Origin of the sequence: Dokdonella soli (assembly GCF_039523175.1) — a bacterium.
Lineage (GTDB): Bacteria > Pseudomonadota > Gammaproteobacteria > Xanthomonadales > Rhodanobacteraceae > Dokdonella_A > Dokdonella_A soli.
Genome location: NZ_BAAAEU010000004.1, coordinates 168,672 through 331,809 on the forward strand (window position 1 = coordinate 168,672; position 163,138 = coordinate 331,809).

Sequence of the window (163,138 nt, forward strand, 5' to 3'; positions counted from 1 at the left end):
CGATATCGCCAGCGCCACCGCCTCGTTGCGCGAATCGAAATCGATCCACGCGGTCACGCTCTCGGCCACGCCGTCTTTCGCCGCACGCTGGTTGCTGCCGCGGCTTCCTCACTTCGAGGACACGCATCCCGGCATCGAGTTGTCGGTGCAGATCAACCAGAAGCTCGACGATCTCGATACCGGCGGCATCGACGTTGCGATCCGCATCGGGCGTGGCCCGTGGCCGGATTTCCATTGCGAAGTGTTGATGGACGATGAGCTCTATCCGGTCATGGGCCCGGCCCTGTACGAGCGCTCGGGCAAGCCGGATCAGATTGCCGATCTGGGCCGCCTGCGTCTGTTGCACGACCGCGATCCGAATGCCGGTTGGGAACGCTGGCGCGCCGTGCACGGCCCTGAATCGCTCGACGTCCTCGACGGTCCGCGCTTCGCTTCTTCCGATCTCGTGTTGCGTGCCGCGATGCAGGGTCAGGGCGTCGCTTTGGCCAGGCATCGGCTCGCCATCGAGGACGTTGCGGCCGGCACGCTGATCCGTCCGTTCGGCGATGTGAAGCTGGAGCTCGGGCCTGCGTACTGGATCGTGTTGCCGAAACGTGCGCGCGTGCGGCTGGCCACGCATACGGTGATCGACTGGCTGCGGCTCCAGGCCAGCGCGGCGTAGTGCGCTCCCACGCGCGGCGATCGGTATATGCTGCGCTCCGCGATCACCTCACGCGGGAGATTCGCCATGCCGCTGTCGCGTCGCTCGTTTCTCGCCATGCAGGGCGGTGCGCTCGGTGCCGCGCTGCTTCCTTCCGGTCTGCTGGCTGCCGTGCAGGCGAAGACGCCGCCCTTGCCGCCGCTCGATGACTGGGACAAGGTGCGCGCGCAGTTCCGGCTGTCGCCGGACTATCTGCACTTCGCCGGCTTCTATCTCGCCTCGCATCCCGAATCGGTGCGTGCGGCAGTCGACGGCTTTCGCCGCGCTCTGGACGAGAATCCGTTTCTGATTGTCGAGCACGGCATGTTCGAGTCGGATGCGGAGAATCTGCAGCGCAAGGTGCGCGAGGATATCGCCGCCTACCTCGGCGGACACCAGGACGAGATCGCGCTGACCCCGAACACCACGACCGGCCTGGCTCTGGTCTATCACGGACTGCCGTTGAAGGCGGGTGACGAAGTGCTGGTGACCACGCACGATCATGTCGTGCATCACGAGTCGATCCGGCTTTCCACCGAGCGCAATGGTGCGTCGGTACGCAAGATCACATTGTTCGACGAAGCCTCCACTGCATCGATCGACGGCATCGTCGCGCGCGTGCACGCCGCGATCCGGCCGCAGACGCGCGTGCTCGGCATCACGTGGGTGCATTCGAGTACCGGCATGCGCCTGCCGGTTCGCCAGATTGCCGCGGTGCTGAAGGACGTCAATCGCGACCGCGACGAGGCCACGCGCGTGCTGCTGGTCGTGGACGGTGTGCACGGCATCGGCGCGGTGGACGAAACCATCGCCGACCTGGGCTGCGACTTCTTCTGTGCCGGTACCCACAAATGGATATTCGCGCCGCGCGGTACCGGCCTGGTCTGGGCGCGTGCGGACAATTGGGCGCGCCTGCGCCCGCTCATTCCCTCGTTCTCGGATGCGGAGCTGTACGAGGCGTGGAAGCAAAATCGTGCACCGCGCGGACCGAACGTGGCCAACCGCATCACGCCGGGCGGGTTCCAGGCCTACGAGCATCAGTGGGCGATGGGTGCGGCGTTCCGCATGCACCGGCAGATTGGTCGCACGCGTATTGCCGAACGTATCCGCGATCTCAACGACCAATGCAAGCGTGGCCTCGCCGCGATTCCGAAGGTGAAGCTGCACACGCCGCGCGATGCCGGCCTTTCGGCCGGCATCTGCTGCTTCGAGGTCGAGGGCAGCAAGCCCAACGAGATCGTCGGGCGATTGCTGGCGCGCAAGGTCATCGCCAGCTCGAGTCCGTACGCGATCAGCTATGCGCGCCTGTCGGCCGGTCTGATGAATACGCCCGAGCAGGTGGACCAGGCGCTCGCCGCGGTGCGCGAGGCGACGAAAGCAGCGGGGTAGTGCGAGGGCCTCAGACCTCGCGCACCATGCCCGGCTGCGAGAGCGTGACGTTCGTGCCGAACCGCTGCTTCAGCGCCGCGGCGAGTACCTCTCGCGCGGGGTTCTCGCCGTGCACGAGCACGACCGGCGGATGGTTCGGACCGGATCCGTACCACTCCAGCAGGCTCTGCTGGTCCGCATGTGCGGACAGGCCGCCGATCGTGTGGATCTGCGCGCGTACCGGGATGTCGGCGCCGAACAGCTTCACGTGTTTCACGCCATTGACCAGCAAGCGGCCCAGCGTGCCGTCGGCCTGGTAGCCGACGAAGATCACATGTGATTTCGGATCGGCGAGGTTGTTGGCCAAGTGATGGCGCACGCGTCCGCCGTTGGCCATGCCGGATCCGGCGATGATGATCGCGCCGCCGTGCACCGCGTTGATGGCCTTGCTGTCGTCGACGGTGGCGCTGACGTGCAGGTTCGGCAGCTGGAACGGCTTGATGCGGCCCGCCCACACCTTCACCGCGTCGGGGTCGAACAGTTCCTCGTGGCGGTCGTACACGGCCATCACCTTGGCTGCCATCGGGCTGTCGAGGAAGATCTTCCACTGCGCCATGTTCCACAGCGCGAAATTCTCGGTGAACCAGTACAGCAGTTCCTGGCTTCGGCCGACCGCGAATGCGGGAATCACCACGTTGCCGCCGTCCGCGTGCGCTTTGGCGAAGATCTGGCCGAGCTCGGCGACGGTCGCGGCGCGGTCCTTGTGATTGCGGTCGCCGTAGGTGGATTCCATCAGGATCAGGTCGGCCGCTGGCGGCGCTTCGGGGTCGCGCAGGATCGGCGTGCCTTTCATGCCGATGTCGCCGGAGAACACCAGCGTCTTCGGCGCGGGATCGCTCGCGCTGATCTCGATGATGCTCGAACCGAGGATGTGCCCGGCGTCGTGCAGGCGGACCCGTACGCCGGGCAGGATCTCGGTGGCGACGTCGTAGGGCACCGGATGCAGCTGTTTTTGCGCCGCGGCGACATCCGCGGCCGTGTAGATCGGCTGTACCTCGGGCTCGCCGGAGTTGCGGTCGCGATTCGCGTGCTCGGCGTTCTGTTCGGACAGCGAGGCGGCGTCGAGCAGCATGATCGGCAGCAGATCGCAGGTCGCGGCCTGCGCGAAGATCGGCCCCTTGAAGCCGCGCTTGACCAACAGCGGCACGCGGCCGATATGGTCGATGTGCGCGTGGCTGAGCACCAGCGCATCGATCGTTGCCACATCGAACGTGAACGGTTCGAGGTTGCGTGCGTCGGAATCGCGGCCACCCTGGACCATGCCGCAGTCGAGCAGGATGCGCTTGCCCGCAGTCTCGAGAAGATGGCAGGAGCCGGTGACTTCGCCGCCCGCCGCACCGTGGAATTCGATCCGCATATCGTTGCCTCCCGGATGGAGAGCGCGACGTTAACATGCGCGCACGAAGATGGATCAATCGGTGATCGCAGCCGGATCGCCGCAGAGGGCGGGCCGGCTTGCGTTGCCGCGCACATGACCGCACATCGGGGAGTCGAGGCGACGAGGTGACGCGATGAACGACGACAAGCCGATCCTGATCCCGTGCCCGAACTGCGGCGCGATGAACCGCGTGCCACCGGCGCGTCTCGGCCAGGCACCCCAATGCGGTCGCTGTCAGGCGAGCCTGTTCTATCGAAAGCCGATCGCATTGACGGGAGCCGACTTCGACCAGCATGCCGTGCGCAGCGAACTGCCGCTGCTGGTCGACTTCTGGGCACCGTGGTGCGGACCGTGCCTGAGCATGGCGCCTGCGTTCGAGGCGGCAGCGAAGGCGCTGGAACCGCAGATGCGGCTCGCCAAGGTCGATACCGAGGCGGAACCCGCGCTCGGTGCGCGTTTTGGCATCCGCAGTATTCCGACCCTGGTGCTGCTGCACTCCGGTCGCGAGATCGCGCGGCAATCCGGCGCGATGGGCGCCGAGCAGATCGTGCATTGGGCGCGTTTGCAACTCGCGCGACCGTAGGCCGGCGCCCATGTCCTCCTTTCCCGATGATCCGCCGGTGCGCCCGATCGAACCCGATCCCGCCGATTGCTGCGGCGAGGGTTGTGCGAACTGCGTGTTCGACGTCTACGAGACCGCGCTCGCGCGCTATGAGGCTGCATTCGCTGCGTGGCGCGCGAGGCAGCGCAAGCCCGATGAGAGTGCGTAGTCCCGTCGCAGGTGCGCCATGACTTTCTGCCGATGGCGCGTGATCGCCTGGGCGTAGAATGATTGCTTTGTGCAAGAGCACTGATCCCATGCAGATTGCCGTCACGCGCGAGGTGAGTCCCGGCCTCGGTGCTTGCGAGCTCTCTTATGTGCCGCGCAGCGCGATCGATCTGCGTCTGGCCAACGAGCAGCACCATGCTTATCGGCAGGCGCTGGAATCGCTCGGTTGCCGCGTGCTCTCGCTGCCTGCGGAACCCGAACTGCCGGATTCGGTGTTCGTCGAGGATGTAGCGCTGGTGCTCGACGAGGTCGCGATCCTGACCCGGCCGGGTGCGCTGTCGCGTCGCGCGGAAGTCGCATCGGTGGCGAAGGTGCTGGCAGGCTATCGTCCGTTGCGTGCGATCGAGGCGCCGGGCACGCTGGATGGCGGCGACGTGCTGCGCATCGGCCGCACGCTGCATGTCGGGCAGTCGGCGCGCAGCAGCGCGGCCGGCTTCGGACAATTGCGCGACCTGCTCAGCGATGAAGCATTGTCAGGGCGTGGCTACGCCGTGCGTGCGGTGCCGATCCGCGGTTGCCTGCATCTGAAATCGGCGGTCACGCAGGTGACGGACGAAACCCTGCTGGTCAATCCGGCCTGGGTCGATCCGGCTGCATTCGCGGGTTTCCGCATCATCGAGGTCGACGTGGACGAACCGCATGCGGCCAACGCGCTGCGCATCGGTGCGGGCCTGATCTATCCGGCGTGTTTCCCGCGTACTCTGCAGAAACTCGCAGACGCGGGCATCGTCGTCACGACAGTCGACGTGTCCGAGTTGCAGAAGGCCGAAGGCGCCGTGACCTGCTGCAGCCTGGTGTTCGCGGACGCGGTCACGCATGGATGACAATCAGTTCATGTTTCGACGAGTCGCGCGCGACAGCGGGTTCTTTGCACTACATTCCCCCGCTGGACCTTGCCGCACCCGCTCTCTACGATCAGACAGATTTCCAACGAGGTATCCGATCTTGAAACGACTGCTTGCATCCTGCATCGCGCTTGCGATTTCCTCGGCTGCGTTCGCCACCGACGCACCCAACATTGATCCGAAACGCCTCTCCGACGAGGTCAAGACGCTGTCCTCGGACGCGTTCGAAGGCCGCGGGCCGGCGACGCCGGGCGAGACGAAGACCGTCGCGTATGTGATCGAACAGATGAAGGAGGCCGGCTTGCAGCCGGGCGGCGATCTCAAGAACGGCAAGCGCGGCTGGACGCAGGCGGTGCCGCTCGCGCGTGCCGAGATCAAGGGTACGCCGAAGCTGAGCGTCGCCGTCGGCGGCAAGGCGCAGGCGCTGACCCAGGGCGAGGAGATCGCGGTGCGTGCCGCGATGGACGGCTCGAAGACGGTCGCGATCAAAGACGCGCCGCTGGTGTTCGTCGGCTACGGCGTGACCGCGCCGGAGCGCAAATGGGACGACTTCAAGGGCATCGACCTGCACGGCAAGGTCGCGGTCGTGCTGATCAACGACCCGGACTTCGAGACCGGCGTGGGCGACTTCGGCGGCAAGGCGATGACCTACTACGGCCGCTGGACCTACAAGTACGAGGAAGCCGCGCGGAAAGGCGCGCTCGGCCTGCTGATCGTGCACGAAACCGATCCGGCCTCGTACGGCTGGAAGACGGTCAAGAACTCGAACACGAACACGATGTTCGACATCGTGCGTGACCGCCCGGCCTCGGTGCATCCGAAGCTCGAGGGCTGGATCCAGCGCGATCTCGCGGTGGATCTGTTCAAGCGCTCCGGCCTCGATTTCGACGCGCTGAAGAAGCAGGCGCAGACGCGCGAGTTCAAGCCGGTCGTGCTCAAGGACGTGACGTTCTCGGCCGATTACGCGGTCGATACCAAGCTGATCACTTCGCAGAACGTCGTCGGCCGCATCGACGGCAGCAAGCGCCCTGACGAGACCGTGATCTACAGCGCGCACTGGGACCACCTCGGCGTCGGCGAGCCGGACGCGAAGGGCGACAGGATCTACAACGGCGCGGTCGACAACGCGACCGGCACCGCGGCGCTGATCGAGCTCGGACGCGCGTTCGCGCAGGCGCCGAAGCCGGAGCGCTCGATCGTGTTCCTCAACGTGACTGCCGAGGAGAAAGGCCTGCTCGGTTCCGAGTACTACGCGGCGAAGCCGCTCTATCCGCTGGCGAAGACCGTCGCGGTGATCAACATGGATGCGCTCGACCCGAACGGACCGGCGCGCAACTTCTCGACGTCGGGCAGTGCGCAATCGGATTTGCTCGACCTGCTGATCGCCGACGCGAAGGCGGCCGGCCTCGCCTATGAAACGGATCCACATCCGGAGGCCGGCCATTTCTTCCGATCCGATCACTTCTCGTTCGCCAAGCGCGGCGTGCCGGCTCTTTCGTTCGAATCGGGCAACGATCTGCTGAATGGTGGTGTTGCCGCGGGTGAGGCGGCGCGCAAGGACTACGTCGCGAACCGCTACCACCAGCCCGCCGACGAATGGCAGGCCGACTGGACCTTTGCCGGCATGGCGCACGACCTGCCGATGCTCTACAAGGTCGGCGGCGATCTCGCGAATTCGAACCGCTGGCCGAACTGGGCGAAGGATTCCGAGTTCCGCGCGACACGTGACGCGAGCGCGAGCGAGCGGCGCTGACGCAGGCGATCGCGGCGGAGTCCGTCGCAACCGTCTGCCGACTGCAACGAGGTGAAGGGTCTGTGGCCGCGCCTGCGCGATCGAGCGCGCGCGGCCACGTCATGATCGACTGCTTTCCATCTGGAGATATCCCATGACCCATCCGCTCTACAACGCTTCCGTTCCGGTCTTCAAGCAGATGCTCGGCGGGCTCGATGCCATCCTGGCCAAGGCCGAAGCGCACGCGACGGAGAAGAAGATCGAGCCGGATGCGCTGCTGCAGGCGCGGCTGTTTCCCGACATGTTCACGTTCGTGCGCCAGGTGCAGATTGCGTGCGACTTCGCCAAGAGCGTGCCGGCGCGGCTCGCCGGCATCGATGTGCCGAGTTACGAGGACACCGAGCGTACGTTCGCGGAACTCCATGCGCGCATCGCGAAGACGCTTGCGTTCGTCGACGGCATCGATGCCGCGAAATTCACCGGCAGCGACCAGCGCGAGATCGTGCTGCGTCCCGGCACGCCGAAGGAGAAGCGCTTCGACGGCCAGGCCTATCTGCTGGGCTACGGCCTCCCGCACTTCTTCTTCCACGTCACGACCGCGTATGCGTTGTTGCGCCACAACGGTGTCGAGATCGGCAAGAACGACTACATGGGCGCTTAGTGAGAGACGCGCGGGCCACTTGGCTCGCGTTGCCCCGTCGCTGAAGCCGCTGCGCGCGGTGCGCAGTCGCAGGGTCCGTTCAAGCGGCAATCAACAGATCGAGTCGCGTCTTCCGTCATGCGCTAGCGCGCGCGGGAGGCGTGATGCCGGACTTGGCCGCCGAACGCAGGGCCCAGACAATCACGAATTCCGCAGCGATGAGCATCGCCGCCGCCCACGCGCCCACGCTGACGGGATCGTGGCCGCTGCCACGCAGCGCATAACCGAGACTCAGGAACGGCGCATTCCAGGCCAGCGTGCCGAGCATCGTCGCCGCGAGGAACGCTCGGGGTTCGAGCCCGAGTACGCCGGCAGGCATGCCGATGTAGATCCTCGCACACGGGATGGTCTGGCCGATCAGGGTTACCCGGAACGGGGCACGCCGGTACGCGCCGGTCATTCGCCGATAGAGCGATTCGTTGAGGAAAACATACCGCCCAAAGCGGATGACCAGCGCGTCGATACGTTGCTGGCCCAGCGCCCGGCCAAGACCGTACCAACCCAATGCACCGACCGTGGATCCGATCGTGGTAACCATGATCGTCAGAGCGAGCGTTCCACGATCGGAAGTGGTCATTCCGAGGAACAGCAGCAGGACATAGGACGGAACGACGGGAATGAACTTCCCGACGACGGCAATGCAGCCGACGCCGAGAAGACCGAAGCTGAGCAGCGCCGCGATGGCGTCAGGCATTTCCGCGGCCATGTCAGGCCTGCCCGAGCATGGAGGGCAGGCGCCGCGAGATGCGGTAGACCGAAGCCGGCGGAATATTGCGAAGCGTGCCGCCGCTGCGCGTCGCCCTGAGGCCGACACGCAGCGGACTGCCGATCCAGGCGCGAAAGAACGAGATCGTATCGGCGGCCGGAATGGCGATTTCCCGGACATGTGCGCTGGAATGACGGTATTTCGGCAGCATGGCGTGCCATCCAGAATGAACGTCCGTTACCTGTGGGGTACGCACATCCCGCCGGAGAAACGGATCGATATCATCCGGCGGTCTGACCGAACGCTGAGTCCGGCAGATGCGTTATGCGTTGCCCCGGTTGAACGAACATGTCATGCGTATGCACGAGCAAGCCTGTCGTGGAGACGGGCTGTGTGCGCGGACGTACTTCGCTGCATGGCCAGCGAAGCGCTTCCGTGCAAGGTTGCGGCAATGCACAGGCGATAAGTAGGGTTGGCTACGACGGAAGCGGATCGGACTATGCGTGTCCTGCTGGTGGAAGACGAACCGGGAATGGTCGCTGCGCTAAGTGTTGCGCTGGCGCGCCATGACATGGTCGTCGACCATGCCGGGAACCTGGCGCAGGCCAGCGCGATGGCCGCCGACGGGGTGCACGACGCGATCGTGCTCGATCGCCAGCTGCCGGATGGCGATGGGCTGTCGTTGATTCCGAAGCTGCGTGCCCGCGGCAATGCCGTGCCGGTGCTCGTGCTCACCGCGCGCGGCGACCTCGTCGACCGGGTCGCAGGCCTCGACCATGGCGCGGACGACTATCTCGGCAAGCCGTTTGCCTTTGAGGAATTGCTGGCGCGGTTGCGCGCGTTGATGCGCCGGCCCGCACAGGTGCAGTCCGACATCGTCCGGGTCGGACGTCTCGCGTTCGATTTCAATCATCGCGAAGTGAGTGTTGCCGGACACCCGCTGGACCTGCGGCGTCGCGAGTTGCTCGTGGTGGAGGCGCTGGTGAAGCGCATGGGACGCATGGTGCTGCGCTCGGTGTTGATGGAAGCCGTATTCGGCATCGATGACGAGATCCAGTCCAACGCGCTCGATACGCATATATCGCGGGTGCGTCGAAAGTTTGCCGATACGGATGCCGGCGTCACCGTCCACGGCATTCGCGGTGTCGGTTATCTGCTACGCGAAACGCCATGAAGGGACAGCGCTCGCGTTCCCTGAAATGGCGTCTGGTCGGGCGTCTGGTCGTCTTCGAAACGACGTTGATGACCCTGTTCATGGTGCTGGTAGTGGGTGCGTTGTGGGGAACTGGCTATCTCGTCGACGACTACGAAGGCGGCACGCTCGACGTGCTCAAGGAAGCCGTCGCGCGCGATGCCAGCGGCGAGCTGGAATTGCGGCCGACACGGGAGCTCGCGCAACTGCGCGCGAATGCGTCCGATCTGTGGTTCGTCATCCGCGACAAGCAAGGTCATCGCTTGTCGGAGCGCTCCGTGCCGAAGGAGTTCGCGCCGCTGCTCGGCGTGCTCGATCGCATCAGTCAGGCGAGACTCGACGTGAATGCAGGGCGGCATGATCGACGGCCGGATGCCTTGGTCAAATGGGAGAACTCGGCTGCGGGTGAGGTGCAGATTTTTGGCGGAACGCAGGGACAGATGTCACTGGGCAGACTGATCACCGGTGTGTCCATGGGTTACCTGTTTGTGATTCTTCCGCTGCTATTCCTCATGGCACTCGCTGCGCTGGTGGTCACGCCACTCGTGGTTCGGCGCGCCATGACCGGGCTGGGCGAGGCTGCCGCGCAGGCTGAACGCATTGATGTCGATCAGCGCGGCGTGCGCCTTCCGATCGAAGACGTTCCGGTCGAAGTCGCTCCGCTGGTCAAGGCAGTGAACGATGCGCTGGGACGTCTCGACGAGGGCTACGAGAGACACCGGCGCTTTCTTGTCGACGCCGCGCACGAGTTGCGCACGCCGATCGCGATCCTGACTACGCGACTGGTGTCGCTTCCGCCGGGACCGGACAAGACGCGTCTGCTCGAAGATGCCGCGCGTCTTTCCACGTTGGCGGGGCAGTTGCTCGACCGGCAACGGCTCGATCAGCAGCGGCATCATTTCCTGGGCATCGACCTCGTCGCGATCGCGCGCCGGGTGGTGGCCGATCTCGCACCGCTGGCCTTCGCCGCCGGCTACGAAATGGCCTTTGATGCCGAATGCGGGCATCTCGAGGTGCTGGGAGACCAGACCTCGATCGAGCGGGCATTGACCAACCTCGTGCAGAACGCCATCGATCACGGTGGACGATGCGGGACGATCGCCGTACGCGTCGCGCGCGCAGGCTGCATCGAGGTCAGTGACGAAGGGGCTGGCATTCCGGTCGAGCAGCGCGAACGGATCTTCGAACCATTCCGCCGCCTCCGTGCGGACGGTCGCGGCGCCGGCCTCGGCCTCAATCTCGTGCAGGAGATCATGCGTCTGCACGGGGGGCATGTCGCCGCGGTCGACGCGGCGTCGAGAGGGGCCTGCCTGAGAATGGTTTTTCCACCGCTTCGAAACGCCATCGCCTGACCGCTTGCATGCCGCGGCGGCGGCCTCGTCGCGGGCAATGCTGATGCAATGTCCATAAGCACCATAGCAGCCTGCTGTCCTGATCGGATGAGGCCATGGTTCGCGGCCGAATCGCACGTAGCGGGACTGACCCTCGTGAACACGATCGCGCGGCAGTGTGCGCAACGCCTGCTCGCGTCCGGCCAAGACTCTCTGACACTGATCCCATTTGGAGAAGACCATGCGATTGACTGGAATCCTGTGCGCGCTGGCCATGCTGGCGGCGATGCCGGCGAGCGCCGCCACCACGATCAAGATCGCCACCGTTGCGCCCGACGGCACGGCCTGGATGCGTGAACTGCGCGCGGCGGCGGAGGGTGTCAAAAAGCGCACCGACGGCCGTGTCGAGATCAAATATTGCCCGGGCGGCGTGATGGGTGATGACGCCACGGTGCTGCGCAAGATCAAGATCGGCCAGTTGCAGGGCGGTGCATTCACCGGAGGCTCGTTCTCGCTGTTCGCCAAGGATGCGCAGATCTACAGCCTGCCGTTCATGTTCCGCAGTCAGGAGGAGATCGACCAAGTACGTGCCAAACTCGATCCGCTGCTCAAGCAGAGCATCGCCCAGGCCGGCTGGGAATCCCTGGGCATCAGCGGCAGTGGCTTCGCTTACCTGATGAGCACACACGCGATCAGGAGCCGCGACGATCTCCGGGCCGCGAAAGTGTGGGTGCCACTGGGCGATCCGGTGGACGAGCTCGCGTTCAAGGCGGCTGGTGTCACTCCCATTCCGCTCGCGCTCGCCGACGTCTACACGAGCCTGCAGACCGGATTGATCGATACCGCCGCGAACACGCCGTCGGGCGCGATCGCATTCCAGTGGCACACCAAGATCAAGCATTTCGTGGACGTGCCGCTAACCTATGTCGTCGGCATTGTGGTCGTCGAAAAGAAGATCTATGACGGCATCGATGCGGAGGATCGCAGGGCGCTGTCGGAAGAACTCACCGCGGCATCGGCGCGGCTCGACAAACTCAGCCGCGACGACAACGCCGGTGCGCGCGAGGCGCTCGAGCGACAAGGCATCACGGTCTTCACGCCTGGCGCGGACGATCGCAAAGCCTGGGAAGCGGTCGGCACGGAAGCCTACAGACAGGTCGTCGCCAACAACCTGTTGACGCCCCCGTTGCGCAAAGCGCTTGAAGCTGCGCTCGCTGAGGTCCGCGGCAAAGCGGCGAGGTGATGCCCGTCGACTACGCGGCCGCGCGGCGACGCCGCGATGTGCGGTCACTCGCGCGCGTCGACGCCAATCAGTCCTGATCCGTGGTCGCGCGCACCATGCGGAACTCGACGATGGCGTTGCTGCCGGGCGTCACCGGAACGCTCTTCGGGGTGACAAATTCAAGATGCCCCTGCGCATCGCGCAGCGTCGCGCGCAGGCTGTAATGCGCGCCCTGCTTGATGTCCGCGGGGGCGTAGGGCAACGCAAAGTCATAGGGCGGTCCGTGGAGGTCGCCGAAACTGCTGTGCGCGACGGGTGAAGGCGCATGGGTGGAATCGTCGGCTATCAACTGCACCTCGAGCGTTGCACCCGGAGGCAGCAACATCCGCTCCAGATACGAGGCGCGCCCGTGGAGCAGGGTTGTCGGCGTGACGGCGCCTTTCGATGCGGTACTGCCTGCGACGGAGTTGCGCGGTGACGTCGATTGGCATGCCGTCATCAACATGGCAAGCAGGAGTATGGTTGCGTGACGCATGGTAGACCCTTCGCAGCGGATCATGGGAGCTGCGTTTTACACTGTGCAGCGGCGCCTTGCATCCACCTCCGTGAGGCGGTGACGGCATCCCGGCAGAACTCATACCTGGTTACCCATGCAGCAGAGCAATCTTCCCGGTTTCGATCCCCCCGCGCGGGAAGTCCACAACCTGTTCTTCGCGCTCTGGCCCGATGAGTCGACCCGGCAGCGGATTGCGCACGCTGCGGCAGGGCTGCAGCGCGAACAGAATCCGTACGGCCGCTGGATCAAGCCCGCTCGCTATCACCTGACCCTGCAATTCCTGGGTGAGCATGCTTCATTGCAGCCGAAGCTCATCGATCGAGCCAGTGCCGCGGCGGCCCAGGTGCGTGCCGCGCCGTTCGACCTCGTGCTCGACAGCATCGGCAGCTTCGTGAACGCGAGGATTCCATGCTGGCTCGGCTGCAGCGAAGTGCCCACAGGATTGCAGATCTTGTTCGACGCGTTGTCGGAAACCCTGCGCAGCAACGGATGTCGCATCACCCGCGCCACGCGCCTGGTGCCGCACGTGACGATCCTGCGCGATGCGGATCGGCAGGTGCATGCGCACCTCGAGTCCGCCGTGCGCTGGCGCGTCGACGAATTCGTGCTGATCGACAGCCAGATCCAGCCGTTCATGCCGCATCGGATACTCGGACGCTGGCCGTTGCTCTGAGCAGCTTTCGATTGCCCGCCGATCCGTGTCGGCATGGTCGGGGCCGCCTTGTCGTGCCAAGCGATCGGAGGCATGCTGCGCATTCGCGGGACATGTCGTGAACGCCGGTCGCATCGGAGCAGGGGGCGGGCCATGGTCTTGTCGACACTCACGCAGGCGGTCGCCGGACCACGAGCAGGGCTGGGCGCGCCGCGGCGTCTCGTCCATCTCGTGCTGGTGGTGCTGGTCGATGCGGTGCCGTTGGTCGGGATCGTCTATTTCGACTGGTCGGTCGCGCGTTGCCTGATCGCTTTCTGGGGCGAATCGATGGTGCAGGGTGTGCTCGTGCTGGCACGCATCCTCATCCACCGGGCAATGACGCATGACAGCGGATATTCGACCGGCGTCGCCAGCCTGGGAGTCGTCGTGAATGGTCACCGGGTGACGAAAGGGTCGTACCCGATGCTGTTTGCCGGCACGACGTTCGGTTTCTCGATCGTGCACGGAATCTTCCTCTTCGTGCTGCTGCTGGTTCTGGGCGACGGCATCGGCCAAAACACCGACTGGACTGCCGGCGCGAGCGATTTTTCGCTGCTCAAGGGCCTCGGGCTGATGGCGTGTTTCCAGATGCTGGACTTCCTGCACGATCTCGTCGGTCTCCGGCATTGGCCATTCGCATGGATCAAGGCCATTGTCGATCGCCTGCAGACGCGGATCGTAATCCTCCACATCGGCATCATCGCGGGGTTTTTCGTCATCGCATTCCTGCATGTCCAGTCGCTGACGCCGATCCTCGTGGCGGTCGTGGTGATCAAGACGCTGGTCGACCTGGCTGCGGAAAGCGGATGACAAAAAGCAGAATGTGGTGATGCCGCTTCGACGATGGCGGAGGGTGACACGCGACTGTCGTCGGCGCGGTCCAGGCTGATAGGTCCAGGCAGAGGAGACCACCATGAACACCGAGCAGATCGCGCAGAGACTCGTCACGCTGTGCCGTGAAGGGAAGTTCGAGCAGGCGCATGACGAACTGTATGCGGACAACGCCGTCAGCATCGAACCGGATGGGCTGCCGCCCGGCGCGCTCGGCAGCGTCCAGGGACTGGCTGCGATCCGCGACAAGGGCCGCCAGTTCCAGGAGCGCACCGAGGCGGTCCACAGCATGGCGGTCAGCGAGCCATTGATCTCCGGCAACTGGTTCTGCGTGACGATGACGATGGACATCACGATGAAGCAGTACGGCCGCATGACGATGGGCGAGATCTGCGTCTACCACGTGCATGAAGGCAGGATCGACCGGGAGCAGTTCTTCTACGACGTGGGTTGATCGCGATTCCCGAGGCCGGCGCACGTAGAATGTGCGCATGCGCCTCAACAAACACATCGCCGAGTCCGGCTACTGCTCACGCCGCGAAGCCGATCGGCTGATCGCGGAAAAAAGGGTCACCCTCAACGGAAAGCCGGCGGGCATCGGCACCCAGGTCGAGGAGGGCGACGACATCCGCGTCGACGGCCAGCCCTTGCTCGCGCGGCGCGCGGCGGGCAAAACGCGCCAGCACGTCTATATCGCGCTGAACAAGCCGGTCGGCATCACCTGCACGACCGAGCGCGAGGTCGGCGGCAACATCGTCGACTTCGTGGACCATCAGCAGCGGGTCTTCCCGGTCGGGCGTCTCGACAAGGACTCGGAGGGGCTGATCCTGCTGACCAGCAACGGCGACATCGTCAACGAGATCCTGCGTTCGGAGAACCGCCACGAGAAGGAATACCTCGTCGCGGTGAACAAGCCGGTCACGCCGGAGTTCCTCGCCGGCATGTCGCGCGGCGTGCGCATCCATCACCAGCTGACCAAGCCGTGCAAGGCGACGCGGCTTGCGAAGTTCGGCTTCCGCATCGTGCTGACCCAGGGCCTGAACCGGCAGATCCGCCTGATGGCGGCCGCGTTCGGCTACCGCGTCACGCAACTGCGGCGCGTGCGCATCGTCAACATCAAGCTGGGTGCGCTGAAGGTCGGGCAGTGGCGCAACCTGACCGATGCCGAGCTGCGCGGCTTGCTGCCGGAGCGCACGGCCTGGTGAGCCGTGCGCCCAGGCCCTGCGATCAATCGACGTTGAAGCTCTGCAGGCTGACCGGCGTGGTGCCTGGTGAGAAGAACACGCCGTCCGCCCAGATCGCGACGGGGTAATTACCGTTGGGCTGCTGCGCTCCCAGCGGCTGGCGCAGCGGTTGGACGGAGGTGATCGCGCACGACACGCTCTGCGTTGATGCCGGCAGTACGAACGGCGTGGTCGTGCGGAATGCGATCCAGTTGTTCGCATCGGTAGCGCCCTGTGCAGCATTTGCGCTGCCGAGCGATGCGCCGCTGCAATCGGTGGAGGCATGGGCCGAGCACGTCATGCCGTACGTGCTGCTGGTGTTCGCCTTGATCTTGATACCGAACGAATAGTCGCTGCCGCCGGCGAGCGAACCGATGCACTGCTTGACCGACAGGTTGCCGTTCATGCCGTTCGCCGTCGACATCGCGAGCGCGCCGGAACTTGCCGACCCTTCGGCGTCTTGTGCCGCATCGCGCCAGAAGCTGGTCATGGTCGTGTCGGCCGTCCAGCCGGTGACGCCCTGATCGAAGCTGCCGTTGACAATCATGTTGCTGGGCGTGGCCGAGCAGACGCCGCAGGCAAGCAGCGCCGACAACGCAGTCATGCGTATGAAGTTCATCCCAATCCCCTGTTTGATAAAAAAACGCAGCGTTCCGAGCGCTGCGTCGGCGTCGATTTTGCCAGATTCGGTGGGAGGTCCAATAGTGGAGATGCGGCGATTGTGCAATGTGTAATCTGCGGTACCCACGATGATCGGGGTAGTTGCACAAGGCTGGATGGCTCGCGCCGGTGGCCGCTGCACTGCCTCTTGATGTCGGCACGTCGACGATTCATTCTGGACGCTTCGTCACTGGAGGGCATGGCATGAAGCACGCGGGTGTTGGAACGTGGGTCTTCTCGATGCTGCTCGCTTCGCTCGCTCCGGCAGCGCAGTCACAATCGCCCGCGCCGGATGAAGCGACGTTCCGTGCGCTCTACAAGCAGCTTGTCGAGATCAACACGACACTGTCCGTCGGCAGCTGCACGGAGGCCGCCAAGGCCATGCAGGCGCGCCTGATTGCCGGCGGCATTCCGGCAGCGGACACGCAGATCCTCGTGCCGCCGGGCCGGCCCAAGGACGGCAACCTGATCGCGACCTACAAGGGCAGCGACCGCAAGGCCGAACCGATCCTGCTGCTCGCGCACATCGACGTCGTCGAAGCGAAGCGCGCGGACTGGATCCGTGATCCGTTCAAGCTGGTCGAGGAGGGCGGCTGGTTCTACGCGCGCGGCGCCAGTGACGACAAGGCGATGGCCGCTGTATTCACCGACAGCCTGATCCGCTACCACAAGGAAGGCTTCAAGCCGCGTCGCGATATCCGCCTCGCGCTGACCTGCGGCGAGGAAACCTCGGACACCTTCGATGGCGTGTCGTGGCTGCTCAAGGAGCATCCCGCGTTGCTCAAGGCCGCCTTCGCGCTCAACGAAGGCGCGGGCGGTGAGCTCGACCAGCACGGCAAGCCGGTTGCGCTGCAGATCCAGGCTGGCGAAAAGGTCTATCAGGATTTCAGGCTGGAAACGACCGACGTCGGCGGCCACAGCTCGCGCCCGACGAAGAAGAACCCGATCTACGAGCTCAGCACCGGGCTCGCGAAGATCGGCGCCTACCAGTTTCCGATCAGCCTCAACGAGGCGACGCGCGCGTACTTCAAGGCGCAGATCGAGCTGGCGCCACCGGCCGTCGCCGAGGACATCAAGGCCGTGTTGCGCGATCCGCCCGATGCGGCCGCCGCGGACCGGCTGTGGGCGATCAATCCCGGCTGGAACAGCATGCTGCGCACGACCTGTGTCGCCACGATGGTCGATGCCGGCCACGCGCCCAACGCACTGCCGCAGCATGCGGGCGCGAACGTGAACTGCCGCATCCTGCCGGGTGTGCCGCTCGATGCGGTCAGGAACACGCTGGCGCATGTGATGGGCGATGACAAGGTCACGATCAAGGCGGTGGGCGAACCCAGCCCGGTCGGGAACGTGCCACAGCTCACGCCGGCGATCATGGATCCGGTGCGCAAGGTCGCCGAGGGCATCTGGCCCGGGATCGCGATCGTGCCGACCATGTCCACCGGTGCAACGGACGGAAGATTCCTCAACGCGGCGGGCACGCCGACCTACGGCCTTTCCGGGATGTTCCACGACGCCGAGGGCAGCCACGCGCACGGCCTCAACGAGCGTATCCGGGTGAAGTCGCTGATGGACGGGCGGAGGTTTCTCTACGAGATCGTGAAGGTGTACGCGAACGGGGAGGGCTGAGCCCGTCGTTGACCATGCGTCGGCCGGGGAGGGCTCCCCGGCTGCCCGGACTTGCCCCGCCCGCCCGCAGGGTCGACACTATGGCCTGCCGAGGGGGCACAGGGACGCACGGTCGTGAACACGCTCGACATGTTGAGGGGTATTTTCCGGGCCGCGCGTCTGGAGCGCGACCGGCGTGAGAGACCACGCACGAATGCACGCAAGGGAACCCGCGTGCTGGTTGTTGACGACTCGCCGACCATTGTCGCGATGCTGCGCAAGCTGCTGCAGCAGAACGGTTTCATTACGTTCGAGGCCGGCGACGCGGAGCAGGGCGTGGTGCTCGCCCGCACGGAACGGCCCGACCTGATCTTCCTCGATATCGTGCTGCCCGGCATGAACGGGTTTGCCGCATTGCGCATGCTGCGCCACGACCCGCGCACCGCCGACATTCCGATCATCATGATCAGCGGCAACGCGCAGGCGACCGAGCAGTTCTACGCGCAACGCATCGGCGCCGACGACTTCATGAAGAAGCCGTTCACGCGCGAGGATGTGTTCGCACGCATCGAGCGTCTGCTCGACGCTGACCTTGCCCCACGGCGGCACGCGGCCGCGCTACACGCGGCCAGCTAGGACAGCAGGCGTTCAAGACCGGCGAAAGCGCTGATGGAGAAGCGGGCGCGCATTCCCGATTCGGGCTTGCACGGCCGCGCCTGAGCATCGCGCGCGTGGAAGCCGCAAGTCGAACGATAGCCCGCAGAGGAAACCGGAACACTTCCGGTCAGCTTCCTCCGCCGTTGCTCTCGCGTGTCTGCGGTTTGCGGGGTTCGGGGAGCGACGGAACAATGAACCGACTCAAGGTGCCGTACCGACCATCCAAGTGTGATGACCTCAACACACACAAGATAACCCGTTTAGGGCTTGATCTGCTCCGTCACGATTTTATCGAGCTTCGATAAACTGATGCCACCGAGCATCCGTTTGACCACCTTTCCTGCAGGGTCAACGAGATAGGTTATCGGCCGCATTTGCATGCCATATGCCGACGACTTGAATTCTCTTGGCGTCAATTTCTCACTGAGCTGAGCAACCGGGTAGCCCACTGGATGGGCGATAACAAATGCTCTCAGTGCCTCGGCGCTGATATCTTCATCAGTTAATCCAATGGCTACCACGTCTTTGTGTGTCGCAACGAACTTTGACAGGTTTGGCATCTCTTCAAGGCAAGCGCTGCACCAAGTCGCCCACCAGTTGACGATGACCCATTTACCGCGCTGCGCCTGCAGGTCGAAGCTGCCATTCTCGACCGTTGTAACCACAATCGTGGCTGGCTGCGCAGCAAGAGTGCTGGCATCAGACAAAAGAGCCATCAGAAGTAACAGCAAAATTCCGATAATTCGCGGCATGCTCGATCTTACGAATTGTTATGGATGCTGCCGGAAAGGCTCGACGGGTCGATCTAATCCGCCAATGCTGCGTTGTGATAGACCTCCTGCACGTCATCCAGCTCTTCCAGCCAGTCGAGCAGGTCGCGCAGAGTCTCTTCGGTTTCGCTGGTGACCGCGACGCGGTTCTCCGGCCGCATCACGACATCGGCGCGCAGCGGTTCGAGGCCGGCTGCAGTCAGCGCCTTCTTGACCGCTTCGAAGTTCTCGGGCGCGCACAGCACAACGCTCTGGCCGGCTTCGGACTGCACATCGTCGGCGCCGGCATCGAGCGCGACTTCGAGCAGCCTGTCCTCGGCGCCCGCTGCGCTGGTGTCGAACGCGAGTTCGCCGAGGCGCTTGAACTGGAACGCGACCGAGCCGCTGGTGCCGAGATTGCCGCCGTGCTTGGACAGCGCATGGCGCACGTCCGATACGGTGCGCACCGGGTTGTCGGTCATCGTGTCGATGATCAGTGCAACGCCGGACGGGCCATAGCCCTCGTAGCGCAGTTCCTGCATGTCATCAGCGCCCTCGGCGCCGGAACCGCGCCGGATCGCGCGCTCGATGGTGTCCTTGGACATGTTCGCCGACAGCGCCTTGTCCACGCCCATGCGCAGACGCGCGTTGGTCGCCGGGTCACCGCCGTTGCGCGCGGCGATGGTGATCTCGCGGATCAGCTTGGTGAAGATCTTGCCGCGGCGCGCGTCCTCGGCGTTCTTGCGGTTCTCGATGCTCGGGCCTCTGCCCATGGGGAATTCCTGCGGTTGCTGCGGTGGTTCGGGTCCGCGCTCGTGCGTCGCGCGGGTGCGCAGGATACTGCGACTGGCGACCCGCCGGACACCCTCGACAGTGTCCGGTCGTCGTGAAGATCAAGCCTTACAGTGTGCAGCCGGCTGGCATGGGGCCGATGCGTGACAGGTTCAACGAGCCGCTGGCGCCGGCGTTTGCGCCCGCGGTGAACGCATAGCTCAGCGTGGCGGAATTGCAGCTGTGGAATACGAGGCTCGCGCTGCCGACGGGAACCGTCGAGGTGGTCGCCGCCTGGTTGAACACGCCGCCGGTGGTGTTGTAGATGCCGATGTTGGTCGATGAGGTGGAGCCGGGAGTGAAGATGGCCTGCAGGGTGTACCAGTTCTGGCCGGCCGCGCCGCTGCCTTGGCCCGCGTTGGTCGCGAACGTGTACCAACCCGCAAACAGCAGGTTCTGCAGGGGATTGATGTCGAGGACCAGGCCTTGGCCGCTGGTGCCGATATCGGCCCAGGCGCCGGCCAGCAGGTAATCCGACGCGGCGCTGCCATTGTTGCCGGTCTGACCGCAGGTCACGTTCGAGTCCAGACGGCTGAGCGGGATCGTGCCGCTGCGGCCGCTGCCATCGGAGAAGGTGTAGTTCAGCGAGCCATGCGTGCAGTCGCTGAACTGGATCGTGGCCTGCCCGACCGGTGCGGTGGTGGTCGCGAGTGAGGAGGCGAACCGGCCACCCTGGGTCAGGTAGATCGGCATCGTCGAGGACGGGCTGGCGGCGCTCACCTGGCCCTGGATCGTGTACCAGCGTTGTCCGCCGGGGGCGGTCACATCGTAGGTGTACCAGCCGGCGAACAGGAGACCGGTGCCGGTGCCGTAGAAGTCCGGATCGACCTCCATCACGAGGCCTTGGCCGCTCGTGGCCGGATTGGCCCAGGAACCGGTCATCCCGTGCTGGTTGAGGTTCACCGACGTCCCGCTGCCGTTGCCCCATGCCGCAAGCAGCTTGGAGACGTCGATCGAGCCGAGTCCGGTCACCTGGTCATAACCGGGACCTACCGCGTAACCCTGCAATCCACCGCTGAGGCCGCTGGGGCCGGGTGTGCTGTTGTTGCACATGCTCGGTGTCGACGGCGTGCAGCTGCCCACGCCACTGCTGTCGACCGTCACGTCGTGGAACACGCCGTTGGCCGGAGTGGCGGCGAGCGCATACAGGCGCGGGTTCAGGTTTGCCTGCGCGGAGCCGGTCTTCTGGTTCAGCAGGGCCGCGATGCCGGCCATGCTCGGCGTCGAGGCCGACGTTCCGCCGCTTCCGAGGTAGTGAAACTGGCCATCGCTGCCGACGACGCAGGAGCCACCCTGCGCGGCGATGCAGGTGAAGTAACCCTCGCGAATCGAGGACGCGAAGGACACGTCCGGGGTATAGCGGCCGAGGCGACCCGGTACGCCGGGGCCTGCCTGCCACGAGGGGGTCGGAATGAAGGCGCTGACGCCGCCCCCGGACGCCGCGACCTGCGAGGCGCCGGTCGCGCTCAGCGGTTCATTCCAGGCGCCCTCGGGAATGTAACCGAGCGCGGATCCGTAGCCGGGCCCGTTGCTGCCCCAGTACATGCCCGGATTCGACCTATCGGCAAACTCCGTGCCGCCGACGCAGGTGACGTGGCCGCTGGAGCACAACAGGTTGGTGCTCACGCGCTCGGTGGTGGTGGGCGTCGAATCGAGGCTCGCGCAGCCGGCCACGCCGCCGTCGCCGGAAGCGACGAACACCGAGATGCCTTCCATGGCCGCCTGGCTGAAATAATTGTCGAGGTAGGTCGCGTTGCCCGAGGTGGCGTCGGCCTCACAGCTCGCAAAGCTGATGCTGAGGATTTTCGCCGGAACCGGATTGGTGTCGATCGCATAGTCCATCGCGATGAAGACGCCATCCATGTTGTTCGTGGTGGTGCTGACGATCAGGTCGATGGCCGCGCCGGGCGCCACGCTGCTGGCGCGCTGCACGTCGAGCGTCGCCTCGCCCTGGTCGGCGACCGCGGCACTGGGCTTGCTGCAGCTCGGCGTGCCGGTCGTGCTGCAGGTGGATGCGGGCGCTCCGGGGTCCGTCCCGGTCGTTGGGACGATGACGGTCGGATACTTCGTGGCGAGTCCGGCCTTCGATTGGAAATTCTGGATGTCCGGGTTGTACACGCGCTGGCGACCGACGATCGCGATCGTCTGCCCGCTGCCATCGATGCCCTGCGCCAGTACCGGAACGTCGTAGATCGTCGAGAAGTCCGCCGGGAAGATTGCATAGCTGCACGGACCGCCCGCCGGCGGGCAATTGGTCAAGGCCGGTTGCGGCGCTGCATCCTGACGGATCGCGGCCGATCGCGGAGCGCTCATCCGGTGCGCCGGCACGAGCTTGATCGCACTGAGCCCGGTCACGGATTGCACGGCGTTGGCGAACGCGGCCGGAATCTTCGGCAGATCCGTGTTCGCGATGCGCTTCTCGGCGCCGGCCTGGAAGTAATGCAGCTCGGTGCCGAACGCTGCGCCGACATTCGCGGTGCTGCCGCTGAAATGGATCCGCGTGCGGCTGCTGGCGACCGCATCGACCTTGAGCCCCTGCGCGCCGAGCCATCCCGACAGCGCGTCGATGTCGTGCTGCGAGGCGCCGAAGCGCTCGCCGATCTCGGCGGGCGTCAGCCAGCGGTGGTAGTTCGGCGACGCCGGATCCTGCTGCTCCTGCAGGTATCGATCGAACGCCTGCTGGCGCTCCGGCGAACGATTGAGGGTCAGTGACAGATGCGCGAGCGGCAGGTCCGCAGGAACCGCGCCCTGGTCGCTCTTCGCTTGTGCCCACAGCGCGCGATGGCCGGACAGTGCCGTGCGCTGCGCGTTGTCGACCGGCCCCACGATACGGTCCGCGCCCGCGGCGTGCGCAGCGCCGCCGACAAGAACGCCGAGGCAGAGCGTGCCGATCGCAATCGCCGACACCCGCCTTGCTGAAGCGTTCTTGCGCGAAACGTGGGCAGGTACCAGCAATCCTTTCACGGGAATATCCTCCTGACTCATGCGGATCTTGATGGGTGATCGGGTCGAATCCGTTACCGCGCGTTGAGCGCGGGAGCGGTCTTTCGGAGCGAACCGTAGCAGCGCGCACCGGGTTTGGGAACGGAATCCCGACGTGTCGTGGGGTCGATCCTGAACGGCACGATCGACACCACGACTCGATCGGGTGGTCCTCCGACCGCTACCATCCGCATTGCCTTGCAGGGGAATCATCGATGTCCGATACCGTTGCGGCGCCGCGTGCGCCCGGCTTCCACTACTACGACCTGTTGGTGGGCGGCATGGTCGCCGTGCTGCTGTGTTCGAACCTGATCGGGCCGGCGAAGGTCTGCACGCTCACGTTGCCGGTGCTGGGCGCGCTCAGTTTCGGCGCCGGCAACCTGTTCTTCCCGGTCAGCTACATCTTTGGTGACGTGCTCACCGAGGTGTATGGCTACGCGCGCGCGCGCCGCGCGATCTGGGCCGGCTTCGGAGGGCTCGCGTTCGCGAGCTTCATGACCTGGGTCATCCTCGGCATGACGCCGAGCGCGAGTGAACCCTACAACACGAAGCTGCAGCCGGCGCTCGAAGTCGTGTTCGGCAGTACCTGGCGCATCGTGCTTGCCTCGATGGTCGCGTACTGGCTCGGCGACTTCGCCAATTCGTACGTGATGGCGAAGATGAAGCTGTGGACGCGGGGTCGCTGGCTGTGGACGCGCACGATCGGCTCGACCGTGGTCGGGCAGGGCATCGACAGCCTGACCTTCTATCCGGTCGCGTTCGCAGGCATCTGGGAGGGGCAGACCATCGCCAAGGTGATCGCGTTCAACTGGGCGATGAAGGTGTTCGTCGAGGTCGTGTTCACGCCGCTGACCTACGCGGTGGTCGGATTCCTGAAGAGCCGCGAAGGCGTGGATACCTTCGACCACCATACCCACTTCACGCCGTTCAGCCTGCGCGACGAGGGTGATCTGCACCGTGCGCGCTAACCACGGCTGCCGTGGAGATGTGCGGTCGTCCGCTCGGGCAGTTTCGGACTCTCGCGCTGCAAAACCGGAGCACGGCGCCGCTGGCTTCGCCGCGAGATCGTGAAGATCTACGTCAACGCGTCGGATTGAGCGACGCGCCGTCGTGGCCGCAGCGCACGCAGTGCGCGCTCCCCTGCGCGCTCCAGCCCCGCCTTGGTCCTGTCGATGAGTGCGTTGTGTCGCACTGGTCCAGGGTGCAATCCGAGCCGGCGCAGGCGGTGGTTGAACCGGTGCGCGTCGCTCCATACGTCCGATTGCGGCGTGCGGAACGTCAAGGCGAAGGTGATCGACACCGCCGGCCCCGTATGCACAAGGTGCGGTGCGATGAAGGGATGATGCACGCCCATGCCGGGTTGCAGTTCAAAGGCCATCGCTTTCGATTGCAGCGCCTCACGATACGGCGGCCGGCACGCGTCCGCGCTGGCGAACAGGAGATCCTTCTGTGCTGCGGACATCACGTCATCGTCGAACGGATCCCACAGCTGCACGGTTTTCGTGCCGCGGATCTGGAACAGGAAATTCATCTCGCGATCCATGTGGTACGGCGTCACCGAATCGTGCGCGGAGATGAAGGTGTAGGTCGAATACCAGTTGATCGCCGGGTCCAGCGCTTCGGTCCAAGCCGCGACTTCCCCGAGCAGACCCTCGATCACCGGCTGGTATTCGGGATCGCGCTCGGCGTTGTAGATCGCGATATACGCCTGCCTCTCCTCGAGGTGCGTGATCGCGTCTTCCAGGGTGAGATTCCCGCGGTAGCGATCGAGCGAGGAGTCGAAGTGGGTACCGTCAGGCACGACGCCGAAGCGATGCTTCACCTGGACTTCCGGCAAGCGACGGCACAGCGCGAATAGCGGGTCGAGTGCGAACAGCGGATGTTCGGCGAGGCGATGTTCGACCGGGTACGGCAGCCGGTTGTAGGACGAATCCAATAGATCCGGCCTGAGATCGAGCCACGGTTGCGGTTCGCATCGCGCCCGCGCCACGAGGGCGGCGCAACGATCCCTTGAGATGAATTCACCGAGCATGGTCGAGCCTGCTGCGCTGAATCATTCGCTGCGTGGAGCCGAGCCTTCGCGACTGGACACATCCAACGCGCAAGAGCCAGGCTCCCGGTCATCGTATCGGCAGTCAATCTGGCACGCAATCGGAGGCCGGATGATGTCCGGCAACGGGCGTGCGCAGGCCTGACAGGATGTGCGGCTCCCGCGCGGCCGGCTCAGCCTGCCGCGCGCACCAGCTGCGCTCCGACGCGTTGACGGAACTCCCCGCGCAGCAACCACAGGCTGAGCAGGGCCTGGCAAGTCACGGTCGCGACCGACAGGAACCACACCTGCTTCAACTCGAAGCCGGGACGCGTCGAGAGCCAGAACGCAGGCAACGCGAATGTCACCAGGCGCGTGGCGCTCGAATACAGCGGCGGCAGCGTGTTGCCGAACGCCTGGAACATGCCCGAGCAGCTGAAGATCAAGCCTTGCGCCACGAAGTTCCACGAGATGATGCGCAGGTAGTCGGCACCCACCGCGATCACCGCCGGATCGCTGGTGAATCCGTGCACCAGCCATTCCGGCCGCCATTGGCAGAACAGCGTGAGCAGCAGCATGATCGAACTGCCGAGCAGCGCCGCATTGCGGAAGGTCTCGCGCACGCGCGGCAGATGGCCGGCGCCGACGTTCTGGCCGGCCAGCGGCGCGACCGCGAACGCGACGGCCATCGCCGGCAGGAAGATCGCCTGCATCACGCGCGAGCCGACGCCGAAACCGGCCTGCGCCTCCGCGCCGAACGGCCGGATCACGAGATAGATGATGCCGAGGAACACGAACAGGATCGCGAACTCGCCACCCGGCGGCAAGCCGATGCGCAGGATGCGCTTCCAGGTCGCGAAATGCGCGCGGCACTGTGCCGCGTCGAAGCGCACGTATTTTTCGAGGCGCACGAAATACAACGCCATCATCACGACACCGGCCGCGATCGAGATCGAACTGGCAAGGCCGGCGCCGGCGACGCCGAGCGGACGGTGCGTGATCCAGCCGGCGATCAGGATCGGTGCGAGCAGGGCATTCAGCAGTACGGTCAGCACCTGCACGATCATGCCCGGCTTCGCGATGCCGGTGCCACGCAAGGCCGAGCCCATCGCAACCAACGCGAACTGCAGCCCCATGCCCGGCAGGAACCAGTGCAGATAGGTGGCGCCGGCGGCGCTGGTCGCGGCGTCGGCACCGAGGCCGCGCGTGTACGGTCCAGTCACCGCATAGCCGACCACGAGCGTCACCAGCATGCAGGCGCCCGCGATCAGCAGGCTCTGGTTGAACACGAGGTTCGCATCGGCCGGATCCTTGCGCCCGACCGCCTGCGCGATCAGCGCCATCGTGCCGACGCCGAGCACCTGGGTCAGCGCCATGATGATGAACTGCACGTTGCCGGCGGTGCTGACACCCGCGATCGCGGCATCGCCGAGCTGTGCGACGAAGTACAGGTCGACCAGCACGTACAGGGTCTGGAACAGCATGCCGATCGCGATGGGCGCCGCGAGGCGCACGAGATGGCCGGAGATCGGGCCTTGGGTCAGGTCCTGCATGATCGATCCTTCGTACCGTGGGTTCGGGTCGCGCCGGATTCTGCTCCGGTCACGGCGTGCGTGTCTTGTACCTTTCGGAAATCGTCCAGCCTGCAGCCTTGGGTTTGCCGCGGCCGGATGGATCAGCGCCGGCGGCCGGATACGACCGGCACATGCCACACCGCGTAGCGCGGCGGCGTTCCGATGTCGTCGATCATCGCATTGAAATCGCCACGCACGTCGATGGAATCGCGTCCGGTGGCTTCCGCCAATGGTTCGACGTAGCCGTCGCGCCATGCGCGCAGGATGCCGGCGAATGTCTCGCGCGGAACGCGCAGGGTATCGACGACAATGTAGTCGATCGCGATGTCGGCGTAACCGCGCTGCTGGAGCAGCGGCGGTGTATGCCGGCCGATCCGGCCGTCGCAGCCGATGCTCTCGAGGTAGGGCAGTGCGGTGTCGACCCAGAAACGGTCCGGGTCGCGCGTACCGCGCGGCATGCGCAGCATGCCGTAGTCCTCGGACAGCAGATGCAGCCAGCCACCGCCCTTCAGCACACGGCCGATCTCGTCGAGCACGCGCGGGAAGTCCGGCACCGCCTGCGACATGTGGCGGCAGACCACGAGGTCGAAGCGCGCATCGGGATAGTTGAGGGCGAATGCATCACCGACCTCGTAGCGCACGCGTTCGCCCCATCCGGCGCTTTCGCGGCGTGCGATCGCGAGATTGCCGTCGAGGATGTCAACGCCGACGAGGTCGGCATGCGGATACCGTTCGGCGAGACGCCGCGTGATCTCGCCGGTGCCGCAACCGAGATCGAGGATGCGCGGCGCGACCGGGAGGTCGTAGCGGTCGAACAGCGCCTGTTCCTGCGGCCAGATCGCCTGCGCCTGCAGCGCGAGGTTGCGCGCCATCGACTCGTCGCCCATCTGGCGCGCCTGCGGGTTGCGATCGATGCTCATGCTGGCTAGTTTAGCCATGACGGCATCAATGCGATCGGGTTGATCGCACGCGCGGCACTCCAGCCATGCTGCCGCCGATCAATCCCAGGAGCATGCATGGATCAGACGGACGAGCGTCGGCTCGACGAGTTGAGGTCGATGTGCGCCGATGAGCGTTACCTCGAGGTCGTCCTGCGGCATTGCCCAAGCATCGACCCTATCATTGGCAGGGGCCGCTTCAACGCGAACATCCATCCGTGCGACCAGATGCTGCTGCACTCGCTGCGCCACCATCGCGACGCCGGCGCCGCCTTCAGCCAATATTTCAGCATCGCCTTGCAGCAGTATGCGAGCGCGCGCCAGATCATGACGATCTTGTTCGGTGCCGATGCGGCGCGCATCGACGTGCTCGATTTCGCTTGCGGATATGGGCGCCTGCTGCGTTTCCTCGGCCTTGCGATGCCGACGTCCCACATCTGGGCGTCGGAGTTGCAGGCCGATGCGGTCGCATTCGTGGCGGATGCATTCGGCGTGCAGACCATCGCGTCACATGCGGATCCGGCGCAATTCACGCCTGGTCGCCAATTCGACTTCATCTGGGTCGCGTCGCTGTTCTCGCATCTGCCCGAGCCGCTGTTCCATGCGTGGCTCGCGAAACTGGTCTCGTTGCTGACGCCACGCGGCGTGCTCTGCTTCAGCGTGCGCGACGCGGCCCTGCTGCCGGTCGGCGAGACCTTGCCGTCTTCCGGCATTGCCTATGCCGAGCGCAGCGAGAACGCGGAACTCGACGCGGACATCTACGGCACGACGTATGCCGATGAAGCCTTCGTACGCCGCGCGTTGCACGCGGCGACCCACGACGCGCGGCCGCTGCATCGTCTGCCGAGGGCGCTCGCCAACGAACAGGACCTGTATGTCGTCGCCGCGGATCCGCAACGCGACCTGTCGACTCTTGCCGCGTTCCGCCGCGGCCCCTGGGGCTGGCTGGATCGGCGCAGTCTGTCTGATTCGGGCCAACTGGCGCTGCAAGGCTGGGCGGCATCGCTGGACGATGGCGCCGTCGAGTGTGTCGAGATCGATATCGACGGCCGGATACACCGTTGTGCGACTGGCATCTCCCGACCAGATGTAGCCGCGGCCTTTGCAGATGCGCGACTGGTCGATGCCGGCTGGGAATTCCGCCACACGCTCGATGCTGACACGCGTGCTGTACGGATTGCCGTCAGCGCGTGCGCGGGACACGGGGAATCAGCGCTGCTGTATGTCGGGACTGTCTGCGTGGGTTGAGAGGCAGGTCCAGCGCCGATTCAGCCACAGTGCACGGCAGCGAGATCGCGTGCGCATGATTTTCGATCTTCTTGCTGAAGCCGTTGGTCAATCGCGTGAAGCGATGCATAGGCGCGCGCATCGATCTGGCGCTCGACGAAACCGGTTGGGACATGCGCCTTATCAGGGGTCGCCGGCACTCGCTTTGTCGCACCGACAAACTCGCTTGGGTTGTTTGGGCCTTCACCGATCAGCTTGACCCGCATCACATAGTCCACATTCGCACTGAAAGCGCTCGACAGCCGTCGCGGCTACCACCATCTATCAAATACGCCAATCCACTAGTCGACAAAACGGCCGGATACCGAGACGCCCGACAGTGATGCGCTTGCCAAGCTATTTGAGAGATTTATCGCGAGGGAACTTTTGCTGCGGATCATGACGTTCCATCGTAAATTTCATCCACAGATATATCGCTTGAAAGGGTGGAAATATAAAAAAATCGTAAAGCGTTGTGGATTATCGGACATTAGACAGCCCATATCCGTGGATTGGAGTTGACCCATCGAAGAGGGGCTGTTAGGGTCGCTAATACGACCAGAGATCTAGTTATACTAGGTCTTAAGGATGATGTGTCGCTAGGTCTCAAGTCGGGGATGATTCATCGCAACGACTGGATCAAGGGAGGTGCCACTCATGTTGCCGTCCTCTAAGCGTCTGGGCTTGAGTCTGGGTTTAGCTGTTTTATCGACCTTGTCATCGACCGCACTCGCGCAGAACAACGAGCAGGTGGGTCAATTCACTACATCTGATCACGCGGTATTGCCGCCGTTGTACGAAGTAACGCCTTTGAAGGAAAAAGAAGGCCATCGGGACAAACCGCTGCGCATTCTGATCAATCCCGAGGCGGCCGCATCACGACCCGACGCCGCGGCGCAGACAGCAATCGTTCCCGCTGTAGCCACCGTCGGCAGCGTGGTCAGCTTCGACGGTCTTGGCGTCGGCGGCGGTTACACGCCGAACGCCGCACCGCCCGACACCAACGGCGCGATCGGCGATACGCAATACGTGCAGTGGGTCAACGAATCATTCGCCGTGTACGACAAGAATACCGGTGTGCTGCTTTATGGTCCCGCGGCCGGCAACACGCTGTTCCAGACGCTCGGCGCGAGCCATCCGTGCGCCGTGAACAACGACGGCGATCCCATCGCGCAATACGACAAGGCTGCCAAGCGCTGGGTCATGACCCAGTTCTCGGTCACCGGCGGCAGCACCTCCGGCTACTGGCAATGCGTCGCCGTGTCCAAGACCTCGGATGCGGTCACCGGCGGTTGGAACGTGTACGCGTTCAACTACGGCACCACCGACTTCAACGACTATCCGAAGCTCGGCGTGTGGTCGGACAACTACTACATCACGTTCAACATCTTCGCCAACGGAACGACGTTCAGCGGCACCAAGTTGTGCGCCTACGATCGTCAGTCGATGTTGAGCGGCCTGCCCGCCCAGCAGGTCTGCTTCCAGCTCAGTCCCGCCTACGGCGGTCTGCTGCCCGCAGACCTGGACGGCTCCACCCCGCCCCCGGCAGGATCGCCCGAGTACTTCCTCGCGTTCGACGTCAACTCGCTGCTGCTGTGGAAGATGTCGAACATCAACTTCACCACGGCGACGGCAACGTTGTCGGCTCCGCTCACCATTCCGGTGGCGGCATTCTCGGCCGCCTGCAGCGGTGGCGGCACCTGCATCCCGCAATTTGGCACCTCGCAAAGGCTCGATTCGCTGGCCGATCGCGTGATGTACCGCCTGGCCTATCGCAACTTCAGCGATCATGAGGCGCTGGTGGTCAACCACGCGGTGACCGCGGGCAGCAGCACCGGCACGCGTTGGTACGAGATCCGCAGCCCGAACGCCACCCCGGCCGTCTACCAGCAGAGCACCTACACGCCCGATGCGTCGCATCGCTGGATGGGTAGCGCGGCAATGGACAAGGTCGGCAATCTTGCGGTCGGCTACAGCGTGTCCAGCAGCGCGATCAACCCGGGCATCCGATTCGCCGCGCGCGCGCCCGGCGATCCGCTCAATGCCCTGGGTGCCGAAGTCCTGATCAAGGACGGCACCGGCTCGCAGACCACGGGCTTGAGCCGCTGGGGCGACTACAGTTCGCTGACGGTCGATCCGGTGGATGACTGCACCATGTGGTACACCCAGGAGTACCTGCAGAGCAACGGCACGTTCAATTGGAGCACGCGAATCGGGCACTTCAAGTTCTCGACCTGCGGCACCGCGCTTACGCCCGATTTCTCGCTCACCGCGACGCCGGCGAGCCAGACCGTGGTGCAGGGAAGCGGCACCAGCTACACCGCGACAGTGGGCGCCGTGAACGGATTCAACGGCACGGTGAACTTCAGCGTGAGTGGCTTGCCAAGCGGTGCCGGTGCCTCGTTCAACCCGGCCTCGGTGAATACTTCAGGTTCGTCCACGATGAGTGTAACGACCGCGGCTACCACGCCCGCTGGCAGTTACCCGCTGACGATCACCGGCACCAGCGGCAGCATCGTGCACACCGCGAGCGTGACCTTGGTGGTCAACACCGCACCGACGCCTGATTTTGCGATTACGGCGACGCCGGCCTCGCAGAGTGTGGTCCAGGGCGCGGGCACCAGCTACACGACCAGCGTCACCGCGTCCGGCGGGTTCACCGGCACGGTCACCTTCAGCGTGAGCGGTCTGCCCTCCGGAGCCAGTGGCAGCTTCAATCCGACCTCGGTGAACACCTCGGGATCGTCGACCCTGAGCGTGACCACCGCGGCAACGACGCCTACCGGCAGCTATCCGCTGACCATTACGGGCACCAGCGGTGCCATCGTCCACAGCGCCAGCGTGACGCTGGTGGTGACCGCGACGGTACCGGTCGACTTCTCGCTCTCGGCCACGCCATCGAGCCAGTCGGTCGTCCAGGGGGCGGGCACCAGCTATACCGCGAACATCACCCGCACCGGCGGCTTCAGTGGCGCAGTCACGTTTTCCGCCACAGGGCTCCCGGCCGGGGCTGCGGCGAGCTTCAGCCCGAACGCGACCACCGGCAACTCGTCCACCATGTCGGTGACCACGAGCGCGACCACGCCAGCGGGAAGCTACGTCGTGACCATCACCGGTGTCAGCGGCAGCCTGACGCACTCCACCACGGTCACCCTGGCGGTAACGGCGGCGGGTTCGGGCGACTTCACGCTCGCGGCCACACCGGCATCGCAGTCTGTCGTAGCGGGTGCGCGCACGACCTACACGGTCACGATCACGCGCAGTGGCGGATTCACCGCCGGCGTGACGTTCAGTGCGAGTGGTGTGCCGACGGGGGCGACGGCGAGCTTCAGCCCGAATCCCGCTACCGCTACGTCGTCCACGCTGACCGTGCAGACCAGCTCGAGCACCCCGGCTGGCTCGTACCCGATCACGATTACCGGTACCGGCGGCACGCTCACGCATACCGCATCGGTAACGCTCGTGGTCACTGCGGGCCAGTGCAATGGCGATTGCCAATAGCACAAACCTGATGTGAAACACATACGACTGGCCGCTGCGATTTGCAGCGGCCAGTTCGTTTTTGGCAGGCACGCCTTGCTCTGCTGTGGCTCGTAGCTGCCGCGATGGCGCTCACGTGGCCCGCGTGACATCGCCGTAGATTGGAGCCAGGGCAAGCGGGCCGATGACCGTTTCGTACGCCCCAAAGCGCCGAATCCTCAACCTTCGACCCGCACCAGAACTGGCCGGGAGTCAATGTCGCGCGGGCTTCGCGGCTTATCCGCTACAATGCGCGCCCTCGCAATACCGGCAACCCCATGATCGCCTTCCGAAACTTCGCCCTGCGGCGCGGTGAACGCCTGCTGCTGTCCGACGTCGACCTCACCCTGCACGCGGGTTCGCGCGTCGGCGTGGTCGGCCGCAATGGCTGCGGCAAGTCCAGCCTGTTCGCCGCGGTCATGCGCGAGGTCGAACCCGATCGCGGCGACCTCGACCTGCCGAGCCGCCTGCGCCTGGCCAGCGTCGCGCAGGAAACGCCGTCGCTGCCGGATGCGGCGATCGACTTCGTCGTCTCGGGCGACACCGAGGTCCACGCGATCCTCGTTGCCGAAGCTGCGGCGATGGCCGCCGAAGACTGGGACGCGGTTGCGGTGGCACACCAGAAGCTCGCCGAGATCAACGGCTACGACGCGACCGCGCGCGCCGGCCGCCTGCTGCACGGCCTCGGCTTCAAGGCCGACACGCATCAGATGGCGGTGTCCGAATTCTCCGGCGGCTGGCGCGTGCGCCTGAATCTTGCGCGTGCGCTGATGCAGCCGTCAGACCTGCTACTGCTCGACGAGCCGACCAACCATCTCGACCTTGACGCGGTGCTCTGGCTCGAACAGTGGCTGCTGAAGTATCCGGGCATGCTGCTGATGATCTCGCACGACCGCGAATTCCTCGACGGCCTGTGCACGCACACACTGCATCTGAACGAAGGCCGCGCCAAGCTCTACAGCGGCGACTACACCGGTTTCGAGCGCCAGCGTGCCGAGCACCTGCGCCAGCAACAGATCGCGTTCGAGAAGGAACAGACCGAACGCGCGCACCTGCAATCGTTCATCGACCGCTTCAAGGCGTCCGCAGCCAAGGCCAAGCAGGCGCAGTCGCGCGTCAAGCGCCTGGCCAAACTGGCCGGCACCGAGGCGGTGCGCGCCGAACGCCAGATCCGCATCAACTTCGCCGAGCCGGCGAAGATTCCGCATTCGCTACTGCGCCTGAATCACGTCGATGCGGGCTATGGCGAAACGCGCATTCTCGGCAACGTGAAGTTCGGCCTCGAAGCCGGCGACCGCATCGGCCTACTCGGCCCGAACGGCGCGGGCAAGTCCACGCTGGTGAAGACCCTGGTCGGCGAGCTGCCGCTACTCGACGGCGAGCGCACCGCGCATCCGGACATGGTGCTCGGCTACTTCGCCCAGCACACGGTCGAATCGCTGCACGAAGGCCAGACCCCAATCGACCATCTGCGCGATATAGCACCCGGCGTGTCGACGCAGGACTTCCGCGATTTCCTCGGCCGCTGGAACTTCGCTGGGGATCGCGCGTTCGAGGTCATCGACGGTTTCTCCGGCGGCGAACGCGCCCGCCTCGCGCTGGCGTTGATCGCTTGGCGCAAGCCGAACGTGTTGCTGCTCGACGAACCGACCAACCATCTCGACCTGGAAATGCGCGAGGCGCTGGCGGAAGCGCTCAGCCTCTTCGAGGGCGCGATCGTGCTGGTTTCGCACGACCGACATCTCACGGGCCTGGTCTGCGAAACGTTCTGGCGCGTCGCCGACGGCAAGGTCGAGGAGTTCAAGGGCGACCTCGACGAGTACGCGGCCTGGCTGCGTTCGCGCGGCTCGAATACGGCGGAGCAGGGCGGGCGCAAGGCCGCGAACGAATCGGCTTCCGATCAGCGCCGCGCGGCGCGTAGAGTAGCCTGATCGAACGGCCAGATAGCCCGCAATGACGACCAAAATTGACAACGCCAAGCTCGACCGCGTCGTCGCAGAGGCGCGCCGTGCCGCCGAGCAGCGTGAGCAGGGTTATCGCGAACGCGCCTTGAAGATGTATCCGTGGGTCTGTGGGCGCTGCGCGCGCGAGTTCACGCGCGCGAACTTGCAGGAGTTGACGGTCCATCACCGCAACCACGACCACGACTACAACCCGCCCGATGGCAGCAACTGGGAATTGCTCTGCGTGTACTGCCACGACAACGAGCATTCGCGCTACATCGACAACGTCGGCGGAGTGGAATCGGCCGGTCACACGCCCGCGGCGACAGGCAATCCGTTCGCCGACCTCAAGGCCCTGTTGAACCGCGGCTCCACGAAGTAGCCCGCGGCGCATGGCTTCGATGGATGGCGACGCGGCACTCGACACCTTGTTCCTGCCGCTCGCTTCGGGTGCGATCCGCTTGCCGGACGATCGCGGTGCGCTGTTCCTGCGAGCACGAGCCGGTGCGTGGTTGCATGCGTGGCCACGCGAACGGTTCCAGTGTGAACAGACGTTCAAGCCGTCCGCCGATGCGTTGATGCGAGCGGGCGTGAACCTGGAGCCACCGGGGGACGCGCAGCGGTTTCCGCTCGTGCTCGCGCTGCCACCGCGCCAGCGCGAGGAAGCGCGCGCATTGCTCGCGCGCGCAGCGCGACATTCGGCGCAGGGCGGCATCGTCGTTGCCAGCCAGTTGAACAACGAAGGTGCGCGCTCTGGCGAGGCCGATCTGGAACGTCTCGCCGGCTCGATCCAGAGTCTTTCGAAACATCACTGCCGCGTGTTCTGGACGGCGCCACTTGGTGGCAACGTCGATTGGGCTCTCGTCGACGAATGGAGCGCGCTCGATGCATCGCGGCCGATCGCCGATGGCCGGTTCGTCAGTCGTCCCGGCCTGTTTGCCTGGGATCGCATCGACATGGCGTCCGCACTGCTTGCCGTGCATCTGCCTGACACGCTGGCGGGTCGCGTCGCCGATCTCGGCGCAGGCTATGGCTATCTCGCTGCCGAAGTCGTCCGACGCTGCCCGCGTGTGACCGCAGTCGATCTCTACGAAGCCGAACAACGTGCGCTGGAACCGGCACAGTCCAATCTCGCGCGGGTCGTTCGTGACAGCGCGCGCGATGTCGCGCTGGACTTCCTCTGGCATGACGTGACCACGGGCCTGCCGCACCGCTACGACGCGATCGTCAGCAATCCGCCGTTCCACGAGGGCCGCGCGGACCAGCCCGAGCTTGGCCAGGCGTTCATCGCGACTGCGGCCGATGCGTTGGCACCGGACGGTCAGCTCTGGCTGGTCGCGAATCGCCATCTGCCGTACGAGGCGCTGCTCGCCGCGCGCTTCGTTGAAGTGCGCCCGGTCGTCGTACAGGATGGCTTCAAGGTGATCGCGGCGAAGGGCCTGCGCCGATGAAACTGGTGAAACTGATCGCGAACCTCGGCTACGGCAGCCGCAGGGAAGTCACCGCGATGTTCCGCGAAGGCCGCATCACCGACGTCGATGGCGAGGTGCTGTACGCCGACGACAAGGTCGAGCACGCACGTATCCGCATCGATGGCGAACCGCTCGATCCGGCACCGGGCCTCGTGTTGATGATGCACAAGCCCGTCGGCTACACGTGTTCGACGCGCGATGCGGGCCGCATCGTCTACGACCTGCTGCCGCCGCGCTGGCGTTCGCGCGATCCGGCGCTATCGACGGTCGGCCGGCTCGATCGCGACACCTCGGGCCTGCTGCTGTTCACCGATGACGGCGCACTGCTGCACCGGATCATCTCGCCGCGCGCGCAGGTCGTGAAGATCTACGAGGCGACGCTGGCCGAGGATCTGCGCGGCGACGAGGGGACACTCTTCGCGAGCGGTACGTTGATGCTCGAGTCGGAAACGACCCCCCTCGCGCCCGCTCACCTCGATGCGCTCGGCCCGCGCCACGCACGATTGTCGATCGGCGAAGGCCGTTACCACCAGGTGCGCCGCATGTTCGCCGCGGTCGGCAACCATGTGGAGAAACTTCATCGGATCTCGGTCGGCGCTTTGGCGCTTGGCGACCTGCCGCCGGGTGAGTGGCGCGCATTGGGCGCCGACGAGATCGCGTTGATCCTGTCGAAGTCAGCCGGGTAGCGCTCCCTCGCGCGCGCATTCCTCGACAGGCATCGCGAGGACCGGAGTGGCTACCGTCGCCTGCGGATCGCGTCGGCGCGCGAGCAAGGCGATCGCGATGGCTCCAGCGATCAGGCCGACGTAAAGCGTCGCCAGCCGCCACAACAGCAACGCCGTCGCCAGATCACTCGCCGGAACCCTGGAAACGAGCGCTGCGCTCAATCCCAGCTCCGCACCACCGCCGCCTGCCGGCACGCCGGTCCATTGCGCCGCGTGAGTGACGAGCGCCTGCAGCGACAGGGTGAGCGCAAAGGAAACGTGGTGGCCGAGCAACGCCAGCGCCAGCCAGAGGACCCCGTAGCGGGTCAGCCATTGCAGCGCCGTCAAGGCGAACACACAGCCGAGGAACAGCGGACCACCTGCGGCGAGCACACGGAATTGCACACGCAGGTTTGCGCAGAATTCGTGCGCTGCCTGCTCATGTCGTCGCAGGGCAGGCCAGCGCGTGCTGACGGCATTCGTCAGAGACAGCCATGTCCTGTGCCATTTGCGCCGCACGAGCAGCGCGGCGAGCACGAGTGTCAGCGCCAGCCCCGCCGTGGCGGATGCAAGGATGCTCCAGGTTTCCGGCACGTTGGATCCGTACAGGACCATCCCGGCAAGCGGCAGCGCCAGCGCGAAGAACATCAGGTCCAGTCCCTGGTCCGCCGCGGTGAGCGTCGTGGCGCCGCTGGCCGAAGCGCCGGCGCGGCGCAGGTAGTACACGCCGGCCGCGTAGCCGCCGACGCCGCCCGGCGTCGCCATGAACGCGAAATCCATTGCCAGTGAAATCCCGAGCGCCTGCGGGAAGCCGGCCGGCACATCCAGCCGGTGCAGCAGCATGTGCAGCTTGACGGCCCTGAACAGCCAGCTCGCCGCGATGACAGCGAACAGCGCGATGTACCCCGACGTGGGGAAGCGCAGCATCGTGGACAGTATGTCCCTGCCGCCGAGCAGGACCGGCACGGCCAGCGTCGCGCCGAGCGCAGCTGCGACCAGTACGCCGCCGACGTGGCGCATGCGGAACGCGCGCCGGCCAGGGCCTTTGTCAAGATCGAAATAGGCGTTCACGACGCACGCAGCTTTTGTTTCGAGACGTAGCGTGTGCCCAGCAGGATGTCCCACAGCGGCGTGGTGACTCCGAAGTTCGCCTCGGGATGACAATGATGAATGTGATGGGCGGCAGCCCAGCGCCGGGCCAGGGGGTGCTGAAACCGTCGGATGTGGATGACGAGGTGGCTCAGCCCGTAGGTCGCATAACCGGCCGCCAGGGCGCCGGCGAGCAGCAGGGCAAACGTCGTGGACACGGCCACCGCCAGCAGGCCAGCCAGTCCGAGGATCAGCAGGGGCGACACGAAGAAGGGCAGGGAGTCGTATCCCAGCGGTTGCTCATGGTGCTTGCGATGGCCTTCTTCCGTCACTCGCACCGGTCCGTGGAACAGCCAGCGGTGGAAGCAGTATTCGACGAAGCTGAAGAGCAGCATGCCGGACAGCAGGGTCACAAGCGCCGCGAGGGGATGGACGTCATGGCGCCGCAAGCCCGCGCAGAGCAGCACGATACTGATCGTGAAATCCGCCATCAGTCCGGCCCGGCTGTTCGCTGGCGTCGTCGACATCCGCGCGATGGACTGCGCGATCCGGCAGAATGGACGCAGGATCGCCGCTCCGCGTGTGGGCGGGCTTGCAGCGGGTGCGGCCGGGGAAGTCGCCTTCACGACCTGCGTTTTCATGCTCATGCGTCGAAATCGTCGTCCTGGCAGAGCCGCGCCCGATCAGTCGCGGAAATTGTCGAACTGCAGCGGCACCTCGAGCTCGCTCTTGCGCAACAGCGCGATCGCGGTCTGCAGGTCGTCGCGCTTCTTGCCGGTGATGCGCAGCTTGTCGCCATTGATCTGAGCCTCGACCTTGAGCTTGGCCGCCTTGATCTGCGCAATGATCTTCTTCGCGATCGGCTGTTCGATGCCCTGCTTGACCGTGATCTTCTGCTTCGCGGTCGCGAGGTTGATCTCCGGTTCGGCGACGTCGAGGCAGCGCACGTCGATGCTGCGCGCGGTCAGGCGCGCGCGCAGGATGTCCTGCATCTGCTTCAGCTGGAAATCGCTCGGTGCGGAGGCGGTGATCACGAAGCCGTCGAGTTCGAAACTGGCGTCGCTGCCCTTGAAGTCGAAACGGTTCGACAGCTCGCGGTCGGCCTGGTCGACCGCGTTGGTGAGCTCGTGCTTGTCGACCTCGGAGATCACGTCGAAGGAAGGCATGGGATTGGGTCCGCGTTGGCGACAGCCGACATTCTAGCCACAGTATGTGCGACGCCGCGAGCCGTCAGGCGGCGGACTCGGGGGCGAGTGGTGATTTTCGGATGCGATCGTGTAGAGTAAATCGTCCACTCGTGTACACGTACACCGCGGAGAGCGGTCCTTGGAAAATGCAGAGCAGGAACTGACGGTTCGTTGCTGTATCGTCGGCGGCGGCCCGGCCGGCATGATGCTCGGTCTGCAGCTCGCGCGCGGTGGGGTGCAGGTCCTGGTCCTGGAGAAACACACCGATTTCCTGCGCGATTTCCGCGGTGACACGGTTCATCCCTCGACGTTGCAGATCATCGACGATCTCGGTCTGACCACACGCTTCAATGCACTGCCGCTGCAACGCGAGAGCACGCTCGCCATACAGTTTGCGGATGGCATGCTCGCGTTCGGCGATTTCAGCGGGCTGCGGCCGTTTCCGTATATCGCGCTCGTCCCACAATGGGATTTCCTGGACCTGCTCGCCGACGAGGCGCGTCGCTGCGCGAATTTCGAGCTGCACATGCTGACCGAGGCAACCGGGTTGATCCACGACGGGAATGACGCGGCAGGCCGCGTGGTCGGCGTGCGTGCACGCACGTCGAGCGGCGCGACGCTGACCATCCATGCGGATCTCGTCGTGGCCGCGGACGGCCGCGATTCGGTGCTGCGCAAGGCTTCCGGTTTGCCTTCGCGTGATCTGGGCGCGCCGATGGACGTACTGTGGTTCCGGTTGCCACGCGAGCCCGGAGATCCGGGCTACACGCATGGCGTGGCCGGACGAGGTCAGTTCATCGCGATGATCCAGCGCGGTGACTACTGGCAGGCTGGCCTGGTGGTCGCGAAGGGGCGTGCCGAGGCGCTGGCCGCCGCGCCGATCGCTGAATTCCGAGCACTGCTGGCGCGGACCGATCCAATCCTCGCGAAGCGAGTCGGCTCGCTGGAATGGAGCGATGTGCACAAGCTGACCGTGCGCGTCGAACGCCTGCTGCGCTGGCATCGTCCGGGGTTGCTCCTGATCGGCGACGCTGCGCATGCGATGTCGCCGATCGGCGGCGTCGGCATCAATCTCGCCGTCCAGGATGCAGTCGCGACCGCCAATCTGCTGGGTCCGGCACTGCGCGGCGACGCGCCGATCGAGGACGTGCAGCTCGCTGCCGTGCAGCAACGCCGTGAATGGCCGACGCGCGTGATCCAGTTCATTCAGACGCAAATGCAGCGACGCTTGATCGCGCCGGCTCTGGAGGCGCGGGGCGGTCCTCCGAATGCACCTGCCATCCTGCGTGCTCTCTCGCGCTTGCACGTATTCCGCGCGATTCCGACCCGAGTGTTCGGCCTCGGGTTTCGCCGTGAACGCGCGCAATTCGGCGTGCGTTCCGAATGAAGCACGCGGTCGCCATGGATATCCCTTGCGCCATAGCGGATGTGTTCATCAGCGTCCGGGCCGTTTCGGGGAGAATCGCGGAATGAAAGGACGCATAGCTTGTCGGTTCGGGGTGGCTTGTCTGGTCCTGATCTGCACAATGGCATCGGCGGTGGCGCAACCGCTGAGTCGCCGCGTGCACTTCGACGCTGCCGACTTCCGTGTCGTCGAAGTCGATCTCGCGCATGACCGGCTCGAGCTGCATTGGCGTGATGCGCAAGGGCAACCATTGGCGAGCATCGACGGGTTGCGCCACTGGGGGGACGGGCAGGGCCGCGAGCTGCTGTTCGCGACGAACGCGGGCATCTATGATCGGCAGTTCCGGCCGCTCGGCCTGTATGTTGAAGAGGGCGTTGCGCTACGCCCTCTGAACACCGCACGCGGCAGCGCAGGTGCCGGCAACTTCTCGATCCAGCCGAACGGGGTGTTCTACGTGGACGCGCGGAACCACGCGGGTGTCGTCGCGACGTCGGACTGGCGCGAACGCAGGATCGAGGCGCGGTTGGCGACGCAGTCGGGGCCGATGCTGGTCGTCGATGGCGCGATCAATCCCGCCTTCGACGAGCAATCCGACAGTCTGAAATGGCGCAGCGGAGTCTGCGCAAGAGCGCCGCAGCAAGTCGTGTTCGCGGTCAGCGAGGCGCCGGTGACGTTCCATGCGTTCGCGCGCCTGTTCCGCGACGAACTCGGCTGCCGCGACGCGCTGTATCTCGACGGCACGCTGTCGCGGATCTACACGAAAGCCGATGGCTACACCGGCGCGGCGGCCGTGATGGTCAAGCCGTACGCGGGGATGTTCGCGGTGTTCGTCGACAGACGCGCAACGGAGTAGCCACTGCCGCTGCGGAGCGATGCGCCCCGCGCGACATCTGAGACGCGGTCAATGCCCTTTCGCGGCCTTCTTCGCGTTCTTCTCCGCTTTCTTCTCCTTCATCGTCTTTGCCGGCTTCTTCTTGTCGCTCTTTTTCTGGTCCATGCCCTTGCTCATCGCGGCCTCCTCGGCTCTCGTGGACGGAACGGATATTGGGTGCGGTGTATCGCACAGGGCAAATCCTAGCCACTTTTGTGAAAGCGTCAATGTGTCGCGGTAACGGCGCGCCTGGCGCGATCGGTCGTGCCGCCGATGCGCGGTGCTGCTTCAGGGCTGGTCAACCCACATCGCTTGCCAGCCTGCGGCACCGAGTTTGCGCAAGGTCTCGATGTTGCGGCGATAGATCGCGTCGGTGTCGGCCATCGAGGCGACGGCCTGGTCGATGCTCGATTCGCGGAGCAAGTGCAGGATCGGGAACGGCGAGCGGTTCGTGCAGTTCTCGACCGCATCGGCCGCCACGTCTGCGAAGCGATAGTCGGGGTGGAAACTCGCGATCTGAAGTTCACCCTCGAGTCCGATGTGGCGCAGCACGGCGTCTGCGACATCGAGGAAATCGTTGAAATCCGCGAAGTCGCCGAGCACGAACGGATGGATCAGCAGGGTGGTTTCGCAGGCCTGCGGATCCGTGTCCTGCAAGCGCTGCAGTTCGTCGCGAAGATCATCGGCGAGGCGGGTCGTGTCGCGCGCATGGCTGACATGCAGGCGCAGACGTTGCTGCACGAACGGCGCACGTGCGAAAGGGCACAGGTTGAGACCGATCACCGCGCGTTCGATCCAGCGCTGCGTCGCGGCGATCACTGCGGCGTCGGTGAGAAGCTGTTCCGCTGGAAGGCTCGGCGAAGAACCGCTCATCGCTCAGATCCTCGCGACACGCACGTTGCGCCCCTTGATCTTTCCCTCCCGCAGGCGCGTCAACGCCTTGCCGGCATGATCGCGCCGGATCGCGACGTACGCGCGCGTCGCGAACACATCGATCTTGCCGACCGCATCCGCGGGCAGCCCGGCGTCGCCGGTCAGTGCGCCGAGGATATCGCCCGGGCGCATCTTGTCGGTGCGTCCGGCGTCGAGGCGCAGCGTGACCATCGCGGCCTGCAGCGAGTCGTTTCCCTTGCCGGCGAGCGCTTTCGGCTGCAACCAGCGCAGCGGCGTGCCCTGGCGTGTTTCCAGCGCCAGCGCACGCGGCATCTCGCGCGGCGTGACCAGGCTGAGCGCGAGACCGCCGCGACCTGCGCGTGCGGTGCGGCCGATGCGGTGCAGGTAGATGTCCGGATCGGGCGGCAACTCGTAGTTGATCACCGCGCCGAGCTCCTTGATGTCGAGGCCCCGCGCGGCGACATCGCTGGCCACCAGCACGCTGCAGCTTCGGTTCGCGAAGCGCACCAGCACTTCGTCGCGGTCACGCTGGTCGATGTCGCCGTGCAGCGCCAGCGCAGTGATGCCGGCCTTGCCGAGCGATTCGGCCAGGTCGTCCACGTCGCGCCGCGTGTTGCAGAACACGACACTGGATTCGGGCCGGTACTCCTGCAGCAGCGCCGCGAGCGCAGCCGGTTTGCGCGCAAGTTCGACCTCGAAGAACACCTGCTCGACCGCGGGCTGCTCGGCATGCGCAGCAACCGTGACCTCGAGCGGATCGCGCATCAGGTCGCGGCCGATCGTGCGGATCTCCTCCGGATACGTCGCCGAGAACAGCAGGGTCTGGCGCTGCTTCGGCGTCTTGCCGACGATCTCGCGGATCGGCTCCTCGAAGCCCATGTCGAGCATGCGGTCCGCCTCGTCGAGCACCAGCGTGCGCACGTGCGTCAGATGCAGCACTTTCTTGCGCAACATCTCCTGCACGCGTCCCGGCGTGCCGACGATCACATGCGAATCCTTGCGCAGGGATGCGAGCTGCGGTCCGAGCGCGACACCGCCGGTCAACAGCAGCACCTTGAGGTTCGGGATCGCGATCGCGAGCCGGCGGATTGCCTTCGCGACCTGGTCGGCCAGCTCGCGCGTCGGGCACAGCACCAGTGCCTGCGGACGCACATGTGCCGGGTCGAGCCGCTGCAGCAGGCCGAGCCCGAACGCGACGGTCTTGCCGCTACCGGTTGGCGCCTGCGCGATCAGGTCGCGCCCGGCCAGGATCGCGGGCAGGCCTTGCGCCTGCACCGGCGTCATCTCGGTATGGCCGAGACCTTCGAGTGCCTGCAGCAGGGCGGGGGAGAGAGGGAGCGAGGAAAAGGTGAGCATGCGACATGATCGCAGTTCCCGGACGGTGGCGCATGTAATCGCATACGCCGGCCTCGCAACCTGGCCCGCTCGCGGTTAGGCTGCGCCGCTGGTCCCTGCCACGAGCGAACCGTTCCGTATGCGAATGCCATTGTCGCTCTGGCTACGTGTTCCGCTTGCCACGGTGCTGATCAGTGCGAGCACGCTGGCGCATGTTGTGCCACTGTTCGCGGTCACGCTGGTCAAGGCCCTGCTGCCGCTGCGCTTGGTGCGGCGGATCTGCAATCCGATGCTGGCAGGGATCGCCGAGAGCTGGATCGGCTTCAACAGCCGGCTGATCGGTGTTTTCACGCGGACTCGTTTCATGATCGAGGGCGATCACGACTTGCACAGTGATGGGCACTATCTGGTGATCGCCAATCACCAAGGTTGGGTCGATATCCCGGTGTTGCAGAAGGTGTTCAACCGGCGCATTCCGCTGTTGCGCTTTTTCCTCAAGAGCCAGTTGTTCTGGGTGCCGCTGATGGGGTTGGCGTGGTGGGCGCTCGATTTCCCTTTCATGAAACGTCATTCGCGCGAAGCCGTCGCGCGACGGCCAGAGTTGGCTGGCCGCGATATCGAGGCAACACGGCGGGCTTGCGCGCGCTTTCGGGAAATCCCGGTGTCGGTGATGAATTTCGTCGAAGGCACGCGCTTCACAGAAGCCAAGCACGCAGGGCAGGAGTCTCCGTATCGCTTCCTGCTGCGGCCGAAGGCGGGTGGCATCGCGTTCGTGCTGGATGCGATGGGTGAGGGGCTGCAGGCCATCTTGGACGTGACCGTGGTCTATCCGAACGGTCGACCGAGCTTCGCGGATCTGTTTGCGGACCGCGTCGGCGAGGTTTCGGTGAATGTGCGCGAGCGACCGATCCCCGCCGAGTTCATCGGCGCCGACTACCAGAACGATGCCGCGTTCCGCGAGCGCTTCCAGATCTGGATGAACGCGATCTGGGCCGAGAAGGACGCCCTGATCGCGCGGTTGCACGGCGTCGAAGTCGGCTGAATCGGCGGTTTGGGCGCTCCACAGGGTAAACTGGCCGGCTGCGTCTGCGCCGCCCCGTGGCGCTTGACCTTCGCTCCACTGCCCAAGAGTTCCATGAAAACACCGCAAGGCCTGCAGGCGCTCATCGACGATGGCGTCATCGATGAAGTCATCCGTCCGCTCAAGAGCGGCAAGGAGGCGTCTGTCTACGTGATCCGCTCGGGCGATGAAATCCGCTGCGCCAAGGTCTACAAGGACATGCGCCAGCGCAGCTTCCAGGCGCGTGCGCAGTACCAGGAAGGGCGCAAGGTGCGCGGCAGCCGCGAGGCGCGCGCGATGAGCAAGAGCACGCGGTACGGCCGCAAGGAGCAGGAAACCGCCTGGAAGAACAGCGAGGTCGATGCGCTGTACCGCCTGGCGGCTGCCGGCGTGCAGGTGCCCCGGCCGTACGGGTTTTTCAATGGCGTGCTGGTGATGGAGCTGGTCACGGATGCGGAGGGACGTTCCGCCCCGCGTTTGGGCGAGGTCGAGCTTTCAGCCGAACAGGCGCGCGCTTACCACACGTTCCTGATTCGCCAGATCGCACTGATGTTGTGCGCCGGCCTGATCCACGGCGATCTTTCCGAATACAACGTGCTGGTCGCGCCGCACGGCCCGGTCATCATCGATCTGCCGCAGGCGGTCGATGCGGCTGGAAACAACAGCGCCCTGGCGATGCTCGAGCGCGATGTGGCCAACATCAGCGCGTGCCTCGGCCGATTCGCACCGGAGTTGCTCGCCACCGACCATGCCCGGGAGATGTGGGCGCTGTTCGAAAACGGTGAACTTCGACCGGACAGCGAGCTGACCGGGCTGTTCGCGCATGACGAAACGCCGGCCGATGTCGCCGCCGTGATGGACGCCATCAACGACGCGCGCGCTGAAGCGATCATCCGCCAGCAGGGGCGTGAGGCGGCGGCTGCAGAGTAGCGACACGGCGCGTTTTGAAGCCCTCCCTTCAAGGGGCGAGTCGGGTGGGGATGGTGTTCGCCGTAGGCATCGCGGTAGGCATTTGTGCCACTTCCCCTCACCCCGACCCTCTCCCCGGAGGGGAGAGGGAGAACAACCGCCACCTCTCACCGGAGAGGGAGTAGCGCTCAGACTGCTCCGCCGCAAGCGTGTCCCGAAGCCCACGCCCATTGGAAGTTGTAGCCGCCGAGCCAGCCGGTCACGTCGACGACCTCGCCGATGAAATACAGGCCCGGCACACGTTTCGATTGCATCGTCGTTGAAGACAATTCATCGGTGTCCACGCCGCCGAGCGTGACTTCGGCGGTGCGATAGCCCTCGGTGCCGCTCGCGACCAGCGGCCAGTCGCCAAGCAGATCCGCGATCGTACGCAGCTCGGCCTCGTGGTACTGGCGCATCGGCTTGTTCGCGAGCCAGTGCTCGCACAAGCGCTGTGCGAAGCGTTTCGGGATGCAATCAGCGAGCACCGTCTTCAATTCGCTCGCAGGGCGCTCGGCGCGCTGCATCTGCAGCCATGTGAACGTGTCCTCGTTCGGCAGCAGATCCAGGCGCAGGTCGTCGCCGGGATTCCAGTACGAGGAAATCTGCAGGATCGAAGGCCCGCTGATGCCGCGGTGCGTGACCAGCATGAAGTTGCGGAAGCTCACGCCATTGCAGCGCGCCTCGACCGGCAGCGCGACGCCGGCGAGATCGGCGAGGCGTTCCTGGTGCTTGCCGCTCAAGGTCAGTGGCACGAGGCCGGCGCGCGTCGGCAGCACGTTGTGGCCGAACTGCCGCGCGAGCTCATAGCCGAAACCGCTCGCTCCCATGCTCGGGATCGACAGGCCACCGCTGGCGACGACCAGCGCCGGCGCGGTGAACGCGCCGCGCGCGGTGTCGACGTGAAAGCCGGCGTCGCCATGGCGCACCTTTTCTATCGAGCAGCTCGTCTCGATGCGCACGCCGGCCTCCGCGCATTCGTCGAGCAGCATGCGCACGATCTGCTTCGAGGAATCGTCGCAGAACAGCTGGCCGAGTTCCTTCTCGTGGTACGCGATGCGGTGGCGCTCGACCATCGCGATGAAATCGGCGGGCGTGTAGCGGGCCAATGCGGACTTGCAGAAATGCGGGTTCGTTGACAGGTAATTCGCCGGCGTCGCGCCAGTGTTGGTGAAATTGCAGCGTCCGCCGCCCGACATCAGTATCTTCTTGCCGACGCGGTTCGCGTGTTCGACGACCAGCACGCGCCGACCGCGCGCGCCTGCCGCGATCGCGCACATCAGGCCGGCCGCGCCGGCGCCGACGATCAGGACGTCGAATGATTCCGCCATGCGCTCAACGGGTCGTCGCGACTGGGGCGATGCGCACGATCGGATCGAGGCTGATGGCGGCGCCGTCGTCGCCAAATATCTGCACCTGACCATCCTGGATCATGCATTGCAGGCGCATGCCGCGATCGGCCGACGCGGCGAGCGCGTCGCTGGCGGCCGTGGGGATATCGATCACGGTGAGATTCTTTGCACGCGACAGCGTCGCGCTGGTTTTGTCCCACCACAGATCTGCGGCACGGCCCCCATAGTTGACCACCACGACCTGGCGCGCTCGGCCGCACGCCTTGCGCACGCGCTGCTCGTCAGGCTGGCCGAGCTCGATCCACTGCTCGATCTCGCCGGTGCGGTCCTTGCGCCACAAGTCCGGCTCGTCGTCGCTGCTGATACCCTTGCCGAACTCGAGGCGCTCGTCCGCATGCAGCGCGAACGCGAGCACGCGCACCATCAGGCGCACGGCGGTTTCGGACGGATGCCGCGCCAGCGTCAGAGAGTGGGTCGCGTAGTAGTGGCGATCCATGTCGGTGATCTGCAGCTCGACCTTGTAGATGGTGGCGTTGAGCGCCATGCCTTTCGTCCCTGGAAACAAAGCGGCGATTGTAGGCGTTGCCCGTCCGGCGCGGGTCGCGCATCGCTACGCGCAGTCGATCACGGTGACCGGAATGGAGGCGCCCGATTCGCCGAACCATGCCGCGCGTTCGTCGCGGCAACCGTCGCCGCCCATCGCGAACGCGGCGCAGATCTGCGGGCGGCGCGCGTAGATCGTGCAGCGCATGCTGTGCCGGTCGAGCGCCACGCACCAGCCATCGTCGGCTTTCGCGACGATCTCCAGGCCATGTTCGTCGCGATCGCTCGCCCACAGCGGAACCGAGTCGCCGGGCAGCAACAGCACGGGCAGCCGGCAGCAGACGGCCTCGCAGTCGGCGCAGCGGATCGCGGGGTCGATGGGTTCGGCGTGGGAATGGGAATCGGTGTACATGACCGTCCATTATCATGGTTTCCGCGGCCCGTGATGTTACGGGCCACCTTCCGCACCGACCGATCAGCGAGCAGAGGCTGCGTGCCCGGACAATATCCCTTGCGCAATGGCGTGGCGGCGAGCGCGCTGCAGCTTCCGCCGGGCGCGTGGTCGACCGTGCTCGATTGCCTGTGCGCGCATTTCCCGGCGATCAGCCGGGAACGGTGGCTGAGCCGCATCGAGCGTGCGCGCGTGCTGGATGCGTCCGGCGTGCCGATCGACGCACACACGCCGTACCGGGTCGGTATTCGCATCCACTACTACCGCGAAGTCGCGTCGGAGGCGCCGATTCCATTTGCGGAAACAGTGCTGCATGCCGATGCGCATCTGGTCGTCGCCGACAAGCCGCATTTCCTGCCGGTGACGCCGGCCGGCATCCACGTCGAGGAGACCTTGCTCGCGCGCTTGATCCGGCGCCTCGGCAATCCGGAGCTGGCGCCTTTGCATCGCATCGACCGCGGCACTGCGGGGCTGGTCCTGTTCTCGGCGGATCGCGACAGCCGCTCGCACTACCAGGCGCTGTTCCGTACCCGCCGGATCGAGAAGCGCTATGAGGCGTTGGCGCCGGCGCTGCCGCAGCTGACGTTCCCGCTCACGAGGAGCAGCCGCATCGAGGCCGGCGAGCCGTTCTTCCGGATGCGCGACGTCGCAGGCGTACCGAACGCCGAAACGCGCATCGAAGTGATTGCGTGCGAGGGCGACATCTGGCGCTATGCGCTCTATCCGGTCAGCGGACGCAAGCATCAGCTGCGCGTGCATATGGCGGCGCTCGGCGCCGCGATCGTCAACGATGATTTCTATCCGCGGCTGGCCGACGCGCGTGCTCCCGGCAGTGCCGACGACTACAGCCGGCCATTGAAACTGCTGGCGCAGGCCGTCGACTTCATCGATCCGCTCAGCGGTGCGGCACGGCGATTCGAGAGCCGGCTGAGCTTGTAATTCACGCCGGCCCGTTCAGACGCATCGCCCGGCGATGCGGACTTCCCGCGCCAATGCGCCGCCGATCCAGTAGCAGAGATCCGCCGGACGCTCGACGCCCCAGACCACGAAGTCGGCGCGTTGGCCGACCGCCAGCGTACCGCGATCGGCCAGACCGAGCGCGCGCGCCGCGTTGATGGTTGCACCACGCAATGCTTCCTCCGGTGTCAGGCGGAACAGCGTGCAGGCCATGTTCATCGCCAGACGCAGCGACAACAGCGGTGAGGTACCGGGATTGAGATCGGTCGCGATCGCGATCGGCACACGATGCGTGCGAAACGCGTCGATCGGCGGCAGTTTCGTTTCGCGCAATGCGTAGAACGCACCCGGCAGCAGCACCGCGACGCTGCCGGACGCAGCCATCGCGAGCACACCGGCTTCGCTGGTGTATTCGAGGTGGTCGGCCGAGAGTGCGCCGAATTCCGCGGCGAGCGCGGCGCCGCCGAGATCGGACAGCTGATCCGCGTGCAGCTTCACGCGCAAGCCCAGTTCACGCGCCTTCGTGAACACGCGGCGCGTCTGCTCCGGCGTGAACGCGATCTTTTCGCAGAACGCGTCGGCCGCGTCGGCAAGCTGCTCGCGAGCAATCGCCGGCAACATGACCTCGCAGACCTGAGCGATATAGTCGTCCTGGCGCCCGGTGAATTCCGGCGGCAATGCGTGCGCGCCAAGAAAGGTCGTGCGCACGCCAATGCCGAGTTCGTCGCCGATGCGACGCGCGACACGCAGCATCCGGCGTTCGCTGTCGAGATCGAGGCCATAGCCGGACTTGATCTCGAGCGTTGTCACGCCATCGGCAAGCAACGCGCGCGCACGCGGCAAGGACTGCGCGAGCAGGGCGTCTTCATCGGCAGCGCGCGTCGCACGCACGGTCGACATGATGCCGCCACCGGTGCGCGCAATCTCCTCATAGTTCGCGCCGTTCAGGCGCTGCTCGAATTCACCGGCGCGATCGCCGCCGAATACCAGGTGCGTGTGGCAGTCGATCAGGCCCGGCGTGACCCAGGCGTTGCCGGCTGATGCCACCTGCGCCGCGAGCCGATCCGGACGATCCGGAAGATCCGCCTGTGCGCCGGCGAACGCCAGCACGCCATCCTTCCACGCGAGTGCGCCGCGTTCGATCGCGCCGTAGGGCACGCCGTTGTCGGTCATCGTTGCGAGCCGGCAGTCCAGCAGCAGTCCGTCCCAGTGCATGCTCATCCGGCGGCTTCCTTTGGGGACAAATCGGATTTCGACCAGGTGTTGGCCTGCTCGAACTCGGCGACCAGGGCCGCCACGCTCCAGAAAACGATGCGTTGCCGCCGTTGCAGCGGTAACGGCCACTCGTGTTGCGTAAACCGTTCGATACGCGTGGTCGGTTCTGCTTGGTTCATATCCGCTAGTGTCGCGTCTGCGCGCGCGCGCGCCAAGCGATGGGGTGGAAATGACGCCGTTGCGCGGCTAGGCTCGCCGCTCCGCCCGCACGGATTGGTCATGGACGTCAGCCAGCATTTCGCCGATCACGCCTGGTTGCCGCACGGCTTCGCGGCGGACGTGCGCATCGACGTCGACCGGGGGCGCCATCTGCCCGGCGCATTGCTCGCCGTCGAGGCGGGCGCCCCGCGCGCAAACTCCGCGTACCTCGGTCGCTACGTCGTACCCGGCATGCCGAATCTGCATTCGCACGCGTTCCAGCGTGCGATGGCCGGACTCGCTGAGAGGCGTGGGGAAGGCGAGGACAGCTTCTGGAGCTGGCGCGAGGTGATGTATGCGTTCGCCGGGCGCATCGGACCGGACGACCTGCGCGCGATCGCGGCGCAGCTGTATGTCGAGATGCTGAAGGCGGGCTACACGCAGGTCTGCGAGTTCCACTACCTGCATCACCAGCCGGACGGAAAGCCCTATGCCGATCCGGCCGCGATGTCGCTGGCGCTGGTCGAGGCGGCGCACGAGGCGGGCATCGGCCTGACCCTGTTGCCGACGCTGTATATGACGGGTGGCTTCGACGGACGTCCGTTGACCGAGCGCCAGCGTCGCTTCGGCCACGATGTCGACGGCTATCTGTGGCTCGTCGAACAGTTGCGGGCGCTGGAGGCGCCGATGGTGCGCGTGGGCATCGCGCTGCATTCATTGCGTGCGGTGCCCGAGGATGCTCTGCGCGCGGTCCTCGACACCGATATTGCGCGCAGCGGGCCGATCCACATCCATATCGCCGAGCAGATCGGCGAGGTGCAGGACTGTCTCGCGATCCGCAACGCGCGTCCGGTCGAGTGGCTGCTCGATCACGCCGCCGTCGATTTTCGTTGGTGCCTCGTGCATGCCACGCACATGACCGAGACGGAAACACGGCGTCTCGCCGCAACCGGTGCGGTGGCAGGTCTCTGTCCGACTACCGAGGCAAATCTCGGCGACGGGCTGTTTCCGCTGAAGGCGTACCTCGATGCCGGCGGTGCGATCGGCATCGGCTCGGACAGTCATATCTCGGTGTCGCCGGTCGAGGAACTGCGCTGGCTCGAGTATGGGCAACGGCTGATCACGCGTCATCGCAATGTCAGTGCGAATGCGACGATGCCGAGCACTGGCGAGATGCTGTTCGCACGGGCTCTCGCAGGTGGCGCGCAAGCTGCTGGCGCAGCGGTTGGCCGACTCGAAGGCGTTGGCCCCGAGTCGTCGTCGCACGGCTCACGTGCCGACCTCGTGGTACTCGATGACGCCTCACCGTTGCTCGCCGGCCGCGATCCCGCACATGTCGTCGACACGTGGCTGTTTGCTGGCAACACGAACCTCGTGCGCGACGTGATGGTCGCCGGCGACTGGGTCGTTCGCGATGGCCGTCATCGCGACGAGCAGCGCATCGCCACGCGTTACCGCGAGGTCGTCGAGCGACTCGCGCGCACGGGCTGAAGCGGCGCGTTCAGGCGCGCGCGCAGGAAGTCGGCAAACACGCGTAGTTTCGGCGCGAGCTGAGCGCGACTCGGGTAGTAGAGGTAGAAGCCGTCGTACGGCGGCAGGAACGCATCGAGCACGCTGACCAGGGTTCCTGCCGCGAGTTGTTTGCGCACCAGCGGCTCCATCGTGTGCACCAGGCCAACGCCATGCGTTGCGGCACGCAACAACAGCGAGTGGTCATTGCAGATCACGCTGCCTTCGACCCCGATCTCGAACCAGCGCCCGCGTTCGCAGAACTCCCACCGATAAGTTGCGCCCCCCAGCGAGAAGCGGGAGCGCAGGCAGTTGTGCGACTGCAGCTCGCGCGGATGCTGGGGCGTTCCACACTGGGCGAAATAAGCCGGCGCCCCGACCACGACCGAACGCTGCGCGCCGCCGAGCGGCAACGCGACCATGTCGCGCTGCACCTTCTCGCCGAGCCGGATGCCGGCATCGAGACCCTGGGTCACCAGATCATTGAGCGAACTGTCGACATGGATGTCGAGGCAAATGTCCGGATAGGCCGCGAGGAAATCCGCCAGATGCGGTTCCAGCAGCGCCGGCACGCCGACCTGTGGCGCGGTGATGCGCAAGGTGCCGGCGGGCCGCTCGCGCTGCTGGCGCAGGTCGCCGATCGCGGTATCAATCTCGGAGAGCGCGGGTTCGACGCGCGTAAGCAGCGCGGCGCCGGCCTCGGTCAGTCCGACGCGGCGTGTGGTGCGGTTGAGCAGGCGCACGCCGAGCCGGGTCTCGAGCCCGCGGATCGTCTGCGACAGCGCGGACGGCGAGACTTCCAGCTCGCGCGCGGCGCTGGTGAAGCTGCCGTGTGCAGCGACCCGTGCGAACGCGAGCAGCGCGGGGAGCTGGTCCGGAGTGATTGTGAAGGAGGGCTTCATGACGCATGCGCATCGTCGGGGTTTTTCGACGCAGTCGCAAGGCGCAGGATACGCGTCCTCTCGTTGCAGGAATTCCCACGATGAAAACCCTCGACAGCCGTGTGGCGCTGGTCACCGGAGCCTCGTCCGGCATCGGCGAGGCGACCGCGGTCGCGTTGGCCGAAGCGGGCGCCAGGGTCGCGATCGCGGCTCGCCGGCGCGATCGCCTAGACGAACTCGCGAATCGCCTACGCAAGCTCGGCGCCGAACCACTGGTGCTGGAGGCGGATCTGCTCGACGAGCACGAAGCGCAACGCATCGTCGCCGAGACCGAGGCCCGGTACGGCAGACTCGACATCCTCGTCAACAACGCCGGTGTGATGTATCTGGAGCCGGTCGCCGACGCCGATCTCGGTCGCTGGCGCCGCATGCTGGAATTGAACGTGCTCAGCCTGATCGCGTCGACGCAGGCCGCATTGCGCGGCATGCGCGCAAGGGGCAGCGGCGACATCGTGAATATCGCCTCGACCGCGGGTCGCGTCGCGAATCCGAACGGCGCTGGCTACTCGGCGACGAAGTTCGGCGTGGTCGCGTTTTCCGAGGCGTTGCGTCGCGAGGTCCATCGCGACGGCGTGCGCGTCAGTGTCGTCGAGCCCGGCGCTGTCGCAACGGAATTGCGCGATCACATCGGCAATCCGGCCGTGAAGGAGGCGATCGAAACCTGGGCCGAAAGCCTGCGCCAGCTGCAGCCGGCCGACATCGCCGAAGCCATTCTGTTCTGTGTAACCCGGCCGTCGCACGTCAGCATCAACGAGGTGCTGATGCGGCCGACCGATCAGGAACGTTGACAAAGGAGCTTATGATGAAGATGCGAACACTCGGCAACACCCTGCAGGTTTCAGCGATCGGCCTCGGCTGCATGGGCCTTTCGGATTTCTATTCGAGCAGCGAGCACGACGACGCGGCCGGCATCGCGCTGATCCGCCGCGCGGTCGATCTCGGCGTGAGCCTGATCGACACGGCCGACATCTACGGGCCGTTCACCAATGAAGTACTGGTCGGCAAGGCGCTCGCCGGCATCCGTGACCGTGTCGTGCTCGCAACCAAGTTCGGCATCGTGCGCAGCGAGAGCGGCGAACGCCTCGGCGTAAACGGCCGGCCCGAATACGTCCGCGCCAGCTGCGAAGCCTCGCTGCGTCGGCTCGGCGTCGACCACATCGATCTCTACTACCAGCACCGGATCGATCCGAAGGTGCCGATCGAGGAGACCGTTGGTGCGCTCGCCGAACTCGTGAAGCAGGGCAAGGTGCGCCATGTAGGCTTGTCCGAAGCGTCGGCGGCGACGATCCGGCGCGCGCATGCCGTGCATCCGCTCACCGCGATCCAGAGCGAATACTCGTTGTGGAGTCGCGATCCGGAGGACGAGATCCTGCCGCTGTGCCGCGAGCTCGGCATCGGCTTCGTCGCGTACAGCCCGCTCGGTCGCGGTTTCCTCGCCGGCCGATTCAGGAAACTCGAGGATCTCGCCGCAGATGATTGGCGACGCGGTTCGCCGCGTTTCCAGGGCGACAACTTCGCGAAGAACCTCGCGCTCGTCGAGAAGATCGAGGACATCGCCGCCGAGAAGGACTGCACGCCGTCGCAACTCGCACTGGCGTGGCTGCTCGCGCAGGGCGATCACATTGCGCCGATTCCGGGCACGACCAGCATCGAGCGGCTCGAGCAGAACGTGGCGGCCGGCGCGTTGACGTTGAGCGCGGCGGAACTCGCCGCAATCGACGCGATCGCCCCGCAGGGCGTCGCATCCGGCGCGCGCTACCCGGAGGCAGCGCTGCGCGAACTGAGTCGCTGAATGCCGCGACTGCTCAATGCGCGTCGACGCGCAACATGCCGGCGACGGCGGCGTAATCGCCGTCGTTCGGCTGCTGGCGGATGCCGAGCAGGTGCATGAGCAGCGGATACACGTCGACGTTGTCGAACTCCGGTACTACGAGCCCTTGTTTGAACCCCGGGCCGTGCGCGATGAACAGCGCGCGCATGGCCGGATCGTCGCTGTCGTAACCGTGCTCGCCGGCCGAGAAATGACCGCCACTGGTTTCGTACTCGTGCGAGGTGATGATGCCTCCATCCTTGGCGAGGCAGAGCAGGGCCGGGATGCGCGGATTCGTTCCGTAGTGCAGGCGCGCGGGCATCTCCGACTTGCGCCAGCACTGCATGTGCGCATGCGGCGCGAGCAAGGCGCGCTCCACATCCGCAGTCTTGCCTGCATGCGGCACGATGCCGGCGAGGATGCCGTAGTTGACGACATCGACATCGGCCAATGGCAGCACGTCGTCGAGGTAGGTGCGACGCTCGCGCGAAGTCGCGGTCATGCCGTGGTCGGACACGATCACCAGGTTCGCGTGCGCGAACAGGCCGCGTCGCTTCAGGCCGTCGACGAGGTGCGCGAGCGCGGCGTCGACTTCGCGCAATGCGGCATCGACGGCGGGCGAATCGGGGCTGTTGTCATGCCCGGCGTGGTCGACCTGCTCGAAGTACAGCGTGAAGAACGAGGCGCGCTGCGGCACGGGCAGGTCGATCCAGCGCAGCAGCTGGTCGACGCGCTGGTCCGGCGTCAGCTTGCCGTCGAACGGCAGCCATTTGCTCGGCCGCACACCCGCGATCGCGATGTCCGAGCCCGGCCAGAACATGGTTGCCGCGTGCTCGCCGTGTTTCTCGACGCTGACCCAGATCGGCTCACCGCCCCACCATGACGGATCGCTGGTGGTCTTCGGATCCTTGTAGACGAAGACCTTGTCGCTGGCAGGGTCGACCATGCGGTTGTTGACGATGCCGTGGTGGTCCGGATACAGGCCGGTCACCAGCGTGTAGTGGTTCGGGAAGGTCAGTGTCGGGAATGCCGGCTTCATGGCCTCGGCACGCACGCCGTCGGCTGCAAGCGCGGAGAGTGTCGGCGTCTCGTGGCGATCGAGATAGTCGGCGCGGAAGCCGTCGATCGAGATCAGGATCAGCGGAGTCCGGCTGGATTCCGCGGCATTGCGCAGGGTCGCTGGCGCACAGCCGGCGGCGCAGAGAATCCAGACCAGTACCAGCAGGGCACGCAAACGCATCGCGGAATCGCCGAAAGAAAGGCCGCCTATCGTCGCTGAAAGCGATGACGGTTCCTACCGCCCTGCGGTACTACGGTCCTGAAAGAACGTGTCTCGCTCAAAGGCTCCCCCTCTCTCCGGGAGAGGGACAGACTCACGCACTGCGCACGCGCGTGGCTCCGAGGCTGCCGTCGATCCTCGCGATCGTCGGTGCGGCGACGTAGCGACCGCCCAGCGCCGGGTCGAAATTGCAATAGGTTTCGAGCAGACCGCCATAGACATGCAGGGTGACCGCGGCGCGGCGTGCCGACAGGTTGGTGCAGCGGTGTGCGTGGCCGGCGGTGCCGCGGAACGCGCAGGACTGGCCTTCCTCGAGCAGCGTCGTGCCGACGAATCTCGGCTGCGCTTCACCGCGCTCGTCGGTCGTGAGTTCGTAGTCCTCGACGCCCAGTGTTCCCTGCAGGACCATCTCGATGCCCCACAGGCCGGCATGATCATGGATCGGCGTCGAATAGCCGGCCGGCCAGACCATGATCAGGCCGGTGTAGCGGCCATCGCGCTCACGCTCATACAACCAGCGCGTGAATTCCTGGGGATGCTGGTCACACAACGCGCGCAATGCGCGGCGGTCCTTCGGCGAATACCAGACCGCATCGCACAGCCCGCCATGCACGCGCTCCAGCGAGAATTCCGGCCCATTCATGCACGAGGCCATGTAGGCCCGGACACTGCGCGTCACATCCAGATCGATCGGCAACATCTTTGCACCCCGAAGTTGTCGTTTCCCTGTGTGCGAACTGCATCACAGTCGTCGTTAAGCTCCCGCTAAGCTTTCAAGGGCGCTGCTTCGGCCGGATGGCCTGCATATGGAATTGACTTGAAGAATGATCTTCAATCGATTGAATAAGATTATTTTTATAACCGACGACCATCCTGACAGTGGCGGCGTCGGGAGATCGGATGTTGCAGCGCGCCATCGCCGTTGTATAAGGCAGCTCGCCAGCGATTCCCGCTGGGCGATCCATCCGGAGAGTTGCATGCGCCTGTTCGAACCGTTGACGATCGGCGACGTCACCCTGCGCAACCGCATCGTGGTGTCGCCGATGTGCGAATACTCCGCGGTCGACGGTATCCCGGACGATTGGCATCTCGTGCATCTGGGCAGCCGCGCGGTCGGCGGCACGGGACTGGTGTTTACCGAGGCGACCGCCGTGTCGCCGGAAGGGCGCATCTCGCCGACCGACACGGGCATCTGGAACAACCGGCAACGCGACGCTTGGGCACGCATTGCAGCGTTCATCACCTCGCAGGGCGCATTGCCCGGCATCCAGCTCGCGCATGCCGGGCGCAAGGCCAGTACGGCGGAGCCGTGGCGTGGGGGCAAGCCGTTGCCGAGCAGGCAGGGCGCCTGGACGCCGCTTGCGCCGAGCGCGATTCCCTTCGACGAGGGGTATCCCGTGCCGGTTGCGCTCGACGCAGATGGCATCACGAAAGTCATCGCGGACTTCCGGGATGCCGCGTTGCGCGCACGCGAAGCCGGTTTCCGCGTGATCGAGATCCATGCCGCGCACGGCTACCTGCTGCACGAATTCCTGTCGCCGCTGTGCAACCAGCGCGCCGATGACCACGGCGGTTCATTGGAGAACCGCGCGCGGTTATTGCGCGAAACGGTCGCCGCTGTGCGCGAGGCATGGCCGGCGCCACGGCCGCTGTTCGTGCGCGTGTCTGCGACCGACTGGATGCCCGGCGGCTGGGACATCGATGAATGCGTGGAACTCGCGCGCTGGCTGAAGCGCGACGGCGTCGACCTGATCGATTGTTCGTCCGGCGGCGCGGTGCCGCATGCGCATGTGCCGGTGGCGCCGGGGTATCAGGTCCCGTTTGCTGCGCGCATCCGCCGTGAAGCAGGCATCGCTACCGGTGCGGTCGGATTGATCACCGATGCGAAGCAGGCCGAGGCGATCATCGATCGCGGTGACGCCGATCTCGTCGTCATGGCGCGTGAACTGCTGCGCGATCCCTATTTCCCGCGCCGTGCGGCGGCCGAGCTGGGCGTGAAGCTGGAGCCGCCGCCCCAGTATCAGAGGGCCTGGTAGAGCGTTGGCGCGGTACGTCGCACGATCCGTCGGATCTCAGCCGAACAGCCGGACGGCATGCGCGAGCCACAGTGACAGCGTGCCCAGGCTGCCACCGATCAGGGTCGCCGCAAGCACGTCGCTCGGATAGTGCAGGCCGAGCACGATGCGCGACATCGCGACCAGCACGGTGAACGGCAGCAGCAGCGGTGCGAGCACCGGAAAATACGCGAGCGCGACCAAGGTGAAGCTGACCGCGTGCAGGGTATGGCCCGAGGGGAAGCTGAATTCGTCGAGCGGCGCGATGTAGGCGGTGATGTCCGCATGCGCGCGGAACGGGCGGGGCCGACGCGTCCAGCGCTTGAGCATCCGGTACATCGTCGCGGCGACGATGCCGACGCAGGCCATGTGCAGCGCCGCGTGCATTCCGCGAAGCCCGCCAAACGCCGCCAGCAACGCCATCAGCGCATACCAGAACACGCCGTCGCCGAGGCGGCTGATCACGCGGAAGAACAGGGTGAGCGCGCGAAGCGCACCCCACCGATTCATCGCGATGCAGAGCCAGCGCTCGCCGCTGCCGATTTCGATGCGTTGCCAGGTCGTCATGCCGCCCTCCGCAGCGAAAGTTCGCCGAGCAGATCAGCGAAATGGGTCGCAACGCTGGCCGTGCTCAATGCGGTGACCGCGTCGCGGGCGGCATCGCGCAAAGCCGGGTCGTGGCGCTGCGCGCGGCGTGCAACATCCGCGGCCGATGCGACGGCTGCTGCGATGAATGCGTCGTCGTCGCCACGCGGCACGCGGCTTCCGGCGCGCACGTCGTGGATGTGCTCGTGGGCTGCGCCATAGTCGAACGCGACCACTGGCACACCGCTGGCCAGCGCTTCGAGGGTCACGTTGCCGAAGGTCTCGGTGAGGCTCGGGAACAGGAACAGGTCGCCGGAGGCGTAGTGCCTGGCGAGATCCTCGCCACGGCGGATGCCCGTGAACACGATATCGGGATGCTGTGCGGCCAGCGTGGCCCGGGCCGGACCGTCACCGACGATCACGAAGCGCGCGCGTGGCGCATCCGCCTTGATCGCATGGAATGCACGCACCGCCAGCTCGAGGTTCTTTTCCGGCGCGATGCGGCCGACATGAATGATCGCCAGGTCGCCAGCGGCAAGTCCCCATTCCGCGCGCAGCGCCTCGTCGCGCCGGTCCGGCCGGAACAGTTCGGTATCGACCGCGCGGCGCAGCAGGCGCACATCGTGGAATCCGTTCGCACCGAGGAACTCCGCGAGTTCCGTGGTCGGCACCAGGGTCGCTGATGCACGGTTGTGGAAACGGCGCAGGTAGGCGAACACGATCGGGGTCAGGAAACTGAGACCGTAGTGCGAGGCGAAGTCGTCGAAGCGCGTGTGGAAACCGGTACAGGCCGGGATGCCGAGCCGGCGGCTTGCGCCGAGTGCGGTCAACCCAAGCGGACCTTCGGTCGCGATGTAGAGCACGTCAGGCCGACATGCGGACCAGCGCCGATGCAAGGTGCGATGCGCCGGCAAGCCGAAACGAAGGCCCGGGTAGCGCGGCAGGGACGCGCCCGGCAGCAGGACTTGCTCGAACCCGTCGGGCGGAACCATGCCCGGTTCGCCTTCCTGACGCGGCCGCACCAGTTCGACCGAGTGCCCCAGGCCTTGCAGCCCGCGCGCGAGCGACTGCACGGTCAAGGCGACGCCGTTGATCTCCGGTGGCCAGGTTTCGGTGACGATGGCGACGCGCATGGGCAGGGACGGCTCGTGACTTCCATGCAGGCTGGCGCCACTGCTTGAAGCGCGTATTGCGCTGGAGTGGCAGATCGATGACGGTCGCCGAGGGGATGTAACAACACTGTCATCTTGTCCACCTAGCGTGCGTGAATGTCCGGCAATCCAGCCACTTGCGAGCCAGTCCTGAGCCCCGCCTTCATTCGGGACGTGGCGCGCTCGCGCGCACGGCGCGCGCGAGCAAGGGCATTCTTCGAGGCCGCCGGGACGGCCCTGGTGCTGGGTGGCCTGCTCGCGATCCCGATGTTCCTGCTCGGCAGTCTGCTGCCGTGGGCCGGCTTGCCGCTGGCGGCATGGCAGCAACTCGGCATGCTGTTCGCCGGCACGCTGCGCGCAGCCGCGTGCGCCGTGATGGTGGCGGTTCCGCTCGGCATCGCGACCGCGATGTTCTGCGCGCATTTCTGCGCACCTCGACTGCGCGCATGGATCAAGCCGGCACTCGAGATCCTCGATGCATTGCCGACCGTCGTGCTCGGCCTGGTCGCGGTGGCGACATTGGCGCCGTGGTTGAAGGGCCATGTCGCGACCGTGCTCGGCCTGATCGTAGTGCTGCCGGCTTTGCTGCTCGCGGGCGGCATGGCATTCGGTGCACGTGGGCACGTCGAAGGCTGGCTGCCGTTGTGGCTGTTGCCGCTGGTGATTGTGGTAATGGCGATCGGTATCACGATGGCCGCTCGACACGAGGGCACGGCGATCGTGCCTTCCAGCCCGTGGAACGCGATGCTGGTCGGCCTCGCGCTTGGCTTCGCCGCGCTGCCGATGGTGTTCTCGGTTGCGGAGGACGCGTTGTTCCTGGTGCCGCGCACGCAGACGCAGGCCGCATTTGCGCTCGGCGCCACGCGTTGGCAGGCGCTCACTTCGGTGCTGCTGCCGGCAGCGGGTTCCGGACTCGCCGCAGCCGCCGTGCTTGGACTCTCGCGCTGCCTCGGCGAGACGATGATCGTGTTGATGGCCAGCGGCAACACGCCAGTCGCCGGCTTCGATCCGCTGGCGGGGTTGCGCTCGATCAGTGCGGACCTCGCGCTCGGCATGCCCGAGGCTGCGCCGACGAGCACCGCGTATCGAAGCCTGCTGTTGGCCGCGTTGTTGCTGCTGGCTCTGACCGTGCTGCTGAGCTCCGTCGCCGGCATCGTCCGCGAGCGCCTGCGCCGCCGTCTGCGAGCGGAAATGCAAGTGGCATGATGCGGCGACTCCTCGACGATGCCGGCACCTGGTTGCTGGCCGGAATGTCGGCGCTCTGTCTTTGCGCGTTGCTGGGCCTGCTCGGCTGGCTGGCGGTGGCCGGGCTGGCGCCGTTCTGGCCAACGCCGGTCGATGAGCTGCAACTGCGCGACGGGCGCCGCTTGCTCGGCGAGGTCGTCGCTGTCGATAAGGATGCGATCGCAATCCGCGGCAGCGAGATCGATCGCATCGGCGACGCGTACCAGCGCGTGCCAGCGGTGGATATCGCCCTGCGGTCGCAGCCGTCCGATGCGATCACGCTCATCTTGACCGATGGCCGGCGCCTGTTTGCGCGCGGCGCTGCGGCCCAGGAACCCGCCTTGCTCGCCAGCGCCAGCCGTCCCGCCGAATTGCTCAATGTGGTTCGCTCGAACGAGATAGGTCTTCCCACGCGCATCGGCCTGTTCGTGCGCAATCTCGGCCGCTTCCTCGGCACACCGCCGGCCGCATCGAGCCTCGCCGGTGGTGTGCTGCCAGCCTTGATCGGCACGGTCACGCTGGTGCTGTTGATGAGCGTGATCGTGATGCCGCTCGGCGTCGCGACCGCGGTCTACCTGCATCAGCGCCGCGGACCCGGTGTGCGCTTCGTGCGCGCCGCGATCAACACGCTGGCCGGCGTGCCGTCCATCGTCTACGGCGTGCTCGGCCTCGGTCTGTTCGTGCACGGCATCGGCGCCGGCATCGATCGCTGGTTCTACGCCGACCGCCTGCCGATGCCGACCTTCGGCAGCGGCGGTCTTCTCTGGGCCGCGCTGACGCTGGCGCTGCTGACCCTGCCGGTCGTCGTGGTCAGCGTCGAGGAAGGGCTCGCACGCATTCCCGCAAGCCAGCGCGAGGGGTCGCTCGCACTCGGCGCAACGCGCGACGAGACGCTGTGGCATCTGCTCCTTCCGGCCGCGCGTCCGGCCTTGCTGACCGGACTGATTCTCGCGATCGCGCGTGCGTCCGGCGCGGTCGCGCCGCTGATGCTGGTCGGCGTCGTCAAGCTCGCGCCCGCGTTGCCGCTGGATGGCACATCGCCGTTCCTGCACCCGTCGCGCCAGTTCATGCATCTCGGCTTCGAGATTTACGATGCCGCGCTGGCGAGTTCCGATGCGATTCGTGGCGTGCCGCGCGCGTATGCTTGCGCCGTGCTGTTGGTCGGCGTCGTGATCCTGCTGAACCTGTCCGCGATCCTGCTGCGCAATCGTCTGCGCGACCGTTATCGCGCACTGGAAACCTGAGATCCTTCGATCAATGCTGAGCACAGTACCCAAATCCTCGTCGAGCGTACCCGTGGAAGCCGCGCGTGATGAAGGCATCGCGCTGTCTGTGCGGGATCTTTCGCTCTGGTACGGCGCGCGCCAGGTCCTGGATCGCATCGATCTTGACGTTCCGGCGCGGTGCATCACCGCGGTGGTCGGCCCGAGCGGCTGCGGCAAGTCGAGCCTGCTGCGCTGCCTCAACCGCCTCAACGACGAGATCGCCGACAGCCGCGTGGAAGGCCGGGTGTTGATCGGCGATACCGACGCGTACGCGAAGGACGCGATGGTGCACGACCTGCGCCGGCGCGTCGGCATGGTGTTCCAGCGGCCCAATCCGTTTCCGCTGTCGGTGCATGACAACGTGGCGTATGGACTGCGCCTGCTCGGCATCAAGCGTCGTCGAGAGCTGGATGAGCGCATCGAAGCCGCGCTGAAAGCGGCGGTGTTGTGGGATGAGGTCGCACCGCGGCTCGACGACAGCGCGTTCAGCCTGTCGCTTGGCCAGCAGCAGCGCCTGGTGATCGCGCGTGCGCTCGCGGTCGAACCGGAGATCCTGATGCTGGACGAACCGGCTTCGGCGCTCGATCCGGTGTCGACGCTGCGCTTCGAGGAACTGCTGCATGAACTCGCACAGCGCCATACGCTGCTGCTGGTCACGCACAACATGCAGCAGGCCGCGCGCGTCTCGGATTTCACCGCGTTCCTGCATGAAGGCCGACTGGTCGAGTTCGGTGATACCGACGCGCTGTTCACCAATCCGCGCGAGCGGCAGACCGAGGATTTCATCACGGGCCGCTACGGGTAAGGTGCCGCGCTTGCGCGATGCGATGAAGCGCATCGCGCGCGGCGACGAACGCCGCACCATCCGCCGCGCAGCGGCGCTAGTATTACGGCTCGACAGATCGGCAAGACCCATGGACCGCCTTCATCTCTCTCAGCACATTTCCCGTCAGTTCAACAGCGAGATCGAGGATGTGCGCCGGCAGGTGCTCGCGATGGGGGGGCTCGTCGAGGAGCAGATCGCGGCGGCCCTGCACGTGCTGGTCGGCCGCGATGCGGCGGCTGCGACCGCGATCCGTGAGCGCGAGCGGCTCATCAACGCGGCAGAGCTCGCGATCGACGAGCAGTGCGCGTTCATTCTCGCGCGGCGCCAGCCGGCGGCATCAGACCTGCGTCTCGTGCTCGCAGTGATGAAGATGCTGGCCGACCTCGAGCGCATCGGTGACGAAGCCAAGCGCATCGCGCGCATGGCCGAGCATCTGGTCGGCGAGGAGGGCGGAGCGGATGTCACCGCGTCGCTGGCCGAACTGGGCAGCCTCGCACGCGGCATGCTGCGCGGTGCGCTCGATGCATTCGCGCGCCTGGACGAGCAGCTTGCGCTCGAGGTCATGCGTCGCGATCGCCATCTCGATGAAACCTACCGCGGGCTGTTCAAGGTGCTGGTCGCGCGCATGCAGGAATTGCCCGAGCAGATACCGACCGAGCTTGACCGTCTCTGGTGTGCGCGCTCGCTCGAACGAATCGGTGACCGCTGCAAGAACCTCTGCGAGTTCGTTCTGTATCTGGTGCGCGGCAAGGACGTGCGGCATTCCGGTCTGGCCAAATCCGACTCGGCGAGTTGACCCTTGCGTTCGGCGCGATCCGCCGCCATCCCCTATTGGCAATGATCGCAACACCTGAAATCAGCCTCGCCGTGCGCGCCGATGCACCCCGGATCGCGGCGATGTCGCGCGACCTCGTCGAACAGGGCCTCGGCTGGCGCTGGACGCCATCGCGCATTCTTCGCGTCATGCGCGATCGCGCCACCAATGTGGCCGTCGCGCGCGAAGGAGAGGGCATCTCCGGTTTTGGCATCATGCAGTACAAGGACGACGAGGCGCACCTGCTGCTGCTCGCGGTTGATCCTATGCGTCGTCGCAAGGGCATCGGCAGCGCTTTGATGGCATGGCTGGAGACGACCGCGCTGACTGCCGGTACCGGTTGCATCTATCTCGAGGCGAGGGCGCGCAACGCTGAAGCGCGTGCGTTCTATGGCCGGCTTGGCTACATCGAGATCCTGACGGTGCGCGGGCTCTACTCGAACAGCGAGGACGGGATACGGATCGCGAAGGACCTGTGGTCGAAGCCGCCCTCAGGCGGCTGAGATCGAAAGCGGTCATCCGACCGCTTGAGGGGCATGGATGCCGACTGGGCAGCGCTGCATGGACGGAAACTTGTAAAGACCTCAGCCGCCCTCAGACCGCCGAGATCGAAGCGCCCGTCCGACCACCGCTGATGGGCGGGCGGAACTCCGCGGATGGATGCCCGATGCTTGTGGCGGCTACGTGTTTCTCAGCGCCGCCGAGGCCCATCCCGGTCTCGCCTTGAACCGCTCGCCGTATTTCTGCGCAAGCGCATCGAGCTTCGCCTTTAGTGCATCGACGCCCGAATCGCGGACATGCTGGATCGGACCGCCGCGGAACGGCGCGAAGCCGGTGCCGAAGATCACGCCGGCGTCGAGCAGGTCGGCATCGTCGACGATCTTGTCGTTGAGGCAGGCGACCGCTTCATTGAGCAGCGGCAGGATGAGCCGATCTTCGAGGTCATCCGGTGCGACGTAATGCGGGTCGACCTCGGGCTTCTTCGGCTTGCCGTTTTCCCACTTGTAGAAACCCTCGTCGTCCTTCTTGCCGCGCTTGCCGCTGTTCACGAGCTCGCTGAGGCCGGGCGGGATGTCGAGGCCGAGGAACGGGCCGAGTTCGGCGCCGACCGACGCGGCGACATCGAGCCCGACCGTGTCGATCAGCTCGATCGGCCCCATCGGCATGCCGAACTTCTTTGCAGTCTTGTCGATGACCGGGCCGGGAATGCCCTCGCTGTACGCACGCGCGGCTTCCAGCATGTACGGCATCAGGATGCGGTTGACCAGGAAGCCCGGCGTGCCGGCAACCGGCACCGGCAGCTTGTCGATCGCCTTGCAGAATGCGAGCGCGCGCTTTTCGGTGGCTGCATCGAGTTCATCGTGGCGCACGATCTCGATCAGCGGCATCAGCGCGACCGGGTTGAAATAGTGCAGGCCGAGGAACCGCGCCGGCTTGTGCACCGCGGTGCGCAGCTCGTTGAGCGGAATGCTGGAAGTATTCGTCGCGAGCAGCGCGTCGGGTTTCAACGATGGCTCGGTCTTGCGATACAGGTCCTGCTTCGCCGCCAGGTTCTCGAAGATGGCCTCGATCGCGAGATCGGCGCTGGCGATGCCGCTGCCTTCGACATCGGCCCTGAGACGGGCCAGTGCGGGATCGATGCGGTCGGGTGTCTTCAGGCGCTTGGTGAACAGCTCCTTCGCGCGGTCCAGTGCGGGCTGCACGTATTTCATCTCGCGATCCTGCAAGGTCACGTCGAAGCCGCGCAGCGCACACCAGGCCGCGATGTCACCGCCCATCACGCCGGCGCCGACCACGTGCACGTGCCTGATGCCGTGCTCGGCACCGCCGCCGAGCGACTTCAGGCGCTCCTGCAGGAAGAACACGCGGATCAGGTTGTGCGCGGTTGGCGTGGCCGCGAGCTTGGCGACCGCACGCGCCTCGAGCTTCAGGCGCTGACCGATGTTCGATCCACCGCGCCGCCAGGTCTCGATCAGCGCGAACGGCGCCGGGTAGTGCTCCTTGCGGGCTTTGGCTGCAGTCTGCTTGACCAGGATCGGAGCGAGGATTTGCCGCGCCGGCCAGATGTTCGTCGCCCAGGCGGTCGCGCGCTGCGTGAATGCGCGTGATCGCGGATGCCTGATCAGCTCCTTCGCGGCGTCGACCAGCAGTTCCGGCGAGGTCAGCGCATCGACCAGGCCGATTGCCTTCGCGTTCGCGGCCGACGCGTTGCGGCCGGTCAGCATCATTTCCAGCGCGGCCGGCGCGCCGATCAGCCGCGGCAGGCGCGCGCTGCCGCCCCAGCCCGGGAAGATGCCGAGCTTGATTTCGGGCAGCGCGATCCGCGTCGACGGATCACGTGAGGCGACACGGTAGCGGCAGGCCAGCGCCATCTCGGTGCCGCCGCCCATGCAGTAGCCATGGATCGCCGCGACGGTCGGGCAGGGCAGCCGGCTCAGCTTCTGGAATACGCGTTGGCCGTTCTCCAGCGCATCGAGCACCGTTCCAGTCTTCTCGAAGCTCTCGAATTCCTTGAGATCCGCACCCGCGACAAAGCCCACGGTCTTGCCGGAGCGGATCACGATACCCTTCGGTGGCTCGAACGAGAGTCGCTCGACGATCTCGGACAGCTCGTCGAGCACGGCGCGGCTGAGCGCGTTCACCGGGCTGCCGGCGCGATCGAGGGTGAGCACAACGATGCCGTCCTCGTCACGGGCGCTCTGCCAGTGCTGGAAACGCAGGCCTTCGAACATGAGCGGCTCCGGGAAGCTCAACAGGGATGGCTATAATCCCGGCAAGCCGTACGCCGGGTCAACGAGGCAGGGGAGACGCGTGTGGTCGAGAAAACAGCCGAGTTGCCGGTCACGCAGAAGCTGCTCGACCGCATCGTGCAGTCGCCGCAGCACCTGATCGTGCTGGAAACCGCCAATGTCGCGGAAACGCTCGCACAGATGCGCACGCTGGCGATGCGCGGCGGCACGTCCGTCTACGTCTGGAGCCCGGATACCGGCATCGCCTCGTTGCGCGAGAGTGGACTGAACGTGCCAGGCTCCAAGCGGATCGCCGACGCGTTGCGTTATGTGCTGCAGAGCATGCATTTCGGCATTTATCTGTTCGTCGACTTCGCGGCGTACCTGCGACCGGTCGACACCCTGCTGTTGCGACGCATTTCGCGCATGCAGGCGATCAACGAGCGCAAACTCGTATTCGTCGGCAGCCAGTTGGAACTGCCCGAGGAACTGGAAGGAATGTTCGAGCGCCTGACGGTCGAAACCGAGCATCAACACCACCTGCGCTTGCGCGACGGTCGCTGGGTGCAATGATGGCGGCGGTCGGCGACCATCGCGGCGCTGCATTGATCGTTGCGGCCGGGCGCGACGATCGCCGCGTGTTGTTCGACGTGCTCGACGCGCAGGGATTCGACGCGATCTATTCGGCGAAGGATCTTGTGCAGGCACGTGGCTTCCTCGAACAGAACGCATGTGTCGACCTCGTTCTGCTCGAATTCGGCGACAACCCGCGGGACACGCTGGCATTCTGCGAAGAGTTGCACGACCTCGATCCCGCCGCGCCGGCGCCGATCATCGGCATTCTCGGTGGCCGCGGTGGTCCGCTGCGCTGGGACAGCCGGCCGCCGGGCCTGGTCGAGTGGATCGCGAGCCCGGTCAAGGCCGACGACGCGGCGGCGCGTATCAAGGTCACGCTGGCCGCGCGCAGCACCGGTGTTATACGCAATGCGTCCGCCCCGGCTGCCAGCGAGCGCTACCAGTTCGCGTTCGACGGCAACCTCGATGAACTGGCGATCGTCGATCCGGAGACCCGACGCATCCTCGACGTGAATACCGTGTTCGTGCAGCGGTCGGGGTATTCACGTGCGCAGATTCTCGCGGGCTCCATCGATGGATTCAGCGCGACGCTGTCGCCGGATCGTCGCGCCGAGATGATCCAGAAGCTTGGGCGTGAAGGCAGCGTGTCGCTGCGCGGCCGCAAATCGCGTGCGGACGGCTCCTCGTATCCGGTCGATGTGCACGTGCGCGTGGCGGTGCAGGACGGTCGCGTCGTGCACTTCTACCAGTTCCGGGAACTCAGTGAACTCAGCCGTTACCAACTGGCGCTCGCCGCGCTCGGCCAGCTGACCCGGACGGAATCGCGCGAGGAGGGGTTGGATATCGCGTTGCGCGCGATGATCGACTGGCTGGCGCTCGATTTCGCCGCGGTCGTCGAGGCGCCGCCCGAGAGCGCCGGCGAATTCCATGCGTTGGCGGTCTACCATCGCTTTGGCCCTGTCGAGGGGGGCTCCGATCCGCTGCTCGGACCAAGTCTCAAGCACGTGCTCGCCGGCCGGGAACTTGTGCAGACCACGAACGCGTGGCGCACGGCGAACGATGATGCGTTCGTGCGCGAACGGCGTTTCGAGTGCTGGATCGGCCTGCCGTTGACCGGCGAGCGCAACGCCTGCCTCGGCGCGCTGCTGCTCGCCCGGCGCGAGCCGCTGGCCGGCGACGGCGCCGCACTCGACGCGTTGCGCGTGTTCACGCATGCGCTGGCGCTTGAACTCGAACTGCGGCGTACCCGCGACCAGGGCCGCGCGATCGGCTTGCAGGATCCGTTGACCGGCTTGCCGAACCGCCTGCTGTTCAACGACCGCTTGAACTCGGCGATCCAGGAAGCACACCGCACCAGCGAGATGTTCGCGGTCGTGTTCGTCGACCTCGACCGCTTCAAGAACATCAACGACTCGCTCGGCCATGCAGTCGGCGACCAGGTGCTGTCGGCCGTGGCCAAACGCTTGCGCGGCAGCGTGCGCGCATCGGATACCGTCGCCCGTTATGCCGGCGACGAGTTCACGCTGATCCTGCGCCATATCGTGCAGCGCGAAGATGTCGCGCGCATCGCCGAAAAGATCGTGCGCGCGATGGAGGTGCCACTGCAGCTAGCTGGCGGCCTCGAACTCAGCATGACCGCGTCGCTCGGCCTCAGCTTCTATCCGGACGACGCGACCGACGCGGAACGCCTGCTCAAGCACGCCGACGTTGCGATGTATTCGGCCAAGGGCATGGGTCGTAACAACTTCCAGGCCTACGTCGCGGTACCCGAGGAATCGCACCAGCAGCGGCTCGCCTTGGAAGCGAAGCTGCGCCAGGCCGAAAAGAACGGCGAGCTGCGCGTGTTCTACCAACCGCAGATCGACGGCCAGACCGAGGACATCGTCGGCATGGAGGCGCTGATCCGCTGGGAACATCCCGAGCTCGGCATGATCAGCCCGGGCTTCTTCATTCCGCTCGCCGAGGAATCCGGCCTGATCATCTCGATCGGCGAATGGATCCTGCGCGCGGCCTGCCACGATGCGCGGCGCTGGCAACTGCGCTACGGCCTGCCACTGCGCATCGGCGTGAATCTCTCGCCGCTGCAGCTGCGCCAGCCGAGCCTCGTGCAGGTGGTTGCGGCCGTGGTCAGGGAGACCGGCATCGATCCGCATCTGCTCGATCTCGAGGTGACCGAGAGCATCAGCGTGAAATCGATCCCGAACCTGCTGGAAACACTGCACGCGCTGCGCGATCTCGGCTGCAGCATCTCGATCGACGATTTCGGTACCGGGCAGTCGTCGCTCGACTACATCAAGCGATTCCCGGCGGACCACATCAAGATCGACCAGGCCTTCGTGCGCAACATCGGCGTCGATCCGGACGATGAGGCGATCGTGCAGGCGACCATCTCGATGGCGCATAACCTGAACCGAAAGGTCGTCGCGGAGGGAGTAGAGATCGAGCAGCATCTCGACTTCCTGCGCGCGCAGGGCTGCGAAGTGCTGCAGGGATTCCTGTTCTGTCGACCGCTGCCGGCGGCAAGTTTCGACAACCTGCTGCAGGAGCGTGCACGACTGCTCGGCAGTGCGCCGGCGCCATCGGCCAGTGCTTGAGCCCCGGCAGCGCTGACCCAATCTGGAATATCCCTGCGGCGCTGAAGATCGAGCCACGGGGGCGCGGATGCGCCCATGCACCAGTACGCTGCGGACGCAACTGCGCGACGATGCGCCGGATCGGCCTCGTCGGAGGCGTGCTTTGGCGTGGCTGCGGTTTCGTGAAACTATTTGCGCCATGCATGGTCAAGGCTGTATGCCTGACCGTGTCGGCAAACAGGGAGAACGGCCCGGATGGGCGAAAGCGACTTGGATCAGGCGCTGGTTGAGCGTGTCCAGAACGGCGACAAACGCGCGTTCGACCTCTTGGTCAGGAAATACCAGCACAAGCTGGTCAGTGTCATTTCCCGCTACATCAACGACTGGAGCGAGTGCCAGGACGTTGCGCAGGAAGCGTTCGTGCGCGCGTATCGCGCGATTGGCTCGTTCCGCGGCGATGCGCAGTTCTATACCTGGATCTACAAGATCGCGATCAATACCGCGAAGAACCATCTGGTGTCGCAGGGCCGACGTCCGCCGACCGAGGACATCGCGGTCGAGGATGCGGTCCAGTTCGACGGCGCCACGCGCCTGCATGAATCAGCGACGCCCGAGCGCGAACTCATGCGCCAGGAAATTGAACGAACCGTGTTCGCCACGGTCGAAGCCTTGCCCGAAGAGCTCAGGACCGCGATCACGCTGCGTGAAGTGGACGGGCTCAGCTATGAAGAGATTGCGGAAACGATGAACTGCCCGATCGGCACGGTCAGGTCTCGCATCTTCCGCGCCCGCGAGGCGATCGACGAGCAGTTGCGCCCGCTGTTGTCGGAGAAATAGGACGTCATGAACCAGCAGATCCACGAACAGCTCTCGGCGTTGATGGACGGTGAACTGGAGCGCGACCAGACGCGTTTCCTGCTCAAGCGTCTGACGGCCGATTCCGAACTTCCGGTGCGCTGGACGCGGTATCACGTCGTGCGCCAGACGCTGCGCCGGCAGGAAGTCGTTGCGCTCGCCCCCGGCTTCCCGGGCGCAGTGATGGCACGGCTCGAACTGGAGCCGGTCGTTCACGCGAGCGGCACCAGTGCGTGGTTGCGCTGGGGTGCCGGCGGCGCGATCGCGGCGTCGGTTGCGGTCGCCGCGCTCATGCTGACGCGCCCCGTGATGGAAACCGGTCCGGTACCGACGACGCTGGCTGCCAAGGGGACGCTGCCGCAAACCGGCGCGATCAGTGCCGCAACGGTCGCCGCGACGACAGCTTCGGGCGAATTCCGCCCGCCGCTCGTCGCGCCAAATTCTCCGGTCGAGGCCGCGCCGGCCAGCTTCGGCACCGATCTGGTCGAACCCGTCGTGATCGATCCGCGGCTTCAGTCCTACCTGATCCGCCACTACCAGGCGGCGGGTGCGGCGGGGCAGTCGAACTTCGTTCCCTACGTCCTGCTCGGCACGCCGCAGCGTGAAGGGGTGGCGCAGCCCGTTCCGCAGAATCACTGAGCGATGCGCAGGATTGTCGGCGCCGTATCGCCAGGCAGCACCCTCCCATCGTTTGTCGCTGCCACGCGCAGCATGGCGCCGCTTCCTGCATCGCAATCCAATACGCGCAAACGCAGGCACAACGGGTTCTGGCGCCGTTCCGGTATTTTCTTCACCGCGCTGCTTGCATTGCTGCAGGCCTCCCCGCTGCTGGCGGAACCGGGTGACGCGCAGGATCTGCTCACTCGCATGTCGAAGGCCGTGCGCGAGCTGGACTACCAGGGCTCGTTCGTCTACGAGCACGACGGGCGGATCGACGCGTTGCGCATCTTCCACGCCGGCGGCGCCAACGAACGCGAACGTCTGCTCAGCTTGAGCGGCCCGCGCAGCGAGATCGTGCGCAGTGGAAGTTCGATCACCTGCCTGCGGAACGGTGCGCCGGCCGTGTTGCTGCCCAACCGCATCGGTGCGCGGCTGCTGCCGCTGATCCCGGATACCCGCGGCCATTCGTTCGGAAATCTCTATCTGCTCGACGTCGGCGGTGAGGACCGCGTGGCTGGCTATCGCGCGCGCATTGTCGATGTCGCCCCGCGCGACAACTACCGCTACGGTTATCGACTCTGGCTTGAGGAGGCCACTCACCTGCCGCTGCGTTCGGCGATCGTGGACAGCGCGAAGCGCACGTTGGAGCAATTCATGTTTGTCGCGCTCGATGTCGGCGCTGCGCCGAAGGAGAGCGACCTCACGCCAGGCAGCGCTACCGACGTCACTGCATCTCCTGCCGAAGCACCGCTCGGCCGAGCGCCACTATGGCGCGTGGCCGAGCTGCCGCCTGGTTTCGTCTTCGCGGGCGCCCAGCGCCCGGCGCAGGAGCCGAACCAGGCGGAACATCTGATGTACACGGATGGCCTTGCAGATGTCTCGGTCTACGTCGAGCCGCGCGATGGCAACACGCCATCCGCTGCGGATCGCATGCTGAAGCGCGGCGTGCTCGGCATCTATTCACACGATACCGGCGCGTGGAAGATCACGGTACTGGGAGACGTGCCGCGCGTGACGCTGGAGCGCATGGCGCGCTCCGTGCAGGCGGTCGCTGCACCATGAGCGCTGAAGCGAGCCTGAGTGCCGCTGCACTCCGTCATGGAAATCTGGAACTTTGATCGGCGGGCCCCATCAAATCGGCTGGTCGATGGCAGGGCCACCTGCAGAATACGATCGCATCGAATCAATCCTTCAAGGGAAAAGACGAGGTAGATGTCATGATGAACATCAGGAGCGGGATGCTCTCCCGCTGGATCTGCGCGCCGCTGTTGCTGGTGCTGGCCGCGGCCGCCACCGCGAACGCCGCCGACCTGCCGGACTTCACCGGCCTGGTCGAGAAATACGGCCCGGCGGTTGTCAACGTGCAGGCGACCGGCAATCCGGATGCGCAGGCACAGAATCAGGATCCGAACGACCAGCAGGACGTGCCGGAGATCTTCCGCCGCTTCTTCGGCCCGATGCCGCAGCCACGTGATCGCGGAACACGCGTATCCATGGGCTCCGGCTTCATCATTTCGGCCGATGGCTATGTCCTGACCAACAACCATGTCGTCGACGGCGCCGATCAGGTGACGATCCGCCTGTCCGACCGCCGCGAACTCGACGCGAAGGTCGTCGGCACCGATGCGCAGTACGACATCGCGCTGCTCAAGCTCAGTGCGACGAACTTGCCGGTGGTCAGCCTCGGTGATTCGAAGAGCGTCAAGGCCGGCCAGTGGGTGGTCGCGATCGGCTCGCCGTTCGGCTTCGACCATTCGGTCACCGCCGGTATCGTCAGCGCGATCGGACGCCAATTCGGCGGTGCCGACCAGCAGTACGTGCCGTTCATCCAGACCGACGTGCCGATCAACCGCGGCAATTCGGGTGGCCCGTTGTTCAACCTCAACGGCCAGGTCGTCGGCATCAATTCGCAGATCTTCTCGAACACCGGCGGCTTCATGGGCGTGTCGTTCGCGATTCCGATCGATATCGCGATGAATGCGGTCGACCAGATCAAGACCAGCGGCCGGGTCAGCCGCGGCATGATCGGCGTGCAGATCCAGAACGTCGACCGTGCGAACGCGAAGGCGCTCGGCCTGCCGCGCATCGGCGGCGCGCTGGTCAACAAGATCACACCGGGCAGCAGCGCCGACAAGGCGGGCGTCCAGCTCGGGGATGTGATCCTCGGCTTTGCCGGCCACGACATCGTGACGTCGGCCGATCTGCCTCCGTTGGTCGGCTCGAGCAAGCCCGGCAGCAAGGCGGACCTGAGTATCTGGCGCGACGGCAAGACGCTGACGATTCCGGTCACGGTCGGTGAACTGCCGACCGACAAGGAAGCGCTCGCAAGCGCGCGCGGTGGTGCCGCGCCTGCAATGGCCGGCAATCCGCTGGGCATCGTGGTCGAGGAGCTGACCGCGGACCAGCGCAAGCAGCTCGGCATCAGCAACGGCGAGGGCGTAGTCGTCACCCGCATCACCGGCTCGGCCGCGCGTCGCGCTGCGCTGGCGCCAGGCGACGTGATCCTGATGGTCGGTCGCAAGCCGGTGAAGTCGATCGCCGACTTCAATGCGACGGTCAAAGGCGCCAAGCCCGGCGACTCGATCATGCTGCTGGTGCGCCGCGAGGACCAGACCCAGTTTCTCGCGTTGACCGTGCCGACGGAGAAAGACAAGGGCTGATCGGTCCGCATTGATCCGCAACGACGACGGGGCTGCCGAGGCGGCCCCGTTTCTTTTGCGTCGCGGTCGCGTGAACAGCACCCGCCGTGCGTTTCTGCGATAATCCCGCCCTTGTGTCGATTGACCTCCGTGGCCGAAGGTCTGTTGGCAAATCCCCCAGCAGGCCGCGTTGTCCCGCAGGGCCGGGTCGGTTTGCTCGCAGGGCGGCGTCATCGTTCGGTCGTGTATCGGCATACACTCCCTCACTCTTCCTTGCCCTGCGAGCAAACCGATCCCGGCGCAGCTTGCTGGGGGAATTGTCAACAGACCTATACCCGATGCTTCATATCCGCAATTTCTCGATCATTGCCCACGTCGACCACGGCAAATCCACGCTCGCGGACCGCATCATCCAGATCTGCGGGGGCCTGACCGCGCGCGAAATGGAAGCGCAGGTGCTCGACAACAACCCGATCGAGCGCGAGCGCGGCATCACGATCAAGGCGCAGTCCGTCTCGCTGCCGTACACCGCGAAAGACGGCACCACGTATCAGCTCAATTTCATCGACACGCCGGGCCACGTCGACTTCAGCTACGAGGTCAGCCGCTCGCTCGCTGCTTGCGAAGGCGCGCTGCTCGTCGTTGATGCGGCGCAGGGGGTCGAGGCGCAGTCGGTCGCGAACTGCTATACGGCGGTCGAGATGGGGCTCGAGGTCGTTCCGGTACTGAACAAGATCGACTTGCCGACCGCCGATATCGACCGTGCCAAGGCCGAGATCGAGGCGGTGATTGGCATCGATGCCGAGGATGCGATCGCGATCAGCGCGAAGACCGGCCAGAACGTCGAGGCCGTGCTCGAGGCGATCGTCGCGCGCATCCCGCCGCCGAAGCCGCGCGACACCGACCGCCTGCAGGCGCTGATCATCGATTCCTGGTTCGACAACTACCTCGGCGTGGTTTCGCTGGTGCGCGTGATGCAGGGCGAGATCAAGCCCAAGGACAAGCTGCTGGTGATGTCGACCGGCCGCTCGCACGAAGTCGATTCGGTCGGCGTGTTCACGCCCAAGCGGCTGGCCAAGAGCGTGCTCGGCGCGGGCGAGGTCGGCTGGGTCACCGCGTCGATCAAGGATGTGCATGGCGCACCGGTCGGCGACACACTGACCCTGGCAGGCAAGCCGGCGCCTGCACCGCTGCCGGGCTTCCAGAAGATGCAGTCGCGCGTGTTCGCGGGCCTTTTTCCGGTGGTTGCGGACGATTACACCTCGTTGCGCGAGGCGCTGGAAAAACTCAAGCTCAACGATGCCGCGCTGAACTTCGAGCCGGAGACCTCCGAAGCGATGGGTTTCGGCTTCCGCTGCGGCTTTCTCGGCTTGCTGCACATGGAGATCATCCAGGAGCGGCTCGAGCGCGAATACGACCTCAACCTGATCACGACCGCGCCGACCGTCGTCTACGAGGTGCTGCAGACCGACGGCAAGGTGATTTCGCTGGACAACCCGGCCAAGTTGCCGCCGACGCAGAACATCGAGGAAGTCCGCGAGCCGATCATCGTCGCGAACATCCTGACCCCGCCAGAGTACATCGGCAGCGTGATCAAGCTGTGCGAGGAGAAGCGCGGCGTGCAGCGTTCGATCAATTATCTGGCGACCCAGGTGCAGATCAGCTACGAGCTGCCACTGGCCGAAGTCGTGCTGGACTTCTTCGACAAACTGAAATCGGTGTCGCGCGGTTACGCATCGATGGACTACCACTTCGATCGCTTCCAGGCCGGCCCGTTCGTGCGCGTCGACGTGCTGATCAACGGCGACCGCGTCGACGCGCTCAGCCTGATCCTGCACCGGTCGAGCGCGGATCGCCGCGGCCGCGAGCTGGTCGAGAAGATGAAGGACCTGATCCCGCGCCAGCAGTTCGACGTCGCGATCCAGGCCGCGATCGGCTCGCAGATCATCGCCCGGTCGAGCGTCAAGGCGTTGCGCAAGAACGTGCTGGCGAAATGCTATGGCGGCGACGTCTCGCGCAAGCGCAAGCTGCTCGAGAAGCAGAAGGAAGGCAAGAAGCGCATGAAGCAGGTCGGCAGTGTCGAGATTCCGCAGGAGGCTTTCCTCGCGGTGCTGCAGATGGACAACAAGTAGACACGGCCGATCCGCGGCCCCGGCGCAGGGCGCGCCGAAGCAGAAAGGAACAACCATGGATTTCGATTTTGCATTGTTGCTGGTGGTGCTGACGGCCGTCGCCGGCGTGATCTGGCTGCTCGACTGGCTCTTGCTCGCCGGCGCGCGCAAGCGCCGCGCCGAGGCGATCGAGGCGATGACCGCGTTGTCGCCGGAGGAGCGTGCGGCACGTTCGCGCAACATGCTGCAAGAGCCGGTCGCGGTCGAGTACGCGCGCTCGTTCTTCCCGGTGCTGCTGCTGATCCTGCTGTTCCGCTCGTTCCTGGCCGAGCCGTTCAAGATTCCGTCCGGCTCGATGATGCCGACCCTGCTGGTCGGCGATTTCATTCTCGTGAACAAGTTCGCATACGGCATGCGCCTGCCGGTTCTCAATACGAAGGTCGTCAACATCGGCGAGCCCAAGCGCGGCGACGTGTTCGTATTCCGCTATCCGGAGAACCCGAAAGAGGACTACATCAAGCGCGTCATCGGCCTGCCCGGCGACGAGATCACCTACCGCAACAAGACGCTGTACGTGAACGGAAAGGAGGTCGTGGAGACCGACCTCGGCGCGTACACCGGCGCGTCCGAACCCGGCCGCAGGATGGATGGTGCGCAGGTGAAGCAGGAGGATCTCGAGGGTGTCGAACATCGCATCATGGAAATCCCTCAGGTTTGGGTCGGCCACGAGGGTAGCTGGAAGGTGCCCCAAGGCATGTATTTCGCGATGGGCGACAACCGCGACAACAGTCTCGACAGCCGCTTCTGGGGTTTCGTACCGGAGGCGAACCTGGTCGGCAGGGCGTTCCTGATCTGGATGAATTTCGGTGATTTAAGCCGGGTCGGAACTCTGATCAAATAGCGGCTCGCACAACCATCCTCGCAACGAAACCAAGCCGGCTGGCGAAGGGGAAACGCATGAACATGCATCGCAAGGTCAAGGGAATTACGCTGATCGGGTTCGTTATCGTGCTTTGCGTGCTCGGGTTCTTCGCGTATCTGGCGATGCGCTTGATCCCGATGTATGTCGAATATTTCGGGGTGGTCAAGGCGATGGAGCAGGTACGCCAGGAAGGCGGTGCCGGGCAAAAGTCGCTCGACGAGATCCGCCGCGACTTGAGCTTCAAGTTCAGCACGCAATACGTCGACGACGCCAGCGTTCCGCCGTCGGCTATCCAGCTCAAGCGCGAGGGTGGTGCCTCCACGCTGCGGATCGCCTATGAGAAGCGCGTGCCCTTCATGTACAACCTCGATCTCGTCGGCAAGTTCGACAAATCGATCAGCCTCACCAACGCTGGTGGCGAATAGCACAATCCTCGGCCATCGTTTCGTCGATCCGCAGCTGCTGGAACGGGCGCTGACGCATCGAAGCGCAGGCCACGCGAACAACGAACGCATGGAGTTCCTCGGCGACGCGCTGGTCAACCTGTTCGTGGCCGAGCTCGTTTACGAGCGCCATCCACGCGCGGACGAGGGCGAAATGACGCGCCTGCGCGCTGCGCTCGTCAACGGCGCGGCACTCGCCGAGATCGCACGAGCCGAGGAGATCGGTGAGCGCTTGCATCTTGGTCCAGGCGAACTCAAGAGCGGTGGTTTCCGCCGTGATTCGATCCTTGCCGACGCGTTCGAGGCGCTGGTCGCCGCTATCTACGCCGACGCTGGCTGGGCCGTCTGCCGCGACCTGGTGCGCCGTCTGTTCGCCGAGCGCGTCGCCGCCGGCGCACATACCCCGAAGGACGCGAAGACGCGCCTGCAGGAGCTTTTGCAGGCGCACAATCTGCCGTTACCGGCCTATGATCTGGTTGGCAGCAGCGGAGAGGATCACGCACGCATATTCGACGTGACGTGCCGTATCACCGACCTCAGCGTTTGCACGGATGGCAGCGGTTCCAGCCGCCGTGCCGCCGAGCAAGCCGCAGCAGAGCGCGCATTGGCTGCCGCACAGAAGGCGCTCGACAATGAACAGTGAAACCACGCCATCCGCACACCGCTTCGGTCGTGTCGCGCTGGTCGGCCGGCCGAATGTCGGCAAGTCCACGTTGCTGAATGCGCTGCTCGGCACCAAGCTCAGCATCGTCACGCCGAAGCCGCAGACGACGCGGCACCGCATCCTGGGCATCATGACGCGTCCCGATGCGCAAATTGCTTTCATCGACACTCCCGGCCTCCATCAGGGCGGCAAACGTGCCCTCAATCGCCAGCTCAACCGGGTTGCACGCCAGGTACCCGATGAGGCCGATGTGCTGGTGCACCTGATCGACGGCGTGCGCTGGCGCGACGAGGATGAGGACGTCTGGAAGCTGGTCTCGGCACTGCAGGCGCCGTGCCTGCTCGCGGTCAACAAGGTCGACAAACTCGCGGACAAGAAGGCGCTGCTGCCGTTCGCGGCCGAGATCACGCGCGAGCGCGGCTATGCCGCCGTGCATTTCATCGCGGCGCGGCGCGGCGATGGTGTTCCGGCGCTGCTCGACGATCTGGTGCGACGGCTGCCCGAAGGTGCGGCAGAGTATGCTGAGGACGAGTTCACCGACCGCAGCGAACGCTTCCTCGCCGCCGAGCTGGTGCGCGAGCAGCTGATGCTGCAGCTCGCTGCTGAACTGCCTTACGCGATCGCGGTCGAGATCGAACGCTTCGAAGATGCAGCAGATATCACCCGGATCGGCGCGGTGATCTGGGTCGAACGCGACGGCCAGAAGGCGATCGTGATCGGTGCCGGCGGCGCCCAGCTCAAGAAGATCGGCAGCGCTGCGCGGCGCGCCATGGAACGAGTGTTCGACCGCCGCGTCTTCCTCGAATTGTGGGTGCGCGTGCGCGAGTCGTGGAGCGACGACGCGATCGCATTGAAGCAGTTCGGCTACAGCGAATAGTCGCTGTCGGCAGCGCGACGATGCGCATCGAGCAGCAACCCGCATTCATCCTGCACGCACGGCCCTATCGCGAGACTTCGCTGCTGCTGGAGGCGTTCACGCGTGATCATGGTCGCGTCGGTCTGGTCGCCCGCGGGGTGCGACGCGAGCGCAGCCGGATGCCGCGTGGCGTATTGCAGCCGCTGCAACCGCTGTTGCTCGGCTGGATCGCGCGCGGCGAGCTCGGAACACTGACCGGCGCGGAAGCGGCCAGCACGCCGTTCGCGCTTTCCGGCGAGGCGCTGCTCGCGGCGATCTACATCAATGAACTCGTATTGCGGCTCAGTGGTCGCAACGACATCCACGCGGACGCGTTCGCGGCCTACGCGCTGTGCCTGGCACGGCTCGCCGACAACGCGGACATGGCGTGGACGCTGCGCCGCTTCGAACGCGATCTGCTGGCTGACCTCGGCTATGCGCTTGCATTGACCCACACCGTGGGTGGAACCCCGATCGAGGCCGACGTGGACTATGCCTACGATCCCGACGCCGGAGCGAGGGAGTGGCGCGTCGGCTCGATCCAGCCGCGTGTCGCCGGCGGCGCACTGCTCGCGCTCGATCTGGACGAATCGCCGACAGCCGACCAGCTCGCACAGTTGCGGCGACTGGTCCGCGCGGTAGTCCGCCACCTCGTCGGCGGTGAACTCAATGCATGGGCGCTGTCGGCGCGGCCCTCGGGCAGCGCTCCCGCATAGGGTTTGTTGACACTCCCCGGCTGGTCGCGCCGGAATTGTCGACGAACCCGGCCTTCAAGGCGCGAGCATCGCGCGAACGCGTTCGCAGGCTGCCAGGAATCCTGCAATCGCGCCGCGTGGCCAGGTCGGCGCATCGAGCGCGGCACGCAAGGCAGCGGCCTCGCGTACCAGCGCCGGCACACCGCAGAAGCCGGCCGAGGCATCGAGCCGGTGCAGGCGGTCGCGCAGCGCGCCTGCATCGCCGCGTTCGCTGATCGCGGCCAGCTCGGTCGGCAGCGTCTCCAGCTCGCGCACGAACAGGCCACGCAATACGGAGACGATGGCGCCGTCGCCGCCTGCCGCGGCGAGCGCCTGGCAGTCGTCGATCCAGTCACCTGCGCAATCCGTTTTCGCGTCGGCCCCAGCAGCGGGCAGATGGCGCGCGAGGGCCCCACGCAAAGCATCGATGCCGAGCGGCTTGACCAACACCTCGGCGAACCCGGCATTCCGCAGCGCTGCATGTGCGCTCGGATCGTTGTCCGCGGTCGTCGCCAACGCGACGACGTGCTGCGACGGGCCGGGCAGGGCGCGGATACGCGCCAGCGCCTGTGTGCCATCGAGATTCGGCATGCGTGCGTCCAAAAGCAACAGATCGAACGCAGCAGACTTCGCGCGATCGAGCGCCAATGCGCCGTCCGACGCTTCGACGCAGTGGACGCCTGACGCATGCAGCGCCTCGACGAAGAACCGCAACGTGAGTGGATTGTCGTCGGCGACGAGGATGTGCGGTATGGCCAAGGCGAGCATCCGGGTGGCGATGGCTGGCAGAATGGTCGGCGATGCGAAACTCGTCAATGCCGAAATCGTGGATGCTCGTCGCGGCAGGCGTTCTTGCACTCCATGGCGTCGCGGCGCAAGCGCGTACGCTGATGCTGACCGCCGAGCGGCTGAGCTCGCCGCAAGCGCACGCGAGGTCGCTGCACGTCGCGATCGACGAGCGCGCGGATACCGCGTCGCTGCGGCTCGGCGCCGACCGCATCGACATTCCGCTGCTCGCGCTTGCTGGCCGGCTCGATTGGGGCTGCCCGCTGCGGCGCGACGACGACGGCGCGCTGACCTGTTCGGGTCCGGTCGCTTTCGCAGCCGACGGTTCCGCTGCACAAGCTGCGGACTTCGCGGTGCGTGTCGCCAGCGACCGCATTGAGTTGGCGCTTGCGCGCGATGGCAGCCGCGTCGCGCTGACGATTCCGCTGGCCGCGGGTGAGCCCAAAGCCTCGTTGCAAGAAGTCCCGGCAGCGTGGCTGAAGGCACCGCTTGCGCAAGCCTGGCATGGCGGGGAGCTGCGCGACGGCATCTTCGATGCGGAAATGAGCGCGCACGCCAACGGCAGGATCGAGGCGACATACCGCGCCACGCAGTTGGCCTTCAACACGCTCGATGGCACGGTATCCGGCGATGGCGTGGCCGTTGCGGGGCGCGTCGAGTGGACGGATGACGAGTTCTGGCAACTGTTGGTTGATGCGAATTTCGGCGGCGGCGCGCTGCATATCGGTGCGTTGCATGTCGCACTGCCGAACACGCCGGTCGCCTTGAATCTCGATATGGGCGCCGGCGACGACAACCGCTGGCATGTCGAGCGTTTCGCCTGGCGCGACCCTGAGGCGCTGATGCTGGAAGCCAGCGGCGAGATCGAGCCGTCCGCACTCGCGCCATTGCGCAAGCTGGCCCTCCGCGTCGAGCGGGCGCATTTTCCATTGGCGAACGAGCGCTACGCGAAAACGCTGCTCGCAGCGCAAGGACTCGGCAAGCTCATGCTGACGGGCGATCTTGTCGGCGAGTTCGTCTTCGATGGCAACGCGCCGCAGCAGGTGGCGCTGTCGACGGACGCGCTCGATATCGACGATGGGGCGGGGCACGCGGTTCGCGGCATTCGCGGAGGTTTCGATTGGTCGCTTGCAGGCGAGCGGCCAGCAACGACATTGGCCTGGAGATCGGCGCGAATCGGGGATCTGGCAGTTCCTGCCTCGACCTCCCGATGGCAGTCGAGAAACGGTTCCTTGCTTTTGCTGGGTGCACTCGAGACCAGGCTGTTTGGCGGCAAGCTCAAACTGCAAGACCTCATGCTGCATCCCGCATCGGGCGAGGGCGAGCGTGTCAGCACCGCGTTCGCGCTGAACGGCGTCGGTTACGACAGCAAGGACGGCTCATTGGCCGCCGCGCACCTAGCCGCGGAAGGCCGCCTGCGGATCGACGGCAACGCCGACGCGCCACGTGTGCAGATCGACGCCGAATTCCACGGCGGCGAAGCGCTGGCCGGTCCGGTCTACGTGAAGCTGCCCGACACGCCGGTCAAGGCCACTCTGGATGCAACCCGGGACAACGCACGCTGGCGAATTGATGCGTTCGACTGGAATGATCCCGGCACGCTCGATCTGCACATGAACGGAGAGATTTCCCCAGCGCAAACCCAGCCGATCAAGGCGCTCGTGCTCGATGTACGCAACGCGACGCTCGGTCCCGCGTTGGATCGCTACGCGCGCAGCTGGCTCGCCTCCAAGGGCTACGGGGAACTCACCGCCGGTGGGGCGCTGTCGGGTTCGCTGCAATTCGACGCCGGCGGCGTGCAGCGATTTGCCTTCAACGCTGACCGGATGAATCTGCGTGATGGCGCCGGTCGTTTCGCATTCGCCGGTGTCGATGGTGGTGTCGACTGGGATTTCCGTGCCGACAGGCCGCCGACCACGCTCGGCTGGTCTTCGATCGAGCTGTTCAAGATTCCGCTCGGTGCAACCAGTGCGAAGCTGGAGTCGCGGCAGACTGCGATCACGCTGGCGCAGCCGCTCGCGATCGACGTGCTCGGCGGCCAGGTGCGCCTCGAAAAGCTCAGCCTGCAGCCACGTTCACCACGTGGCGAGCGTTATGCCGGGTCGTTCGCGATCGCCGGCATCGAGATGGCACAGCTCTCCGCGGCGCTCGGCTGGCCGCGCTTCGGCGGCAATCTTTCCGGTGGCATCCCGGAAATCGAGTTCGCCGGCGATACGATCGAGCTTCACGGCGGTCTCGATCTCTATGTGTTCGACGGTCACCTCGGGGTCAGTGGACTCACGCTGGAACGCCCGTTCGGCATCGCGCCCTCAATGGGTGCCGACATTCATTTCGAGAATCTCGACCTCGACCAGGTCACCAGCGCATTCTCGTTCGGCGGCATGAGCGGCCGGCTCGCCGGCACGATCGGGAAGTTGCGCCTGGTCGACTGGAGTCCGGTCGCGTTCGACGCGTGGCTGCGCACGAGCGGCGGCGGGCGCATGAGCTACAAGGCGGTCGACGACATCACCTCGATCGGTGGAGGCGGCGGCTTGTCGGCGAGCCTGCAGACGATGGCGCTCAAGATCTTCGATACGTTCGGCTATCGTCGGCTCGGCATTCGTTGCCGCCTGCGTGACGAGGTGTGCACGATGGGCGGTATCGACCCGATTCCCGCCGATGCCGGCGCGACCGGTTCAGCCAACGACGGCTACACTATCGTCGAAGGCTCGGGCTTGCCACGGATCATGATCGTTGGCCACCGTCGCCGTGTCGATTGGCCGACCTTGGTACGCCGCCTGCAGGAAGCGACGCACGGTCAGGCGCCGATCGTTAATTGAAGAGTGCGGCCATGAATGGCCGCTGTTTGATCCTCGTGTTCAGGACGAACGCACAAACGACGGAAAGTGCGGCCACGGACGGCCGCTTCTTGATCCTTGCGTTCAAGGATGAACGCAGAACCTACGGAGAAACGCATGCGCAAGTTCGTCGTCTGGGCCGCACTCGCCACCACGCTCGCGCTGCCGACCGCCTGCGTCACGATCAATGTCTATTTTCCCGAAGCGGCGGCGGAGAAGGCGGCCGAACAGTTCGTGGACAAGGTGATCGGCGAGAAGGCGAAGGAGCATTCGCCAACGCCGGCCGAGCAACCGCCGCCGGGCAAGTCGCCGGGCGCGATGCTGCTGGACTTCGTGATCCCCAGCGCCTACGCGCAGCAGGCGAACGTCAATATCCAGACGCCGCAGATCCAGGCGATCCAGACCCGCATGCAGCAGCGGTTTTCCTCGTCGCTGTCGAAATACTGTGAGAGCGGAGCGGTCGGTTTCACGAACGACGGCCTGGTCGCTGTGCGCGACGCATCCAGCATTCCGCTGGCCGAACGCGCCGTCGTGAACACGGCGGTCGCCGACGAGAACCGTGATCGCCAGGCCGTCTACCGCGAGATCGCGCTGGCCAACGGCCACGCCGAGTGGGAAGCGCAGATTCGCAGCACGTTCGCAAAGCAGTGGATCCAGCAGGCGCATGCGGGCTGGTACTATCAGGACCCCAGCGGCACCTGGAAGCAAAAGTGACCGCAGGATGCGGTCATCCCGTGCAGGCCATGGATGGCCGACGACACGGGATCCAGTGACTGGACATCGTCATCCCGTGCAGGCCATGGATGGCCGATGACACGGGATCCAGCTCCTGCCTTCGAACGAGCAGATTTCCCATTCCGCCCACCTGCTCCGGTGGGCGCTTTATTTTTCATCTCATGCAAACGAACGAAGTCGACATTACCGACCTTTCCCATGACGGCCGCGGCGTCGCCCGCATCGACGGCAAGACCGTGTTCGTCGCCGGCGCGCTTCCGGGCGAGCGCGTGCGGATCAAGCTCACCAAGCGCAGCCGTCATTTCGATGAGGCAAAGGTCGAAGAGCTGCTGACTCGTTCGCCGGATCGCATCGAGCCGCGCTGCGTGCATTTCGGCACCTGCAGCGGCTGCTCGTTGCAGCACTTGCCGCCGGCCGCGCAGATCGCGGCCAAGCAGCGCGTGCTCGCCGAGAACTTCGAGCGCATCGGCAAGGTCGCTCCGGAGCGCTGGCTCGATCCGCTGACCGATGAGCCCTGGGGTTATCGGCGCAAGGGTCGGCTTTCGGTCAAGTGGGTTGCGAAGAAGGACAAGGCGCTGGTCGGCTTCCGCGAGGACAACCCGCGCTTCGTCGCGGATCTCTCGATCTGCCACACCTTGCTGCCGGAAGTCGGCGAGCGGCTCACCGCGCTTGGCGAGCTGGTCGGTTCGCTCGAGGCCAAGCGTGAGATCGCGCAGATCGAGATCGCGGCTGGTGACGAGACGGTCGCGCTGACATTCCGCAATCTGCAGCCGCTGTCGCAGTCGGACCGCGATGCGCTGGTTGTGTTCGGCCAGACCCACAGTCTGGCGATCCTGCTGCAGCCGGGCGGCCCGGACAGCGTGACGCCGTTGTGGCCGGACGAGGTGCCGCTGTCGTTTCGCATCCCGGACTACGACATCGACATTGCGTTCCGTCCCCTCGACTTCATCCAGGTCAACGCCGGCATGAACCGGCGCATGATCGCGCGTGCGCTCGAACTGCTCGATCCGCAGCCGACCGAAACCGTGCTCGACCTGTTCTGCGGACTCGGCAACTTCACGCTGCCGATGGCACGTCGCGCCGGAGCAGTGGTCGGCGTCGAAGGCGAAGCGGCGCTGGTCGCGCGCTCGCGCGAGAACGCCGCGCGCAATCGCATCGGCAACGTGGAGTTCTTCGCGGCCGACCTCGCCGCGGACACGCACGACACGCCGTGGGCGCGCCGGCGTTTCGACAAGCTGCTGCTCGACCCGCCGCGTTCCGGTGCAGCCGCGGTGCTGGAATACCTGCCACGCAAGGAAACGGCACGCGTCGTCTACGTGTCCTGCCACCCCGGGTCGCTTGCCCGCGACGCCGGCATCCTGGTCGAGCGGCACGGTTTCCGCCTGACCGCGGCTGGCGTAATGGACATGTTCCCGCATACTGCGCATGTCGAATCGATCGCGCTTTTCGAGAGGTGATGTTTGTGCGTTCGTTCCTGAGCGCGAGAATCAAGAAGCGGCCGTCCATGGCCGCGCTGCTCACCAAAAGCCATGCCCATTGAGATCGAGCGCAAATTCCTCATCACCGGCGATGCATGGCGTGCGGATGTCGCGCGCAGCGAAACCATGCTGCAGGGCTACCTGGCCGGACCGCCCGCCGCACGCTGTTCGGTGCGCGTGCGCGTGGCTGGAGAAAGCGCCTTCCTCAACATCAAGGCGGCGGCGCCGGGCGTCGTGCGCGACGAATTCGAATACGCGATTCCGCTGGCCGACGCCCGAGCCATGCTGGCGAAGTTGGCCGGCGATGTCGTCGAAAAGCGGCGCCACCATGTAGAGTTCGACAGTCACGTTTTCGAGATTGACGAATTCAGTGGCAGCAATGCCGGATTGATCGTCGCCGAACTCGAGTTGGACACGGTCGAAGCCGCATTTCCGCGACCGGCATGGCTGGGGCGTGAGGTCAGCAACCTGTCGCGCTATTACAATCTGAACCTCGCGATGCATCCGTATTCGCAATGGAGCGTCGCGGAACGCAACGCGGATGACGCCCCCTGACACACTCATGACGACATGCTGATCATCGGCCTTCCCGGCAAGACCCTGAGCGACGCGGATCGCGCGCGCCTCGCCGTCCCGCAGGTCAGTGGGGTGATCCTGTTCACGCGCAACTTCGGAAGCCGCGATCAGGTCACCGCGCTGATCGACGACATCCGCCTCGCACGGCGGGACCCGTTCCTGGTCTGCGTCGACCAGGAAGGTGGCCCGGTGCAGCGTTTCCGCGACGGCTTCACGCGCCTGCCCGCGCTGGTGCAGATCGGCGAACTGTATGCGCGCGATCCGCGCGCCGCGATCGCGCATGCCGAGGAACACGCCTGGGTGATGGCGAGCGAAATGCGCGCGATCGGCATCGACCTGAGCTTTGCGCCGGTCGTCGATCTGGCACGCGGCAATCGAGCGATCGGCACACGCGCGTTCGATGCCGATCCGCAGGTTGCTTCCGAACTTGCGCAAGCCTATCTGCGGGGCATGCGCCTCGCCGGCATGGCGGCGACACTCAAGCATTTTCCCGGACATGGTTCGGTCGCCGAGGACACGCATTTCGATGCGGCGATCGATCCGCGTCCGCTCGACGAACTGCGCGCGACCGACCTCTTGCCGTTCGCAGATGCGATCGCGGCCGGCGCCGAAGCGGTGATGATGGCCCATGTGACCTATCCAGCGATCGACTCCCGGCCGGCCGGTTGCTCGCGGATCTGGGTCGAGGACGTGCTGCGCGGCGAGTTCGGCTTCCGCGGCGCCGTGATCGGCGACGACATCGGCATGGCTGCTGCGGAAGCACTCGGTGGCATTCCCGCGCGCATCGAGGCCCATCTGCTTGCGGGCTGCGATCTGCTGCTCGCCTGCGGCCCGGCGATCGTCGATGAGGCGATCGCGGCAAGCGCGCACGCGACACCCTGCGATCCGGATCTGCTCGCCACCCTGCAGGGCGAGGTCGCGCAAACCTGGGACGCGCTGACCAGCAACCCGCAACGCGACGAATTCATCGCGCGGCTCGCCACGCTCGATGCCGCGCAGGACACCCAAGGCCGACCATGACTACAACCACGTTATCTCGCGCGCTGACCCATGCCGACCGCATCCACGATCAGGCCGTGCTGGTCGAGGCGATCACGCGCCTCGGCGGTGAGATTGACCGCGCACTCGATGGCCACCCGGCTGTCTATCTCACCGTGATGCAGGGTGCGCTGATCTTCGCCGGTCAGCTTGCCACCGCGATCTCGGCGCCGCTCACGTTCGACTATGTGCACGCGACGCGCTACCGCGGCGCGACGCGCGGCGGTGAACTGCTCTGGATCAAGCAGCCGGCGACGTCGCTGGCCGGCACGACCGTGCTCCTTGTCGACGACATCCTCGACGAGGGCCACACGCTGAAGGCGATCCGCGATTTCTGCCTGGAGCAAGGCGCCACACGCGTGCTGCTGGCAGTGCTCTGCGAGAAGCGTCACGGCCGTTGCGCGGAGGGCCTCAAAGCAGACTTCGTCGGTGTCGAAGTACCCGACCGCTATGTGTTCGGCTACGGCATGGACTATCACGAACTGGGACGCAATCTTCCGGCGATCTACGCGGTGGACGCATGACTCGACATATCGAACTGGCCTTGATCGGCGGCACCGGCCTCTACCAATTCCCAGGCCTCGACAAGATCGAGCGTCATGCGGTCGACACGCCGTACGGGCCGCCCTCCGACAGTGTTGTCCTCGGCCAAGTCGGCAAGCACCGCATCGCGTTTCTCGCGCGCCACGGCGAGTCGCACACGATCCCGCCGCATCGAGTGAACTACCGTGCAAACGTGTGGGCGCTGCATCATCTTGGCGCGCGACGCGTGCTCGGCGTCAACGCGGTCGGCGGCATACGCGGCGACGTGGGGCCGCGCGTACTGGCCGTTCCGGACCAGATCATCGATTACACGCATGACCGCCTGACCAGTTATTGCGACGTGGCGGGCGCGGAAGTGCGCCATATCGATTTCAGCGAACCGTACTCCGCCGGGTTGCGCAAGGACCTGCTCGCGGCGGCGTCGCAGGCCGGCGTCGCCGTTGTCGATGGCGGGTGCTACGGCGCCACCCAGGGACCGCGTCTGGAAACCTGCGCCGAGATCGTGCGCCTGCGTCGAGACGGTTGCGACCTGGTCGGCATGACCGGCATGCCGGAGGCAGCGCTCGCGCGCGAACTCGGACTCGACTATGCCTGTCTGGCGCTGGTCGCGAACTGGGCGGCCGGCTGCGGCGGCGAGACCGAGATCAGCCTGCCGGAGATCTTCGCGAATCTCGCGGCGATGACGACGCAGGTGCCGCGTCTGATCAGCGCGTTGCTCGCAACCTGAGCACTGCGGCACCTCTTCTGGCTGCGACCTTGTGCCGCCCGTCGGCATGACCTCCAGGTGTTGCGCACTGCGACTTGATTTGTTCCGTTAAGCAATTGTTATACTCGAAACGCGCGGCTCAACAGGCGGGAAATCCGGAGCCGTGCGTGGTTCCAATCAGTGAGGGGCTTCATCGATGCTTACCGGTACAGTGAAGTGGTTCAATGATGCCAAGGGGTTCGGCTTCATCGCCCCCGAGGAAGGCGGGGAGGATGTGTTCGTCCACTATTCGGCCATCAATTCACAGGGGTTCCGCACGCTGCAGCAGGGACAGCGTGTCAATTTCGAGATCGTCCAGGGGCCGAAGGGCTCGCAGGCGTCGGGCGTGCAGCCGATCAAGTAGATCCGACGACATGTGCTCCAGAAGCCCCGCCATGCGGGGCTTTTTTTGTCACAGACGCGCGCACTGCGCCTGCCACAGGCCGCGCAGCGCGGCCGCGAAGTCCGCAGCCTGAGCATTCGCATCGCACAGTTGCGCGCGCACCGTGTCACGCAAGCCGGCGCGATCCGCCCGCAGCGCGCCAGGATCCACCGCCAGCCTTGCTGCACATGCAACGTAGTCATCGCGTGAACGCGCGACCCATTCGTCACGACCGAGCCGCCACAGCAGGCTCGCGCTCTGCCGGCTGACGAATGTCGCGCCGGGCAAGGTGACGACCGGGCAACCCATCCACAGCGCGTCGCAGGTCGTGGTGCAGCCGGAGAACGGAAACGGGTCCAGTGCGACGTCGATGCGCCGGTACGCCGCAAGCAGTTCCTGATAAGGCAGTTCACCCCCCAGCTGCAGGCGCGCCGCGTCGACACCGCGTTCGGCAAAGCGCTGCGCGATGTGCGCGCGGGTTTCCGGTTCGCCAAGATGGCGCGCACGAAGCTCCAGCCTCGATTCGGGAACGCGACGCAGGATGTCCGCCCATGCATCGATCACCCCGTCGTTGAGCTTAGCGAGACGGTTGAACGATGCGTACACCGGCGGACCGGCACCATCGTGCAGCGGCGAGGGCGCATCGTCCAGTGGCGTGTAGCAGAACCGGCCCGATGCGAGGCGAACCACGCGCTCGGAATAGCGTTGGGTCGAATCGGCCGGAGTCAGCCACGCGTCGCTGAACCAGGCGTCCATCGCCGGCACCGCGGTGGTGTCGAACCAGTCGAGCCAGCAGACCTGCACGGGTGCGACGCGCTGCGCCAGCACCGCCAGGCGGTTGCCGGTGGAATGGCCGGCGAGGTCGACCAGTACATCGAGCTGGAGCGCACGCAGGCGCTGCAGCAACCGCGCATCGTCCAGCCCGCTGGCATCGACCGCCTCTTCGACAAGGGTCTGCAGGCGCCGCCCGGCAGCATCCTGTGCGGGCTCCAGGCTGATCAGCAAGTGACGATGCCGGGAACGGTCGAAACGCGCGAGCAAACCGTCGAGAAATGTCGCCACGGGCCCCGCCGCGATACGTGGCGACAGCCAGCCAATGCGCAGTGGCTGTTCCGGATCACACGCCGATGCGATGGGCGGCGGTCCGAACGCATGCAGGTGACGCTGCGCGAAATCGCGATGCGCGGCGAACAGAATCTCATTGTCCTGCGCCGGATCGTAGTGCATCAGCACCAGATGACGCGCGGCAGTCTCGGCATCGCCGTGGCGCAACAGTTCGCGATAACCGGCGAGGCCGGCTTCGACATCGCCACGGTCGATCAGCGACGCGGCGCGTATCTCGCGCGGCATGCGTTGCTGCGGGCGCAAGGCGAGTGCGTGTTCGCTCCAGCGCAGCGCGTCGCTAGGGCGACCCAACAGGTGCGCGGCTGCGGCCAGCGCGAGCGCCGCATCGTAGTCGTCCGGGTGGCGTTGAAGGAACGCACGCAGGAGTTCGCCACGCTGATGCAGCGCGCCGGCAGCGGCGAAGTCCGCGACCACGGCGCGGAACGCTTCGCGCGCGTCGAGCAGTATCGGGTGATTCGCCTCGGCGTGTGCACGATCGGGATCACCGGCGAGCAGCAGACCGCGCACCAGCGCATGGCGTAACGGGGCCAGCTCAGGGCGCTCGTGTGCCAGCGCTGCGAAGATCTCGATGGCTTGCGGCAGGTGGCCATCATCCGCGAGCCGTACGGCCGTCGCGAACCGCTGGTCGAACGAGGAAGTCGCGACGGTCATGCCGGCACGATAACTGCCCGCACGCGATGCCGCTACGCCGCGAACTGCAGTCGCGCGAGTTCGGCGTAGAGACCGTCCTCGCGCACGAGCTCTGCATGCGTGCCTTGAGCGACGATGCGACCGCCGTCCATCACCACGATGCGGTCGGCGCGCTGCACGGTGGCAAGCCGGTGCGCGATCACCAAGGTGGTGCGCCCGCGCATCAGGCGCTCCAGCGCGTGCTGGATCAGATGCTCGGACTGCGCATCGAGGCTGGAGGTCGCCTCATCGAGCAGCAGCACCGGGGCATCACGCAGCAGCGCACGCGCGATCGCGACACGCTGCTGCTGGCCGCCGGACAGGCGCACGCCGCGTTCGCCTAGGTAGGTGTCATAGCGTTCCGGCAGCACATCGAGGAAGTCGTGCGCCTCGGCCAAGCCCGCAGCGGCGACGATTTCGTCGAGGCTGGCGCCGGTGCGGCCGAAACCGATGTTGTCGGCGGCGCTGGCGCCGAACAGCACCGGATCCTGCGGAACGAGCGCGAAGCTGCCGCGGAGTTCCGGCAACGCGAGTGCGCGCAGGTCGGCGCCGTCGAGCGTGATGCGCCCGGTCAGCGGATCGTGGAAGCGCAACAGCAGCTGGAACACGGTGGTCTTGCCGGCGCCGGATGGACCGACCAGCGCGATGGTCTGGCCAGGTTCCACGGCCAGCGAGAAATCATGCAGCGCGGCGCGGTCCGGGCGCGACGGATAGCGGAACTCGACCTGTTCGAAGCGGATCGCGCCGCGCACGGGTTGCGATAGTGCCTGCGCCGGTTGCGGCGAACGGATGTCCGCGCGGGTGTCGAGCAACTCGCCGATGCGGCCGAGCGCACCGGCCGCGCGCAGGATCTGCCCCCAGACCTCAGTCAGCGCGCCGACCGAGCCGGCCGCCAGCACCGCATACAGCACGAACTGGCTGAGCACGCCGACGGCCATGGTGCCGGCGATGACCGCCTTGGCGCCTGCCCAGAGCACTAGCGTGATTGCACCGAAGCTCAACAGGATCACCAGCGCGGTCAGCGTACCGGTCGTCGCGATGCGCCGGCGCGCGGTCGCGAGCGCGCGGGCGACCGCGTCCGCGTAGCGCCTCGATTCCTGTGGCTCGCGCGTGTAGGCCTGCACCGTATGCACCGCGTTCAGCGCTTCGGCCGCGGTCGCCGACGCATCGGCGATGCGGTCCTGGCTCTCGCGCGAGAGTCGCGACACGCGACGGCCGAAGATCACGATCGGCAGGACCACGGCCGGAATCACGAGTACCGTGAAACCGGCCAGACGCGGGCTCGTGAGCATCATCAAGGTAGCGCCGCCGATCAGCGTGACCACACTGCGCAGCGCAACCGACAGGGTCGAACCGACCACGGTCTGCACCAGTTCGGTGTCGGCGGCGAGGCGCGACACCAGTTCGCCAGTACGCGTGCGCTCGAAGAACGCCTGGTCAAGTGTGAGCAGATGATCGTACAGGCGCCGGCGCAGGTCTGCGGCGACCCGTTCGCCGAGCAGGCTGACGAAGAAGAATCGCGCGGCGGTCGCAACCGCGAGTACCGCGGCAACCACGAACAGGCCGAGAAAGCTCGCGTTGATCGCTGATGCATTCGCCTGCGTGAAACCGTGGTCGATCATCACCCGCACGGCCTGCGGCAGGATCAGCGTCGCAGTCGAGGACAGTGCGAGAAAGCCGAGCCAGCCGATGATCAGGCCGCGGTACGGCTTGAGGTACGGCAGGAGACGGGTCAGCAGACGGATCTTGCGCGAGGAGTCGGCGGGCTGATCGGTCATCGGCGCAGTAGGGGGTTGAACAGGATGACGAGGTGCGGGCGGACGCCGGGCGTTCAAGTCGGCGAATCGACCGTGCCGCGGCCACGCGTAAGGTCACGCACGTATGTCCGCAGCTCGGCAACCCGTGATGTCGGCAGATCGATGTGGAGTTCGGCGCCGTCTGCGGACGCGGCCTCGGCGTGTCTGGCCGCATCGAAGTCGCGCAGCTTCGCGTACAGCGTCGCGGCCGCCGCGTAGTCACAGTGGATGACGACACGAGCTCGTTCGACCAGCTCGCGCTTGGCGGCGAGGCGCAGGCATTCCGCCGCGCAGCCCCCATAAGCGCGCACGAGGCCCCCGACGCCGAGTTTGATGCCGCCGAACCAGCGCGTTACGACAACCACGACGCGGTCCAGTCCCTGGCCCTCGATCGCGGCGAGGATCGGCCGGCCGGCACTGCCGCCGGGTTCGCCGTCGTCGCTGAAGCGATAGTTCGCACCGATACGGTATGCCCAGCAGTTATGCGTCGCATCGCTCGCACTGACCCGCGCGACATGGGCGAGCGCGGCGTCTGCATCGTCGACGGGGGCGGCCTGGGCGAGGAAGCGGCTCTTCCTGATTTCCTGCTGCAGGCGAGTGGCGCCATCCAGCGTGAAGGTCGTGCTCATCGGCGCATAGTGTAACGCGCCGCATGCGCCGTCGTGGCGTTTAGTCCAGCAAGGGCCGCAGCTCGTCCGGCAGTTGCCAGTCCGGGTGCGCGAGCCGGAACAGCCGCAGGCTCTCGGTCGCCTGCTGGCGGCGGCCCTGGTGCAGCAATTGCCGGATGTGCGCCAGCCAGTCCTCGGGTGCAAGCTGCATGTCGCGACGCAGTTCCACCGAGCCCGACGGAGAGGGCGCTGCGCCGGCGCGCGGGGCGGCTGGCATTGCCTGGTCGAGTTCATCGGCGGCGCGCGTCTTGCTTGCACCAGCCGCCTGCGGGGCAGGTGTGGACCGTGTTGCGGCATCGCTGCGAGGCTCCGCTGCGGCCGGGAACGGCGCTGGTACAACGGGTGATGATGCGGGTTCCGTCGCAGCGGGCGCGGCCGCGGGCAACGGCGTCGGAGATTTCGCCGTGCTCTTGCGCGCGGAGGACGCCGGCTTTGCTGGTACAGCGATTTGCGCCGGTACCGGTTGCTGCACTGACGCGGGTGGGGGCGCGTTCTGTGCCTCGTTCGCGTGTTCGCGCCGACGCGGGGCCGCCTCGGTGATCGGCTCGACCGGCACGACATTCGGTACCGCGTGACCACCGTACTGCGTCTGCTCGCGCAAGGCATCCTGGCCCATGTGCCAGGCAATGCCGGCCGCGAGCACGACACCCGCGGCTGAGCCGAGGCCGAGCAGCCAGCGCTGCCGGCGCGGAGGTCGGCCGTGGACCGCGCGCGCGGCTTCGCCGAGCACGGCACGGTCGAGCCGACGCGGCGGGTCGACGCGCGACAGGCGCCGGTACAGTGCGCCGAACTCGCCGCCGTCCTCGCCGAGCAGGCGATCGAGGTCGTGTTCGCGGTCGCGCGGCAAAGTCATGACGCGAACCTCGCGCGGATGCGTGCCAGCGCGTAGCGCAGGCGTGATTTCACGGTTTCCCGGCCAGCGCCCGTGATCTCGCCGATCTCGTCGAGACCAAGGCCGTTTTCGACGCGCAGAAGGAAGGCGACGCGTTGCTCGTCGGGCAGATCCTCCAGCGCGAGTTGCAGGCGCCGTCGCTGCTCGAATTCGCTGAGCACGCGTTCAGGCTGCTCCGACTCGGGCGCATCGAGATTGCGCAGCACGCTATCGGTCTCGTCCGGCGATGCCTGTGGACGCTGGCGCCGGAAGCGATCGATGACGAGGTTGTGCGCAATCTGCAGCAGCCAGGTCGTGAACTTCGCGTCGGGCCGGTAGCGCTCGCGCGCGGCGATCAGCCGGCTCCAGGTTTCCTGGAACAGCTCGTCGGCGTCGGCGCGATGACGCAGGCTGCGCAGCAGGAAGCGGTACAGCGTGCCGCGATGGCGCTGATAGAGGATCTCGAAGGCGAGCAGGTCGCCTTCGGCGTAAGCGAGCATCAATGCCTCGTCGGTTTTCTCGTCCCCCATGCGATCAGGTTAAGGCAAATCGATGGCTGTCGTCACGGAGAAGGGAGCGGGTTCGTTGAAACGCGACGCGCACCTTGTCGGGGTTGAGCGCGTGCCAGCTTGCCTCCAGGCCATCATCTGCGATCATGTGGATGTTCAGGAGAACCGCGTGACCGCACCTTCGCCCCTTGTTTCGATCGACGATGTGATCGAGCGCATCCTGGCACTTGGCGGCGACCGGCTCGCGGTTGCCACGCCGCTCGGGCTCGGCAAACCGAATCATCTGCTGAACACGCTGTATCGGCGCATCAAGGCGGAGCCGGAACGTCGATTGACGATCTTCACTGCGCTCTCGCTCGATCCGCCGGAAGCTGGCAGCGATCTGGAACGTCGTTTTCTCGAGCCGTTCCTCGCGCGCCAGTTCGGCGTGGACTATCCGCGGCTCGACTACGTGGTCGACCTCAAGGCGAACCGCCTGCCAGCGAACATCTGCATCCTGGAATTCTATTTCCAGTCCGGCGCGATGCTGCGCTCGGCGCGTGCGCAACGCGACTATGCGAGCATGAACTACACCCACGTCGCCCGCGATCTCGCCGACGGCCAGACATTGCACGCGATCGTGCAGCTCGTCGCGCGGCGTGGCAGCGGCGGCGCCGCGCGCTACAGCCTGTCCTGCAATCCCGATGTGACCCTGGATGTGCTCGACGCAATCGCCGCGCGCGGCAAGCCACGACCGTTCGTCGTCGGCGTCGTGCATCCGGACTTGCCGTTCCTGGGCGGCGACGCCGAGGTCGGAGCGGAGTTCTTCGATGCGCTGATCGAGGAAGGCGAGCCGAAGCAGCCGCTGTTCGCGCTGCCGCGCGGCGCGGTCGATCTCGCCGAACACGCGATTGGCCTGTATGCCAGTACGCTGGTGCGCGACGGCGGCACCTTGCAGATCGGCATCGGCGCGCTGTCCGACGCGATCGTGCAGGCGTTGCTGCTGCGCCATCGCCGCAATGCCGAGTATCTCGACCTGCTGCGCGCGCTGCACGGTGGAAACACTGCGACGGACGAGCTGGTCGCGCGCTGGGGCGGCGTCGCGCCCTTCGCGCGCGGACTCTACGGCGCCAGCGAGATGGTCATGGATGGCTTCATGCACCTGCGTCGCGCCGGCATCCTGACCCGCAAGGTCTACGACGATCCCGATGTGCAGCGGGCGCTCGACGCAGGCGTCGCAGTCGAACCCGAACGCCTGCGTGGCGGCCACTATCTCAAGGGCGCGTTCTTCCTCGGCTCGAAGGAATTCTATGCATGGCTGCGCGAGCTCGAAGGCGAGGACCACAGCGGGCTGGTGATGAGCCGTGTTTCCGACGTGAACCAGCTCTATGGCGGCCGCGAGCGGCTCGACGCGGCGCAGCGTCGCGACGCGCGTTTCTTCAACACCTGCATGGTGGCCAACTTGCTCGGCGCCGCCACCTCGGATGCGCTGGAGGATGGACGTGTGGTCAGCGGTGTCGGCGGCCAGTACAACTTCGTCGCGATGGCGCACGCGCTCGATGGCGGCCGCTCGGTGCTGCTGCTGCGCGCAACGCGCGAAAGTGGCGGTCGTGTCGAATCGAACATCCGTTGGAACTACGGACATACGACGATCCCGCGGCATCTACGCGATATCTACATCACCGAATACGGAATCGCGGACGTGCGCGGAAAGTCGGATGAGGCCTGCATACGCGAGATGCTGGCGATCAGCGATGCGCGTTTCGTCGACGAACTCGCTCGCACGGCGATCGGAGCTGGCAAGCTGCCGCGTGATTTCCGCGTGCCGGACGCCTGCAGACGCAATACACCGGCGACGCTCGCCGCGAACCTCGCACCGTTCGCGACGCGTGGGCTGCTGCCATCGTTTCCGTTCGGCAGCGATTTCACCGTGATCGAGCAGCGCCTGTTGCCGGCACTGCTCTGGTTGAAACGCGCCATGGGTGAACGCCGCTGGCCGGCCTTGCTTGCAGCGGTGGTCGCGCCCGGCAACGCTCCTCAAGCAGAGGAATGCTTGAACCGGCTGCAGTTGGGGGCAGGTGTGCGCTCGCTGAGCGAGCGATTGCTTGCCCGCACCGTTCGCGGCGCGCTCGCGCGAACCGAACGCAGGTGACACCGACACTGGACGGTAGCGGCCGCCAAGCGCGAGTCGCTACAGCGGAGATGCTGTCAGGGCATGCCTAGGGGCCATGCGACTACCGCGATGCCGATGCGCAGACAGTGCGGCTGAAGAGAGGTCCCGGGCCCTGTGTTCCATGGGCATCGAAATTTTCGCGCAACTCCTTTTAGCCCGGGACCAAAATCGTTGCTTCGGTACGGACGACGCAGCGGTCGATTATCCTTGCGAGCCAATCGCGACGGCGAGCAAGCGGATATCGAACTGCCGGCGTGCCGAGATCGATCAATCGAAACCGTCGCAGTAGATCGAATCCTGCTGCAGCGCCGTCATGTCCACACCGGCATCGAGGAACCGGAATATCTGCGCGGTCGACCAGTTACGCAGAGAGAAGATGGCTTGTGAAGGGACGCCGCCGACACTGGCAGTCACCCGGTAGCAGCCGGCGATGCTGTTTGCGGTTGCGCTCACGGTCACTAGGCCACTCGTATCCGTCACGGCCTGGACACTGGTGCCGGATGAGGAGCCTGAGGTCAGCACCGCACTTGCCCCTGTAGGGGGCGCAGCTACCGTCACGATCACGCCTTCCATCGGCGTGCCAAGCATGTCAGTGACCTTGGCAATCAATGGCGCGCCGAACGGCGTACCCACTTGGGCGCTTTGCGAACCCAGCCCGGAAACGTGGAGTTGCGTTGTGGGGTCCGTAATTGCACCAACATTCAATGTCACGTTAGAAAATGTAACGGTAGGCATCAGGTTGGCCGTCAACTGGTTCTGCGGGAGATCGAACAGCTGGATATCGACATTTCCGCTGACCGTGGGGCCCGTGTCATAAATGAGGGTGAGGTGATAAGTCGTTCCGTTGACCGGAGCAAGGCTGACTAGCTGCGCTGGAGCGGTCGTGCTGGAGCCAAGCACGGTGGCACCGGAGCGCAGTGCTATACCGACATTCGTCGTAGCGAGCGTGCCGAGACCCAGCGAGCCTCCGGAATTGATGTCGACACCGACGGTATTCCTCTTGTTGGGAACATAGGGCGTGGGCAGTGTCTGGCTGAAGTAGCCACCGTTGTTAAAGAGGCCGGCGACGTTGACACCGAGCACACCGTTGATGTTCGCGGTCCGCGCAGTGGAATCGATCGTGAGCGTGGGTGGGGCCAGGAGAGCCACGGCGCCGTTGAATGTTCCCGTCCATGGACCAAGGCTCGCGCCGATTCCAACGTTGGTACCCGATCCTCCGATTGGGCCACCGCCGACGCTCCCCGCATTGCCGGGTACGGAAAAATCACCATTGGGGACAGCAACGGCCCCCGCATGCGCGAGCACGGAAAGGGCAATTCCCGCGACGCCAATGAGCGCGATGATCGTGCGGCTCCGGCTCGTTTTTGATTTATCAGAAGCAAAAGTCAATTTTTTCGAATTGACCATGCAGTTCGGATAGATCATGGGTCAGTCTCCCTTGAGTGCGCGTGAATACGATTTTGATCAAAGCAAATCATGCCCGATGAAATGCGTTGCGCAGGGCGTCTCTTATTGAAAAATATATCATGGCTATTGAGCGACAAAATACCGCCTCAATCGCCAATATCCGTTTTAATGAATGAGAAAAATCCGCTGACGTAAAAAATCAATATGAATTTGATGCCTTTCACGGCGGCGACCCTCGCGATTTTACCAGTCTAACAATAGATATACATGCTGTAATTACTTACAGGTTTTTTTGCTCACATGTTTTGAAGTTATATTGAATGGCCTCAGCAGCATGGAACGCCGCGGGGGCCCGGGAGGGCATGCAGAATCGTCGGACTGCTTGCCCTCCCGGAGACTTGTTCGTCGGTCTGGCAGCTTTGTCGTTACGCAGCCCTTTCTTGGGATAGCCGCAACACCGTTCCGCAAACAGCCTGTTGGGTTGATTCGTCCAGGGGCAGCCGGAATGCGACGCTCATGACCCTGCCGATTCGCTGAGGTTGCCCCAGCCTCTGGACCGCGAACCCAAGCTGCCGCAGCATGCGTTCGACGGCGGTACTGGTGACGCCGACGATCGCATCGAGGCCTTGAGCAACCCCGAAGCGCAGCATCGCTCGCAACATTTCCGTGGGAAGTTCGCTGAAGCCGTAGCTGGTGCCCGCATGATGCTCAGCGACGGCGAAGCGACTGATTTCCCATGTACGCGCATCGGCGGGAGCAGGTTCACCGTCGAGCAGCATTGGAAACACGTCGCGCAGCATGTACGGGCCCATGGTCGGCAGCATCCGCCAGCATCCGATCGCCGTATCGCGGGCAGGATCGCCACGAACTACCAAGTAGTGCGGTCCGATCAAATCGTACCAATCATGTTCACGACCATGTTCGCTGCGAACCTGCCATCCGAGACGGTCGTGAAAAACGCTATGACGTAGCCGAAACATGCTATCGAGCAATGCCGCGTTGAGCTGGCCTTGGCCGGCGCGATCAATGATTATCTGGTTCATGTTGGTCTCCTCCGCGGAATTGCGGGGAGCCAACAAAACGCGAGGGCTGCAAGAAACTGCAGCTGCAAATTCTTACAGGTGCGGAGAGCGCCGCGAGGAGCGGCCGTCGGAGATTACGGATTGATCAATCCGAGCACGATCGAGCGAGCGATCGCAGCCTGCCGACCGCTCACGCCGAGCTTGCGCGTGGCATTCTGCAGATGAAACACCACCGTGCGTTCGGCAACGCCGAGCAGACGGCCGATTTCCCAACTCGTCTTGCCCGCAGCCACCCAGTGCAGACATTCGAGTTCACGATCGGTCAAGTGCGGCAGCGGGGGCAGGGCCGCGTCATGCGCATAGCGATGCCCTGCTTCGTGAATGCCATGCGCCAGCAGATGCAGCTGCGGCGTCATCGTGCGCACGTCGTCGGCCGTCATGTCCGTGCTCGACGCGAAGGACACCAGCCCCCAACTGCAGCCGAGTCCATGTATGGGGATGCTCAAGCCCGACTTGAGGCCGAACTCGCTCGCTTCCTGAAACATGCAGTCGACGGACGTGCTGCGCCTGTCGGTGCATCGGACAGATGCGCGCTGTGAGGATGGCCAGAGGAAGGGCGTTGCGTGGGCTTGGCAATGCGCAATCACCGGGTCGATGTGAAGGTAGCCACTGGCGAAATAGTGCCGCACCCAATCGGCAGGGTAGCCACCCAACATGTATTGGCGCTTGCGATCGTCCATGACCGGCAGATCCAGCGCGTACATCCAGTAGTCGAAGCCGAGCGCGTGCGAAAGACGGTCGACTGCGGATGCCAGGAGATCCGATGTCGTGCAGTCGCGCAGCGACTCGAGATGATCGATGTCGATCAGCGTCAGCGCATGCCGCGGCTCCGCAAGAGTTCCGGCGCCCAGCGCCAGCGCGTGGTCGACCGGCAACAGACGATCATTGCCATGCAAAGTCCCCACGGCCCCTCCACCGTTGTGCCTGCGCCACAACCTAGTCCTGCGGGACGTCTACTTCAATGGCGGGCGCATGTTAGCTCCGCTTAGAAGCGCGGGAACGAACAGGCGATGCGAACTCCGTCACGATGGTGACCACAAGGGCCTGCCGGCGCGCCGAAAGCTGACGGAAATGGTCGAGCAGGGTCTCCTCCTGCAGCGTGCGTGCGTAGGCGTCGAGCGCGATCGCAGGGACTTCCGCCGCCGCGCTGATCCGCGGGGACTTCCGGCTCGTATTGCCCGTGGCCAGCCACTCGAACGACACCCTCGTCACCTGCGCCACGAGTACCAGGTTTCCGAGTGACGGCTGAGTGCCGCTCGGGTGCTCCCATTGAGCAACAGCGCTGGCGCTGACACCTACGGCGTTGGCGAGTTCGGTCTGAGAGAGATCCGCCCGGTGACGCGCCGTGCGCAGCCGATCGCTCAGCTCTTCGCGGCCGCGCTTGTTAGCAGAACTATTAATTTTCATGAAGCGCTCCTTCTTCGTAAGTGGAGCTTCATGGTTCCGGCGCCGAAGATCAAGGACCTGGCTTCGCTTGAGCGCAATCGCGGGTGCTGAAAATGTTGGAGGACAAGTGGCGGAGAGAGTGGGATTCGAACCCACGGTGGTATCGCTACCACGCCGGTTTTCAAGACCGGTGCCTTAAACCGCTCGGCCATCTCTCCGTATTTCGTCGCGCCGCAGGGCCGGCGCCGGTTTGACCGAGCATCCTGCCCTGGAATTTTACCCCAGCTGGCGCGACGTGGGCTGCCCAACTGCGGTATGGTCGCCATGAATTGTTGGGGAACAATCTGGGGGCTTCATGATTAGCATCGTTCTTGTCGATGACCATGAGCTGGTGCGCACCGGCTTTCGCATGATCTTGTCGCAACAACCCGGTATCGAGATCGTTGGCGAAGCGGCCGACGGCGAACAGGGGCTCGCGCTGATCCGACGCATGAAACCGGATGTCGCGCTGGTCGATGTGCACATGCCGCAGCTCAGCGGCATCGAGCTGACCGATCGCGTACGCAAGCACAAACTCGCCACGCGCATCGTGATCCTGACCGTGGTCAACGAGGCGCCGTTTCCGCGGCGCCTGATCGAGGCGGGGGCCAGTGGTTACCTGACCAAGGGATGCGCCGCGGATGAGCTCGTGCGCGCAGTGCGTCAGGTTGCGGATGGCCGGCGCTATCTTTCGCCGGATGTCGCCGAACTGCTCGCGCTCGGTGCGCTCGACGGACATCCCGGATCTCCGTTCGAGGCATTGTCCGCACGCGAGCTCGACGTCGCGATGATGCTTGCGCAGGGGCAGGACATGCAGCGCATCGCAAAACGTCTCAAGCTCAGCGCGAAAACGGTTGCGACCTACAAGTACCGTTTGTTCGACAAGCTCGGCGTTGGAAATCCGGTCGCGCTCGCGCATCTTGCGCATCTGCACGGATTGCTGGACGACCGCGCCCACGCGCTCGCCGGCTGAAACCGCGCGCATTTCGGCGCGCGGTTTCAGTGGACTCACTCCGGTTTCGATTCGGCAGCCGGTGATTTGTCGACGTCGGTCTGCGCAGGATGCTCCTTGATCTCGATCGGCGGCCGCGCGACCGGCGGATTCAAGTCCGGCACGACAGCTGGTCGCGGCAACGGCAGATCGAGCGTCCGTCCGTGTTCCGGCGCGATGGAGTCAGACTGAGGCGTGGCCGGCCCCGGCTGCGGGCGCGGCGGAACATCTCTTGTGACCACCGGCGCAGACGGTGCAACGGGCGCGGCCATCGGAGCGATCGGTGCAGGCACGGGTGTCGCAGCAAATGCAGGCGTCGGACGCGCATCCGGTCGCACTGGCTCAGGAACGACCGCTGGTCGCTCGACATTCGTGGCGGCCGCTGCATCGCGCGGCGGCGCAGCGAACGGTTGTGCCTGTGGTGGAGTGATGGTCGGCGCCGGCGGCATTGGGGCTGAGGCCGGTGCCGGTGCCGGTGTCGACATCGGCTGAGCCGGCGCCGCTGGCTGCGTGGCCAGCGGCAAACGCGGTTCGATCGCCGGCGCAACGCTCGCGGGCTTCTCGATGCTATCGTCGGCGCGGCGCTCGGGAGCGGAGACGACCGGGTGCGCGACGGGCGCCGTGGTCATCTCGGCGGCCGGTGTTGCAACGGCCGGCTTATCGAATCGCGGTTGCGCAGCGGCGACTTGCGCTTTGGCATTCGCTTGCCGCGGAGCCCTGGTTTCGCGGCTGGCATCCTCGTCATCGACATCCGCGTCGTCGACATCCGCGCGAACCGCAGTCGAAGCCTCGATGTCGCTCGTGCCCTCCGAAGGGCCATCCTTGCGACGGCGACGCCCACCGCGACGACCGCGGCGACGTGAGCGCATCTCGTCGCGCACTGCGGCATCGCCGGACGGCTTGGCTTCCGTTCCGGCCTGGGTCGCTGGCGCAACAGGCAGCTCTTTCTCGACTTGCGATGCCGGCGCCGCTGTCGCCGCGCGTGCGGCAGGAGCGATCGCGTCCGCGGTCTGGCGCGGAGCCGCGTTGCCGGGACGCGCCTCGATAGTCGACCGCGGCTCGGCGACGACCGACTGTTCGCCAGTCACGCGTCCCGGGCCGCGTTCGTCGCGACGATTGCCGCGGCCTTGCTGCTGTTGTTGTGGCTGTTTCTGGCCACCGCCACGTTGCTCGCCGCCGGGGCGGCCATCGCGCCGACCCTGCGGCTGCGCAATGTTTTCAGGGCGTGCACGCTGGGGTTGTGCAGGGCGATTCTGCGACGTTGCCGGACGCTGCTGGGAAGCAGGGCGTGCAGGTTGCGGACGCGTCGCCGCCGGCATCGGCGCCTTTTTCGTGGCCGGAGCCGGTGCAGGCGCGGACGCGCCGCCACGGAACCAGCCGACGAAGCGTGCTAACAGACCACCGGCGGCAGGTGCCGCGGGGGCCGCTGGCGCTGCAACGGGCGCTGGCGCGACAGGCTCCGGGCGCTCGGGCGCGGGCGTCGCACGCACCACGCCGGCCACGGCCGGCTGCTCGGGTTCTTCGCTCGGGCGCAGCATCGTCGGCAACGGCTTGGGCGCAGCCGGCGTCGTGCGCTGGTAGCTTGGGCGCGTTTCCTCACCGATGTCGGCGGCGCGCAGGCGCTGGATTTCCAGATGCGGTGTTTCGAGTTGCTCGTCGGCGACCACGATCACGTTGACGTCGTGGCGTGCCTCGATCTCGGTCAGCTGGCGGCGCTTCTCGTTGAGCAGGAAGTTCGCGACGGTCGGCGGCGCCTGCACCAGCACCTGACCGGTGCTGTCCTTCATCGCGTGCTCCTCGACCAGACGGAGCGCGGACAGCGACAGCGATTCGACACCCCGGATGCGGCCGTGGCCTTCGCAACGCGGGCAGATGATCTGCGTGGATTCGCCGAGGCTCGGGCGCAGGCGCTGGCGCGACATCTCGAGCAGACCGAAGCGCGAGATACGGCCGACCTGCACGCGTGCGCGATCGAGCTTGAGCGCATCCTTGAGCTTTTCCTCGACGTCGCGCTGGTGACGCGGCGAATCCATGTCGATGAAGTCGATCACGATCAGGCCGCCGGCATCGCGGATGCGCAGCTGGCGCGCGATCTCGACCGCGGCCTCGCAGTTCGTGTTGAACGCGGTTTCCTCGATGTCGCTGCCCTTGGTCGCCTTCGACGAGTTGATGTCGACCGCGGTGAGCGCCTCGGTCTGGTCGATCACGATCGAGCCGCCGGAGGGCAGGCGCACGGTGCGTTCGAACGCGTTCTCAATTTGCGTCTCGATCTGGAAACGCGAGAACAGCGGCGTGGTGTCCTGGTAAAGCTTGAGCTTGCGCAGGTTGTTCGGCATGACCTGCTGCACGAACTCGCGCGCGTCCTGGTACAGCTCCTCGTGGTCGATCAGGATCTCGCCGATGTCGTTGCGCAGGTAGTCACGCAGCGCGCGGATGATCAGCTTGGATTCCTGGTAGATCAGGAACGGGGCAGGGCGCGACTGCGCGGCCTCGGAAATCGCCTTCCACAGCTGCAGCAGGTAGTCGAGGTCCCACTGCAGCTCTTCGGCGTCGCGTCCCATGCCGGCGGTGCGCACGATCAGGCCCATGTCGTCGGGCACCTGCAGGTGGTCGAGCGCTTCCTTGATGTTCTGCCGGTCCTCGCCCTCGATGCGGCGCGACACGCCCCCGGCCTTCGGGTTGTTCGGCATCAGCACCATGTAGCGGCCGGCGAGGCTGATGAACGTGGTCAGCGCGGCGCCCTTGTTGCCGCGTTCCTCCTTCTCGACCTGGACGACGATCTCCTGGCCTTCCTTGAGCAACTCGCGGATGGTGGCCTTGTTCGGATTCGCGCCCGGGGTGAAGTACTGCGCGGAGATTTCCTTCAGCGGCAGGAAGCCGTGGCGGTCGGCGCCGTAATCGACGAAGCAGGCTTCCAGCGAAGGTTCGACCCGGGTGATGCGGGCCTTGTAGATGTTGGCCTTCTTCTGTTCCTTGGACGGGATTTCGATGTCGAGGTCGTAAAGGTTCTGGCCATCCACGATCGCGACGCGCAACTCTTCCCGCTGAGTCGCGTTGATCAACATGCGTTTCATTGTCGTTTTCCTGTGTCGGCGCTCAACTGTCGTCGGCGCTGCGCGTTGTCGCGCTGCGCGATGCCCGCATTTCGCGGGCCGACGGCGGCAGGTGCGCCTGGGTTTCCAACCGGCGCTTCCGCGCGCCGGCACTTGTTGGGTTGCTGCGTCCCCGTGAACCCGCGCCGTCCTTCCGACGGCGAGCAATCCACGACCCGAGCCATTACGATGAGCCTCTCGCTCCTGCGCGACGCTCCGACGGAGTACCGACGGCGCAGGGCGCGAAAGGACGCAACGGACGGGTGCGTCATAGGCTGTACCGTACTCCCGCGGATGGGGTTCGGAACGGCGCGACACGCCTGTCCAGCATATCAGTTCCGGGAAGATTTTTTCAATGAAGACACAGACTTCGGCGACAAATCGCGACGCCGACTCCATCCAGGAACCGGCGGCTGAAAGCCGCTACCGTCGTTCCTCGCCCGCGCAGCGGGAGAGGGGAGGACCATCGGCGAACGCCGATGGTGGGGTGAGGGGAAGACCGCACAAGTTCAGGAACAAGCCATGAGCAGCGAGCTCGGGCGGTCCTCTCCACGGGTGCATACGGTCGCGGTTCCCGACGATCGCGACGGCCAGCGCCTCGACAACTTCCTGGCCGGTCGCCTGAAGGGGGTGCCCAAGAGCCTGATCTACCGGATCTGCCGGACCGGGCAGGTGCGCGTGAACGGCCGCCGTGCCAAGCCCGACCAGCGCCTCGCGAGCGGTGATGAGGTGCGCATCCCGCCGGTACGGGTCGCCGAACGCGGCGAGGCCGAGGCGCCGTCAGGCGGCCAGATGAATCGGATCGAAGCCGCGATCATCCACGAGGACCGCGAGTTCCTGGTGATCGACAAGCCTTCCGGCATCGCCAGCCATGGCGGCAGCGGGGTCAGTTTCGGCGCGATCGAGCTCTTGCGTGCGGCGCGTCCGCGCGACACGCTGGAACTTGCGCACCGGCTCGACCGCGATACCAGCGGCGTGCTCGTGCTGACCCGCAAGCGTTCCGCGCTGGCCGCGCTGCAGACCGAAATCCGCGAGGGTCGCGTCGAGAAGCGCTATCTCGCGCTGATCCAGGGCGCGTTGCCACAGGCGCGGCTGACCGTCGATGCCCCGTTGCGCAAGTCCGTGCTGCAGGGCGGCGAACGCATGGTCCGCGTCGACACGGAAGGCAAGGAATCACGCTCGCGTTTCAGCGAACTGGAGCGTTACGACGGCGCCAGTCTCGTCGAGGTCGCGCTGGACACCGGCCGCACCCACCAGATCCGCGTGCATGCCCAGCATATCGGCCATCCGCTCGCCGGCGACGAGAAGTACGGCGAACGCGAATTCAATCGAAGAATGCGTGATAAGGGATTGAAAAGGCTATTCCTTCATGCGGCGCGATTCGAATTCAGCCTGGGCGATCGCGCCTACAGCTTCAGCGCGCCGCTGGCCCCGGAACTCGCCGCCGTGGTGGACGCCCTGCAGTCACGGAAATAGGCGCGGGTACAGAAACGCCCTGTGTCACTGTGCCGTCGCCGATGATGCGGATTCGTTGGTCATCGCGGCGATGACGCCTGGCGCCGCCACCACTTCCTTGCCCCGCGTCCAGCGCCATTTCAGATTCACGCCGAGCGTGCCCAGCACGATCAGCGCGACACCGGCCCATTGCACCGGCCCGAGCGCATGGCCGTAAAGCAGGAAGTCGAGCAGCAACGCCACCACGGGATAGACGAAAGCCAGTACCGCGATGGTGACCACCGGAAGCCGCGGGTAGGCGGAATAGAACAGCACATAGCAGATTCCGCTGTGGATCAGGCCCAGGCCGGCGAGCCAGAACCAGTGTGGTCCGGCGTGCGCGATCGGCACATAGCGGGCGAATGGCGCCAGCATCGCCGCTCCGGTCAGGCACTGGATCAGCACCACGGCGAACGGCCTGTCGCGGCTGATCCTGCGCGACAGCAACAACGAAGCGCCACAAAGCACCGCCGCGATGAACGTGAGGCCGACGCCGATCAGGTAGTTCGCGTCCGCCGTCCCGACCAGTTTGAACGGATCGGCGGAAAGCGCGACGCCGATGAAGGCAAGTGCGGTCCAGCCGTAGTCGGCCGGACGCGTGCGCTCGCCGAAGCAGAGTGCGGCCAGCCCGAGCATCGCGAACGGAAAGAAATGGTAGACCAGGGTGGCGACGCTGATCGACGAACGCGCCATGCCGGCGAACAGCGCCACCCAGTTCAACACCAGCAGCACGCCGCTGACAATCGCAGCCTTGATCAATGCGCGTTCTGCGAGCAGCCCGCGGAAATGGCCGCGTGCGATGCCCCACACGATCAGGAACAGGCTGCCGAACACGCAGCGGAAGAACACGGTCGTGATCGAGTCCTGGCCACCTTCGTGGGCAAACACGCCGACGGAACCGATCAGGATTTCAGCGATCAGCAACTGGGTGAGCGCGGTACGCGATTCGCGGCTTGCAGCAGCACTCATGCGGAGGCGCTCCAGTGGAAAGGGCGCAGATTAAGCCGGTGCCGACGACCAGTACAGATTCAGGTACCATCGATTTTTACCAGTACAGATCAGATGGCCGACAACCTGCTCTATGCGCGTCTCGCCGAGCACCTGCGCCGACAGATCCGGCGCGGCCAGCTGCGTGCAGGTGAACGTCTACCGTCGCTGCGCCGGCTCGGTCGAATGCAAGGCGTCAGCGTGGCGACCGCAGTCGAAGCCTATATGCAGCTCGAGCGCGAAGGCCTGATCGAGGCGCGATCGCGTTCGGGGTACTACGTGCGCTCGTCGACCATGCCGCTCCCGACCGCCGGAGCGATGCATCGCATCTCCCGCACCCCGCAGGCGGTGCGCAATCCGGTACTGCTCGGAGTGCTGGATGTACTCGCGCGCGAAGACGTGCTTCCGTTGCACGCGGCCACGCCTTCACCCGAGCTGTTGCCGTGCGCGGCGCTCGCCGCGACGACAACGCGGGTGCTGCGTCGGAATCCGGATACGGCCTTGGGCTACGCGCCGCCGCAGGGCATTGCCGACCTGCGCAAACGCATCGCATGGCGCTACGCCCAGTGCGGGGTCGATGTCGATGCAGACGAGATCATCGTCACCGCCGGCGGGATGGAAGCGATCAGCCTGGCGTTGCGTACCGTCACGCAGCGCGGCGATGTGGTGGTCCTGGAAACACCGACGTACTACGGCCTGCTGCAGGCCGTCGCGGCGCTCGGCCTGCGCGTGATCGAAGTGCCGAATCTGCCCGGCACCGGCATCGATGCCACTCGCTTCGCCGAATTGCTCGATCGGCACGTCGTGCGCGCGGCCGTGCTGATTCCGAACTTCAACAATCCGATGGGCAGCCTGACCGGCGACGGCGACAAGCGTGCGATCGTCGCCGCCTGCGCCGCGCATGGCGTGGTGCTGATCGAGGACGACCTGTACGGCGAACTCGCCTATTCCGGTGAACGTCCGTCGCCGCTGCGCCGCTTCGACGAGCATGGCTGCGTTCTCACCTGTGGATCGTTTTCCAAGAGCCTTTCACCCGGCCTGCGCGTGGGTTGGGTGCTCGGTGCGAATCGCACCTCCGACCTGTTGCGTGCGAAATGCTTTTCGACCGTGGCGACCGCGACGCTGCCGCAGCTCGCGGTTGCCGACTATCTGTCGCGGCATGATTTCGAGCGCGCATTGCGTCGCCTGCGCCGCGCGCTTGCCGACAATGTGCAGCGCTGCCGCGATGCCATAGCGCGCCATTGGCCCGAGGACACGCGCGTTTCCGAGCCTGGCGGAGGCTTGGCGCTGTGGGTGGAACTACCGCAGCCTATCGAGGGACAGGCGCTGTTCGATGCCGCGCTGACACATGGAATCGGCACCTTGCCCGGACATCTGTTCTCGAGCCGGGGCGACTACCGCCATCATCTGCGCCTGAGCTGCGGTCTGCCATGGAGCACCAGGATCGAAAGCGCACTGCGCGAACTCGGCGCGCTCGCCGGCAGGCAACTGCGCTGACGGGAATTCGCGAAGGGCGGTCTTGCGGACCGCATTCAGGCACCGACGCGCAGATCCTCGATCTTCGCGGCGCAAATGAAATCGTTGAGTGACAGACCACCGACGTCATGCGTCGAATAGCGCACGACACAGCGGTTGTAGCCGACTTCGAGATCGGGATGATGATCCTCGCGATGCGCGATCGAGGCCGTCGCGTTGACGAAGGCCATTGTGTGGAAGTAGTCGGCGAAGCGGAATTCCTTGCGGATTTCGCTGCTGTCCGCAGTGAGATTCCAGCCCGGCAGATTGGCCAGATAGGCGTGGACCTCGGCATGTGAAAGGCCCGCCTCCTTGCCCTTGCGCGGCACGCAGTGCTGCGCGCGCAGCGATTCGATGTTCGTGTCGGTCATGACGGGACTCTCGTTGGGGTGCCGCAGCTGGCGGCTTGCGCAAAGTATAGTTCCGGATGACGTGGAAGCGATTCAGGACTAAACTGGTACGGTATTGATGACGGACATCCATGTCCGGAGAAAAGCGGCCATCCGGGCCGCATTCTTCAACAAGGCAGAGCCCTTTTCATGATTTCGCTTTCCGCCAATGCGCAAGAACACTTCCGCAAGCTCATCGAGCAACAGGCATTGCCCGGGCTGGGCATTCGCGTCGTCGCCGTCGATGCGGGCACACCGAAGGGTGATTGCCAGCTCGAGTTCTGCGAGCCATCGGACCGGGATGGCAGCGAGTGGGAAGTCGAGTGCGAAGGCTTCTCGCTGTACGTCGACGCGGACAGCGTGCCGTTCCTCGACGGCGCGACCGTCGACTATGCGCGCTCGGCAACCGGCGGCGAGTTGACGATCCGCGCACCGGCGCTACGCGGTCGCGTACCCGGAGAGGATGCCAGTGTGGTCGAGCGCGTGCGCTATGTGATCGAGTCCGAGATCAATCCGCAGCTCGCCTCGCACGGCGGGCGCGTCGCCCTGCGCGAGGTCACCGCCGAGGGTGTCGTCGTGCTGCAGTTCGGTGGCGGCTGCCACGGTTGCGGCATGGTCGACGCGACCTTGCGCGGTGGCGTTGAGCGCACGCTGAAGGCGCGCGTGCCGGAAGTGAGCGGCGTCGCGGATGCCACCGATCACCAGACCGGCAGCAATCCGTACTACAAGCAGCAGGCGAAAGCCTGAGGTGGCCGCGGCGGTTCCGCCGCGCGCCAAGGCAAGACGTCAATCGCCCTGCATGTGCCCGTGCAGATCGACAAGCTTGCTCTCCGGCAGGCTTGCGAAATAGGTGGCGACGTTCTCGATGTCCTGATCCGACAGCGTGGCCACGAAACCGGCCATGATCGGATTCGTGCGGCCGCCGGTCTTGTACTCGTGCAACGCGCGTGCGAGGTAGTCGTGGTACTGGCCGGCGAGGCGCGGGTACTGCGGGTCGGTACCGGCATTGCCGTCGGCGCCGTGGCAGGCCTGGCAGACGACGGCCTTGGCCTTGCCGGCCTCGATGTCGCCCTTGGCGAAGGCGGAGCCGGCGGAAACGGCGAGCGTCGTGATCAACAACGATGCGAGGAAACGCTTCATCTTGGGACTGTCCTGGTCGGGGCGGCTGGTGCGCGTCACGGCGCGAGGCCGGAAAGGTAGGTGGCGATGTCGCGGATGTCCTTGTCGGACAGACTCTCGCCCTGCGCACGCATCGTCGGATGGGCGCGTTCGCCTTTCTTGTATTCGGTCAGCGCACTGACCAGATAGTCGTAGTTCTGGCCGCCGATCTTCGGCACGTGATAATTCGGATACGCGTTCTTCCACCCGGTGATGCCGTGGCAACCGCCACAGGTGTAGACCAGGGTTTTGCCGGCCGCTGCATCGCCTTTTTCGGCGGCGGCGCAGGGCAGGGCGGTGATCAGCAAGGCAACAGCAAGCAGAGGCGCTCGGGTCATTTTCTATTCCGGGGCGGCGATGATTGGACTTGTCGAACGGATATCCCCGGAAGTATAGCGTGTCGTTCGCGCTTTCGGTCCACCCTGCGGCGACGCTGCTGCCGCGAAGCGGCGCAATCACGCCGGTCGAAGTCTGCGCTGTTGCGCAGATTCGACAACGGGACAGGCTGCTGCAACCTTTTCGATCGAGCATGCATCCGAAGCCGCAGCCAGCGTGACTACCGGCTCACGTAATTTCACGCGAGCGCGATCACGATTCGACCGCGCGTCAGCGAAGCCATACCCGATCCATGCCCCCCGAACCCGGGGCCGACCTGTCGACCAGCGTCATTGCAAATATCGATGGGCTATTGCACATGCGTAGTGATGTAGTTTAGTATAACACCGAGATCGTCTTCCTCAGGCCGACTACCATGTCACCGAATCCCGTTCAGAACTCGTTTCCCCGGGCGCTGCGCCACGTCCGTCATTCCATGCTGTTCTCGGTACTGAGCCTGCTGGTCGCCTGCAGCGGCGGGGGCGGGTCCCCCAAGGACACCAATGCGGCCGCGCATGCATCGATTCCGGTCGAAGTCGCCGCGGCCAAGCATCAGTCGGTCACCGCGAACTATTCGGGCACGGCAACCCTTGAAGCAGTTGGCGACGCCCAGGTCGTGGCGAAGACCACCGGCATCGTGCTCAAGCTGATGGTCGAGGAAGGCATGCACGTGCAGAAGGGCCAGGTGCTCGCACTGCTGGATGACGACGTCGCCCGTAACAAGCTCGCCCAGGCGACCGCCACCTTGAAGAAGGCGGAGGCCGCGTTCGACAAAGCCGAGAAGGGCTTTGCGCTGAAGATCACGCCGCGCAACCAGTACGACAGCGACAAGTACGATCTGGAAACCCAGCGCGCGGTCGTCGCGGGCTCGCAGCTCGATCTCTCCTATACACGCATCGTAGCGCCGATCTCCGGCGTCATTGCGAAGCGCTCGATCAAGCTGGGCAATCTCGTGCAGACCAATGCGACGCTGTTCGAGATCGTCGACATGGACCCGCTGCAGGCAGTGCTCAACGTGCCCGAGCGCGACCTCGACACGCTCAAGGCCGGCCAGCCGGTGCGCATGAACGTGGATGCGCTGCGCGGCAAGACCTTCGAGGGCACCATTGCACGCATCGCACCGGTCGTCGACGCGGCCAGCGGCACGTTCCGCGCGACCTGCGAATTCCGCGACACGACACAGACGCTGAAGCCGGGCATGTTCGGCCGCGTCGAGGTCGCCTACGACCAGCGCCATGATGCGCTGGTGGTGCCGCGCGCGGCGATCGTCGAGGAGGATGGCGAGAGCTCGGTGTTCACCATCGAGCCCGCGCCGGCAAAACCTGCAGCGCCGAATGCCGCCAAGGGCAAGCCCGGCGAGGCCGTGGCGGCCGAGACCGCCAAGCCGGCGGCGCCGTCCTTCGTCGCCAAGCGTCGTTTCGTCAAGACCGGTTATGCCGAAGGCGACCGCATCGAGGTTCGTGAAGGCCTGCAGGACGGCGAGCGCGTGATCACGATCGGCCGCAACGCGGTGCGTGACGGCACCGAAGTGCAAGTGATCGACAGCACGCCGACCGCAGTGGCAGCGGTGAACACGGAGAAGAAGCCGTGAACCTGCCCGAGCTGGCCACGCGCCGGCGCGTCACCGTCGGCATGCTGACGGTGACGCTGGTGCTGTTCGGCCTGATCGGACTCGCCGGGCTCAAGGTCAACCTGCTGCCGGACCTTTCCTATCCGACGCTGACCGTGCGCACCGACTATGAAGGCGCCGCGCCGCTCGAGATCGAGAACCTGATCAGCCAGCCGGTCGAGGAAGCGGTCGGTGTGGTGAAGAACGTGCGCAAGGTGCATTCGGTGTCGCGCACCAGCCAATCCGATGTCGTGCTCGAGTTCACCTGGGGCACCGACATGGACATGGCCAGCCTCGAGGTGCGCGACAAGCTCGATACCGTGCAGCTGCCGCTGGAAGCGAAGAAGCCGCTGCTGCTGCGCTTCAATCCGTCGACCGATCCGATCCTCCGGCTCGGCCTCAGCACCGCCGGCGACAAGGAAGCCGGCGAAGCGCAGCTCAAGCAGCTGCGCCGGTTCGCCGACGACGATCTCAAGAAACGTCTGGAACCGGTCGCCGGCGTCGCCGCGGTCAAGGTCGGTGGCGGCCTCGAGGACGAGATCGACGTCTCGATCGACCAGCAGAAACTGGCGCGGCTCGGCATCGACATCAACGATGTCATCACGCGCCTCAAGAACGAGAACGTCAACGCATCCGGCGGCCGCATCGACGAGGGCAGCCAGCGCTTCCTCGTGCGCACGATCAACCAGTTCAAGACGCTGGATGAGATGCGCGAGCTGCTGATCAAGGTCGACGGCAACGTGCCGATCCGCCTCAAGGACATCGCCGAGGTGCGCCAGGGCTTCAAGGAGCGCGAGGGCATCGTGCGCATCGACGGTCGCGAGGCGATCGAGCTCGCGATCTACAAGGAAGGCGACGGCAACACCGTGAACGTCGCGAATGCGGTCAAGGCACAACTCGACAAGCTCAAGGAAATGCTGCCGACAGGCGCAAGCCTGACCACGATCGAGGACCAGTCGGTCTTCATCCAGAGCGCTCTCTCCGACGTGAAGAAAGACGCGTTGATCGGCGGCATGCTCGCGATCCTGATCATCTTCTTCTTCCTGGGTGATGCGTGGAGCACGTTCATCATCTCGTTGTCGCTGCCGGTTTCGTTGATCGCGACCTTCTTCTTCATGGGTCAGCTGCATCTGTCGCTGAACGTGATGTCGCTCGGCGGCCTGGCGCTCGCGACCGGCATGGTCGTCGACGATTCGATCGTCGTGCTCGAGAACATCGCGCGGCTGCGCGGCAAGGGCGCTTCCATCCTCGAATCCGCCGTGCGCGGCACCGCCGAGGTCGGCATGGCGGTGACGGCGTCGACACTGACCACGGTCGCGGTGTTCTTTCCGCTGGTCTTCGTGCAGGGCGTTGCCGGCCAACTGTTCCGTGACCAGGCCCTGACGATCACGTTCGCGATGCTGGTCTCGTTGGTCGTCGCGATGACGCTGATTCCGATGCTGGCGTCGCTGAAAGGCCGCTCGCCGCTCGCGTATCGCGAAGAACCCACGCGTGAGCCGCGGCCTTTGCCGAAGAACCGCATCCTGCGCAGTGTCACGATTGGCGCACGCGCGGTCAGCGGGTTCGTGTTCCAGCTGCTGCCGCGCGCATTCGCATGGCTGATTGCAGTCTGCTCGCGCCTGTTCGGAACGGTGCTGGGTCGCGTGCTGCGCTTCCTCGGTCGCGGCGTGACAGCCCCCTATGACCGCGCAGCCGCGTTCTACCACCGCTCGCTACCGAAGGCGTTCGAGCATCCGTGGCGTGTACTCGGTTTTGCCGCCGCCGCGCTGGCCAGCACCCTCGCGCTGGTGCCGTCGCTCGGTCTCGACCTGATCCCGCAGCTCGCGCAGGGCCGATTCGACATGACCGTGACCTTGCCGCCAGGCACGCCGCTCGTGGAAACCGACAAGCTGGTCGGAAAGATTTCCGCGGCGCACGCGAAGGATCCCGGCGTCGCCTCGATCTATGGCGTTGCCGGCGCGGGCACGCGGCTCGATGCGAATCCGACCGAATCCGGCGAGAACATCGCGCGTCTGTCGATCGCGCTCAAGGACGGCGGCAGCAAGGCGATCGAGGCGGCCGAGATCGAGCGGCTGCGCGGCGGGCTCACGCGCGCCGACGGCAGCGTGAAGTTCGCGCGGCCGCAGCTGTTCAGTTTCTCGGCTCCGCTCGAGGTCGAGATCCGTGGTTACGATCTGGACGCGCTCGCCAAGGGCGGCCAGCGCCTTTCCGAGCTCATGAAGGCATCGCCGCGCTTCGCCGATGTGAAATCGACGGTCGAGGGCGGCTACCCGGAAATCCAGATCCGCTTCGACCAGGATCGAGCCGCCGCGCTCGGACTTACCACACGCGATATCGCCGACCGCGTCGTGCGCAAGGTCAAGGGCGAGGTCGCCACCCGCTACGACTTCCGCGATCGCAAGATCGACGTGCTGGTGCGCTCGCGCGCGTCGGATCGCGGCAGCGTCGAGGACATCAGGAATCTCGTCGTCGGCTATGTCGCGGCAAAGGGCGCTTCGACATCGGGCAACGGCAACGCCAGCTCGACTGCCGGCGCGACATCCGCCTCGAAAGGAAGCTCGACGACACTCAACGACAAGGCGCAATCGAGCGCCGACACGCCGATCCGCCTTGCCGCAGTCGCCGATGTGTTGTCGACCGAAGGGCCGAGCGAGATCCATCGCATCAGCCAGGAACGTGTCGCAATCGTTTCGTCGAACCTGCGCTACGGCGATCTCGCCAGCGCGGTCGCCGAAGTCAATGACATCGTCGCGGCGCATCCGCTCGCGGCCGGCGTCAAGGTGCGCATCGGCGGCCAGAGCGAGGAACTGGATTCGTCGGTGAAATCGCTGCTGTTCGCGCTCGGTCTCGCGATCTTCCTGGTCTACCTGGTGATGGCGTCGCAGTTCGAATCGTTGCTGCATCCGTTCGTGATCATGTTCTCGATCCCGCTCGCGGCGGTCGGCGCGGTGCTCGCGCTGAAGCTCAGCGGCTCGGCGATCTCGGTGGTTGTGTTCATCGGTCTGATCATGCTGGTCGGCATCGTGGTCAAGAACGCGATCGTGCTGATCGATCGCGTGAACCAGCTGCGTGAGGCCGGCGTGCCGAAGCGCGAGGCGCTCGCGCAGGGCGCGGAGTCGCGCCTGCGCCCGATCGTGATGACGACGTTGTGCACGCTGATCGGCTTCGCACCGCTCGCGCTCGGCTGGGGCGATGGCGCCGAGGTGCGCGCACCGATGGCGCTGACCGTGATTGGCGGCCTCGCCGTGTCGACGCTGCTGACCCTGGTCGTGATTCCGGTCGTCTACGACCTGCTCGATCGCCGTGGCGATGCCTGGTATCTCGCGCGCGCCGAACGTCATCGCGCCAAGGCGACAGGCGCTTCTGCGCTCGTCCCTGATCGCGAAGGTCAAGAAGCGGCCGTCCATGGCCGCACTTCTCACAACAGCGGTCCTGAGGGAGAGCTGGCATGACACTCGCCGAGCTCAGCCTGAAACGCCCGGTCACCGCGATCATGTTCTTCGTGTCGATGGTCGTGATCGGCCTGATCGCGGCGTTTCGGTTGCCGCTCGAACAATTCCCGAGCATCGACGCGCCATTCCTGTTCGTGCAGATCCCGTATCCGGGCTCCAGCCCGACCGAGATCGAGCGCACGATCACGCGCCCGGTCGAGGAGGCGCTGGCGACGCTGCCCGGTATCAAGCGCATGAATTCGACGTCGGACGCCGAGTCCGCGCAGATCTTCATCGAGTTCAAGTGGGGCGAGAGCGTCGCGATCAAGGCGGTGCAGGCGCGCGAGAAGATTGACGCGATCCGGGCGGATCTGCCATCGGACCTGCAGCGCTATTTCGTCAAGAAGTTCTCGACTTCGGACGAGCCGGTGCTGCAATTGCGTATCGCCTCCAACGGCGCCGATCTTTCCAACGCGTACGAGTTGATCGAGCGCGAGATCAAGCGCCCGCTGGAGCGTATCGCGGGGGTGGCGAATGTCGACATTTCCGGCATCGGCAAACCCGAAGTGCAGATCGAGCTGTCCTCGGATCGGCTCACGGCGCACAACATCAACCTCAATGATCTGTACCAGAAGCTCTCGAGTGCGAATTTCGCGATCTCGGCGGGCCAGATCAGCGCAGCCGGAGCACGCTTCCGCGTGCAGCCGCAGGGACAATGGACCAGCCTCGACGACATACGCGCGGTTCCGCTCGATGCGAACGGCCTGAAGCTCGGCGATATCGCCACGATAACTCTGCGGCCTGCGCGCGTGGATTTCGCGCGCCGTCTCGACGGCAAGCCGGCCGTTGGCGTCGACATTCTGCGTGAGCGCAATGCGAATCTCGTCGATGTCGGCACTGCCGTGATGGCCGAGGTCAAGCGCATCCAGGCCTCGCCGGAGCTGCATGGGATCCAGGTCTACGCGATGGAGAACCAGGCCGACAACGTGACCGGCTCGTTGAGCCAGCTCGGCAAGGCCGGCCTCGAAGGTACGCTGTTGTCGGTTCTCGTGCTGTTCTTCTTCCTGCGTGATTGGCCCTCGACCCTGATGGTCTCGCTGGCGATCCCGATCTGCTTCGTGATGACGCTTGGCTGCATGTACTTCTTCGGCATCAGCCTCAACGTGCTGTCGATGATGGGTCTGCTGCTCGCGGTCGGCATGCTCGTGGACAACGCGGTCGTCGTCGTCGAGAGCATCTACCAGTATCGCGAGAAGCAGCCGGACAAACCGTGGTATTGCGCAGTGCAGGGCACCCAGGTCGTCGGCATCGCGATCGCCGCGGGAACCCTGTCCAGCGTCGTCGTGTTCCTGCCGAACATCTTCGGCGAGGCGAACAACATCTCGATCTTCCTCGCCCAGGTCGCGATCGCGATGTCGATCGCGCATCTCGCCTCGTGGCTGGTCGCGGTCAGCCTGGTGCCGATGCTGGCCTCGAAGCTGCCGCCGCCGAAGTTCCTCGGCCGCGTGACCGTGATCACGCGCCTGCGCGATCGTTATGGCCGCATAGTCGACTGGACGCTGCGCCACCGGCGTCTGACCGTGCTCGCCGTCTTCCTGTTGATGCTGGCGAGCATCGTGCCGATCACGCAGACCAAGACGGACATGTTCAATTCCGGCGAGTCGCGCCAACTGCGTCTGTCCTACCAGTTGAACGCGAATTACCGGCTGCAGGATCTGAAGCCCGCGGTCATGCGGATCGAGAAGTTCCTCGACGACAACCGCCAGCGTTTCGAGATCAAGTCGGTCTACACCTGGTATGCCGAGCAAGGCCAGGCGGTGACGCGCATCCTGCTGACCGACGCGGACCAGGCCAAGCGCAAGGCCAGCGACATCCAGGAGGAAATCCGCAAGGAACTGCCCACGCTTGCGGTCGGCAAGGTCGGCTTCGACAACAGCGGCAACGGCAATCTCAGTGGCGGCGTCGACATCTCGCTGATCGGCGATTCAATGGACCAGCTCCGGGAGCTTTCGCCCAGCGTGTTGACCATGCTGTCAAGCCTTCCGAGCCTGCGCGACGTGCGCACCGAAAAGGGCAACGGCGACCGCGAGGTCGCGACGCGCGTCGATCGCGTGCGCGCGAAACGATACGGTTTTGACGCGCAGAGCGTCGCCAACTACATCCAGATTGCGCTGCGCGGAATGCCGCTCAAGGATTTCCACGCGGACGACCGCACGTTGCCGGTCTGGCTGCGCTTTCAGGGCGCCGATACGCAGAGCATCGCCGGCTTGTCCGATTTCAAGCTGCGCGCGCCGGACAACACGCAGATTCCGCTGCTGTCGATGCTGCGTACGGATACGCGTGAAACGCCGTCGGCGATCCAGCGCGTCGACCGCATGACCGCACTCAAGATCACCGCGAACCTCGGCGAAGGCAAGACCATGCCTGAAGCGCGCAAGGAGATCACCGCCGCGATGAACGCGGTCGCGCTGCCGCCGGGTTACCGCTGGAGTTTCGGCGAGGGTTTCGACCGCGACGATCAGGCCGGCCAGCAGATGCTGTTCAACACGGGCGTTGCTCTGATCCTGGTCTATGTCGTGATGTGCGCGATGTTCGAGTCGCTGCTGTTCCCCGCGGCGATCCTGATGACCTTCGTGTTCTCGGTATTCGGCGTGTTCTGGCTGTTCTGGCTCTCCGGCACCACGTTCTCGATCATGGCGGCGATCGGCATCCTGATCCTGATGGGCGTCGTCGTGAACAACGGCATCGTGATGATCGTGCACATCAACCAGCTGCGCCATGAAGGGCATCTGCGCAGCGAGGCGCTCATTCTCGGTGCGAAGGAACGCTTGCGCCCGGTGCTGATGACCATGGCAACCGCGATCCTCGGCATGCTGCCTCTCGCGATCGGCGGCGCCGAGGCCTGGAGCGACGGCCCGCCGTATTCACCGATGGCACGCGCGATCGCCGGCGGACTCACGTTCTCGACGATCGTGACCCTGCTCGCGCTGCCGTGCATCTACTCGCTGCTCGACGATGCACGGCTGTGGATGCGACGCGTGATCGCGGATGCGCGAGCCGGGCGGGTGCGGACCGGTCAAGCTGCAACGGGAGCGACGCCGGTCTAGCGCCCGATCAGGATCTTCAACATGCGTCGGAAGGTGTCGCGATACGGCGGATTCAGCAACCCCACCGCGTTCCAGCGCGCCTGGTGGAACACCGGTTTCATGCGCGAGAACGTGCGGAAGCCGTCCTCACCGTGGTAGGCGCCCATGCCGGACGCGCCAACACCGCCGAACGGCAGGTTGTGCTGCGCGATGTGCAGGATCGTGTCGTTCACGGTGACACCGCCGGCCTGCGTGCGCGCGAGCACCGTGTCGATCGTGGCGCGATTCTCGTCGAACACGTACAGCGCGAGCGGGTGCGGATGCACGGCGATGTAGGCGAGCGCTTCGTCCAGCGAATCATACGGAACCAGCGGCAGCAGCGGCCCGAAGATCTCCTGCTGCATCACCGCCATGCCGTCGTCGACGCCGGTGAGCAGGGTCGGCGCGAACACGCGAGCCGCGATATCCGCGTCCGTGTCGCCGAACGTGTGTGCGGTCGCACCGGCCGCGACCGCTGCGTCACGCAACGAGACGAGGCGCGTGTAGTGGCGATCCGTCGCGATGCTCGCATACTGCGGGTTCGATGCGGGTTGCGGATACAGCTTCGCGATCATCGCCCGCGACGTCTCCACGAATTCGGACACGCGCGCGCGAGGCAGCAGCACGTAGTCGGGCGCGATGCAGGTCTGGCCGGCATTGACCAGCTTGCCGAGCGCGATGCGTTCGACCGCGTGTTCGAAGCGCGCATTCGGCCCGATGATCGCCGGCGACTTGCCGCCAAGCTCGAGCGTGACCGGTGTCAGGTTCGCCGCGGCCGCGCGCATGACCTCGCGACCGACCACGGTGGAGCCGGTGAACAGCAGGTGGTCGAACGGCAGCGCCGCGAACGCGCGCGCGACCTCGGCATCGCCGTTGACGACCGCGACTTCGCCGCCCGGGAAATACGTTTCGACGAGTTCGGCGAACAACGCCGAGAAGCGTGGCGTGAGTTCGCTCATCTTCACCAGCACGCGATTGCCGGCCGCGAGTGCGTCGGTGAGTGGCCCGGCCGCGAGATACAGCGGGTAGTTCCACGGCACGATGATGCCGACCACGCCGAGTGGCTGTGACAGGATCTCGGTGCGCGCGGGCAGGAACCAGAATCCGGCCCAGCGCCGGCGCGGGCGCATCCAGTGCCGCAGGTGACTGAGCGCGTGACGGATTCCAGAGAGGCTCGGAAAGGCCTCGTAAAGGTCGGTCTCCTCGGCGGGGCGCCGGCCGAAGTCGGATGCGATCGCAGAGGCGATCGCATCCCGGTTGTCGCGGATCAGCGCCTCGAGCGCGCGCAGGCGCTGCACGCGCGTCGCCAGATCCGGCGATGCGTCGCGCGTCTGCGCGGCGCGCATCCTTGCCAGCAGTTCGGACAGCGGTTCGTTCGTCACGTCAGAATTTTACGCCCAGTTCCACACCCCACATCCGGGGTGGCGTGATGTTGGCGAACGGCGTACCGAGCACGGTCGCGGTGATGTTGTTCACGCCCGTCACGTAGCGCTTGTCGAAGACATTGTTGACGAACACGGCGACGCTCCATGGCACGCCCGACGACGACCAGCCCAGGCGCAGATCAGTGCGATTCTGCGCCTCGCCGACTGCGAAAGCGGGCGTGACCAGGCAACCGCCCTGCACACGCGAATCGGTGTTGCAGCGCGTCTTGCCGCGATAGGCATGCTGCAGGACGAAGTCGAGATCCCCGTTGAACACGTCATGCCAGAGGTAGTCCATGCCGGCCGTGGCGGAGAACAGCGGTTCGCCAGTCGGCTGGCCGGACAGGTCCTTGCCGTCCGATGCGACGTAGTGCTTGTAGCTTGCGTCGATGTAGGCGCCGGCGAAGTTCAGGCGCAGGCTGTCGGTTGCCTGCCAGTGCGCTTCGGCTTCGAGTCCTTTCGCCTCCTGGTCGCTGACGGTGACCAGGTACAGGGGCAGGTTGCCGTTGCCGTTGGACACCAGCGACAGCGACTGCAGGTTCGAGTACTTGTAGTAGTAGATCGACGCGTTCAGCAGCAGGTGGTAGTCGGGAAAGTAGCTCTTGATGCCGGCCTCGTAGTTCCGCACCGTTTCCGGCTCGTAGTGCGAGCCCGGCAATGCGAAGTTGTAGCCGCCCGCCTCGTAGCCCTTGGTCACCGAACCGTAGAGCATCACGTCCGGCGTCAGCTTGTAGTCGAGCACGACGCGCGGGCTGGTATCGCTCCAGCTGTTGCTGACCACCAGCGGCTTGGCGGTCGAGGCCGGCGTGCCAAACTCGATATTGCCGTTGGTGCCGGGCTGCGCGAGAGGGGACTTCAGGACCTGGGCCTGATCGGGCGTGATGTAGCCGAGCGCCAGCAGCTCGGCCAGTGCGGCATCGAGCTCGGTCGCGGTGCGCACTGGGTTGTACCAGCTGAACTCGCGGTCGTCGCGGGTGAACCGGATGCCGGTGGTCAGGTTCAACTTGTCGGTCAGGTGCCAGATCACGTCACCGTACGCCGCATACGCTTTCGAGATGTTGTGGTTGAACATGCTCTCCCGCCAGGGATCGCCGAGCAGGCCTGGCGCGCCTTGACTGGTGAGATAGCTGTACAGCGTTCCATCCGGCGACACCGGCGTCGGCGACAGGTTCTTGATCACCGTATCGATGCTGTCGGTGAGCAGGTTCAGCTGGCTTTCCTGATGCGCGTTGTCGTAGTAGTAGCTGGCGCCCGCGACCCAGTCGACGAGAGCGTTCTTGCCCGACAGCTTGAATTCCTGCGACCAGCTGGTGTTCTGCTCGATATTCGCGTCGTCGAAGTACAGATTGCGGCGATTCGTGCCGTCGTTGTCCTCGCGGTTCAACGTCGTGAAGTGCCGGTACGCGGTGATCGACGTCAGGTCGCCGAATGCGAACGGATGCTCGACGCGCAGCGTGACGCCATCGAATTTGCGCGTTTCCCTGCCGTCGACCACATCGTTGAGCACGGGAGCCTTGAACGGATCGAGGTAAGTCGCCGGATCGGGCGGAAACGTCGGCGTCCCCGGAGCCGGCGGCAGCGGAACGATGCCGATCGCGGGCCGCGCGGGTTGGTTCAGCTTCTCGTGCTCCCAGGCCACGCGCACCGTGGTGTCGCCGGGCGCGTTCCAGCGGAATTGCGCGCGGAAGCCCCAATCGTTGTTCTTGTCGTACTGCTGGCCGGTCGCGGAGTCGCGCAGCCAGCCATCGCTCCGGTTGTCGACAAAGCTGAGGCGGAACGCCATGTCCTGGTTGATCGGCGCATTCAACAAGGCGTCGAGGTAGTTCGTGCCGTAGTTGCCGACGCGCACCAGCGCCTGCTCCTGCCAGGTGTTGCCCGGTTCGTTGGTGACGACGGAGATCGCGCCGCCCGCGCTGTTGCGGCCGAACAGCGTGCCCTGCGGGCCTTTCAGCACCTCGATGCGCTGCATGTCGTTGAACATCAGCAGCGCGCCGCCGGTCTTGCCGGTGTAGACATCATCCTCGTAGATGCCGATCGGCGAATCGGTGCCGATGCCGAAGTCGCTGATGCTGATGCCGCGCAACGTATAGCCCGGTTGCGTCGGCTGTTCGCCGCTGACGACGAGGCCAGGGATATAGCCATTCATCTTCGACAGGTCGGTCGCGGCCAGCGATTCGACCTGCTTCGCGGTGACGATCTGCATCGGAATCGGCACGTCCTGCACTTCCTGGGTGCGACTCTGCGCCGTGACCGTGATGTTGCCGAGCTGCTGCGCGCTCGCGGTATCGGTCGGGTCGGCCGCCTGGTCAACGCCGGTTCCTGCCTGCGCCGCGGATTCCGCCGCGTCCGTGGCCAGCGCACTGCCGCAGCAGAGCGATGAAGCGGCCGCACCCTGCAACAGCGCATAGCGAAGGCAGGCAACCAGCGGACGTTTGCGAATGATCATCGATTTCCCCTTCGTTCGGCCTATGAGCGAGGCTGGCTCACGGGTGGTTTCTGGTATGCGCCTGAATCGCACGCAGTCGCGCTTATCCGGCGTTGTTGCAATCCCCTTGCTGCGCGGCAATCCACGCGCGGATCAACTCGACGCCCTCGCGGTGCACGGTGCTGCGGCCGAGCTCGGGCATCATCACGCCGGGTTCCGAGGAACCCATGCGGTAGGGCAGGATCGAGTCAGCGGGCTTGCCGGGCACGATGTCGAAGAAGTGGTCACCGGTGCCGCGGCCGGCCGCAACCGGCGGCTTGCAGACGCCGAGATGGCGGTCGGCGGCTCCGCTGATGTCCAGCGTCAGTGCCGTGGTATTCGCCGCACCCTTCGGGTTGTGGCAATGGCCGCAATTCACGTCGAGATAGGCACGCGCGCGCGAATCCAGCGACTGCGTCGTGTCCATCCAGTTCACATTGCGTGGCGCGTCGGCCGCCGCCGGCGCGCCGCTCAGGTAGCCGACGCGAGCGAGGTGCGCGAGCTGGTTTTCGTTGCCGTCGGCATAACGGAAATCGCGGTTCAGATGCCGCGCCTTCGGCCCGATCGGGCCGATCGCGCGGGTGACCCAGTCACGCGCATGGCAGCTCGCACACTGGCTCTCGTCGGGCACCACATAGTTGAACGCGTCCCGGGCGCCATCGTCGGAAACCAGCTCGAGAGGAATCACGTCACCGGTGCGCGCCAGCACGGCGTCGGTCTGCGCGGCATTCCACACGTAGGGAAACGCGGTCCAGCCTTCCGCACGCCGCACCAGCAGGCGAGTCTCGACCAGGCGCACATGATCGAGGTCGATGCCGGACGTGCCGAAATCCCGCGAGACATCGTAGGTGCGTGCGACCGCGGCGCCTCCGCGCGCGCCCTGGTCTGGCAGAGGGTAGTAGAAGGTCTTGCTGATGATCGTGCCGACCGGAAAGTCGAATGCCTCGGTGGCGGAGTAGGTCGCGGAGACGCCCGCTGGCATCCAGATCGTGCGCAGCTTGTGCGCGTAGTCGGTGAACAGCGGCGTGTTGAGGTCGTAGGGCACGACGCGGTCGTTCAGCACGAGCCGCTTGCCGGCCACCTCCAGCACATGCCATTCGCCCAGGTGCTGCGGCCTGCCTTCCGCATGGAACAGCACCGGCGGGAGGGTACGCTGGCAGGCGACAAGGGCGAGGGCGGCGAGCAGTGACAGTGCGCGCACCGCGATGTTCCGGATCTGCACGCTAGGCCTTGCCCGCAAGAGTGACCGGCGGCAACTTCGACAGCGCGCACTGGTACGGCCTGGTGTCGGTGCTCGGATTCTTGTAGCCGCCCGGGCCGTCCGCGTTCAGCACGCCGACATCCCCGTTCTGCACGCAGATGCGGTCCGTTGCGGGCGGCAGCCCGTCGACCAGCGACTTGGTGTCGACGTAGCCATCCCAGACCACATCCGGGAAATGCCCGTTGATCCCGTACACCGCGCTCTTCAGCAGTTTCAGATCCATGCCGTCCGGCGCATCGCCACCGCCCTTGAAGCGGTTGTCGTAGATGAAGATGCCTTTCGGGTACGGGTTGTAGGCCGGGTCGACGCCGGTCTTGTTGTAGTAATTCGTCGAGAAATAACTCGAGACGATCACGTTCGCGGTGTGATGGTCGGCGATGTCGTTGTCGAAGATCTCCACGCGGTCATTGGAGTTGACGATGACGCCGGATCCGGCCGGGACGCTCGCGACCGCGGCTCCCTTCGCCGCGAAGTTGCCGGTGTTGTTGTCGTGCACCTTGTTCTTGAACACGCGCGAGTTGCGGCCCGCCTGTGACAGGTTCGGCATGTTGAACACCAGGATGCCGCCGGTGTTTTCGGTCGCGGTGTTCTCGTACACGTCGGCGTCGATCGAGTTCTCGATCTCGATGCCGGCGACGTTGCGCTCGGCGCGGTTGCGCCGGACCACGATGTTCTTCGACTGGCCGACGTAGATGCCCGCGTCGGATGCGCCGATCACCACCGAATCCTCGATCAGCACGTTGCGCGTCTTCACCGGGTACAGGCCGTAGGCGCCATTCGTGGTCTTCGGGCCATCGGTCCATTCGACGCGTACGCCGCGGATCGTGATGTTGTCGCCCTCGTTGATCTTCAGCGCATCGCCCTTGCTGTCCTCGAGCGCGAGGTTCTCGATCGTGAAGTCGCTTGCGTTGACCAGCAGTCCTTCCGGACCGACCACCTGGCCTTTGAACGAGAGCACGCTCTTGTCCATGCCGGCGCCGCGGATCGTGACGCCGTTGGTGCGCAGGCTGAGCCCGCGGTTCAGCGTGTAGCGGCCGGCCGGGATTTCGATCACGCTGCCCGGCTTCGCATCGAGCAGCTGTTGCTGCAACCGACTCTGGAAGGATTCGTCCGCACTGCTCTGCGGGGGTGGAGCATTTCCGCCGCAACCGGCGAGCGCCGCGGCAATGACGACGGTGGCACAAGAAACGCGCATGGCGAAGGCTCCCTGGACTGGCGCTGCTGGCGGCGCCCGTTGGGGCGCTCTGGCGCTGCGTCCGCACTCTCGGGCATGTCGGCGTATCGCGGGAGGGGAGGAATTTCCGTCGACGGGGGGCTAATCGGCCAACCGGCGGCATCCCTGGCCCGTCAGGCAACCGCCTGACGCGCCGCCTGCGGCGGCATCCCGGTCCAGCGCTTGAATGCGCGCCGGAACTCGCGCGGGTCGCTGAAGCCGAGTTCGCAACCGATCTCGGCCACGCTGAGCAGGCCGCCCTGGAGCAGATCGAGCGCACGCTCCGCGCGCACGCGGTCGTGGATCTCGCGGAACACGCAGCCGCGGTCGGCGAGACGTCGGCGCAGGGAACGCTCGCTGAGGTTCAGCGTGCGCGCCACGTCCGGCAGGCGCGGATGTTCGCGCAGGCGGTTGCGCAGGAGGTGCGCGACCGAGGCGACGATCTCGTCGCCGTGCGCGCCACCGCTGGCGAGTTGTTGCCGACACAGCAGCAGTGCCTGGGTCGCGGTCAGCGGGTTGTGGCTGGCGAGTCGGTGCTCGAGCCAGCGCGCATCGATCACCGCGCGGTTGTGGTCCGCACCGAAGCGGAGTTCACAGTCGAAGAACGCGGCGTAGTCGCGTCGGTGCGCCGGCGCCGAATAGGTCAGCTCCAGGCGCAACACGCCGAACGGCGGCCCGACCAGCCCGCGCGCGACCGCGAGCGAACTCGCGAACAGCTCCTCGCACAGGAACGGCAGCAGGTCGGGATCACGGAAACGCGGCCACGCAACCAGTGCGACTTCGCGTGCGTCGATTGCCTCGAAACTCACGTCAAGCAGGCTGCCACAGACACGATGGTGCTCGATGCCGACGCGCATCGCGTCACCGAACGTACGCGAGGTCATCATCGCGAGTCCGAGCAGCCCGAAACTGCCGACTGTCTCGTTGCAGCCGACATGCAGGCCGAGCGCCGGTTCGTCGAGCGCGCGCAGCGCACGGCGAATCACGATGCTGGCCTGCCGGTAGGACACGCGCAGCGTCGGGTCGGTGAGCTGCGCGACGCCGAGGCCGAGTCCGGCGAACCAGCTGTCGCAGGCGATGCCGCGCGCGACCGCGAGTTCGGTCAGGTGCACCAGCACGTTGGGCGGAATATCTGCCGTCGTGTAGCGCGCATCGGCGTCGCCCGCGTGCGTGACTTCGGCGGGCGCGACTGCGCTCATACCGTCTCCCATCGATGCTCTGCCTGTGCGTTCACCAGACCGCTATCTAGCACGCCGTCAGCAGTCATGGTTCACGCACTGCAGCATCACGGCGTGTAGCGCATCAGGGCAGCGTTTCCAGAACCGCGGCGAGCGCCCGTTCGACGCGCCCGTCCAGGGCGGCGTCCGTGGTCGGACCAAGCTCGCTCCAGCGGGTCAGCAGGGTCGCGACTTCCTGCGCCGGATTCGGCATCGTCGTGCCGCTCATCCGCGCCGACAGGCGACCGATTTGCCGCGTACGCCGCCGCTCGCGGTCTTCGTCCGGCGACTCGATGCCGGCGAGCAGTTCCAGCTCGACCAGCACGTCGCGGAATGCCTCGTCGTCATGCGGTTCAGTGTCCGCCTGCGCACTCCCAGCCGTCGCAGCGGCGAAACGTGCGGCCAGGACATCCACGGCGATCTCACCTGCGGGCGCGTGTTGCCATTGTTCGAGCAGCGCATCCACCGGAGTCGTCGACATCTCGGCCGCGCGGCACAGTCGGTAACGAGCCTGCCATGCATCGAAGCGCGCATGCCGCAGCGAGCGTTCGCGACGCTGCGCCGCGTCGCGCAGGCTGGCCTGCGCTGCGTCGAAGCGCCGTGCGAGATGCTCGTCGCGTACGCGCAATGCATCCCACGCGGCCTGCAGCCGTGCTGCCGCGCTGCGATCGGGTGTCTCGGTGACAGCGAGCGCTTCGAGTTCCGCGCACAACGCCTCGGCCTGCGCACGCGCATCCGCGTCACGTGCGGAGCGTTCGGCGCGCTCGGCGTCGAGTCGTCCGAACACTGCGTCGATCGCGGCACGGAATGCCTTCCATTGCGCCTGGTCGCGGGCGCGGCGGCCGTTTCCGGCCTGTTGCCAGCGTTGCTGCAACTCGCGCGCGGCAGCGACCGCACCACGCTGCGGCGTGCCCTGACCGAGCGCCTCGGCTTCCGCGATCAGCGCGGCTTTGGCGCGTTCGACGTCCTCGTCGCGGCGCGCGACACGCGCATCCAGAGCGGCGAGACTCGTTTTGAGGCGCTGCGCGAGCGCCTTGCGTTCGCGGGGTTCGACACGGTCCAGCCCACGCAGCGCGTCGGCGGTATCGCGGCGCAGTGCAGCGATCGCTGGCCAGTCCGTGCTGTCGTCGGCCAGTGCGCCGGCGCGCTCGAGCAGCGCGTTCACCTGTTGCGCATGCGATTGCCTGAGTTCCTGACGCTTCTTGAAATATTCCTGGGTCGGCGCGAACGCGGCACGGCAGGCGGCGTGGAAGCGGCGCGCCAGTGGCGATGGCCGTGCGGCATTGCGGCCTTCCACCGTATCCAGCCGCGTCCATTCGGCTTGCGCATCGCGCACGCGCGAAGCCACCGCATCCGGATGCAGGCCCGACGTCACCAGCGCTTCGATCTCGTCGCAGAGCTGGCGGCGACGCTGGTCGTCGGCCCAGTGCTGCCACTGGCTGAGTTCGGCATGGCGGTGCTCGCTCGCGGCGAGGTGCTGTGCGAGCGAGCGCGGCAGCGGCGCCTCGATGCGTCGGCGCAGATCATCGGCGCGCGATTTCGCCGCATGTGCGGCCACGCTCGTGCCGGAATCGATCGCCGCATCGAGCGCATGCAGTGCTTCCTCGAGCTCGGCGAGCAAGCTGCGCTGCTGTTCGCGCTTCTTGCGCTGCTCCGCATTCACTTCGTCGAGCGAAGCGGCAAACCGTGCCTGTGCGAGCAGCGGCGCGACCACCGCGTCGGCCGTCGCAGCCGCATGCGCAGCGACCGGTTCCGCGGCGTGGTCGGTCTCGTCGGCGGCAGGCGTCGTGGCGGCCGGCTCCTCGCCAGCCGGATCGATCGGCGGAGATTCCACGGCGGGCGCGGGCCTCGGGGCCGGCCCCGTGCGGCTCACGACGAGCAGCGCACGGGCCGCCTCATAGCGCGCGCGCAGCGGCGGCGCGACAGCCGCCTCGATTTCCTGCCAGCGTGCTGTGACTGCGGCTTCCGCATCGGCATGCGCCGGTTCGCGCACAAGTTGTTCGAGCTGTTCGCAGAGCAGCCGCGCGCGCTGTTCCAGCGTGGCATCGTCGCCGCGCGCGATACGCAGCGCGTCGATGCGCTCGCGCGCACGCCGGTTGACCTGTTTGTCGGACTTGCGTGCGCGCTCGGCGAGGCGTGCGAGCTGCGCTTCGTCATCGATGCGTTCGACCAGGGCCAGACGGATGCCGGCATCGGCATCCTCGATCGCGCGCTCGAGCAGCAGGGCAGGGCGCGTGACGCGATCCAGTGCCGCCTGGCGCAATTCGGGCTCGCGTGCGTGGCGCGCGATGCGTTCGATCAGTTCGTTGTCGTCCTGCGCCTTGAGCAGGCGCACGCGCTCTACGAGCGACGGGGCCGAGGCATGCGTGCCGGTGAGCAGGTCCAGCCACAGCGCACGCGCCTGCGCGCGCACGTTCGCTTCGGAATCGTCGTGGGCGAGACCCTGCGCGATGCCGGGATCGGCGAGGCGCTTCATCGCCGCGATGCGCACGTCGGCGTCGGCGTCTTCGCGCGCGAGACGGCCCAGGTTGGCGACCAGCTCGGCGTCCGTGTCGTGCACGACGGCCTTGCGGCGCGTTGCGGCGTCCTTCGAGAGCCAGCGCGGCTTGCTCAGAAAACCAGGCAGTTTCATCGGTGGGGATTCTTCAGAGCAGGTTCTTGATGATATGGAAGCCGGCCGCGTATTCGCCGACCAGCGTGCCAAGCGTGACGAACATGAAATTCAGCAGGGTGCGGGCGATGCGGTTCTTCCACCAGCCGCTCCAGTGCGCGACGTCATCGCGCAAGGTGTCGAAGTCGGCGACCCGCGGATGGCGCAGCCAAGCCTCGACGCCGGCGCTGATCGCCGAGGCCGGAATGCCGGGCCGGAACGGCTTCAGCGGCGCGGCGATGAACGCGGCGATCACGCTGAGCGGATGCGCTGCGGCCGCGATCGCGCCGAGTGCGGCGAATCCGCCGGTGAACAGCGTCCAGGCGAGCAGCGCGTCGGTGCCGGCGCGCACGCCACGCGTGAACGCGAAACCGATCGCCGCGGCGATGACCACGAAAACACCGATGGCTATCCACTTCGGCCAGCGCGATGGCGGCGGCGGTGTCGCCAGCTTTTCGAGCAGTGGTCCCGGCATCTCGTTCTGCATCGCGAGTTCGCGTTCGATGCCGGCAAGATGGCCGGCGCCGATCACCACCAGCACGCGCTTCGCGCTGCTGCCGGACGCCTGCTCGCGCAGACGCGCAGCCATGTAGCGGTCGCGTTCGCCGATCAGCGCGTCATACAGCGGCGGCGACTCGCGCGCGAACTCGTTGAACATGCTGCCGAGCAGGTCACCCTGCTTGAGCTTCTCGATCTCGTCCTCGCCGACGTCCTCGCGGGTCAGCACACTGGCGCCGAGGCCGCCGATGATCGAGAGCCGATCCAGGAAACCGACGCTGCGGTAGGCGCGCTTCAAGGTCACGCCGATCTCGCGGTCGATCAGCCAGACCGGAAGGCGGCGCGCGTCGGCGCCGTCGATCGCAGCCTTCATCTCGGCACCGGGCTCGATGCCGAACTGGTCGGCAAGCCGGCGCTGGAATGCGGACAGCGCGAGGTTCGCGGCAACCAGTCCGACCTTGCCCTGGCGGATCACCTGGAACAGGTCGAGTTTGCGGAACGCTTCAGGATCTCGCATCGACTGGAAGCGTGGCTCGCACAACTCCACCGCTACCGCGTCGAACGGCTCGCGCTCGAGGATCGCGCGCACCGCGTCGGCGCTGACCCGCGAAACGTGCGCGGTACCGAGCAGCACGTATTCGACGTCCCCACGGCGCACGTGCGCGACCGGTTGCCCGGTGAGCGCATCGGCTGCAGTGGCGTTGGCGTTGGCGGAGGGATCGGACATCGGCGGAAGGCCGGAAACCTGCGTATTCAATCGCGGTACCGCTTCGTCAGATCGGCATAGGCGTCGATACGACGATCGCGCAGGAACGGCCAGATGCGGCGCACGCTTTCGCTGCGCGCGAGGTCGATCTCGGCCAGCAGCAGTTGGCGCTTGTCGGTCGAGGCCTGTGCGAGGAATTCGCCTTGTGGGCCGGCGACGAAGCTCGAACCCCAGAACTGGATGCCGCGCGCGTCGTCCGGCGCGGCTTCGAGGCCGGTGCGGTTGCAGGCGAGCAGGGGCAGCCCGTTGGCGACCGCGTGGCCGCGCTGCACGGTGATCCAGGCGTCGCGCTGGCGATCCTTCTCGTCCTGCGCGTCGGCCGGATCCCAGCCGATCGCAGTCGGGTAGAGCAGCAGATCCGCGCCGGCCAACGCCATCAGGCGCGCGGCTTCGGGATACCACTGGTCCCAGCAGACCAGCAGGCCGAGCTTGCCGACCGAGGTCTGGATCGGCTCGAAGCCGAGGTCGCCGGGTGTGAAATAGAACTTTTCGTAGAACGCCGGATCGTCCGGGATGTGCATCTTGCGATACGTGCCGGCGATCCTCGCCGAGCGGTCGAACACGACCGCGGTGTTGTGGTACAGCCCGGCTGCGCGGCGCTCGAACAGTGAGGCGACGACAACCAGCTTCAGTTCCTCGGCGAGCTTGCCGAGGCGCTCGGTACTCGGCCCGGGAATCGGTTCGGCGCGGTCGAACTCGCCGACATTCTCGTGCTGGCAGAAATACGGCCCGTTGTGCAGCTCCTGCAGGAGGACCAGCTGCGCGCCCGCCGCGGCGGCCTCGCGCAGGCCAGCCTCGATCGCATCGAGATTCGCGTCGCGGCTGCCGCGATCGGTTTCCTGCAGCAGGGCGGCCTTGAGGGGGCTACTGGGCATGGGGTCGTCGTGAGGCTATGGAGCGAACCGGGAATGGTAGCGCGGATCGTCAAACGCGGTGTGGGTCACATTCGACTTTCGTTAACGCCGGAGTCCCGGAATGGCGCCACGACGGACGGCACAATGCGCGCTCGCCCGCCGCATGAAGCGGCATCGGCTCGCCACCGCAACGGCGATTCAATGTCGCTACCGCACCCCTATCGAGAGACGGCGCATCTCCGAACGCGCAGATGGCATGACCCCGGAACTTCACATGACGACCGTTGGCGGCGCCCCTGGACACGCGACGCGGGAGCGAGCGCTCATCCAGCGCACGACCCTCGATCTCAGTCCCTGCCCGACGTGGGTGTTCGATGCGGTGACGTTGCGGTTTCTTGCGGTGAACCAGGTCGCGATCCGTTTCTATGGTTTCAGCGAAGCGGACTTTCTTTCGATGTCGATCCTGGAGATCCACTCACCCGCCGAAGCGGGGCGGCTGGACGAGTGCGCCGGCGCGGGAGAACCGCCCCAGGCGATGAACGGCATCTGGCGCCATCGCACGAAGAACGGCAGCGAGATCGAAGCCGATCTCTTCGTGCAGGACCTGCCGCTGTGGAGCCGCAACGCGCGACTCGCGCAGGCGCGCGATGTGACCATCGAACGGCGTGCCATACGCGCGCTCGAAGCGAGTGAGCGGCGGTTCCGCGACCTGTTCGAGCACAGCACCGGCTTCATCTGCATACACAACTTCGACGGCATCCTGCTGGCGGTCAACCAGGCCGCGGCCGCAGCGGTGGGTCGCGGCGTCGGCGACCTCCTCGGCACGCCTTTGCACCATCTGTCCGCACCCGAACGACGCCACCTGATCGACGCCTATCTTCAGCGCATCGTGCGCGACGGCGAGGACGCCGGCTACCTGCGCGTGCAGGACCGCAACGGCGCAGACCTGGTCTGGCAATACCGCAATCGCGTCTACGCCGACGCCGATGGCTCGTCATGCGTGATCGCTCACGCGCAGGACGTTACCGCGATGCGCGCCGTCGAACGGGCGCTCCAGCTCAGCGAGCAACGCCTGCGCACGATCGCCGATACGCTGCCGGTGAAGGTCGCCTACATCGACATGCAGCAACGTTTCGTCTTCGCAAACGAAGCCTATCGACGATCGTATGGCGGCAGCGCCGACGAAGTCGCGGGCCGGCACCTGCGCGAGGTGCTCGGCGAGGAACGCTACGCGCAGCGCGCGCCGTTCGTAGAGCGTGCGCTGAACGGCGAGCGGGTCGTATTCGAAGACGAAAGCGGGGAGGGTGACGACTACCGATGCGTCGAGGCGACGCTCATTCCGGAGCTGGCCGACGATGGCGTGAGCGTGATCGGCGTGCACGCGATGATGCAGGACGTCAGCTCGAAGAAGCGCGAGGAGCATCGCCTGATCCGCCTCGCGCGCATCGACAGCCTGACCGGTCTGCTGAACCGCGCGGGTTTCAACGAGCGGTTCGAGAATGCGATCGCGCGTTCACGCGACCAGGGGTCGCTGCTGGCCCTGTTCTATCTCGACATCGACCGCTTCAAGCAGGTCAACGACACCCACGGACACGTGGTCGGCGATGCGCTGATCCGCGTGTTCGCAACGCAACTTGCCGCGAAGGTGCGCGCGTCGGACGTGGTCGCGCGGCTCGGCGGCGATGAGTTCTGCATCGTGATGGAAGGCGTTCCCGACGTGCCGCACGTCGAGGCGATTGCCGCCAAGCTGGTGTCGGCGATGAACCGGGAGTTCGAGCTGCGCAGCGAAGGCGTGTCGCTACCGGTGGGCGTGAGCATCGGCATCGCGCTCTGTCGCGCCGCGCCGCTCACCGCGACGGAACTTGTCGCGCGTGCCGATGCGATGCTCTACGAGGCGAAGCAGGCCGGACGCGGCACCTATCGACTGGCGCTGATCGGGGATCAGGCTGCGCTACGGCGTGATGGACAACGGCCCTGAGCGGTTGCGGAAACCGCAGGCCACAAGCCCTCGGAGGTTCGCCCTTCGATACCTCAGGGCGAACGGATGTCTTCAGAGATGGCGCCCGGCAGTGAGGGATTCAGGCAGCCAGTGACCCCGCCGGCAGCTGCATGGTCAGGCAGTGCACGCTGCCGTTCTGCCAGATCAGCGGGCGCGCATCGACCATGACGACCTCGCGGCCCGGATGCGCAGCGGCAATCACCTGCGCGGCGCGCGCATCGGCAGTGTCGCCATAGGCGGGCATCACGACCCCACCATCGACGATCAGGTAGTTCGCGTACGACGAGGCAAGGCGACGGCCCTCGTCGACGATCGCGCGCGCCCACGGCAGCGGACACAGGCGATACGGACGTCCGTCCGCCGTGCGCAGGCTCGCGATCTCCTCGTGCATGCGCGCGAGTTCGTCGTAATGCGGATCGGCCGGATCGTCACAGGTCTGGAACACGATCGCATCGTCCGGCGCAAAGCGCGCCAAGGTGTCGATGTGCGCATCGGTGTCGTCGCCTTCGAGGTAGCCGCGGTCGAGCCAAAGCACGCGATCGGCGTCGAATGAAGTCTCCAGCAGCGCGCTCATCTCCTCGCGCGACATCTGCGGATGGCGCTGCTGCAAGCAGCGCCAGGTGGTCAGGATCGTGCCCTTGCCGTCGGATTCGATCGCACCGCCCTCGAGCGCCCAGTCGATGCGTCGATGCGCGGCCGAACCGAACACGCCGCGCGCGACCAGCGCTTCGATCAGGCGGTCGTCACGGCCGCCCTCGAACTTGCCGCCCCAGCCGGTGAAGCGGAAATCGACGAGACGAAAGTCGGCGCCGTCGGTCAGCGTCAGCGGGCCGGAGTCGCGCAGCCAGGTGTCGTCGTAGGCAACCTCGACGAAGCGGAGGCGCGCAGCGTCGACGCCGGCAGAGGCGAGCAGCTGCGCCGCGCGGTCACGCACGAGGGCATCGGCCACGCAGACCAGCACCGGCTCGAAGCGCGCGATCGCGCCGACCAGCCCGACATAGGCGGTCTCGACCTGCGCCAGACGCGGCGCCCAGTCGGTACCGGCGTGCGGCCAGGCAATGAGGATCCCGGCCTGCGCTTCCCACTCCGCAGGCAGGCGGAAACGTCGGGTCATGGGATCAGGAGGCCGGGGCAGCGGCGACCGCGTCCGGCACGCTATGGATGACGCGGTTGCGCTCGAAGTAGACCGTGTAGCCGTTGTAGCGCCAGCGGTTGATGGTCGGGTGGCGCGGCTTGTCGCCGCCCGCGGCCGGAAGTTTCTCGACCGGCGCGCCAAACCGCTTCTCGACCTGGGCCATGCTCATGCCGCGGCTCGGTCCGATGCCGGCATCGGCCTGGTAGGCGGCCTTGTGATGGTGCTGCTTCTTCGCAGGCTGCACGTCCAGCGTGTCAGCATGCGCGGCAGGTGCCAGCAGGACGGCTGTGGCGAGGGTGGTCGCAGCGGCGAGAACGAACTTCACAAACATGGCTCAACCCCTTGTCATGAAAAGGAATACTCCGACAGCCGAGCGTCGGGACGCGCCTTTGTAGCAGAACCCGATGGATGGTTCCATGACGCGCGCTGCAGATGCGTCTCAGCTGAAACCCCACCGCCATTGTTACCCCCACCGTTCGCCCTGAGGTATCGAAGGGCGGACGGCGCGCGGCGCCGCCGTTCATGGTTCGATACCTCACCACGAACGGCTACACAACTTACCCGCGGCAGATGCACCTATGCCGCTTCCATCCGCAGGCCCTGCACACGCCGCAAAAGAAAAGGGCCGCAACGCGGCCCTTCACATCGGAATCCGGTAGCGGTGTTCCGCTCAGCGCTGACGCGCCTTGAAGCGCGGATTGCTCTTGCAGATCACGAACACCTTGCCGCGGCGACGCACGACCTTGCAGTCGCGATGGCGCTTCTTTGCGGACTTGAGGGACGACAGCACTTTCATGGAACGCCTCGCAACAGTTTCTGGACACGGAAAGCGCGGAATTGTAAGGGATTTGTTCCATCATGGAAAGTGGGGGAGTCGACTACGCTGAAAGGGGCGGTCGGGCCGGGGCAGCGGACGCCTTGGATTCCCCGCCGAAGTTGCATAGCGTAGCGGCATGCCGAAGGTACTCACCATCGAGGACGACGCGGTCACCGCACGCGAGATCGTCGCCGAGCTGCGCAGTCGCGGCAATGAGGTCGACTGGGTCGACAACGGCCGGGTCGGCCTCGAACGCGCGGTGGGCGGCGGCTACGACGCGATCACCTTGGACCGCATGCTCCCAGAACTGGACGGGCTGGCCCTGGTCACCGCGCTGCGCCACGCCGGCGTGCAGACGCCGGTGCTGATGATCAGCGCGCTCAGCGACGTCGACGAAAGGGTGCGTGGCCTGCGCGCCGGTGGCGACGACTACCTGACCAAGCCGTTCGCGCCCGACGAGATGGCTGCGCGCATCGAGGTGCTGCTGCGGCGCCGGCAGCCGGCCGCGCGCGAGACCGTGCTGCGCGTCGCCGACCTCGAACTCGACCTCATCGAGCGCAGCGCACGCCGCGGCGACCTCGCGCTGGAGTTGCTGCCGATCGAGTTCCGTCTGCTCGAATTCCTCGTGCGCAACTCCGGCCAGGTGCTCACGCGCACGATGATCTTCGAGGCGGTCTGGGGCTACCACTTCGATCCCGGCACCAACGTGATCGACGTGCACATCGGCCGCCTGCGCAAGAAGGTCGATCCGCCCGGCCTCGTGCCGCTGATCCGCACCGTGCGCGGCTCGGGATACCGTCTTGCTGAAACTGAGTGACCACTGGCGTTCCGCGACCACGCGCCTGATCCTGATCTACGGCGCGTTCTTCGCGCTGTGGAGCGTCGTGCTGATCGGCGCGGTGTACTGGGAAACCTCGCGCTATCTCTCCCGTGTCGTCGACGACATCGTCGAGCAGCGCGCGCGCTATCTGACCGCGATCGATCGCGAACGCCTGCCCGCCGCGATGGAAGCAACCGGCGCGCTGGACCTGCGCGGCGTGATGGCGCTCGGCCTGTTCGGCGCCGACGGCCGCTACGTCGACGGCAATATCGAGAAGATGCCTGCAGACCTTCCCGCCGATGGCGTGATCCGCGCACTGCCGCAGGGCCTGCAGCGGCGCGGCATGGAACACCGGGGGCCTGCACGCGGCTTGGCGTTGCCACTGCCGAACGGAGAACGGCTGGTCATCGCGCGCGACACCAGCGTGATCGACCAGGTCGGCGTGATCCTGCGTCATGCCTTGCTATGGGGCCTCACTTTGACGGTGATCCCCGGTCTGATCGGCGGACTGCTGCTGAGCCGGCGGCCGCTGCGCCGCGTGCGCGAGATCGAGTCTGCGATCGAGCCGATCGCGCGCGGCGACCTCGGCCGGCGCTTGCCGGTGTCGAAGCGTGGCGACGAGGTCGACATGCTCGCCGCGATCGTCAACCGCATGCTCGGCGAGATCGAACGCCTGATCGACGAGGTCAAGGGCGTCTGCGACAACATCGCACACGACCTGCGCACGCCGCTGACACGCCTGCGCACGCAACTGCATCGCCTGCAGCAGAAGGGCGACAGCTGCGAGGACCGTGCGCTGGTGATCGACCGCTGCGTCGGCGACGTCGACGCGCTGCTCGACCGCTTCCGCGCACTGCTGCGCATCTCCGAACTCGAAGACCTGCGCCGCCGCGGCGGCTTCGGCAGCGTCGACCTTGGCGAGATCCTGCGCCAGGTGCACGAACTCTATGCGCCGCTCGCCGAGGACAACGGCATCACGTTTCATCTCGATGTGCCTGTGCACGCTTCAATCCACGCCGACCCGCACCTGCTGTTCGAGGCCTTCAGCAACCTCGTCGCGAACGCGATCAAGTTCACGCCGAACGGCGGCAGGGTCAGCGTGAGCGCAAGCATCGAAGCGCAAGGCCCGCGCGTGGAGATCATCGACAGCGGCCCCGGCATCCCGAGCGGCGAACGCGACGCGGTGCTGCAGCGTTTCTACCGCAGCGAATGCGGACGCGAAATCTCGACACCCGGCTACGGCCTCGGCCTCAGCATCGTCTCCGCGATCGTGCGCCTGCACGGATTTCGCATGCAGATAGGGGAGAGTGAGAGCGGGGGTGCGCGGGTCAGTGTGGAGTGCTGGGGCGAGGCGATGTCGTGACGACGCAGGGACGTGGCTGGGCAATTCCGAGCGCTGCCTCGGCATATAGGTCTTGCAGGCATCCACCTCCAATGAGAGCATCGATCATCGTGCCACGCCCAGGGGAAAGGCTGCAGGATTGGTCTGCGGAGCTAGGCGGCGTGATCGTTTGATTCGAGTTGGACAATTCCGATTATCAGGGCCCGGGTGGCCACGTTAGGCTTCGAGATTAGGCTTCATTCTGAATCCGAATCGTAGTTAGACCGCACAGGGGGGGGCACGTGACGGAGGTCGAGAAAACTTCGAATTCCACGAATCACTACCTCCACTTGCATTATGGAATAGTAATTCTTTTGTATGCGATTGCCACATGGCTCGCTTACGCGCTCCTATCTATACCTGCAGCACATGCAAGCTTCATAGCGTCCCTTTCCAGCGCAGCAATTCTTGCCACGTTTGGTTCGGCCATCGCCACTATCGGCTCGCTCTGGACTGGCGACTACGCGAACAGGGCTACGCTCAACGTAGATATCTTGTTCCGAGACATCCTAAAACAAGACGCATGGAGGCGTTGGCCTTTCCTTTTGCGCGGTGGCAAAAAGAAATTGTTTGGCGGCAACATCCAGCAAGTCGAGCTGCGCAACCCAAAGATCCCTCTCAATGTCGGCTCGCATGACATTGAAGTTCTCGTGCCGACCGTGAAAGCTGACTTCTTTGATCTACCGCTATTCAAAAACGTCGTACCACTTTTGCGCTTCCGTGCGGCAGCGCATACAACAATTATCAATTCACCTCAGGACGACGTTTTTCCGAAAAATCAACTCAAGCCAGTTGAGCAGTACTTTGCGTACGAGTGCTTGACTGATATCTGGTGGAGCGTATTTGTGTTTCGTACAGCCAGGTACGTGGTGCACTTTGGCGCCGCACTTACCATCGCAAGTGCGGTCATGGGCGGGGCGGCCGCATTCGCAAGCGCGGTCTAACCGCTCATCCAAGCGGACGCACGAAAAAGCCGCGCGCGGCTTAACTCAAGCATTAGAGGTGCCGGAAATGGATGTAAGCACAAGAGCCTGCATCGCGTACGTGGCAGGCCGCTCAATTAGCGGCAAGGCTGGATCAAACGTCTATGATTACTCGCAATCACGGCATTACAGTGTAAGCGGAAACGTTAAAGGCAAAACTGTAAATGTCTATGATTATGAGCGAAGCTGTAATTTTTCTGGCACGCTCCCGTCACTGTACGACTATGGTCGTAGCGCCCATGTCAGCATAGACATTAAGGGTAAGCAGTTCTCTGGGTACGACTATGGCGATAGTCATCACTTCTCAGGCTCTGTTAACGGCGGGTCGGTCAATTTGTACGACTACGGCACATCACAGCACTATTCGTATAGTCTGTAATTATTCGTCCAGGCGGACGCGCGAAAAGCCGCGCGCTGTTTAATTCCAGCGTTATATCAGGTGTCGCTTGATTGCTTCTAGGGGAAATTGATGGCTACGCACCCATACATCTCCGGGCCTGGAAATGTCGCTCAGATGGTGACGCAGCTTCGGAAGTCGTTTCCAAATGTGATCACGTCGGAGACGGTCAAGAAACTTGGTATCGCTCCCAACAACGAGAGCTATGTAATCAATGCTCTTCAATTCGTTGGGGTAATCGATTCTGAGGGGAAAAAGACCTCATCCGCAGCAAAGGCTTTCTCACATCATAAGGACGAGGAGTTCTCTAAGGAGTTCGCCTCGCTAGTGCAGGAGGCCTACGCATCACTGTTCGAGCTTCATGGCGATAACGCTTGGAAACTGGACAGCGACGAACTAATTACATTCTTCCGTCAAAGCGATCAGACCAGCGCGACTATAGGAGGGCGTCAAGCCAGTACTTTCAAGGTTCTGGCCGGATTGTCGGGCCACGGAGACGTTCCAGAACCAAAGGCCAAGAAGGTCGGCAATGGAGCAAAAGCCGCTAGGGCGAGTAAGCCTGCCCAAGTGAAAAATGAGTCCAAGCCGAGTCCCAATGCGGGCGCTGGCAGTGCTGGGTTTCAGCGGAATTCTCTTGGCGGCGGAGTGGCTCTTACCGTCCGAGTGGAGGTAAACCTTCCAGCTGACGGCACCAAAGAAACGTACGACAACATCTTCAAGAGTATTAAGGAGAACCTGTTAGGTGGCTGATCTCCTTGAATGTTTCGAGAGGATCGTCCGGTCGGCAGGGTCTGTTACAGAGGCCCGATCAGACCCGATCGGCGGGTCGCATCCGTTTGATGACCGCAACATTCATACTAGGATTGAAGGAACGTCGAAGAAATTGTTTGATGATGGCCACTATGCATCGGCCACATTTGAAGCCTATAAGTTCATCGACAAAGAAGTTTCAGCATTGGCAGGAATTAGCGATTCGGGGGTGAAGTTGATGATGAAGGCTTTCAGCGAACAATCGCCGCTCATCAAACTCACAGACTTATCGACAATAAGCGAGAAAGACGAACAGGAGGGCTACAAGTTCATCTTCTCAGGGTCGGTCATGGCTATTCGAAATCCGCGAGGGCATGAGTACGGAGTTGTAGATTCGCCCACAGAGTGCCTGGATCATCTTAGTCTCGCGTCCTTGCTTCTGCGTCGGTTAGAGCGTGCCAAGAAATAGGTACAGCTATTGTGCGTTAGATGGAAAAGAACACGTGCGACGACAACCACTCATTGGATCCATTTGCATCCGTCGTGGCGTCGCGTCCGACGTCCCCAGTACTTGCTGCATTCGCGGCACGTACCTTCGCCGAAACGTTCGCGGCGGACAATCGTGCCGAGGACATGCAGATTCATCTTGCGTCGTCCTACGGTGTTGCACCGTGGACAAGAGAACTCACGGATCCCGATGTGGCCACTCTTCTCGCACACCGGGACCGCACGCTGGTCGCGTACGGGCAGCGCGGTAGGTTGGGGTGAGCCCGCGAACCCCAACGATTGTCGTGTCCGATGTTGGGCATCGCTAGGCTCAGCCCAACCTACTCACTGTTTCGAAGGGTGATCGATCACCGCAAGGCAACCGACGCATTCGACGAGTGAAGGAAGTCACCTCGGCCCGATCTTCGCGCCCGCAGACGCTGCCGCGCGGCGCCACGCCTTCATTGCACCAATCATGAAGTTTTGTTCATCGAATTGGCCCTTGGTTTGCCCGGGTGCGCGGCCTACTTTGATGCACCGCACCAGCACCCACTTCGGTACTTCGCATGATCGGCATCGTCCGCGTCGCGCTGCAGCGTCCTTACACGTTCGTCGTGCTCGCGCTGCTGATCCTGATCATCGGGCCGCTGGTCGCGCTGCGCACGCCGACCGACATCTTTCCTGACATCCGCATCCCGGTCATCGCCGCGGCGTGGCAGTACACGGGTTTGCCGCCGGACCAGATGGCCGGGCGCATCACCACCTTGTACGAGCGCGTGCTGACCACGACGGTCAACGACATCGAGCACATCGAGGCGAATTCTTACCAGGGCTTCGGCATCGTCAAGATCTTCTTCCAGCCCGGCGTCGACGTGGCGACCGCGAATGCGCAGGTCACCGCAGTGTCGCAGTCGGTGGTCAAGCAGATGCCGCCAGGCACGACGCCGCCGCTGATCCTCAACTACAACGCGTCGACCGTTCCGATCCTGCAGCTCGCGCTGTCCGGCAAGGGGCTTTCCGAGCAGAACCTCGCCGATCTCGGCCTCAACACGATCCGCACGCGCCTCGTCACCGTGCCGGGTGCGGCGATTCCGTATCCGTTCGGCGGCAAGAGTCGCCAGGTGCAGATCGATCTCGATCCATCCGCGCTGCAGGCGCGCGGCTTGTCCGCGCAGGACGTCGCCAACGCGCTCGCTGCGCAGAACCTGATCACGCCGGTCGGCACGCAAAAGATCGGCGCGTTCGAGTACACGCTGCAGCTCAACAACGCGCCGTCCGCGATCGACGACCTCGGCGACTTGCCAGTCAAGGTCGTCAACGGCACGACGATCTACATCCGCGACGTTGCCCACGTGCGCGACGGCAGCGCGCCGCAGACGAACATCGTGCACGTCGATGGCGCGCGCTCGGTGCTGATGTCCGTGCTGAAGAACGGCGCGACCTCGACCTTGGCGATCGTCGCCGGCATCAAGGCCAAGCTGGCCGAGATCCGGCCCGGTCTGCCGGACAACCTGGACGTCACCCCGATCAACGACCAGTCGCTGTTCGTGCGCGCCGCGATCAAGGGCGTCGCGTTCGAGGGGGCGATCGCGGCTGCGCTGACCAGCATCATGATCCTGCTGTTTCTCGGCAGCTGGCGCTCGACCGTGATCATCGCGGTGTCGATCCCGCTGTCGGTGCTCGGCGCGATCATGTGCTTCGCCGCGCTTGGCGAGACGCTGAACATCATGACGCTTGGCGGCCTCGCGCTTGCGGTCGGCATTCTCGTCGATGACGCCACGGTGACGATCGAGAACATCAACTGGCATCTCGAGCATGGCAAGGACGTCGAGACCTCGATCATGGACGGCGCCGCGCAGATCGTGACGCCGGCCTTCGTCTCGCTGCTGTGCATCTGCATCGTGTTCGTGCCGATGTTCTTCCTCGAAGGCGTCGCGCGCTTCCTGTTCGTGCCGATGGCCGAGGCGGTGATGTTCGCGATGGCCTGCTCGTTCATCCTGTCGCGCACACTGGTACCGACGATGGCGAAATACCTGCTGCACCCGCATGCGCCGAATGTCGATGCGGAAGGCAACCTGCTGCCGTTGCCGCCGACACGCAATCCGCTGGTGCGCTTCCAGCGTGCGTTCGAGGCGCGCTTCGAGCGCATGCGTGCGGGCTACCGCGAGCTGCTCAAGCTCGCGCTGCTCCATCGGCGCGTGTTCGTCGGCGGCTTCCTCGCGTTCGTGCTCGCCTCGTTCCTGCTGACGCCGTTCCTCGGCCGCAATTTCTTCCCCTCGGTCGATGGCGGCCAGATCCTGATGCACGTGCGCACCCAGGTCGGCACGCGTGTGGAGGAGAGCGCGAACCAGTTCGCCCAAATCCAGAAGGCGATCCGTCAGGTCATCCCGTCGCGCGAGATCGACGTGATGGTCGACAACATCGGCCTGTCGATCAGCAGCATCAACCTGACCTACAACAATACCGGCGTAGTCGGTACGCAGGACGGCGACATCCAGATCGCGCTGAAGGCAGGGCACAAGCCAACGGCCGACTACGTGCGCGAACTGCGCGAGAAGTTGCCGCGCGAATTCCCCGGCGTCACGTTCTCGTTCCCGCCGGCCGACATCGTCAGCCAGATCCTGAACTTCGGCTCGCCGGCGCCGATCGACCTGCAGATCCGCGGCGCGAACCTCGACGCGAACTTCGACTATGCGAACTCGCTGCTGCCGAAGATCCGCGCGATTCCCGGCATCGCCGACGTGCGCATCCAGCAGTCGCGGCAGAGCCCGGTGTTCAATGTCGATGTCGACCGCACGCGCGCACAGGAAGTCGGCGTGACCACGCGTGACGTCACCAACAGCCTGGTCGTGAACCTCGCCGGCAGCAGCCAGGTCGCGCCAACCTACTGGCTGAATCCGCAGAACGGCGTGTCGTATCCGATCGTGATGCAGACACCGCAGTACCGGCTCGATTCGCTGACCGCGCTCGCCAACCTGCCGATCAGTGGCAGCAGCGGGGGCTCTACGCAGGTGCTCGGCGGCCTCGCAAACTTCACGCGCACGACCGGCAACGCACTGGTCAGCCAGTACGACATCCAGCCGATGGTGCAGATCAACGCGACGACACAGGGCCGCGACCTCGGTGCGGTCACGGTCGACCTGCGCCGTATCCTCGCCGACAGCGTGAAGCAGGTGCCGAAGGGCTCGACGGTCGCGCTGCTCGGTCAGGTGCGCACGATGGAGAGTTCGTTCTCGGGCTTGCTGTTTGGCCTGCTCGGCGCGATCGTGCTGGTCTATTTCCTGATCGTGGTGAACTTCCAGTCGTGGAGCGATCCGTTCGTGATCATCACCGCGCTGCCGGCTGCGCTCGCCGGCATCGTCTGGATGCTGTTCGCGACCTGGACGCCGATTTCGGTGCCGGCGCTGACCGGCGCGATCATGTGCATGGGCGTGGCCACCGCGAACAGCGTGCTGGTGATCAGTTTCGCGCGCGAACGCCTCGACGCGATCGGTGACGCGACCGCGGCCGCGATCGAGGCGGGTTTCGTGCGCTTCCGCCCGGTGCTGATGACCGCACTCGCGATGATCATCGGCATGGCGCCGATGGCGCTCGGTCTTGGCGAGGGCGGCGAACAGAATGCACCGCTCGGCCGTGCCGTGATCGGCGGCCTGATCTTCGCGACGATCGCCACGCTGATCTTCGTCCCTGTCGTCTTCAGCATCGTGCATAGAAGGCACGGCGAGAAACCCGCGCCGCGCCCCGCACTCGGAGAACTCCATGTCGCCTGAACTTTCCGCACCGAACGTGTCGCGGCGCAAGCTGCGTCTGGCCGGCGTTTTCGCGGTCATCGTCGCCGCTGTCGTCGTTGTCACGGGTCTGGTTTCACGCGCGCACGGCGACGCACGCCTGCGCGAATGGACCAACGAGCAGTCAATCCCGACGGTCGCCGTCGTCTCGCCGGGCACGCAGGGTGATGCCGCGACGCTGGATTTGCCGGGGCGCCTGGAAGCCTATTCGCGTGCGTCGCTGTATGCGCGTGTCAGCGGCTATCTCAAGAGCTGGAAGGTCGACATCGGCGCGCCGGTCAAGGCCGGCCAGCTGCTCGCCGAGATCGAGACGCCGGATCTGGACCAGCAATTGCTGCAGGCACGAGCCGATCTCGCCAGCGCGAAGGCGAACGCCGATCTCGCGGTGACGACCGCGAAGCGCTGGCAGTCGATGGTCACCACCGGCGCGGTGTCGAAGCAGGCCGCCGACGAGAAGACTGGCGATGCCGCGACCAAGCAAGCGCAAGTCAAGTCGTCGCAGGCAAACGTCGACCATGTGCTCGCTACGAAGGGCTTCACGCGCATCGTCGCGCCGTTCGACGGCATCGTGACCGCGCGCAATACGGACGTCGGTGCGTTGATCAATGTCGGCGGCGGGGCAGGGCAGGAGCTGTTCGTGGTGTCCGACACCAGGAAGCTGCGCGTCTATGTCAGCGTGCCGCAGACCTATGTGCCGAGTATCCCGCCAGGAACGCAGGCGACGATCACGGTACCGGAGCATCCGGGCGCGAAGTACACCGCGACCGTCGAGTCGTCGTCGCAGGCGGTCAACGCAACCTCCGGCAGCACGCTGATGCAGCTCGCGGTCGACAACGCGAACGGCGAGCTGCTGCCCGGCGGATTCGCGAATGTGAGCCTCGACCTGCCGCGCAACGCGGCGGCACTGAACGTGCCGGCCAGTGCGCTGATGTTCGACAAGGCGGGGCTGCGGGTCGCGACCGTCGGTGCGGACAACAAGGTCGCGCTGAAGATGGTCACGGTCGCGCGCGATCTCGGCAAGGTGATCGAGCTCGGCTCAGGCCTTGCGCCGGGTGATCGCGTGATCGAGAGCCCGCCGGATGGCGTCGCCGATGGAGATGTCGTGCGGATTGCCGAGGCTGCGAAGAAAACGGACGCAGCGGGGAAGGGCGCCGGCGGCAAGGGGTAGTGCTTCGCAATCGACGATACGGTTCAAATGTTCGTCATTCCGGCGACGAAGAACATTGCATCCCCACAATTTGGAAGTACGCCGGCATTCGCTCCGAGAAGAAGGCTGTTCGCCCTGAGGTGTAGCCGCTGTGCAAAGTCTCCCGTTCCCTCAACGTGGGAAATGAGGGATTGCCCTCCCATGAAGAGCACGATCAGCAACAGGTAGACGAAACCCGCAATCCGCGCATAGCGGGCTTGTATTTCAACGTCAGATCGTTCATGCATGTCCCTGTTCCTTGCTTCTGTAGGCCACGAGCCGTGGCGGGGTCTCACTGGACATTCGGCAGCCAGAGCCCCACGACGGCTCCGAAAATGCCGGTCGCCATGGCAACAGTCAGCACCCCTAGCGTCGCCGCCACGGCGATGCGTTGCGGAGTGCGGCCGCGCTCTTTGGCACGCAAGTAAAGTTCGAGCACAGCCAGCGGCAGCAGGATATCTGCGAAAGATAGGAAGGTCAGGAACGGACCGGTGAACGTCTTCGGATCGAAACCGACCGGGCCGTGATTGAGCAGGATCCAGAACATCAATCCCACACGGAAGAACCAGACGCCATTCGCCGCCATGAATAGGCGCAGCGCCCATTGACGATGGACGGCGATCTGGCGCGCGAGCGCATGGCGCAGCGCCATCCCAGCGCACAACAGGATCAACACGGCATCGAAGGTGATGCCAAGATTCTGAGAAAGATCACCCGGGCCGCCGCCGCGAACCCACACCATGTACAGACCCGCAACGCAGGTAGCGGCGACACAGGTCATGTACACGCGCCCGTTCCAACGATGGAACGCCGGCGCACGCAAGCGGATTTGCGGAACGAGTTGGATGAGGCCGCCCAACGTGATGATGACGGCCAGCAGGATGTGCAGCGCGATAGTCAGATTGCCCGGAACATCGCCGGGAACATAACCATGCGGCATCACCTTGTTCAATGCGGCCCAATCCCCGCGGAGCGCAGCCCTGCCATAGAGAAGCAGGAGATAGACGACGAACAGTAATTGCCCGGTTGCGGCGACCGCAAACCAGGAGATCGCCGCAACCCGCAACGAGCGCCGGCCATCGGCCTGCGTGCCCGAGATGAAGCTCTTTGCCTTCGGTGGGGACTGATCCAGAAGTGCTCCAGTGGCAAGGTCCGGCATGTGGAGGCTGTCCTTATGCAAGCAGGTGCGTGGCTGGAGAATGGCCGATCGCCGCCGCGGCCAAAAGCGCTTCGCGACGAGCCGCGGCAGCGGATGGACGAATGACGACGGGGACGGACGAATGGCGGAATCAAACGCTGCCGATGGCGCAGTTGCGGCATCGATGCAGGTCTGACGATGCACGTAGCGAACTCGCGTTTGCTATCGTCGCGTCATGTCAATCGCAACGACCCCGCAAGGAAATCTGTCTCGCCTGCTTGGCTGGAGACGTGTAAGGGTTGTGCTCGGCGCCGCATTGCTGGCGAGCTTGCTGCTGCTACCGGGTTGGGAGACGCCTTACTGGACCCGCTCGGACGGCTGTTGCTGATCGGGTTGATCGAGTTGCTCGTCTTCGGCTTGTTCGAGCGATGGCCTGCGCGCCTGCCGCGCTGGCTCGCGCACTGGGCTCTGCAGGTGGCAGCCGTGGCATTTGCGGTGCCGCCAGCCGCATGGACGGCTTACACGCTGGCGCCGATCGGGCACCGCTCGCCGCGGTGAACGGATAGCTCGTATCTCACCGGTTTTGCGTCGACGACCATCCTCGGCCTGCTAGTGGCGCCTTGGATCACCGTTGCGGCGTTGTTGCGCCAGATTTCGCTTACATCCGGTACTGCAGCCCGACCGAGAACAGCCGCTCCGGTTCGAGCTGGAATCCGTTCACGCGCTGATACACCGGCAGCTGGATGAACGCAAAGCCGTCCCAGTGCGCGTTCAGGCGAAAGCCGATGCCGGGACTCAGGTAGGCCAGCGTCGCGCCGCTGTTCGCGACATCTGCATTCACGCCCGACTCGCGCTTCTCAGCACGCAGGTTGAACTGGAATTGTGGCGTGATCCGCGACCAGGCCGTGTAGCGCAGGCCTGCGGTCACGTTAACTCCGGTACCCGGGCGGAACCCGCTGTCGGAATTCAGCGGCTGCTGCAGGACAGCCTGCGCGAAATACCCGACCGATGGCCCGAGGCTGCCGAAGTCGTAGACACCCAGCAGCGCGTCCCAGGTTCCGGTGCCCAACTGCAGTCCGCGATCGAGCGGGGTGCCCGCCTGCGGACCGGCGTAGAAGTTCGTGCCGGTGCGACCGGTCGGCAGCTTCACGCCGAACAGCACGCCGAAGCCCGCTTCGGGACTGAAGCCCTGATAGCGCGCGGTGATGCGCGCGTCACCCATGCCGCTCGACTGCGAGTAGGAAAGCGCGGTGTCGCCGGGCGCGATCGTGCTGTGATAGCGGTCGAAGTAGGGTAACTGGACGTTGACGCCCCAAGCGCGCGACGGCGCGTAGTCGACGCTCAAGGTCGTGTTGCGGTTCACCGTGGTCTGCTGGATCTCGCGCTCGTTCGGCAGTTCCAGCGACGCACGGTCGACACTGTCGGTACCGGACCGCAGCTGGGACTGGTTGAAGTAGTCGTAGCGCAGATCGAAGCGCAGGCCGGCACCGACGGAGTAGCCCTGGCTCGCCCAGTCCGAGTTCAGCGTGCAGCCGCAGCTCGAACAGGCGGACGCGAATGAGGGCGCAAGCAGCGCTGCGAGAAGAAGCGGACGCGCCGCGGTTCCAGCCGGTTTCATTTCATTCCCTCGATCGATCGGATTCGCACGGGCGGCCATCCATTCTAGAACGTGTGCGCGGACGGAGCTCTGCACACAATGTCGCACCCGTGTCCTTCGACATCGCCACGTGCCCGCAGGGCGCACACCTGGCGACAAGGTCGCGAACCGTGTCAGTCGATCTCGAACGACTGAAGCTCGACGGGAATCGTCACGTTGATCGTGCCGAACATGCCGCTGCCCGGAGCGCCGTGCATTTCGCAGTGATATCCAACCGTGCCTGGAGTCGAAAAGGTGATGACCTGCGACCATAGGGCGGCACTGGGGTTGCCCGTTGGCGCAGTGCCACAGGCAACGGAGCAGTGGAACGTGGTAACGGCCCCTGGGTCGGACGTGATGTTGTGTTGCCCGCCGCCGTTCGTGAACGTCACGGTGTCGCCCGCGCTGATGTTCAGGATTTGCGGCGAAAACGTGAGTCCGTTCGGATTTCCAACGTTGACGTTCCAGTTCGTCGCCCAAGTCGACGCCGAGCCCAGCGCCAGCGTTGCAGCAACGAGTATCGAGCCGGCCTTGTGAAGTGTGGAATGCATGCGTCCTCCATAGTCGAATGAGCAGCCGCGGTTGTTCGGCGCGGGCACCTGACCCGTACCATACAGTTCGAAATGCCGGGATCCACTCCGGGGACTGGTCAGTGCTTCTGCCAATCCTCACGCCGCATCGATCGCTCCAGGTCGATGCCTGCGTGTTGGTCCTGCAAGGTGGTGCATTCCCTGCCTAATGCATCGCGCGGCCGAGCCTTGCGGCGGCCGGTATCTCCCCACACTCGCTGTCACGGTGCCGCAATGACTCCGCTGCGGCACAGACATCGATCGGCACGTCTGCGCTGTGCTGTGAACGACTGAGCAGCGCATGGACCCCGCGCGCGTCGAGGCCAGGATCGATCTGCAGCAGCAACGCGACCGCGCCGCTCACGTGCGCGGCGGCCAGCGAGCTGCCGGAGGCGTAGTCGTAATGCCCGTCCGGCTCCAGCGTCAGGACCTGATTGCCCGGCGCGACCAGAACAGCGGCGTTGGGCCGCGGATCCCCCGTGCTGACCACCGCGATCACGCCCGGCACATCGACCGGGAAACCATCCATGCGCCCATCCGGAGGCACTGCGCCGACGACGATCGCACCATGCTTGACCGCGTAGTCGGTCAGTTGCTCGAGCAGAGGATCGCTGGGGCCGCCGAGGCTCAGGTTGATGATGCGTGCGTTGGCGGTGATCGCCGCGCCGAGCGCCTGCGCGACCGTGAAGGTGTCGCAGCGCGCAGGGTCTTCTCCGGCCCGCAGCGCCCAGCAGGCGCGATACGCGAGCACGCGCGCGCCTGGGGCGATGCCGACGATGCCGATTCCGTTGTTGGCGACCGCGGCGATGACGCCAGCCACTTCGGTACCGTGCCGCTCGGCACCGACGGGGGTTGCGGCATTCGCGACGAAGTCACGCTGCTCGGCGATGCGCCCTTGCAGGTCGGGATGACCCGCGTCGACGCCGGCATCGATCAGCGCAATGCGAACGCCGCTGCCATCCGCCCAACGCTGCACGAGGCCCGCCTTGATCGCCGCAAAGCCGCTCTGCAGACCAATATACGGATCGTTGTACGTGCCCGGCGCTGCAGCCGGCCGCACGCCGTGCCTGGCGTTGGTGTGATCGGCAGCAGACAACGTCTCGAAGTATTGCTGTGGTTGCGCCAGGCGCACACGCCGGTCCGCGCGCAATCGGGCGAGCAGCTGATCACGATCAGCCGTCGCCGGGATTTCGTACAGCATGCAGCGCAGCCGCAACGGTTCGATCGTCCACGCGGAAATCTCCTGCAGCGCGTAGTCACGCGCCAGTTCCGCCGCAGTGGAGACCGCGCGCGAGCCGCCGGTGTAGTTGGGCAGACCGTCGTAGCCCCGCGGTGTCGAGCCGGCTGTCGCGATCGGTTCCGGCTTGTCGGCCAGCGCCACGATGATCGAGCGTGCTGCCTGCGCGGATGGCTCCGGTCCTGCAGTCGCGGCGCGCGCGGCAATGCCGAACACCGTGCATCCGAGCACAGCCCACATGAGCCTGGCAGCCAATGCCCTCATGCGGCGATTGTGCGGGAAAATGGACGCGCTCATGTGACGCCTAGTGCGAACCATCCGCGCCGGACGCGATCGGCTCGGCCAGCAGCACACCCTTCCCGGCACGAAGACGGGCGAGGGCAGCCATCGTCGCACGTGCCGATCCATCGGCCGACGTGGATTCGCTCACCGGCGCGAGCGCATAGATGGAATTGTCCAGGCTGCTCTCCACGATGCGCAGCCCGGCATTGGCCAGCAGCGTCTGCATTTCCCCGATCGTGAGGGTAGGGGCGGGCACGAAGCGGATCGTCGCCGGCGTCCCGGGAACGGCGGCGCGCGTCAATGTCTCATAGCGTGCGTCGGAATTCGCGGACGACGGGCGGCTGCCGCCATCGAAGCGGCCGAGCACGAGCGCACCGAGCACGGCCAGCGCGATCGATTGCGCGACCACCGCAGCAATCAGCGCGCCGCTGCGGTACGAGGTCGCGGCGCGCCTGCCGGCAATCCGCAACATGCCGCGACGGCTACGGTCCGGCGAAGGCACATCGTCGACCACGCTGCCTTCGTCATCCATGTCGTCAGCGTGCTCGTCGATGCGGCGCAGCAGCCGCTGCAGCGCCGCATGGGGATCACGCATCGGACGGGAATCAAGCGCCATGCCGGTGTGCAGCTGGGTCTGGAACGCGAACTCGTCACGGCACCCCGCGCAGACGCGCAGATGTTCATCGACATGCTGGCGCTCGATCTCCGAAGCGCTGCCGTTGACGACCAGCGGAATCAGGTCCCAAGTACTGCGATGAGAGAGGTCTTGGTCGATCATGTCGGCGGTCAGCCTTTTGCGGAGCGCGGGTTCGTGGCAGATTCGCCGCCGAGTCTGGGCAACGTGTTGCGCAGGCGCAGCCGCGCATGGAACATCCGCGCCTTCACCGTGCCGACGGCACAATGCATGATCGTGGCGACCTCCTCGTACGATTGCCCGAAGTAGTAGACGAGTTCCATGGTCATGCGTTGTTCGGGTGGGAGCAGCTTCAGACCGTGCGAAACCCAGTCGCGCAGCTCACGTTGATCGGCCTCGTTCTGTTCGCTCGGCACTTCTTCGAACGACACTTCATCGCCTGCGGGCTGCGTCTGCCGATGCGTCGGCAGCTGATCCCGCATCGTCTTGAGCAGGCAACGATAGGCAATGCTGACGATCCACGTGCCGACTTTCGAATCGCCGCGGAACTCTCCAGCCGTCCGCCACACCACCCACAACGTTTCGTTGACGATCTCGTCGACCAGGTTCCGTTGCGCCGTGTGGCGGGCCAGGAAACGAGCGAGCCGGCCGTGATAGAGGAGATAGAGGCGCTCGAACGCGTCGCGATCGCCTGTCGCGACCGCACGCACCCATTCGAGTTCGCGCGCATCGCCGGTTACGATCGGCTGCCCGCGAGAAGCGTCGTCGTTGCGATCATTCGAGGCGTCGTTCAAAGTGATCATCACCTAGGCACCGGCGAGCGGTCCTTTCGGCTATATATGTACCCATTGACCGGCAAAAGGTTGCGCGACTTGCGAAAGTCCTGGCACGCGATCCATTTTGCGCCCGCGGGCCGCGGGTTTCCCAGCGTTCGCGGCAGGCATCTTGCGGGGATTGCCGCCCTTGCGCTGCTGGGAGCCGGCGCGCAGTCCGAGGTCCGTGCCCAAGGTTGGGGCGGGGCGCTCGGTATCGCCAGCGACAATATCGACCGCGGATACAGCCTCTCAGCGGGCCGGCCGGCGTGGCTGGCCGACCTGCATTACGAATTCGGACCGGAATGGCTGATCGGCCTTAGTGCCAGCGCGGAGCGACCGCGTAGACAGGAGCCAGGCGCGCGGCTGGCGGTCTACATCGACCGGCGATGGCGTGTCGATGACGTCTGGGCGGCCAAGGCCGGTGTCGTCCACTACGACTCGCCGTGGAACGCCTGGCGCCGGCCACTGCGCTACGACGAAATCAACGTGGCGATCGGCTACCGGGACAGGTGGCGGGCGACGCTCGCGGTGTCACCCAATACACCCGAGCGGTACCTGTATCCGTACAGGCGCGCCCGGTCCGGCTTCGCCGCCTGGCCGGAGCTGACGTTCCATCAGCCGATCGTCGGCAGACTCTCCGCCGACATCGGCGTCGGCTACGCGTACCGGCAGCACGCTGGCGACCGGAACTATGGTTACGGCAACGTCGGAATCAGCTACGCAATCGGCGACACCTATCTGTATCTCTCGCGGCTATGGACGAACTCCGTGGCGCCGCCTTATGGCTGGAACGGTTACTCGTTGGAATCCGAGTCACGTGGGCGGTGGGTCGCGTCGGTGGTTTGGAGCTTCTGATAGGATATCCATTATTTTACATAATAGGCAGCTGTCCAGACCCTATAAACATGAATAGGGCAGCGGCGTAACCAAGGCTTTTTGCAAGGCGGAGTAGGGTGCGCTGCTCGTCCGCCTTGATCGTCTTTTCTGCCGCCGCTGCGAGAATCCATGCGGCGGGGTCTTCGCCCAGGTCGCGAGCCATTCGCTCGATCACGTTCGCTTCAGCGTTCCGACCGCCTTTCCAATGCGTTGCGCATGCACGTTCGACGCCTAGTGCGACGCATCCGGCATTTGCTGAGGTGTACCCCTTCCCGGCGCGCCATTTCTCGAAAAGCTGAAAAGTTACGCTCTGCACGTTGAAGACCTCTTGACATGGAGTGTTGACGGGGACTATACATGCCTCACTGTTGAAACGCTTTCAACATCAAGGGGCAGGGGCATGCACACACTCGTTTCCTTCACGGCCGGCGTTCTGCTGACCGTTCTCGGGTTCACCCTCGGATTACTTCAACGGCGGCCGGCGCAGCGTAGACCGGTTCCCCTGCCGTCTCGACCGTTGTTGCCGGTCGCCAATGGGCGGGGCAGGGCGTCGGCATGAGCACTGTCGCGAAGTCTCAGCACGACCTGTTCGCCCGCGAGCTGTTCAATCACTACCTCTCCGAATCCCTGTGGTTCGAGGTGTGCGGCTGGCGACATCTCGCCGCGCATTGGGCACGCATCGCGAACCGAGCGCTGCAATGAACGGCGTGCCGAGCGTACCGCTCGCGACCTGTGCGGATCGTCTCGCGCTCGGTGAAGCCTGGGCCTCGTCGCGTCCCGTTCCACACGGGATCGTGTGCATCGACTGCCAGCGCGAGATCGCGCCGCCACGCCGCTGCCTCGGTGAGTTCGACGCGCCGATTTGCATGTCCTGCATCGAGTCGTCGATTGCGGCGCAGCGTCGGAAGCCGGGGAGGGCGGTGCGATGAAGCACGTCACGCATCTGGAATCGAAGACCGCCGACGCATTGCGTGCCTTACGTCGGTTGGCGGCGGTCGCGCAGCGCAGCGGCTTCCTGATGCTCGCGATCGCCGCGGGCGAAGGCATCGCGTTGCTCGAGGACGCGCGCGCCCAAGAACTTCAGTTCCGCGACGATCGGGGGATTCCGCGGTGATCGATCGTTCGCCGATGCAGCCGGTGGCGCGCGATCCGTCGCGCGTGGATGCCGCTCAGGACTACGCCGCCGCACTTAGTGCGATGGACGCACCGTTCTACAGCCTGGTCCGCGAAAAGGCCATGAACCGGGCGCGAGCGGCGGCGCGTAGCGCCGCCGCCGCGCCGGGCCTTGTCCCTATAGAGAACAAGTCACACGGCAGCGACTTCCCCGGTCCTTGGCCGTTGCATAGGGCAGGGAAGACGCAGATCGATCCCCACGCCCGGCGCTGCAAGCGCATGCGGGGTCACGTCGAACATTCGATGCGGCTCTCTGAAAGCCAGCTCAGCCGTTCGGGTGGGTTTCGGTTTCGCCGACTGTTCGTGACGTTGACGTATGCCGCAGTGGATGGTTGGCATCGCAAGGACATTGCCGCTTATCTCAACACGGCGCGGACGTGGGCTGCGCGTCGTAAGTTCAAGCTGCGTTACACGTGGGTCGCTGAGGTTCAGAAGCGCGGCGCGATTCACTACCACGTATGCCTGTGGATTCCGGCACGGCATCGCTTGCCGACCGCCGACGTATCGGGCTGGTGGCCGCACGGCTGGTCGAACCTGACCGTAGTGAAGTCCGGCTGCGTGGGCCTGATGGCCTACCTGCGCAAGTACCTGTCGAAGATGGGCGCGGATGAGTCCATCGCGTTGCCGGTCGGTGCGCGCATGCACGGCTCAGGCGGACTGGATCGCGAACAACGTCGGGAAATTCGCTATCGCCTTGCGCCGTACTGGGTGCGCGACGCTCTGGGCACCTATGCGGACATTCGGCGAACGGTCGGCGGTTGGTGCGACCGCATTACCGGCGTGTTCATCGCGTCGCCTTGGAAAGTCGAGATTGATCGATCGGGCCTCGTGTGGGCCTTCAAACCGGCCGGCTAGACGGCCAATCACTGAGAGGAAACGGAAATGCAAATCGAAATTCGGGATCGGAACGTCGAAAAGGTGGTTCGGGTTTGGGAGGGCAAAGAGCGTGTGAGTTACACGCAATGGGCGCTGCTCTCGCAGGGCGGCTTCGTGCTGTCGTTCATCGTGCAGCACAACGCGGAAGCTGAGGCGTATGCGCCAGGGTTCTACGAGCTCGATCCGACGTCGTTCAGTTCGCAAAACGGCCGTCTCAGTGTTGAGCGGGTTCGGCTGAAGCCGGTTGCGAAAGCACAGCCGGTGAAGGCCTAAGCCGTGCTGGTGCAGGTCTGTCCTCCGTCTCAGTTTGATGTGGTCGGACAGACCTGCGCCGGCCCGGTTTGGGTCGAGTACGCGGGGGGATTGCCGCCTCTCTCTGCGGCGGACGGCCTCGAGATTTCCGGGGCGATTGTCGCTACGTGGGCTCTCGGGTTCGCTATCCGTTCTGTCGTGCGGTTGATTCGGAGGAGTTGAAATGTTTCGTTCGTTCGTTCGTAAGCTCGCTGCTGCGAGCTTTGCTGTTCTCGGCGCGGTCGCGGGCACGTCGATGCTGGTGTCGAAAGCTCAGGCCGCGGGTGGTCTGTCGGATGGTGTCGTCGCGACCATCACCAGCACGCAGGCCGATATCGTGACGATCGGTGTCGCGATCCTCGCATTGATGGTGCTGGTCGCTTCGATCGCGTGGATCAAGCGCGCGTTCAGCAAGTGACGTATCCGGGCGGTCTTCGGGCCGCCCTTTTTTCTTCGAGGGGAACGCGATATGACAGATGCAGTCGTTCAGACGCTGGTGGACGTGGGTCTCGATGTGGTGAACATCGGTGGTTGTTCGCTAGCGCTGTATTTGATCATTCGACTGATCCACCACATCGCGTTACTGGTTCAAAAATGACGACCCCGAGAGGATGGACGTATGGACGGCTATTTAGTTTTGCTGGCGGTGCTGCCTGCCTGCTGGCTGCTCTTTTCGGAGTGACGGCGAACGCGATCGACACGTCACAGTGCGGCTATTTGCGTTGTGAAGCGTTCATTGCTCCGAAGAACCCGTCAGATGTTGGTGATTGCAGGGTTGAGTTCAAATGCGATGATGGCGGTCCACAGACTATTATTGCCGTGCGTCGCTCGGTGGCTATGCCGTATTGTCCTGCGCCGAATCCCAATCCGTGGTTGAACACGACGGATAGTTTTCCTAAGTGCAATTGTGCCGCACAGCCGAATTTGCCGGTTGGTACTAATCTTTCTACACGTACCAATGGAAGGGCCTGTGTCGCGGGTTGTTCGTATCGTCCTGTTTCTCCGGTCGTGAATGTGTGCGCGCCGAATCATCCCGAGTCGTGTTCCGCTCAGGCTGAGTACAAACCTACGGGTTTTGATTGCGATCCGTTGGTGCCCGACGAGCCTAAACAGCCGCCGCCGTTGACGTGCGCGCAGCAGTATGGCGTTGAGGCGTGTTTGCAACCTCTCACGCCACCGCCTCCGTCGCCGCCGAAGATTTGCGGTTTTCGTAACGGCCAGTCGGTTGGTTGTACGAGCCCGAATGATCCGTGTGCCGAAAATCCTAACGGCTATCTTTGTGCGGGAAATCCACCGCCTAAGCCGAGTACGCCAGCGCCGCCGAATGTGTCCAAGCCGCCTGACTATACGAATTCAAATTCGACGTTCTGTTCAGGCGACAACTGCACGCCGATCATTATCAACATGGGTCCGCCGCCCGGTCCTCCATCATGTCCCGCTGGGACTAGCGGTGTGTATCCCGATTGCAAACCGGATTCGGGCTATTGCCCGGACGGGTCGACGCCGGTCGATGGCAAGTGTCCCGCTCCTGCTCAGAATTGTCCGGACGGCTCGAAGCCCGTGAATGGCAAATGTCCGGCGCCGAGTAACGGCAACGTGCAGTGCGCTGATGGTTCCACGCCTGTCAACGGCAAGTGTAAGGACAACTCGAGTGCGAAGTGTTCGAACGGTACTGATCCACAGAACGGGAAGTGTTATGACAACTGTCCGGACGGTACGCGACCGGTGAACGGGCAGTGCGGCGATCTTCCGTCGAATTTGCCGTGCCCGGATGGATCTCGGCCTGTGAACGGGCAGTGTTCGCACGGTGGTCCGAGCAACTGTAACCCGGCGACGGACCCGAACCAGTGCAATGGCACGCCCAAGGGCAATGCGGGCGGTGGTGAAACCTGCCGCGCACCCCCGTTTTGCTCCGGTGATCCGATCCAGTGCCAGGTACTGCAGCAGGCGTATAACACGCGCTGTGCCGTCGAGAACCTTGGCAAGTGGCCTCAGGGTGAGCCGGTGCCGGATGGCCATGACGGTGAGAGTCCCGGCGATACGCACGTCGTGCATGACAACAGTGGCGAGTTGTTGGGGCAGGTGAGCAGTAGCGGCTTTCTTGGCGGTGGCTCGTGTCCCAAGCCGCCGACGTTCAGTGCCATGGGGCATACGTTCGACTTCGCGTCGCAATCGTGGTGGTGCGATGGCCTGTCGATCTTGGGCGGGATCATTTTGTTCGTTGGCGCGTTTCTGTCGATGCGTATTCTTTCGGGAGGTTGAGCGATGCCGGTTTTGATTGCTGCACTTGTTGGCGCGCTCTGGAATCTGGCGCGTGCTGTTCTTCCGGGCATCGTCGGCAAGATCTTAATAACGCTCGGGCTGACGTTCGCCACGACAAAGCTGGTGCTCCCTGATCTGATCGCGTTTCTTCAATCGCACATGGGCGGCGTGTCCGGCGACGTGCTGGCGCTGCTCGGCTACCTCAACGTGGACAAGGCGATGGTGATGATCATCTCGGCGGGCGTGGCACGCACGGCGGGCAAGGCAGTGCTGTCCGCGAAGGCGGCGCCATGATCTATTTGCTGACCGGTCAGAACGGCCACGGCAAAACGCTGCGAGCGATGCAGCTCGCGTTGCAGGCCAAGCGCGAGGGGCGTGAGGTCTTCGTGTGCAACGTGAAGGGCGTCGACTACGAAAAGACGGGTTTTCAGGAGCTGGCCGAGTTCAAGGACTGGCAGTCGTTGCCCGATGGCGCGTTCGTGGTCGTTGACGAAGTGTGGAAGTTCATCCCGCCGTTGGGTCCGGGCAAACGCAATCCGGAGTGGGTCGAGCAGCTGGCCGTGCATCGACATCGCGGTTTTGATTTCGTGTTGGTTACGCAGCAGGGCTCGCAGATATCGACGTTCGTTCGTGGGTTGATTCATGAGCACACGCACGTCCGGCGTAAGTTTGGCTTTCAGAAAGCGGTGCTCCTCACATGGGATCGCTATCAGGCCTCGACGGCGAGCAATGCCGAGTTGAAGGAGGCGAGGCGGGCGGCCTTCTCGTATCCGCGCGAGGTATTTACGCTGTACAAGTCCGCGGAAGTGCATACGGTCAAGCGCTCATTGCCCTGGCAGGTTTTCGCTATTCCCGTTCTTCTTATTCTCGTCGTGGGAGCCATTTGGACGGTCTTTCACCGTTTTTCGTCTGCTGCGTTAGATAGCGGGAAGGTCGCGAGCGTAGCGACTGGGTCAGCGGGCGCGACCTCGCCGTCACCGCAGATCAAGAAGCCGAAGTCAACAGAGGACTATCTGCAGGATCAGGTTCCGCGTGTTGTAGGTATGCCATGGTCAGCACCGTGGCATGACGGCGCTAAGCCTTCAGCGGAACCGGATATATATTGCGTGCAGTCGGAGGCGAAGGGTTGTAGCTGCTACACCGAGCAAATTACGCGTCTGAACGTGCCGATCTTGCAGTGCTTGGCGATTGCTCGGGATGGCATCTACAACCCGTTTCGGCAGCCGGTGCGCCGTAGCTTGAATGTGATGGATCCCGGCCAGCACGATCCCATTGAGCGTTCATCGCGTACCGCGGTACAGACTGCTCCTGCAGGTGCGGTGGCTGAGAGTTTGCCGCCTGTGCCGGAACGTCCGTTGCGGCGTGCGCCGTTCCCGTCGTTGGAAGGGCGCACATTCGGAGGCGGCTAGACGGGCGCGGCCTCCGCGACTTAACGGTGAGAGTGCCGGTCTTCGACCGAGACCGAAACGGCGGGGGGTTGCTGAGGGCCCATTCGGCGCTGCGGAGACGTCTACCGTTCGACCGCCTCCTGATTTCGGGTATAAGGCTGCACTCCTCCCAAGGAAGCAGCGCGTCGTATGGCAACGATGGGAAGCCTGAAGTGGTCCGGCGAACCGCACCTGCCAACATGCCCGTTCCTCTAGTGGTCCCCAAAGCGTGGCATGTGTCGCGCCACCTGCGTGTGGCCTAGCTCTGACGTTTTGCGCGACACAGCCACCAATTTTCCATGCTAGATTTCAACTGACGCAACATGCGCGCGCGTCCTCGCGCGATCTGACATCAATACAAGGGAATGATGAATGCCACTCGATGCCCAGGCTAACGCAGATCGATCCCTTGGAGACTTTACGCCGCATCGAGTCATCAGGCGACTGATCGGGTTCTTCATGCTCTCGATGCTATGCCTGGCATGGAACAACGCAATCGCCGGCACCGGCTGGTGCAAGGATGACCCCGCCAATCCCAAGGATATGCAGGCCGAACAGCAGTGTCTCGTCCAGCAAGCAAGAACGGCTGCAAGTTTAGGTTCAGCTTACTTCGTCGCTCAGTGCCAGATCACTGCCTATGTGCAGGCGCCTGCCGGTAACGGCAGCGGAAGGTGGGGGTATGACTACCAGTTGGTTGGCGACCCGTTGCCTCCCCCGCCGAATTGGGTGCAGCAGTGGAGCTTCTACTGCGCGGCCACTCGATATTCGCCAGACGAGAACAACGGCAATCCTGCTTGTCATGGCAGCTGCGTCGGCGACCCCATCAATGCCGGCACCGCCGGCCTGTTCCTGGAGGAGACGGATCTTCATCTCGGACGTTGGTTGAACTTTACGCGCTACTACAACAGCGATTTGACGGCGGGCAGCACGATCGGCCATTTCTGGCGCCACACCTACTCACGCAAGGTGGACTATTCGGGCACGGCGCCCACGTCGGTGGTCGTGCGGCATGAAGACGGCAAGGGCATCCCGTTCTCACTCGCCGGCGGTCACTGGTCCAGCGACCTCGATATTCAAGATACGTTGACCGAGCAAGCGGATGCGAGCGGCAATGCGACCGGATGGACGCACGTCCGCGCCGATACGCTCAGCACGGAGCAGTACGACGGGACCGGCAAGCTGCTTTCCATCACGGATGCCCAAGGCTTTGTCGTCACGCTCACGTACAGCACGGCGAGCACACCGTCCACCATAGCGCCCGCCGCCAACTATCTCATCACGGTCACCGATCCCACGGGACGTGCGCTGCAATTCACCTACAGCGCAGCAGGCGCGCTCAGCACGATGACCGACCCATCCGGACAGGTGTATCAATACGGTCTGAGTAGCGACGGCAACGGCAATCTGGGTTCCATGACGTATCCCGGCGGCGCTTCGCCGCGCACCTATCAGTACAACGAGGCGGCCCACACCCAGAGCACGTCGTTGCCAGCGGCACTCACCGGCGTTACGGACGAGAATACGGCGCGCTACACCACGATTGACTACGACACGTCGGGCAATGCAATCGGCACGCAGCACGCCAATGGCGCCGACAAGTTCACGCTGGTCTACAACAGCGACGGTTCCTCGGATGTCACCGACCCGAAGAACAATACGACGCACCACACGTTTACGGTGGTGAACAACGTGGTGAAGGCATCGACGCTCAGCGGTCCGTCGATCGGTTTCTCCAATGGGGCCTCGCGCTCGTACGACAGCTATAGCAACCCGACGTCCATCACGGACTTCAACGGCTTTACGACCTGTTACACGTTCGATCAGACCCATGGGCTGGAAACGAGTCGGACTGAAGGCGTGACGACCGGCTGCAGCGGCACGCCCAGCGGCTTGAGGACGATACAAACGGACTGGGACACGAACCTCCGAATGCCGACGGAGCGTCGCACCTACAACGCCAGCGGTGGGTTGGAAGCGAGGACGCACACGGTCTACAACGCGCGGCGCCAAGTGACGGCCCGCTGCGAGATCGATCCGGCCGACACGGCGGCGATGGCCTACACCTGCAGCGCCACGACCGCGCCGGCGGCCACGGCGAAGGTCCGCCGCTGGGTGACGACGTACTGCGAGCAGGCCGATGTCACCGCCGGCACTTGCCCGCTGATCGGCCTGGTCACCTCCGTCAACGGCCCACGTCCGGCCGGCGATGTTGGCATGGCGGCAGGGCAGGACGATCTCACCATCTACACCTACTACCCCACCGATGATGCCACCTGCGCCAGCAACGGCGCCTGCCCGCACCGCCACGGCGACCTGTGGAAGGTCACCAATGCACTCGGCCAGGTCACCACGACTGTCAGTTACGACAAGAACGGCCGCGTCACGCGGATGCAGGATGCGAACGGCACGTTCACGGACTTCCTGTATCACCCGCGCGGCTGGCTGACCGATCGCATCGTGCGTGCCAGTGCGACCGGCGCGAGCGGGGCAGGGGACGCGACCACGCATATCGACTACGACGCGGTCGGCAACGTCACGAAGGTCACGCAACCGGACGGTGACTTCCTCGCCTACACCTACGATGCCGCGCACCGCCTGCTCAAGATCACCGATGCGCTGAACAACGTCATCGACTACTGCCCGGGCGGCGTCGGCACTGCACAGTGCCTGGATGCAGCCGGCAATCGCCTCGTCGAACAGGTCAAGGATCCGAGCGGCGCCATCAAGCGCAACCTCAGCCGCACCTACAACACGCTCAACCAGCTGACCCAGGTGGCGAATGCCGCGAACGCGCCGACGATCAGCTATCCCGCCAGCGGCGGCTACGACGGCAACGGCAACCCGACCCTGTCCACGGACGGCCTCGGCTACCAGACCCAGCAGGCCTATGACGGCCTCAATCGCCTGAAGGCGACGATCCAGAATTACAACGGCACCGACTTGGCGACGAAGAACACCGAGACGGACTACACCTACGATACGCGCGACAACCTCCGTCAGGTCACCGATCCAGATCTCATCAAGACGATTTACGACTACGACGGCCTGAACAACCTGACCGGCCTGCACAGCCACGACACCGGTGATACCGGCTATCACTCCGATGCGGCCGGCAACCGGACCAGCCAGACCGATGCGCGCGGTGTCACCAGCAACTACACCTACGACGCGCTGAACCGGCTGACCGCGATCACGTATCCAACGGCCAGCCTCAACGTCACGTACAGCTACGACCAGTCGAACAGCACGACCGGCTGTGCGACCTCGTACCCGATCGGTCGGCTGACGCAGATGACCGACAGCACCGGCCATACCACGTACTGCTACGACCGCCGCGGCAACGTGCTGAGCAAGGTGCAACTGACCCTGATGACGGCCAGTTGCAACACCGCGATGTCGGGTTGCGGCGGGTCGACCTCGTCAGCGGTGCGTCTCGGGGCCGGCGTCGGGCTTCCTCCGACGCCAAACCCGACCACCACCACGGCGCTGACCCTGACCACCCAGTACAGCTACACCCGCGGCGACCGGCTCGCCTCGATCACCTATCCGGGCGGCGCGGTGGTCACCTACGGCCGCGATGCGGTGGATCGGGTCACCCTGGTGCAGTGGCAGGCGAATGCTACGGCCACCAAAGTGACCGTGATCGCCAATGCTACGTATTACCCGTTCGGTCCGTTGAATGTGCTGACCTACGGCAACAACCGCACGCTGACCAAGACCTACGATCAAGACTATGCGATCCACACGATCGCCAGCTCCGCCACAAGCGGCCTGACCCTCGGGTTCGGCGTGGACGTGATGGGCAACCTGACCAACGCGAGCGCGAGCCTGGCCCCGCCGGTGCCGGATCGCCAGTACGGTTACGATCCGCTGTATCGGTTGACCAGCGCACAGACTGGGGCCACGCCCCCGGTTCCGTTAGAAGGCTATGCCTACGACCACACCGGCGACCGGACCAGCGCGAGCCTGAGCGGGCAGGGGGCGATTCCCTACACCTATACGGGCGGAACGCACCACCTCGCCAGCGTCGGCGGGGTGGCCCGCACCTACGATCTCAACGGCAACACCACCAGCAGCGGCTTGAGCTACGACGACCGCAATCGGCTGCAGGGTTGGAACCTGGTCGGTGGGCAAATCAACCTGATCGGCTATTCGGCGCTGTATGGCTACAACGGTCGCGGCGAGCGGGTGTCGAAGCAGGGCATGCAGTACGCGCCGTGCAACCCGCCAAGCTGCTATTCGATACCCGGTGCTCCCGTGGGCTGGCAGACCGGCACGGTGGCATATAGCTACGACGAGAGCGGCCAGCTGCTGAGCGAGGTGCCGGACGCCTACAGCACCAGCGTCGGTGGCGATACGATCTACCTCGACACGACGCCGATCGCAGTGGTGCGGAACGGCAAGGTGTATGCGATCGAGACGGATCAACTCGGTACGCCGCGCCTCGCGTTCGATCCGACGACCAATGCGACGGTGTGGAGCTGGGATGCGCTGGCGAGCACGTTCGGGACCAATGCGCCGACGGGATCGTTGACGCTCAATCTGCGCTTCCCCGGCCAGTATTACGATCAGGAAACCGGGCTGAACTACAACTACTTCCGCGACTATGAACCGGGCACGGGACGCTACGTCGAAGCAGATCCGGTCGGAATTTTTGGCGGAATGTCCGTTTACCGGACGCGGGACTACAGTCCGAGCATACAGCGGGTTACGTCAGCGGACCTGATTGGATTTCGAGGGCAACCAAGTCTCTACGGATACGCCGGTACCGATCCATTTTTCTACATAGATCCTCTTGGTCTAGCAGTTTGCCCTACCGAAAATGGCAGGTATGCATGGTGTAATGCATCCCAAAATCCGGATAGTTGGACAACGACGAATAAAATAAAGATGTATTTTTGTAAGAAATCGGCAGATAAAGCTTGCAGCAATGACCCGACGATGTGTTGTGAGGCGGACTACAAGGAATGTACGGGTGACCCGCACGGAATGCCGCCATCCTCTCCTGAGGAGGCGGCAAAGATGGGGCCGTGTGAGGTGAAATACTTCAAATGTGCCATGGGCGGCGGAAATTGAGGTGGCAGTGTGAAACGCATACTCTTACTATTATTCGTTTTTATTCTTGGCATATTGGGTGGTGGATTCAGCGCGCTATGGATAGCTCAAGGTGCTAGCAAGGCATGGGCGATCGACGCGAAGCTTTTGCTCGCGCAAAAGTTTCGATTCCATGCCGTTGATGCATATCGCTTGAACGATTGGGAGCGAGTTCAATTTTTCTACGAAGCCAGTAACAATATCGCCATGTCTGATTCTAAGGGCGCTTGGTCATTGGATTTTCCGCTATACGCATGGTCAATTAGCTCGATTGTGAATGACAAAGAGAATCTTCACGGGTTGGTTGACGAATCGATCATTGCTCTTGCGATGGAGCGCCAAGGGAAAGTTGATGAAGCGACGTTGAAGTTTGGGGATCTCGAAAAAAAGTTTCCTGGACGAACGCGAGAGCAGCTCACAAAGATTGCTGATACGACTCTTAAGACAGTCGCGACTGAAGAAGCTGGCGCGAAATAGAGTCAGGAGATCGTACCCCAGTAATTTCCCGCATGCGTGCACGTAGAAAACCGCCTCAAGTAAAATCCCGCTCGGAGCGCACCCGCCTGCATGCTCGCTGTCCTTGCTAAACCGCGCTGTATCAAGGCGAGCCGCCGCCGTCGGCGCAGAGCCGCATCAAGGGTACGGTTGCCCGGCCAGTATTACGATGCCGAAACCGGGCTCAACTACAGTTACCAGAGAGACTACGAGTC

145 protein-coding genes, 1 tRNA gene and 2 pseudogenes (1 of these 148 running past the window's edge) are annotated in these 163,138 nt (G+C 65.1%); 86 read left to right on the forward strand and 62 right to left on the reverse strand.

Features of this window, described 5'->3' with window-relative positions:
• Window positions 1-661, forward strand: partial view of a LysR substrate-binding domain-containing protein gene (locus ABD002_RS04285; RefSeq protein WP_343787514.1) — the 3' portion only. 233 nt of this gene lie to the left of the window's left edge; the window shows 661 of its 894 coding nt (coding positions 234-894); the start codon falls outside the window, past its left edge; its stop codon occupies window positions 659-661.
• A 66-nt stretch (window positions 662-727) separates the two neighbouring features.
• Window positions 728-2,068 (forward strand): aminotransferase class V-fold PLP-dependent enzyme, encoded by a 1,341-nt coding sequence (locus ABD002_RS04290; RefSeq protein ID WP_343787516.1) that lies wholly within the window; start codon window positions 728-730, stop codon window positions 2,066-2,068.
• A 10-nt stretch (window positions 2,069-2,078) separates the two neighbouring features.
• On the opposite strand, the gene ABD002_RS04295 is transcribed toward ABD002_RS04290, so the two are convergent.
• Window positions 2,079-3,464, reverse strand: coding sequence for an MBL fold metallo-hydrolase RNA specificity domain-containing protein (locus tag ABD002_RS04295; RefSeq protein ID WP_343787518.1), 1,386 nt, complete (start codon window positions 3,462-3,464; stop codon window positions 2,079-2,081).
• 154 nt (window positions 3,465-3,618) lie between these two features.
• On the opposite strand from ABD002_RS04295, the gene trxC reads away from it, so the two are divergent.
• From trxC to ABD002_RS04320, 5 genes are all read left to right on the forward strand, one after another.
• Window positions 3,619-4,068, forward strand: a complete 450-nt coding sequence (trxC, locus tag ABD002_RS04300; RefSeq protein ID WP_343787520.1) for a thioredoxin TrxC — start codon at window positions 3,619-3,621, stop codon at window positions 4,066-4,068.
• A gap of 10 nt (window positions 4,069-4,078) precedes the next feature.
• A complete protein-coding gene (locus ABD002_RS04305) occupies window positions 4,079-4,255 on the forward strand; it encodes an oxidoreductase-like domain-containing protein (protein WP_343787522.1) in 177 nt (58 codons plus the stop codon).
• Window positions 4,256-4,343: 88 nt separating this feature from the next.
• On the forward strand, window positions 4,344-5,138 hold the full coding sequence (locus ABD002_RS04310) for a dimethylarginine dimethylaminohydrolase family protein (RefSeq protein WP_343787524.1): 795 nt from the start codon (window positions 4,344-4,346) through the stop codon (window positions 5,136-5,138).
• 121 nt (window positions 5,139-5,259) lie between these two features.
• Complete coding sequence (locus tag ABD002_RS04315) at window positions 5,260-6,912, forward strand: M28 family metallopeptidase (protein WP_343787526.1); 1,653 nt, start codon at window positions 5,260-5,262, stop codon at window positions 6,910-6,912.
• A gap of 133 nt (window positions 6,913-7,045) precedes the next feature.
• Window positions 7,046-7,552, forward strand: a complete 507-nt coding sequence (locus ABD002_RS04320) for a DUF1993 domain-containing protein (RefSeq protein ID WP_343787528.1) — start codon at window positions 7,046-7,048, stop codon at window positions 7,550-7,552.
• A gap of 115 nt (window positions 7,553-7,667) precedes the next feature.
• Here ABD002_RS04320 and ABD002_RS04325 read toward each other — a convergent pair whose 3' ends face one another.
• Window positions 7,668-8,285, reverse strand: a complete 618-nt coding sequence (locus ABD002_RS04325; RefSeq protein WP_343787530.1) for a DedA family protein — start codon at window positions 8,283-8,285, stop codon at window positions 7,668-7,670.
• A 13-nt stretch (window positions 8,286-8,298) separates the two neighbouring features.
• Window positions 8,299-8,508 (reverse strand): hypothetical protein, encoded by a 210-nt coding sequence (locus tag ABD002_RS04330; protein ID WP_343787532.1) that lies wholly within the window; start codon window positions 8,506-8,508, stop codon window positions 8,299-8,301.
• Window positions 8,509-8,796: 288 nt separating this feature from the next.
• Here ABD002_RS04330 and ABD002_RS04335 point away from each other — a divergent pair, with 288 nt between their 5' ends.
• The 3 genes from ABD002_RS04335 (at window position 8,797) to dctP (ending at window position 12,063) form a co-directional block, all read left to right on the forward strand.
• Window positions 8,797-9,471, forward strand: a complete 675-nt coding sequence (locus ABD002_RS04335; protein WP_343787534.1) for a response regulator transcription factor — start codon at window positions 8,797-8,799, stop codon at window positions 9,469-9,471.
• Window positions 9,468-10,841, forward strand: a complete 1,374-nt coding sequence (locus tag ABD002_RS04340) for a sensor histidine kinase (protein WP_343787536.1) — start codon at window positions 9,468-9,470, stop codon at window positions 10,839-10,841. Before ABD002_RS04335 ends, ABD002_RS04340 begins: the two co-directional genes overlap by 4 nt.
• A gap of 220 nt (window positions 10,842-11,061) precedes the next feature.
• Complete coding sequence (dctP, locus tag ABD002_RS04345; protein WP_343787538.1) at window positions 11,062-12,063, forward strand: TRAP transporter substrate-binding protein DctP; 1,002 nt, start codon at window positions 11,062-11,064, stop codon at window positions 12,061-12,063.
• A 67-nt stretch (window positions 12,064-12,130) separates the two neighbouring features.
• Here dctP and ABD002_RS04350 read toward each other — a convergent pair whose 3' ends face one another.
• A complete protein-coding gene (locus ABD002_RS04350) occupies window positions 12,131-12,577 on the reverse strand; it encodes a YbaY family lipoprotein (RefSeq protein ID WP_343787540.1) in 447 nt (148 codons plus the stop codon).
• 115 nt (window positions 12,578-12,692) lie between these two features.
• On the opposite strand from ABD002_RS04350, the gene thpR reads away from it, so the two are divergent.
• From thpR to ABD002_RS04370, 4 genes are all read left to right on the forward strand, one after another.
• A complete protein-coding gene (thpR, locus tag ABD002_RS04355) occupies window positions 12,693-13,271 on the forward strand; it encodes an RNA 2',3'-cyclic phosphodiesterase (protein WP_343787542.1) in 579 nt (192 codons plus the stop codon).
• Window positions 13,272-13,343: 72 nt separating this feature from the next.
• Window positions 13,344-14,099 carry a DUF6498-containing protein gene (locus tag ABD002_RS04360; protein ID WP_343787545.1) on the forward strand — a complete coding sequence of 252 codons (756 nt, stop codon included), beginning with the start codon at window positions 13,344-13,346 and terminating at the stop codon, window positions 14,097-14,099.
• Window positions 14,100-14,202: 103 nt separating this feature from the next.
• Window positions 14,203-14,574 carry a SnoaL-like domain-containing protein gene (locus tag ABD002_RS04365; RefSeq protein ID WP_343787547.1) on the forward strand — a complete coding sequence of 124 codons (372 nt, stop codon included), beginning with the start codon at window positions 14,203-14,205 and terminating at the stop codon, window positions 14,572-14,574.
• Window positions 14,575-14,611: 37 nt separating this feature from the next.
• Entirely contained in the window at window positions 14,612-15,325 is a 714-nt protein-coding gene (locus ABD002_RS04370) for a pseudouridine synthase (RefSeq protein WP_343787549.1), read from the forward strand.
• Window positions 15,326-15,347: 22 nt separating this feature from the next.
• Here the strand turns inward: ABD002_RS04370 and ABD002_RS04375 are convergent, their stop codons facing one another.
• Complete coding sequence (locus ABD002_RS04375; RefSeq protein ID WP_343787551.1) at window positions 15,348-15,962, reverse strand: hypothetical protein; 615 nt, start codon at window positions 15,960-15,962, stop codon at window positions 15,348-15,350.
• 245 nt (window positions 15,963-16,207) lie between these two features.
• Here ABD002_RS04375 and ABD002_RS04380 point away from each other — a divergent pair, with 245 nt between their 5' ends.
• Together ABD002_RS04380 and ABD002_RS04385 are read left to right on the forward strand one after the other, a co-directional pair.
• Complete coding sequence (locus ABD002_RS04380; protein WP_343787554.1) at window positions 16,208-17,632, forward strand: M20/M25/M40 family metallo-hydrolase; 1,425 nt, start codon at window positions 16,208-16,210, stop codon at window positions 17,630-17,632.
• 114 nt (window positions 17,633-17,746) lie between these two features.
• Window positions 17,747-18,247: a response regulator gene (locus ABD002_RS04385; protein WP_379988918.1), complete on the forward strand. Its 501-nt coding sequence runs from the start codon at window positions 17,747-17,749 to the stop codon at window positions 18,245-18,247.
• Window positions 18,248-18,528: 281 nt separating this feature from the next.
• Here ABD002_RS04385 and ABD002_RS04390 read toward each other — a convergent pair whose 3' ends face one another.
• From ABD002_RS04390 to ABD002_RS04400, 3 genes are all read right to left on the reverse strand, one after another.
• Entirely contained in the window at window positions 18,529-19,020 is a 492-nt protein-coding gene (locus tag ABD002_RS04390) for a TlpA family protein disulfide reductase (protein ID WP_343787556.1), read from the reverse strand.
• A 53-nt stretch (window positions 19,021-19,073) separates the two neighbouring features.
• Entirely contained in the window at window positions 19,074-19,790 is a 717-nt protein-coding gene (locus ABD002_RS04395; RefSeq protein WP_343787558.1) for a YebC/PmpR family DNA-binding transcriptional regulator, read from the reverse strand.
• 127 nt (window positions 19,791-19,917) lie between these two features.
• Window positions 19,918-22,812, reverse strand: a complete 2,895-nt coding sequence (locus ABD002_RS04400) for a S53 family peptidase (protein WP_343787560.1) — start codon at window positions 22,810-22,812, stop codon at window positions 19,918-19,920.
• Between the two features lie 233 nt (window positions 22,813-23,045).
• Between ABD002_RS04400 and ABD002_RS04405 the strand changes: the two genes are divergently transcribed.
• Window positions 23,046-23,798, forward strand: a complete 753-nt coding sequence (locus tag ABD002_RS04405) for a queuosine precursor transporter (protein ID WP_343787563.1) — start codon at window positions 23,046-23,048, stop codon at window positions 23,796-23,798.
• A 107-nt stretch (window positions 23,799-23,905) separates the two neighbouring features.
• Here ABD002_RS04405 and ABD002_RS04410 read toward each other — a convergent pair whose 3' ends face one another.
• The 3 genes from ABD002_RS04410 to ABD002_RS04420 all read right to left on the reverse strand — a co-directional run bounded on the left by ABD002_RS04410 (window position 23,906) and on the right by ABD002_RS04420 (window position 27,371).
• Window positions 23,906-24,766, reverse strand: a complete 861-nt coding sequence (locus tag ABD002_RS04410; RefSeq protein ID WP_343787565.1) for a cupin-like domain-containing protein — start codon at window positions 24,764-24,766, stop codon at window positions 23,906-23,908.
• A 287-nt stretch (window positions 24,767-25,053) separates the two neighbouring features.
• Window positions 25,054-26,412: an MATE family efflux transporter gene (locus ABD002_RS04415; protein ID WP_343787567.1), complete on the reverse strand. Its 1,359-nt coding sequence runs from the start codon at window positions 26,410-26,412 to the stop codon at window positions 25,054-25,056.
• Between the two features lie 122 nt (window positions 26,413-26,534).
• Window positions 26,535-27,371, reverse strand: a complete 837-nt coding sequence (locus ABD002_RS04420) for a class I SAM-dependent methyltransferase (protein WP_343787569.1) — start codon at window positions 27,369-27,371, stop codon at window positions 26,535-26,537.
• Window positions 27,372-27,449: 78 nt separating this feature from the next.
• On the opposite strand from ABD002_RS04420, the gene ABD002_RS04425 reads away from it, so the two are divergent.
• Window positions 27,450-28,619, forward strand: coding sequence for a class I SAM-dependent methyltransferase (locus ABD002_RS04425; RefSeq protein ID WP_343787571.1), 1,170 nt, complete (start codon window positions 27,450-27,452; stop codon window positions 28,617-28,619).
• Window positions 28,620-28,656: 37 nt separating this feature from the next.
• Here ABD002_RS04425 and ABD002_RS04430 read toward each other — a convergent pair.
• Window positions 28,657-28,765 (reverse strand): annotated as a pseudogene (locus tag ABD002_RS04430) (IS1 family transposase); the annotation flags it as partial.
• Between the two features lie 529 nt (window positions 28,766-29,294).
• Between ABD002_RS04430 and ABD002_RS04435 the strand changes: the two are divergent.
• The 5 genes and pseudogenes from ABD002_RS04435 (at window position 29,295) to ABD002_RS04455 (ending at window position 36,257) form a co-directional block, all read left to right on the forward strand.
• Window positions 29,295-32,138, forward strand: coding sequence for a COG1470 family protein (locus ABD002_RS04435; protein ID WP_343787573.1), 2,844 nt, complete (start codon window positions 29,295-29,297; stop codon window positions 32,136-32,138).
• Window positions 32,139-32,434: 296 nt separating this feature from the next.
• Window positions 32,435-34,057, forward strand: a pseudogene (locus ABD002_RS04440) (ABC-F family ATP-binding cassette domain-containing protein); the annotation flags it as partial.
• Between the two features lie 52 nt (window positions 34,058-34,109).
• On the forward strand, window positions 34,110-34,481 hold the full coding sequence (locus ABD002_RS04445) for a YajD family HNH nuclease (protein ID WP_343787575.1): 372 nt from the start codon (window positions 34,110-34,112) through the stop codon (window positions 34,479-34,481).
• Between the two features lie 19 nt (window positions 34,482-34,500).
• Window positions 34,501-35,550 carry a class I SAM-dependent methyltransferase gene (locus tag ABD002_RS04450; RefSeq protein ID WP_379988977.1) on the forward strand — a complete coding sequence of 350 codons (1,050 nt, stop codon included), beginning with the start codon at window positions 34,501-34,503 and terminating at the stop codon, window positions 35,548-35,550.
• Window positions 35,547-36,257 carry a pseudouridine synthase gene (locus ABD002_RS04455; protein ID WP_343787579.1) on the forward strand — a complete coding sequence of 237 codons (711 nt, stop codon included), beginning with the start codon at window positions 35,547-35,549 and terminating at the stop codon, window positions 36,255-36,257. Before ABD002_RS04450 ends, ABD002_RS04455 begins: the two co-directional genes overlap by 4 nt.
• Here the strand turns inward: ABD002_RS04455 and ABD002_RS04460 are convergent.
• The 3 genes from ABD002_RS04460 to ABD002_RS04470 are packed head-to-tail and all read right to left on the reverse strand — an operon-like array spanning window position 36,246 to window position 38,530.
• The gene (locus tag ABD002_RS04460; protein WP_343787581.1) at window positions 36,246-37,346 is read right to left on the reverse strand and encodes a lysylphosphatidylglycerol synthase transmembrane domain-containing protein; all 1,101 of its coding nucleotides are present in this window, start codon (window positions 37,344-37,346) and stop codon (window positions 36,246-36,248) included. The genes ABD002_RS04455 and ABD002_RS04460 overlap by 12 nt on opposite strands.
• Window positions 37,343-38,005, reverse strand: a complete 663-nt coding sequence (locus tag ABD002_RS04465) for a sterol desaturase family protein (protein ID WP_343787583.1) — start codon at window positions 38,003-38,005, stop codon at window positions 37,343-37,345. The genes ABD002_RS04460 and ABD002_RS04465 overlap by 4 nt, the downstream gene beginning before the upstream one ends.
• Window positions 38,006-38,047: 42 nt before the next feature.
• Window positions 38,048-38,530, reverse strand: coding sequence for a YajQ family cyclic di-GMP-binding protein (locus ABD002_RS04470; protein ID WP_343787585.1), 483 nt, complete (start codon window positions 38,528-38,530; stop codon window positions 38,048-38,050).
• A 160-nt stretch (window positions 38,531-38,690) separates the two neighbouring features.
• On the opposite strand from ABD002_RS04470, the gene ABD002_RS04475 reads away from it, so the two are divergent.
• Together ABD002_RS04475 and ABD002_RS04480 are read left to right on the forward strand one after the other, a co-directional pair.
• Complete coding sequence (locus ABD002_RS04475) at window positions 38,691-39,938, forward strand: FAD-dependent oxidoreductase (RefSeq protein WP_343787587.1); 1,248 nt, start codon at window positions 38,691-38,693, stop codon at window positions 39,936-39,938.
• Window positions 39,939-40,077: 139 nt separating this feature from the next.
• Window positions 40,078-40,809 (forward strand): phosphodiester glycosidase family protein, encoded by a 732-nt coding sequence (locus ABD002_RS04480; RefSeq protein WP_343787589.1) that lies wholly within the window; start codon window positions 40,078-40,080, stop codon window positions 40,807-40,809.
• A 306-nt stretch (window positions 40,810-41,115) separates the two neighbouring features.
• Here ABD002_RS04480 and ABD002_RS04485 read toward each other — a convergent pair whose 3' ends face one another.
• Window positions 41,116-41,700 (reverse strand): DUF1415 domain-containing protein, encoded by a 585-nt coding sequence (locus ABD002_RS04485; protein ID WP_343787591.1) that lies wholly within the window; start codon window positions 41,698-41,700, stop codon window positions 41,116-41,118.
• Window positions 41,701-41,703: 3 nt separating this feature from the next.
• Window positions 41,704-43,077 carry an ATP-dependent RNA helicase DbpA gene (dbpA, locus tag ABD002_RS04490; RefSeq protein ID WP_343787593.1) on the reverse strand — a complete coding sequence of 458 codons (1,374 nt, stop codon included), beginning with the start codon at window positions 43,075-43,077 and terminating at the stop codon, window positions 41,704-41,706.
• Between the two features lie 118 nt (window positions 43,078-43,195).
• Between dbpA and ABD002_RS04495 the strand changes: the two genes are divergently transcribed.
• Both ABD002_RS04495 and ABD002_RS04500 read left to right on the forward strand, forming a co-directional pair.
• Window positions 43,196-44,098, forward strand: coding sequence for a 1-acylglycerol-3-phosphate O-acyltransferase, YihG family (locus ABD002_RS04495; protein WP_379988909.1), 903 nt, complete (start codon window positions 43,196-43,198; stop codon window positions 44,096-44,098).
• A gap of 93 nt (window positions 44,099-44,191) precedes the next feature.
• Complete coding sequence (locus tag ABD002_RS04500; RefSeq protein ID WP_343787595.1) at window positions 44,192-45,046, forward strand: PA4780 family RIO1-like protein kinase; 855 nt, start codon at window positions 44,192-44,194, stop codon at window positions 45,044-45,046.
• A gap of 167 nt (window positions 45,047-45,213) precedes the next feature.
• Here ABD002_RS04500 and ABD002_RS04505 read toward each other — a convergent pair whose 3' ends face one another.
• The 3 genes from ABD002_RS04505 to ABD002_RS04515 all read right to left on the reverse strand — a co-directional run bounded on the left by ABD002_RS04505 (window position 45,214) and on the right by ABD002_RS04515 (window position 47,371).
• Window positions 45,214-46,395: a BaiN/RdsA family NAD(P)/FAD-dependent oxidoreductase gene (locus tag ABD002_RS04505; RefSeq protein WP_343787597.1), complete on the reverse strand. Its 1,182-nt coding sequence runs from the start codon at window positions 46,393-46,395 to the stop codon at window positions 45,214-45,216.
• A gap of 4 nt (window positions 46,396-46,399) precedes the next feature.
• Window positions 46,400-46,960: a YaeQ family protein gene (locus ABD002_RS04510; RefSeq protein ID WP_343787599.1), complete on the reverse strand. Its 561-nt coding sequence runs from the start codon at window positions 46,958-46,960 to the stop codon at window positions 46,400-46,402.
• A 66-nt stretch (window positions 46,961-47,026) separates the two neighbouring features.
• Window positions 47,027-47,371, reverse strand: coding sequence for a YkgJ family cysteine cluster protein (locus ABD002_RS04515; protein WP_343787601.1), 345 nt, complete (start codon window positions 47,369-47,371; stop codon window positions 47,027-47,029).
• 81 nt (window positions 47,372-47,452) lie between these two features.
• Here ABD002_RS04515 and ABD002_RS04520 point away from each other — a divergent pair, with 81 nt between their 5' ends.
• A complete protein-coding gene (locus ABD002_RS04520; RefSeq protein WP_425545122.1) occupies window positions 47,453-48,349 on the forward strand; it encodes a pseudouridine synthase in 897 nt (298 codons plus the stop codon).
• 15 nt (window positions 48,350-48,364) lie between these two features.
• Here the strand turns inward: ABD002_RS04520 and hutI are convergent, their stop codons facing one another.
• Window positions 48,365-49,588, reverse strand: coding sequence for an imidazolonepropionase (gene hutI / locus ABD002_RS04525; RefSeq protein ID WP_343787603.1), 1,224 nt, complete (start codon window positions 49,586-49,588; stop codon window positions 48,365-48,367).
• Entirely contained in the window at window positions 49,585-49,797 is a 213-nt protein-coding gene (locus tag ABD002_RS04530) for a hypothetical protein (RefSeq protein ID WP_343787605.1), read from the reverse strand. Before ABD002_RS04530 ends, hutI begins: the two co-directional genes overlap by 4 nt.
• Before the next feature lie 64 nt (window positions 49,798-49,861).
• Between ABD002_RS04530 and ABD002_RS04535 the strand changes: the two genes are divergently transcribed.
• A complete protein-coding gene (locus ABD002_RS04535) occupies window positions 49,862-51,271 on the forward strand; it encodes a formimidoylglutamate deiminase (protein ID WP_343787607.1) in 1,410 nt (469 codons plus the stop codon).
• On the opposite strand, the gene ABD002_RS04540 is transcribed toward ABD002_RS04535, so the two are convergent.
• On the reverse strand, window positions 51,232-52,191 hold the full coding sequence (locus tag ABD002_RS04540) for a LysR family transcriptional regulator (RefSeq protein WP_343787609.1): 960 nt from the start codon (window positions 52,189-52,191) through the stop codon (window positions 51,232-51,234). The genes ABD002_RS04535 and ABD002_RS04540 overlap by 40 nt on opposite strands.
• 80 nt (window positions 52,192-52,271) lie before the next feature.
• Here ABD002_RS04540 and ABD002_RS04545 point away from each other — a divergent pair, with 80 nt between their 5' ends.
• Together ABD002_RS04545 and ABD002_RS04550 are read left to right on the forward strand one after the other, a co-directional pair.
• Window positions 52,272-53,018 carry an SDR family NAD(P)-dependent oxidoreductase gene (locus ABD002_RS04545; RefSeq protein ID WP_343787611.1) on the forward strand — a complete coding sequence of 249 codons (747 nt, stop codon included), beginning with the start codon at window positions 52,272-52,274 and terminating at the stop codon, window positions 53,016-53,018.
• A gap of 14 nt (window positions 53,019-53,032) precedes the next feature.
• On the forward strand, window positions 53,033-54,022 hold the full coding sequence (locus ABD002_RS04550) for an aldo/keto reductase (protein WP_343787613.1): 990 nt from the start codon (window positions 53,033-53,035) through the stop codon (window positions 54,020-54,022).
• Window positions 54,023-54,035: 13 nt separating this feature from the next.
• On the opposite strand, the gene ABD002_RS04555 is transcribed toward ABD002_RS04550, so the two are convergent.
• A complete protein-coding gene (locus ABD002_RS04555; RefSeq protein WP_343787615.1) occupies window positions 54,036-55,280 on the reverse strand; it encodes an alkaline phosphatase family protein in 1,245 nt (414 codons plus the stop codon).
• 133 nt (window positions 55,281-55,413) lie between these two features.
• Window positions 55,414-56,019 (reverse strand): cysteine dioxygenase, encoded by a 606-nt coding sequence (locus tag ABD002_RS04560; protein WP_343787617.1) that lies wholly within the window; start codon window positions 56,017-56,019, stop codon window positions 55,414-55,416.
• 277 nt (window positions 56,020-56,296) lie between these two features.
• Between ABD002_RS04560 and namA the strand changes: the two genes are divergently transcribed.
• A complete protein-coding gene (gene namA / locus ABD002_RS04565) occupies window positions 56,297-57,355 on the forward strand; it encodes an NADPH dehydrogenase NamA (protein ID WP_343787619.1) in 1,059 nt (352 codons plus the stop codon).
• Window positions 57,356-57,391: 36 nt separating this feature from the next.
• Here namA and ABD002_RS04570 read toward each other — a convergent pair whose 3' ends face one another.
• Together ABD002_RS04570 and ABD002_RS04575 are read right to left on the reverse strand one after the other, a co-directional pair.
• Complete coding sequence (locus ABD002_RS04570; RefSeq protein ID WP_343787621.1) at window positions 57,392-57,940, reverse strand: phosphatase PAP2 family protein; 549 nt, start codon at window positions 57,938-57,940, stop codon at window positions 57,392-57,394.
• Window positions 57,937-59,091 (reverse strand): glycosyltransferase family 4 protein, encoded by a 1,155-nt coding sequence (locus tag ABD002_RS04575; RefSeq protein WP_343787623.1) that lies wholly within the window; start codon window positions 59,089-59,091, stop codon window positions 57,937-57,939. Before ABD002_RS04575 ends, ABD002_RS04570 begins: the two co-directional genes overlap by 4 nt.
• Window positions 59,092-59,283: 192 nt before the next feature.
• Between ABD002_RS04575 and ABD002_RS04580 the strand changes: the two genes are divergently transcribed.
• The 5 genes from ABD002_RS04580 (at window position 59,284) to ABD002_RS04600 (ending at window position 63,741) form a co-directional block, all read left to right on the forward strand.
• Window positions 59,284-60,315: an ABC transporter permease subunit gene (locus ABD002_RS04580; protein ID WP_343787625.1), complete on the forward strand. Its 1,032-nt coding sequence runs from the start codon at window positions 59,284-59,286 to the stop codon at window positions 60,313-60,315.
• Window positions 60,312-61,577, forward strand: coding sequence for a PstA family ABC transporter permease (locus ABD002_RS04585; RefSeq protein WP_343787627.1), 1,266 nt, complete (start codon window positions 60,312-60,314; stop codon window positions 61,575-61,577). Before ABD002_RS04580 ends, ABD002_RS04585 begins: the two co-directional genes overlap by 4 nt.
• Window positions 61,578-61,629: 52 nt before the next feature.
• A complete protein-coding gene (gene pstB / locus ABD002_RS04590) occupies window positions 61,630-62,403 on the forward strand; it encodes a phosphate ABC transporter ATP-binding protein PstB (RefSeq protein ID WP_343787629.1) in 774 nt (257 codons plus the stop codon).
• Window positions 62,404-62,512: 109 nt separating this feature from the next.
• The gene (phoU, locus tag ABD002_RS04595) at window positions 62,513-63,220 is read left to right on the forward strand and encodes a phosphate signaling complex protein PhoU (RefSeq protein ID WP_343787631.1); all 708 of its coding nucleotides are present in this window, start codon (window positions 62,513-62,515) and stop codon (window positions 63,218-63,220) included.
• Between the two features lie 41 nt (window positions 63,221-63,261).
• Window positions 63,262-63,741 (forward strand): GNAT family N-acetyltransferase, encoded by a 480-nt coding sequence (locus ABD002_RS04600; protein WP_343787633.1) that lies wholly within the window; start codon window positions 63,262-63,264, stop codon window positions 63,739-63,741.
• Between the two features lie 177 nt (window positions 63,742-63,918).
• Here the strand turns inward: ABD002_RS04600 and ABD002_RS04605 are convergent, their stop codons facing one another.
• Window positions 63,919-65,970, reverse strand: a complete 2,052-nt coding sequence (locus ABD002_RS04605; protein ID WP_343787635.1) for a 3-hydroxyacyl-CoA dehydrogenase NAD-binding domain-containing protein — start codon at window positions 65,968-65,970, stop codon at window positions 63,919-63,921.
• Between the two features lie 81 nt (window positions 65,971-66,051).
• Here ABD002_RS04605 and ABD002_RS04610 point away from each other — a divergent pair, with 81 nt between their 5' ends.
• The 12 genes from ABD002_RS04610 to recO all read left to right on the forward strand — a co-directional run bounded on the left by ABD002_RS04610 (window position 66,052) and on the right by recO (window position 79,021).
• Window positions 66,052-66,540, forward strand: a complete 489-nt coding sequence (locus ABD002_RS04610; RefSeq protein WP_343787637.1) for a hypothetical protein — start codon at window positions 66,052-66,054, stop codon at window positions 66,538-66,540.
• Complete coding sequence (locus tag ABD002_RS04615; RefSeq protein WP_343787639.1) at window positions 66,540-69,137, forward strand: EAL domain-containing protein; 2,598 nt, start codon at window positions 66,540-66,542, stop codon at window positions 69,135-69,137. The genes ABD002_RS04610 and ABD002_RS04615 overlap by 1 nt, the downstream gene beginning before the upstream one ends.
• Before the next feature lie 234 nt (window positions 69,138-69,371).
• Complete coding sequence (gene rpoE / locus ABD002_RS04620) at window positions 69,372-69,953, forward strand: RNA polymerase sigma factor RpoE (RefSeq protein WP_343787641.1); 582 nt, start codon at window positions 69,372-69,374, stop codon at window positions 69,951-69,953.
• Window positions 69,954-69,959: 6 nt separating this feature from the next.
• Window positions 69,960-70,610, forward strand: a complete 651-nt coding sequence (locus ABD002_RS04625) for a sigma-E factor negative regulatory protein (RefSeq protein WP_343787643.1) — start codon at window positions 69,960-69,962, stop codon at window positions 70,608-70,610.
• A 72-nt stretch (window positions 70,611-70,682) separates the two neighbouring features.
• Window positions 70,683-71,693, forward strand: a complete 1,011-nt coding sequence (locus tag ABD002_RS04630) for a MucB/RseB C-terminal domain-containing protein (RefSeq protein ID WP_343787645.1) — start codon at window positions 70,683-70,685, stop codon at window positions 71,691-71,693.
• Window positions 71,694-71,869: 176 nt separating this feature from the next.
• Entirely contained in the window at window positions 71,870-73,291 is a 1,422-nt protein-coding gene (locus ABD002_RS04635) for a DegQ family serine endoprotease (protein ID WP_343787647.1), read from the forward strand.
• Window positions 73,292-73,608: 317 nt separating this feature from the next.
• Window positions 73,609-75,402, forward strand: a complete 1,794-nt coding sequence (gene lepA / locus ABD002_RS04640) for a translation elongation factor 4 (RefSeq protein WP_343787649.1) — start codon at window positions 73,609-73,611, stop codon at window positions 75,400-75,402.
• Between the two features lie 55 nt (window positions 75,403-75,457).
• Window positions 75,458-76,282, forward strand: coding sequence for a signal peptidase I (gene lepB / locus ABD002_RS04645; RefSeq protein WP_343787651.1), 825 nt, complete (start codon window positions 75,458-75,460; stop codon window positions 76,280-76,282).
• 62 nt (window positions 76,283-76,344) lie between these two features.
• Window positions 76,345-76,728 (forward strand): DUF4845 domain-containing protein, encoded by a 384-nt coding sequence (locus ABD002_RS04650; protein WP_343787653.1) that lies wholly within the window; start codon window positions 76,345-76,347, stop codon window positions 76,726-76,728.
• Window positions 76,715-77,389: a ribonuclease III gene (gene rnc / locus ABD002_RS04655; RefSeq protein WP_343787820.1), complete on the forward strand. Its 675-nt coding sequence runs from the start codon at window positions 76,715-76,717 to the stop codon at window positions 77,387-77,389. Before ABD002_RS04650 ends, rnc begins: the two co-directional genes overlap by 14 nt.
• A complete protein-coding gene (gene era, locus ABD002_RS04660; RefSeq protein WP_343787655.1) occupies window positions 77,379-78,287 on the forward strand; it encodes a GTPase Era in 909 nt (302 codons plus the stop codon). The genes rnc and era overlap by 11 nt, the downstream gene beginning before the upstream one ends.
• Before the next feature lie 20 nt (window positions 78,288-78,307).
• Window positions 78,308-79,021, forward strand: a complete 714-nt coding sequence (gene recO / locus ABD002_RS04665; RefSeq protein ID WP_343787657.1) for a DNA repair protein RecO — start codon at window positions 78,308-78,310, stop codon at window positions 79,019-79,021.
• Window positions 79,022-79,075: 54 nt separating this feature from the next.
• Here the strand turns inward: recO and ABD002_RS04670 are convergent, their stop codons facing one another.
• The gene (locus tag ABD002_RS04670) at window positions 79,076-79,798 is read right to left on the reverse strand and encodes a response regulator (RefSeq protein WP_343787659.1); all 723 of its coding nucleotides are present in this window, start codon (window positions 79,796-79,798) and stop codon (window positions 79,076-79,078) included.
• A 71-nt stretch (window positions 79,799-79,869) separates the two neighbouring features.
• On the opposite strand from ABD002_RS04670, the gene ABD002_RS04675 reads away from it, so the two are divergent.
• The 8 genes from ABD002_RS04675 (at window position 79,870) to ABD002_RS04710 (ending at window position 88,141) form a co-directional block, all read left to right on the forward strand.
• Window positions 79,870-82,644, forward strand: coding sequence for a translocation/assembly module TamB domain-containing protein (locus tag ABD002_RS04675; RefSeq protein ID WP_343787661.1), 2,775 nt, complete (start codon window positions 79,870-79,872; stop codon window positions 82,642-82,644).
• A gap of 135 nt (window positions 82,645-82,779) precedes the next feature.
• Window positions 82,780-83,376, forward strand: coding sequence for a YdbL family probable chaperone protein (locus ABD002_RS04680; protein ID WP_343787663.1), 597 nt, complete (start codon window positions 82,780-82,782; stop codon window positions 83,374-83,376).
• A 182-nt stretch (window positions 83,377-83,558) separates the two neighbouring features.
• Window positions 83,559-84,854, forward strand: a complete 1,296-nt coding sequence (rlmD, locus tag ABD002_RS04685; RefSeq protein WP_343787665.1) for a 23S rRNA (uracil(1939)-C(5))-methyltransferase RlmD — start codon at window positions 83,559-83,561, stop codon at window positions 84,852-84,854.
• A gap of 72 nt (window positions 84,855-84,926) precedes the next feature.
• On the forward strand, window positions 84,927-85,430 hold the full coding sequence (locus ABD002_RS04690) for a CYTH domain-containing protein (RefSeq protein WP_343787667.1): 504 nt from the start codon (window positions 84,927-84,929) through the stop codon (window positions 85,428-85,430).
• Between the two features lie 15 nt (window positions 85,431-85,445).
• Window positions 85,446-86,471, forward strand: coding sequence for a beta-N-acetylhexosaminidase (nagZ, locus tag ABD002_RS04695; protein WP_343787669.1), 1,026 nt, complete (start codon window positions 85,446-85,448; stop codon window positions 86,469-86,471).
• Window positions 86,468-87,013 (forward strand): hypoxanthine-guanine phosphoribosyltransferase, encoded by a 546-nt coding sequence (locus ABD002_RS04700; RefSeq protein ID WP_343787671.1) that lies wholly within the window; start codon window positions 86,468-86,470, stop codon window positions 87,011-87,013. Before nagZ ends, ABD002_RS04700 begins: the two co-directional genes overlap by 4 nt.
• On the forward strand, window positions 87,010-87,759 hold the full coding sequence (locus ABD002_RS04705) for an S-methyl-5'-thioinosine phosphorylase (RefSeq protein WP_343787673.1): 750 nt from the start codon (window positions 87,010-87,012) through the stop codon (window positions 87,757-87,759). The genes ABD002_RS04700 and ABD002_RS04705 overlap by 4 nt, the downstream gene beginning before the upstream one ends.
• A gap of 175 nt (window positions 87,760-87,934) precedes the next feature.
• Window positions 87,935-88,141: a cold-shock protein gene (locus ABD002_RS04710; protein ID WP_343787675.1), complete on the forward strand. Its 207-nt coding sequence runs from the start codon at window positions 87,935-87,937 to the stop codon at window positions 88,139-88,141.
• A 48-nt stretch (window positions 88,142-88,189) separates the two neighbouring features.
• Here ABD002_RS04710 and ABD002_RS04715 read toward each other — a convergent pair whose 3' ends face one another.
• Genes ABD002_RS04715 through ABD002_RS04735 form a run of 5 tightly spaced genes read right to left on the reverse strand, consistent with a single transcriptional unit; the run spans window position 88,190 to window position 93,818 of the window.
• Window positions 88,190-89,935, reverse strand: a complete 1,746-nt coding sequence (locus tag ABD002_RS04715) for an O-linked N-acetylglucosamine transferase, SPINDLY family protein (RefSeq protein WP_343787677.1) — start codon at window positions 89,933-89,935, stop codon at window positions 88,190-88,192.
• A gap of 32 nt (window positions 89,936-89,967) precedes the next feature.
• Window positions 89,968-91,731, reverse strand: a complete 1,764-nt coding sequence (locus ABD002_RS04720) for an ABC transporter transmembrane domain-containing protein (RefSeq protein ID WP_343787679.1) — start codon at window positions 91,729-91,731, stop codon at window positions 89,968-89,970.
• Between the two features lie 53 nt (window positions 91,732-91,784).
• Entirely contained in the window at window positions 91,785-92,378 is a 594-nt protein-coding gene (locus tag ABD002_RS04725; protein ID WP_343787681.1) for an IMPACT family protein, read from the reverse strand.
• A gap of 40 nt (window positions 92,379-92,418) precedes the next feature.
• Complete coding sequence (locus ABD002_RS04730) at window positions 92,419-93,270, reverse strand: hypothetical protein (RefSeq protein ID WP_343787683.1); 852 nt, start codon at window positions 93,268-93,270, stop codon at window positions 92,419-92,421.
• Window positions 93,267-93,818: an RNA polymerase sigma factor gene (locus ABD002_RS04735; protein WP_343787685.1), complete on the reverse strand. Its 552-nt coding sequence runs from the start codon at window positions 93,816-93,818 to the stop codon at window positions 93,267-93,269. The genes ABD002_RS04730 and ABD002_RS04735 overlap by 4 nt, the downstream gene beginning before the upstream one ends.
• A 148-nt stretch (window positions 93,819-93,966) precedes the next feature.
• Here ABD002_RS04735 and ABD002_RS04740 point away from each other — a divergent pair, with 148 nt between their 5' ends.
• On the forward strand, window positions 93,967-95,928 hold the full coding sequence (locus ABD002_RS04740) for an acetyl-CoA hydrolase/transferase C-terminal domain-containing protein (protein ID WP_343787687.1): 1,962 nt from the start codon (window positions 93,967-93,969) through the stop codon (window positions 95,926-95,928).
• A gap of 288 nt (window positions 95,929-96,216) precedes the next feature.
• Here ABD002_RS04740 and ABD002_RS04745 read toward each other — a convergent pair whose 3' ends face one another.
• The 5 genes from ABD002_RS04745 to ABD002_RS04765 all read right to left on the reverse strand — a co-directional run bounded on the left by ABD002_RS04745 (window position 96,217) and on the right by ABD002_RS04765 (window position 100,042).
• Window positions 96,217-97,374 carry an Ig-like domain-containing protein gene (locus ABD002_RS04745; RefSeq protein ID WP_343787689.1) on the reverse strand — a complete coding sequence of 386 codons (1,158 nt, stop codon included), beginning with the start codon at window positions 97,372-97,374 and terminating at the stop codon, window positions 96,217-96,219.
• Window positions 97,375-97,781: 407 nt separating this feature from the next.
• On the reverse strand, window positions 97,782-98,399 hold the full coding sequence (locus tag ABD002_RS04750) for an acyl-homoserine-lactone synthase (RefSeq protein ID WP_343787691.1): 618 nt from the start codon (window positions 98,397-98,399) through the stop codon (window positions 97,782-97,784).
• A 113-nt stretch (window positions 98,400-98,512) separates the two neighbouring features.
• A complete protein-coding gene (locus tag ABD002_RS04755; protein ID WP_343787693.1) occupies window positions 98,513-99,343 on the reverse strand; it encodes an autoinducer binding domain-containing protein in 831 nt (276 codons plus the stop codon).
• 70 nt (window positions 99,344-99,413) lie between these two features.
• Window positions 99,414-99,845, reverse strand: a complete 432-nt coding sequence (locus ABD002_RS04760; RefSeq protein ID WP_343787695.1) for a helix-turn-helix domain-containing protein — start codon at window positions 99,843-99,845, stop codon at window positions 99,414-99,416.
• A 107-nt stretch (window positions 99,846-99,952) separates the two neighbouring features.
• Window positions 99,953-100,042 (reverse strand) — tRNA-Ser (locus tag ABD002_RS04765).
• A 137-nt stretch (window positions 100,043-100,179) separates the two neighbouring features.
• On the opposite strand from ABD002_RS04765, the gene ABD002_RS04770 reads away from it, so the two are divergent.
• Complete coding sequence (locus ABD002_RS04770) at window positions 100,180-100,836, forward strand: response regulator (protein ID WP_343787698.1); 657 nt, start codon at window positions 100,180-100,182, stop codon at window positions 100,834-100,836.
• A 35-nt stretch (window positions 100,837-100,871) separates the two neighbouring features.
• Here the strand turns inward: ABD002_RS04770 and ABD002_RS04775 are convergent, their stop codons facing one another.
• Window positions 100,872-103,928, reverse strand: a complete 3,057-nt coding sequence (locus ABD002_RS04775) for an Rne/Rng family ribonuclease (RefSeq protein ID WP_343787700.1) — start codon at window positions 103,926-103,928, stop codon at window positions 100,872-100,874.
• Window positions 103,929-104,468: 540 nt separating this feature from the next.
• Between ABD002_RS04775 and ABD002_RS04780 the strand changes: the two genes are divergently transcribed.
• Window positions 104,469-105,422, forward strand: coding sequence for an RluA family pseudouridine synthase (locus tag ABD002_RS04780; RefSeq protein ID WP_343787702.1), 954 nt, complete (start codon window positions 104,469-104,471; stop codon window positions 105,420-105,422).
• Between the two features lie 24 nt (window positions 105,423-105,446).
• On the opposite strand, the gene ABD002_RS04785 is transcribed toward ABD002_RS04780, so the two are convergent.
• Window positions 105,447-106,409, reverse strand: coding sequence for a DMT family transporter (locus ABD002_RS04785; protein WP_343787704.1), 963 nt, complete (start codon window positions 106,407-106,409; stop codon window positions 105,447-105,449).
• A 93-nt stretch (window positions 106,410-106,502) separates the two neighbouring features.
• Between ABD002_RS04785 and ABD002_RS04790 the strand changes: the two genes are divergently transcribed.
• Entirely contained in the window at window positions 106,503-107,924 is a 1,422-nt protein-coding gene (locus tag ABD002_RS04790; RefSeq protein WP_343787706.1) for an aminotransferase-like domain-containing protein, read from the forward strand.
• 35 nt (window positions 107,925-107,959) lie between these two features.
• Here the strand turns inward: ABD002_RS04790 and ABD002_RS04795 are convergent, their stop codons facing one another.
• On the reverse strand, window positions 107,960-108,313 hold the full coding sequence (locus ABD002_RS04795) for a 4a-hydroxytetrahydrobiopterin dehydratase (RefSeq protein WP_343787708.1): 354 nt from the start codon (window positions 108,311-108,313) through the stop codon (window positions 107,960-107,962).
• Window positions 108,314-108,481: 168 nt separating this feature from the next.
• Between ABD002_RS04795 and ABD002_RS04800 the strand changes: the two genes are divergently transcribed.
• Entirely contained in the window at window positions 108,482-109,078 is a 597-nt protein-coding gene (locus ABD002_RS04800; protein ID WP_343787710.1) for an NfuA family Fe-S biogenesis protein, read from the forward strand.
• A gap of 39 nt (window positions 109,079-109,117) precedes the next feature.
• Here ABD002_RS04800 and ABD002_RS04805 read toward each other — a convergent pair whose 3' ends face one another.
• Window positions 109,118-109,471, reverse strand: a complete 354-nt coding sequence (locus ABD002_RS04805) for a c-type cytochrome (RefSeq protein ID WP_343787712.1) — start codon at window positions 109,469-109,471, stop codon at window positions 109,118-109,120.
• Window positions 109,472-109,506: 35 nt separating this feature from the next.
• Window positions 109,507-109,827, reverse strand: a complete 321-nt coding sequence (locus tag ABD002_RS04810; RefSeq protein WP_343787714.1) for a c-type cytochrome — start codon at window positions 109,825-109,827, stop codon at window positions 109,507-109,509.
• A gap of 473 nt (window positions 109,828-110,300) precedes the next feature.
• Here ABD002_RS04810 and ABD002_RS04815 point away from each other — a divergent pair, with 473 nt between their 5' ends.
• From ABD002_RS04815 to ABD002_RS04825, 3 genes are read left to right on the forward strand one after another with little or no spacing between them, the layout of a single operon-like run.
• Complete coding sequence (locus ABD002_RS04815) at window positions 110,301-111,455, forward strand: efflux RND transporter periplasmic adaptor subunit (protein ID WP_343787716.1); 1,155 nt, start codon at window positions 110,301-110,303, stop codon at window positions 111,453-111,455.
• 41 nt (window positions 111,456-111,496) lie between these two features.
• Complete coding sequence (locus tag ABD002_RS04820) at window positions 111,497-114,925, forward strand: efflux RND transporter permease subunit (RefSeq protein ID WP_379988975.1); 3,429 nt, start codon at window positions 111,497-111,499, stop codon at window positions 114,923-114,925.
• Window positions 114,922-118,011, forward strand: a complete 3,090-nt coding sequence (locus ABD002_RS04825) for an efflux RND transporter permease subunit (RefSeq protein WP_343787720.1) — start codon at window positions 114,922-114,924, stop codon at window positions 118,009-118,011. The genes ABD002_RS04820 and ABD002_RS04825 overlap by 4 nt, the downstream gene beginning before the upstream one ends.
• On the opposite strand, the gene ABD002_RS04830 is transcribed toward ABD002_RS04825, so the two are convergent.
• From ABD002_RS04830 to ABD002_RS04865, 8 genes are all read right to left on the reverse strand, one after another.
• A complete protein-coding gene (locus tag ABD002_RS04830; protein WP_343787724.1) occupies window positions 118,008-119,411 on the reverse strand; it encodes a coniferyl aldehyde dehydrogenase in 1,404 nt (467 codons plus the stop codon). The two genes, ABD002_RS04825 and ABD002_RS04830, sit on opposite strands and share 4 nt — an antisense overlap.
• Window position 119,412: 1 nt before the next feature.
• The gene (locus ABD002_RS04835) at window positions 119,413-121,899 is read right to left on the reverse strand and encodes a TonB-dependent receptor (protein WP_343787725.1); all 2,487 of its coding nucleotides are present in this window, start codon (window positions 121,897-121,899) and stop codon (window positions 119,413-119,415) included.
• A gap of 82 nt (window positions 121,900-121,981) precedes the next feature.
• A complete protein-coding gene (locus ABD002_RS04840; RefSeq protein WP_343787726.1) occupies window positions 121,982-123,118 on the reverse strand; it encodes an SO2930 family diheme c-type cytochrome in 1,137 nt (378 codons plus the stop codon).
• Between the two features lie 22 nt (window positions 123,119-123,140).
• Window positions 123,141-124,373, reverse strand: coding sequence for a parallel beta-helix domain-containing protein (locus tag ABD002_RS04845; RefSeq protein ID WP_343787728.1), 1,233 nt, complete (start codon window positions 124,371-124,373; stop codon window positions 123,141-123,143).
• 152 nt (window positions 124,374-124,525) lie between these two features.
• Complete coding sequence (locus ABD002_RS04850; protein ID WP_343787730.1) at window positions 124,526-125,590, reverse strand: AraC family transcriptional regulator; 1,065 nt, start codon at window positions 125,588-125,590, stop codon at window positions 124,526-124,528.
• A gap of 103 nt (window positions 125,591-125,693) precedes the next feature.
• Window positions 125,694-128,240, reverse strand: coding sequence for a DUF349 domain-containing protein (locus ABD002_RS04855; protein WP_343787732.1), 2,547 nt, complete (start codon window positions 128,238-128,240; stop codon window positions 125,694-125,696).
• Between the two features lie 13 nt (window positions 128,241-128,253).
• Window positions 128,254-129,483, reverse strand: coding sequence for a TraB/GumN family protein (locus ABD002_RS04860; RefSeq protein WP_343787734.1), 1,230 nt, complete (start codon window positions 129,481-129,483; stop codon window positions 128,254-128,256).
• 26 nt (window positions 129,484-129,509) lie between these two features.
• Window positions 129,510-130,397: a carbon-nitrogen hydrolase gene (locus ABD002_RS04865; protein WP_343787736.1), complete on the reverse strand. Its 888-nt coding sequence runs from the start codon at window positions 130,395-130,397 to the stop codon at window positions 129,510-129,512.
• 253 nt (window positions 130,398-130,650) lie between these two features.
• Here ABD002_RS04865 and ABD002_RS04870 point away from each other — a divergent pair, with 253 nt between their 5' ends.
• Window positions 130,651-132,354: a sensor domain-containing protein gene (locus tag ABD002_RS04870; protein ID WP_343787738.1), complete on the forward strand. Its 1,704-nt coding sequence runs from the start codon at window positions 130,651-130,653 to the stop codon at window positions 132,352-132,354.
• A gap of 100 nt (window positions 132,355-132,454) precedes the next feature.
• Here the strand turns inward: ABD002_RS04870 and ABD002_RS04875 are convergent, their stop codons facing one another.
• From ABD002_RS04875 to ykgO, 3 genes are all read right to left on the reverse strand, one after another.
• Entirely contained in the window at window positions 132,455-133,489 is a 1,035-nt protein-coding gene (locus ABD002_RS04875) for an agmatine deiminase family protein (RefSeq protein WP_343787740.1), read from the reverse strand.
• Window positions 133,490-133,493: 4 nt separating this feature from the next.
• Window positions 133,494-133,841, reverse strand: coding sequence for a hypothetical protein (locus ABD002_RS04880; protein WP_343787743.1), 348 nt, complete (start codon window positions 133,839-133,841; stop codon window positions 133,494-133,496).
• Window positions 133,842-134,180: 339 nt separating this feature from the next.
• Complete coding sequence (gene ykgO, locus ABD002_RS04885) at window positions 134,181-134,306, reverse strand: type B 50S ribosomal protein L36 (protein WP_291187865.1); 126 nt, start codon at window positions 134,304-134,306, stop codon at window positions 134,181-134,183.
• Window positions 134,307-134,463: 157 nt separating this feature from the next.
• On the opposite strand from ykgO, the gene ABD002_RS04890 reads away from it, so the two are divergent.
• The 7 genes from ABD002_RS04890 (at window position 134,464) to ABD002_RS04920 (ending at window position 144,100) form a co-directional block, all read left to right on the forward strand.
• Complete coding sequence (locus ABD002_RS04890) at window positions 134,464-135,144, forward strand: response regulator transcription factor (RefSeq protein WP_343787747.1); 681 nt, start codon at window positions 134,464-134,466, stop codon at window positions 135,142-135,144.
• Complete coding sequence (locus ABD002_RS04895; RefSeq protein WP_343787749.1) at window positions 135,128-136,510, forward strand: sensor histidine kinase; 1,383 nt, start codon at window positions 135,128-135,130, stop codon at window positions 136,508-136,510. Before ABD002_RS04890 ends, ABD002_RS04895 begins: the two co-directional genes overlap by 17 nt.
• Before the next feature lie 332 nt (window positions 136,511-136,842).
• Window positions 136,843-137,472: a hypothetical protein gene (locus ABD002_RS04900; RefSeq protein ID WP_343787751.1), complete on the forward strand. Its 630-nt coding sequence runs from the start codon at window positions 136,843-136,845 to the stop codon at window positions 137,470-137,472.
• 508 nt (window positions 137,473-137,980) lie between these two features.
• Entirely contained in the window at window positions 137,981-138,658 is a 678-nt protein-coding gene (locus ABD002_RS04905; RefSeq protein WP_343787753.1) for a DUF5343 domain-containing protein, read from the forward strand.
• On the forward strand, window positions 138,651-139,127 hold the full coding sequence (locus ABD002_RS04910; RefSeq protein WP_343787755.1) for a TIGR02391 family protein: 477 nt from the start codon (window positions 138,651-138,653) through the stop codon (window positions 139,125-139,127). Before ABD002_RS04905 ends, ABD002_RS04910 begins: the two co-directional genes overlap by 8 nt.
• A gap of 583 nt (window positions 139,128-139,710) precedes the next feature.
• On the forward strand, window positions 139,711-142,914 hold the full coding sequence (locus ABD002_RS04915; protein ID WP_343787757.1) for an efflux RND transporter permease subunit: 3,204 nt from the start codon (window positions 139,711-139,713) through the stop codon (window positions 142,912-142,914).
• Window positions 142,904-144,100, forward strand: coding sequence for an efflux RND transporter periplasmic adaptor subunit (locus ABD002_RS04920; RefSeq protein ID WP_343787759.1), 1,197 nt, complete (start codon window positions 142,904-142,906; stop codon window positions 144,098-144,100). The genes ABD002_RS04915 and ABD002_RS04920 overlap by 11 nt, the downstream gene beginning before the upstream one ends.
• 23 nt (window positions 144,101-144,123) lie before the next feature.
• On the opposite strand, the gene ABD002_RS04925 is transcribed toward ABD002_RS04920, so the two are convergent.
• Window positions 144,124-144,366 (reverse strand): hypothetical protein, encoded by a 243-nt coding sequence (locus ABD002_RS04925; protein WP_343787761.1) that lies wholly within the window; start codon window positions 144,364-144,366, stop codon window positions 144,124-144,126.
• A gap of 44 nt (window positions 144,367-144,410) precedes the next feature.
• Window positions 144,411-145,460: a DUF2306 domain-containing protein gene (locus ABD002_RS04930; RefSeq protein WP_343787763.1), complete on the reverse strand. Its 1,050-nt coding sequence runs from the start codon at window positions 145,458-145,460 to the stop codon at window positions 144,411-144,413.
• Here ABD002_RS04930 and ABD002_RS04935 point away from each other — a divergent pair.
• Window positions 145,455-145,814, forward strand: coding sequence for a hypothetical protein (locus ABD002_RS04935; RefSeq protein ID WP_343787765.1), 360 nt, complete (start codon window positions 145,455-145,457; stop codon window positions 145,812-145,814). The two genes, ABD002_RS04930 and ABD002_RS04935, sit on opposite strands and share 6 nt — an antisense overlap.
• Before the next feature lie 100 nt (window positions 145,815-145,914).
• Here the strand turns inward: ABD002_RS04935 and ABD002_RS04940 are convergent, their stop codons facing one another.
• The 5 genes from ABD002_RS04940 to ABD002_RS04960 all read right to left on the reverse strand — a co-directional run bounded on the left by ABD002_RS04940 (window position 145,915) and on the right by ABD002_RS04960 (window position 150,324).
• Window positions 145,915-146,874 carry a TonB-dependent receptor gene (locus ABD002_RS04940; protein ID WP_343787767.1) on the reverse strand — a complete coding sequence of 320 codons (960 nt, stop codon included), beginning with the start codon at window positions 146,872-146,874 and terminating at the stop codon, window positions 145,915-145,917.
• Between the two features lie 152 nt (window positions 146,875-147,026).
• Window positions 147,027-147,491 carry a cupredoxin domain-containing protein gene (locus ABD002_RS04945; RefSeq protein ID WP_343787769.1) on the reverse strand — a complete coding sequence of 155 codons (465 nt, stop codon included), beginning with the start codon at window positions 147,489-147,491 and terminating at the stop codon, window positions 147,027-147,029.
• A gap of 136 nt (window positions 147,492-147,627) precedes the next feature.
• The gene (locus tag ABD002_RS04950; RefSeq protein WP_343787771.1) at window positions 147,628-148,995 is read right to left on the reverse strand and encodes a S8 family peptidase; all 1,368 of its coding nucleotides are present in this window, start codon (window positions 148,993-148,995) and stop codon (window positions 147,628-147,630) included.
• Window positions 148,996-149,002: 7 nt separating this feature from the next.
• Window positions 149,003-149,758: a zf-HC2 domain-containing protein gene (locus ABD002_RS04955; RefSeq protein WP_343787773.1), complete on the reverse strand. Its 756-nt coding sequence runs from the start codon at window positions 149,756-149,758 to the stop codon at window positions 149,003-149,005.
• An 8-nt stretch (window positions 149,759-149,766) separates the two neighbouring features.
• Window positions 149,767-150,324: an RNA polymerase sigma factor gene (locus ABD002_RS04960; protein WP_343787775.1), complete on the reverse strand. Its 558-nt coding sequence runs from the start codon at window positions 150,322-150,324 to the stop codon at window positions 149,767-149,769.
• A 162-nt stretch (window positions 150,325-150,486) separates the two neighbouring features.
• Between ABD002_RS04960 and ABD002_RS04965 the strand changes: the two genes are divergently transcribed.
• From ABD002_RS04965 to ABD002_RS05020, 12 genes are all read left to right on the forward strand, one after another.
• The gene (locus ABD002_RS04965; protein WP_343787777.1) at window positions 150,487-151,284 is read left to right on the forward strand and encodes a hypothetical protein; all 798 of its coding nucleotides are present in this window, start codon (window positions 150,487-150,489) and stop codon (window positions 151,282-151,284) included.
• 576 nt (window positions 151,285-151,860) lie between these two features.
• Window positions 151,861-152,007, forward strand: coding sequence for a hypothetical protein (locus ABD002_RS04970; RefSeq protein WP_343787779.1), 147 nt, complete (start codon window positions 151,861-151,863; stop codon window positions 152,005-152,007).
• A gap of 223 nt (window positions 152,008-152,230) precedes the next feature.
• Complete coding sequence (locus ABD002_RS04975; protein ID WP_343787781.1) at window positions 152,231-152,419, forward strand: hypothetical protein; 189 nt, start codon at window positions 152,231-152,233, stop codon at window positions 152,417-152,419.
• Window positions 152,416-153,333 (forward strand): rolling circle replication-associated protein, encoded by a 918-nt coding sequence (locus ABD002_RS04980; RefSeq protein WP_343787784.1) that lies wholly within the window; start codon window positions 152,416-152,418, stop codon window positions 153,331-153,333. The genes ABD002_RS04975 and ABD002_RS04980 overlap by 4 nt, the downstream gene beginning before the upstream one ends.
• Before the next feature lie 27 nt (window positions 153,334-153,360).
• A complete protein-coding gene (locus ABD002_RS04985) occupies window positions 153,361-153,627 on the forward strand; it encodes a single-stranded DNA-binding protein (protein ID WP_343787787.1) in 267 nt (88 codons plus the stop codon).
• A 202-nt stretch (window positions 153,628-153,829) separates the two neighbouring features.
• Complete coding sequence (locus ABD002_RS04990) at window positions 153,830-154,063, forward strand: major capsid protein (protein WP_343787789.1); 234 nt, start codon at window positions 153,830-153,832, stop codon at window positions 154,061-154,063.
• A gap of 51 nt (window positions 154,064-154,114) precedes the next feature.
• Window positions 154,115-154,243 (forward strand): hypothetical protein, encoded by a 129-nt coding sequence (locus ABD002_RS04995; RefSeq protein ID WP_343787791.1) that lies wholly within the window; start codon window positions 154,115-154,117, stop codon window positions 154,241-154,243.
• A 1,187-nt stretch (window positions 154,244-155,430) separates the two neighbouring features.
• On the forward strand, window positions 155,431-155,907 hold the full coding sequence (locus ABD002_RS05000; protein ID WP_343787794.1) for a virulence factor TspB C-terminal domain-related protein: 477 nt from the start codon (window positions 155,431-155,433) through the stop codon (window positions 155,905-155,907).
• A gap of 3 nt (window positions 155,908-155,910) precedes the next feature.
• The gene (locus ABD002_RS05005) at window positions 155,911-156,201 is read left to right on the forward strand and encodes a DUF2523 family protein (RefSeq protein WP_343787796.1); all 291 of its coding nucleotides are present in this window, start codon (window positions 155,911-155,913) and stop codon (window positions 156,199-156,201) included.
• Complete coding sequence (locus ABD002_RS05010) at window positions 156,198-157,316, forward strand: zonular occludens toxin domain-containing protein (protein WP_343787798.1); 1,119 nt, start codon at window positions 156,198-156,200, stop codon at window positions 157,314-157,316. Before ABD002_RS05005 ends, ABD002_RS05010 begins: the two co-directional genes overlap by 4 nt.
• Window positions 157,317-157,793: 477 nt before the next feature.
• Entirely contained in the window at window positions 157,794-162,410 is a 4,617-nt protein-coding gene (locus ABD002_RS05015) for an RHS repeat-associated core domain-containing protein (RefSeq protein WP_343787800.1), read from the forward strand.
• A gap of 9 nt (window positions 162,411-162,419) precedes the next feature.
• The gene (locus tag ABD002_RS05020) at window positions 162,420-162,905 is read left to right on the forward strand and encodes a hypothetical protein (protein WP_343787802.1); all 486 of its coding nucleotides are present in this window, start codon (window positions 162,420-162,422) and stop codon (window positions 162,903-162,905) included.
• The last annotated feature ends 233 nt before the right edge of the window (window positions 162,906-163,138 follow it).

What these genes read in the sequence shown, in the direction of transcription:
- ABD002_RS04290 (WP_343787516.1), top strand. Translation starts at nt 728, where the DNA reads ATGCCGCTGTCGCGTCGCTCGTTTCTCGCCATGCAGGGCGGTGCGCTC.
- ABD002_RS04295 (WP_343787518.1), bottom strand. Translation starts at nt 3,464, where the DNA reads ATGCGGATCGAATTCCACGGTGCGGCGGGCGGCGAAGTCACCGGCTCC.
- trxC (WP_343787520.1), top strand. Translation starts at nt 3,619, where the DNA reads ATGAACGACGACAAGCCGATCCTGATCCCGTGCCCGAACTGCGGCGCG.
- ABD002_RS04305 (WP_343787522.1), top strand. Translation starts at nt 4,079, where the DNA reads ATGTCCTCCTTTCCCGATGATCCGCCGGTGCGCCCGATCGAACCCGAT.
- ABD002_RS04310 (WP_343787524.1), top strand. Translation starts at nt 4,344, where the DNA reads ATGCAGATTGCCGTCACGCGCGAGGTGAGTCCCGGCCTCGGTGCTTGC.
- ABD002_RS04320 (WP_343787528.1), top strand. Translation starts at nt 7,046, where the DNA reads ATGACCCATCCGCTCTACAACGCTTCCGTTCCGGTCTTCAAGCAGATG.
- ABD002_RS04325 (WP_343787530.1), bottom strand. Translation starts at nt 8,285, where the DNA reads ATGCCTGACGCCATCGCGGCGCTGCTCAGCTTCGGTCTTCTCGGCGTC.
- ABD002_RS04330 (WP_343787532.1), bottom strand. Translation starts at nt 8,508, where the DNA reads ATGCTGCCGAAATACCGTCATTCCAGCGCACATGTCCGGGAAATCGCC.
- ABD002_RS04335 (WP_343787534.1), top strand. Translation starts at nt 8,797, where the DNA reads ATGCGTGTCCTGCTGGTGGAAGACGAACCGGGAATGGTCGCTGCGCTA.
- ABD002_RS04340 (WP_343787536.1), top strand. Translation starts at nt 9,468, where the DNA reads ATGAAGGGACAGCGCTCGCGTTCCCTGAAATGGCGTCTGGTCGGGCGT.
- dctP (WP_343787538.1), top strand. Translation starts at nt 11,062, where the DNA reads ATGCGATTGACTGGAATCCTGTGCGCGCTGGCCATGCTGGCGGCGATG.
- ABD002_RS04350 (WP_343787540.1), bottom strand. Translation starts at nt 12,577, where the DNA reads ATGCGTCACGCAACCATACTCCTGCTTGCCATGTTGATGACGGCATGC.
- thpR (WP_343787542.1), top strand. Translation starts at nt 12,693, where the DNA reads ATGCAGCAGAGCAATCTTCCCGGTTTCGATCCCCCCGCGCGGGAAGTC.
- ABD002_RS04360 (WP_343787545.1), top strand. Translation starts at nt 13,344, where the DNA reads ATGCTGCGCATTCGCGGGACATGTCGTGAACGCCGGTCGCATCGGAGC.
- ABD002_RS04365 (WP_343787547.1), top strand. Translation starts at nt 14,203, where the DNA reads ATGAACACCGAGCAGATCGCGCAGAGACTCGTCACGCTGTGCCGTGAA.
- ABD002_RS04370 (WP_343787549.1), top strand. Translation starts at nt 14,612, where the DNA reads ATGCGCCTCAACAAACACATCGCCGAGTCCGGCTACTGCTCACGCCGC.
- ABD002_RS04375 (WP_343787551.1), bottom strand. Translation starts at nt 15,962, where the DNA reads ATGAACTTCATACGCATGACTGCGTTGTCGGCGCTGCTTGCCTGCGGC.
- ABD002_RS04380 (WP_343787554.1), top strand. Translation starts at nt 16,208, where the DNA reads ATGAAGCACGCGGGTGTTGGAACGTGGGTCTTCTCGATGCTGCTCGCT.
- ABD002_RS04390 (WP_343787556.1), bottom strand. Translation starts at nt 19,020, where the DNA reads ATGCCGCGAATTATCGGAATTTTGCTGTTACTTCTGATGGCTCTTTTG.
- ABD002_RS04395 (WP_343787558.1), bottom strand. Translation starts at nt 19,790, where the DNA reads ATGGGCAGAGGCCCGAGCATCGAGAACCGCAAGAACGCCGAGGACGCG.
- ABD002_RS04405 (WP_343787563.1), top strand. Translation starts at nt 23,046, where the DNA reads ATGTCCGATACCGTTGCGGCGCCGCGTGCGCCCGGCTTCCACTACTAC.
- ABD002_RS04415 (WP_343787567.1), bottom strand. Translation starts at nt 26,412, where the DNA reads ATGCAGGACCTGACCCAAGGCCCGATCTCCGGCCATCTCGTGCGCCTC.
- ABD002_RS04420 (WP_343787569.1), bottom strand. Translation starts at nt 27,371, where the DNA reads ATGGCTAAACTAGCCAGCATGAGCATCGATCGCAACCCGCAGGCGCGC.
- ABD002_RS04425 (WP_343787571.1), top strand. Translation starts at nt 27,450, where the DNA reads ATGGATCAGACGGACGAGCGTCGGCTCGACGAGTTGAGGTCGATGTGC.
- ABD002_RS04435 (WP_343787573.1), top strand. Translation starts at nt 29,295, where the DNA reads ATGTTGCCGTCCTCTAAGCGTCTGGGCTTGAGTCTGGGTTTAGCTGTT.
- ABD002_RS04445 (WP_343787575.1), top strand. Translation starts at nt 34,110, where the DNA reads ATGACGACCAAAATTGACAACGCCAAGCTCGACCGCGTCGTCGCAGAG.
- ABD002_RS04450 (WP_379988977.1), top strand. Translation starts at nt 34,501, where the DNA reads ATGGATGGCGACGCGGCACTCGACACCTTGTTCCTGCCGCTCGCTTCG.
- ABD002_RS04455 (WP_343787579.1), top strand. Translation starts at nt 35,547, where the DNA reads ATGAAACTGGTGAAACTGATCGCGAACCTCGGCTACGGCAGCCGCAGG.
- ABD002_RS04465 (WP_343787583.1), bottom strand. Translation starts at nt 38,005, where the DNA reads ATGAAAACGCAGGTCGTGAAGGCGACTTCCCCGGCCGCACCCGCTGCA.
- ABD002_RS04470 (WP_343787585.1), bottom strand. Translation starts at nt 38,530, where the DNA reads ATGCCTTCCTTCGACGTGATCTCCGAGGTCGACAAGCACGAGCTCACC.
- ABD002_RS04480 (WP_343787589.1), top strand. Translation starts at nt 40,078, where the DNA reads ATGGCATCGGCGGTGGCGCAACCGCTGAGTCGCCGCGTGCACTTCGAC.
- ABD002_RS04485 (WP_343787591.1), bottom strand. Translation starts at nt 41,700, where the DNA reads ATGAGCGGTTCTTCGCCGAGCCTTCCAGCGGAACAGCTTCTCACCGAC.
- dbpA (WP_343787593.1), bottom strand. Translation starts at nt 43,077, where the DNA reads ATGCTCACCTTTTCCTCGCTCCCTCTCTCCCCCGCCCTGCTGCAGGCA.
- ABD002_RS04495 (WP_379988909.1), top strand. Translation starts at nt 43,196, where the DNA reads ATGCGAATGCCATTGTCGCTCTGGCTACGTGTTCCGCTTGCCACGGTG.
- ABD002_RS04500 (WP_343787595.1), top strand. Translation starts at nt 44,192, where the DNA reads ATGAAAACACCGCAAGGCCTGCAGGCGCTCATCGACGATGGCGTCATC.
- ABD002_RS04505 (WP_343787597.1), bottom strand. Translation starts at nt 46,395, where the DNA reads ATGGCGGAATCATTCGACGTCCTGATCGTCGGCGCCGGCGCGGCCGGC.
- ABD002_RS04510 (WP_343787599.1), bottom strand. Translation starts at nt 46,960, where the DNA reads ATGGCGCTCAACGCCACCATCTACAAGGTCGAGCTGCAGATCACCGAC.
- ABD002_RS04515 (WP_343787601.1), bottom strand. Translation starts at nt 47,371, where the DNA reads ATGTACACCGATTCCCATTCCCACGCCGAACCCATCGACCCCGCGATC.
- hutI (WP_343787603.1), bottom strand. Translation starts at nt 49,588, where the DNA reads ATGAGCATGCACTGGGACGGACTGCTGCTGGACTGCCGGCTCGCAACG.
- ABD002_RS04535 (WP_343787607.1), top strand. Translation starts at nt 49,862, where the DNA reads ATGGACGTCAGCCAGCATTTCGCCGATCACGCCTGGTTGCCGCACGGC.
- ABD002_RS04540 (WP_343787609.1), bottom strand. Translation starts at nt 52,191, where the DNA reads ATGAAGCCCTCCTTCACAATCACTCCGGACCAGCTCCCCGCGCTGCTC.
- ABD002_RS04545 (WP_343787611.1), top strand. Translation starts at nt 52,272, where the DNA reads ATGAAAACCCTCGACAGCCGTGTGGCGCTGGTCACCGGAGCCTCGTCC.
- ABD002_RS04550 (WP_343787613.1), top strand. Translation starts at nt 53,033, where the DNA reads ATGAAGATGCGAACACTCGGCAACACCCTGCAGGTTTCAGCGATCGGC.
- ABD002_RS04555 (WP_343787615.1), bottom strand. Translation starts at nt 55,280, where the DNA reads ATGCGTTTGCGTGCCCTGCTGGTACTGGTCTGGATTCTCTGCGCCGCC.
- ABD002_RS04560 (WP_343787617.1), bottom strand. Translation starts at nt 56,019, where the DNA reads ATGTTGCCGATCGATCTGGATGTGACGCGCAGTGTCCGGGCCTACATG.
- namA (WP_343787619.1), top strand. Translation starts at nt 56,297, where the DNA reads ATGCGCCTGTTCGAACCGTTGACGATCGGCGACGTCACCCTGCGCAAC.
- ABD002_RS04570 (WP_343787621.1), bottom strand. Translation starts at nt 57,940, where the DNA reads ATGACGACCTGGCAACGCATCGAAATCGGCAGCGGCGAGCGCTGGCTC.
- ABD002_RS04575 (WP_343787623.1), bottom strand. Translation starts at nt 59,091, where the DNA reads ATGCGCGTCGCCATCGTCACCGAAACCTGGCCACCGGAGATCAACGGC.
- ABD002_RS04585 (WP_343787627.1), top strand. Translation starts at nt 60,312, where the DNA reads ATGATGCGGCGACTCCTCGACGATGCCGGCACCTGGTTGCTGGCCGGA.
- phoU (WP_343787631.1), top strand. Translation starts at nt 62,513, where the DNA reads ATGGACCGCCTTCATCTCTCTCAGCACATTTCCCGTCAGTTCAACAGC.
- ABD002_RS04600 (WP_343787633.1), top strand. Translation starts at nt 63,262, where the DNA reads ATGATCGCAACACCTGAAATCAGCCTCGCCGTGCGCGCCGATGCACCC.
- ABD002_RS04605 (WP_343787635.1), bottom strand. Translation starts at nt 65,970, where the DNA reads ATGTTCGAAGGCCTGCGTTTCCAGCACTGGCAGAGCGCCCGTGACGAG.
- ABD002_RS04615 (WP_343787639.1), top strand. Translation starts at nt 66,540, where the DNA reads ATGGCGGCGGTCGGCGACCATCGCGGCGCTGCATTGATCGTTGCGGCC.
- rpoE (WP_343787641.1), top strand. Translation starts at nt 69,372, where the DNA reads ATGGGCGAAAGCGACTTGGATCAGGCGCTGGTTGAGCGTGTCCAGAAC.
- ABD002_RS04625 (WP_343787643.1), top strand. Translation starts at nt 69,960, where the DNA reads ATGAACCAGCAGATCCACGAACAGCTCTCGGCGTTGATGGACGGTGAA.
- ABD002_RS04630 (WP_343787645.1), top strand. Translation starts at nt 70,683, where the DNA reads ATGGCGCCGCTTCCTGCATCGCAATCCAATACGCGCAAACGCAGGCAC.
- ABD002_RS04635 (WP_343787647.1), top strand. Translation starts at nt 71,870, where the DNA reads ATGCTCTCCCGCTGGATCTGCGCGCCGCTGTTGCTGGTGCTGGCCGCG.
- lepA (WP_343787649.1), top strand. Translation starts at nt 73,609, where the DNA reads ATGCTTCATATCCGCAATTTCTCGATCATTGCCCACGTCGACCACGGC.
- lepB (WP_343787651.1), top strand. Translation starts at nt 75,458, where the DNA reads ATGGATTTCGATTTTGCATTGTTGCTGGTGGTGCTGACGGCCGTCGCC.
- ABD002_RS04650 (WP_343787653.1), top strand. Translation starts at nt 76,345, where the DNA reads ATGCATCGCAAGGTCAAGGGAATTACGCTGATCGGGTTCGTTATCGTG.
- era (WP_343787655.1), top strand. Translation starts at nt 77,379, where the DNA reads ATGAACAGTGAAACCACGCCATCCGCACACCGCTTCGGTCGTGTCGCG.
- recO (WP_343787657.1), top strand. Translation starts at nt 78,308, where the DNA reads ATGCGCATCGAGCAGCAACCCGCATTCATCCTGCACGCACGGCCCTAT.
- ABD002_RS04675 (WP_343787661.1), top strand. Translation starts at nt 79,870, where the DNA reads ATGCTCGTCGCGGCAGGCGTTCTTGCACTCCATGGCGTCGCGGCGCAA.
- ABD002_RS04680 (WP_343787663.1), top strand. Translation starts at nt 82,780, where the DNA reads ATGCGCAAGTTCGTCGTCTGGGCCGCACTCGCCACCACGCTCGCGCTG.
- rlmD (WP_343787665.1), top strand. Translation starts at nt 83,559, where the DNA reads ATGCAAACGAACGAAGTCGACATTACCGACCTTTCCCATGACGGCCGC.
- ABD002_RS04690 (WP_343787667.1), top strand. Translation starts at nt 84,927, where the DNA reads ATGCCCATTGAGATCGAGCGCAAATTCCTCATCACCGGCGATGCATGG.
- nagZ (WP_343787669.1), top strand. Translation starts at nt 85,446, where the DNA reads ATGCTGATCATCGGCCTTCCCGGCAAGACCCTGAGCGACGCGGATCGC.
- ABD002_RS04700 (WP_343787671.1), top strand. Translation starts at nt 86,468, where the DNA reads ATGACTACAACCACGTTATCTCGCGCGCTGACCCATGCCGACCGCATC.
- ABD002_RS04705 (WP_343787673.1), top strand. Translation starts at nt 87,010, where the DNA reads ATGACTCGACATATCGAACTGGCCTTGATCGGCGGCACCGGCCTCTAC.
- ABD002_RS04710 (WP_343787675.1), top strand. Translation starts at nt 87,935, where the DNA reads ATGCTTACCGGTACAGTGAAGTGGTTCAATGATGCCAAGGGGTTCGGC.
- ABD002_RS04715 (WP_343787677.1), bottom strand. Translation starts at nt 89,935, where the DNA reads ATGACCGTCGCGACTTCCTCGTTCGACCAGCGGTTCGCGACGGCCGTA.
- ABD002_RS04720 (WP_343787679.1), bottom strand. Translation starts at nt 91,731, where the DNA reads ATGACCGATCAGCCCGCCGACTCCTCGCGCAAGATCCGTCTGCTGACC.
- ABD002_RS04725 (WP_343787681.1), bottom strand. Translation starts at nt 92,378, where the DNA reads ATGAGCACGACCTTCACGCTGGATGGCGCCACTCGCCTGCAGCAGGAA.
- ABD002_RS04730 (WP_343787683.1), bottom strand. Translation starts at nt 93,270, where the DNA reads ATGACTTTGCCGCGCGACCGCGAACACGACCTCGATCGCCTGCTCGGC.
- ABD002_RS04735 (WP_343787685.1), bottom strand. Translation starts at nt 93,818, where the DNA reads ATGGGGGACGAGAAAACCGACGAGGCATTGATGCTCGCTTACGCCGAA.
- ABD002_RS04745 (WP_343787689.1), bottom strand. Translation starts at nt 97,374, where the DNA reads ATGATCTATCCGAACTGCATGGTCAATTCGAAAAAATTGACTTTTGCT.
- ABD002_RS04750 (WP_343787691.1), bottom strand. Translation starts at nt 98,399, where the DNA reads ATGAACCAGATAATCATTGATCGCGCCGGCCAAGGCCAGCTCAACGCG.
- ABD002_RS04760 (WP_343787695.1), bottom strand. Translation starts at nt 99,845, where the DNA reads ATGAAAATTAATAGTTCTGCTAACAAGCGCGGCCGCGAAGAGCTGAGC.
- ABD002_RS04770 (WP_343787698.1), top strand. Translation starts at nt 100,180, where the DNA reads ATGATTAGCATCGTTCTTGTCGATGACCATGAGCTGGTGCGCACCGGC.
- ABD002_RS04775 (WP_343787700.1), bottom strand. Translation starts at nt 103,928, where the DNA reads ATGAAACGCATGTTGATCAACGCGACTCAGCGGGAAGAGTTGCGCGTC.
- ABD002_RS04780 (WP_343787702.1), top strand. Translation starts at nt 104,469, where the DNA reads ATGAGCAGCGAGCTCGGGCGGTCCTCTCCACGGGTGCATACGGTCGCG.
- ABD002_RS04785 (WP_343787704.1), bottom strand. Translation starts at nt 106,409, where the DNA reads ATGAGTGCTGCTGCAAGCCGCGAATCGCGTACCGCGCTCACCCAGTTG.
- ABD002_RS04790 (WP_343787706.1), top strand. Translation starts at nt 106,503, where the DNA reads ATGGCCGACAACCTGCTCTATGCGCGTCTCGCCGAGCACCTGCGCCGA.
- ABD002_RS04795 (WP_343787708.1), bottom strand. Translation starts at nt 108,313, where the DNA reads ATGACCGACACGAACATCGAATCGCTGCGCGCGCAGCACTGCGTGCCG.
- ABD002_RS04800 (WP_343787710.1), top strand. Translation starts at nt 108,482, where the DNA reads ATGATTTCGCTTTCCGCCAATGCGCAAGAACACTTCCGCAAGCTCATC.
- ABD002_RS04805 (WP_343787712.1), bottom strand. Translation starts at nt 109,471, where the DNA reads ATGAAGCGTTTCCTCGCATCGTTGTTGATCACGACGCTCGCCGTTTCC.
- ABD002_RS04810 (WP_343787714.1), bottom strand. Translation starts at nt 109,827, where the DNA reads ATGACCCGAGCGCCTCTGCTTGCTGTTGCCTTGCTGATCACCGCCCTG.
- ABD002_RS04815 (WP_343787716.1), top strand. Translation starts at nt 110,301, where the DNA reads ATGCTGTTCTCGGTACTGAGCCTGCTGGTCGCCTGCAGCGGCGGGGGC.
- ABD002_RS04820 (WP_379988975.1), top strand. Translation starts at nt 111,497, where the DNA reads ATGCTGACGGTGACGCTGGTGCTGTTCGGCCTGATCGGACTCGCCGGG.
- ABD002_RS04825 (WP_343787720.1), top strand. Translation starts at nt 114,922, where the DNA reads ATGACACTCGCCGAGCTCAGCCTGAAACGCCCGGTCACCGCGATCATG.
- ABD002_RS04835 (WP_343787725.1), bottom strand. Translation starts at nt 121,899, where the DNA reads ATGATCATTCGCAAACGTCCGCTGGTTGCCTGCCTTCGCTATGCGCTG.
- ABD002_RS04845 (WP_343787728.1), bottom strand. Translation starts at nt 124,373, where the DNA reads ATGCGCGTTTCTTGTGCCACCGTCGTCATTGCCGCGGCGCTCGCCGGT.
- ABD002_RS04850 (WP_343787730.1), bottom strand. Translation starts at nt 125,590, where the DNA reads ATGAGCGCAGTCGCGCCCGCCGAAGTCACGCACGCGGGCGACGCCGAT.
- ABD002_RS04855 (WP_343787732.1), bottom strand. Translation starts at nt 128,240, where the DNA reads ATGAAACTGCCTGGTTTTCTGAGCAAGCCGCGCTGGCTCTCGAAGGAC.
- ABD002_RS04860 (WP_343787734.1), bottom strand. Translation starts at nt 129,483, where the DNA reads ATGTCCGATCCCTCCGCCAACGCCAACGCCACTGCAGCCGATGCGCTC.
- ABD002_RS04865 (WP_343787736.1), bottom strand. Translation starts at nt 130,397, where the DNA reads ATGCCCAGTAGCCCCCTCAAGGCCGCCCTGCTGCAGGAAACCGATCGC.
- ABD002_RS04870 (WP_343787738.1), top strand. Translation starts at nt 130,651, where the DNA reads ATGACGACCGTTGGCGGCGCCCCTGGACACGCGACGCGGGAGCGAGCG.
- ABD002_RS04875 (WP_343787740.1), bottom strand. Translation starts at nt 133,489, where the DNA reads ATGACCCGACGTTTCCGCCTGCCTGCGGAGTGGGAAGCGCAGGCCGGG.
- ABD002_RS04880 (WP_343787743.1), bottom strand. Translation starts at nt 133,841, where the DNA reads ATGTTTGTGAAGTTCGTTCTCGCCGCTGCGACCACCCTCGCCACAGCC.
- ykgO (WP_291187865.1), bottom strand. Translation starts at nt 134,306, where the DNA reads ATGAAAGTGCTGTCGTCCCTCAAGTCCGCAAAGAAGCGCCATCGCGAC.
- ABD002_RS04890 (WP_343787747.1), top strand. Translation starts at nt 134,464, where the DNA reads ATGCCGAAGGTACTCACCATCGAGGACGACGCGGTCACCGCACGCGAG.
- ABD002_RS04905 (WP_343787753.1), top strand. Translation starts at nt 137,981, where the DNA reads ATGGCTACGCACCCATACATCTCCGGGCCTGGAAATGTCGCTCAGATG.
- ABD002_RS04915 (WP_343787757.1), top strand. Translation starts at nt 139,711, where the DNA reads ATGATCGGCATCGTCCGCGTCGCGCTGCAGCGTCCTTACACGTTCGTC.
- ABD002_RS04920 (WP_343787759.1), top strand. Translation starts at nt 142,904, where the DNA reads ATGTCGCCTGAACTTTCCGCACCGAACGTGTCGCGGCGCAAGCTGCGT.
- ABD002_RS04925 (WP_343787761.1), bottom strand. Translation starts at nt 144,366, where the DNA reads ATGCATGAACGATCTGACGTTGAAATACAAGCCCGCTATGCGCGGATT.
- ABD002_RS04935 (WP_343787765.1), top strand. Translation starts at nt 145,455, where the DNA reads ATGCACGTAGCGAACTCGCGTTTGCTATCGTCGCGTCATGTCAATCGC.
- ABD002_RS04940 (WP_343787767.1), bottom strand. Translation starts at nt 146,874, where the DNA reads ATGAAACCGGCTGGAACCGCGGCGCGTCCGCTTCTTCTCGCAGCGCTG.
- ABD002_RS04950 (WP_343787771.1), bottom strand. Translation starts at nt 148,995, where the DNA reads ATGAGCGCGTCCATTTTCCCGCACAATCGCCGCATGAGGGCATTGGCT.
- ABD002_RS04955 (WP_343787773.1), bottom strand. Translation starts at nt 149,758, where the DNA reads ATGATCGACCAAGACCTCTCTCATCGCAGTACTTGGGACCTGATTCCG.
- ABD002_RS04970 (WP_343787779.1), top strand. Translation starts at nt 151,861, where the DNA reads ATGAGCACTGTCGCGAAGTCTCAGCACGACCTGTTCGCCCGCGAGCTG.
- ABD002_RS04975 (WP_343787781.1), top strand. Translation starts at nt 152,231, where the DNA reads ATGAAGCACGTCACGCATCTGGAATCGAAGACCGCCGACGCATTGCGT.
- ABD002_RS04985 (WP_343787787.1), top strand. Translation starts at nt 153,361, where the DNA reads ATGCAAATCGAAATTCGGGATCGGAACGTCGAAAAGGTGGTTCGGGTT.
- ABD002_RS04990 (WP_343787789.1), top strand. Translation starts at nt 153,830, where the DNA reads ATGTTTCGTTCGTTCGTTCGTAAGCTCGCTGCTGCGAGCTTTGCTGTT.
- ABD002_RS04995 (WP_343787791.1), top strand. Translation starts at nt 154,115, where the DNA reads ATGACAGATGCAGTCGTTCAGACGCTGGTGGACGTGGGTCTCGATGTG.
- ABD002_RS05005 (WP_343787796.1), top strand. Translation starts at nt 155,911, where the DNA reads ATGCCGGTTTTGATTGCTGCACTTGTTGGCGCGCTCTGGAATCTGGCG.
- ABD002_RS05010 (WP_343787798.1), top strand. Translation starts at nt 156,198, where the DNA reads ATGATCTATTTGCTGACCGGTCAGAACGGCCACGGCAAAACGCTGCGA.
- ABD002_RS05015 (WP_343787800.1), top strand. Translation starts at nt 157,794, where the DNA reads ATGCTCTCGATGCTATGCCTGGCATGGAACAACGCAATCGCCGGCACC.